This window comes from Sphingomonas canadensis (assembly GCF_026013525.1).
Taxonomy (GTDB): Bacteria; Pseudomonadota; Alphaproteobacteria; order Sphingomonadales; family Sphingomonadaceae; genus Sphingomonas; species Sphingomonas canadensis.
This window is the reverse complement of sequence record NZ_JAPDRA010000001.1, coordinates 556,558-720,948: the sequence shown is the minus strand read 5'-3', so window position 1 is coordinate 720,948 and position 164,391 is coordinate 556,558. Positions and strand designations below refer to the sequence as shown.

General features: G+C 67.7%; 150 protein-coding genes, 2 tRNA genes and 2 pseudogenes (1 of these 154 only partly in view). 65 read left to right on the top strand and 89 right to left on the bottom strand.

Going from position 1 to position 164,391, the window contains the following annotated elements:
• From OM513_RS03480 to OM513_RS03465, 4 genes are all read left to right on the top strand, one after another.
• Window positions 1–451, top strand: a 451-nt coding sequence (locus OM513_RS03480; RefSeq protein ID WP_454615889.1) for a tRNA ligase subunit PheS family protein, incomplete at its 5' end; no start/stop codon positions are given.
• Window positions 448–2,874 (top strand): phenylalanine--tRNA ligase subunit beta, encoded by a 2,427-nt coding sequence (gene pheT, locus OM513_RS03475; RefSeq protein ID WP_264942733.1) that lies wholly within the window; start codon window positions 448–450, stop codon window positions 2,872–2,874. The genes OM513_RS03480 and pheT, both read left to right, overlap by 4 nt.
• On the top strand, window positions 2,867–3,094 hold the full coding sequence (locus OM513_RS03470) for a hypothetical protein (protein WP_264942732.1): 228 nt from the start codon (window positions 2,867–2,869) through the stop codon (window positions 3,092–3,094). The genes pheT and OM513_RS03470 overlap by 8 nt, the downstream gene beginning before the upstream one ends.
• A gap of 64 nt (window positions 3,095–3,158) precedes the next feature.
• Entirely contained in the window at window positions 3,159–3,902 is a 744-nt protein-coding gene (locus OM513_RS03465) for an SDR family NAD(P)-dependent oxidoreductase (protein WP_264942731.1), read from the top strand.
• Window positions 3,903–3,905: 3 nt separating this feature from the next.
• Here the strand turns inward: OM513_RS03465 and OM513_RS03460 are convergent, their stop codons facing one another.
• Window positions 3,906–4,208 (bottom strand): PspC domain-containing protein, encoded by a 303-nt coding sequence (locus tag OM513_RS03460; RefSeq protein ID WP_264942730.1) that lies wholly within the window; start codon window positions 4,206–4,208, stop codon window positions 3,906–3,908.
• A 239-nt stretch (window positions 4,209–4,447) separates the two neighbouring features.
• Between OM513_RS03460 and OM513_RS03455 the strand changes: the two genes are divergently transcribed.
• Window positions 4,448–6,046, top strand: a complete 1,599-nt coding sequence (locus OM513_RS03455; protein WP_264942729.1) for a peptide chain release factor 3 — start codon at window positions 4,448–4,450, stop codon at window positions 6,044–6,046.
• 297 nt (window positions 6,047–6,343) lie between these two features.
• Here the strand turns inward: OM513_RS03455 and OM513_RS03450 are convergent, their stop codons facing one another.
• Together OM513_RS03450 and OM513_RS03445 are read right to left on the bottom strand one after the other, a co-directional pair.
• Window positions 6,344–7,543: a spinster family MFS transporter gene (locus OM513_RS03450; protein ID WP_264943034.1), complete on the bottom strand. Its 1,200-nt coding sequence runs from the start codon at window positions 7,541–7,543 to the stop codon at window positions 6,344–6,346.
• A gap of 133 nt (window positions 7,544–7,676) precedes the next feature.
• A complete protein-coding gene (locus tag OM513_RS03445; protein WP_264942728.1) occupies window positions 7,677–10,007 on the bottom strand; it encodes a TonB-dependent receptor in 2,331 nt (776 codons plus the stop codon).
• A gap of 119 nt (window positions 10,008–10,126) precedes the next feature.
• Here OM513_RS03445 and OM513_RS03440 point away from each other — a divergent pair, with 119 nt between their 5' ends.
• Complete coding sequence (locus OM513_RS03440; protein WP_264942727.1) at window positions 10,127–10,768, top strand: TetR/AcrR family transcriptional regulator; 642 nt, start codon at window positions 10,127–10,129, stop codon at window positions 10,766–10,768.
• Window positions 10,769–10,844: 76 nt separating this feature from the next.
• Here the strand turns inward: OM513_RS03440 and gltB are convergent, their stop codons facing one another.
• The 5 genes from gltB to OM513_RS03415 form a co-directional block, all read right to left on the bottom strand.
• Window positions 10,845–15,356, bottom strand: a complete 4,512-nt coding sequence (gene gltB, locus OM513_RS03435) for a glutamate synthase large subunit (RefSeq protein WP_264942726.1) — start codon at window positions 15,354–15,356, stop codon at window positions 10,845–10,847.
• A 53-nt stretch (window positions 15,357–15,409) separates the two neighbouring features.
• Window positions 15,410–16,174 carry a DUF2059 domain-containing protein gene (locus OM513_RS03430; RefSeq protein ID WP_264942725.1) on the bottom strand — a complete coding sequence of 255 codons (765 nt, stop codon included), beginning with the start codon at window positions 16,172–16,174 and terminating at the stop codon, window positions 15,410–15,412.
• On the bottom strand, window positions 16,171–17,631 hold the full coding sequence (locus OM513_RS03425) for an NAD(P)-dependent oxidoreductase (RefSeq protein ID WP_264942724.1): 1,461 nt from the start codon (window positions 17,629–17,631) through the stop codon (window positions 16,171–16,173). The genes OM513_RS03430 and OM513_RS03425 overlap by 4 nt, the downstream gene beginning before the upstream one ends.
• Before the next feature lie 125 nt (window positions 17,632–17,756).
• Window positions 17,757–18,566 (bottom strand): undecaprenyl-diphosphate phosphatase, encoded by an 810-nt coding sequence (locus OM513_RS03420; RefSeq protein WP_264942723.1) that lies wholly within the window; start codon window positions 18,564–18,566, stop codon window positions 17,757–17,759.
• Window positions 18,567–18,654: 88 nt separating this feature from the next.
• The gene (locus tag OM513_RS03415) at window positions 18,655–19,587 is read right to left on the bottom strand and encodes a complex I NDUFA9 subunit family protein (RefSeq protein ID WP_264942722.1); all 933 of its coding nucleotides are present in this window, start codon (window positions 19,585–19,587) and stop codon (window positions 18,655–18,657) included.
• A gap of 108 nt (window positions 19,588–19,695) precedes the next feature.
• On the opposite strand from OM513_RS03415, the gene OM513_RS03410 reads away from it, so the two are divergent.
• The 4 genes from OM513_RS03410 (at window position 19,696) to OM513_RS03395 (ending at window position 22,245) form a co-directional block, all read left to right on the top strand.
• Window positions 19,696–19,782, top strand: a tRNA-Leu gene (locus OM513_RS03410).
• A gap of 176 nt (window positions 19,783–19,958) precedes the next feature.
• On the top strand, window positions 19,959–20,180 hold the full coding sequence (locus OM513_RS03405) for an Arm DNA-binding domain-containing protein (RefSeq protein ID WP_264942721.1): 222 nt from the start codon (window positions 19,959–19,961) through the stop codon (window positions 20,178–20,180).
• Window positions 20,181–20,305: 125 nt separating this feature from the next.
• A complete protein-coding gene (locus tag OM513_RS03400; protein WP_319951594.1) occupies window positions 20,306–21,190 on the top strand; it encodes an oxidoreductase in 885 nt (294 codons plus the stop codon).
• Between the two features lie 38 nt (window positions 21,191–21,228).
• Window positions 21,229–22,245: an AraC family transcriptional regulator gene (locus OM513_RS03395; RefSeq protein WP_264942719.1), complete on the top strand. Its 1,017-nt coding sequence runs from the start codon at window positions 21,229–21,231 to the stop codon at window positions 22,243–22,245.
• Window positions 22,246–22,459: 214 nt separating this feature from the next.
• On the opposite strand, the pseudogene OM513_RS20790 reads toward OM513_RS03395, so the two are convergent.
• The 6 genes and pseudogenes from OM513_RS20790 to OM513_RS03365 form a co-directional block, all read right to left on the bottom strand.
• Window positions 22,460–22,726 (bottom strand): annotated as a pseudogene (locus OM513_RS20790) (integrase core domain-containing protein); the annotation flags it as partial.
• A gap of 44 nt (window positions 22,727–22,770) precedes the next feature.
• Window positions 22,771–24,225: a hypothetical protein gene (locus OM513_RS03385; protein ID WP_264942718.1), complete on the bottom strand. Its 1,455-nt coding sequence runs from the start codon at window positions 24,223–24,225 to the stop codon at window positions 22,771–22,773.
• Window positions 24,226–24,264: 39 nt separating this feature from the next.
• Entirely contained in the window at window positions 24,265–24,762 is a 498-nt protein-coding gene (locus OM513_RS03380; RefSeq protein WP_264942717.1) for a hypothetical protein, read from the bottom strand.
• Window positions 24,763–24,785: 23 nt separating this feature from the next.
• Window positions 24,786–26,411, bottom strand: coding sequence for a tetratricopeptide repeat protein (locus OM513_RS03375; protein ID WP_264942716.1), 1,626 nt, complete (start codon window positions 26,409–26,411; stop codon window positions 24,786–24,788).
• A 44-nt stretch (window positions 26,412–26,455) separates the two neighbouring features.
• On the bottom strand, window positions 26,456–26,695 hold the full coding sequence (locus tag OM513_RS03370; protein WP_264942715.1) for a hypothetical protein: 240 nt from the start codon (window positions 26,693–26,695) through the stop codon (window positions 26,456–26,458).
• Window positions 26,696–26,720: 25 nt separating this feature from the next.
• Entirely contained in the window at window positions 26,721–27,674 is a 954-nt protein-coding gene (locus tag OM513_RS03365; protein WP_264942714.1) for an Ig-like domain-containing protein, read from the bottom strand.
• Between the two features lie 141 nt (window positions 27,675–27,815).
• Here OM513_RS03365 and OM513_RS03360 point away from each other — a divergent pair, with 141 nt between their 5' ends.
• Both OM513_RS03360 and OM513_RS03355 read left to right on the top strand, forming a co-directional pair.
• Complete coding sequence (locus OM513_RS03360) at window positions 27,816–29,132, top strand: sensor histidine kinase (protein ID WP_264942713.1); 1,317 nt, start codon at window positions 27,816–27,818, stop codon at window positions 29,130–29,132.
• A gap of 306 nt (window positions 29,133–29,438) precedes the next feature.
• Window positions 29,439–30,212, top strand: coding sequence for a response regulator (locus tag OM513_RS03355; protein WP_264942712.1), 774 nt, complete (start codon window positions 29,439–29,441; stop codon window positions 30,210–30,212).
• Window positions 30,213–30,366: 154 nt separating this feature from the next.
• Here the strand turns inward: OM513_RS03355 and OM513_RS03350 are convergent, their stop codons facing one another.
• The 4 genes from OM513_RS03350 to OM513_RS03335 all read right to left on the bottom strand — a co-directional run bounded on the left by OM513_RS03350 (window position 30,367) and on the right by OM513_RS03335 (window position 33,053).
• On the bottom strand, window positions 30,367–30,630 hold the full coding sequence (locus OM513_RS03350) for a hypothetical protein (protein WP_264942711.1): 264 nt from the start codon (window positions 30,628–30,630) through the stop codon (window positions 30,367–30,369).
• Window positions 30,631–31,136: 506 nt separating this feature from the next.
• A complete protein-coding gene (locus tag OM513_RS03345) occupies window positions 31,137–32,000 on the bottom strand; it encodes a nucleotidyl transferase AbiEii/AbiGii toxin family protein (protein WP_264942710.1) in 864 nt (287 codons plus the stop codon).
• Entirely contained in the window at window positions 31,993–32,613 is a 621-nt protein-coding gene (locus OM513_RS03340; protein WP_264942709.1) for a type IV toxin-antitoxin system AbiEi family antitoxin domain-containing protein, read from the bottom strand. Before OM513_RS03340 ends, OM513_RS03345 begins: the two co-directional genes overlap by 8 nt.
• A 101-nt stretch (window positions 32,614–32,714) precedes the next feature.
• Complete coding sequence (locus tag OM513_RS03335; protein ID WP_264942708.1) at window positions 32,715–33,053, bottom strand: hypothetical protein; 339 nt, start codon at window positions 33,051–33,053, stop codon at window positions 32,715–32,717.
• A 188-nt stretch (window positions 33,054–33,241) separates the two neighbouring features.
• Between OM513_RS03335 and OM513_RS03330 the strand changes: the two genes are divergently transcribed.
• Genes OM513_RS03330 through OM513_RS03320 form a run of 3 tightly spaced genes read left to right on the top strand, consistent with a single transcriptional unit; the run spans window position 33,242 to window position 36,533 of the window.
• Window positions 33,242–34,735: a recombinase family protein gene (locus OM513_RS03330; RefSeq protein ID WP_380916232.1), complete on the top strand. Its 1,494-nt coding sequence runs from the start codon at window positions 33,242–33,244 to the stop codon at window positions 34,733–34,735.
• The gene (locus OM513_RS03325) at window positions 34,732–35,631 is read left to right on the top strand and encodes a plasmid partitioning protein RepB C-terminal domain-containing protein (protein WP_264942707.1); all 900 of its coding nucleotides are present in this window, start codon (window positions 34,732–34,734) and stop codon (window positions 35,629–35,631) included. Before OM513_RS03330 ends, OM513_RS03325 begins: the two co-directional genes overlap by 4 nt.
• Window positions 35,628–36,533: a plasmid partitioning protein RepB C-terminal domain-containing protein gene (locus OM513_RS03320; RefSeq protein ID WP_264942706.1), complete on the top strand. Its 906-nt coding sequence runs from the start codon at window positions 35,628–35,630 to the stop codon at window positions 36,531–36,533. Before OM513_RS03325 ends, OM513_RS03320 begins: the two co-directional genes overlap by 4 nt.
• 226 nt (window positions 36,534–36,759) lie before the next feature.
• Here OM513_RS03320 and OM513_RS03315 read toward each other — a convergent pair whose 3' ends face one another.
• The 13 genes from OM513_RS03315 to OM513_RS03255 all read right to left on the bottom strand — a co-directional run bounded on the left by OM513_RS03315 (window position 36,760) and on the right by OM513_RS03255 (window position 52,492).
• Window positions 36,760–36,981, bottom strand: coding sequence for a helix-turn-helix transcriptional regulator (locus OM513_RS03315; protein WP_264942705.1), 222 nt, complete (start codon window positions 36,979–36,981; stop codon window positions 36,760–36,762).
• On the bottom strand, window positions 36,978–37,196 hold the full coding sequence (locus OM513_RS03310) for a DUF2274 domain-containing protein (protein ID WP_264942704.1): 219 nt from the start codon (window positions 37,194–37,196) through the stop codon (window positions 36,978–36,980). Before OM513_RS03310 ends, OM513_RS03315 begins: the two co-directional genes overlap by 4 nt.
• A 10-nt stretch (window positions 37,197–37,206) precedes the next feature.
• On the bottom strand, window positions 37,207–38,409 hold the full coding sequence (locus OM513_RS03305; RefSeq protein ID WP_264942703.1) for a TrbI/VirB10 family protein: 1,203 nt from the start codon (window positions 38,407–38,409) through the stop codon (window positions 37,207–37,209).
• A complete protein-coding gene (gene trbG / locus OM513_RS03300; protein ID WP_264942702.1) occupies window positions 38,406–39,311 on the bottom strand; it encodes a P-type conjugative transfer protein TrbG in 906 nt (301 codons plus the stop codon). Before trbG ends, OM513_RS03305 begins: the two co-directional genes overlap by 4 nt.
• Window positions 39,312–39,349: 38 nt before the next feature.
• A complete protein-coding gene (trbF, locus tag OM513_RS03295) occupies window positions 39,350–40,153 on the bottom strand; it encodes a conjugal transfer protein TrbF (protein ID WP_264942701.1) in 804 nt (267 codons plus the stop codon).
• A 3-nt stretch (window positions 40,154–40,156) separates the two neighbouring features.
• Window positions 40,157–41,455: a P-type conjugative transfer protein TrbL gene (gene trbL / locus OM513_RS03290; RefSeq protein ID WP_264942700.1), complete on the bottom strand. Its 1,299-nt coding sequence runs from the start codon at window positions 41,453–41,455 to the stop codon at window positions 40,157–40,159.
• 119 nt (window positions 41,456–41,574) lie between these two features.
• Window positions 41,575–42,312: a P-type conjugative transfer protein TrbJ gene (trbJ, locus tag OM513_RS03285; protein WP_264943032.1), complete on the bottom strand. Its 738-nt coding sequence runs from the start codon at window positions 42,310–42,312 to the stop codon at window positions 41,575–41,577.
• A gap of 6 nt (window positions 42,313–42,318) precedes the next feature.
• Entirely contained in the window at window positions 42,319–43,188 is an 870-nt protein-coding gene (locus OM513_RS03280; RefSeq protein ID WP_264942699.1) for a P-loop NTPase family protein, read from the bottom strand.
• Complete coding sequence (locus tag OM513_RS03275; protein WP_264942698.1) at window positions 43,185–43,589, bottom strand: CopG family transcriptional regulator; 405 nt, start codon at window positions 43,587–43,589, stop codon at window positions 43,185–43,187. The genes OM513_RS03280 and OM513_RS03275 overlap by 4 nt, the downstream gene beginning before the upstream one ends.
• Before the next feature lie 3 nt (window positions 43,590–43,592).
• Window positions 43,593–45,620, bottom strand: coding sequence for a conjugal transfer protein TraG (locus tag OM513_RS03270; protein ID WP_264942697.1), 2,028 nt, complete (start codon window positions 45,618–45,620; stop codon window positions 43,593–43,595).
• A 250-nt stretch (window positions 45,621–45,870) separates the two neighbouring features.
• Complete coding sequence (locus OM513_RS03265) at window positions 45,871–49,518, bottom strand: ORC-CDC6 family AAA ATPase (protein WP_264942696.1); 3,648 nt, start codon at window positions 49,516–49,518, stop codon at window positions 45,871–45,873.
• Complete coding sequence (locus tag OM513_RS03260) at window positions 49,511–50,653, bottom strand: hypothetical protein (protein WP_264942695.1); 1,143 nt, start codon at window positions 50,651–50,653, stop codon at window positions 49,511–49,513. Before OM513_RS03260 ends, OM513_RS03265 begins: the two co-directional genes overlap by 8 nt.
• 153 nt (window positions 50,654–50,806) lie before the next feature.
• Window positions 50,807–52,492 carry a GIY-YIG nuclease family protein gene (locus OM513_RS03255; protein WP_264942694.1) on the bottom strand — a complete coding sequence of 562 codons (1,686 nt, stop codon included), beginning with the start codon at window positions 52,490–52,492 and terminating at the stop codon, window positions 50,807–50,809.
• A 357-nt stretch (window positions 52,493–52,849) separates the two neighbouring features.
• On the opposite strand from OM513_RS03255, the gene OM513_RS03250 reads away from it, so the two are divergent.
• From OM513_RS03250 to drmB, 4 genes are read left to right on the top strand one after another with little or no spacing between them, the layout of a single operon-like run.
• Window positions 52,850–56,167: a hypothetical protein gene (locus tag OM513_RS03250; protein ID WP_264942693.1), complete on the top strand. Its 3,318-nt coding sequence runs from the start codon at window positions 52,850–52,852 to the stop codon at window positions 56,165–56,167.
• A 53-nt stretch (window positions 56,168–56,220) separates the two neighbouring features.
• Window positions 56,221–57,897, top strand: coding sequence for a nuclease-related domain-containing DEAD/DEAH box helicase (locus OM513_RS03245; RefSeq protein WP_264942692.1), 1,677 nt, complete (start codon window positions 56,221–56,223; stop codon window positions 57,895–57,897).
• Complete coding sequence (locus OM513_RS03240; RefSeq protein WP_264942691.1) at window positions 57,894–61,277, top strand: helicase-related protein; 3,384 nt, start codon at window positions 57,894–57,896, stop codon at window positions 61,275–61,277. Before OM513_RS03245 ends, OM513_RS03240 begins: the two co-directional genes overlap by 4 nt.
• Window positions 61,274–63,181: a DUF1998 domain-containing protein gene (drmB, locus tag OM513_RS03235; RefSeq protein ID WP_264942690.1), complete on the top strand. Its 1,908-nt coding sequence runs from the start codon at window positions 61,274–61,276 to the stop codon at window positions 63,179–63,181. Before OM513_RS03240 ends, drmB begins: the two co-directional genes overlap by 4 nt.
• Before the next feature lie 7 nt (window positions 63,182–63,188).
• Here the strand turns inward: drmB and OM513_RS03230 are convergent, their stop codons facing one another.
• Both OM513_RS03230 and OM513_RS03225 read right to left on the bottom strand, forming a co-directional pair.
• Window positions 63,189–64,343 carry a DNA cytosine methyltransferase gene (locus OM513_RS03230; RefSeq protein WP_264942689.1) on the bottom strand — a complete coding sequence of 385 codons (1,155 nt, stop codon included), beginning with the start codon at window positions 64,341–64,343 and terminating at the stop codon, window positions 63,189–63,191.
• A 24-nt stretch (window positions 64,344–64,367) separates the two neighbouring features.
• A complete protein-coding gene (locus OM513_RS03225) occupies window positions 64,368–64,847 on the bottom strand; it encodes a very short patch repair endonuclease (protein WP_264942688.1) in 480 nt (159 codons plus the stop codon).
• Between the two features lie 173 nt (window positions 64,848–65,020).
• Here OM513_RS03225 and OM513_RS03220 point away from each other — a divergent pair, with 173 nt between their 5' ends.
• Complete coding sequence (locus tag OM513_RS03220) at window positions 65,021–65,938, top strand: HEPN domain-containing protein (RefSeq protein ID WP_264942687.1); 918 nt, start codon at window positions 65,021–65,023, stop codon at window positions 65,936–65,938.
• Between the two features lie 12 nt (window positions 65,939–65,950).
• Here the strand turns inward: OM513_RS03220 and rlxS are convergent, their stop codons facing one another.
• The 6 genes from rlxS to OM513_RS03190 all read right to left on the bottom strand — a co-directional run bounded on the left by rlxS (window position 65,951) and on the right by OM513_RS03190 (window position 70,727).
• The gene (rlxS, locus tag OM513_RS03215) at window positions 65,951–67,921 is read right to left on the bottom strand and encodes a relaxase/mobilization nuclease RlxS (protein WP_264943031.1); all 1,971 of its coding nucleotides are present in this window, start codon (window positions 67,919–67,921) and stop codon (window positions 65,951–65,953) included.
• A gap of 273 nt (window positions 67,922–68,194) precedes the next feature.
• The gene (locus OM513_RS03210) at window positions 68,195–68,515 is read right to left on the bottom strand and encodes a hypothetical protein (protein WP_264942686.1); all 321 of its coding nucleotides are present in this window, start codon (window positions 68,513–68,515) and stop codon (window positions 68,195–68,197) included.
• Window positions 68,516–68,822: 307 nt separating this feature from the next.
• Window positions 68,823–69,449 carry a lytic transglycosylase domain-containing protein gene (locus tag OM513_RS03205; protein ID WP_264942685.1) on the bottom strand — a complete coding sequence of 209 codons (627 nt, stop codon included), beginning with the start codon at window positions 69,447–69,449 and terminating at the stop codon, window positions 68,823–68,825.
• The gene (locus OM513_RS03200; RefSeq protein WP_264942684.1) at window positions 69,437–70,021 is read right to left on the bottom strand and encodes a S26 family signal peptidase; all 585 of its coding nucleotides are present in this window, start codon (window positions 70,019–70,021) and stop codon (window positions 69,437–69,439) included. Before OM513_RS03200 ends, OM513_RS03205 begins: the two co-directional genes overlap by 13 nt.
• Window positions 70,008–70,247, bottom strand: coding sequence for a helix-turn-helix domain-containing protein (locus OM513_RS03195; RefSeq protein ID WP_264942683.1), 240 nt, complete (start codon window positions 70,245–70,247; stop codon window positions 70,008–70,010). Before OM513_RS03195 ends, OM513_RS03200 begins: the two co-directional genes overlap by 14 nt.
• Before the next feature lie 156 nt (window positions 70,248–70,403).
• A complete protein-coding gene (locus OM513_RS03190; RefSeq protein WP_264942682.1) occupies window positions 70,404–70,727 on the bottom strand; it encodes a DUF736 domain-containing protein in 324 nt (107 codons plus the stop codon).
• 521 nt (window positions 70,728–71,248) lie between these two features.
• On the opposite strand from OM513_RS03190, the gene OM513_RS03185 reads away from it, so the two are divergent.
• On the top strand, window positions 71,249–71,569 hold the full coding sequence (locus tag OM513_RS03185) for a hypothetical protein (protein WP_264942681.1): 321 nt from the start codon (window positions 71,249–71,251) through the stop codon (window positions 71,567–71,569).
• Window positions 71,570–71,871: 302 nt separating this feature from the next.
• On the opposite strand, the gene OM513_RS03180 is transcribed toward OM513_RS03185, so the two are convergent.
• Complete coding sequence (locus OM513_RS03180) at window positions 71,872–72,015, bottom strand: hypothetical protein (protein ID WP_264942680.1); 144 nt, start codon at window positions 72,013–72,015, stop codon at window positions 71,872–71,874.
• Between the two features lie 219 nt (window positions 72,016–72,234).
• Between OM513_RS03180 and OM513_RS03175 the strand changes: the two genes are divergently transcribed.
• On the top strand, window positions 72,235–73,194 hold the full coding sequence (locus OM513_RS03175) for a helix-turn-helix domain-containing protein (RefSeq protein WP_264942679.1): 960 nt from the start codon (window positions 72,235–72,237) through the stop codon (window positions 73,192–73,194).
• A gap of 122 nt (window positions 73,195–73,316) precedes the next feature.
• On the opposite strand, the gene OM513_RS03170 is transcribed toward OM513_RS03175, so the two are convergent.
• The 7 genes and pseudogenes from OM513_RS03170 to OM513_RS03140 all read right to left on the bottom strand — a co-directional run bounded on the left by OM513_RS03170 (window position 73,317) and on the right by OM513_RS03140 (window position 81,350).
• Window positions 73,317–75,182, bottom strand: coding sequence for a ParB N-terminal domain-containing protein (locus OM513_RS03170; RefSeq protein ID WP_264942678.1), 1,866 nt, complete (start codon window positions 75,180–75,182; stop codon window positions 73,317–73,319).
• Window positions 75,183–75,305: 123 nt separating this feature from the next.
• A pseudogene (locus OM513_RS03165) lies at window positions 75,306–75,714 on the bottom strand (DUF2958 domain-containing protein).
• Window positions 75,711–76,007, bottom strand: a complete 297-nt coding sequence (locus OM513_RS03160; protein WP_264942677.1) for a hypothetical protein — start codon at window positions 76,005–76,007, stop codon at window positions 75,711–75,713. The pseudogene OM513_RS03165 and the gene OM513_RS03160 overlap by 4 nt, the downstream one beginning before the upstream one ends.
• On the bottom strand, window positions 76,004–77,023 hold the full coding sequence (locus tag OM513_RS03155) for an ArdC family protein (RefSeq protein WP_264942676.1): 1,020 nt from the start codon (window positions 77,021–77,023) through the stop codon (window positions 76,004–76,006). The genes OM513_RS03160 and OM513_RS03155 overlap by 4 nt, the downstream gene beginning before the upstream one ends.
• Before the next feature lie 656 nt (window positions 77,024–77,679).
• Window positions 77,680–79,467, bottom strand: a complete 1,788-nt coding sequence (locus OM513_RS03150) for an ABC transporter ATP-binding protein (protein ID WP_264942675.1) — start codon at window positions 79,465–79,467, stop codon at window positions 77,680–77,682.
• Window positions 79,457–80,953 (bottom strand): hypothetical protein, encoded by a 1,497-nt coding sequence (locus OM513_RS03145; RefSeq protein ID WP_264942674.1) that lies wholly within the window; start codon window positions 80,951–80,953, stop codon window positions 79,457–79,459. The genes OM513_RS03150 and OM513_RS03145 overlap by 11 nt, the downstream gene beginning before the upstream one ends.
• A gap of 97 nt (window positions 80,954–81,050) precedes the next feature.
• A complete protein-coding gene (locus tag OM513_RS03140) occupies window positions 81,051–81,350 on the bottom strand; it encodes an amphi-Trp domain-containing protein (protein ID WP_264942673.1) in 300 nt (99 codons plus the stop codon).
• Between the two features lie 799 nt (window positions 81,351–82,149).
• Here OM513_RS03140 and OM513_RS03135 point away from each other — a divergent pair.
• From OM513_RS03135 to OM513_RS03120, 4 genes are all read left to right on the top strand, one after another.
• The gene (locus OM513_RS03135; RefSeq protein WP_264942672.1) at window positions 82,150–82,716 is read left to right on the top strand and encodes an RNA polymerase sigma factor; all 567 of its coding nucleotides are present in this window, start codon (window positions 82,150–82,152) and stop codon (window positions 82,714–82,716) included.
• Window positions 82,713–83,630, top strand: coding sequence for a FecR family protein (locus tag OM513_RS03130; protein WP_264942671.1), 918 nt, complete (start codon window positions 82,713–82,715; stop codon window positions 83,628–83,630). Before OM513_RS03135 ends, OM513_RS03130 begins: the two co-directional genes overlap by 4 nt.
• A 98-nt stretch (window positions 83,631–83,728) precedes the next feature.
• Window positions 83,729–86,275: a TonB-dependent receptor gene (locus OM513_RS03125; protein ID WP_264942670.1), complete on the top strand. Its 2,547-nt coding sequence runs from the start codon at window positions 83,729–83,731 to the stop codon at window positions 86,273–86,275.
• 17 nt (window positions 86,276–86,292) lie between these two features.
• Window positions 86,293–88,389 carry an Atxe2 family lasso peptide isopeptidase gene (locus OM513_RS03120; RefSeq protein ID WP_264942669.1) on the top strand — a complete coding sequence of 699 codons (2,097 nt, stop codon included), beginning with the start codon at window positions 86,293–86,295 and terminating at the stop codon, window positions 88,387–88,389.
• A 3-nt stretch (window positions 88,390–88,392) separates the two neighbouring features.
• On the opposite strand, the gene OM513_RS03115 is transcribed toward OM513_RS03120, so the two are convergent.
• From OM513_RS03115 to OM513_RS03085, 7 genes are all read right to left on the bottom strand, one after another.
• Window positions 88,393–90,141, bottom strand: a complete 1,749-nt coding sequence (locus tag OM513_RS03115; RefSeq protein WP_264942668.1) for an asparagine synthase-related protein — start codon at window positions 90,139–90,141, stop codon at window positions 88,393–88,395.
• Window positions 90,138–90,830 (bottom strand): lasso peptide biosynthesis B2 protein, encoded by a 693-nt coding sequence (locus tag OM513_RS03110; protein WP_264942667.1) that lies wholly within the window; start codon window positions 90,828–90,830, stop codon window positions 90,138–90,140. The genes OM513_RS03115 and OM513_RS03110 overlap by 4 nt, the downstream gene beginning before the upstream one ends.
• Window positions 90,827–90,949, bottom strand: coding sequence for a benenodin family lasso peptide (locus OM513_RS03105; protein WP_264942666.1), 123 nt, complete (start codon window positions 90,947–90,949; stop codon window positions 90,827–90,829). The genes OM513_RS03110 and OM513_RS03105 overlap by 4 nt, the downstream gene beginning before the upstream one ends.
• 109 nt (window positions 90,950–91,058) lie before the next feature.
• Window positions 91,059–91,667, bottom strand: a complete 609-nt coding sequence (locus OM513_RS03100) for a GntR family transcriptional regulator (RefSeq protein ID WP_264942665.1) — start codon at window positions 91,665–91,667, stop codon at window positions 91,059–91,061.
• Entirely contained in the window at window positions 91,664–92,569 is a 906-nt protein-coding gene (locus OM513_RS03095) for a phytanoyl-CoA dioxygenase family protein (protein WP_380916260.1), read from the bottom strand. Before OM513_RS03095 ends, OM513_RS03100 begins: the two co-directional genes overlap by 4 nt.
• A 14-nt stretch (window positions 92,570–92,583) precedes the next feature.
• The gene (locus tag OM513_RS03090) at window positions 92,584–93,195 is read right to left on the bottom strand and encodes an acyl-homoserine-lactone synthase (RefSeq protein ID WP_264942663.1); all 612 of its coding nucleotides are present in this window, start codon (window positions 93,193–93,195) and stop codon (window positions 92,584–92,586) included.
• A gap of 81 nt (window positions 93,196–93,276) precedes the next feature.
• Window positions 93,277–94,017: a LuxR family transcriptional regulator gene (locus OM513_RS03085; protein WP_264942662.1), complete on the bottom strand. Its 741-nt coding sequence runs from the start codon at window positions 94,015–94,017 to the stop codon at window positions 93,277–93,279.
• Between the two features lie 261 nt (window positions 94,018–94,278).
• Here OM513_RS03085 and OM513_RS03080 point away from each other — a divergent pair, with 261 nt between their 5' ends.
• A complete protein-coding gene (locus OM513_RS03080) occupies window positions 94,279–95,052 on the top strand; it encodes a helix-turn-helix transcriptional regulator (protein WP_264942661.1) in 774 nt (257 codons plus the stop codon).
• 60 nt (window positions 95,053–95,112) lie between these two features.
• The gene (locus OM513_RS03075; RefSeq protein ID WP_264942660.1) at window positions 95,113–95,892 is read left to right on the top strand and encodes a DUF2285 domain-containing protein; all 780 of its coding nucleotides are present in this window, start codon (window positions 95,113–95,115) and stop codon (window positions 95,890–95,892) included.
• Between the two features lie 9 nt (window positions 95,893–95,901).
• Here the strand turns inward: OM513_RS03075 and OM513_RS03070 are convergent, their stop codons facing one another.
• The 3 genes from OM513_RS03070 to OM513_RS03060 form a co-directional block, all read right to left on the bottom strand.
• Entirely contained in the window at window positions 95,902–96,225 is a 324-nt protein-coding gene (locus OM513_RS03070; protein ID WP_264942659.1) for a helix-turn-helix domain-containing transcriptional regulator, read from the bottom strand.
• A 396-nt stretch (window positions 96,226–96,621) separates the two neighbouring features.
• Complete coding sequence (locus OM513_RS03065) at window positions 96,622–97,962, bottom strand: tyrosine-type recombinase/integrase (protein ID WP_264942658.1); 1,341 nt, start codon at window positions 97,960–97,962, stop codon at window positions 96,622–96,624.
• Between the two features lie 182 nt (window positions 97,963–98,144).
• Window positions 98,145–98,235, bottom strand: a tRNA-Ser gene (locus tag OM513_RS03060).
• Window positions 98,236–98,327: 92 nt separating this feature from the next.
• On the opposite strand from OM513_RS03060, the gene OM513_RS03055 reads away from it, so the two are divergent.
• Window positions 98,328–99,206 carry a peptidylprolyl isomerase gene (locus OM513_RS03055; RefSeq protein WP_264942657.1) on the top strand — a complete coding sequence of 293 codons (879 nt, stop codon included), beginning with the start codon at window positions 98,328–98,330 and terminating at the stop codon, window positions 99,204–99,206.
• 113 nt (window positions 99,207–99,319) lie between these two features.
• Here the strand turns inward: OM513_RS03055 and OM513_RS03050 are convergent, their stop codons facing one another.
• The 4 genes from OM513_RS03050 to OM513_RS03035 are packed head-to-tail and all read right to left on the bottom strand — an operon-like array spanning window position 99,320 to window position 102,801.
• On the bottom strand, window positions 99,320–99,907 hold the full coding sequence (locus tag OM513_RS03050; RefSeq protein ID WP_264942656.1) for an ABC-type transport auxiliary lipoprotein family protein: 588 nt from the start codon (window positions 99,905–99,907) through the stop codon (window positions 99,320–99,322).
• An 8-nt stretch (window positions 99,908–99,915) separates the two neighbouring features.
• A complete protein-coding gene (locus OM513_RS03045) occupies window positions 99,916–100,884 on the bottom strand; it encodes an MlaD family protein (protein WP_264942655.1) in 969 nt (322 codons plus the stop codon).
• Window positions 100,885–100,891: 7 nt separating this feature from the next.
• Entirely contained in the window at window positions 100,892–101,692 is an 801-nt protein-coding gene (locus OM513_RS03040) for an ABC transporter ATP-binding protein (RefSeq protein ID WP_264942654.1), read from the bottom strand.
• Complete coding sequence (locus OM513_RS03035; protein ID WP_264942653.1) at window positions 101,692–102,801, bottom strand: ABC transporter permease; 1,110 nt, start codon at window positions 102,799–102,801, stop codon at window positions 101,692–101,694. Before OM513_RS03035 ends, OM513_RS03040 begins: the two co-directional genes overlap by 1 nt.
• 55 nt (window positions 102,802–102,856) lie before the next feature.
• Between OM513_RS03035 and OM513_RS03030 the strand changes: the two genes are divergently transcribed.
• Complete coding sequence (locus OM513_RS03030; protein WP_264942652.1) at window positions 102,857–103,528, top strand: HAD family hydrolase; 672 nt, start codon at window positions 102,857–102,859, stop codon at window positions 103,526–103,528.
• Between the two features lie 25 nt (window positions 103,529–103,553).
• Here the strand turns inward: OM513_RS03030 and OM513_RS03025 are convergent, their stop codons facing one another.
• From OM513_RS03025 to OM513_RS03015, 3 genes are all read right to left on the bottom strand, one after another.
• Window positions 103,554–104,780 (bottom strand): DUF445 domain-containing protein, encoded by a 1,227-nt coding sequence (locus OM513_RS03025; protein ID WP_264943030.1) that lies wholly within the window; start codon window positions 104,778–104,780, stop codon window positions 103,554–103,556.
• Window positions 104,781–104,984: 204 nt separating this feature from the next.
• Window positions 104,985–108,140: an efflux RND transporter permease subunit gene (locus OM513_RS03020; RefSeq protein WP_264942651.1), complete on the bottom strand. Its 3,156-nt coding sequence runs from the start codon at window positions 108,138–108,140 to the stop codon at window positions 104,985–104,987.
• 1 nt (window position 108,141) lies between these two features.
• On the bottom strand, window positions 108,142–109,338 hold the full coding sequence (locus tag OM513_RS03015) for an efflux RND transporter periplasmic adaptor subunit (RefSeq protein ID WP_264942650.1): 1,197 nt from the start codon (window positions 109,336–109,338) through the stop codon (window positions 108,142–108,144).
• 236 nt (window positions 109,339–109,574) lie between these two features.
• Here OM513_RS03015 and OM513_RS03010 point away from each other — a divergent pair, with 236 nt between their 5' ends.
• Window positions 109,575–109,847, top strand: coding sequence for a GlsB/YeaQ/YmgE family stress response membrane protein (locus OM513_RS03010; protein WP_264942649.1), 273 nt, complete (start codon window positions 109,575–109,577; stop codon window positions 109,845–109,847).
• Window positions 109,848–109,924: 77 nt separating this feature from the next.
• Here the strand turns inward: OM513_RS03010 and OM513_RS03005 are convergent, their stop codons facing one another.
• The 3 genes from OM513_RS03005 to OM513_RS02995 form a co-directional block, all read right to left on the bottom strand.
• The gene (locus OM513_RS03005; protein WP_264943029.1) at window positions 109,925–110,182 is read right to left on the bottom strand and encodes a GlsB/YeaQ/YmgE family stress response membrane protein; all 258 of its coding nucleotides are present in this window, start codon (window positions 110,180–110,182) and stop codon (window positions 109,925–109,927) included.
• Between the two features lie 149 nt (window positions 110,183–110,331).
• A complete protein-coding gene (gene sciP, locus OM513_RS03000) occupies window positions 110,332–110,631 on the bottom strand; it encodes a CtrA inhibitor SciP (protein ID WP_264942648.1) in 300 nt (99 codons plus the stop codon).
• A gap of 103 nt (window positions 110,632–110,734) precedes the next feature.
• Window positions 110,735–110,962: a hypothetical protein gene (locus OM513_RS02995; RefSeq protein WP_264942647.1), complete on the bottom strand. Its 228-nt coding sequence runs from the start codon at window positions 110,960–110,962 to the stop codon at window positions 110,735–110,737.
• A gap of 176 nt (window positions 110,963–111,138) precedes the next feature.
• Here OM513_RS02995 and mnmA point away from each other — a divergent pair, with 176 nt between their 5' ends.
• A complete protein-coding gene (gene mnmA / locus OM513_RS02990) occupies window positions 111,139–112,257 on the top strand; it encodes a tRNA 2-thiouridine(34) synthase MnmA (protein WP_264942646.1) in 1,119 nt (372 codons plus the stop codon).
• A gap of 50 nt (window positions 112,258–112,307) precedes the next feature.
• Here mnmA and OM513_RS02985 read toward each other — a convergent pair whose 3' ends face one another.
• The 3 genes from OM513_RS02985 to pdxH are packed head-to-tail and all read right to left on the bottom strand — an operon-like array spanning window position 112,308 to window position 114,642.
• On the bottom strand, window positions 112,308–113,123 hold the full coding sequence (locus tag OM513_RS02985) for a PhzF family phenazine biosynthesis protein (protein WP_264942645.1): 816 nt from the start codon (window positions 113,121–113,123) through the stop codon (window positions 112,308–112,310).
• Window positions 113,120–114,034, bottom strand: coding sequence for a cation diffusion facilitator family transporter (locus OM513_RS02980; protein WP_264943028.1), 915 nt, complete (start codon window positions 114,032–114,034; stop codon window positions 113,120–113,122). Before OM513_RS02980 ends, OM513_RS02985 begins: the two co-directional genes overlap by 4 nt.
• Before the next feature lie 26 nt (window positions 114,035–114,060).
• A complete protein-coding gene (gene pdxH, locus OM513_RS02975) occupies window positions 114,061–114,642 on the bottom strand; it encodes a pyridoxamine 5'-phosphate oxidase (RefSeq protein WP_264942644.1) in 582 nt (193 codons plus the stop codon).
• A 138-nt stretch (window positions 114,643–114,780) separates the two neighbouring features.
• Here pdxH and ligD point away from each other — a divergent pair, with 138 nt between their 5' ends.
• From ligD to OM513_RS02930, 9 genes are all read left to right on the top strand, one after another.
• Complete coding sequence (ligD, locus tag OM513_RS02970; protein ID WP_380916234.1) at window positions 114,781–115,665, top strand: non-homologous end-joining DNA ligase; 885 nt, start codon at window positions 114,781–114,783, stop codon at window positions 115,663–115,665.
• Between the two features lie 97 nt (window positions 115,666–115,762).
• Window positions 115,763–118,246: a circularly permuted type 2 ATP-grasp protein gene (locus OM513_RS02965; RefSeq protein WP_264942643.1), complete on the top strand. Its 2,484-nt coding sequence runs from the start codon at window positions 115,763–115,765 to the stop codon at window positions 118,244–118,246.
• Window positions 118,247–118,253: 7 nt separating this feature from the next.
• Window positions 118,254–119,144 (top strand): transglutaminase family protein, encoded by an 891-nt coding sequence (locus tag OM513_RS02960; RefSeq protein ID WP_264943027.1) that lies wholly within the window; start codon window positions 118,254–118,256, stop codon window positions 119,142–119,144.
• Between the two features lie 64 nt (window positions 119,145–119,208).
• Window positions 119,209–120,162 (top strand): J domain-containing protein, encoded by a 954-nt coding sequence (locus OM513_RS02955; RefSeq protein WP_264942642.1) that lies wholly within the window; start codon window positions 119,209–119,211, stop codon window positions 120,160–120,162.
• A 7-nt stretch (window positions 120,163–120,169) separates the two neighbouring features.
• Window positions 120,170–121,123 carry a YihY/virulence factor BrkB family protein gene (locus tag OM513_RS02950; RefSeq protein WP_264942641.1) on the top strand — a complete coding sequence of 318 codons (954 nt, stop codon included), beginning with the start codon at window positions 120,170–120,172 and terminating at the stop codon, window positions 121,121–121,123.
• On the top strand, window positions 121,120–121,923 hold the full coding sequence (gene fabI, locus OM513_RS02945; RefSeq protein WP_319951593.1) for an enoyl-ACP reductase FabI: 804 nt from the start codon (window positions 121,120–121,122) through the stop codon (window positions 121,921–121,923). The genes OM513_RS02950 and fabI overlap by 4 nt, the downstream gene beginning before the upstream one ends.
• A 10-nt stretch (window positions 121,924–121,933) precedes the next feature.
• Window positions 121,934–122,461 (top strand): GNAT family N-acetyltransferase, encoded by a 528-nt coding sequence (locus tag OM513_RS02940; protein WP_264942640.1) that lies wholly within the window; start codon window positions 121,934–121,936, stop codon window positions 122,459–122,461.
• Window positions 122,458–123,528 carry a chorismate synthase gene (gene aroC, locus OM513_RS02935; protein WP_264942639.1) on the top strand — a complete coding sequence of 357 codons (1,071 nt, stop codon included), beginning with the start codon at window positions 122,458–122,460 and terminating at the stop codon, window positions 123,526–123,528. The genes OM513_RS02940 and aroC overlap by 4 nt, the downstream gene beginning before the upstream one ends.
• A gap of 91 nt (window positions 123,529–123,619) precedes the next feature.
• Window positions 123,620–123,748: a hypothetical protein gene (locus OM513_RS02930; RefSeq protein WP_264942638.1), complete on the top strand. Its 129-nt coding sequence runs from the start codon at window positions 123,620–123,622 to the stop codon at window positions 123,746–123,748.
• Between the two features lie 35 nt (window positions 123,749–123,783).
• Here OM513_RS02930 and OM513_RS02925 read toward each other — a convergent pair whose 3' ends face one another.
• Together OM513_RS02925 and OM513_RS02920 are read right to left on the bottom strand one after the other, a co-directional pair.
• Window positions 123,784–124,770 carry an amidohydrolase family protein gene (locus OM513_RS02925; protein ID WP_264942637.1) on the bottom strand — a complete coding sequence of 329 codons (987 nt, stop codon included), beginning with the start codon at window positions 124,768–124,770 and terminating at the stop codon, window positions 123,784–123,786.
• Window positions 124,771–124,843: 73 nt separating this feature from the next.
• A complete protein-coding gene (locus tag OM513_RS02920) occupies window positions 124,844–126,133 on the bottom strand; it encodes an adenylosuccinate synthase (RefSeq protein WP_264942636.1) in 1,290 nt (429 codons plus the stop codon).
• A 189-nt stretch (window positions 126,134–126,322) separates the two neighbouring features.
• On the opposite strand from OM513_RS02920, the gene OM513_RS02915 reads away from it, so the two are divergent.
• Window positions 126,323–127,330, top strand: a complete 1,008-nt coding sequence (locus tag OM513_RS02915) for a fumarylacetoacetate hydrolase family protein (RefSeq protein WP_264942635.1) — start codon at window positions 126,323–126,325, stop codon at window positions 127,328–127,330.
• A gap of 21 nt (window positions 127,331–127,351) precedes the next feature.
• Here the strand turns inward: OM513_RS02915 and OM513_RS02910 are convergent, their stop codons facing one another.
• From OM513_RS02910 to OM513_RS02895, 4 genes are all read right to left on the bottom strand, one after another.
• Window positions 127,352–130,657 carry an error-prone DNA polymerase gene (locus OM513_RS02910; protein WP_264943025.1) on the bottom strand — a complete coding sequence of 1,102 codons (3,306 nt, stop codon included), beginning with the start codon at window positions 130,655–130,657 and terminating at the stop codon, window positions 127,352–127,354.
• Between the two features lie 2 nt (window positions 130,658–130,659).
• Complete coding sequence (locus OM513_RS02905; RefSeq protein WP_264942634.1) at window positions 130,660–132,423, bottom strand: Y-family DNA polymerase; 1,764 nt, start codon at window positions 132,421–132,423, stop codon at window positions 130,660–130,662.
• A complete protein-coding gene (locus OM513_RS02900) occupies window positions 132,341–133,087 on the bottom strand; it encodes an ImuA family protein (RefSeq protein ID WP_380916235.1) in 747 nt (248 codons plus the stop codon). The genes OM513_RS02905 and OM513_RS02900 overlap by 83 nt, the downstream gene beginning before the upstream one ends.
• 161 nt (window positions 133,088–133,248) lie before the next feature.
• Window positions 133,249–135,462, bottom strand: a complete 2,214-nt coding sequence (locus OM513_RS02895) for a TonB-dependent receptor (RefSeq protein ID WP_264942633.1) — start codon at window positions 135,460–135,462, stop codon at window positions 133,249–133,251.
• A gap of 314 nt (window positions 135,463–135,776) precedes the next feature.
• Here OM513_RS02895 and OM513_RS02890 point away from each other — a divergent pair, with 314 nt between their 5' ends.
• From OM513_RS02890 to OM513_RS02880, 3 genes are read left to right on the top strand one after another with little or no spacing between them, the layout of a single operon-like run.
• Window positions 135,777–137,045: a 3-methyl-2-oxobutanoate dehydrogenase (2-methylpropanoyl-transferring) subunit alpha gene (locus tag OM513_RS02890; protein WP_264942632.1), complete on the top strand. Its 1,269-nt coding sequence runs from the start codon at window positions 135,777–135,779 to the stop codon at window positions 137,043–137,045.
• Window positions 137,046–137,053: 8 nt separating this feature from the next.
• Window positions 137,054–138,058: an alpha-ketoacid dehydrogenase subunit beta gene (locus OM513_RS02885; protein WP_319951598.1), complete on the top strand. Its 1,005-nt coding sequence runs from the start codon at window positions 137,054–137,056 to the stop codon at window positions 138,056–138,058.
• Between the two features lie 7 nt (window positions 138,059–138,065).
• Window positions 138,066–139,355: a dihydrolipoamide acetyltransferase family protein gene (locus OM513_RS02880; RefSeq protein WP_264942630.1), complete on the top strand. Its 1,290-nt coding sequence runs from the start codon at window positions 138,066–138,068 to the stop codon at window positions 139,353–139,355.
• A 46-nt stretch (window positions 139,356–139,401) separates the two neighbouring features.
• On the opposite strand, the gene OM513_RS02875 is transcribed toward OM513_RS02880, so the two are convergent.
• Window positions 139,402–140,328, bottom strand: coding sequence for a hypothetical protein (locus tag OM513_RS02875; RefSeq protein ID WP_264942629.1), 927 nt, complete (start codon window positions 140,326–140,328; stop codon window positions 139,402–139,404).
• 135 nt (window positions 140,329–140,463) lie between these two features.
• On the opposite strand from OM513_RS02875, the gene OM513_RS02870 reads away from it, so the two are divergent.
• The 4 genes from OM513_RS02870 (at window position 140,464) to darG (ending at window position 143,499) form a co-directional block, all read left to right on the top strand.
• Complete coding sequence (locus OM513_RS02870; RefSeq protein WP_264942628.1) at window positions 140,464–140,793, top strand: ArsR/SmtB family transcription factor; 330 nt, start codon at window positions 140,464–140,466, stop codon at window positions 140,791–140,793.
• A gap of 61 nt (window positions 140,794–140,854) precedes the next feature.
• Window positions 140,855–141,382 (top strand): SRPBCC family protein, encoded by a 528-nt coding sequence (locus OM513_RS02865; protein WP_264942627.1) that lies wholly within the window; start codon window positions 140,855–140,857, stop codon window positions 141,380–141,382.
• Window positions 141,383–141,772: 390 nt separating this feature from the next.
• Window positions 141,773–142,420, top strand: a complete 648-nt coding sequence (gene darT / locus OM513_RS02860; protein WP_264942626.1) for a type II toxin-antitoxin system toxin DNA ADP-ribosyl transferase DarT — start codon at window positions 141,773–141,775, stop codon at window positions 142,418–142,420.
• The gene (gene darG / locus OM513_RS02855; protein ID WP_264942625.1) at window positions 142,405–143,499 is read left to right on the top strand and encodes a type II toxin-antitoxin system antitoxin DNA ADP-ribosyl glycohydrolase DarG; all 1,095 of its coding nucleotides are present in this window, start codon (window positions 142,405–142,407) and stop codon (window positions 143,497–143,499) included. The genes darT and darG overlap by 16 nt, the downstream gene beginning before the upstream one ends.
• Window positions 143,500–143,856: 357 nt before the next feature.
• Here darG and OM513_RS02850 read toward each other — a convergent pair whose 3' ends face one another.
• Both OM513_RS02850 and OM513_RS02845 read right to left on the bottom strand, forming a co-directional pair.
• Window positions 143,857–144,636, bottom strand: a complete 780-nt coding sequence (locus OM513_RS02850) for an SDR family NAD(P)-dependent oxidoreductase (protein ID WP_264942624.1) — start codon at window positions 144,634–144,636, stop codon at window positions 143,857–143,859.
• 25 nt (window positions 144,637–144,661) lie between these two features.
• Window positions 144,662–145,447, bottom strand: a complete 786-nt coding sequence (locus OM513_RS02845) for a crotonase/enoyl-CoA hydratase family protein (RefSeq protein WP_264942623.1) — start codon at window positions 145,445–145,447, stop codon at window positions 144,662–144,664.
• Between the two features lie 81 nt (window positions 145,448–145,528).
• On the opposite strand from OM513_RS02845, the gene OM513_RS02840 reads away from it, so the two are divergent.
• Entirely contained in the window at window positions 145,529–146,113 is a 585-nt protein-coding gene (locus OM513_RS02840) for a hypothetical protein (protein WP_264942622.1), read from the top strand.
• Here the strand turns inward: OM513_RS02840 and OM513_RS02835 are convergent.
• From OM513_RS02835 to OM513_RS02820, 4 genes are read right to left on the bottom strand one after another with little or no spacing between them, the layout of a single operon-like run.
• Window positions 146,083–146,739, bottom strand: a complete 657-nt coding sequence (locus tag OM513_RS02835; RefSeq protein ID WP_264942621.1) for a winged helix-turn-helix domain-containing protein — start codon at window positions 146,737–146,739, stop codon at window positions 146,083–146,085. The genes OM513_RS02840 and OM513_RS02835 overlap by 31 nt on opposite strands.
• Before the next feature lie 49 nt (window positions 146,740–146,788).
• Window positions 146,789–147,703, bottom strand: a complete 915-nt coding sequence (locus tag OM513_RS02830) for a transposase (protein ID WP_264942620.1) — start codon at window positions 147,701–147,703, stop codon at window positions 146,789–146,791.
• Complete coding sequence (locus OM513_RS02825) at window positions 147,691–148,614, bottom strand: hypothetical protein (protein WP_264942619.1); 924 nt, start codon at window positions 148,612–148,614, stop codon at window positions 147,691–147,693. The genes OM513_RS02830 and OM513_RS02825 overlap by 13 nt, the downstream gene beginning before the upstream one ends.
• Before the next feature lie 46 nt (window positions 148,615–148,660).
• Window positions 148,661–148,813: a hypothetical protein gene (locus tag OM513_RS02820; RefSeq protein ID WP_264942618.1), complete on the bottom strand. Its 153-nt coding sequence runs from the start codon at window positions 148,811–148,813 to the stop codon at window positions 148,661–148,663.
• A gap of 162 nt (window positions 148,814–148,975) precedes the next feature.
• Between OM513_RS02820 and OM513_RS02815 the strand changes: the two genes are divergently transcribed.
• Genes OM513_RS02815 through OM513_RS02805 form a run of 3 tightly spaced genes read left to right on the top strand, consistent with a single transcriptional unit; the run spans window position 148,976 to window position 150,265 of the window.
• On the top strand, window positions 148,976–149,428 hold the full coding sequence (locus tag OM513_RS02815) for a PaaI family thioesterase (RefSeq protein WP_264942617.1): 453 nt from the start codon (window positions 148,976–148,978) through the stop codon (window positions 149,426–149,428).
• Window positions 149,425–149,805: a PaaI family thioesterase gene (locus OM513_RS02810; protein ID WP_264942616.1), complete on the top strand. Its 381-nt coding sequence runs from the start codon at window positions 149,425–149,427 to the stop codon at window positions 149,803–149,805. The genes OM513_RS02815 and OM513_RS02810 overlap by 4 nt, the downstream gene beginning before the upstream one ends.
• 49 nt (window positions 149,806–149,854) lie before the next feature.
• Entirely contained in the window at window positions 149,855–150,265 is a 411-nt protein-coding gene (locus tag OM513_RS02805) for a hypothetical protein (RefSeq protein WP_264942615.1), read from the top strand.
• Here the strand turns inward: OM513_RS02805 and OM513_RS02800 are convergent.
• Window positions 150,252–151,382 (bottom strand): PQQ-dependent sugar dehydrogenase, encoded by a 1,131-nt coding sequence (locus OM513_RS02800; RefSeq protein WP_380916237.1) that lies wholly within the window; start codon window positions 151,380–151,382, stop codon window positions 150,252–150,254. The genes OM513_RS02805 and OM513_RS02800 overlap by 14 nt on opposite strands.
• A gap of 71 nt (window positions 151,383–151,453) precedes the next feature.
• On the bottom strand, window positions 151,454–152,767 hold the full coding sequence (locus OM513_RS02795) for a NupC/NupG family nucleoside CNT transporter (protein ID WP_264942613.1): 1,314 nt from the start codon (window positions 152,765–152,767) through the stop codon (window positions 151,454–151,456).
• 116 nt (window positions 152,768–152,883) lie between these two features.
• Here OM513_RS02795 and OM513_RS02790 point away from each other — a divergent pair, with 116 nt between their 5' ends.
• From OM513_RS02790 to OM513_RS02760, 7 genes are all read left to right on the top strand, one after another.
• Complete coding sequence (locus tag OM513_RS02790) at window positions 152,884–153,570, top strand: queuosine precursor transporter (RefSeq protein WP_264942612.1); 687 nt, start codon at window positions 152,884–152,886, stop codon at window positions 153,568–153,570.
• A gap of 66 nt (window positions 153,571–153,636) precedes the next feature.
• On the top strand, window positions 153,637–154,536 hold the full coding sequence (gene argB / locus OM513_RS02785; RefSeq protein WP_264942611.1) for an acetylglutamate kinase: 900 nt from the start codon (window positions 153,637–153,639) through the stop codon (window positions 154,534–154,536).
• A 106-nt stretch (window positions 154,537–154,642) separates the two neighbouring features.
• The gene (locus tag OM513_RS02780; protein ID WP_264942610.1) at window positions 154,643–154,936 is read left to right on the top strand and encodes a YggT family protein; all 294 of its coding nucleotides are present in this window, start codon (window positions 154,643–154,645) and stop codon (window positions 154,934–154,936) included.
• Complete coding sequence (locus OM513_RS02775; protein ID WP_380916238.1) at window positions 154,933–155,235, top strand: DUF167 domain-containing protein; 303 nt, start codon at window positions 154,933–154,935, stop codon at window positions 155,233–155,235. Before OM513_RS02780 ends, OM513_RS02775 begins: the two co-directional genes overlap by 4 nt.
• Window positions 155,232–156,107 (top strand): bifunctional methylenetetrahydrofolate dehydrogenase/methenyltetrahydrofolate cyclohydrolase FolD, encoded by an 876-nt coding sequence (gene folD, locus OM513_RS02770; RefSeq protein ID WP_264942609.1) that lies wholly within the window; start codon window positions 155,232–155,234, stop codon window positions 156,105–156,107. Before OM513_RS02775 ends, folD begins: the two co-directional genes overlap by 4 nt.
• Window positions 156,108–156,236: 129 nt before the next feature.
• A complete protein-coding gene (locus OM513_RS02765) occupies window positions 156,237–156,860 on the top strand; it encodes a Cif family virulence factor (protein WP_264942608.1) in 624 nt (207 codons plus the stop codon).
• 199 nt (window positions 156,861–157,059) lie between these two features.
• Window positions 157,060–157,704 (top strand): MarC family protein, encoded by a 645-nt coding sequence (locus OM513_RS02760; RefSeq protein ID WP_264942607.1) that lies wholly within the window; start codon window positions 157,060–157,062, stop codon window positions 157,702–157,704.
• Here the strand turns inward: OM513_RS02760 and OM513_RS02755 are convergent.
• On the bottom strand, window positions 157,667–159,520 hold the full coding sequence (locus OM513_RS02755) for an AcrB/AcrD/AcrF family protein (RefSeq protein ID WP_264942606.1): 1,854 nt from the start codon (window positions 159,518–159,520) through the stop codon (window positions 157,667–157,669). The genes OM513_RS02760 and OM513_RS02755 overlap by 38 nt on opposite strands.
• A 61-nt stretch (window positions 159,521–159,581) precedes the next feature.
• On the opposite strand from OM513_RS02755, the gene OM513_RS02750 reads away from it, so the two are divergent.
• Together OM513_RS02750 and OM513_RS02745 are read left to right on the top strand one after the other, a co-directional pair.
• Window positions 159,582–160,010 carry a GtrA family protein gene (locus tag OM513_RS02750; RefSeq protein WP_380916239.1) on the top strand — a complete coding sequence of 143 codons (429 nt, stop codon included), beginning with the start codon at window positions 159,582–159,584 and terminating at the stop codon, window positions 160,008–160,010.
• 19 nt (window positions 160,011–160,029) lie between these two features.
• The gene (locus tag OM513_RS02745) at window positions 160,030–160,761 is read left to right on the top strand and encodes a class I SAM-dependent methyltransferase (protein ID WP_264942605.1); all 732 of its coding nucleotides are present in this window, start codon (window positions 160,030–160,032) and stop codon (window positions 160,759–160,761) included.
• A gap of 20 nt (window positions 160,762–160,781) precedes the next feature.
• On the opposite strand, the gene OM513_RS02740 is transcribed toward OM513_RS02745, so the two are convergent.
• On the bottom strand, window positions 160,782–160,985 hold the full coding sequence (locus tag OM513_RS02740) for a putative signal transducing protein (protein WP_264942604.1): 204 nt from the start codon (window positions 160,983–160,985) through the stop codon (window positions 160,782–160,784).
• Entirely contained in the window at window positions 160,985–161,536 is a 552-nt protein-coding gene (locus tag OM513_RS02735; RefSeq protein ID WP_264942603.1) for a pyridoxamine 5'-phosphate oxidase family protein, read from the bottom strand. Before OM513_RS02735 ends, OM513_RS02740 begins: the two co-directional genes overlap by 1 nt.
• A gap of 47 nt (window positions 161,537–161,583) precedes the next feature.
• Here OM513_RS02735 and OM513_RS02730 point away from each other — a divergent pair, with 47 nt between their 5' ends.
• From OM513_RS02730 to OM513_RS02720, 3 genes are all read left to right on the top strand, one after another.
• Entirely contained in the window at window positions 161,584–161,829 is a 246-nt protein-coding gene (locus tag OM513_RS02730; protein WP_264942602.1) for a type II toxin-antitoxin system CcdA family antitoxin, read from the top strand.
• Window positions 161,829–162,125 carry a CcdB family protein gene (locus OM513_RS02725; protein WP_264942601.1) on the top strand — a complete coding sequence of 99 codons (297 nt, stop codon included), beginning with the start codon at window positions 161,829–161,831 and terminating at the stop codon, window positions 162,123–162,125. The genes OM513_RS02730 and OM513_RS02725 overlap by 1 nt, the downstream gene beginning before the upstream one ends.
• 86 nt (window positions 162,126–162,211) lie before the next feature.
• Window positions 162,212–163,216: a hypothetical protein gene (locus OM513_RS02720; RefSeq protein WP_264942600.1), complete on the top strand. Its 1,005-nt coding sequence runs from the start codon at window positions 162,212–162,214 to the stop codon at window positions 163,214–163,216.
• A 14-nt stretch (window positions 163,217–163,230) separates the two neighbouring features.
• Here OM513_RS02720 and tldD read toward each other — a convergent pair whose 3' ends face one another.
• Window positions 163,231–164,391: the 3' portion of a metalloprotease TldD gene (tldD, locus tag OM513_RS02715; protein WP_264942599.1), read on the bottom strand. The gene runs 267 nt beyond the window's last position; only the last 1,161 of its 1,428 coding nucleotides appear in the window; its start codon lies off the right edge, out of view; its stop codon occupies window positions 163,231–163,233.

Genomic DNA, 164,391 nt, shown 5'->3' with positions numbered 1-164,391 from the left:
CGAGGGGCTGGTGATCGACAAGGGGATCACGCTGGGCCATCTGAAGTGGACGCTGGAGACCTTCCTGAAGGCATTCTTCGAGCGCGATGACATCGTGCTGCGCCTGCGCCCCAGCTATTTCCCGTTCACCGAGCCTTCGGCCGAGGTGGACGTGGGCTTCACCTGGACCAACGGCAAGCGCGTGATCGGCGGCAGCGGCGATGCGCCGGGCGGCGGATGGATGGAGGTGCTGGGCAGCGGCATGGTCCACGCCCGCGTGATCGCCGCATGCGGGCTCGATCCCGCGGAATGGCAGGGCTTTGCCTTCGGCACCGGCGTGGACCGGCTGGCGATGCTCAAATACGGGATGGATGACTTGCGCGCCTTCTTCGACGGCGATCTGCGCTGGCTGCGCCACTATGGCTTCTCGGCGCTCGACGTGCCCACGCTGAGCGGGGGAGTGGGCGCATGAAGTTCACCCTATCCTGGCTGAAGGAGCATCTGGAAACCGATGCCCCGCTGGAGGCCGTGCTGGACGCGCTGACCCGCGTTGGGCTGGAGGTCGAGGGTGTCGAGAATCCGGGCGAGAAGCTGGGCGCGTTCCGCGTCGCCCGGGTGCTGACCGCCGCGCCGCATCCCCAGGCCGACAAGCTGCAGGTGCTGACCGTCGATCAGGGCGACGGCAATCCGCTCCAGGTCGTCTGCGGCGCTCCCAATGCGCGCGCGGGGCTGGTCGGCGTGTTCGGCCCGGCCGGGGCGACCGTGCCCGCCAACGGCATGGTGCTGCGCGTGGCGGCGATCCGCGGCATCGAATCGAACGGCATGATGTGTTCCAGCCGCGAGCTGGAGCTGGGCGACGAGCATGACGGCATCATCGAGCTGCCCGCCGACGCGCCGGTGGGCACGGCCTTCCCCGACTATGCCGGGCTGAACGATCCCGTCATCGACGTGGCGATCACGCCCAACCGGCAGGATTGCATGGGCGTGCGCGGCATCGCCCGCGATCTGGCGGCGGCGGGCCTGGGCACGCTGCGCCCGCTCGACGCGATCATCGGCCAGCTTCCCGCGATCGTGCCCGCGGGCGACGGGCCGGACGTGCGCACCGACGCGCCCGATGCCTGCCCGGCCTTCTATGCCCGCGCGGTGCATGGCGTGGCGAACGGCCCCTCACCCGAATGGCTGCAGCGCCGGCTGAAGGCGGTGGGGCAGAAGCCGATCTCCGCACTGGTGGACATCACCAACTTCGTGATGCTGGGCCTGGGCCGTCCGCTCCACGTCTATGACATGGCGAAGCTGCAGGGCGGGCTCGTCGCCCGCGCGGCGGCGCAGGGCGAGGAGGTGCTGGCGCTCAACGGCAAGACCTATGCGCTCGACGCCGGCATGACCGTGATCGCCGATGCCGCCGGGGTCCACGACATCGGCGGCATCATGGGCGGCGAGCATTCGGGCTGTTCGGACGGCACCACCGACGTGCTGATCGAATGCGCCTATTTCGATCCGGCGCACATCGCGCGCACCGGGCAGAAGCTGGGGCTGACCAGCGACGCGCGCCAGCGGTTCGAACGCGGGGTGGACCCCGCCTTTCTGGAAGAGGGGCTGGATATCGCCACCCGGCTGGTGGTCGCGCTGTGCGGCGGCACGCCGACCGGGGCGACGCGCGCGGGTGCCCCGCCGCATGTGGGGATCACCACCGGCTATGATCCCGCGCTGGCGGAGACGCTGGGCGGACTGGCGGTGGCGCCCGAACGGCAGAAGGAAATCCTGGAGAGCCTGGGCTTCCTGGTGGAGCCGCTGGATGCGAACGGCGATCCGGTGGACGTTTCGGAGGCGTTTGAGGCATTCCGCGTCACCGCGCCGAGCTGGCGCCGCGACGTGGACGGCCCCGCCGACCTGGTGGAAGAGGTGATCCGCATCGAGGGGCTGGACAAGGTCCCCTCCGTCGCGCTGCCCCGCGCCCCCGGCGTCGCCCGGCCCACCGCCACGCCCGAGCAGAAGCTGGAGCGCCGCATGCGCCGCACCGCGGCCGCGCGCGGGCTGAACGAGGCGGTGACCTGGAGCTTCCTGTCGGAGGCCGAGGCGGGCGTGTTCGGCGGCGGCGCCTGGACGCTCGCCAATCCGATCAGCGAGGATCTGAAGGTGATGCGCCCGTCGCTGCTGCCCGGCCTGCTGGCGGGCGCGGCGCGCAACCTGAAGCGCGGCGCGGCGTCCGTCCGGCTGTTCGAGATCGGGCGGCGCTACCTGGCCGATCGCGAACGGCTGACGCTGGGCGTGGTGCTGGCCGGGGCAAAGCGCCAGCGCGGCTGGCAGGACGGCAAGGCCCAGCCCTTCGGCCCGTTCGACGCCAAGGCGGAAGCGATCGCGCTGCTGGAGGCGGCCGGGGCGCCGGTCGGCAACCTGCAGGTGATGGACGAGGCGGGCGAGGCCTTCCACCCCGGCCAGTCGGCCACGCTGCGGCTGGGGCCGAAGACGGTGCTTGCCGCGTTCGGCATGGTGCATCCCGCCGTGCTGAAGGCGTTCGACCTGGACGGCGACGCCGCCGCGGTGGAGCTCTATCTCGACGCGCTGCCGGCCAAGCGTGGAACCGGTTTCACGCGCCCGGCCTATACGCCCCCGGCGCTGCAGCCGGTGACGCGCGACTTCGCCTTCCTGGTGCCCGAAGCGCTGGCGGCGGGCGATCTGGTCCGCGCGATCCGCGGGGCGGACAAGGCCGCGATCGTCGATGCCCGGCTGTTCGATCTGTTCACCGGCGCTGGCGTTCCCGAAGGCCAGAAGAGCCTGGCGATCGAAGTGACGCTCCAGCCCGGCGACAAGAGCTTCACCGACGAGGCGCTGAAGGCCATCGCCGACAAGGTGGTGGCCGCCGCGGCGAAGCAGGGAGCGGTGCTGCGTGGCTGAACCCCGGCCCTGGCGCGTCGCGGGCTTCGACACCTTCGCGCGCGAGGAATATGGGCTGGGCCGCTACGCCACGCGCGAAGAGGCGATCGCCGCAGCGCGCGAGGCGATGGCGCGTATCGAACGCAACCAGCCGCGCGAGACCGCGGGCGAGCTGCAGGACCAGGTGAGCGTCTATGGCCCGGACGGCGCCTTCGTGCCGTTCGATCGCGGCGGGGCGTAACGCACGGCCGGCACGGGCTCCTTCGGGTCCGCAAGCGCCGAACAGTATCGAGGAGGATTGATCCATGGCCACCGCACTCATCACCGGCGCGACCTCCGGCATCGGGGAGGCCGCCGCGCGCGCCTTCGTCCGCGCCGGGTGGCGGGTGATCGGCACGGGCCGCCGGGCGGACCGGCTGGCCGCGCTGGCGGCGGAACTGGGCGATTCCTTCCACCCCGCGGTGTTCGACGTGCGGGACGAGGCGGCGCGCGATGCCGCGCTGGACGCGCTGCCCGCCGCCTTCCGCGACATCGATCTGCTGGTGAACAACGCCGGGCTGGCGCTGGGCACCGCGCCCGCGCAGGGCGCCTCGCTCGATCAGTGGAAGACGATGATCGATACCAACGTCACCGCGCTGGTTTCGATCACGCACAAGCTGCTGCCCGCGCTGATCGCGCGGCGCGGGGCGATCATCAACGTGTCGTCGGTGGCGGCGACCTATCCCTATCCGGGCGGCAACGTCTATGCCGGCACCAAGGCGTTCGTCCGCCAGCTCAGCCTGGGGCTGCGATCGGACGTGGCGGGCACGGGCGTTCGCGTGACCTCGATCGAGCCGGGCATGGCGGAGACCGAGTTCACGCTGGTCCGCACCGGCAGCCAGGAGGCTTCGGACAAACTCTACGGCGGCGTGACGCCGATGACGGGCGGCGACATCGCGGAGACCATCCTGTGGGTCGCCACGCTGCCGCCGCACCTCAACATCAACGCGATCGAGATGATGCCGGTGAACCAGAGCTTCGCCGGGTTCGCGGTACACCGCGAAGGCTGAGGCTCAGGCAGCGGCCTCGGCCGGCACCGGCGCCGCGTCGTTGACCGCGGCAGCCGGGGCGTGCGCGGCATCGACGGCCCGGGCCGGGCTCGCCGCCGCGCGATCGGGCATCAGCCAGCGCAGCGCATAGACCAGCACGCCGAGCGAGACATAGGCGGTCAGCGCCAGCGGCGTGTTCCAGAACAAAAGCGCGGTGAAGCCCAGGCGGAACAGGATCGGCGGCAGGCCGATGTCCTGGCCCAGCCCCTCGCAGACGCCGAGCAGCGTATCCTCGCGGCGGAGAAGCGGGGTGTTGGCGGTCGGCATTTCGATACTCCCTCGATCCTGGGCCGGCGCGCGAAGGCGGCGCAAGCCATTGCTGCGCCGCTATTCGCAAGCCCTGTGCCAGACAGGATTTTCGTGAATTTATAATGACATAGAGAATTGTGCGCCTGGCGCGAATCCCTGATGCGGTGCAGCATATGCGAACTGTTGGCGGATTTTACCAGAGGCGAAACGAAAATTCCGGCGTTGCGGCGGGTGGGTGCGGACCCTAGAGCGCCGCGATGTCCTCCGCTGCCCCATCGCTTGGCGAACGCCGCACCTTCGCGATCATCTCGCACCCCGACGCGGGCAAGACCACGCTGACCGAGAAGCTGTTGCTGTTCGGCGGCGCGATCCATCTGGCCGGCGAGGTGAAGGCACGCGGCGCGGCGCGGCGCGCGCGATCGGACTGGATGAAGATCGAGCAGCAGCGCGGCATCTCCGTCACCTCCAGCGTGATGACGTTCGAGCGCGCCCAGGAAAACGGGGACGTGATAACGTTCAACCTGCTCGACACCCCGGGCCACGAGGATTTCAGCGAGGACACCTATCGCACGCTCACCGCGGTCGATTCGGCGGTGATGGTGATCGACGTGGCCAAGGGCATCGAGAGCCAGACGCGCAAGCTGTTCGAGGTGTGCCGCCTGCGCAGCGTGCCGATCATCACCTTCGTCAACAAGGTGGACCGCGAGGGCCGCGAGGTGTTCGAGACGCTGGACGAGATCGCCGACCTGCTGGCGCTCGACGTGTGCCCGATGACCTGGCCTGTAGGCATGGGCGGCACGTTCGAGGGCGTCTATGACTTGGTGAACAACCGGCTGCTGCTGCCCGAGGGCGACAGCCGCGAGTTCCAGGGCAAGGTGATCCAGACCAGCGGGCTGGACGATCCGCAGCTCGACGCGATCGTGTCGCCGCAGAACCTGGCCAAGCTGCGCGAGGATGCCGAGCTGGCGATGGCGGGCTATGCCGCGTTCGATGCGGAGGCCTATCGCAACGGCGATCTGACGCCGGTCTATTTCGGTTCGGCGCTGAAGGAGTTCGGCGTCGATTCGCTGATCGATGCGATCGCCCGCTTCGCGCCGCCGCCGCACGCGCTGCCCGCCGAGCCCGCGCCGGTATCGCCCGACCGCGACGAGGTGACCGGCTTCGTGTTCAAGGTCCAGGCGAACATGGACCCCAACCACCGCGATCGCATCGCCTTCATGCGGCTCTGCTCGGGCACGTTCCGCCGGGGCATGAAGCTGACGCCGACCGGCCATGGCAAGCCGATCGCGATCCATTCGCCGATCCTGTTCTTCGCCCGCGAACGCGAGCTGGCCGAGGAGGCCTTTCCCGGCGACATCATCGGCATCCCGAACCATGGCGTGCTGCGCGTGGGCGACACGCTGAGCGAGAAGGGCGGCGTGCGCTTCACCGGCCTGCCCAACTTCGCCCCCGAAATCCTGCGCCGCGTGGCGCTGAAGGACCCGACCAAGACCAAGCAGCTCCGCAAGGCGCTGGACGACATGGCCGAGGAAGGCGTTACCCAGGTCTTCTATCCGGACATCGGATCGAACTGGATCGTGGGCGTGGTGGGCCAGCTCCAGCTCGACGTGCTGCTCTCTCGGCTCGACGCCGAATATAAGGTGGCGGCGGTGCTGGAGCCCGCCCCGTTCGACACCGCGCGCTGGATTTCGAGCGAGGACCCGGCGGCGCTGAAGGAGTTCGCCGGCCTGCATGCGGGCGCGATGGCGAAGGACCGCGACGGCAATCCGGTGTTCCTGGCCAAATCGGCCTGGGAGGTCGGCTATGTCGCCGATCGCTATTCGAAGGTCAGGTTCGCGGCGACCCGCGAGCGCTGAAGCAGGGCGCGCTTGCGCCGGCCCGTTCGCATTGCGCTTGCCGGAAGGCGCGCCGCCAAGGGCGCGAGGAGGGCCGGGCGGCGGCGGAACGCTGCCCGGCCCTGGCGCCCGGAAGACGTGGCCCTCGGATGCCGTGCGCCCGGATTACCACCGCGGGGTCGTGGCACGATACGGTGGTTTCACTTAGTTACCGCCATATTGGCGATAGATATTAGGAATTCTGTCCCGTATTTGGACTCTTCCATTATCGAAACAACCAAATTGACCACCAAAATGGTGGTGATCGGGCGTGCGCCGTCAATCCACCCATTCGTCGCGCAGCGGGCGTGACGCCAGCCACATCAGCAGCGCCGCCAGCAGGTAGAAGCCCAGGCTGAACAGCATCGCATAGCGCAGCGCCTGATCGCCGAACCCAGGCTCCAGCCAACTCGCGAGCTGGGCCAGGAAATAGATGCCCCCGCCGATGCCGATCAGGTTGTTGATCAGCAGGAAGCTGGCCGATGCGGTGGCGCGCATGTTGGCGGGAACCAGGTGCTGCACCGCCGACAGCACCGGCCCCAGCCAGACATAGGCCAGCGCCTGGGGCACCACGAAGAACAGGAAGGCGGCGGTCCCGGTGGAGGAAAGCACCCCGCCCGCGAACAGCGGCACCGCGGCGACGAAAGCCAGCGCGGGAAGGCGCGCATAGGCGGCCCGGTCACGCGATCCCAGCCGGTCCCCGATCACGCCGCCCGCGATCACCCCGGCCACACCGCCGACCAGCAGCACGGCGCCATAGAAATTGGCGGTCTGCGCCAGGTTGAAGCCGAAGCTTTCCTGCAGGAAGCTGGGCAGCCAGAAGGCGAGGCCATAGCCCAGCATCGAGCTGGCCGATGCGCCGAACGCGAGCAGCCAGAACGCCCGCTTGCGCGCGAGGATGGCGAAGACCTGGCCGACCGGCGGGGCATCCGCGCCCTGGCGCGCGCGCGGCGCCTCGCGCACCACCAGCCGGAATATCGGCGCGATCAGCACACCGGCAACACCCACCGCGATGAAGGCCGCGCGCCAGTCCACCGCCTGGGCGATATAGCCGCCGGCCATGATCCCCGCGGCCGAGCCGAGCGGGATGCCGAGCGAATAGACGGCCAGCGCCCGCGCGCGCGAACGCGGCGGGAAATAATCCGCGATCACCGCATAGGATGGCGCGACGCCCCCGGCCTCCCCCACGCCCACGCCCAGGCGGAACAGGAAAAGCTGCGCGAAGCTGCCCGCCATGCCGCACAGCGCGGTGAAGCCGCTCCACACCGCCAGGCTGCCGGTGATCACCCAGGTGCGGCTGGTGCGGTCCGCCAGCCAGGCCAGCGGGATCGCCAGCGTGGAATAGAGCAGCGCGAAGGCGATGCCGCCCAGCAGGCCCATCTCGGGCTTGGTCAGCCCCAGGTCCTTCTGGATCGCGGGCGCGAGGATCGACAGGATCTGCCGGTCCACGAAATTGAAGGTGTAGACGATCAGCAGCATCACCAGAACGACGCCGCGATAGGCGGGCGTGGCGGGGGCGGCTTCGCTGGATGGCGTGGTCACTGCTGCTCCCCGGCACGTCCCGTTGCCCCCTCTCCCCCGATACGCCGGGGAGAGGGAGCGGGGGACTAACTCAGAACTTGATCGTGCCGGTGACGAACACCTGGCGCGGGTTGCCGTAATAGGCGGTCAGCGTGCCTTCGGATCCCAGCGTCGAGTTGAGGCCGGGGGTGCCGTTGGCGAGGATGAACTGGCCGGTATCCGGGTTCTGGCGCAGGAAGTTGTAGCCCGCGACGATATACTGCTTGTCGAGCAGGTTGCGACCATGGACGCCGAGCGAGAAGTGCTCGTTGATGTCCCACACCAGGCTGGCATCCCACAGCGCGAAGCCGGGCTGATCGAGCAGCGGGGTCTTCAGCTCGAACTGCTGCGAAGCGCTGCGATAGGAAACCGTGGTGCTGGCGGTGATCGACCCGTCACCCATCGGCGCATTGTAGCTCAGCGTGCCGCTGCCGGTGAAATCCGGGGTGTTCTGCACCTTGCGGTTGCTGGCGACATCGATGCCGCGCGCGTCGATGAACTCCAGATACTTGGCGTCGAGGTAGCCGACCGCCCAGTTGAAGCCCAGCTTGCCGCCCGACACGCCGAAATCGCGCGCCAGAACCGCATTGCCCTCGAACTCGATGCCGCGCATCCGCGCCTTGCCGGCGTTGGTGGTGATGCCGATGAAGGTCTGCACGCCGCCAACGGTGGTGCCGATCGATCCCGGGACCTGGACGTCGGTATAGTCCGCCCAGAAGGCCGCCAGCGCGATGTTCAGATCGCGGCCGAACGAAGACTTCCAGCCGATCTCGTAGCTGTTCACCTTCTCCGGATCGAACGACATGAAGTCATAGACCTCGGCCGCGGTGCAGGCGCCGCCGCTGCTGTTGCGGCAGGCGCTGGTCTGGCCGCGCGGATCGAAGCCGCCGCCCTTGAAGCCCTTCGAATAGCTTGCGTAGATCATGTTGTCGCCGTCGGGCTTGTACGACAGCGAGGCGCGCGGGGTGAACTCCTTGAAGTCCGCGTTGCCATTGAAGTTGGAGGTCGTCGCGAACAGCGTGCCGGTGCCGCCGAAATAGGGCGAGCCGCCGCCCAGATAGGTGCGGCGAAGCACGGTCGAATCGCGCTCGTCCCAGGTGTAGCGGCCGCCGACCGACAGGCTGAACTGCTCGTTGAAGTCATAGGTCAGGTCGGTGAAGATCGCGCTCGTCTTGGTCTTCACGTCGCCGAAGGTCAGCGCGGTCACGCCGCCGGGCAGCCGCACGTCGAACACGGTGCGCGCCTTGGCGTCGAGATAGTAGAAGCCGACCAGGCCCGAGAAGCCGCCCGAGCTGATCAGCGCCTGGAGTTCCTGGCTGAACTGCTTGTTGTTGTAATAGGCCGGCACGTCGAGATCGACCGCGGCCAGCGCGTCGAAATCGATCGGGGTGGCACTGTCGTCCTTGCGATAGGCGGTGATGCTGCGCAGCGTCACACCTTCGAAGGGCTTCAGTTCGATATAGCCGGAGAAGCCCTTCGACTTCACATCCTGCTTCGGATCGAGCAGGCCGCCGCGCGTATCATAGACATCGGCGAGCACCGGGGCGCCGCTGGAGAGGCCCGCGATCAGGCGGTGGCCGCCGCGCGCATTGCTCTTGTCGTGCGTATAGTCCGCGGTAAGGCGCGCGAAGAAGGTGTCGTCCGGCGAAAGCTCCAGGCTGCCGCGGAAGGCCCAGACGTCCTTGTTATAGTTGTCCTGGCCAGTGGTCAGGTTGGTGCCGAAGCCGCCGCGCGACAGGCGGGCGCCGGCCGCGCCCACGCGCACGATGCCGTCCGCGTCGACCGGGGTGCTGCCGCTGACGACCACATCGGCCTGGTCATAGGTGCCATAGGTGCCGCGCACCGAGATGGTGGGATCGGCCGCCAGGCGGCGGCTGACATATTTCACCGCGCCGCCGATGGTGTTGCGGCCATAGAGCGTGCCCTGCGGGCCGCGCAGCACCTCGATCCGCTCGACGTCATAGATATCGAGCACCGCGGCCTGCGGACGATTGAGGTATACGTCGTCGAGATAGATGCCCACGCCCGCCTCGAATCCGGCGACCGGATCCTGCTGGCCCACGCCGCGGATGAAGGCGGACAGCGTCGAGTTGGTGCCGCGCGAAACCTCCAGCGTCACGTTCGGCGCGCTGGCGGCGATATCGGTGATGTCGATCGCGCCGGCCTTTTCCAGCGCCTCGCCGCTGATCGCGCTGACCGCGATCGGAACGTCGAGCAGCGTCTCTTCGCGGCGGCGCGCGGTGACGACGATCTCGCCCTCCTCGGCGGCGGCGGACTGGCCGGCGGCGGCATCGTCCTGCGCATAGGCCGGCACGGTGGCGAGCGCGGCGAGCGCGACACCGGCTTGGATGAGCGTACGGGTAGAGCGAATCAGGCGTGACATTGCGGTATTCCTCCCCAAGGATTTCAACCCGTTCTTGGCTGCGGGTTGCAGGCAGTCGCCGGAGGCTATACTGAAACCTGAACCGGGTTTCAACTTGGGATCGGCAGGGAGGAGCTGAAATGGCCAGCGGGCGTGGCATTGCAGCCACAATCGGCGGGGAAGGCGCCAGCGCGGGGAAGGAGCCGCGCACCGCGCGCGGCCGCCGCACGCTTCGCGCGATCCTGGACGCCGCCGCCGAGGAATTCGGCCAGAAGGGGTTCCACGAAGGATCGATCAGCGGGATCACGCGCCGGGCCGGCGTAGCGCTGGGCAGCTTCTATACCTATTTCGATTCGAAGGACGACGTGTTCCGCGCGCTGGTGCGCGACATGAGCGATCAGGTGCGCGAGTTCGTCGCCCCGGCGATGCGCGACGCCGCCAGCCAGATCTCGGCCGAAAAGGCCGCGCTGTCCGCGTTCATCCGCTTCGCCCGCGAGCACAAGGAGATCTACCGGATCATCGACGAGGCGGAGTTCGTCGATCCGGAAAGCTTCCGCGCCCATTATGCCACCACCGCGGATCGCATCGGCAAGCGCCTGTCGGCCGCCGCCGGGCGCGGCGAGATCCGCGACGACATCTCCGAGATTCACGCCTGGGCGATCATGGGGATGAACGTCTTCCTGGGCCTGCGCTACAGCGTCTGGGACGAGGGCGTGGACCCGGACGAGATCGCCGAGGCGGTGGGATCGCTGCTGGCGCACGGGATCGCCGCCAAGCGCTGACACCGTTTCCGCCCGCGGGCGGAACGGGGCGCATCAGCCGCCCCGTTCGGCCTGCTCCAGCGAAGCCGGTGCCCCCCTATTCGGCCGCCACAGCCTCCGCATCGTCGTCGAGCGGATGGGCGAGGCGGCTCAGCATCTCGCGCGGCACGACCTGCCAGAAATTGCCGGCCACCCGGTCCCATTCCTCCAGCAGGCCTTGCGCGTACTTGCTGTCGGTCGCCTCGGCATGCGCCTCCACCAGATCGCGCAGCACGCCGCTCCAGTGCGCCGACGCCAGCCGCTGCCACACGATGCTTTCCGGATTGGCGCGCGCGGCGAAGCTTCCGTCGGGATCATAGACGAACGCCATGCCGCCGGTCATGCCCGCGCCGAAGTTCATCCCCACCCGGCCCAGCACCACGGCGATGCCCCCGGTCATATATTCGCAGCCGTTGGCGCCGCAGCCTTCCACCACCACCTGCGCGCCCGAGTTGCGCACCGCGAAGCGCTCGCCCGCCTGGCCCGCCGCGAACAGCCGGCCGGAGGTCGCGCCATAGAGCACGGTGTTGCCGATGATCGTGTTGTTCCAGCTTTCGAGCGGCGAGCTGACCATCGGGCGGACGATGATGATGCCGCCCGACAGGCCCTTGCCCACATAATCGTTCGAATCGCCGAACACCTCTAGCGTCACGCCCTTGCACAGGAAGGCGCCGAGCGACTGGCCCGCGGTGCCGCGCAGCCGGACGTGGACGTGCCCGTCGGCCAGCGCCGACATGCCGAAGGCGCGGGTGATCTCACTGGAAAGCCGCGTGCCCACCGCGCGATGCGTGTTGCGCACCGTATAGGTGAGCTGCATCTTCTCGCGGCGCGAAAAGACGGCGGCGGCGTCCTTGATCATCTGCGCGTCCAGGCTGTCCGGCACCTCGTTGCGGAAGGTGGACAGGCTGTAGCGGCGGTTGGAATCGTCGGCGTCGACCTTCGCCAGAACCGGGTTGAGATCGAGATCGTCGAGATGCTCGGCACCGCGGCTGACCTGGCGGAGCAGCTCGGTGCGGCCGATCACCTCGTCCAGGCTGCGGAAGCCCAGCTTGGCCAGGATCTCGCGAACCTCCTCGGCGATGAAGGTCATCAGGTTGATGACCTTCTCCGGCGTGCCGGTGAATTTGGCGCGCAGCTTCTCGTCCTGGGTGCAGACGCCCACCGGGCAGGTGTTCGAATGGCACTGGCGCACCATGATGCAGCCCATCGCGACCAGGCTGAGCGTGCCGATGCCGAATTCCTCGGCGCCCAGGATCGCGGCGATCACGATGTCGCGCCCGGTCTTCAGCCCGCCGTCGGTGCGCAGCCGCACGCGGCCGCGCAGCCCGTTGAGCGTCAGCGTCTGGTTGACCTCCGAAAGCCCCATCTCCCACGGCGTTCCGGCATATTTGATCGAGGTGACGGGCGAGGCGCCCGTGCCGCCGACATGGCCGGAAACCAGGATCACATCGGCATGCGCCTTCGCGACTCCGGCCGCCACCGTGCCGATGCCCGCCGAGCTGACCAGCTTGACGCACACCCGCGCGCGCGGATTGACCATCTTCAGGTCGTAGATGAGCTGCGCCAGGTCCTCGATCGAATAGATGTCGTGGTGGGGCGGCGGGCTGATCAGCATCACGCCGGGCGTGGCGTGGCGCAGCTTAGCGATGAACTCGGTCACCTTGAAACCGGGGAGCTGGCCGCCCTCGCCGGGCTTGGCGCCCTGGGCCACCTTGATCTCGATCTCGTCGCAGGCGTTCAGATATTCCGCGGTGACGCCGAAGCGGCCCGACGCGATCTGCTTGATCACCGAATTGGCGTTGTCGCCGTTCTCGCGCGGGGAATAGCGCGACGAATCCTCGCCGCCTTCGCCCGAAACGGCCTTGGCGCCGATGCGGTTCATCGCGATCGACAGCGTCTCGTGCGCCTCCTGGCTCAGCGCGCCCAGGCTCATGCCCGGGGTCACGAAGCGCTTGCGGATCTCGGTGATCGCCTCGACCTGGTCGATCGGCACGCCCAGGTCCGGATAGTTGAACTCCAGCAGATCGCGCAGATAGACCGGCGGCATGTCGCGCACGCCGCGCGAGAATTGCAGATAGGTGGAATAGCTGTCGTTCGCGACCGAGCTCTGCAGCAGGTGCATGAGCTGCGCCGAATAGGCGTGCGTCTCGCCGCCGTGGCGCTGGCGGTAGAAGCCGCCGACCGGCAGCGTGGCGACCGCGGTGTCGTGCGCGGCATCGTGCCGCAGCATCGCCGACAGGTGGAGCGAGGCATAGCCCTCGCCCGAGATCTTGGCCGGCATGCCGGGGAACAGGTCCGCCACCAGCGCGCGGCTGAGCCCCACCGCCTCGAAATTATAGCCGCCGCGATAGCTGGAGATCACCGCGATCCCCATCTTCGACATGATCTTCAGCAGCCCGTCGTCGATCGCCTTGCGATGGTTCTTCAGGCATTCGTCGAGCGTCAGGTTGCCGAACAGGCCCCGCGCCTGGCGATCGGCGATCGCGGCTTCGGCCAGATAGGCGTTCACCGTGGTCGCGCCCACGCCGATCAGCACCGCATAATAATGGGTGTCCAGGCATTCGGCGGTGCGGATGTTGACGCTGGCGTAGGAGCGCAGCCCCTTGCGCACCAGATGCGTATGCACCGCCGCCGCCGCCAGCACGCCGGCGATGGCGACACGATCCGCGCACTGGTGCTCGTCGGTCAGGAACAGCTCGGTGCATCCCGCGCGCACCGCCCGCTCGGCCTCCTCGCGGATGCGGCGGATCGCCTCGCGCAGCGCATCCGGCCCGCCGTCCGCCTCGAAGGTGCAGTCGATCTCCTGCGACTGGCGCTCGTAATGCGCGCGCAGCCGTTCCCAATCCAGGCTGGTGAGCACCGGGCTTTCGAGCACCAGCACCTTGCCCGGCTGGGCATCGGTATCCAGGATGTTCGCCAGATTGCCGAAACGGGTGCGCAGCGACATCACGTGGCGCTCGCGCAGGCTGTCGATCGGCGGATTGGTGACCTGGCTGAAATTCTGGCGGAAGAACTGGCTGATCAGCCGCGGCTTGTCCGAGATGACGGCGAGCGGCGTATCGTCGCCCATCGAACCCACGGCTTCCTTGCCGCCCTCCGCCATGGGGGCCAGCACCAGCTCCATGTCCTCCAGCGTCTGGCCGGCCGCCACCTGGCGCCGGGCCAGCTCGGCGCGGTCATAGCGCGGCAGCGCAGGCTTCTTCTGCCCCGGCAGGTCGTCGATGGTGATGAACGGACGGATCTTGCCGGCGTAGTCGGCCTCGGCGGCGATCCGGTCCTTCACGGCATGATCGTGAAGCAACACACCGTCTTCCAGGTCGACGGCGATCATCTCGCCCGGCCCCAGCCGGCCCTTGGCGACCACGCTGGTCTCCGGCACCGGCACCATGCCGGTTTCCGATCCGACGATCAGCAGCCCGTCGGCGGTCTGGGTATAGCGCAGCGGGCGCAGCGCGTTGCGGTCCATGCCCGCAACTGCCCAGCGGCCGTCGGTCATCGCCAGCGCGGCGGGGCCGTCCCACGGCTCCATCACGCTCGCCAGATACTGGAACATCGCGGTGTGCGCGGGCGGCACGTCCACCCCGCCCAGCGCGGGCGGCACCAGCATCAGCTTGGCGGTGGGCGCGTCGCGGCCGGAACGGCAGATCGCCTCGAACACCGCGTCCAGCGCGGCGGTGTCGCTCGCGCCTGCGGGGATCACCGGCTTGATGTCCTCCGAATGCTCGCCAAAGGCCAGGCTGGCCATGCGGATCTCGTGGCTGAGCATCCAGTTCTTGTTGCCGCGGATCGTGTTGATCTCGCCATTGTGCGCCAGGCAGCGGAACGGCTGCGCCAGCCACCATTGCGGGAAGGTGTTGGTCGAATAGCGCTGGTGGAAAATCGCCACGCGGCTTTCGAAGCGGCTGTCGCGCAGGTCCGGATAGAAATCCGACAGGCTCTCCGCCAGGAACAGCCCCTTGTACACGATCGACCGGCACGACAGCGAACAGATGTAGAATCCGCTGATCTGCGCCGCGATCACCGCCTTCTCGATCCGGCGGCGGACGAGGTAGAGGTTCTTCTCGAACTCGGCGGCGCTCAGCGCGTCGGGCATCGGCCCGGCGATCATGATCTGCTCGATCTCGGGCCGTGTCGCCTGGGCCTTCTGGCCGATCACCGATACGTCCACCGGCACCTGGCGCCAGCCATAGATGGTGTAGCCGGCGGCGATGATCTCGCTCTCCACGATCGTGCGGCACGTTTCCTGCGCGCCCAGATCGGTGCGCGGCAGGAAGATCATGCCCACCGCCAGCCGGTTCGGCCGCACGCGATGGCCGCCCGCCACGATCGCATCGTCGAAGAAGCGCACCGGCAGATCGACATGGATGCCCGCGCCGTCGCCGGTCTTGCCGTCGGCGTCCACCGCGCCGCGATGCCAAACCGCGCGCAGCGCATCGATCGCCGACTGGACGACGCGGCGGCTGGCCTTGCCGTCGGTCGCGGCGACCAGGCCCACGCCACAGGCATCGCCCTCGAACTCGGGGCGGTACATGCCTTCGCGGGCAAGGCGGGTACGTTCGGCTTCGTTCATCGCTGGATTCCGGATTGCATCGTGCGCGGGAGGGGCGGGGGTGCGGGGAGCGTTCACTGCGGCTTCTCGCCGCTCATCCGGCGCGCCATCATGGCCAAGACCGCTTCCTCGATCTTCTGCTCGGTTTCCGGGTCCATCTCGCTGGACCACCCGGCTGCCATTTGCATGATCTCGGCGTTCGATCGCGCCAGCTTCTGCGGCCCCACCTTCCTCACGAAGCGCATGACTTCGAGACGCTCGGCAGGCGTCAGCGAGGAGGCCGCCTTGTCGATTGCGGGATCGAGGCTCTTTTCAAGGTCCTTCGCCGTGATCTCGGCCTCGCCCAGGCTGGCGATCTGTTCCGAGAAGAGCTCGGTGAAATCCGCCCCTTCGGCCACCGCGGCGCGCAGTTTCAGGCCGGTGGGCGAGGAATAGAAGGCGATCGCCACGCGCAGATCGGCGGGCGTCAGCCACTTGGCATAGATTTCGGCGCTCCGGCGCTGATACTCCGGCCATTCCTGTATCAGATACTCCCGGATGATCGGCTTCATCACACCGATGAATTCGGCGCCGATGCCCGGATAGAGCTTTTCGAGCTCCTGAAAGGTCGAATCGGCCGCCAGCGCCTTGGGCAGGGAGCCGTCGAGCGCGACGTCGAGCATCGCCAGAACCTCGGCCTGATCGTTGGTAATGCGCGAGAGTTCCGCCGCCAGGGTCAGCGCCTCCGGGGTTGCCTTGAGCGGCACCGCGCGTGGCGAACCCTGGGCCTGTGCTGCGGCGGGCGCCGCCACGAACGCCAGCGCCGCCAGGAGCGGGCAAAGGAGCGCGCGCATCGTCATACCGCCGCCGCGGCCATGGCGGCGGCGCCAGCCGCCGCGCGCGCCTTCAGGTAACGGTGCATGTGATCGGCCACGTCGCGCCCGTCGCGCACCGCCCATACGACCAGGCTGGCGCCGCGCACGATGTCTCCGGCGGCGAACACGCCGTCCAGGCTGGTCATCATCGAACGGCCGTCGACGCGCACCGTGCCCCAGCGGGTGACGCCCAGCTCGGCCGCGCCGAACAGCCTGGGCAGGTCCTCCGGATCGAAGCCCAGCGCCTTGATCACCAGATCGGCCGGCAGATCGACCTCGTTGCCCGGATCGGGCTCCGGCGCGCGGCGGCCGCTGGCGTCGGGCGCCCCCAGCCGCATGCGCGCGGCGCGCACGCCGGTCACCCCGGCGGCCTCGCCCTTGAACGCCTCGGGCGCGGAGAGCCAGACGAACTCGACGCCCTCCTCCTCGGCATTGGCGACCTCGCGCTGCGATCCCGGCATGTTGGCACGATCGCGGCGATAGAGGCACTTCACGCTGGCCGCGCCCTGGCGCACCGCGGTGCGCACGCAATCCATCGCGGTGTCGCCGCCGCCCACGACCACCACATGCTTGCCCTCGGCGTTCAGGCTGCCGTCGTCGAACGCGGGCACGGCATCGCCGAAGCTCTTGCGGTTCGACGCGATCAGATAGTCGAGCGCATCGACCACGCCCTTCGAATCGACGCCCGGCGCCTTGATCGCGCGCGGCTTGTACACGCCCGTGGCGATCAGCAGCGCGTCATGGTTGGCGCGCAGCTCGTCCAGCGTCGCGTCGCGGCCCACGTCGAAGCCCAGCTCGAACTTCACCCCGCCGTCGGCCAGCCGCTTCACGCGCCGCTCGACGACATATTTCTCCAGCTTGAAGCCCGGGATGCCATAGATCAGCAGCCCGCCCGCGCGATCGTGGCGATCGTACACCGTCACCGAATAGCCCAGCACGCGCAGATATTCGGCCGCGGTAAGCCCCGCCGGCCCCGATCCGATGATGCCCACCGATTGGCCGCGATCCGGCCCCGGCGCCAGCGGCTCGACCCAGCCGTTCTCCCAGGCGGTATCGGTGATGTATTTCTCCACCGATCCGATCGTCACCGCGCCATGCCCGGTGAACTCGATCACGCAATTGCCCTCGCACAGCCGGTCCTGCGGACAGATGCGGCCGCAGATCTCGGGCATGGTGGAGGTGGCGTTGGACAGCTCATAGGCCTCGCGCAGCCGCCCCTCCGCGGTCAGGCGCAGCCAGTCCGGGATATGGTTGTGCAGCGGGCAATGCACCGAGCAATAGGGCACGCCGCATTGCGAGCAGCGCGAAGCCTGCTCCTCCGCCTCGGGCATTGCGAAGCGGTCCGCGATCTCGCGGAAATCCTCGTTGCGCAGGTCGGCGGGGCGCTTGGCCGGATAGGCCTGCCCCGTGCCCACGAACTTCAGCATAGTCTCACCAGCCATGCCATCGCCCATATCGCGAGTGCGAAGGCGAAAAAAGTCAGCAATACTGACCTATATGCGAATCAATGCCGGTGTTCGGGCGATTCTATCGCGCAATTTGCGAAAATAAAGGTCCTAAATCGGACCTATCGCATGCCGAGCCACACCAGTGCGATGATTCCGGCCCCGATTCGATACCAGGCGAAGGGCGAAAATCCGCTGCGCCCGACCAGCCCGATGAACCATTTCACCACCACCAGCGCGACGACGAACGACACGGCAAAGCCCAGCGCGATGTACATCAGTTCCTGTCCGCCCTGCGCCATCAGCGCCTCGCGGTGCTTCAGAATGCCCAGCGTGCTGGCGCCCAGCATCGTCGGGATCGCCAGGAAGAAGCTGAACTCCGCCGCGGTGCGCCGCTCGACGCCCAGCGACAGTGCGCCCAGGATGGTCGCGCCCGATCGGCTGACCCCGGGGATCATCGACAGGCACTGGATCAGGCCCACGCCCACCACCTTGGCCAGCGGGATCTCCGCCACGCCCACCACCTGGCCCGGCTTCGCCCAGCGCTCGATTGCCAGGATCGCGATACCGCCCAGGATCAGCGCCCAGGCGACGATGCCGGGGCTGCCCAGCATCTCCTCGATCCGGTCGATCAGCAGCAGCCCGAGTATGGCCGAGGGCAGGAACGCGATCAGGATGTTGCGCACGAAGCGCACCGACACCGGGTCCCAGCGCAGCAGGCCCATGCCCACCGCCCAGAAGGTGCGCCAATACAGCACCACGATCGCCAGGATCGCGCCAAGCTGGATCACCACGTTGAACGTCGCCCAGCGCGCCGAATCATAGCCGAGCAGCTCGCCCGCCAGGATCAGGTGCCCGGTGGAGGAGACCGGCAGGAACTCGGTGATGCCCTCGACGATGCCGAGGATGATGACGACGAGCAGCTCGGTCATGGAAATACGCCCCTTTCACACATGCCGGCCCCGCGCGGATGCCCCCTGCGCCGGCCGCCTGGATCGCTGATATGGAGCGCCGCGATCCTCAGGCGGCGCTGCCGAGCTGGCCGAAACGGCCATGCCGCCGGTATTGCACCAGCCACGAAGGCGCGACGCTGGCCAGCGGCACCGGGGACAGGCCCAGCGCCGCCATGCCCGGGGCACCGGCCGGAACGATATTGTCGCGCTTCAGCATCTTCCACTGATCGCCCGAGAGCGGCGATCCCGGCATCGCCGCCACCAGCGCGCCGATCGCATCGGGCAGATCGAGGAACAGCGGATCGCGCCCGATCTCCCGCGCGATCCAGCGATTGAGGCCCGCCATGGTCAGCACGTCCGGGCCGCCCAGCGAATAGGTCTTGCCGCCGTGCGCACCCGGATCGCCCAGCGCCGCCGTCACCGCGTCGGCCGCGTCGGCCACCCACAGCGGCTGCGCCTTCGCCTCCGGCGCCAGCACGGGGACCACGCCCCAGCTCGCGATCATCGCGGCGAAGCGGTTCACCAGCCGGTCCTCGCGCCCGAACAGGTACGAGGGACGCAGGATCACCGCCTTCTTGAACGCTTCCAGCACGGCGCGCTCGCCCGCCGCCTTCGACTTGCCATAGCCGGAGGGCGAGGCCGCGTCGGCGCCCAGCGCGGAAACATGGACAAAGGCCGACGCCCCGGCGCGGCTGGCGGCCTGCGCCACCGTCTGCGCGCCCTTCACATGGATAGCATGATAATCCGCCGCGTGCAGCGTGCCGGCCAGATTGACCACCGCGTCCGATCCCTCCACCGCGCGCGCCACCGTTTCGGGCAGCGTCACGTCGACGAGAACGAACTGGGTCTGGCCGAGCCCGCCCTGGGGCTTCAGGAACCACGCCTCGCGCGGGCGGCGCTGGGCGATGCGGACGCGGACGCCCTGGCGCAGCAGCGCCTGCGCGACATAGCGGCCCAGGAAGCCGCCGCCTCCGATCAGCGTTACGAGCTTGTCCTTCATGCGCCGCCTCATGCCGCGCCGCGGCAGAAACGGCAAGCCGCTCCTGCGCATCGCACTTGCTGTTGACAACGCCCACGCCCCTACCCTAGAGGCGCCCGCCTACCCCGTGCCCAGATGGCGGAATTGGTAGACGCACCAGCTTCAGGTGCTGGCGGTCGCAAGGCCGTGGAGGTTCGAGTCCTCTTCTGGGCACCATTTCTCGCTCTGGCATCGTCCAGTGGTGTCCAGTGAGCATCTGGTTTTACAGCATTTTTCTACCGAAAATCGCCAGACACCGTCCGGCGAAATCCGGCTAGAACCGCCAGTAGCAGCCACAAAATGTTGCTCTTATGGTGGTCCCGGATCGACCCGGCTTTGCTGGGACGACGACCATGTTGGCCTACATCCAGATCAACACCGCCAAGCCCAAAGCGAAGCCCTACAGCCTCACCGACGCCCTGGATCTCCACATCGTCATCCAGCCCAACGGCCAGAAGCTGTGGCGCCTGCGATATCGATTCCTCGACAAGCAGAAGACGCTCCACCTCGGCGGCTGGCCGCAAGTGAGCCTCTCTTTCCCGGACTGCAACGACAGTCATCCCTACCAAGATTGACGCGGTCGCGACGACTGGCGCGTTGGGGGCGATGATACGGCTGAAGGGCAATCTCCAAGACGCCTAACGTTGCCGCGACGAGTGGAACTTGGCGGGTTACGCTACTAGCTTGGCGTATTATGTGAATGAATTGCCGCCTCTCCCATACTAAATCAGGGCAAGTGCATGAGAGGCTTATGATGTTCATCAGAGGAAAGAAGACCGCCCTTGTCACTGGAGCCTCGTCCGGCATGGGCAAGGATATTGCCAAGAAACTCATCAAGGACGGCTTTCAGGTTTATGTGGCCGCCCGCGGCGTCGAGAAGATGACGGATCTCTCCGCCCTCGGCGCCCGGCCGTTAAGGCTCGACGTATCGAAGGAAGGCGAGATCAAGACCGCCGTAGATACGATCCTCGCTGAAACCGGCGGCGTCGATGTGCTGGTCAACAATGCCGGCTTCGGCCTTTATGGACCCGTCGAGGATATCGCGCTCGACGAGGCCCGCTATCAGTTCGAGGTGAACCTGTTCGGCGCAGCCCGGCTGACGCAGCTCCTGCTACCGTCGATGCGGGCGAAGCGAGCCGGCACGATCGTCAATGTGACTTCGATGGGTGGCAAAATCTATTCCGTGCTGGGTGCATGGTATCACGCGACGAAGCATGCCCTTGAAGGCTGGTCTGACTGCTTGCGCCTCGAAGTTGCGCAATTCGGCATCCGTGTCGTCATCATCGAGCCCGGCGTGATCGAAACGGGATTTGGCGACATAGCGTCCAACAATCTCCTGAAGCGTTCAGCGGGCAGCCCCTATGCCGGTCTGGCACAGAAGGTCGCTAATTCCATCGCCAACACTTATGGCCATGGTACGGGAAGCCCCGGCACGGTCGTTGCCAATGCCGTATCGCGGGCGTTGAAGGCCAAAAAGCCGAAGACCCGCTACGCCGTCGGCAAATACGCGAAGATGCTGCTAGGCATGCGAAAGTGGCTGAGTGATCGCGCGTTCGATGGCATCATCATGAGCCAGACGAAATAGGCTCGGTCCATGTCCGTCAGATATCGTGATAATGGACGATGAGCGGAATGCCGGCTGACCGCTGCAAGGTGCCGCAAGCTTTCTGGGGCGCGATCGATCGGGCTGGCCTGCGGCCATCCGCGGTCCTGCGCCAAGCCGGGCTTCCCGCGACTCTGCATCTGAACGGCCAGGGCGTCGTCACCACCGCGCAGTTCTTTGCGCTCTGGAAGGCGATCGAAGCCTTGGCCGATGATCCCGGCCTTGCCTTCCGGCTGGTGACGGACACCGAAACCGCTGTCCATCCCCCGTCGAGTCTCGCGGCTTTCCATGCCCGCGATTATCGCGACGGGCTCTTCCGGCTTGCGCGGTTCAAGCGGCTCTGCACACCTGAGAAGCTGCATATCGTTGAGACGGACGGTGAATGCGTGGTCAGCGCCGAATGGCTGCATGCCACAGAAGCCGTTCCGAATATCGCCGTGGATGTGGACTTCGCCTCCCTGGTCGAGCTTGGCCGACGCGGTACGGGACAGCTCGTGACACCGCTGCGCGTCGAACTCGCGCGTCCCGCTGCCAAGGCGGAGGCGCACAGGGCGTTTTTCGGATGCCCTATCCGTTTCAATACAGCTCGCAATCTGCTGGTCCTGCGCGCGACTGACCTCGATCGACCCTTTCCCGGCCACAATCCGGAATTGCTCGACATGCTGACGCCGGCGCTCGCTTCGGCGCTGGGCGAGCTTCAGGCACGAAGCTCGCTGCGCGACCAGGTCAAGGTCATCGTGAAGCGGGACCTGGCCAGCGGGCGGCCCGAGCTGGCCGATGTGGCCTATGACCTCGCTATGAGCGAGCGCAGCCTGCAGCGGCGCATCACTGAGGAAGGGACGACCTTCCGCGAATTGGTGATGGAGGCCCGGCAGGAACTCGGCCGAACGCTGCTGTCGGACCCCGCCGCTGATATCGACGAAATTGCCTGCCTGCTCGGTTATCAGGACACAAGCTCGTTCTATCGCGCCTTCCGGGATTGGGAAGGCGTCACGCCGAACCAATGGCGCGAGCAACAAGCCCAACGGCTACACTGAGGTTCGACGATGACCCATCGGATTTTTCTCGCCGGCGGCACCGGGCCGATCGGCAAAATGGTCGTCGGTCGGCTATCGGCATGCGGCGGCCTGGCTCTGGCCGCCCGTCGCGTACCTCCAGCGGCAACCGGGCGATCGTCGATTCGATGATCACCATCCTCAATCAGCGCAACGAAGCGGTGCTGGCCCTCCTCCATAACTGGAATTTTCCAGCTCAAAACGGTCCAAGATTCGAGCAGCAGGTCATGTCATTGCGCGCTGGCGCAGGTGAAGCAACGGGTGGGGTTGGCCCCGCCCGTTGCTTTTCCAGTTCGGCGGCGAACGCCGCCGGGGTGGCGTAGCCGAGCGATGAGTGCGGCCGCTCGGTGTTGTAATCATCGATCTGGCACGCGGGGATCGAGCGGGCTTGGCCGATCGTGAAGAAGAGCAGCTCGTCACGCATCCGGCCACCCATAGAATAGACTGCCGTTGGGTGGCCGGGCGGGGGAGCGGGCTGGGGCGGATTCCGCCAACGGCGGACAGACCCTAGAACCCGATGGGCGTGCCCGGCTGGCGGATGGTCCGCGCCGTCACGGTTCCGCCGGCAAACTCGATCGACTGGCCATAAGGGGCATCGAACAATCCGCCGGCGCCCGCCTGACGCTCGACTGCGATTCTCAGCTCGAAGCGTCGGGCCGCGCATCCCTCGGCGTCGGTCGCCGGCAGGGTGAAGCGATTGGTCAGACCCGTCGCATTCAGCCGTCCGGTGCCGGCGCGGAAACAGGCGGTGACCGACCCCCCATCCAGCGCTCGCAGGGTCCATATCACCGGTACCGCTGCCGGGGCGATCTCGCCCAGATCGAACGCGACAGGTATTTCCGTCGAGGTCCGGGTCGCCGGGATAGGCGCGATCATGGCAATGCCGTTGCGGGGATCGGTGCGCAGCACCAGCGTGATGCCATTGAGCGTCCCCGCGGAATCGCGGATCGTGATCCGCCGTTCGCCGACAAAGCTGTCCAGATAGGTCTGCGGGATCGATACCGAGAAAAAGTTGCGATCCTCGGCGTCCATCGCCGGGCCACTCAACCGCGAAATGCCGGGATAGCGCGGCGGGACATAGGCGTTGGCCATGCTGCGGAACTGGACGGACGACATCTGGCGCACGAACAGGTCGACGGCCGGCTGGAACAGACCGATATTGATATGGACCGGGCGGAGCAGGCAGGTTCGAGCGGCAGCATTGCCGCGTTGGCGCGGCAGGGTGATGGTCAGCGTCGTTCCGTTGAGATCGATGGCGCCGCCGATATCCTCGATGCATGATCCGATACCAGCGGGCAGGGTTGCGGCGCCATTGATCGAGGAAGTGCTGCCCGAAGGCCCCGTGACGATGAATCCGCCGGTGCCGCCGCCGGGGCAAGGACCGTTCAGGACGCAGCCGCCCGATCTGTCGTTGGTGATGGTCGCGGGCGGCGGCGGCGGCGGCGGCGGAGCCGGCACTGGCCGCGGCGGCGGCGCGTTGGGCACGGTCGATCGCCCGGCGAAGGTCTGGCTCGCCCATTGCTGCGTCACGGCGAAAGCCGGGCGATAGACCACCGGGATGCGTTCGCTGCCAACGATCAGCGTGTCCGTCCCGGTGGCAGAGAACGGAACGTCGATCCTGACGACGATCGATCCGATCGACCCGCACCAGCGGGCGGCATTGACCGCCCCGAGTGTGGTGCGGATCTTCCGTGCCGAACCCTGTCGCTGCATCGATGCCGACGGACTGAGGTCAATGCCCTGTCCATAGATCTCGATCTCGCCGACAAAGCCGGGCTGAATCGCCAGCGGCCGATTGGCGCTGGCGAGCAGGACAGCGCCGCGCTCATGCGGCTCATCGCAATTGCGATTGGGATCGCGCGGAAACGCCGAGATGCTCTCCCACCTGGCCTGGGCGGCCGTGGGCATGGCGAGCATAGCAAGGCAAAGGCCGGATGCGGCGAGCTTGAGCGCGGCTTTCATGGCATTTCTCCTGGGATTCCGGGGGGGGGGGAGGGGGGGTCAGAGAATCGGCGAGGCAGTGATGCGGCGCAGCACCATCAACGTCTGCAGCACAGGCTGGGTCGGCGGATGCTGCGCCTGGATACCGCAGCGATCGATCTTTCCCTGAGCATCGATCAGCAGCGTCTTTCCAGGCGGACAGGGCGGAGTCGCTTCGCCCGTCACGATCGTGTTGCTGGTCCCGTCGGTGACCTGGCGAACCGAGCCGTCCCTCATGGCCGTGCTGCCGCCGCTGGCCGCCACGCACTGGTCGCGCCCCGCCTGCACCAGCACGCCCTGGCCGGGCGGGCATTGCACCGGGCCGTCGATCCGCCGCCTGATGCACCGCACGACATAGCGCGGCTCGCCGGCGACGACATTGCCAGGGATCGTCGTGCGCGGCCGGGGATCGATGGCGAGTTGCAACTCCGCATCGGTGGCGCACCCCTGGAAACCGCTTCCTGTCTCCGGTTCCGCGGCCTGTGCGGCCAGGACGGTGGCAAGGAACAGAATCATCATAGGGCCCTCCTCTCGCTACGGCGTCACGGGGCAAGCAGCTCGCCCAGCATCTCGCCGCTCATCTTCCGGGGACTTGGCCAGGCCAGCGGCGAATCGCCCGGCGCCATCCGGGTGAACATTCGCATCCCCTTCAGCCGGCGGGCGGCATCGACCCCATTCGAAGACGGATCCACGATTTCCGTCCACAGGGTCGCGAGCCGCTCAACCGCCTCGGCCCGCGCCCAGGCGCGCCCGGGCAGGGCCGCGGGGCGCGATGGCGTCACCAGGATCAGCACAGCATCGCGCCGCGACTGCTTCGCGCGCTCGTTGAACAGCGAACCGATCAGCGGCACCTCGCCCAGCACCGGGGTTTTGGAGTAGGTCGCATCGTCGACGCTCTCGGACAGCCCCGAAAGAACCAGCGTTTCGCCAAAGCGCAGTTCGGCGGTCGCGGAAACGCGCTGGCGGAAAGTCGTCAGCGCCTCGTTGAAATTGCCCGCGGCATCGGCGGTCAGGAAGGATCGTCCCGTCTCGATCCTGACCCTGGTGCCGTCAGGGGTGATCTCAACCGGCGTCACCTTCAGCTCGATGCCGATATCGATGGATTCCAACTGGCCGGCGTTGATTCCGCTGACCGCGACCTTCAGCGTGCGCCCGACGAAGAACTCGCTGGTTTCGCCCGAATAGGCGGTCAGCGTCGGGCGGGCGACGACCTGATAATTCTGCCCCCCGCGGTTGAAGAGGTTGAGGTTATAGGTCAGTTGCGGAATGCCGATCGCCTCGGTGATGACGCGATCGAGCGTGTTTGTGTTGCCATTGTCGCCGCGGCTGATCCGCCGGCTGTCGGCGCGGCTATAACCATATTGCAGGCTGAGCCCGTCGAGCAGGTTGATACCGATCCGCTCGCGCGACGTATTCTGGGCCAGCACGATAGCGACATCGACCGAAATCTGGTTTGGCGCGACCGGCGCCTCACTGGCGCCATCGCCGACGCCCGCCCCGTCCACTGGCGCGGTCTGTGCCAGTTGGGCGACGCGCGGGGCCAGTGCCCGCGCGCCGGCCGGATCGAGTATTGCGACAGCATCGACCAGCGCATTGCCGCGGGCACCATCGCCCGACGCGGCCTCGGCCAGCGCGGCCAGCCTGAGCGCCCCGGCCCGCTCTGGAGCATCGGCGAAACGATCGGCGGCGCGCTCGGCGGAAACGGCGGCGAGCACGGCGTCGCCATTCATATAGGCCGCCTGCGCGAGCGCCATCAGCGCACGCGGATCGCCGGGGCGCGCCAGCACCGCCTGACCGAAGCGGCGTGTCGCCTCGTCATAGCGGCCCCGGTCGTAGGCGGCGCGTCCGGCCAGTGCGGCGGCCCAGAAATTGCCCGGCTGGGACTTCAGCGCCAGGTCATAGCCCGCAATCGCAAGCTCGATCGCTTCGGGATCGCGCTCGCCCGCGTTGTGGTAGGCAAGGCCAAGCAGCGTCTGCAGTTCGGCATCACGCGGCGCGCGTGCGGTCGCCTCCGACAGGGCAAGGATCGCGCCGCGATGATCGCCGGCATTGAGAGCCGCCAGTCCTTGCGCCCTCAGCGCAGCGCTATCGGTGGGCAAGGCCGGCATCGCGCGGTTCGCCGCGCTCTCGACCCCACCCGGCATTCCGCCGCACGCGCCCAGCAGCATTGCCGGCGCAACTCCCGTCATCAACATGGCCAATCGGCGCATTATCACTCCCCCACACACAGGTCGTCTTGGCCGCGCGCGTCGATGCGGTATTCGGCGCCCGCCCGTTCGCATTGCGTGGGCAGGAAGCCGGCGGCACGCGGCCTTCCCTGTGCGTCGCGCGGCGCGGTGCATACATCGCGGCCCGGCTGCACACGCAGCACGTCGTGGCTGGGAACCGGGCAGGTTGGCGGCGCGACCGCAGGGCCCCAGGCAGCGCCTGCGGCGAGGAAGTACATCAGCATCAGCATTCCTTTCCACTCGTCCGGCTCATGTGCATACCCGTGGCGGCGGCAGGGCGCCGACATGACCGGCAGAACCCAGCGCGAAGCGCGCCATGTCGCCCGCATTGGGTGCGCGGGTCGTGCGCGAGCAGCAGAATCGGTCCTCGCCCACGGGCACCAATGCGTCGCGGGGTGCGCAATAATCGGCATGAACGACGCGCCCGGTGTTGTTTCGCGCCGAGAAGTCGACCCGGCGCTTCCAGGTGTAAGGCCCGTTCAGCCGCCCTAACGCCAGGTTGAACGCGGCCGTGCAGATCTGCGCCGGCTGCCCGATCCCCTGGGCGGTGATGACTTCCCAGGGCTTGTCGTCGCAGACCCCGCCGGTCGGGTTGGCAAAGCAGCACTCGTCATGCTCCCAACTGCCCCGGTTGATCTTGCACTCTCCATTGGCGCAGGTGCCCATCTCGCCGTCATTGTCGCCGCAATTGGCGCCGGCGGCACCGAAGCATCGCTTGCCCAGGTTGAGCACGATCGGCGTCGGCAGGCCGGGTCGCACCGGCAAAGAGCCAGGCGCGATCGGAGGTGCGATTTGTCCCGGCGCGGCAATCACCGCGCTGGCTTCCGGACAGCGCGGCCCGCCGGAGGCGAGCCGCAGCGTCACCGCCAGCGTCGGCGTCGACTGGGCCGCGCCTGCACCTGCGCTGTTGGCCGTGAACAGGATCGGCGTGCCGATCGGACTGCCCATGCCCGATGCCGGCGGTGCCGGCGACGCAACGGCAAAGGTCGCTCGTCCGCTGGCATCGGTACGGCCGCTACCCAGGTCGCCGCGTGCGCTGGTGCTCGATCCGGCGCATACGGCTGCGTTCGGAACCGGCCGTCCGGCGGAGTCGATCACGGTGATGGTCACGGTCCTGCTGGTCTGCGCCACGCCGATGCCGAATGGCAGCAGCGCCAGGGTCGCGCTGCCGCCCAGCGCAAGGATTGCGATTGTCCGCAGCATCGCGCGTTTCCCCATCCGGGGGGCCGGTTTGCCCCTCCGCCCGGTTTCTGGGCGAAGTCGGCGATGCTCGCATCGCCCGGATGGGCTAACCGGATGGCTAGCCCTATTGCACGGGCCGTCGATTGCGCGTTCAACCGGCGGATGGAGCCGGACCCCGCCACTGATCGCGTCGCCATTCGCGCGTCGGAATCGCGGATCGAGTTTTTCCTGGCCGGGGCGTTCTCACTGCTGGTGGGAGGCACGCTCGCCTATGTACACCACCTGTTCGCGCCCATTGTCCCGCCGAGCCCCCTCTGGGGCTGGACGATCTTCACGACGCTGGTGGTCGCCTCGATGATCGGCCTGCCGCTGTCGGTCTATCTGCTCAAGCCCGACGATGCGACGGTGGTGCGGGTGTTCGCGCCGTTGGGAAAGGTCGTCGCGGTGCTGTTCGATCTGGCAGTTGCGTCGAGCGTCTGGGCGCTGCTGCCCTATGCCTCAGAGGCGCTGCAACTGTTGATGGTCGTGTTCTACGCCGCGACCATTTCCGGCCAGGTGATCTCGACCGCCGAAGCGATCGAGAACATCGTCTTCGGAGTTGTGTCGATCTTCGGGTCGGCCGCCATATTTTTCCTGTTGAATCCCAGCCCCTATTCGACCCCGCTTGCGCTGTTTCTGGTGGCCTTCGGGACGCTGATGGTCGGCGTGGCGATCGTGCTGAAGGTGGCGATCCGATCTGCGATCGCCGCGCGTCTGCGGGCCGAGGCCGCTTCCAAGGACCTCACGGCAGCGCTCGCCGAGGTCAACAAGGCCCGTAACAGCAAAACCCGCATCATCGCCGCGGCCACGCATGATTTGCGTCAGCCACTCCAGGCGGCCGCACTGTTTTTCAACCGTGTCGCCGCCGACGCGGGAATCGAGCAGACCGATGCGGTCGCCAGAGCAAGATTGGCCTTTGACGAGGCGGCAGACCTGCTCGACCGCCTGCTCGATCAACTCCGCCTCGACAGCGGCGTGATCGTGCCTGCCGCCGAACAATTGGACCTGAGCGACTTGCTGGGCCGGATCTGCGACGAAACCACGCCGATCTGCGCCGCCAGCGGCTTCGTGCTACGCTGCGTTCCCGGGCAATATCATGCCACGGGCGATCCGCACCTGGTTCTGCGGGTGCTGCGGAACCTGATCCACAACGCGGTTCGCCATTCTCGCGGTACGCGGCTGTTGATCGGCGCCCGGCGCGCAGGGCCGATGGTTCGTGTCTATGTGATTGATGACGGGCGCGGAATTCCGGCCGGCCATTCGGAGTCGATGTTCGTCGAATTCGCGGGCGAAGGTCCTGACTGGTCCACCGGAAACGGCTCTGGCCTGGGGCTCCCATCCTCCCGGCGAATGGCGCAACTGATGGGTGGCCAATTGGAGCACGATGCGCGCTGGCGACGTGGCGCCGCGTTCTACCTGCAACTGCCCGGCGCATCGTAATGGTGGTGTCAGACCGCTCCGCTGCCAAATGCGCCGTTGCAACTTCGCCCACCGGACCGGTCCTGTCGAGTCCAGCGCGCCTGGTCCATCGGCACCGTCCGGTCCGATCAAGACGAGACGCATGGAGGCCCCCGCAACACGCATCATCGATTATGGCGGCTTCGTCAGCGCGGCGTCTGCTGGAAGCCGCCGTCCTTGTTGAGGACCACTCCCGGCGCGACCGGCGACGGCCAGGGAAGGTGATCGGCGAGCCGGGCATTCAGCCAGATTCAGCATGCGAGATGCCCCTTGCGGCAAGGGTGCCGCATGAACACGCCCGCCCGCCAGGCAGGTCGGACAACACCGGAAACGCAACCGGCCACGCGATATGACAGGGCCGTCTTTCCGATTCTCGCCCCCTTCGCTACGGTGCGGGCTTTGGGGCGCGTAATGACGGCATTGGTATGTGACGATCATCCCTTGGTGCGTTCGGCGCTGGCGATGACATTGGACGACATGATCGATGCACCGGTCCTGACAGCGTCGGATTTCGCCGATGCTTGGGCGCTGGCCGAAGCGCATCCTGATCTTTCGCTGTGCGTCGTCGATCTGCACATGCCTGGGATGGGACCGGTCGAGGGATTACGCGGATTGAAGGCGCGGGCGCCTGGCGCGCGCTTCGTCGTCGTCACCGGTTCGCAGGAGGACGAGGATTTGCTGAACGCCTTGACGATCGGAGTGGAAGGATTCGTCCCCAAGACAGTTGAGCCGGGCGTTGTGGAGGCGGCGCTGCGTCTCGTCCTTGCGGGCGGGCGCTATTTGCCGGATCGCGTAATTGCACTGGCGACCCGCGATCTGCCGCAGCCCCGTGCGACCCCTATGGCTTCCCAAAGCGCAGCACTCAGTTTCGAACGATTGAGCCAGCGTCATGTCGATGTGCTCGATCAACTCGCGCGGGGCAGATCGAACAAGGAGATCGCACGGCTGCTCGGCCTGTCCCCCGCTACGATCAAGTCGCACCTCGCGCATATATACGCCGTGCTGGGCGCGGCGAACCGCACCGAAGCCGTCGCGCAGGCGCGCGATCGCGGGCTGGTCTAGGGCTGGCGCGCGCCCTGCGGGCTGGTGCCGGTTACGCAACACCAGCGCCAACGCATTGCCGGGGCCGCTGTGGCCGATTGCGAAGGACGCCTTACGAAGCCATCACATGATGGGACCAAACACATTGTCGCCGAACAGTCCGGTGCGCGCGACCTCACACCGCGTTGCCCAGCGCGCCGAGCCATAGGTGGTGACATGGCGCGACTGACGCGCACACCACAGCGACCCGAATATGGCGGTCGCGCAGCCGAGAAAGCCGCTCGCGGCCGCCCATTGCGTCCCCGCACCTTTCGGCTTCAGCCTTCGCGCGATACGCCGCGGCCAGCTTCATGTGCGCCAGGCGCGCCGCCGGATGGGAAGTCCGGCTGACCATCGCTTCGTGCCGTGCGGCTCGCGCGGCAAAGTAGATCGCGTCCATCGATCCTCTCGGCATCGAACGATACCGTGATCGCCGCCTACGAGCGCGTATCGATGACCTCGAACGCGAGAAGCTCGTGATCGCCGAACGCCATGCATGTTTGGGTAAGCCGCAGCGCAGCTTTGGCGAGATGTTCGAACTCGCTCGGGGTTTTCTCTCAAGTCCTTTGAATCTTTGGAAAGTGAGCGTTTGGAGGACAAGGAAGCCGTGCTTCGCCTCTTGTTCGCAGCACCACTAAGCAATGCGCGAAATAGCGGGTTTCGAACCCCGCAAACCTCAAGCGTTTTCAAACCACTGGACGCAATGCGAACTGCGAATTGCAGTATGGCGGAGCGGGAGGGATTCGAACTCAGGCGCTAAGAGCTTGATTTGCAACGGCCCAAATTCGTCCTCGCCCGCCGGATACCACGAAAAGTACCATGGGCTTTTTCGCCTGAAACCAACGCCTTGAAGGCTCAGTTCGACTCCCGGCATGGTAATCGAACCCACGATACGATTGCAAGGGCTCAGCTTCCCGCCAGCCGTAGGCACGAGGGGCCAACCAAAGTCCAGATGGCTTCCACGACCTCGGCCAGCGACACGCCTTCGAGCTCGATCGAGGCGGCATAGGCGCGCCACTGGCGCTGTTTGGTCTCGTCATCGACCAGCTCGGGCGACAGGCCTGGCGGCCGCTCACGCGGTATGTCGGTCCGGCGCCGCTCGAACGTCGCCCGGATCGCCGCATCCAGTTCGTCCGCCGCGATGGGCATGGCCTGCGGCAGAGCCCAAAGATCGTAATAGTCCTTCATCCGGCCATTGCCTATGCCGAGCGCGACCATTGCCTGGAATTTCTCGGCAATGACGGTGGCCAGCGGATAGGAACGGATCCGCGGCACCTCCATGTCGAGCAGGGTCGGATAGTCCAGCTCGCCGGGCGGGGCCGGGAGCGCGTCGCCAAAGCCGATGTCGATTACCATCGGAATCCGAGTGCGCTCCAGATAGGCCGGTACGCGCAGGCGGATACCGCCATATTCCATGTCGTCGCGAATGGTTGCGACGGTCATGTTGTCGATGTCGAAGCGCAGGCCGTCATCGCTAGCGATCGCCATGATCTCGGCGAAGGTCGCACGGATCGTCGCTTCACCGGCGTCGCCGTAGCCTAGGAAATCGGCGTCGCGGGTTTCGCGATTGTCCCCGGGCAGCCAGATCGTGACCAGCATGCCGCCCTTCAGCACGAAGCGGTCGCGGTGCCTGGAAAGCGACAGCCTGTAGAGCAGGCGCTCCAATGCGTAGCGGACGAGCACGACGTCGAAGACGCGGCCGTCGCGCCTGGCAAGGTTGAGCAGTCGATCCTTGACCGACGCCGCCCGATTGACCGGTTCCCTAGCCATTGAAGGTGAGCGCCTCGAGATAGGGCCGCATGATGCGCCAGGCGCCGCCGGCCTTTGCCGCCTGTCCGATCTCGGCCGGCGTGGCCTTGCGCAGGTCGAGCGCCGCACGCAGCCCCTCGACCGCCACCGAGCGATCGACCAGCTTGGAATTGCGGAACAGGTCGGCGAGCGTCTTGGGGATCGAATAAATCGGAACGCTGACGCCCGAGATCATGTGGTGCTCGACTCCTTGGCGAAGGTATTTTTCGCTGAAACGGACAATCCGGGTCGGCGGATAGGAAGAGACAGGCGACCAATCGCCCGGCCCGATCGCTACCCAAACCTTGCGCGGCATCTGGTCAGTAAGCCCGTGGAAGGCGAGCGCCGAGACCATTGCAATCACCCCCTTGGGGATTCGCTTCGCGGTTTCGGCGAGCGCGTGCGCCACGTCGATCGTGGCATCGGGGCGCTGGTAGAGGCCACGGCCCACGCGCTCGACCTCGCCGTCCTTCACGGCGCGCGCGATCGTCGCGGCGGCAATGCCGGCATTGCGCAGCTCCTGCGCGCGCGCGACGGGGTGCCGGACGAGCAGGTCACGCAGCCGGTCGCGCTGGGTCGCTGGCAGGGGCGCCATGTGACAAATCCTCAGATTGAATCAAAATCTCTCAGAGGTTTTGTAACACAAGCCAGTGCCAGGCTGAAAGCGACAAAAGACCGCCGGTACGCACAATCGGCTCACCCCCCTCCCAGCAACGCAGCCAGTTCCAGCAGCTTGACCCGCACCGCGTCGAGATCCAGCGCGATGCGCAAATCCCCACGGCCGGCCGCCAAGAGAATGGCGCCGAGCACCTGGTCGGAGTGCCGGGCCAGCGACACAAGATGATTGCCCTTTGGCACATGGGTTGCCGCCAGCCAGTGCTTGACCGTGCGCTCGCTGGCTCCCGTCCACCCCATTGCGGTCTTCGTAGCCCTGTGACTTGCCCCCAGCTCGGCAAATAGCGCCTGCGAGATCATAATCGCCAGATCGGTCTCGCCGCTGCCGGAATGTAATTTCCTGCCCGTTTTCGGAAACATCTTTCCATTCCTTTCCCGCTATGTCGTCAAGCGTGCGGGACAAGTCCTGCGCTCACACCATCTCTAGGAATCGTCAGGCGCGCGGCCGCACGATGAGCAGTGAGGTCCGGTGCTTGGTGAGTTGGCTAGACCCGCAGACCCAGCGTTCAGACGAGCCGACGGCGATACGGGCCGCCGAGTATGTCCGGATGTCCACCGACCATCAGAGATATTCGACGGAGAACCAGGCGGAGGCCATTCGCCACTATGCCGCGGCGCGCGGCTTCGAGATCGTTCGGACCTATGCCGACGAAGGCAAGAGCGGTCTGCGGATCGACGGCCGCGACGCGCTCAAGCGCCTGATTGAAGACGTCGCTGCAGGAACGGCCGATTTCAAGGCGATCCTCGTCTACGACGTCAGCCGCTGGGGTCGCTTCCAAGATGCCGATGAGAGCGCCTATTACGAATATATATGCCGCCGCGCAGGGATTGCCGTCCACTATTGCGCCGAGCAATTCGAGAATGACGGCAGCCCGATCTCGACGATCGTCAAGGGCGTCAAGCGGGCCATGGCCGGCGAATATAGCCGGGAATTGTCCGCCAAGGTCTTCGCGGGCCAATGCCGGCTGATCGAGCTCGGCTTCAGACAGGGTGGCCCGGCCGGGTTCGGGCTACGGCGCGTCCTCGTGGACCAAGCTGGAGCGATCAAGGGCGAACTTGAGCGCGGTGAACACAAGAGCATCCAGACGGATCGTGTCGTGCTGGCGCCGGGCCCCGACGACGAGACCGCCATCGTGCGCGAAATCTATCGCGCTTTCGTCCATGACCTGCATTGCGAGCGCGACATCGCCAGCGCCCTCAACGCGCGCGGCCTCGTCACCGACCTTGGGCGCCCATGGACGCGCGGCGCGGTCCATCAGGTGCTCATCAACGAGAAGTACATCGGCAACAATGTCTGGAACCGCGTTTCATTCAAGCTGAAGAAGAAGCGTGTCCGCAACGAGCCTGGCATGTGGATCCGGGCGGAGGATGCCTTTCCGGCCATCATCGACAAAGGGCTGTTCGAAGCCGCGCAGGCGATCATCCGGGAGCGCGCTTTCCGCTTGAGCGATGACCAAATGCTCGACGCCCTTCGGAGCCTGTTCCACGTCGAAGGCCTGCTCTCCGGGCTGATCATAGACGAGACCGAGGGATTGCCATCAAGCAGCAGCTATCGCGCCCGGTTCGGGAGCCTGCTGAGGGCGTACAGTCTCGTCGGTTACCGTCCCAGGCGGGATTATCGCTACATCGCGATCAATCGGGCGCTCAGGCGGATGCACCCGAACGTCATCGACGAGGTCGCCAAGGGGTTCGCCGCGGTCGGCGCGCACGTGGCGCGCGACGCCGACGACGATCTCCTCATAGTCAACGGCGAGCTGAGCGTCTCCATTGTTATTGCACGGTGCCGGCAAACGCAGGCGGGATCGTTGCGATGGAATATCCGCTTCGATACCGGCGTCGCGCCCGACATCACCGTCGCCGTCCGCATGGATGGCGCAAACGAGCGTCCGTTCGACTTCTACCTCTTTCCGCGGATCGATCGCGCCAGCGCCGATGTGCGGCTTGCCGAGGAAAACGGCCTGTCGCTCGACGCCTACCGATTCGACACGCTCGATGCGCTTTATCATCTGGCCGAGCGCATTCGCATCCCGGAGGCGGCATGACGATCCCTGGCGATCCTCAGCACATTGCCTCGATTCCGATTGAGCTTATCCAGGTGCTCAATCCTCGGACACGCAATCGCCGTCAGCATCGGGAGATCGTCGAGAACATCGACGCCGTCGGCCTGAAACGTCCCGTGACCGTACGAAGGCGCCTTAGCGAAAACGGCGATACTTTCGACCTGATCTGCGGTGAAGGGCGACTGGAGGCGCTCCGGATGCTCGGCGCCGAGGAAATCCCGGCGATTGTCATCGATGCAGACGACGATGACTGCCTCGTGATGAGTCTCGTCGAGAACATTGCCCGTCGCCAGCACCGTCCGATCGACATCATGCACGATATCGGATCCTTGCGCCGGCGCGGATACAATGACGCTCAGATTGCCGAGAAGATCGGTTGCACCGCAAGCTGGGCAAACATGGTCGGGGTCTTGCTGGACCGTGGGGAAGAACGCCTGCTCGCCGCAGTCGAAACGGGGCTCATTCCCGTAAGCCTCGCCGTCGATATAGCCCGGGCCGAGTCCGAAGATGCTCAGAGCCTGCTTCTAGAAGCCTATGAGGGCGGGAAGCTCAAGGGCAAGAAGCTCGGCGCCGTGCGGAGAATGCTCGATCGGCGGATGCGCCAGCGCAAAGGCGTTCCCGACAACGGCTTGGGACGCCGCTCGGCGCGGCGACATATCACCGCGACGGAGATGATGCGGTTCTATCAGCAGGAAGCTGAAAAGCAGCGCATGCTGGTGAAGAAGTCCGATTTCGCCCAGGCACGCCTTCTGTTCGTGATCGAAGCGCTGAAGGATCTCGTCAGCGAAGATGGATTCAGCACGTTGCTTCGGGCGGAGGGGCTCGACTCGATGCCGCGAGCGCTGGCCTCTCGCGTCTATGGCAAGGCCGCGTCATGACAGGGCGCGGTCCGGTCAGGCGTTCCTTCGAGGATGAAACCAGGCGGATTCCGCTTTCCGATCTGGTCGCGCTCAAGACGCTCCGCGCGGGCGTGAAGGAGAGCAAGAAATACGCTCAGATCCTGAGTTCAGTGCGCGCGATCGGTCTCGTCGAGGCGCCAGTGGTCGCTCCCAACCCAAGCGAGAGCGGGCGGTATTTCCTCCTTGACGGACATTTGCGGGTGGAAGCGCTCAAGGATCTGGGAGCGACCGAAGCGGAGTGCATCATCTCGACGGATGACGAGAGCTATACCTACAACAAGCGAATCAATCGCCTCGCGGCGATACAGGAACACAGGATGATCCGCCGCGCGATCGAGCGCGGCGCGCCGGAGGAGAAGATCGCCGAGGCACTGGGGCTCGAGGTCGCCTCGATCCATCGCCGCTCTCGCATGTTGAACGGGATATGCCGCGAGGCGATCGAGATCCTGAAAGACGCGCCTTGCCCCATCGCAGTCTTCGATGCGCTCCGGCGGATGTCGTCGATCCGACAGATCGAGGCGGCCGAACTCATGATCGGACAGAACAACTTCACCGCCGTGTTTGCCAAAGCAATGCTTGCGGCCACGCCGGACGGTCAGCTGGTGACGGTGCCGGCAAAACGTCCTGCGTCAGTTTCCAGCGAACAGATGGCGCGAATGGAGCGGGAACTTGCGGGCCTGCAAATGCAGGTCAAATCCGTGGAGGACCGCTATGGCGTCGACAATCTGCACCTGACGGTGGCCCGTGCCTACATTCGCACGCTCCTTGGAAACGACCGCGTCGCCCGATGGATATCGCAGCACCGGCCCGAGTATCTCAACGAGCTCCAGGCGATCGGAGAGATCGAGACGATCGCCCCTTTGTCGGAAGCGGCTGAATGAGGTGACGATGGGGACCCGGACCCGATAAGCGCGGGGACCGCGGGAGACGCCGCACGATGGGGCGGATCAAGCGCGGTGGCGGGAATGGCGGCGAACCCGCACGGAGCCCGCTAGGCCGGCAGTCATAGGCCGGCCGAATTGGAGGGGCGCGTCTGCGGGTGGCGCGCCCCTCCCCGCCCGAGTCCATCAGAATGTCCGAAAACGAAATGCGCTTTTCGGGCATTAGTCAGACTTTCCTGCGCTTTCCCTCGAACCCGTCCTTCACGTCATCGATCCAGGCGGCGATCTCACGATCGCTCCAGCGCGAGGCAAAGGGCGACAGCTTGTACGGCGCCGGGAACTTCCCTTCCGCAATCAGACGATAGATCATCGACTTGCCCAGGCCGACACGGTGCTTGACTTCGTCGAGCTTGACGAAGCGCTCCGGCGCATCGCTCTCGGTGCTCATTTCCCAGGCGATCGAGCGCGAACAAAGCTGCGGTCGCTCTCGAGAAACGCCGCGAGCATTGCGGGGACGAGCTCTGCAACCGGTTCTTCGCGGCCATACGTCTCGGCATAGAGTGCGGCATAGTCCTGCAGCATCTGATGCAGATCAGGCGTAACGATGATCGCCAGCTTGACCGGCGTCCGATCGGGAAGCTTCGCCAGTTTCAATTCAGGCATTGAATGGCTCCTAACCGCGCCATGGCGCGAGGATGAGATCCTTGTGGACGACGAGCCGCACCGGCGCGCCGGGCCGGATCGTGATGGTCGGCTGGACCTGGAGGTTGCGCTGGGTGATCTGGTCGCCGGCACGCGCGACATTGTCCTGGCTCGAGCGACGGATCGCATCGACGAGGTCGCCCCCGCCCGACAGCGCGAGCTCGGGCGTGACGCCGAGCACCGTCGAAAGCGCGATGCCCTTGAGCAGCGACCAAGTGTGGAAATCCACCTTGTCGGCAAGTCCGGTGTAGCCGGACGGGTCGGTCGCCGGCACGTTGTCGATCCGGATCGAGGCACCGTCGGGCAGGACGATTCGCTGCCACACGACGAGCGCGCGCGATTGGCCATAGGCGATGACGCTGTCGTAAGTGCCGATCAGCCGCGCGCCCTGTGGAATGAGCAGGATGCGGCCGGTGGCGCTGTCGAAGGCGTTTTCCGTCACCTGCGCGGTCACCAGCCCGGGCAGGTCGGAGCGGATGCCGGTGATGAGGCTCGCCGCGATCACGCTGCCGGCGGACAGCATGTAGGGCGATGCGGGCACCTCGAGGCGATGCGGATTGACCGCGGCGCCGGTGTCGCGGCCCGACGCGAAGTCGATCTTGCGCTGCTGCGCATTGGGATCGCGGGCGGGATCGAGCGCAACGCGGTCGCCGTCCGTAGGCGGAGCGGGCGCGGTGTTCGCCGGAATCGGGGCCGTGCCTTGGGCTGCACCGGAGGCCGCCGATCGCGCGCCCGTCGCCGCGAGTAGTGGGGATTCGCGCGCAGCCTTGGCCTCGGCGAGGCGGCGGTCATGCTCGGTGGTGTCCTGCGCTTGGGGCGCCGGCGAGCCCTCCGCGGCCATCGCGCGCTGGTGGTCGAGGATGGGCTTGCCGAGGTCGCCGGGAAGCGGCGGACCGAGCCGGGGTGCGTCCCCATAGGAGGAAGGCAGCCCGCTCAATGTGTCCGCCGGCGCGCGATTGTCGGTGCGGACCCGCTCCTCCGGGGCGCCGGCGCCGCTGAAGCTCACCGGCTTAAGCGCCATCCAGGCGATCACCATCAGCGCCAGCGACGCGATCGCCGCGGCGGCGATGATGACGCCGCGCCGGAAGCGGATCGCGCGCGCCGGCTGCGCCCGGATCACTAGCGTCTCGGGGTCGGCCTTGGGCGCCGCCGCGGCTTCGGGAAGCTCGCTCACGACCGCCTCCCCCGCTTCGTGCCGCGCACGATCCGTACAACCTTCTGCTTCTTCGTGCCGAGGCGGAGCTCGGCGCGGTCGAACAGTCGATCGACGATGTAGAAGCGGCCGCGGACGCGGTAGTTGACGAGCTGGGCATCGCCTTCGGCGCCGATCGCGAACAGCGGCGGGGCCTCGCCGACAGCGATGCTCTCGGGGAATTCGATGAAGGTCTGCCGCCCGTCGTCGAAGGCGCGCAGCGGACGCCAGTCGGGCTTGTCGCCGCTGATCGTATAGTCGAACCGGAGCTGGTCGACCGCCAAGCCCTGCGCGACCGGTGCGGCGGCGTCCGCTTCGGCAGTCGAGCGCTGGAGTGCGATCAGCGCGTCGGCGGGATAGGTCCATGACAGGCTCGCCATCGCCGCGCCGCGCGTGCTCGTCAGCGAGAGATGGTAGCTGCGACGGTCGGTGGTAATGACGAGGTTTGTGGCGAGCCCGCTCGAGAAGGGCTTGACCAGCACGTGCGTGCGCCGCTCGGCGCCGCTGCCGCTGCTGGTGTCGCCGATCACCCAGCGCGCGGTATCGCCCGCCGCGACCGCGACCAGCGTCTCGCCCGGCTGAAGCGCGATGTCGGTGACGCGCTCGGGCGCGGCATAGACTTGGTAGATCGCCCCGTCGCTGAACGGATAGACCTGCATCGCATTGACGTAATTCTCGCGGACCGGCTCGCGAACCGCCGCGGCATTGGCGGCGGCGACGCGCGCGGCGCCCGGACGCGCCGCGCGGCGCTTGGGCGCAGGGCGCGCCGCAGCACGCGGCGGTGCCGCTTTCGGAACGGCGGCGCCGGCCTCCTGGCGGGATTGCGCCGGGGCTGGTGCGAGTGATGCCGCCGACTGCTGGAGCGGCGCTGCGCCGAGCAGCATAGGCAGCACAAACGGCGCGCAGAAATGGGGCACATATCTCATGACGGATTCTCCATCGGGGCGGGAGCGGGAGTGGCGCCGAGGTTCGGGTCGAGCGGCGATCCGAGCGGCAGGTTTGCGGGCGGTTGCGAAGGCGGCGCGGAGGGCTGGGGCGCCGGCGCGTCGAGCTCGCGGCTCCAGTCGACTGCGTCGACATAGACGCCGAGCGGATTCTTGCGCAGCACGTCGGCGCTGGCCGGGGGCCGGACCACGACCGTCAGGATCGCGGTCCAGCGCGCGCTTCCGGCGGGCGATCCTCGCTCGAACGCGCTCTCGGTCCATTTGACCTGGAACGAGCGGTCGGACGCGCGCACGACGCTCGTCACCTGGACCGAGACGGTGCGCTCGCCGATGCGCGCGAAGGGCTGCGCCGCGCGGGCATATTGGTCGAGAAAACGCGCGCCGCGCTCGGTCGCGAAGTCATAGGCCGCAAGCCAGTCGCGGCGCATCAGCACCGGGTCGAGCGATACCGAGCGGACGCTGGTGACGAAGCGCGCGAGGTGCCACGCGACCTGCGGATCGGTGGGCCGGTAGGCCCTGTCGGCCTCGTTCACCGCGCGCGGTTCGCCGAGCTTGTCGACTTCAACGACATAGGGGACGACGCGGCTCTGGAGCGACTGCCAGCAGAGCGCGCCGGCGAAGCTCCCGGCGAGCGCGAGGCTGCCGAACGCCATCAGCCGCCAGTTGCGCGCCTGGACGCGTGCGGAGCCGATGCGTTCGTCCCACAATTGCCCCGCGCGCTGGAAGGGTGTCTCGGGTTCGGGGGTGCGTCCGTAGCGCTGGACGCTGCGTTTGAAGATCATGGCTCAATCGTCCCTTTCCTTAATGTCGGGAATGGCGGCGGCGCCGCCGCGGTCGGCGCCCCTGAGGGTGTGCAGCGCGATCTGCCGGTGATGGCGCGCGCTCTGCTGCTCGCGCATCTGACGCGCCCAGCCGGGCATGCCGCCCGCAGCAGCGGGCGCAGCCGAAGCGGGAGCGGTGTCGTTGAGCGCATTCCATGCTGCGGTCCGCCCGCTCTCCACGGCTTCGCTTAAGCCCAGCGCGCTGGATGCGCGGCTTCGCGCCGCATTGCCGGCCGCCCGCGCGACGCCGCTCAGGCCTGCTGCGACGCTGGGCTCAGCCGCGGTCTCGCGGCCGAGCCGGTAGGCAGTCGACGCGGCCGATCCCATGGCGGTCCCGGCGCGCACCGAGCCGAGCGCTGCGCCACCGAGCGCCCGCGCCCCCGCGACCGCCGCGCCACCGGCCAGCATCGTCATGCCGGCGGTGCCTGCGACGGTGCCGACCGCCGCGCCGGCGCCGAGCTGCGGCGCGCCCGACACCAGGCCCGACGCGATGCCGGGGCCGAAGATGCCGAGGCCGAACAGCGAGAGCGCGGCGAGCACCAGGCTCATCGCCTGGCCGATGTCGGGCTCCTGGCCTTGGAGCGCGGACGTGAATTCGGCGAAGAAATTGGCGCCGATGCCGACGATCACGGCCAGCACCATCACCTTGATGCCCGAGCTCACGACGTTGCCGAGCACGCGCTCGGCGAGGAAGCTGGTGCGGTTCCACAGCGCGAACGGCACGAGGATGAAGCCCGCGAGCGTGGTTAGCTTGAATTCGAGGATCGTCACGAACATCTGCACCGCGAGGATGAAGAAGGCGACGATCACGATCGCCCAGGCGAACAGCAGCACCGCGATCGTCAGGAAATTGTCGAAGAAGCTGACGAACCCCATCATGTCCGACGCCTGTTCGAGCAGCGGCCAGGCGGCGGAGAAGCCGGTGCCGGCGAGCCGACCGGGCTTGAGCAGCTCGTCGGGCGAAAGCGTGCCGCCGCCGGCGGTCAGGCCGGCCTGCGCGAAGGAGCGGAAGATGATGTCGGCGAGCGTCGGGAAGCTGCTCAGGATGAAGGCGAAGGCGCCGACATAGAGGATCTTCTTGAGGAGGCGGCCGAGCACGTCCTGGTCGCCGCCCATCGCCCAGAACAGCCCGGCGAGCGTGATGTCGATGCCAATCAGGGTCGTCGTCAGGAAGGCGACGTCGGGCCCCAGCAGGCCGAACCCGCTGTCGATGTAGCGGATGAAGTCGGCCATGAACCGGTCGATGACGTTGAGGTCGTTCACGTGTCGCGTGTCCTTGATCGAGCTGGGATGCCGCGGGGCGCCCCGAGGGGAGCGGCGGGACGCCCCGCGGCGGGCGGCGGCGCGCGAGGCGAAAGCACGCCGCCGCCGGTCGGCCGCGCCTAGTTGCCCGGGGGCTGGGACGTGTAGGCGCTGCCGGAGCCGAGGAACTTCTTGGTGGCGGCGCGCGCGTCTGCCTCGGCCTTGGCGCGCCGCGCGGCTTCGATCGCTTCGGCGCGGTATTGCGCCGCCATCAGGTTCTGGATCTGGAGCTGCTGCTTGGCGAGGAGCGCGAGCAGCTGGTTAGTCGCCTGACCGACCTGAAGCGCGCCTTCGGCGCCCTGGCTGCGCGCGGTGATCGCGTTCAGCGTTTCGACATCGGCGCGGACGTTCTCGACCACCTGCGCCTGCACGCGCATCGTCTGCTGATAGGCGGCCATCTGTGCGTCGAGGCGGGCCTTGGCGGCCTGGACTTGCGCGTTCGACGTCAGCGCTTGGTCGAAGCCCTGCGGGAACAGCTTGCGGAGCTGGTCGTCGATGCTGTCGACGCGGAAGTCGACCGCCTGCGCACGCGCCATCAGCTGGTCGATCTGCTTCAGCCGCTCGGTCAATGCCTGGAGCTGCGGGAAGTCGGTCGGCTTCAAGTTCTTGGCCATGTTCTGGAGCATGGCGGCTTCGTTCTGGAGCGACTGGATCTGGTTGTTGATCTGCTCGAGTGCGCGCGCGGCGGAGAGCAGGTTCTGCGAATAGTTGGTGGGATCGAACACGCTGATCTGCGCCGAGGCAGGCGTGGCGACCGCAGTGCAGGCGATGCCGAGCGCCGAGGCGAGCAGGAACTTCTTGAACGAGCAGGTACGCATCACGGGTTACTCCGGGGACGAGGGGGGTTGCGGGAAGCCGGCCAGGAGCGGCGCTGCCCAGTCGAGGCCGGCGGATTCGAGGAAGCGGGCAGCGAAGTCGTGGGCGCCGTGTTGGCCAAGGATCGCGTCGATCCGCGCCTGCGAGGCGGGATCAGAAGCGCCGCACAGCGCCAGCGCAATCGGACCGAGCCCCAGCTCGAACAGGCGGTTGCCGCGCGCCGACTGGAGGTAATAGTGGCGCTTGGGAGTCGCGCGGCTGACGAGCTCGATCTGGCGCTCGTTGAGGCCGAACCGCTCATAGGCTTGCCGGCTCTGCGGTTCGATCGCGCGGTCGTTGGGGAGCAGTATGCGCTGGGGGCAGCTCTCGATGATCGCGGGCGCGATGGTGCTCGCGGCGATGTCGGCGAGGCTCTGGGTCGCGAACAGCACGGCGACGTTCTTTTTGCGCAGCGTCTTGAGCCACTCGCGGATGCGCTGCGCGAACAGCGGATGGTCGAGGAAGAGCCCGTAGATGCGCGCGGCCGGCTTGCGGATCGAGAAACAGGGAGCGAGCGCGACCGGCGGGAGCACGCCCTCGAAGCGTTCGCCTGCGCCTTGCCCATGCGGTGGTAGCTCGGCCGAGAGGATCGGCGCGCCGCCATGCACCTCGGTGCGCGCGTGGCTCGCGACGAGCCGGATGATACGCTCGACCTGGGCGGGGTCGAGCCGGACGCCGGTGTCGGTCCGCCCTTCGCCGAGCCGGTCGAGCCGGAGCGCGCCGTCGGGGTTGACCATCACTTCGACCACCAGCGGATCACTGAGCGCGGCGGCGATCGCCGGGCCCATCGCGGTCCGCAGCATCGCGCGCTGCCGGTCGGCGGAGAGCGCGCCGCTCATCGCTCGCTCTCCGTGGCCGGCGCGAGGGTGCGCTTGCCGGCGGCGAGCTGGCGGCCGACCTGGCTGACGAAGGCCTCGAACCGCTCGCGCGCGAGTGCGCGGCCGGCATGGTCGTTCTCGGCGAGCGGCGCGTGGATCGCGAGTTCGTAGCGGATGAACAGCGCGAGCGATTCGAGTAGGATCTCCTGCCCGCGCTCGATCCGCGCGAGGCTTGAGGAGATGCGGTCGAGCCGGACCCCGAACCGCTCGTCGAGTTCGGAAGTGCCGCGGCGGTCGAGCCAGGACTCGAGCGCCTGCGCGAGGAGCGCCGAGCGCGTCGCGCCGGGCTTGGCGGCGAGCGCCTCGAGCCGCTCGCTCAGCGAGAGCGGGACGAAGAGCTGGTAGCGGACCTTCTGCGGCATCGCTCAGTCCCCCAGCACCAGGTCGTGGCCGTGCCGCGGGTCGGCGTCGATCGCATAGACCGCGCGCGCGACACCCGTGGCGCGCGCCTGATCCATCGCGCGCTGGTCCGAGGCGGTGTCCCCGTCCTCGTCGCCGAGCCCCAGCGGATCAGGCACCGCGGCGGGTTCGGGAGCGGGCAACGGCTGCTCGATGCCCGGATGGCGTTCCTGGTCGCGCCCTCCGGAGGCGGACGCGTCGGGCTCGGCATCGTTGGCGACGGCGAGGCGTGCATCGACCTCGGCCTTGCGCTCGGACCAGTCGTCGCCGCGCGGTGCCGGACGGTCGGCAAAGCCGCCGCTCGCCAGCACCGGCGGCGAGACCACCCGCTCGGTGAAAGTGCGATCCTCGTAGTAGCGGAGCTTGTTCGCGCGGATCGGCGGCGTGCCCGACATGAGCACCAGCTCCTCATGCGCCGGCAGCTGCATCACTTCGCCCGGCGTCAGCAGCGCACGCGCGGTCTCCTGCCGGCTGACCATGACGTGCGCGAGCCAGGGCGCGAGCCGGTGACCGGCATAGTTGCGCATCGCGCGCTGCTCGGTCGCGGTGCCGAGCGCGTCGGAGATGCGCTTGGCGGTGCGCTCGTCGTTGGTCGCGAACGCGATACGGACGTGACAATTGTCGAGGATCGCATTGTGCTCGCCGTACGCCTTCTCGATCTGGTTGAGGCTCTGGGCGATCAGGAAGGCGCGCACGCCATAGCCGGCGAGGAAGGCGAGGCTTGTCTCGAAGAAGTCGAGGCGCCCGAGCGCCGGGAACTCGTCGAGCATCAGCAGCAGCTGCCGCTTGGGCGCGCCCGCGCTGGGCAGATCCTCGGTCAGCCGGCGCCCGATCTGGTTGAGCACGAGCCGGATCAGCGGTTTCGTACGGCTGATGTCCGAGGGCGGTACGACCAGATAGAGCGAGACCGGGGCTTTGGCGGAGACGAGGTCGGCGACGCGCCAGTCGGAGCGCGACGTGACGGCCGCGACGGTCGGGTCACGGTAGAGCCCGAGGAAGCTCATCGCGGTCGAGAGCACGCCCGAGCGCTCGTTGTCGGACTTGTTGAGGAGCTCGCGCGCGGCGCTCGCGACCACGGGATGGACTTGGGGGCCGTCGCCGGTCCCGAGATGATTGGTGGTCATCATCACCCGCAGCGTCGCCGCGAACGAGCGCTGCGGATCGGAGAGGAAGGTCGCGACGCGCGCGAGCGTCTTCTCCTCCTCGGAATAGAGGATGTGGAGGATCGCGCCGACGAGCAGCGAGTGGCTGGTCTTCTCCCAATGGTTGCGCCGCTCGAGCGCGCCCTCGGGATCGACGAGGATGTCTGCGATGTTCTGGACGTCGCGGACCTCGCATGCGCCGCGGCGAACTTCGAGCAGCGGATTGTAGCAGGCCGAGCGCGCGTCGGTCGGATTGAAGAGCAGGCAGTGCGAGAAGCGCGCGCGCCAGCCCGCGGTCAGCTGCCAGTTCTCGCCCTTGATGTCGTGGATGACGGCCGAGCCCGTCCAGCCGAGCAAGGTCGGCACGACCAGCCCGACGCCCTTGCCCGAGCGGGTCGGCGCGAACGCCATGACGTGCTCGGGACCGCTGTGGCGCAGATAGCGCGCGCTCGAGCGCCCGAGGAATACGCCCGTGTCGCGGAAGAGGCCGGCCCGCTCGATTTCACGGGGTGTCGCCCAGCGTGCCGAGCCGTAGGTCGTGACATTCCGGCGCTGCCGCGCGCGCCACAGCGACCCGGCGATCGCGGTTCCGCAGCCGACGAAGCCGCTCGCACCCGCGATGGCGCCGGCACGATCGAACACGTGCGGCGCATAGGCGTCGAAGTGGTACCACCAGGGGAAGATCGCCCAGGGCCGATAGATCGGCCGGTCGAGCAACGTGAACCATGCCGGCCCGAGCTCGGGCTGATACGCGAGCTGCGCCGCCGCCCACTGCGTCGCGAACCAGATCCCCGCGATCACGATCGCGAAGACGAGAAGAATCTGACCGAGGAGCAGTTTGGTCGGAGTCATGCGGGCCTCCGCCCGCGCGACTCATCCGCTCGGGCTCAGCCGCGAATCTCAGTGAATTGGGCGTCCGGGATCAGATACTCGCTAGGGTACCGGGAGACCTCTCCGGTGAATCTCAGCTGACTTCGCCTGGAGGTATGAAATCTGAATGGCGATGACATTTGCCTGACAATCTAGGTATTCGCTTCCCTGAGCGGGGGTCTGGGCTGGCCTTCACTCAACTCCTATCGGTCGCAGTTCGGAGAGCTGTCGGTCATGCTTCGGCTAGCGGATCGCGACGCTCGATTTGGTAGAGCGTGGTCGCACCCACTCCCTGGGTGAATCGGCCCGCATCGAACGTCGCGGGCGCTACGTACCAGGCTTCGTTGACGGGAAGGATCGATCCCAAGATCGCGGCCGCAGTCGCCTGAACCTTGTTACCCGTCAGCCCCAGCTCGAAATTGAAGCCCCCGTCGACATACCAACTCTGGTGCGTGCGTGCGATGATCGACAGGACGGCTTCGAGATCGGAGGCGTCCGCCGACACCAATTCGCCGGCCCGGCTCTCTTCAAGGGCTACGCGCCCCGCCATCTCTGCGACCTTGGCGCGGGCGGTGTCCGCTGCGTCGACCAGCAGCTCGACCGTATCGTATTCCCGCGCCTCCATCAGATGCAGGATTCGCTCGTGCTTCGCGGACGCGAACGCACACAGCCCGCGCTTGCGGGTACCGTCACTTTCGGTCGTGAGCAGGGAAATGGGGCGATAGGGGCCCTGTTCCCCGGTGAGCACGGACTTGAGGGCGGCAAGCGTTTCGTGCCGATTGTATGATGCATGAGCGTCCAGCACTGCCTGAAGCTCGGCTTCGTTCGGCGAATATAGCTCGGCTGCCGTGTAGGCGATTGTGAGTGAACGGCGCTCCAGCAGGCCCGCGCGCACAATCTTGAAAAGCGCGGGCTTGGCGAGACCGGTAATGTCGACCACCACCTCGCCTTCGAGTTTGGGCAGCTGTCCGCTACGAATCGCGTCGTAGGACAGTTCTTCGACCTCTATGCCTCGGCTTGCGGCCCTTGCAAGCATGGCGTCCGCGTGTCCCGCCACTGCGTACCGGGCGGCCAAAATTCGCCGGGGGCGGGTGGCGTCAAGCAAGCGGTCGAAGGATATCGGCGTTCGATCTTCAAAGCCCAAGCCGACCAGCAGCATGTCGACAGTGTCGCGCATTTCATCGAGTCCAAATCGCCGGACCGACGGCATTTCAAGCGCGGAGGAAACGATCGGCTCGGCGCCCACCTCCTGAGTGGGCGACGTGTCGGGGAAGATCAGCTGCACAGGTGGAGTTCGGAAGAATTCACGCGGCCGCTCGACCGATGGAACCGCCGCCTCGTCGGCCTCGTCCCACGAATCCGCGGTGACCAAGTTGCGAAGGAGGATTTCCTTGCCGGCCTTGGGATTGCGAAGCCATTCTTCCAGGCCCTCACCCGAGAGCTCAAACCGATCGCGCTCTGCAAGACCGATTGAGTTCACCAGACCGTAAAGCTTGCGGTACGACAGCTGAAACTGTTGCGTAGGATTCGAGTCGCGCGTCTTCGTTCGGGGCGCCGCGCCGGTGAACACGAATACGCCCGCATCGACGAGTTCGCGAAGCCGCGCCATCTGCTCCTCGACGTCGCCCGACGTGATCCTCACATAGATCGACGTGTACTGCCGCAGTCGCTTCGACGCGGGGTCTTTTCCCGATTGCATCAGAAGATGATAGGATGCCTCGGCGAAGCTCATCGCCACCGCCTTCAAATCGCTGTCACGGCGATCGAGATGGTACAGATAGCGCGCGCAGAAATCCTGAAACGCGGCGCTCTGATGCTGCGGCGGCACGGGAAGCTCCTTGCTCCCGCGCGCGATGATCGCTTGATAGATTTGAATGACGCTCCCAATGTCGCCGACGCACACGCCGGTGAGGGCGCTCAACCCGCGATACAACTTCTTGCGGTCGCCGGATGTCGGCTGGGTGCTGACGATACCACGCGCTATCGATTCGAGATCGATGTCGCCCAGCACGTCCTTCGGCTCGGCGTTCGGGTGACCGGGATTGAAGCGGGAACGTGCCTTAAGGATCGCGTTGACGAAATCCCTGCCTCCGCCCGGCCGCTTCAACCGTTCATAAACCTCGGCACCGAGATCGAAAGTTTGAAAGTCGCGTCCCGCAGCGGCCGGATGCAGCTCACCGGGCGATTTGAGCGTGAGAAAGATTGTCTGCGCTTCAGAGGTCAGCTTAAACGCACAGTCGGCGTTCTGGAAGATTAGTGCCGACAACAGCTCTTCGATCCGGCTTGTGTCGAGATAACGTGTCGACACGTCGTCCAGCAGGAACAGCACCTGCGCGTTGCGCCAGACCGCAGCGGAAGCGCGAACCGCCGAAGCGAGATGCGGAAATGCGATGGCAGGCGTGGTTGCGATGCGATATTCGCTGTCGACCCGGCTGAGCCGAACCAAAAGGTCCACGAGCGAGCGCTCCAACTGCTCGATCGTAGCTGGCTCCGGGATACTTGGAGCCGGCTCGAGAACCTCGGAGACCGCCCGCGCGATCGCCGCAGCCGCGTCCGGCTCGACCGCAGTGGGGTCGAGGTCGTCGAGGTGCGCCAAAGCACGCGCTGCGGCCGCCGCATATGCGACCACCAGCCGTGCGAACAACTGCTCGGCGGACGGTCGAGCTTCGTCCTTCCGTATCGGTATCAGCCGCTGCGCGGATACGAACAGACCAACATATTTGTCCTGCTTGATACGATTGATCGCGTCCGCCTCGCCCTCTCCCGATCGGACCGCGGCGCGGGCATGAAACTGGACCGAGTGCAACAGCATCGTCTTGCCGCACCCTCGCATGCCGGTCATGACCAGGGGGCCAGGGGCGCTCACTCTGTCGACCCAAGTATTCTCGGGATCGACGAGCAGCTGTGGGACGTACCAGGCGTCCATCGTCTGCGCGTTGTACGACTCCTCGAAGCGGCGCAGCACGAGGTTCTCGCGCCAGGGTCGCCACGGCTCCGCCACCTTATGATATTCGGTACGAATGAGGCGGACCATGTCCTCGGCCGAGGGAGGGCGCTGATTTTCGGTGGTTGCAGCCAACGATTGCGCGATCCCCAGCAGCTTGAGCGCGACCCGTTTGTCGAGATCGGCGGCCTCCTCGCCCTCCATGAGCAGGCGCTCGGCCATCCGTTGCAGATGCTCGCCGATCCAATGGATGTCGCCGACATGGATGCCTCCCGAGCGACGGTCCGGCGCCACGGATCCCAAATCGATCGCCTTCGCCCGCAAACCCGGCTCGATCGCATCGCCTCGGCGCCAGGATGCCTTCGGCAGTCGTTCTACGACGATATTTGCCGCGTGCAGGTCGTTATGGTGCTTGAGACGAAGCTCGAATTCGTCGCGCAACCGGAACAGGTCGCATGCGATCTGAGCAGCCTGCGCAGCGCCGAGAGGCAAGCGGCCGGATAAATACTCTTCCAACGGCTCCCCGTCGACATAGGCCAGCTCGACCACGTGGCACGGGAGCACCGTGCCGCCGAAGTCGACGTCCGCATCGAACATGTCCTCCACGCCGACAATGAACTCCGCACCCGCAGCGACCTCGGCATGACGGCGAACTTCTTCCTCGAAGTCTTTGCCCAACTTTTCGTACATCGCCTTTGGGGTGACCTTGAGGACGCGTTGCGGCCGGATCGGGCCGGCGCGCCTTCCGACGAACGCAGCTCCGTAAAAACCTCGCCCCAATGGCCGTTCGATCTCGAACTTGTCGATCTTGGTCGGCGCCGAGGTCAGCGGAAAGCCGTATTCCTGGTCGCAGGTCGGACATTTGTCCGACAGCCGCTTGCGCGAATAATCGTTGGAGGGGCAGTTGAAGCAGCAGTATTTTCCACTTTCAGACATGCACAAACTCCATTGCCGCCGGCGAGCCTGTCGGCGTCGCGTCGATTTCAATCGCGCTCCGCAGCGCGGCTTCGAAAGTCAGCCGTGCAGCCTCCGGGCAACGTACGGACAACAACTCTTCCTTGGGCTCGACACGATCGCCGGCGCGGACCTTGAGAATCACGCCGGCGTCATCCGCATAGCCGGCCGACGCACCTTGCGCCTGGATGACAGCATTGCGAAGCTTGCCGAGGTCGTAGCGGACATATCCTGCCGCCTCGGCAATGAGCGGTCGACCGTGACGGCGTGCAATCTCGTTCGCATATTCTCGAAACCTGCGTTCGGACCCGCCCTGCGCTTCTATGTTCCGAATGGCGGCGCTGGACATCGCTCGGCGATCGACCTCCACTGCTCCCCCAATCGTGGACACCATCGTGGTGCAGACATCGAGGTGCTCGGCGAGCCAGTCGTTTTCCTCGCCGTCCAAGACGAGCTTGAAAGCCAACAACGCCTCGCCACGGCCGACGAACGGCTGAAACGGCCGGCTCGCATCGGTTAACACGCAAACCGCGTCCATGCCGAGAATGCGCGCCACATCGCAGAATTTACGGGAGGCCTGCCTCGCTTCTGCGAAATCGGAGCCGAAATTGCCGTGGTCGGCCACTCTCACCTCAAGACCGACCCGCTTGACCCCCACCGCGATCTTTTTCGACAACAGGCTGGCGATTGCGAGATCGGGGACCGCCTGCGCTCCTACTTGTTGGCGATATCGAAAGAGCGCCGCATCCGCCGGGGCGAAGCTCGCGCCGGCATCGATATGGACGTAGTTGCACATCGCAAGCACCTGTTCGGCGGCGACCACGTCGAGAGCCGTCCGGTACCCGGGAATCGTGCCGAGCACGTCGACTCCGCCGGCCGGACGTCCCGGAACCCCCAGCTTCGGCACGCGCCGGCCGATCGCGACGAGCATCGGAGGGCACAACAGAGTCGATAGGCTGGTAGGACCGCCCGTCGACGCGATGTCGGCCGTGTCGGCCTGTGCGAGATCGAGGCGGTTGCCGGATGCCGCCAGCCGGATGGCGAGGTCCGCGATTTGGCCAAGCGGAAGCCCTCCGTGAACCGCCCTGTCTACAACCTCAACGTAATCGGCGTGCATCGTTCTTCCTCGTCCGCGCGATCCTGCACTGTGCGTTTGGGCTCTGTTTGTTCATGAGCGCCCGCAAACGTCTGTGCACCGTCGAGCACGGTTTCGCCACACCGTCGGAGCTGCGCCCGCCGCCAGGGGCACTTCCTGTCGATCGCGCGAATCTCACGCCAACGTAGTGAGGCGGGCGAGGTCCGCGTCGGAGACCGCAGCAAATTCACCGCCAAGAGACCAGCCGTTTAAACGCAACCGCTCAAGCAGCATCGATTCGACGTCGAACGCTTCTCGTCCCGTTGGGAACAGGCGTGTCGCCACGATCCGCCAGCCGAGTGCGCAGCCCGGAGGCAGGCCGCACGACAAGTCGCCGACGCGGCGCAGCGGATCGTTCGATATGCCGATTTTGATCACGCGGCTCTTTTCGGGAAGCGTCGGAAACAGCTGAGCGATCGGCCCGTCGAGCTCGAGCAGATAAACACTGGTTGGACCGTCTCCGTAGATGGTAGTGCGCGCCCCCGCGATCGGTGGGGGGCCGCGTCGATTGTGCGCCGAAGAGGTATCGGCACCGATTCTGCGGCCTGGACCCGGATCCAAATCCCAACGCACCCGCACCGGCGTCGTGTCCTCGACCTCGAGCGGCGCCGCAAGTCCCGCATAGGTGAAGCGCTCGCGTTCACCAGCACGCCAAAAGATATGCACCGGGTGCTCCCCTGAGAGCAGTGCGACAATCTGGCTTTGACCAAGCCGAGTCCCGGTCTTAGCCGACCAGATCAGCTGCTTGCCGTGCCAACGGTTCGGATAGTCGTGCCCCGTACGGCCCTTGCTGCCGACATTCGCGAACACGAAGAATTCGCCGTCCACTTGCGCATAGCCGGTATCCCAATTACCGCCGCGCCGCGTCTGGAGCCCGATCATCTCCGCGACCTCGCCCCGCGTGTAGAGCGCACCGACCGAAAAACGTGCCCTCGGGGGAAGCGCGCGTGGGCTGAGGCTCAGCTCGAGCACCGGCCAATATTTGCGCTTTCGGTCATGCACGCTCAGGCCGTTCGCACCGCAAAAGGCGCGATAGGCGCGCTCGAGCTCCGCACTTTCTGCGTAAGTCGAACCGACGATGCCCGCGATCGCAGGATCGCTGTCTCTTCCGTCCTTCCCGCCGTTTGCGGCATGTCGCTCAAGCGTGTTTTCTTTGTACCCGAGCAGCCGCGACGGCGCGAAGGCAATGCCGTCGGGGGTGGTGTAGGGCAGGAAGCAGTGCCCGCGCTGAACAAACCCGAGATAGGAACCGCGTTCCGGATCGCCCGGGTCGCTGCGTAGCCGCTCGAACGCCATCAGATTACGGGTGAGATCCTCGAGCGTCTCGATCAGCGGAAGAGCCGCATCGATCTGCGATTCGACCACGAATGGGGCATTTGCCGCGTAACGCTTCCAGCTGCGGATCGACGCGGGATCCCAACCGACCGCCAGCGTTCCGATATGCTCCGCGAGCTCCGGACGAAGCTTGGTCGCGTACAAATCGACCGGATCGCCCCGGCCCGGACGGTCGCCGCGATAAGGACAGTCCCATTCGGCAACCGCGGTCTTCTCGAAGCGCGCATCGTACAATCCGACGAACAAGCTGACTCCAGGTGTGGGCGAGGTGAACGCCGCCCATATCTTGCCGGTTCGCAAGAGCCGCTCGTTTGCCTTTTGTGTCCTCTGGTACAGCTCGAACCCTTCGCGGTCGCGCATCCAAAGGTCATGAAGCGACTGGCCGTCGAGCCCAGGATCGGTGTGGTGGCGCAACAAACGCACGTCCGCAGGCTGGATGCCCCTTTCCCGCAGAAGATCGTTGAAAAGTATCGGCGTCGTCGCCAAGCATCCGCTCCTTCGTTTTCCCAAGCCTTGATGGTCCGCTCGGAGTTTCGGCTCAAGACTCGATTTGTCCGCCTGCGCACAGGCGTGCCGGCATAATCGCCTGTTCGATGCGTCCAGACGTCGTCCATAAGCGTCGGTGCGCCCCGCAAAAGCACAACGGCGCATTCCAGCCGGACAATTCATCCGCTTCGGCGATATTTACCGATCGACGAAAGGCTCGACTTTAACTTCCTATTTCAGCGAAGTTGTCGATAGTATCGACGCGGGGGAGCTGCCGAGCAATGCCGAGAGAATCCTGGTGCTGAGGCGGGCATCGAAGTCGGGCGAAAGCGGCGGCGACATCGGATCCGTCCGAACATGAGCTATTGGTATCCCAAAAAATCACGCGCCGACGAACTGACCGCGCGGATGCTGAGGCTCGAGCAGTCCTTCGAGCACGGCCTGGACGCAGGCACCGATCGACTCGTGCATCTTTCCGAACGCTTGACCGAGGCATTGGCTCGACCCGACTTCCCCAGGCAGCAGATCGTCCGCTGGCTGTGGGTCGCTTCGCAATACCGGCTCTATGCAGATGCCGAAAAGGGAATCGCGGCGCGAGCCGCCGCCGCCTTGGTGTTTCTGGAAGACGCGCTCGCGCGTGAGGTGCTCGTCGACACCGACCGGCAAGAACTCAACTGGATCCTGGACACCGTCGTTGCCCGGCTCGCGACACTCGTCGGTCCTGCCCGCCTCAAGGGCTGTTTAAGCACGGCCGAGCTCACACATATCGACGAGCGCCTCTCCCGGTACGATGAGGCCGAGCCGTTCGACGTCGATGCCGTCGTGTCTACGGTCCGCCGCCAGCTCGATCTTCTCGCCCAATTCGGCGACTTGGGGGAATTCACCGGATTGTCGGCGAAAACCGAAGCACTGATCGCGGCCGCCGCTCGACCCGGCTCCGAGAACGCACCCGCTCGCGCGGCTCTGCGATACCTCGCCGAACTTCACGACGTCGTCGACGACCAGGTTGGGATGCTCGGGTTGATCGACGACATCTACGTGCTGGAATGGGCCTATGCGGCGGTCGAAAACCAGACCTTGTGTCTCCCCATCCTCGAGGCAATGTCACGGCGGCGACCCTTCGTTGCCACGGTCGGCCTGGGTACCGCCGGCACGCCGCTTGATCGGTTCGGCTGCTACGTCACCTGCGCAGCACTGACGACGCTCGCCGCGCCGAGCGCAGGAGCGCTCGTTCTGCGCGAAGTCGGCCCCTATGCGGTAATCGCCGCCGTAGCCGCCGCAATCGAAGGCGCCGTGAGCCAGTCGGACGCGTTCGATCAGGAAATGGAACTCTGGGCCCAAGGCTGCCCCGTCACAATCAGCGACGGAACCGTGACCTTCCATGCCCGCTATGGCGGTCGGGTCGACGGGACCGCGCGCGCACGCTGGCGCCTCCACGTCGCTGAAGCAGGCACGATCACCGTCGGCGAGGAAGTGCTGCCCTATCTTGCGCGCTCGGCACGCGAGTGGAAACGTCTGTCGAACGGCAGTCACATTCTTGCCTGGCTCAAGGACCGCAACGTCGACAGCCTCGTCGGACTGACGGGTCATGGCCGTCGGCGACCGCAGCGTCACGAAGCCGTTCTGTTGGTTGGGTCGCGCGCCAAGCTCGACCGCTTCCTCCCCGCGATGTGGCCGCAGGGGATGACGCCCGCGGCGCTCGTGGGTGCCCGCTGGATCGACGCGCATGGGCAGCCGCACGATTTGCCCGGCAGCGCCACGGATCGGCCACTTCTCTATGCTTGCGCCGACGCCGCCACCGCGTGCGATCTCGTCGCGGATCCGCCGGAGCACATCGACGCCTGGCACATTTTGGTCGATGGCGGCGGCAGCGGCCGCGCGCTGCATGCCGCGCTCGCCGCTTCCGACCGGCTCGACGGCACCCATCTGTGCATTTTTGCAAACCTCCACGAGCGCGAAAGCGTGAGCGGTCTCGTCGACCATGGGATCAAGGACGTCTGGTATCTGGAGGATCAAGACGTCGAGGTGCCTCCAATCGTGCATCCCGGCAGATCCGACGAGATTGATCCGCTCGCACGCTTCTTTGCGCGACGATCAGCGCATTGGAATGCCGCCTATGCGGTTGTGCTCGGCAACGATCCGTTCTTGGAGGCGGTCGCGGAATGCCTCCGGAGGGGTAACGGCCGCCGTCATGACGATCCCGCGCTCGACGCGCTCGATTTGACCGTCGCGGCCTTCCTCCGCCGTGCCACCGGCCATCCGCTGCCGGACGACGAAGACCGTCGCGCTCTCAAGACCCTCGCCTCGGCAATCGTCGGTCAGGCTTCGACGCTTGCGCTCTTCGAAACCCACGCCGCCGAAGTCCGCACCTTGTTCGCCGACTACACGCCGGACGCAAGCGGCGGAGATCGCCGCGACGCTCTGCTCGAGCTCGGATCTTCTCTCGGGGGCGAGGAAGCGGTGGCGGTGGTCTGCCGCTCGACCGCCACGGCCGACCGTTGCCGACATGAAGCGGCGGCGACCGAGGCACTGCGCGGATTCGAATGGATCACGATTGAGGCGCTGCGCGCCTCGGCTCCCTACGACCGCGTCGTCGTGCCAGGCTGGCTCGGTCGTCACACCATGCGCGAGCTTTCCAACGTCGGTTTCGGTGCGCGGACAGACATGCTGCTCCTGCCGTTCGAGCGCCGTTGGTACGAAAAGACAATGTCGGCCGCTCGACGCTTCGAGCGTGGGCTCGAGCATGGCACCGCCAAACTGCTCAAGAGCCTGATCGACGACAGCGCCGAGGCGGCGGAGCCGCGTTGGCATGAGCAGGCGGCGCGCCGCGTCGAACTCCAAGCCGCCAACGACGTCGAGCCGATCGACGATACACCCGAGACCGCTCAAGCCGAGGCACGTGCCGTCGATGGCATCCGCAAGGCCTTGCCGTCGGTCTCGCACCGGAGCGAAACCGCCAAGGCGCAGCTCGTCTTGTTTGCCGAACCCGGCGCCTTTGCATTGCTGCCGCCCGCAGGGCACATCATCGTCCTTCCCGAAGAGGCGGACGCGGCGCTCCCGGTCGCCGATCGACGCCTGCTTCTGCCCGTATCCTCGCTCAAGCCCGGCATGTTGATGGCTCTTCCGCTCGAGACCGATCGCGACCTGGTCGATGCGTGGGCCGATCGAATTCTCAACGACGGCGGTGAGGTCCGCGCCCGTGCCGATCGTTGGAAATTTGCGCTCAAACGACATTTCGCATCCACCGGCGAGAGCTACGCCGAGTTCGCTCGGCGTCTCGACGCTGCCGGTGAACGACGCGACGCGTTGACCGTACGGTCCTGGGCGAGCGACACCCGCAGTGTCGCACCCAGAAACTATCGCCGCGTCCTTCCGGTCGTCGCCGAACTGATCGACGATGCCGAACTTCGCGCTGGCCTGGCCGAGACTCAGGCCGCGATCGATGCCGTTTACGGTGCCCGCGCCGATGCCACCGATGCGATCCTGCGCGAGATCTTCTCGGGGGCGATCGACCTGTCGTCGCCGACGATTTCGTTCGAGATCGAAGGTCGGCGTCTCGTCTACACGCTTCTGCGCGTGGAACGAATCGCCGGTATCCAGGACGTGCCGGCCGAGTTGATAGGGCGGCGGCTGCGTCTAGCCGACCTACCTCCTCGCGAAGACGCTCCCGAATGACCCGCATGCTTCCGCCGACGCTCCCCTCGGACGTGTCGCGAGGCGAGGCATGCATGTTCGAGCTCATCCGCGACGCCGCCGGAACCGACGATCTGGTCTGCCTGCATTCGCTCGGGATCGCTCGTCATTTGCGCAAAGACTATGCCGAGGCCGACTTCGTGTTGATCGGCAGTCACGGCATCTTCTGTCTCGAGGTCAAAGGTGGCGACATCGAGCGAAAGGACGGTTTGTGGCGCGTCGGCCGCGGCGCCAAGTCCTACACGTCGAGCGAAGGGCCGTTCAAGCAAGCCCAATCGGCACGCTGGGGCCTGATCGGCTATCTGGATCGGCGGCTCGGCCGCGCGGTACGGAAAGAATGCCTCGTCGGTTGGGGCGTCGTCTTCCCCGACATCCGCTTCGACCGCGCGGACCCTGAATGGGATCAGGAGGTCGTGTACGACGTGCGCGATACGGTGCGCTCCTTCGCCGATTATGCGGAACGCCTGGCCGATTACTTTCGGGGTCGTGCGGACGAGACCGGTCGTACGGCTCCCGCGCGTCTGAGCGCCGCGCGGCGCGACGAATTCGTCAATCTGCTGCGCGGAGACTTCGAGGCCATACGAAGCCTGCCCGGGCTGCTCACCGAGAGTGAGCGCGAGCTCGTGGCGTTGAGCGCCGATCAGCACCGCGTCCTCGATTACGCGCTCAACGAGAACAATCCCCGCCTTCTCTGCGACGGTCCCGCGGGCAGCGGCAAAACGCTCATCGCGCTCGAAGCGGCGCGGCGCCTCGCCGCTAAGGGTCGCTCGGTCCTGTTGCTTTGCTACAACGACAATCTCGCTCAATATCTAAAGGTCGATGTCGCGCAAACCGCACCGGGCGTGCGTATGGCAACGCTCCACGGCTTCTTCGCCGAGACCATTAAGGCGGCCGGGCTCGGCGACCGGCTACGCGGCCGCGACGTCGCGGCGTCCGCGGACACCTTCGACAAACTTTATCCCGAACTGTTCGAAAGCGCCTGCTCGAACCTATGCGACGAAGGTGCGCTCCCCCAGTTCGACGTCGTCATCATCGACGAAGCGCAGGACATTCTGACCTTCCCCTTCCTCAACTGTCTCGACCTTGTGCTCGCCGGCGGCTTTCGCGGAGGGCGCTGGCTCATCTTCCACGATTCTGGACCGCAATCGGCGCTCTACGGCCGCGTCGAACCGAGGCTGCTTGAGGCGTTGTATGGCTTCGGCGCCGTCGGCGTCGAGTTGCGCGAGAATTTCCGCAACCCTAAAGAAGTCGCGCTTGAAGCGAGCAAGATCGGAGGCGTTCCCGAACCGATTTGTCGCCGCACGCTGCGCTCGCCGGTCGAATATCGCCGTGCCGCCGATGCCAAGGACCAGGCCAAACGACTGCGCGCGCTGCTGCTCGAGTTGATCAAGGACGGTGTCCTGCCCGCAAGCGTCTCAATCCTCTCGTGGGTGAAGACGAGCGCGTCGAGCGTCGTCCAATTCCCGCCGGATGTCGGCAAGCCGCTCAAGCCGATCGACGACCGCGGGCCTGGTGACGACCAGAGCTTCACCTACGGCACCATCGCTGGCTTCAAGGGATTGGAGAACGACATCGTGATTCTCACCGATTTGCCGGACCGACTCGACGACCCCATCATCCAGGCCGCGATCTACGTCGGCATGACGCGCGCCCGCACGAAGCTATACGCCTTCGTCGGCGATGCATTTCTTGAAGCACGGGCCGAGCGGTGAGTGCCCTCGCCGATCCGTTCGAAAGCCCACGGGCGTTTCGCGACAATTTGGTCGCCTCGACCGTGCGGCAGCTGTTTGGTCCGCGACCATATGACACGCCGGAGGATCAGACCGAAACGCTGACCATCTCGCCGCTGCAGCTCTACGCAACCGGCGTGCTGTTCCCGCAAAAGATGCCCCAGCAGCGTCTGGAGGACAGCATCGATCCGCCGACCGAGGACGAACGCGAAACTCTCGAGTCGATGGCCGAGGATCTGCCGGTGATCGAAACCCGAGCCGCGCGCCAGGACGGCGATGGGTCCGACGAGCGTGAGCCGCTCAATCTCGCCAACGAGTTCAGCCCGTCGGCGGCCGGCATTTCCTTCGCCGTCGGCGATGCCGTGCCGCTGATCGTACGTGCCGATTGGGCCACCTACATTCCTGAATCCATCGACGAGGTCCATCCGCGCGCGGGCGAGACCGGCCTAGACGGTCGCATCTTCCCCGCGACCCGCCGTGTACAGGCCTGGCGCCGCGTACCGTGCTCGCGCGAGATTGCGTTGCCGAGCTTCTCGGCGCTCGGCGCGCAGCCGCCGATCACGCTCGACGCGGACAACATGCTGAGTCTGCGCACCACGATCCGTCGGCGGTCGGAAGACGGCCGACTGATTTATTCGTGCATGTTGGTCAACGAACGCAGAACACAAGGCGCCGCCGCTCCGTCGTGCGCCGACGTCTTTTTCCAAGTCGCCCTCAAGGTCTCGCACGCGGACGGTGAACCCGTGTTCCGACCGATCGACCGCAGCGTCGGCGAGGCGCTCGACGATCCCGAGCTGGCGTCGATGGACTTGCTGTTTCGCCATCGCCGCGCCTTCGCGCTGGGCCACGGCACCGCCGGAGATTGGAACCGTGACGAAGCGCTGTCCGAGGCCGGCGCGGTCGATTGGGTGGCCGCCGTCGCCGTGCCCGATTATGAGCTCAAGCCCATTCGTCCCCGCACCAAAGCCTTCGATCCCGAGCGCTCGCTCAAACTGTCGATGGGCTTTCTCTATGATGCGGCTGGCGGCGATCCCCGGATCGCGATCCCCGCTGCAATGCGCGACCTGGCACGCGACTATGCGGCGTGGATTCAGGAGCAAGAAGGCAAAATCACGAAGCTCACCGGCCCGTTGCGCAAAGCCGCCGACGACAATCTCGACAATTGCCGTGCGTGTCATACCCGCATGCTTCGCGGTGTCGACTTGCTGGAGCGCGAGGATGAGGCGCTGACCGCCTTCCGCTTGATGAACAAGGCGATGTTCGTCCAACAGCACCACTCGCGACTGCCGCGACGCGACCGCGATGCCCCACTGCCCGACGGTCCCGGCAATGGGCACGACAAAAGCTGGTACCCCTTCCAGCTCGGCTTCATCCTGATGAACCTCGCCTCCGCGTTCAGCGCGGACGACGAAGAACGCCGCGTCGTCGATTTGATCTGGTTCCCGACCGGCGGTGGCAAGACCGAAGCCTATTTGGGCCTGAGCGCCTTCACGATTCTGCTGAACCGCCTTCGCGGCGAGGCGGCGGGTTGCACCGTGCTCATGCGTTACACGCTGCGCCTCTTGACCGCACAGCAGTTCCAGCGCGCCTCGGCGTTGACGCTCGCCATCGAAGCGCTCCGTCGCGAGCGCAACCTCGGCGCCGATCTCGGCGACGCGCCGGTCTCGATCGGCCTCTGGGTGGGACGTAGCCTCTCGCCCAATACGCGCGACGACGCGCGGCACCGCTTGCGCCAGCTCCAGCAGGAGCGCTTCGCCGCCAATCCGTTCCAAGTGCTGCAATGCCCATGGTGCGGGGTCGACTTCACCGACCGAACCAAGCTCGGCTATCAAGAAGCACGCCCGCGCGACGGCGGTGCCCGCACCGTCGCTTTCGCTTGCCCCGACGAGCATTGCGCCTTTTCAAAGCCCCGAGGCGGGCTGCCCATCCTCGTCATCGACGAAGACATTTACGCGGCTCCGCCGACCATCCTGATCGGAACCGTCGACAAGTTCGCGCAGATCGCGTGGGACGACCGGACCGGTCGATTGTTCGGCCTGGGCACGGATGCGCCGCCGCCCGCATTGGTGATCCAAGACGAGCTCCACCTCATCTCGGGCCCACTTGGCACGGTGGTCGGTCTCTACGAAACCGCCATCGACCGCCTATGTTCGCGCGACGGCCACGTTCACAAGGTCGTGGCGTCGACCGCGACCATCCGCCGCGCGGCCGAGCAATGTCGAGACCTTTATGCTCGCGATTGTTTCGAATTTCCGCCACAGGCGATCCGCTCGGGCGAATCCTATTTCGCTTTCGAAGACGGCGATGCTCCGGGCCGGCGTTACGTCGGCTTCATGGGCAATGCGGTCAAGTCGCATCAGACCGCCTTGGTGCGCGCCTGTTCCCCGTTGCTGCAAAATGTCTGTTTTGCGCTAACCGAGGAGCAGGAGCGCGAGCGCGCGTTGGTCGATCCCTACGGGACCTTGGTTTGGTACTTCAATTCGCTACGCGAGCTCGGCCATGCCGCAACGTTGTGCGTCGGCGACATTCCGGAATTTCTCAAAGGGTATTGCCACCGACGCGGTATTCGCCCCGAGGCGCGTCGCTACATCCGTGAGATCGTGGAATTAACCAGCCGCCGCGGCGCCGAAGAAATTCCCGCCATTCTTCAGCAGCTTGAAATCAAATGGCGCCTGAAACCCTCCGGGCCGCCCCCCGTCGACGTGCTGCTCGCCACCAACATGATCGCGGTAGGTGTCGACGTCGCAAGGCTGGGCGTCATCGTGATGAGTGGTCAACCCAAGGGCACTTCGGAATACATCCAAGCGAGCAGCCGTGTCGGCCGCCAAGTCCCCGGTCTAGTGCTCACCGTCTATACGCAGACCAAAAGCCGCGACCGCTCGCACTACGAGCGGTTCGTCGCCTATCACCAAAGCCTCTACCGCCACGTCGAGCCGACGAGCGTGACGCCATTCTCGCCGCAAGCGCGCGAGCGCGGGCTGATGGGCATCTTCGTCGCGCTGGCGCGCCTTCTCGCCGAGGTCGAAAGTCCCGATCGCATCGCGTCTTTCGTGGACGACGTCGAAGATCAAATCGAGACGATTCTGGCGCGCGTCCACCATATCGACCGCGACGAGGCCGACGACACCCGCACCGAACTGGAAGAGGCGCTCGCGCTTTGGCGCAGCTATGCGCCGCCGCGCTACGGCGCGATGGGCGGCGCGCCGAGCGAGCTGACCCTAATGTACCCGTTCGGCTCGGTTCGCGACGACACCTATCAGCGCCATGCCTGGCCGGTGCCGACATCGATGCGCAACGTCGACGGCACGTCGATAGCGCGCGTGGTCACTATCTATCCGACGCCCGCGGAGGAAGAAGCATGACCGACCGGCCCGAATTTCGAAGTTCCCAGGGCGTGGTGCCGTTCGGCGTCGGCGCCGTGATTGATTTTCTCGACGAATCCTTGATGTGCGCCGGGCTCGACGCCTGGCCGTTAGAACAAGTCGACGCCTCCATCCGTCCCGAGATCCTAAAATCCAACCAAGTTGTCGACGGACGCCTGGCCCGCCGGCTGACCGCTGAGCTTGGGCGACCCATCGACTTTTTCATGAGTCCGACCGAAGCGCCGGAACTCTCTGTCAGAGGTGCGCCGCGTCAGGACCGCGCGCCGATGCCGTTCGTGCGCTTCCCCAATTGGCATTTCTGTCCGCGCTGCCGGATCCTGAAGCATGTGCCTTGGAACGCGCCATGGCGCTCCGATGCGCTACGCTGCAGCAACAGCGGCCGACGCGCCGACGGCGACGCCAAGCCTTGTTCCGAGCTGCCCGCGCGGCGGCGCCCGCGCTTGTCGCCGGTGCGCTTCGTCGTCGCCTGCGAAGTCGGGCACATCATGGATTTTCCATGGCTGGATTGGGCGCATTCCGCCGTGCAGGCCGCCTGCTCGCCCGACACCGCGAAGCTCTATCTCTATTCGACCACCGCCGCCGGCCTGGCGGGCGTCGTCGTCAAATGCACGAATTGCGGCGCCTCACGGTCGATGGCGGGCGCATTTCAGCGCGACGCGCTGCGCGGCGTCTATGTCGGATCATGCCCCGGCGAGCGGCCTTGGCTCGGCCCCGAAGGCGCGCAACCCTGCCCCTCGCAAGTTCCCCAGACGATCCAGCGCGGGGCGTCGAACTCCTATTTCGCCAAGCTTACCAGCTCTATTCTGATTCCACCTTATTCGGCGAAGATTCAGCAGGTCCTCGATCGTCCCGACATCTGGGAGGAAATTACGTCGACCACGGTGGACGGTGCGCCCAACATGCCGCTCATCAAGGTGAAGGCACGCAACCTCGGCCTGGATGAAGACAGCTTCGTGCGCGCCGTGCTCGAACGCCTGACCGGTGAAGCCGTCGCGGCCGAGGCGGCCGCCGACGCTCTGGTCGATGAGACGCGTTATCGCTTTGACGAGTACAAAGCCTATACCGGCCCTAGGCCGCCCGCGCTTGAGCGTCACGATTTCGACACCAAGGCCAGCGACGTGCACGCCTACGAGTCCTGGTTTGCCGAAGCGTTTGACGCGGTCGTATTGGTACGACGCCTTCGCGAAACCCGCGTGCTCACGGGCTTCACACGGCTCGTCCCCCCCGACGCTGCGAACGGCGCGCTGGCTTCTCTGTCGCTGTCCCCGAAGCGCTGGCTGCCGGGCTTTTCGGTCCGGGGAGAAGGCATATTTCTGCAATTCTCGAAGACTGGCCTCGCCGCTTGGAGCACCAAGCCCGAAGTCGTGGCTCGTGTGACGGGGTTGCAGGCGCAACTGGGTCGGATTGCGCGTGACCGCGGCCGTCCGGAGCGCATCATCTCGCCTACCCATCTCCTCATCCACAGCTTCGCGCATCTGTTCATTCGCCAATTGGCGTTCGAATGCGGTTATGATTCCTCGAGTTTGCGTGAGCGTCTCTACGTGTCCGATGATCCCGCACACCTGATGGCGGGTCTGCTCGTCTATACCGCCAGCGGTGATTCCGAGGGGACGCTGGGCGGTCTCGTCCGCCAAGGCGAGCCCAAACGCTTGGACGCGACCATCCGCGCAGCTCTTGCCAATGCCGCGATCTGCTCGTCCGATCCGTTGTGCATCGAAAGCGAGGGGCAGGGCACCAACGCCCTCAACCGCGCCGCCTGCCACGCCTGCGCGCTGTTGCCGGAGACGAGCTGCGAAGAAGGAAACCTGCTGCTCGACCGCCTCGTCGCGATCGGTACCCCCGAACGCCCGGACCTGGGTTATTTCGGAGCTATGGCGATCTAGTCGACTCTCAGGCGGACACCGCTTCAGGTTCGCGCTCTTCGATTGCGGATTCCGCGAAACGCGCACTGCGAAGGAGCGGCATCAAATGTCGTATGAGACGCTCGCCGAGCTCGATCGGAACGGCATTGCCGATTTGAACGCCGGCGGCCATCAGACCGCCTGAGAACGTAAAATCTTCGGGGAACGTCTGAATACGGGCAGCTTGGCGCGCCGTGATCCCGTGCGGCAGCGTGGGGTGCACGAATCGCCCCTTCGACGGGTTGATGCACGCCGTGGTCATTGTCGGCGCCGGCTGCGACGGATCGATGCGCCCGTACACATCCTTATGGCCGTCATGTTTGGCATGACAGGCGAGCAGTCGTCCCGAATCGCGCCGACTGCCACCGTTGAGGGGTGTCCGCATAAAGGCGTCGATCAGATCCTTGCCGTGCTTCATATGCAGGTCGTTGGTATCGCCAGCGGCTGGCGGTGCGAACACATGCGCGCAATTCCGCCATGGCGCCAGCGTGGCATCCTTCGCGCAAGCCGTAGGGCTGCCGTGAGTGGGTTTGGGCGGCCAAGCGAGGCCGTCCAAGCTCAGGCCCCGCTTCAACCCAAGAATGAACACCCGCTTGCGGCGTTGAGGCACCCCGAAGTCGCGCGCATCGATAACCACCGGCTCCTGGACGTCGTATCCAGCGCATGCTCCTTCCATGTAGAAACGGTCAAGCGTCTCCGCATGACGGTCCCACAACATGCCCGGAACGTTTTCCATCAGGAACACCGACGGCGCGAAGGCACGTACGAACGCGAAATAGACGTGAATCAGATCGTTTCGCTCGTCGGCGATCCCTGCGCCATTCAGACGATGCGTCGAAAAGCCTTGGCACGGCGGCCCGCCGAGCAGAAGGTCGCACATCTCGTCCGGCGCATAAGCCTTGCGACGAGCCGTCGCCGGATCCATCGGCCGAATGTCGCCAGCCAAGACTACAGGCCGCCGCCTAACGCCCTTGCAGAGATTGGCTTTGTAGGTATCGACCGCATGTCGATCGCTCTCGACCGCCAAGCGCACTTCGAGCTCCGCACGTCGTGCAGCCAAAGAGAATCCGCCAGCGCCAGCAAATAGATCGACGCAATTCAATGCCTGGTTGACGGCCTGGTCTGATCTGCCACTATTCCCCACGGAACAGACTATTAGCTGTCCGGCTCACGGAATGTCGAGTGTCGACGCGCCCGATTCGAGCCTTTTCGCATTATCGGGCAAGGTGAACCGATCGCGCAAGCTCCGTTCGAGTGCGGCTTCGTTCTTGAGTTCGCATTCCCAGACGACAATTACCTGCCACCCCAGCTCGCCGAGCGCCGCGTAGGCGGCTGCGTCCCGAGCAACGTTGCGTTCAAATTTGTCGCGCCATTTTTCAGGATTGGTCGAGGGGAGTGACGCTCTGCGGCATCCTTTATGTTGGTGCCAAAAACAGCCGTGCACAAATATTGCCGTGAGCCTGGAAGGCAGAACGATGTCCGGCGTTCCCGGCAAATCCCGGCGGTGAAGCCGGAACCGCAAGCCGTTTCGATGGAGAATACGTCGGACCCGCCTCTCCGGCGAGGTGTTGGCCTGCCCGATCCTTGACATAAGAGCGCTTCGCGCGGCGGCGGACAATCGATCCATTTTTTGTATCTTCAAGGCCAACAGTGGCTTAGCCTATAACGGACGTTCTGTGCAGTTGCGAGCGATCGGCCGCTTTCTAATTTGGCAATTGACCCTCAAAGAGGCTGTAAGCGGCGCAAGCGGTCGTGGTTGAGCAAGAGTCCCGCGCGGGGTAGCATCGGGGATGCTCGCGTTTTTCGCCCACGGCCCGCACCATGCGTAACGACGTCGATCACCTGCCCACGGCGCAGCAGGCGGAGCTGGAGCGCGTCAAGCAGACGCTGATGGGCGAGTTCGTGCAGGCGATCTCTGGCGCGACGCAGCCGTGGAAGCGGAACGGGAAGATCCTCAAGATAATCCTGTTCGGGAGCTATGCGCGGAACGATTGGGTCGACGAGCCAGAGAATGGCTACCAGTCGGACTACGACCTGCTGATCATCGTCAGCCACAGCGACCTCACCGATATCGCCGACTACTGGTACGTTGCCGAGGACAAGATCCTCCACGACGAGGCGGTCGGGCGACCGGTCAACATCATCGTCCATACGCTCGACGAGGTGAACAAGGCGCTTGAACGCGGCGAGTATTTTTGGGTGGACATCGCTCGCGACGGTATCGCGCTCTACGAGCTGCCCAACCATGCACTCTCGGCGCCCCGGCCCCTGGTACCGAGAGACGCTTATGAGATGGCGCAAGGCTACTTCAACGAGCAACGAGCGTCGGTTGACGAATGGCTTGAGCTGGCAGAGGTCGCAGCCACCAAAGGGGCGGTTGGAAGCTGGCAGAACAAAGCCGCGTTCAATCTGCACCAGGCGGCCGAGACGGCGTACGCTTGCTTCCTGCTGGTGCGGACCCTCTACTTCCCCCGCTCGCACAACATCAAATTCCTGCGCTCGCTGGCCGAGGACAAGGAACCGCGGCTGATCGAAGCCTGGCCGCGCACGACACGTGTTGATCGGCGCCGGTTCGAGCTGCTGAAGCGCGCCTATGTCGAGGCGCGCTATTCGGCGAGCTACACGGTGTCGGCAGAGGACCTCGACGCGATCGCCGCGTCGGTGAAGCGGCTGCGCGACATCGTCGAGCAGGTCTGCCGCGAGCGCCTCGACGAGCTGCGCGCCGACGCGGGCGTCTGACGCCCGCCGACCTTACGAAACCTCCGGCCCCGCGCGCCCGCGCCCGACCCGCCAATTGACGCCGTCATGGCGCATGATTCCGCCGACCTCCTTGCCAATCTGCTTTTCGAGCGCCGGCCGCCAGGGCACGAGCGTGAACTCCTTCGACTTTTCGATCAGCGCGAACCGTCCGCTGGTGAGATCGAGCCGGCGCGCGAGGCGCCCCTCGATGCGGTCGCCGGAACGCACCTCGGCGAACGGCAGACCAAGCTCGTCCGACAGCTCGCCGGCGACGCGCAGCAGCTCGCGGCGCTGAAGCGCGGCGAGCAAGTTGGCGCGCACGCGCAGCTGCCCGTCCCGGTCCTCGGCAAGCCCTTGTTCGACGAGCCATTGGCGGCGGACGTCGAGCGCGGCGCGGACCTCGCGTCCGAACCCGGCATCGCGCAGCGGCGCCGGCCGATCGGCGGCGAGCTCGCGATCGAGCCATGTCGCTGCATCCGCGCGGGCGAGCTGCTCGATCGGCACCGGCGATAGCAGCTCGATCTCGACCGGACGCTCGCGGAGCTGCCGCGCTTCATAGGCGGCGGCACGGTCGATATGGTCGGCGGCGATTCGCCAGCGGCCGTCGGGCTCGCGCTCGACGCCAGCGCCCGCGCGGCGCATCGCCTCGAGCCGGCGGACATGGGTTTCGGCGAAGGCTTCGCTGGCCCGGGCGTCGTAGCGCAGATGGAACTCGACCGAGTAGTGGCCGCCGTTGGCCGCGGCGACTTCGGCGACAGTGCAATCGGCGTCGCGGACCGACGCCTCGCGCGCCGACACGCGGACGATCGCGCCCTCGGGCAGCGGCGCGGTCGCCGAGCCAAGCCCGATGTCGACATAATGGGCGCGGCCGTCGACGCCGTCGACGAGCAGATAGTGCTTGTCGCGGAGCTCGTCGGCGAGGCCGCGCGCGACCACTCGCCCGACGACCGGCGCCTGGTCCGGGTCGCCGCCGAAGATCGCACGGTCGGCGCCTTCGCGCGCGAGCCGTCGCGCGGTCAGCTCGCGCTGCATCGTGCGGATGATGTCGCCGCGCTCGGCCATGGCGCGCAGCGTCGCTTCGAGATCCCCGGCGAGGCGCCAGCGGCCCCCGCCCAGCTCCTCGGCCAAGCCCATGTTCCCAAGCGTCTTGAGCCGGCCGGCGCGGAGCGACTGCTGGAAGGGATCGCGGTCGGCGCTCGTCACGACCCGCTCGGCGTCCATCGCGCGGAGAAGCTTGCGGTCGATTCCGGTCAGCCGCTCGGCGCCGATTTCCCGGCGTAGCCGCGCCTCGATTTCGCGCGTGGTGCGCGGGCCCAGGTCTAGGGTCACGAGTTCGGCGGCGCGGGCGCGAAGCCCATGCGCGATATATTCGCGGGCGATCACCAGATTGGCGCCGTGCTCGTCGACGCCGCGCAGCAGGATGTGCGTGTGCGGATGGCCGGTGTCGAAATGGTCGACCGCGACCCAGTCGAGCCTGGTGCCCAAGTCGGTTTCCATCTGCGCCATCAGCCGGCGCGTCAGCGGCTTGAGGTCCTCATATTCGGCGCCGTCCTCGGCCGAGACGATGAAGCGGAACTGATGGCGGTCGCCGGCCGAGCGGTCGAGGAACGCTTTGCCGTCGGCATGGTCCTCGCCGGCCGAGTAGAGCCGGCCGGGCTTGCCCTCGCGGGTGACGCTGTCGCGCTGGAGGTAGCGCAGGTGCGCGCGGGCGCCGGCGATCCCCTTGCCGCCGAGCCGCACCAGCCTGGTCTTCACCACCGCGCGGCGGCTGCGGAAGGCGGCATAGCGGTCGCGGCTCGAAAGCAGCCGCCCGACCGCGGCGCCCCGACCGATCCGGCTGCCGTCGAACCGGCGGCCGGGCTTGCCCAATACCTTGCCGGCGCGTGCCGCGGCGGCGACCACCAGCCCGAGGTAGCGCCGCGACTTCCCGGCCTTGGCCTTGCCGATCCGCCCGAGCTTGGGTTCGAAGTCGTCGTCGCTCATCGGCGGCACTCCGCGCCGAGGGGAGTCTCGCGATTGCACGCGGAAACCCGCGGAAATCCGCCATTCCTGCCCGCGCCGTCTCGCGCGCCCTGTGCGCTGTCTCGTGAAAAAAGGATGTGCAGACAATCACTTGGCATGTGTCGCGAGACACTGCCTTTATCTTGCATTCGCTCTTCTTCCTTCGCTCCCTCCCCCTCGCTCCCTTGCCGGATCAAAAAGAGAGCCGAGGCACGGCGCCCATTGGACGCCGCACCCCGGCTTGAAACCCGTTGCTCAACGCGCATCGGCATAGGCGCGCCGTGCCGCGCGCTCGCTGCGGAATGTGCGCAGGCCCATCAACCCATGCGGGCATCCGTCGCCATCGACGATGCACACCGCGACGAACCATTCGCCGTCGAACCGCCCGAAAATCGCCACCCGATCGAGCTCGATTTCCTCTTCGCAATCGCCGCGATCATAGGACCCGAGCCAGCGCTCTGAGACCCGCGCATCCCAGTGGAAATCGGCCTCTTCGGCATCGAGAAAGCGCCGCGCCAGCGCTTCGCCGACCTCGCGTCCGAACTCGATCTCGAGCCCTGAAACCAGCGCCGCCATCACGCGCTCCGATGCCGCTCCGATATTTTGAATGGACATGACCATGCTCCTCAACACCGTCCTCCTGATCGAGAACGACGTTGGAGAGACGGGCGGCGGAGCGGCTGTCAGGGCCGCCGGAGCGATAGCGGAGGCGCCGCGAAGCGGACGCGGGGGGAGCCGATTTTGTTGCGCGGAAACGAACGACGCGCGCGCGAAGCGCGCTCCATTTCGCAGCAAAATTGGGGGGCACCCGCGGGCCTTGAGAGCCGTTCCGCCGCCCGTCATGCTTGGACGAACGAGACGAGCCCCCTCCCACCCCTGCGGCTCAGGGGACATCGCGGCGGATCGCAAACATGGGCGGGTGGGGAGGCGCTTCGGCAGCCGGTTCGGCGGCGATCGTGACGCTTGCGCGTACCGCGAACAGCGGATCGATCGCGCGCGATTCAGCTTCCTTGGGCGCTGGCCTCGCGGGCGCCAGCGCTTCCGGGGCGCGCCCGGTGACCTGCGCCAGATAGGCGATCGTTTCCGGCGGAAGTCGCGCCTGCCCACGCAGATAGGCGGCGTAGCGGCCGGGTCCCGCGTTGTAGGCGGCGAACAGCCCGGGATAGCCGAACCGGTCGTACATCAGCCTCAGATAGGCGGTGCCGGCGAGGATATTGTCGCGCGGATCGTCGGGATCGGCGCCGAGCCCGAGCCGCGCGCGCATCTCGGCCCAGGTGCCCGGCATCAGCTGCATCAGCCCGATCGCACCCTTGGCCGAGCGGATCGGGCGGCCGCCGCGCATCGTCCGGCCGCCGCTTTCGGCGCGCATCACGCGCACGATCCACTCGGACGGAACGCCGAAGTGGAGCGACGCCTCGGCGATGAAGCCGCGCCACTGGTCGACGGGATCGGCTGCGACGGACACCGCCGCGACCGGCGCGAGCGCGACGCACAGGCTCAGCGCGCCCATAGCAGCCGCGCCTTGCCGAGGATGTCGGCACGCTCGCTGACGCCGAAATAGCGCCCGTCGAACGAGTCCGGGCTCGCCACGACGAGCAGCAACCGCTGGCCCTCGCGCAGCCGCACGCACCCTTCCCACCAAGGGAGCGGGCGGCCCGCGCGATCGGCGGCGCGGCGCGCGACCGAAGGCTCGCCGTTGATGAAAATGCGGGCACCCAGCGCGCAGACTTCGTCACCGGGCATGGCGGCGACGCGCTTCACCAGCGGCACGTTCGACGGCAGGTAGCGGCGCTCCGCGGCGACCCAGCGGACAGCCTTCGGCGGCCAGGCGATCACCAGCTCGCCGGTCGCGGCCGGCACGCCGGGCGACACCGAATAGAGCCCGACCGGCATGCTCGGACTGGCGTTCCAGACCAGCCGCGGCGTCGGCGGCGCGACTGCGGTCGCGAGGGCGCACAGCGCGGGGATCGCGACGAGCACCGCGCGGCGGCGCAGCCGCCGGCGCGAGGCGCGGGCGCTGCGCAGCGCCTCGCCCCAGGCGAACAGCGGCCCGTCCGTCCCGCCTGCGTTACCGCTCGGCATGGCGCACCTCGCGGGCCGAATGCTCGCGCGACCAGCTGTCGAGGTCGTCGATATGATATTGGACGTAGCGGCTGTGGCGCCGGAACACCGGGCCCTTGCCGCTGGTGCGCAGCTTCCTGAGCAGCCGCGCCGACAGCGCCAGATAGGCCGCCGCCTGGTCGGTGGTGAGGAAGGGCGTGCCGCGCCGCGCCCGTGCGGCGCGCGCGATCGTATCGTCGTCGTCCATGGCTCGGAATCGTCCGCTTCACCGAGGGGCGGGATTGCCGCCCGGTTCCGCAGCCGTGCCGCGTCGGCCCTCGATCCGGGAGGATCGCAAACGAGGGCCTGCGAATTCGATCCGGCTTGGCCCCGCGCCGAGTGCGGCGCGGGGCCCGGGTCCGGCTCAGTCGGCCGGATTCCAGATCAGCGCGAACACGTCGTCGTCGTCCTGGCCCGCCGCGCGGCCGAGGTTAGCGTAGAGCCGGCGCGGTCCGAACTCGGGCGCGGCGAGGCTCAGCGACACATAGTCCTTGCCCGAGGTCTCGCCGTGGCGGACCCAGCCCGCGCCGATCTCGACGCCGCCGGCGACGACGCGATAGTCCGGCTGCACCTCGCTCGACTTGTTGCGGTTGGGGCTGATCTCGATCTCGGCGCGGATCGACAGCGTCTTGAGCTGGCCCTTGAAGCCGCCGTTGGCGGTGCGGCTGACGGTTCCGATCGAAGGCATTTTAGGTCTCCTTGGACTTCGCCCGCGACCCTTTCGCGTGCGATGGGCGGCCCTGAGGAGCGGCGCCAGCGGGACGCGCGAACCGCCAGGCCGAAGCGGCAGCGGAGGACCGGAGCGGCGGGCTCATTTGCAGCGAAGCGGCCGCGAGGAGCCGGCGAAATCGGGGTCCCCGCGTGGCCTGCCACGTGGGGTGATCGACGGCGGGGAAATGAGTTCGTCCGCGATGGTTTTGCGGGGACTGCGGCCGATCCAGGCCGACGCACGACGCAGCGGAAGGACGCGGGATAGGGCTGGCGACCGGAACCTCGTTCGGACCTCAGCCGGCAATTCGCCGTTGCGCAAGGGCCACATCGGAGCTGGATTTCGGCCGTGAATCGAGTCGCCCGGACGCCAACCACAGGCGCTGCCGAGACGGGTTTCGCGCTCATGTCGTAGTTCAGGCGGCCGATGACATCTTCCATCTGACCTGGCCATTGGCGAAGCGCCTAGCTTCGCGCCGCCAGATACCCTCGGAGCGGTTCATGGACATCATGTATGCGCGGTGGGGGATCCCCGACGCGGATGCAACGCAGCACAGCGTCAGGCGGGCGGCGGTCGCGGATATTGCGTCCTTGGTTGAGTGCCTCAAACTGCCGTTTTGCGGCGAGAAAGTTGGTCGCGAGATCGCGCGGCTTGCAGCAGCGGCCGTATCTTCCACCGCTGTCGCAACTGCACAGCTCATCGTCTGTGAACTCGACGAGTCTGTAATAGGGCAAGGGCCGACCAGCGGGGTCGAGCAGCGCATATTGCCTTCCGGGCCATCGCCCGAACACTGCCAGATGAACATGCCGCAATGCCCATAGGCTGTAGAGATCGAGCAAAGTTCGAAGATCATCTCCGGGCGACCATGCCCGGTCGTTCACGCTGGAATAAGCGCAGACCGATCCATCGAAGAAGTTGGTATGGCGGTCCCCTATCCATTCAATGTGGCCGCCCTGATTCCAAAAGGCCCAGCCCCTGGGCTCAACATCCGGGGTATCGGGCAGCGCGATTACGAATATGGCTTCCCGCCCTAGGCCAGCTAGAAGCCGACTGCGGGCGGAAAGCCATACGCCATGCTCATCGGCGGTGAGCGCAGCTCCGGGGTAAGCCCCCTGCACATTATCTAGCTGCCGCTGATAGTCGGCAGAGAGGCAGCGGAGCCGTGGTTCGGCACCGGGCGGCCGTGGTCGACCGGTCGGCCTTTGCCGTCGGGCGGACCCTTGCCATGGCCGGGTTGCGGGTCCTCCCGCTCCTTGTCGTTGCTCATTGTTTTTCTCCTGGACGAGTGTTGAACCAGGCTCCGGATCGAGGATCACAATGCCCTCATTCCTCACCCGAACGGGCTGACGCGCGTCCAAACCTTCGCCAATCCGCTGCAACTCAGCGCGCGCATCGTCACTCAACAACACTTCCATTCTGGCTGGCGATGTGCGAGTCTGTGTCACCAGCACAGTGGATGCATCCCAGGGAGGGGGTGTGTCAACCCGTGCTGATCGCACAGTGGGTGGTAATGGATAATTTCGAGGAAAAACTCGTTCGGGCGGTTCGCGAGAAGCGCGATCGCGAAGGCCTCAGCATCAGGGCGCTATCGGGAATTGTAGGAATCAGTTTTTCGACTCTGGCTCGTATCGAGCGGGGGGAAGGCTCACCCGATAACAATTCCAAAATTCGACTGCTCGAGTGGCTCGGCGCTGATGCCGACAAGCATCAGCTCGGCTTCGACCAAGTGGCATTTGTGCATTTCCGCGCGGGAAAAGGCGCGTCGTCCGGGACAGTACAAACCCTGCTTCGCGCCGCCGTCTGCCTTCGGCAGCACTATGCAGAAGGCGACGCATCAGAACCAGGCAACGCGTCGGCCGATGGCGAAATTATTCCCATGTCCAAGGAGGAGCTCGAGCAGACGGCAGAGGCTTTTCGCAAGGATCTCGGCCTCAAGAAGAACGATCCCTTGGATCCCTTCCACCTTTCCGTCGATTCGGTTGTGGTCGAACGGTTACGGACATCGTCGTGCATTGACGCCAAGACGAAGCGCATACTCGCTGGACCCGCCTGCGGAGAGTGGTCGGCGATGAGCGTGCCTCTAAACGCCGATCAGGATAGCTGGGTGGTCTTCCTGAACGATTGCCACACGATAGAGCGGCAGCGTGTTACCCTGCTTGAGGAATATTGGCATATCCTTTCGGGGCACAAGCTTACCAAGATAGCAAAAATCGCGGGAGCGTTTGGGCGCACATATGACAGTGCCGAGGAGCACGACGCGTATTTTCTTGCCTCAGCTACACTCCTTCCGCGAGACGCGGTCAAACGCATGGTGAGTGAAGGTAAGGGTGCCGCCCACATCGCTGCGACCTATGGGACTTCGCCCGAGCTGGTCGAATATCGCATCAAACGCCTCGGACTCTGGCGCGAGCATGTCGGTAAGAAGGTAAGCCTTTCGACGCCGTAGAGCGATACGTGATCAGAATCATTGCCGCGCGCCGCGGCCCGAAGGGCGGCGGCGCGCGGCCGAATTTTGACCCCTTTCCGAGCAGGAAACAGGCGGCGGCACGCGCCGCCGCCCGCCCCTTCTCACGCCGCGAGCGGCACCGCCTCGGGCTCCGGCTGCGCGACCGGCTCCGCTTCCGGATCGGGCTCGGGAAGCGCGACCGCGCCCGGCGACGCCGGGTCCGGCTCGTCGTCGGCAGTGAGTGCGGCGACCACCAGCGCACGCGCCTTGACCGTGCCGACGCCGCCGCGAGTGGTATAAGCGTCGGGCGGGAACGCCATCCACTTCGGCACCCAGCCCTCGACCTTGGCGCGCCCGCCCGCGCCGTCGAGGCAGTCGCGGATGATACGCTTCATCGTCGCGCCCTTCTCCTTGGCGTTGGCGTCGGCGACGCTCTTGCCCGCGACCTCGGCGACGAGCATGGCGAGCACTTCCTTGTCGCGGACCTGCTCGAAAAAGGCGTTGTCGGCCTGCCACCAGTCGGCCATGCGCACGCCGATCTCGGCGCCGACTGCCTCGACCGCAGCGCTTCCGGCGGCGAGGCTCTCGCCGATCACGATGGCGTTCACGTCGAGCACCTCGGCGTCGCCGAGCGCGAGCAGCCGCAAGAACACGCCGACGATGCCACAGGAGTCGCCGTTGCCGCCGACCACGGTCGGCTCCTCGGGATCGAAGCCGAGCAGGCCCAGCACCGCGCGGCGGCGCTCGTCGAACGCCGTCTCGCCGAGGCAGGTTTCGACGCTCTCGCGGACCACGTCGTTCGGCGCGGACTGCGGCTCGGGACGAACGCTCCACAGGTGCGAGCCGGTGATCGCGTGCGCAACCATCAGCCGCAGCGCGATCTGCGGGTGGCCGGTCAGCGCGGCGCGGACGGCGGCGTGGCGGTGCAGGTCGATATAGCCCTGCATCGCGCTCGTCACCTCGGGCCGCTGCGGCTTGGTGGCGGGCGCGGCGGTATCGCCGCCGTCCTCGCCGTCGCCGCGCCGCGCGCGCTGGGCTTCCTTGCGCGTCAGATAGCCCTCGTGGAAGGTCACTTCGCCGCGCGGGGAGACGACGATATAGACGCGCCCGCCCTTGCGCTTGGGCGCCTTCTCATACTCCCACGAATGGAAATGCGCGTCGGGTCCGACCACCACCGCATCGCTCCATCCCGCGTCGAGATAGGCGGCGCGCCGCGTCTCGACCGCTTCGTTCTGCGCGGTCCAGAACGCCGCCACGTCCGCGAAATAGCGGTCCTCGCCGAACAGGTCGGCGACGGTGGCGATCCCGCTCGCGTCCACGTCGAACAGCGCGTTGGCGACCGGCACCGACGCGCCGCCGAACAGCCAAGCCTTGAGCTGGTGGCCGGTCGGGCAATAGGCCGACTCGTCGTCATAGAGCGCGAGCCAGTCCTTCTGCCGGCCCTTGCTCGCCAGCGTCAGGTGGCGGACCGTCGCAGCGTCGATCTGCTCCTTCCGATAGAGGTCGCGGATGCGCGGCAGCAGGTTGCCGAGCGCGAGCACGCGCTTGATCGTGAGTTCGGGAAGCCCGAACGTCGCGACCAGCTCGGCGAGGCTGCGGCCCTCCTTCACCAGCCGGGTGAACGTCTCCCACTGCGTCACTTCGTCGGGGTCGAGCCGGGCGAGGTTCTCGATCAGCGAGGCCTCGACCGCATCGGCATCGTCGCCGCCTTCGAGGATCGCGCATGGCAGCGGCTCGGCGTCGGGCGGATTGGCGGGCTCGGCGGCGCGGCGTTCCTCGGCGACGATCCGCGCGGCGTGGAAGCGCCGCGCGCCGCCGACGATCTCGAACACGCCGGGATCGCAATTGGCGCGCACGATCAGCGGCTGGATGACGCCGCGCGTACGCACGGTCGGCAGGATGTCGGACACATCCGGGGCCTTCTTCGCATAGCGCATATTGGCCTTGCTGACGGTCAGCTTGTCCAAGGGAATGAATTCGAGTTTCATGGCACTGCTCCTGTCTGGAGTGCCGGTCCCGTCGCGCTTGGCTGTGAGGCGGGACCGGCTTCGATGCGGCGAGGACGCGCCGCGCGTCAGGGAACCCATCAAAGTAATACTTTGATGGGGCCCTCAGCCGTCCTCGTCAGAGGACGGAAGCGGGTCGGAGAGGATCGCGCCGCGCGTGTGCGCGAGCCGCTCGGCGAGCAGGATCGAGCCGGAGAGCCGCGCGGTCCTGGCCCAGACCGACAGCGGCACGTCGCTCGCGAACAAGAGGTCGCGCTCGATGCCGAGCCCGAACGGCAAGCGGATCGCCGCCAGCTCGGACAGGCTGAACGTGCCCAGCTCGGGGCAGCCGAAGCCCAAGTCGGCGAGCCCGAACAGCGTATCGCCGTCGGCATGAAGCTCGGTCGCCAAGCCATGTCGCGGGGCCGAGGGGATTGAAGAATTTGACCAGCGGCGCGGGGTCGTGGCCGGGCTGGTCGGGGGCGTCGCCGTTGCGGCGCAGCGCCGCGCGCAGCTCGGGGGTGAGCAGGTTCATCGGTCGGACTCCTTGGGGAAGGCAGGGGAGGAAGGCCGGTCGGGCGGCGCGGCGGGCGTCGGAGCGGACAGGGGCGCGAACAGCTCGAGCTGGTCGCGCGCGGCCAAGTCGAACAGGCCGAGGTCGCAGGGGCGCTGGGGCTTCCTCGCCGCAAGCGGCTGCGCCGCGCGCAATGCCAGCCGGTCGGCTTGGGTAATCGGCACGACGCCGGGAACGAGGCTCTGCACGCCGATCGGCGTCGCCTCGGCCTCGAAGCGGGGCGGCGCGAGAGCGGCAGGCGCGGGCGCGGTCACGCCGCCCGCTCCCGCGCCGCGTCCTGCGCTGCATGGTGCCGCGCGAGCAGCCAGTCGGCGGCCTTGGTCGCGGCGCTGGCGGCGCGGAAGATCGCGCGATTGTCCTTGCGCAGCACGTCGAGCCAGCTCGCGATATAGTCGGCGTGGCGAACGGTCGGCGCGATGCCGAGCGCCGCGCACAGAAACGCGGAACCCATTTCGGCGACCAGTTCCTCGCGGGCGTAGGGCTTGCTGCCGAAGCTGCCCGACTGGTCGCGGTCCAGCCGCGCGCGATGCCCGGTCGCGTGGGTCAGCTCGTGCAGGCAGGTGCGGTAATAGTTGACCTGCTCGAAAAAGGCGGGCTGCGGCGGGACCTGCACATAATCGTGCGCGGGCGCATAGAAGGCGCGGTTGCCGCCGATCCGGAAGTCGACGCCGCTCGCCGCGATGCAGGCTTCGGCGACGGGGACGATCTCGCGTTCGGGAAGCGGCACTGGATCGGGGGCGAGTCCCTCGCGCAGGCCCTCGCACTGCGCGACGTTGAACACGGTGAAGCGCTTTAGGAACGGGATGGCGCGGCTGCGCGCGTCGTCGGGCGAGACGGGCTCGCCGCCTTCTGAGCGCCCCGCGCCGCTCTCGCCTTCCGCCCCGCCCGCCCTGCCGGTCTTGTCGGCATCGCGCGGGACGAAGCGGTTGGCATAGACGACGCTGGTGCCGTGCTCGCCCTTGCGCACGCAGCCGCCTGCCTCCTGCGCCTGCCGGAAGGTGAGCCAGCTCTGCGAGGGGTAGCCATGATGGATGACCGCGCCCCACAGGATCAGGACGTTGACGCCGCTATAGGGGCGGCGGCTGAGCGCGTTTCGCGGCAGCCCGGGTCCGGGGCCTTGCGCGCCCCAAGGCTGCACCCACGGCAGCCGCCCGGCTTCGAGTTCGGCGATGATGCGGTCGGTGACTTCGTCGTACAGGCTGACGCGGTCGCCGCTGCGCGCCGGGGTCCGGCGGCCGGTCTTGGCGGAACGCTTGGAGCTGGAATGCACGAATCGCCTCCTCGCACCGCCCGAAAAAGCCCATGGCCCTCCCGGAAAGCGGGGGCGGGCGGCGAGAAGCGACCGGAGAGGCCCGCGCGAGCGGGCGGCGGCACCGAAGGGCGCAACGCAAGTGGAGCACCCCGGAGCGAAGCGAAGGGGTTGCCGCCGGCCGCGGCGGGCCTAGCAGGGAGCGCCGCCCGTCCCCGCTTGCCGGGAGCGGCCACCAGCAACGCCGCCGCGCGGACGCGCGGCGTCCGTCAGGCCGGTGCCGTGAGGCGCCGGCCCAGGCGCCAGCGATCGTCACCGTTAGGCCGAGACCGGCACGGGCTCGGCAGAGCCGGACGCGCAGCGCCCGGCGGCGTAGAGCGCAGTCGCCCGGACGGCAAACGGCGATCAAAACAAAGGGCGCACTCTTGCGAGCGGCCGGCGCAGCGGCGTGCGCGCGGGCCTGGGGGCCAGCCGCCGCTGCGACGCAGCCAGGCGAGCAAGCGTGCTACGCGGACCTACAACAAACCCGCGAACCCTGGCGGCATGCGCAGCATGTCCGCCAGTGTGCGCACCGCTTGTCCGCGTGCATTTATCGCCGGCGTCCGGGCGAGGCGCCATGTCCACCATCTTTGAGCTGCTAAAGCGATTCCGGATCGGCGCGACGGTCCGACTAGGCCCTACCTCTCAAAATCGGCCTTCCGGAGGTTCGTTATTTTGGCGAACTCGCCGCCGCGCTCCACCAACTCCGCAAAACGGCCTTCCTCCACCACGCCGCCGCCGCGCATCACGACAATTCTGTCGGTGTCGCGCAAGGCTTCAACCCGATGGGCTATGACCAAAGCGGTAGCGTTGGGAAACGCTTCGCGCAGCGCCCGCACCAGCTCGCGTTCGTTTTCATAGTCGAGCGCGCTCGTAGCTTCATCCAGGATCAGGATCGAGGGCGCGCGCAGAAATAGTCTGGCGACCGCGAGACGCTGCCGTTCTCCACCGGAAAGTCCCCGACCCTGTTCATTTATCTTGTCCTCGAGGCATTTCACACCCCGGGCCGCGAAGCGCGCGCCCAAACCTGCCCGGTTCAACGCCTCCAGCAATTGGTCGTCTGATGGCATGGAGCCGCGGAGACCATAAACGAGATTTTCGCGTAAGCTGCCCTTGATGACATAGGGGCTCTGGCCGACATAGCCCATCGCCGCCCAAAGTCGTTCCTTCTCGACTGTGCGCACCTCCTCGCCGAAAACCTTGATGCTCCCCCTATATTGCGGCGTCATCCCGATGATGGTCTTGATGAGTGTCGTCTTTCCAGACCCGCTTCCACCCGCGAAGCCGACCCATTCGCCTGAGCTGACCGAGATGCACACCCCGTCCAATAGAACCACATCATCGGCGACGGTCAGCGCCAAGTCTTCGACCTCAATGACGGGCTTTAGCGTGACGTCGGCGGCTAAAGGCTGAGTGCCTGGAATGCCCACATCGGGGAGCAACCGATACAGAGCCGCCAGCTCCCTGATCTTGAGCACACCTTCGAAACCTTCGTCGATGATTCGATGAAGATCGCGCAACGGAGCCGCGACCGATCCGTACAGAAGCGCCAAGGTCAACACGCTCCCGCTGGAAATTTGGCCGTTGGCCGCCTGCCAGGCGCCAATGCCCACCACAAGAACCAAGCCTATACCCTCGAGCAACTGCTTGATGCCGTCGAAGCTCATCATCCATTTGTGGTGTCGAAATTCCTGTTCGCGCAAACGTTTAGCGAGAACATCCGCGCGTTCTGTCTCTTGGACCGTCGCGCCCGCGGCGCGCACATAATCCAAACCTTGCAGGACTTCGGTCAGGTTAGCCGAAACCTCTTCCTTCACGGCAAAGAGGGCTAGGCGAATGCCCTTCTGAGTCCAGACCTGAACGACGGTGACGGCGAACGCGACGACAAAGATCGCCAGCATCACACCGAGCACGATGACGCTCTGCTGGCCGGTCAGGACGAGTGCGACAACAGACAATGCCAAGGTTGGAAGCAGATCGAGAAAAAGCAGCTTCACGAACTTGATGAGGCCCTCCAGGCTCCGATGAATCCGGACATTGAGCCCACCGATCCGCTGGCCCAGGAAGGCGGAGAGATCGAGATGCAGCAGGAAGCGGGAGATTCTTTGAAGTTCGTCGCGTTCGAGGTCGCAGGCGGTGCGCTCCACAAGAAATTTCCGAAACACGGCGGCGAGCTCGCGCACTACATAGGCCGCAAGAAGTCCGAGCAGAAAGGGTATGGTTGCGGCGAACGAGGTTACGTCGCGTTCGACGATCTGATCGACGATTTTCCCGCTCAGTATAGCAGGATAGTTCGCTGCGATCGCCCCACCCAGCATCGCCAGCGAAGCAAGAAGGAGCCAGATCAGATGCCGGCCACGTAGCCGCGCCCAAAGCAGTGGCCCGATTGGCGGCGGCGGCGGATCTACCGACTGGCTAGCCGTCATGGAAGGACCAGAGGAACTTGAGGCGAGTTCCGACTGGCGGATAGGCCAACGCGTATTCGAAGGCCTTGTCCCCGTTCACGCCGGTCTGAATGGGCAATTCGATGATGTCCCGCGCCTCGCGCACGCCATCGTCGATAAGCTTTGTCACCATCAACCGCGGCGCGTTGATTCCAAGCGCATCGGAGAACGTACAGCGGAAGACGAAGTGCTGTACTGGAAAGGAAATCTGGAAGGTGTCCTCCATATTTCCTTCAAAGGCAGCGTTACCACTGGTCGAGCGCGACAAGACGTCACCGACTTCGAAATTCCCCCATTTCGGCGATGCTGTGGTGACGAATTGGACGTATTCGCCTTCCTCGTTGCGTTGCAGCGCCTGGTCTAGCACCGGCACCTGCTCCTCGGTCCTGCCGGGCGCGACGCGATGGAGCGTGGTGACCGTGTTTGGCGTCGGGTTGAGCTTCTTGAGGAGGAGCAACGCGATGTCCGTGAACGCGCGTAGACCCGGAACCTGGAAGGTGACGACATGCTCGTAGGTAAAGCTCGCCGACGTCTTGGTGATCGACCATTCCTTCTTTTGAAGCAGGTAGTTCCAGCCGTTGTCGGTCGATATCTGATGGTAACGATCTCGTGGATCCGGAGGAATATCCGGCTCTCCTGAAAAGGCGCGAGCAACCAGCTCGGCCGGCGCTGCCACACCCGCGACACCGACTGCTTTCGCAGTTCGCGCAACGATTTCACCAAGCAGGCTTCGCAGCACCCAGGTCGGCGCTTTCGATGCGACAAGCTGGGGGAGCATCTGGCCGATCCAATAGACGAAAATCGCGCCTGCGATGCCATAGTTGACGAACACGATCGTGAAGATCGAAAGCCATCCCCCCGGGAGCGGCACCGATGTGAAGGGAAAGTTGGTCAAGGTGGGGAATGAAGTCAGCCTGCTTACGAAGAAAATGATGAAGATCACCAGGATCTGGCGTCCGGCGTAGAAGTGATCGGCGTCTTGGTTGGATCTGACCGTACGGTGTAGCCGAACGACGCGACGATTGGGAAAATCTGCTGGAATTTTTGCACCCTGCAGACGGGCGATGCTGATGTGGGAGCCCTCCACGAACGCCAGTATCGTGAGCAGGATGACGAGCAACGCGACGCCCAATATGGGGCTACTCTGCGCGGGCCCGAAATCGCTCTTCCCCGCGATCAACGCACCGACCACCAGATAGCAGATAAGCAACGTTACCACGGTGGAGACGACGAAACCCAGCCCCTTCCAAAGGAGGGACGCCCATCCCAGTCGGAACGGTAGAGCGGGAAAGCCGGCGAAACAGAACTGCAGTGCTTCGCAAGCCATTCGCACGGCTGGAGCATTGGAACCCGCGAGCGTTCCGTTTTCAAGGAACGCCGCATCAATGACCTTCAGCAGTCTCGTCTGGTCGTTGTCGCTTGAGAGAATATGCCGTAGTTCTTCGGCCTGTAGCCCGACGAGGTTCAATACGTCCGCTCGCGCATATCCTCGATTCGCAAAATACTCGCGCGCGCTGACGAGCCAAGCCTCCGCGTCCGTCGCGGGCGCGTCGCGCCAGGGCCGGTTAATCCAGGCCTTGAATCTTGAAGGGAGCATTGGCGGCTATCGGAGAATCGTTGGTTCCAGGCAGCCACTTCAGCTCCACCTTGATCGCAAACTCGCCTTTCGGAAGTCGCTCGTAGCGAAACGTATAAGTTAGTTGCTCGCCAGGCTCGACTACGTGCTCCTCGGCTCCCTGGGTGATCTTGATTTTGCCATGCTGCTTAAGGAGCGCCACGACGTTCGAGAGCTCTTCAAGAGCTGCCGATTTGGTCGTGTCGACTTCCTGGTTGGCGAGCCAACCATGCGGAGGGGGTTTGGCCATTGGACCTTAGGCCTCCGGGGCGGCCCAGGTTACCGAAGCATATCCTGGATGAACTGACGGGCCTCGATCTCGTCCTCCGGTGTCGACCCAATGCTGTTCTCGAACTGCACCCACGGTCAACGCGGCAACCACTGTAGCTACATTGGGGCGCGGTTCTTCACGACGCGCCTCGTTGTGCCGTTCATCCTTCATTCGCTCTTCCCCCAAAGCGTTGCAGGACGATATCTAGCTTTGGAGTTATGTTCAATCATTGAATCCGGCATCCTTGGAATACTGGTCCATTCTGATGCGGAACCATATAACACTTTGAGGCAACTTTGGTTTCGTGGCGCCTGCGTGGCCTCCTGTGCAGCGCGAGATGCACTCTTCTCGGTCCTCCGATTGATTTTTGGCCGCAACGGTGAGCCCGGACCCACCCAAGTTCGATGCGCAGGGCATATTGAAATCGCGTCCGTTATTGCCGCAACTATGTCCGAACCGGAGTAAGTCGCGGTCCCAGCAATCACGCCACCGCAGCTAAGGTTGAAGTCGCGCAAGCCCTTGCTACACTGGGTGTGCATCCGGCCCTGCCGCGGTGCCGCGGCGTGAGAACCGCGCTCTGAGACCCAGTCCTGCCCAGGCATTCGCCGGGTGGCCGACGTGTATGTCCAAGTCCTTCGGGGCCAAAGACGTCGGCGCATGACTCAAGCATGTTCTCAACACCCGGCTTCCCGCGCTGGCCTCATGCGCGGGAGGCGGCGATGGCGGAACGGGACTCTCAGGCGAACGCGGCGCGGCTGCCGGGAAGTGGCGCGCGCGGATGACGTTCGACCGATTTCTGCCGCCGGCGCGCCTCGACGACGACGATCCGCTACCGCCGGAAGACCGTGCTGGTTCGTCCGCCACCGCGATCCCGATGGACGCGCTCTATCGGAGCCAGTCGCCGCGGCTCGCGCGCTTCTTCGCGCGCCGGACGCCACGCAACGAAGTGGCGGACCTCGTCCAGGAGAGCTTCCGCCGTCTGCTCGGTACGGGCACGCGTGTCGAGCGTCCCGAAGCCTATCTCAGCCGGATCGCTACCAACTTGGTCCGCGACCGCGCGAGCGCGTCAGCGCGGCACCACGACGCCGCGCACGAGAGCTATGACGACGACGCGGTCGCCGGTCCCGATCCGCACCAGCAGCTCGAGGCGCGCGATACGGTCGCGCGCCTCGAGGCCGCGCTCACTACGCTCAAGCCCAAGACGCGCGAAATATTCCTGATGCATCGACTCGACGGCCTCAGCTATGCGGAGATCGCCGATGCAAAGGGAATGAGTATCAAGGGCGTGGAAAAGCAGATCTCCCAAGCCTTGTACCTGCTCAGGCGCCGGGTCGGCGCGCTTTGACTTCGGACCGGATTGAACGCGAGGCGTCCGATTGGTTCGCGCGTCTGCGCGGTCCCGACGGCGAGGCCGAGCGCGAGGCGTTCGAGCGCTGGCGCGACGCCGATCCGCGCCACGCCGAGGCCTACGCCCACTATGAGAAGCTGTGGTCGGCGATGGGCGCGGTCCGGCGCCCGCGCGAGACGCCCCGGGCTCCGCGTGCGCAATTGCACTGGCCGGCGCTCGCCGCCGCGTCGATCGCTGTCGTGCTGGCGGTCACGATCGGCGTGTGGCGGTTCGGCGGCGCCCCGCCGGTCCCGGCCGGTCCGCCGCTGGTCGCGTTCGAGGCGAGCGCCGCCAAGGCGCTGCGGCTCGAGGACGGCAGCGTGGTGCTGCTCGCTCCCGGCGCTACCGTCTCGGTCGCCTATTCGGCGAGCTCGCGCGAGGTCCGCCTGACCGGCGGCGAAGCGCGGTTCGTCGTCGCGCACGACGCGGCGCGGCCGTTCCGCGTGCTCGCCGGCAACTGCTCGGTGCTCGCGACAGGCACCGTCTTCGACGTGCGTCTGACCGGCGGCGATGCCGATGTCGCGCTGATCGAGGGCCGCGTCGAGGTCCGGACCGCTGAGGGGCGTGCCGTCCAGCTCGCGCCGGGCGAAGGCGTCGGATCCGACGGCGCGCGCCGCGCGGCGGCAATCCCCCAGCGCACGATGCCGGCGCGCATCTCGGTCGAGGCGATGCCGCTCCGCGAAGTGCTCGCGCTCGCCAACCGCGGCAAGCCGGTGCCGATCGAGCTTGCCGACCCCGCGCTCGGCGAGCGGCTGGTGACCGGCACGTTCGACCTTGCCGATGCGCGCGCACTGGCGCGCAAGCTCGCAGCCGCGCTCGATCTGCCGCTCGACGAAGGCGGCGGGCGGCTGGTGCTCGCCGGGCCGCGCTAAACCCCCCCCGTCAAATTTTTTCGGGGGGTTTTCGCCGACCCACCGTCAACGCCCTCCGAGATGGCCCCGATCAACGGGCCACGAGGGGGGAGACGGATATGCGGGTCGAACTTTTTGCATGCGCGGCAGTGGTGGCGATCGCGGCGGCGAGCCCGGCGCAAGCGCAATCGGATGCGCGCCGCTACGACATCGAGGAGCAGGATCTCGCCTCGGCGCTGCGCCGCTTCTCGGCGGTCTCGGGCCGCGAAGTGCTGGCGCCGGCAGAGCTGGTCGCGGGCAAGCGCAGCGGCGCGGTTCGTGGGCGCTATGCCGCCGACGACGCACTCGGGCAGCTGCTCGAAGGCACGGGGCTGCGCGTCGAGACGGTCGAGGGCGCATTCGTGCTGCGCCCTTTCGACGGCGCGCTTGCCCAGGAACCGCAGGAGGCGGAAACCGAGAGCGAGATTCTCGTCACCGGCTCGCGCATCCGGGGCGCGCCGGTCGCCTCGCCAGTGATCGCCCTCGACCAGGAGTCGATCCGTGACGCGGGGCAAGCGACGGTTGCCGACGCGGTGCGGACGATCCCGCAGAATTTCGGGGGCGGGCAGAATCCCGGCGTCGGCTTCAACGTCCCCGCGGCGAGCGGCGTCAATGTCGGCGGCGGCGCGTCGATCAACCTGCGGGGCTTGGGCAGCGACGCGACGCTGACGCTGTTGAACGGACACCGGCTGTCGTACAGCGCGTCGCGCCAAAGCATCGACATCTCGACGATCCCGCTCGCCGCGGTCGACCGGATCGAGATCGTCGCCGACGGCGCCTCGGCTCTCTACGGCTCGGACGCGGTCGCCGGCGTCGCCAACATCATCCTCAAGCGCGATTTCTCGGGCGTCGAGGCGCGCGGGCGGCTGGGGGGATCGACCGACGGCGGCAATTTCCGCCAGCTCTACGGGCTCACCGGTGGCGGCACCTGGGATCGGGGCGGGCTGCTCGCGAGCTACGAGTACGGCCGCGACACGCCGGTGCTCGCGCGCCAGCGCGCCTATGGCGGCGGGATCGATCCCGAGCTCACCTTCCTGCCCGCGCTCGAACGCCACAGCTTCATCGGCAGCGGCCATCAGGCGCTAGGTCGGGACGTCGAGTTCGCGTTCGACGGCTTCTACAATTGGCGGTCGAGCCGCTCGCGCTTCCTCGCCAGCGCCACCTCGCGCGCCGAGAACCCGTCGACCGCCGAGAGCTTCGCGCTCGCGCCGAGCCTCAGGCTCTCGCTCGGCGGCTGGCGGGTCAATCTCGTCGGCAGCTATGGCGAGGACCACGTCACCTATGTGACCAACACCTACAGCCTCGCCGGCGTCGAGACCTCGACCAGCACCAATATCTACCGCAACAGCGCGCGTGCGATCGAAGCCAATGCCGACGGCGCGCTGTTCGCGCTCCCCGGCGGCAGCGCCAAGCTCGCGATCGGCGCCGGCTATCGCGACAACCGGTTCGAGAATTTCCGTGGAGTCGGCAGCAGCTCGAACATCGACCGCGGCCAGGACAGCACTTTCGCCTATGGCGAGCTGAGCCTACCGCTGATTTCGTCCGCGAACGGCGTGCCGCTGGTCGACCGGCTCAACCTCAGCGCGGCGGTGCGCTATGAGCGCTATCCCGGCGTCGACACGGTGGCGACGCCCAAGCTCGGGCTGGTCTATGGTCCCAGCCCCGATTTCGAGTTCAAGGCGAGCTGGGGCCAGTCGTTCCGCGCGCCGACCTTCTTCCAGCGCTACCAGCTCCAGTCGGTCTATCTGGCGCCGCCGTCGATCTTCGGCGGCAGCGGCTATCCGGCCAATGCGACCGTGCTCTACGCCGCCGGCGGCAATGCCGCGCTCCGGCCCGAGCGCGCCACCAGCTGGAGCGCGACCTTCGTCGCGCACCCGCGCGCCATCCCGGGGCTCCGCTTCGAGGCCTCCTATTTCAGCATCCGCTACCGCGACCGGATCGTCGCGCCGATCACCTTCCTGTCGCAGGCGCTCAGCAACCCGATCTACCGCGATCGCATCGTGCTGACGCCGTCGGCCTCGACCCAGGCGGCGGTGATCGCGGGCGGCGGCGAGTTTCTCAACCTGACCGCTGGCGCCTACGACCCCGCGAACGTCGTCGCGATCGTCAACAACGCCAACTTCAATGCCGGCCGCCAGACCGCGCGCGGCGTCGATATCTTCGCTTCATACCGCGCGGAGCTGGGTGACGGCCAGGCGCTGCTGTTCACCGCCAATGCGAGCTATCTCGAAAGCGACCAGCAGCTAAGCTCGGCGCAGCCGGTGCTGCCGCTCGCCGGCCTGGTGTTCAACCCGCCGCACTGGCGGGGGCGCTCGACGCTCGCCTGGGTGTCGGGCGGGTTCCGGCTCGAGGCGGCGGTCGACTATGTGGGCGGCGTCGACGACGCGCGGCGCGCGCCCACCCAAGCGATCGGCGCGATGACCACCGCCGACCTGACCGCGCGCTATCGGATCGAGCCGGGCCCAGACCTGTTCGACGGGATCGACCTGACGCTCTCGGTGTCGAACGTGTTCGATACGGAGCCGCACCGCATCGCAACCACGCTGCCCTATGACGCGCCCTACGATTCGACCAATTATTCGCCGGTCGGGCGCTTCATCAGCATCGGGATCGCCAAGCGGTGGTGAGCGCCCGGGTTCAGCAAATGCGGAGCTGGAGCTTCGCGCTGGCGCTCGCGGCGGCGGTTCCGATCCCGCATGCGCATGCAGCGTGCGACGACGTACTGCCGCTGGCGCGACCGGCGGGGCCGGCGCGCGCCGTCACCGCTGAGGATTTGATCGAGCTGCGCGACATCGGCCAGCCCGATGCGTCGATCGTGCTGCCCGAGAGCCCGCTCGCGGTGTCGCCCGACGGCCGGAGCGTGGCGTTCGTGATCAACCGCGCCGATGTCGCAAGCAACGGCTACTGCCGCGCGCTTGTGGTGCTCGACCTGGTGCCCGGCGCCGCCCCGCGCGCGATCGACGTGGGCGGCGAGCTGATCACCGCCACCGGCGTGCGCCGTGGCGTGCTCGAGCGCGGCGGCTTTCCCGAACTGATCGTGCCGGCCTGGTCCCCCGACGGCGAATGGGTCGCGTATTTGCGCCGTGACAATGGGGTGACGCGGGTCTGGCGCGCGCGGCGTTCGGGCGGAGAGGCGGTCCCCGTCTCCCGTCCGGACGCCGATGCCGAAAGCTTCGCCTGGTCGGAGGACGGCACGCGGCTGCTCTACGCGACGCGGCCCGGCTATGCTGAACAGCGCCAGGCAATCGCGCGCGAGGGGCAAAGCGGCTGGAGCTACGATGCGCGGTTCGTGCCCAACTGGGGCATGCGACCGCAGGAGACCGGCCCGGTTCCGCCCGCGTTCTTCGCCGCGGAGCTTGCGACCGGCACGATCACGCCAGCGAGCGAAGCCGAGCAGGCGCGACTGCGCACCACCGACGCGCGCTACACGGACCGCTCGACCGGCGCCGTCTCGAACTCGGGCTGGCGCGCGGGGACGGCGCTCAGCGGACCCTCGCCGCTCAGTCCGCTGCAACTGTGGACCGCCTCGCCCGATGGGGCGCGGCGAAACTGTGAGGCGGCCACCTGCCGCGGGTCGATCACCGGACTGTGGTGGTCGCCAGACGGTCGCGCGGTCTGGTTCCTGAGACGCGAAGGCTGGGCGAACGGCGAGATGGGACTGTATCGCCTGGCCCGGGATGGCGCGGCGCCGCGGCGTGTGCTTGCGACGCAGGACATGCTCCAGGGCTGTGCGCCCGCGGGCGCCAAGCTCCTGTGCCTCCGCGAAAACGCGACCACGCCGCGCCGTCTCGCATCGATCGATCCCGACACCGGCCGCTCGACGCTACTGTTCGACCCCAACCCCGAATTCGCGAACATCCGCCTCGGTTCGGTGACTCGGCTCAAATGGAAGAACGCGCTCGGGCTCGAAGCCTGGGGCGATCTCGTGCTGCCGCCCGGCCATGTGCCGGGGACAAAGCTGCCGATGGTCGTCGTCCAGTATCACAGCGACGGCTTCCTGCGCGGCGGCACCGGCGACGACTATCCGATTCATTTGTTCGCGGCGCGCGGCTATGCGGTGCTGAGCTTCGAGCGGCCGGCGATGGCTGCGTCGCTCGACGCGTCGATCCGCACCTATGACGAGGCCAATGCCGCCAACAGCCGCAACTGGGCCGACCGGCGCAACCTGCTCTCCGCGCTCGAAACGGGCGTGCGCGAGGCGATCGCGATCGGCGCCGCCGACCCTGCGCGAATCGGCATCACGGGCTTGAGCGACGGCGCCACCACCACACGTTTCGCGCTGATCAACTCGGATCTGTTCGCCGCCGCCGCAATCAGCACCTGCTGCATGGATCCCCATACGGTGATGACCTATGGCGGCACCGCCTGGGCCGACTCGCTCCGCTCCGAAGGCTATCCGCCGGCGACGCGCAGCGATCCCGACTTCTGGAGGCCGTTCTCGACCGCGGTCAATGCCGAGCGGATGCACGTGCCGCTGCTGATGCAGCTTGCCGATTCCGAGGCGCTGCTTGCGCTCGAGAGTTTCACCGCGCTCCGCGAGCACGGCCAGCCGGTCGACGTCTACGTCTTCCCCGACGAATATCACTATAAGTGGCAGCCGGTGCACCGGCGTGCGGTCTATCTGCGCAGCGTGGACTGGTTCGACTATTGGCTGCGTGGGCTTCGGTCGCGCGATCCGGCGCGCGCCCCCGATCTCGAACGCTGGGACCGGCTGCGCGCACAGGCGGGTGTCCGCCGATAGCGCTCAGCGTGCGGTCCAGCTCCGCGCCCAGGCCTCGACGTCGGCGAGCTGGAGGATCCGCGAATAGCCGTGGCCGGCGATCGGCCGCTGATCGGCGAGCGCCGCCTCGACCGCCACCGCGTCGATCAGCCCGTGCCGCGCGAGCAGGCCGTCGAGGAGCAGCTCGCGCAGCTGCGCGCGGTTCGCCTCGAACAGCGCGATCGCGAACGCGTCGGGCGTGCCCTTGCCGCGCCGCGCGATCACCGAAACGGGCAGGTCGCCGGCGAACGCGCGACGGGCCACCATGCGGTTGTTGCCGCCGCGGCACCACCACCAGCTCGGAATCCCCAGGCACAGTTCGACCAGCGGCTGCGACATGAGCGGGGAGAGCAGCGGCATTCCCAGCTCCGGGGCGAGCGGTTCCATATGGTTGGCCATGGCGAGCAGCAGCGCGACATGCGCGGCTTTGCCCGGCAGCGTGCCGGGCGGCGGCTCTAGCCAGCGGTGGGGAGGCACTTCCTCGACTGCCGCCGCCCGCTCGCGAGCGAGCAGGCTGGTTTCGGCGGGAAACGGATAGCGCGCGGGACGGCGCAGCTGGCGCAGCGTGCACGCAGCCACGGTCCCGAAGCTGCTGCCGGTGAGGCGGCAGACGTCGAGCGCGGACTCGAGCACGCCCGAGCCCCAGCCTTCGCTCCGGATGCGGTCGACGATCGGGCGGACCGACTGGAGGTAGCAGAATACATTGTCGCCGCCGCCGCCCCGGAAGATCGCGTCGGCGCCGCACGCACGCGCCGCCGCGAGTCCGATCCGCTCCGACTCCTGCGCGAAGGCGCGCCCGGTCGGACGCGGCAGATGCGCGGCATTCGAGCGGCTGAGATCGATTCCGCGCAGCTCGCGAAAGACCTCGACCAGCGTCACGCCGAGATGTGCGGCAACGGCGCGCGCGAACGGCCGCTCGTCGCCCATCGCATCGTCGGTGACGAAGGTGACGCAGTCGAACGGCACGTGCGCCTGGGCGAGCGAGGCGGCGACGATCGACGAGTCGAGTCCGCCCGACAGGCCGACCAGCACGCGGCCGAACCGTCCACCCCAGCGCCCGACGCAGTCGGTCGCGGTCGCATGGAGCGCAGCTGCCGCGTCCTCGTAGCTCCGCAGCGCGTGGGGCGGCGCGATGAAGCACCAGGGCGACCAGAGCGTCTCGGTGCGGAGCTCTCCGGCCCCGATCGTCAGCCGCTCGCCGCCGGGAAGCTCGCGGATACCCGAAAGGCAGGTCGCGGCGGTGCGCAGCTCGCTTGCCAGCAAGTGCCGACCTACCGCCTCCCAGTCGACCGCCGGCACTTGTCCTGCCCAGCCGGCGAGCAGCGCCATGTCCGACGCCGCGATCACGAGCGCCCCATCGCTCCAATAATAGCAGCCGAGCTCGCCGAGCGGCGCGCGCAGCAGGCTTGCCGTGCCTGACCCGGCCTGGATCGCGACATAAGCGCCCCAATGGCCGGTGATCAGCGCACCCGAATCCCGCGCGAGGCGCCCGGCCGTTGCCGGGTCGAGCGCGGAGATCGGCGCCGTGCCAGGCTCGCGCGGAAAGAGCGTCCCCAGGATGACGCCGCCCGGGCCAGTCCCGATAGCACGGCCGCCGGACGCAAACACGCGCGCGCCTGAGGCGTCGAGCACGCATTCGAGGCCGTGGCCCTGCGCGAAGCGCGCGGCATGGCGATCGAGCGCGGCGAGCTGCTCCGGCGGCCCGACGAACGCGAGGTAGCGCGTAATCGTCACACGACGAGGATCGGCGCGAAGGCGCGCACGGTCTCGATCCGGTCGTTGACCAGCGTGTCGCCGAGCTGGACCCAGCAATGCGCCTTGAACGGCCGCAGATGCACGCCGAGCACGAGGTCCGGCGACAAGCGGCGGTCGAGCAGGTGATGCGCGATCGCCAGCGATCGCCAGAGGCATTTGTCGAGCGAGGCGGTGATCAGTGCGAGGCTCTCGTGCGCTCGGGCGATCTCGGCCGCCGATGCAGTGCCCGCGCGCGCTGCAATCCGCGCCTTGCGGCGGCGGATTCTGCCGACCGCGCGGGGCAGGCCGCGCAATCGAAGCCCGGCGGCGGTGCGCGTGGTGCGATAGGCGGCGCGGGGAAGGTGGCGCAGGCGAAGCGGCCCCGCGTCCTCGACCAGGCTCCGGATAGGAGATTGCACGTTTGCCGGTGCGATCGGATATCCCGCGCGCCGGACCAGCAGTCCCAGCTCGACCAGCGTGTCCACTGCACGCGGATCGGTCTGGCCGTCGATAAGCCCGAGGAACGCATCGCGAGTGTCGGCGCCGAGGCAGAAATAGCGGTCGGCCGGCAGGTCGAGGAACACCGGCTCGCCCGAGGTGATGCAGAAGGACAGCCCGTCCCGAAGCGCCAGGTCCATGGCCGGGTCGCGAAGGCGCGCGGCGGCGACGCCGCGCGCCCGCCCGATCAATCGTCGGCGAGGCCGGGGGCGAGGATGCCCGCCTGCTCGTCGCGGAAGGGGCCGACCGGTCCCTTGGTCTCGACGCTCGCGGCGCCGAGGTCGACGATCGGTTCGATGGTCCGTTTCATGGTCGCTTCTCCTTGCACGCTGCTTCTCGCGCAGCGTCGCAAAGGCTGGGACCGAGCACGGATTATACCAACTTTATACGGACCGAATTCGACGATTGTTGCGGCGGCGTCACCCGCCCTCGCGCGGCCGCAGCTGCGCGGCGATCTCCTGTACGTGGCGAAGGCGGCGGCGATGATAGGCGTCGGCGGCGCGTCGCGCGCCGCCCCAGCGCCCGGCCTCGACGTGTACGGCGAGCTCGTCGAGCTCGGCGCCGGGATCCGCGAAAATCCGTTCCTCGACGAGGCGCGCGAGATGGCAGCGGTCGTTGAGCGATGCGATCGCCGCGCGATGCTCGTGGTTCGGCGAACGCTCGGCGACCGCGGCGAACAGGCGCGCGGCGTCTTCGGCAAAGCTGCCGGTGCGGGCGAGTGGAGCGGCCGCGTCCGGGCCGCGCGCCGCGGCGCGCAGCACGACCGCGACGAGTTCGCTGCTCCAGCCATAGAGATCGCGCAGACCCGCCTCGCTCACGAACGGCTGGCGGAACCCTTCGTGCTGCCAGCTGTCGATCAGCCGTTCACCTGTCAGCCGGTGCAGCGCGTCGCGGATCGGCGTGACGCTCGCCGCGAGTTCGCTTGACAGGCGCGCAGGATCGAGCCGTTCGCCCGGACTGAAGGCGCCGGTCATGACGCGTGTCTTGAGCGCCGCATAGACGCGCATCATGGTGCCGCCCGAACTCATGATCCGGCTCGCGCTGTCTCGCCTCCGGCCAATTGCGCGTCGACATAGTCGGCGAGCATCGCCTCCTGGTCCGGGCGGAGTGCGTCGATCGCGGCGATATGGTCGGGCACCGCGTCGCCGAGCAGGATCGACGGGCATTGTCCCTCGAAGTTGCCGAGGTTGGGACGGTGCTGGCGGTAGCCGACGAGCGCGGCCAGTTCGGGAGGAAAGCGGCGAGCGACCTCGGGCGGATAGGCGAGCCACTGGTTCTCATAGGGCTTGAGCCAGCCGAGACAGTAGCTGACGATGATCGCACGCCGGGCAGCGGTAGTGACGTTGCCGCCGGCGCCGTGAAGCGTCGAGCCGAGGAAGACGATCGCGTCGCCGGGTTCGCATTCGGCCACGACCGGCTCGCCCACCATCTCGCTCTCGAGCGCGGCCGCGCCATGGGTTCCGGGCCAGATCAGCGTCGCGCCGTTGGCGCGCGTGAACGGGGTCAGCGGCCAGATGACGTTGACGAGATATTCGACCTCGCCGGTGACGCCGCGCCACATGTCCTGGTCGCGGTGCGGAAACTGGGGAAGCGCGCCGGGATGAATCTCGATCGCCTGGCCGAGGTTGAGCTGGATCGTGTCGCACCACGGCGACAGCACCCTCTCGGCGAGCGCGAGCACTTCGCGCTGAAGTACCAGTTCGGCAACCGCATCGGATCGGCTGAGCAGCCGTCCGAACCGCTTGGTTCGCGTGCCGTAGAAACCTCCCTGGCAGAACGGCGTCGCTTCGAAATGCGGCGACAGGTCCGACGCGACGCGCGCGATCGTCGCGCCGGATGCAGCGCCGCGCAGGATGGCGAAGCCTTTGGCGCCGAGCGCGTCGGGCCGGGCGGTAAGCGCGTCGGCGTCGCGGCTTTGGAGATCGGCGATCATCGTCAGCCTCCTCAAGCCGCGTGCGAAGCCGCGACGGCGCGCGGCTCGCAGAACACGCCCGCTGCGGCGAGCTTGTCGAGCGTATCGGGTTCGATCTCGATCCTGAGCGCGCCGAGCATCTTGCCGTCGTGCTCGCGCGGAAGTCCGAGCGGGAAGCAGGTCCAGCCGAACCCGAGGATCTGCTGCAGCCACGGCAGCTCCGCGACGCCGGTGTAACAGCGCACGCCGTTCGCGAGCCCGAACTGCGCGATTGCTGTCACCAGCATGTTGCGCACGATGCGGCGTTCGCCTGCCTGCATGTCCCGCGACAGGCAGAAGCGGGTGATCTCGAGCACGTCAGGCCCGTTCGGCGGCGGCTCGTCGCAGAGATCGCCGAACAGCGAGGTGAGGATCCCCGGCTCGTCGGTCGGCAGCAAGCGCGCCGAGGCGAGATGGCGGCGCTCGGGATCGGTCAGGATCAGATAGGTCGCACGCGCATTGTCGAACTGGTCGACTTCATAGCGGCCGGCGAGGACGGGCAGGTCCCAGCCGAGCAGGTCGATGAAGACCTGCTTGCGCGCTTCGAACATGCCGCGCAGCGCAACGCGTTCGTGCATGCGGTTGGTGTCGTCGACGATAAGCATCATGGCACTCGCTCCAGGTTGAAGGCGAGCGCCCTAAGAGCAGCCGGAAAGCCGGCGGCCCATTCCAAGAAATGGGGGTTGTCAGGCGATCAGATCGCTGAAGCAGACCGCGCCGTCGTAGAGCGCGCGGACCGTCAGCATCGAGCGCGTCGATGCATCATAGCGTTCGCGCGCGTTGCGCAGATGCTCGATTACCGTGCCGTGGCTGACGCCGAGGATCTGGGCGATTTCCCAGTCGGTCTTGCCGCGTCCGACCCACATGATGCACTCGACCTGGCGGTCAGTGAGCGCCGGCGGATCGGCGTGCGGCCGCTTCATCGCCATTCGGCGGCCGGTCTCGAACAGAAGCTGGCCGGCAAGCTGGGCGAACGGAATACGCTCGTCGCGCAGGTCGTCGCCGGCGCGGCACGCAAACGAGCACGAGCCCAGCGTCTCGCCCGGCACATTGCCAGGCACCGTGAACCCGTCGCCGATTCCGTGCGCATAGGCTTCGGAAAGCACCAGTCGGTCGGTCTTGGAGAGCTTGATCATCCCGGAAACCGCAGCCCAGCGGAATCCGAACGCCGTGACGTGGCTCGCGCGATGGATCGGATCGGAAACGCCCAGGCCACGACTGTCGAACCACGCCTCCCACGATTCGGGATAATTGTGAAGCCGGAGCGCCGAGTCGGGCGCCCGCAGGAAGTCGACATGCTGGCTCAGCGCGAAATAATGGCAGCCCAGCCGGTCAGAGGTTTCTTCGAGCGCGTCGCGCAAGTCCGCGAGCGTGGTGATCGAGTGAAGCGACGCGAGATATTCTTGCGCAGCGGCAAGCGACGGCATGTCCAGACCGGCCCGCAAGCGACGAGGTACTCAAGCCATCGCCGACTCACCGCCCTCACTTTGCCGCCCGGCACATGGCTCTCAATACCGGCCCGGACAGCGTGGAGAAACCGCGACGGAGCGTGAGGAAATCAGCCCGGCGCGTGACGCGATCTAGGTAACCCTCTTGAAACTTGGCAAATATATTCGCTCTATATTCGTGGGGGCGCGCGGCGAGCGAAGCTTCCCGCGCGCCGAATAGTGTGCGTACGAGGATTCGGCGTGTCGATAGACGCCTGTGCATCGTTGAGTGATCGCCGCGCGATGCAGGTCGCCGCCGAGTTTGTCGCCGCAGGACACAGTGTCGAGTCGGCGGGGGATCTCGACGCGCTGCTCGGTGCAGCCGCGGGGGCGCTCGGCTTTGGCTTCCACGCTTTGGTCCAGCACGGCAGGCCCGCGCGGGCACCGGAGCCGCAGCTCGCGTTGCTCGACTATCCGGCGAGCTGGCAGGAGCGGTTCGATGCCGAGGGCCTCTATCGCTTCGACCCCGTCCAATGCGCTTGCCGAAGCCAACTGGTCGGCTTCGCATGGGCCGAGATCCCGGCGATCGTCCGGCTGACGCCGCGCCAGCAGCGCGTGCTCGAGGAAAGCCGGCGTCACGGCATCGGCGACGGCTTCACGGTTCCGATCCACCTGCCGGGCGAACGGGCCGCGTCCTGCTCGTTCGCGACTCGCGGCGGTGCTTCGCTCCCGCAACGCAATTTGATGGCGGCGCAGCTGCTCGGGCAGTTCGGATACGAGGTCGGGCGGCGGATCGGCCGCGCGAGCGCCGCGGCGCACGAGCCGCTCTCGCCCCGCCAGCGCGAATGCGTGTTGCTTGTGGCGCAAGGCAAGTCCGACTGGGAAATCGCGCAGATCCTTGGACTGAGCGAAGAGACCGTAACCAAATATCTGAACGCGGCACGCGCGCGTTTCGATGTCAGCCGTCGGACTCAGCTTGCGGTCGTAGCGCTTCATGAAGGCGAGATTGGCTTCGAGGAAGTGCTGCGTCACTAGCCCCTAAAGGGTGTATCGCGCTGCAGGCGAGCGCTTGCCACCCTACCGGGCGAGGTAAGGATGGCCGCTTCGCCCGCACATGCGACCGACTGGCGCGATGCCGCAGGCTACGGGTTTCTGCTCGAAGCCGATCGCCGCATCTTCGCCTGGGAGTGGTTGCGCAGAAGCGCGGCCTATCGGCGTGCGTGGCGCCGCTACGGGGCGGAGCCCGAGGGCCGTGTCGCACTGCGCGTCGCGCGCCGTTTCGGCCTGGCGGCGCTCGAAGACCCGAGTCTTGACGCCCGTTCGGCGCGTCCCGTCTGGCGCGCCAAGTGCGATCCGCATGTCGTGCCGGCCACGGCTTCGGGCGGCAGCTTCCCCCGCTGCGAAGGCTTCGACATCCTACGCTTCGCTACCTTTGCAAGCGTCGCGATCGACGCGGAAGGCAACGAACATTGGCTGCTCAGTGACGGCTGCCGGCTGCTTCGGATCGACATCGTCGAGGGCACGTTGCTCGGCGGCCCGGCGCTGCTCCGTTACCGCCTTGAAGGTCTCTCCAGTCTGCCTCCCCGGCTGGAAAGCCTCGGACATCTGGTCGAGCTGGGATCGGATGGCGCGGCCGCACGTCTGCCTCGCCGGCCCGAGCGCAGGGCGTCGCGCTGGATTGCCGAGCTTCGTGCCGCCGATGCGCTCGGCCAAGGCGCCAGCCAGCGGCAGATCGCCGAGCAGCTGTTCGGCGAAGCGGCCAGCAGCGGCTGGCGCCTGGACAGCGACGCATATCGTCTGCGCGTTCAGCGTCTCGTCCGTTCAGCCCGCGCACATCTGCAACAACCCTTGGCGAGAGAGTGGTTTACCCCTTAGCTGCAGCTGCTAGGCTGCTTCCACCGCCCGAGCTTCGAAGGCAACGCCCAATCGCTTGCGTACCGCGCCGAAGATCGCGGCGAGATTATCCATGCTCGGGTTGCCTTTCTCGGAGAGCATCCGGTGCAGACTCTTGCTTGGGCGGTTGGTCTCGCTGGCCAGTTCCTCGAAGCCGACCGAGGCATTGACCAGATCACGCAGGATCAGCCGCGCGACGTGAGGCTCGCCATTGAGGAACGCGGTTGCCGCCTCGTCGAGCATGGCTTTGGCAAAGGCGGGATCGCGCGCGGCGCGCTCCTTCACCGTTTCCTTGAAATCGCGGGCCAGCGCCATCTTCTCACTTCCTGTCTTTCCTGGCCGCTGCCTTGCGGGCCTTGTATTCGCTCAGCAACATGCCCGCCCGGTCGATATCGGACTGCTGCCGCTTCTTCGTCCCGCCCACGAACAAGATGATGAACTCATCCCCATCCAGGTGAGATAGACCCGGTAGCTCGGCCCCCAATCGACACGGTATTCCCCGAGCCCCCGCCGATCCATTTGACGTTCGACAGGTTGCCCAGCTCCAGCCGTAAGATGGACGTCACCACCTTGGCTGAAGCCCGGCAATCGAGATCATCGAACCAGGATCGAAACGGGCTCGAGCCATCGTCGCGAACATACTCCTGAACGATCATCTTGCACGCTCGTTGGTAACATATACGTTACCATTTGTCGAGAGACGATCGCCCATCAGGCTGCGCGGCGCGGAGCTGGAAACCGGAAGTCTGCGTCGACCGGTTCCGGCACTCGCCTTCGCGTATAGCGTGCCGTCTCCTTCGCCGGCCGATCGACCAGGACGAGCGGATCGGGCAGGCCTTCGGACAGCATATCCGCCCACACGCAGGCCAACTCGCGCCGCCGCGGCATGTAGGCGGCGCGGTTGTACGCGCCCTCGACCTTTTCCTTTGGGATATGGGCGAGCATCAGATCGATGACCTTGCGGTCGTGCTCCTTGCCTTCGCGCTCGGCCCATTCGTTCATGATCGTCGAGAAGGCGGCTCTGAAGCCGTGCGGCACATGATGACCATGGTAGCCGGCCCGGTTCAGGAGATAGCCGATGGCATTCTCGCTCATCGGTTTGTGGCCATGGCGATTGCCCGGAAAGAGCATCGGTCCGTCGCCGGTGAGCGGCCAGAGCGCGCGCAGGACAGCGAGCGCCTGTGGCGGAAGCGGAACGAGATGATCGCCGCCGAACTCTTCCTTTCGGTCGAGATCGCCCTTCATGCGCGCGGCGGGAATGCGCCAGAGCGGAAGCTTGCCGTTCAAATCCTCGAACTCGTCCCATCGTGCGCCGCGCAATTCGCTCGGCCGCACGGCGGTGAGAGCAAGCAAGCGCAGCGCGAGTCGTGTGACCGGCCTTGCCGGGTCATCTTCGGCCGCCTTGATCATTTTGCGCAGCGGTATGAGGTCGGTGATCGCCGGCTGTCGTCCCTTGCGGAGCGGTTTCAGCACTGCGCCGAGCTTCTCGGCGGGATCGGTCTCCGTGATGCCCTGGGCAATGGCGTAGACGAAGACGGCTGAGATGCGCTGACGCACCCGCCGCGCGGTCTCGATCGCACCGCGCGCTTCGATCTCGCGCAGGACGGCCAGGACCAGCGGGGGCGTTAGATCGGCGATCGGTACGGCGCCGATCGTATCGAAGACGTCGCGCTCCAGGCTGCGGATCACGTCGTTCTGGTGCACGAGCGCCCACTTGCACTTGTTGGTGGCGAACCACTCGCGCGCGACACGCTCGAACGTCTGGCGGCTTGCCTCGAGCGCTTCTTCCTTCTTGAGCTTCTTGGCGACGGCGGGGTCGCGAAGGTCGTCAAGGACCGCATTGGCCTCGTCGCGCATGAGGCGCGCGTCGGCGAGCGACACCTTGGGCCACGGGCCGAAGGCCATGCCTTTCTGTTTGCCGTCGAAGGTATAGCTCCACCGCCAGAGCTTGCCTCCGGCCGGAGTGACGAGAAGAAAAAGACGGTTGGCGTCGGTAAGCTTGTAGGATTTGGGGCGGGGTTTGGCCGCCCTGATCTTGGCATCGGTGAGCATCGTCCGGTCTCCAAAAGTACCACGTTTTTCGACCGCGCGTACCACGCAAAGTACCAACCGATTCGCCGGATAGGCACGGACGGGTGCGGACGGCCGAGGCCGAACCGGTCTGCTAAGCTTCGGTAATCAGGACGAAAAAGTCGATCCCAGTGGACCTCTACGAACCTCTATGGAGAGGCCGTTGGCGGAGCGGGAGGGATTCGAACCCTCGATACGGTTTTGCCGTATACTCACTTTCCAGGCGAGCGCCTTCGACCACTCGGCCACCGCTCCGCGAGAATGCCTGGAAGCCGCGCTCCGTAGAACGTGCGGGCGGGCTAGGCAAGCCGTGCCGGGCATGTCACCTAACGGCGATGTTCAGGCCCATGTTCGCGCTATCCGCGCTGGGTGCGTTCGCGGCCCTGCCGCCCGCGCCCCCCGCCGCCGCCCAGACCGCACCGGCACCCGCCGCACCCGCGCCGATAGAGGCGGACTGGCACGACATCCCCGATAGCGAGATATTGGTCATCACGCTTTCCGGCGGCCGGCAGGTGTTCGTCCGCCTGGCCCCGCGCTATGCGCCCGGCCATGTCGCCAACATCCGCCGCCTGGCCGCAGAGGGCTGGTGGGACGGCACCGCCATCTATCGCGCGCAGGACAATTATGTCGCGCAATGGGGCGACCCCACCGACGCCAAGCCGCTGCCCCCGCTGGTGATCGAGAACCCGCCCGCCGAATATGAATGGCCGCAATATGACGGCGTGGCCGGGATGAGCCGCCCCGATCCCTATGCGCCGCGCACCGGATTCAGCGCCGACGGCTGGCCGCTGGGCACCGACGGCAAGGCGAGCTGGCTGACCCATTGCTATGGCATGGTGGGCGTTGCGCGCGACAATCCGCCGAGCACGGGCAGCGGCGCCGCGCTCTATGCCGTGATCGGCCATGCCCCGCGCCATCTGGACCGCAACATCGCGCTGGTGGGCCGCGTGATCCAGGGGATCGACCTGCTATCCACGCTGCCGCGCGGGCGCGAGGCGCTGGGCCTTTATTCCACGGCGGCGGAGCAGACGCCGATCCTGTCGGTACGGCTCGCCAGCCAGTTGCCGGAGGACGAACGGCCGCGATTCCAGTATCGCGCGACCGACAATCCGCGCTTCGCCGCCTTCATCGCCGCGCGCGAGAACCGCGCCGAAGCGTTCTTCGTGCGGCCCGCGGGCGGCGCCGATATCTGCAACGTCGATCCGGGCGTCCGCCGGCTGCGGTAGCGGTTCGCCTTTAGCGTAATCGGCCTCGGCCCGCTCCCCCACCCGGCCGCCCATAGAATAGACTGCCGTTGGGCGGCCGGGTGGAGGAGCGGGCCGAGGCCGCGACTCTCACTCTAGGAGCCGATCCAGGCCGCGACCTCTCCGGCGACGCGGTTCGCTGCCTGGTTGAGCGCATCGCCCACCGCGGCGGGCGCGATTTCGGCCACCGGCACGCGCGCCTCGAACCGGCGCTTCTCGAACACCGGATCCTTGCCGCGCATCAGCGAGGCGTCATAAGTGACCACCGCCTCGCGCGTGTCCGCCTCCACCCCGAAGCGGCGCAGCTCCCCCGTCAGCCGCGCGCCGGGCGACATCAGCGACTGGCGCGTGGAAAGCACCACCCGCCCAGTGCGCGCCGACACCGTATCGGACAGCAGCCGGGCAAACAGGCGCGCGGGCGGCTCCACCCATTGGGTGTCCTTGAGATAGGCGACCGTGCCGCCGGCGCGCACCGGAACGCGCGGCGTGGCGAGCTCCTGCGAAAAGGCGGGCACGGCGATGGTGATCGATGCCGCGTCGCCCGTGCTGCGCGTCTCGCCAACGGCAAGCTGCGCCTCTGGCACGAGCGTGAGCAGCGGCACTGTGGGCGCCTTGCCCCCGAAGGAGACGCATGCGGCCAGCGGCAGGAACGCCAGCGGAGCGAGGATCGCGCGATGCTTCATGGGCCTCTTCACTTCTTGCCGGGTTTATAGTCGGGCAGCTTCTGGCCGCCGATCAGGCTGCCGGCGCCGCCCTGATCGAGCTTTTCCGCGACGGAGGCGAGCGCGCCCGCCATCTCGCGCAGGTCCTGGATCAGCTCGCCGATCTCGGGCACGGTCTTTTGCGAGAAGGCGTCGACCCCCGGCTTGGCCGCGGCGATCGTCTTGTCGAGCGTCTCCACGCTCTGCTTCGCAGCGGCGATCGTCTCGTTCAGCTTCTTGATCGTCGGCTTCACATCGTCGGCGAGCACGCCGTTGGTGGTGGCGGCGAGCTGGCCGATCTGTTCGGCCGCGACGCCCGCCTTCTGGATGGCAACGCGCGTCTCCGCCAGCGTGGCGGCGATTTCCGGCGCGCGATCGGCCAGCGCGCGGGTCAGCCGGTCGGTATTGGCCAGGATGCCGGCGATCGAATTCTGGTTCTTGTCGCCCAGCATCTCGGTCAGCCGTTCTGTGAGCGTCGAGAGCCGTTCGAGCAGCTTCGGCGCGGAGCTGAACAGCGCGCCCAGGCCGCCCGCCTTGGTGGGGATCACTGGCACGCCCAGCGGGCAGGCCGCGCGCGGGTTTTCGCGCGGGCACACGATCGGCGGGGCGTCCTTCACGGCGCCGTCGAGCTGGATGTTCGACGGGCCGGTGAAGCTGCTCTGGATCGTCGCGGTGGTGCCTTCCAGGATCGGCACATCGGCCTTCACGCTGATGCGCACGCGCACGAACTGCGGATCGGGGCGCCAGAAGGATATCTCCTTCACCTGGCCCGAAGGCACGCCGGAAAAGGTGACCGCCGATCCGGGGCTGAGCCCGTCCACCGATTGCTTGAAGAAGATGTCGTACTGGCGCTCATTGCCGGTGCCGATCTTCGCCAGCCACACCGTGAAGACGGCGAGCAGCAGCAGCAGGATCAGCACCACCGCACCCACCAGGACATGGTTCGATCGCGTTTCCATCAGCCCCTCATGTCCTGCCCCGGCCCCCTTCGCCGTGCGCGCCCACCGCCGCCACGCGGCCGCGCGGCCCGTTGAAATACTCCTGTATCCACGGATGGTCCAACGCCAGGAGCTCGGGAATCGTCCCAACCGCGATCACGCGCCGGTCCGCCAGCACCGCGACCCGATCGCAGATCGCGTGCAGCGAATCGAGATCGTGCGTGATCAGGAACACCGTGAGCCCCAGCGTGCGCTGGAGCGACAGCGTCAGTTCGTCGAATGCGGCGGCGCCGATCGGATCGAGCCCGGCGGTCGGCTCGTCGAGGAACAGCAGCTCGGGATCGAGCGCCAGCGCACGGGCCAGGCCGGCACGCTTCTTCATTCCCCCGGAAAGCTCGGCTGGATATTTGAACGCGGCCTCGGGCGGCAGGCCGGTCATCGTCACCTTATAGGCCGCGATCCCGTCCAGCATCGCCTGGCCGATCGCGGGATAGAATTCCTTGATCGGCACCTGGACGTTCTCGGCCACCGTCAGCGTGGAGAACAGCGCGCCGCCCTGGAACAGGATGCCCCAGCGCTTGCGGATCTCGATCAGGTCCTTCTCGTCGCGATCGACGGTGCTCTCGCCGAACACCTCGATCGTGCCCGACTGGGGCTGCTGAAGCCCGATGATCGATCGCATCAGCACCGATTTGCCCGTGCCCGATCCGCCCACCACGCCCAGGATCTCGCCGCGCCGCACGTCCAGATCGAGCAGATCGTGGATGACCTGGTCGCCGAAGCAGTTGCGCAGGCCGCGGACCTGGATGATCGTCTCGCCCGGCGCCATCAGATCCAGCCGATCTCGCTGAAGAACACCGCGAAGAAGGCGTCGAGCACGATCACCAGGAAGATCGCCTGAACCACCGCGGTGGTGGTGCGATGGCCGACCTGTTCGGCGTCGCCTTCCACCTGCATCCCCTGGAAACATCCGGCGATGGCGATGATCGCGCCGAACACCGGTGCCTTGAGCACGCCGACCCAGATGTCGACCATCGGCAGCTCCGTGCGCAGCCGCTCCACAAAGGCGACCGGTGGGATATCTAGCTGGACCCAGCACAGCACGCCACCGCCGATGATCGCGATCAGCGCCGAATAGAAGCCGAGCAGCGGCAGCATCACCACCACCGCGATGGTGCGCGGCACCACCAGCGCCTCCATGGTCGAAACGCCCATGGTGCGCATCGCATCGACCTCTTCGGTCAGCTTCATCGTGCCGATCTGCGCGGCGAAGGCCGATCCGGAGCGGCCCGCCACCATGATCGCGGTCATCAGGATGCCCAGCTCGCGCAGCGACAGGCGGCCGACCAGCTCGACCGTATAGATCTCCACGCCGAACTGGCGGAGCTGCACCGCGCCCTGCTGGGCGATGACGATGCCGATCAGGAAGCTCATCAGCCCGATGATGCCCAGCGCGGATACGCCCACCACCTCGAACCGGTGCGCCGTGGCGTGGAAGCGGAAGCGCGAGGGATGCCGCGCCACGTTCCAGAAGGCGACCATCGTCGCCCCCATGAAGCCGAGCAGGCCGTACATCGTCCTGCCCGCGGTGATCGTCGCGTCGCCCACCTCGCCCAGCAGCCGCACGAACGCGCCCTGCGGGGCCGGGCGGGGCGCGGCCGGGCGATCGGCCGCGCTGGCGACCTGATCGAACAGGTGGCGCGAATCGGCGCCCAGCCCCTCCACCTCCGCGCCGTGGCGCAGCGCGAGCCGGTGTACCAGCCAGGCGCCGACCGTATCCATCCGGTCCACCGCGCTCAGATCGATCCGCGCGACATCGCCGGAAAGCGCCTCCAGCCGGTCCGGCAGGTCGCCGAGCCGGGCCAGCGACAGATCGCCGGTAAAGCGGAGGGTGCCGCCGCCGCTGTCATCCCTCGCGAAGTCGGCAAAGGCGCTCATCGCCAGCGCTTTTCCGCGATTTGCACCGGAACGGCAAGCAGCCCTAGATGTCCCAATGCAGCACCTCGCCTTTTACGATATGGACAAGACCGTCACGCGCCTGCCGACCTGGACCCGCTTCCTGGTCCATGCCGCGCGCCGCCGGGCACCCTGGCGGCTGGCGCTGCTCCCCGCGGCGGGCGCGGCCACGATCGGCTATGCGCTGGGCCTCACCGGCCGGGCGGGGCTGAAACAGGTGACCCAGCGGATCATGCTGGGCGGCGCGGTGGCCCCGGCGGAGATGGACGGCATCGCGGAAAGCTTCGCCGACGCGGTGATCGCCGATCATGTGCTGGACGGCGCCCGCGCGCGGATGGCGGAGGACCGGGCGGCCGGATACCGGCTGGTGCTGGCGACCGCGTCGCACGCCTTCTACGCCGCCGAGATCGGACGGCGGCTGGGCTTCGACGACGTCATCGCCACCCGGGCGCAGCGCGCGGGCAACGGCCATGTGCTGCCGGCGATCGAGGGCGAGAACTGCTATGGCCCGGCCAAGCTGCGCATGGTGCAGGGCTGGATGACGCAACAAGGCATCGCGCGCGGCGATGCGCATATCCGCGCCTATTCGGACCATGTGTCCGATGCGCCGCTGCTTTCCTGGGCGGACGAGGGCTTCGCGGTCAACGCGCATGGCCCGCTGAAGGCGCTGGCCAAGGCGCAGGGCTGGCCGGAGCTGGACTGGCGCTGAAGGTCCGCCGGTTCCGGGCTCGCCCTCAGAACAGCGTCACCACGGCGTGGATCGTCACGCCGACGAGCCCGCCGACCAGCGTGCCGTTGATGCGGATATATTGCAGATCGCGGCCCACCGCATTCTCCAGCCGCGTCGTGACGGTGCGTGCATCCCAGCCGCGCACCGTATCCGACACCAGCCGGACGATGCCGTCGCCATAATCCGCCGCCGCGCCCACCGCGGTGCGGCGCGCGAAGCGGTTGATCGTGTCGGCCAGCCGCCGGTCGTGCTGCAGCGTCTCGCCGAACTGCGCCAGCGCGTCGCCCAGCCGGCCGGCCATCACCCGTTCGGGATCGCGCGCGGCGCGCAGCAGCGCGGCCCGGCTGGTTTCCCACAGCCCCTCGACCCAGTCCTGGAAGGCCTGGTTCTCCAGCATCTCGGCCTTGAACGCCTCCACCCGCTCGCGCAGCTCGGGCTTTTCCTGGAGGTCACGGGCGAAGCGCTCCAGCCCCTCCTCGGCCTTGCGGCGGATCGGGTGATCCGGGTCATAGGCCATCTCGTCGACCAGCTTGTGCAGCCCGCCGATGATCTTGTTCGCCAGCGTCTCGTCCAGCCCGGTCCAGCGCATCAGCCCGCCGGCGCGGGCATGCACCATGTCGCGGATCAGATGTTCGTTGTGGAGCAGCATGCGCGACGTCCAGCGGATCATGCCGTCGAGCATCGGCACATGCCGGTCGCTGGCGATGGCGGCGTCGAGCGCGCGGCCGAGCAGCGGCGCGATCTCCACCCCGTGCAGCCGCGTGGCGACCGCGCCCTTCACCATCCCTCCCAGCCGCTCCTGGTCGAGCGCCTCCAGCAGATCGGCGGCCAGCCGCGATGCGCCCGCGCCCAGCCGTCCGCCGCGCGCGCCGGCATCCTCCCCGCCCGCGCCGGAGCGCATCAGCCAGCGCCCGGCCGCACCGGCCAGATCCAGCCCGCGCATCCGCCGCGCGACGACGCGCGCCGTAAGGAAATTCTCGCGCAGGAAGCTGGCGAGCGTATCGCCGATGCGATCCTTGTTGCGGGGAATGATCGCGGTGTGCGGGATCGGCAGCCCCAGCGGGTGGCGGAACAGCGCGGTGACGGCGAACCAGTCCGCCAGCCCGCCGACCATCGCCGCCTCGGCAAAGGCGCGGACGAAGCCGATCGCGGGGTGGCGATGCTCCAGCGCGCGTGCCGCCGCGAAGATGCCCGCCATCGCCACCAGCAACCCAGTGGCGATCCAGCGCATCCGCCGGAGCCCGGGCGGCACCGCCAGGCCGGAGCCGCTGCGCAGCGAAAGGGGCGGGATCGTCATCGCCTGATCAACGCCGCTCGCCGCGCTCTGCTCCCGCCGTCGCGGGGTTCGGGCGTGGGAAGGAGGGGCGGACGCTGCACCCGGCAGGGATGCCCGCCCCCGGCCCCGCCCGCAAGCGGGAGGGGAAGCGAAAACGCATCACTCTGCCGGGTGCGGCCCGTCCTCGCCCTTGCGATAACCGATCGATCCGCCGCCGTGATGCTCGATCGTCAGCCCTTCGTCGGCATGTTCGGGCCGATAGGTGAGCAGGCGGTGCCGCAGCCACGGCCCCAGCCGGTTCTCGACCCCGATGGCCAGGCTGAAGATCGCGGGCACCAGCACCAGCGTGAGCATCGTCGACAGGATCAGGCCGCCGATCACGGTGAGCCCCATCGGCGCCCGCCACGAGGCATCGCCCGACATCGAGAAGGCGGTCGGCACCATGCCCGCCACCATCGCCACCGTGGTCATCACGATCGGCTGGGCGCGCTTGTGCCCCGCATCGACCAGCGCGGTGAACTTCTCGACGCCCTTGTTCATCTCCTCCAGCGCGAAGTCGATCAGCAGGATCGAGTTCTTCGCGACGATGCCGAACAGCATCAGGATGCCGATGAACACCGGCAGCGACAGCGGGAAGCCCGCGATCAGCAGCGCGATCAGGCCGCCCAGCGGCGCCAGCAGCAGCGATCCCATGTTGACCAGCGGCGCCATGAAGCGACGGTAGAGCAGCACCAGCACCGCGAAGACCAGGAAGATGCCCGTGCCCAGCGCGATGAAGAAGTTGTTCAACATCTCCGCCTGCCACTTGGCCTGCCCGACGGTCAGCTCGCCGACGCCCACCGGCAGGTTCTTCATCACCGGCAGATCGTGGATCTGCTTCATCGCCTCGCCGGAGACGACCGCCTTGCCCGTCTTGGGATCGGCGGCCAGATCGGCGCCCACCACGATGCGGCGCTGAAGGTTCAGCCGCTCGATCTTGGTCGGGCCGGTGCCGAAACCGATGTCCGCCACCACGCTGAGCGGGACGGAGCCGCCCGCCTGGGTCTGCACCGGCAGGTTCTGGATCGTCGAGAGGCGCGCGCGCGCATCCTCCTGCAACGCCACCCGGATCGGGATCTGGCGATCGGAGAGCGAGAATTTCGCGCTGTTCTGGTCGATGTCGCCCAGCGTCGCGATGCGGATCGCACTGCTGAGCGCGGCCGTGGTGACGCCCAGATTGGCCGCCAGGTCGAGCCGCGGCCGGATCACGATCTCCGGCCGGTTGAGATCGCCGGAGATGCGCGGCGCGACCAGCGATTTCAGCCCCGACATCTGGTCCACCAGCGTCAGCGCGGTCTGCGTCAGCAGCGCGGGATCCTCGCCGCCCAGCGTGATCGTCAACGCGCGGCCGCTGGAGCCCCAGCCGCCCTGGGCGCGGAAGCCGACGCGGGCATCGGGAATCTTCAGCAGATCGGGCGTGATGCGCCGGGTGAACTGATCGCTGGTCTCCTTGCGATCGTCCTTGAGCATCACGGTGACGCGCCCGTTGCCGACGAACGCGCGCTCATAGATATTCTCGACGTCGGGCTCCTTGCGCAGCCGCTCCGCCACCTGCGCCACGACGCGGTTGGTCTGCTCCAGCGTGGTGCCGGGCACCATCTCGATCGTGGCGGTGACCTGGTCCTCGTCCTGCGTCGGCTGGAAGGTCATCGGGATCGACATGAACAGCAGCACGGTGAGCGCGAAGGCCAATATGCTGGTCACCACCGCGACCCAGCGATGCTTCAGCGTCCAGCGCAGCACCGCCATATAGCCGTCCATCAGCCGGCCCTCGCCATGGCTGGCGTGCCCCTTAGCCTTCAGGAAATAGGCCGCGATCATCGGCGTGATCAGACGCGCGACGGCAAGGCTCATCAGCACCGACGCCACGACCGTGAGGCCGAAGTTCTTGAAGAACTGGCCCGAAACGCCCGGCATCAGGCCCACCGGCAGGAACACCGCGACGATCGACATGGTGGTGGCGAGCACGGCCACGCCGATCTCGTCCGCCGCGTCGATCGCGGCCTGATAGGCCGATTTGCCCATTCGCATATGCCGGACGATGTTCTCGATCTCCACGATCGCATCGTCCACCAGCACGCCCGCCACCAGGCTGAGCGCCAGCAGCGTCATCTGGTTCAGCGTGAAGCCCAGCAGGTCCATGAACCAGAACGCCGGGATCGCGGAGAGCGGGATCGCCAGCGCGGAAATGAAGGTCGCGCGCCAGTCGCGCAGGAACAGCAGCACCACGACGACCGCGAGCAGCGCGCCCTCGATCATCGCCTCCATCGCGCTGTGATACTGCTCCTCGGCGTATTTGCTCCAGTTGGACAGCAGTTCGAAGCGGACCTTGGGGTTGTTCTCCTGCAGCTTCTGCAGCTTGGCCTCTGCCTCGTGGAAGATCGCGACGTCCGACGCGCCCTTGGCGCGCTGGATGTCGAACGAGATCACGGCATGGCCGTTGAAGCGCGCGGCGCTGCGCAGCTCCGCATAGGAATCGCGCACCGTGGCGATATCCGCGAGCCGCACCGTGCGCCCGCCGCCCAGCGCGATCTGGGTCTGGCCCAGCTCATAGGCGTTCTTGGCGTTGCCCAGCACGCGCACCGACTGTTCGAAGCCCGAAATCTCGGCACGGCCGCCCGCCGCGTTCAGGTTCACCTGGCGGAGCTGCTGGTTCACCTGGCTGGCGGTGAGGCCATAGGACTGGATCTTGGCGGGATCGAGCTGGACGCGAATCTCGCGGTTGACGCCGCCGTTGCGGCTCACCGCTGCCATGCCGGAGATCGACAGCAGATCCTTGGCGACGGTGTTGTCGATGTACCAGCTCAGCTCCTCCACCGTCATGTCGGTGGCGATCGCGGTGAAGCTGGCGATGTCGTCCTGGCTGGCCGAATCGACGCGGCCGATCTGCGGCTCCAGGATGCCGTCGGGCAGGTTGGAGCGGATCTGCTGGATCGCGCTGCGCACGTCCTCCACCGCGCGATCGATCGGCGTGCCGATCGCAAGCTGGACGACCGTCTGGCTCGATCCCTCGGTCACCGTCGAGTTGATCTCGTCGATGCCCTGGAGGCTGCGGACGGCCGATTCGACCTTCTGCGTGATCTGGGTTTCGAGCTCGCTGGGCGCAGCACCCGGCTGGGAGATCGCGACCCAGACGACCGGGAAGTCGATATCCGGGTTGTTGTTCACGTCCATCCGCGAGAAGCTGAGCAGCCCCGCGATCGTCAGGAACAGGAACAGCACGATCGGCGGAACCGGGTTGCGGATCGCCCATGCCGAGATGTTGCGGAAGCTCATCTCATTGCGCCTTCTTCTGTAGCTGCGGGATCACCTTCTGCCCCGGATTCAGGAAGGCACCCGCAGTGACCACGACTCGCTCGTTGCCCGAAAGACCGCTGACGATCGCCACGCCGGCGTCCGAAACCTCGCCGGTGGTGATCGGGCGGCGCTCGGCCTCGTCCTTCGCGTTGATGATATAGACGAAGTTGCCGCGCTCGTCGCTCTGCACCGCCGATTGCGGGAGCAGCGGCGCCTCGGTCACCCCGGCCACGATCCGCGCCGAGGCGAAGCCGCCCGGGCGCAGCGCCGGATCATAGGCGAGCGCCACGCGGGCGACGCCCTGGCGCGTCTGCTGGTCGATCACCGGCGACACCTGCCACACCTGGCCGGTGAACACCGCGTCGGAGCCGACCGGCTGGACCTGGACGCTGGCGCCGACGCGCACGCGCTGCAGATCCGCCTCGCTCAACTGGACGCGCATCTCCATCTCGCCGCCCTTCGCCATGCGGAACAGCACGCCGCTGCCCGAGCTGACGATCTGGCCCGGCTCCACGCCGCGGGTGAGCACCAGCCCGGCCTCGGGCGCGCGGATATCGAGCCGGCGGTTGCGCGCGCGCGTCTCGGCGAGCTGCGCCTCGGCCACGCGAACGCGCGCCAGCGCCTGATCGCGGGTCGCCGTCTTGCGCTCCAGATCGGCCTTGGAGATGAAGCCGCGGTCGACCAGCGCCTTGGCGCGATCCAGCTCGGACTGGGCGAGCGAGGCGTCCGCCCGCGCGACGCGCACCTGCGCCTCCAGCGAGGCCGCGGTCTGCGTCTGCACCGAACGGTCGATCAGGGCGAGCACCTGGCCGGCGCCGACCCACTGGCCCGGCTCCACCAGCACGCGCACCACCATGCCGCCCTCGCCGGGCACGCCGACCGGCATCTCGCGCCGCGCCGCCAGGCTGCCGGTGCCCGAAATCTCGTTGCCGATCTGCGAACGGCCGGGCACGGCAACGGTGACAGTCGGAATCTGGCCGTTGTTGCCGCCCTTGGCCGCGGCCTTGCCCTTCTGTTCGGCCGGGGCCGATCCGCCGCCCATCATCACGAAGGCGATCGCCAGCGCCGCCACCACGACGAGGGCGCCGATGATCAGGGGCCAACGCCGGCGGCGCGGAACATCCCCTTCGATAGCCAGCCGATCCCTTCCTCCGAACATTCCCGCCTCTTCGTTCATCGTGCGACTGCGCGGCCCGGCATAAAGCCGTTGCCTCACATCACTGTGTTATATGAATAGATCACCGCCGGCAAGCGGTGCGTTTTGCGCGCCACCGGCCCAAGGAGATGCCCTTTTTCGGGCCGCTTCGCAAGCGCGGCATGGGCGGACCGCCGAAGATTCGGGTTGCATTGCCCGGCGCATGGCGCGACCCTTGGCCCGGGCCTGCGGGGACGGGCCGATAGAGGAGGAAGTCGATGCTACCGGACAATATCTTGGGGTGGCTGGTCGTCGGTGTGGTCGCCGGCGCGCTTGGCAAGCTGATCATGCCCGGCAAGGATCCCGGCGGCCTGATCGTCACCATCCTCCTGGGCATCGCCGGCGCCTATCTGGCCTATGTGGTGATCCCGCTGATCGGCCTGGCGGAATGGATCGCGGAGCCGAGCTGGTTCAAGACCATCGTCGCCTCGACCATCGGCGCGGTGGTGCTGCTGGGGCTTTACCGCGTGGTGATGGCCAAGCGACGCTGACGCGCCGCACGCCGCCGGAATCAGAAAGGGGCGGTCCCGCGGGGCCGCCCCTTTTGCTTGCGCGACGCCGCCGCGCTTTATCGCAGCGCGCCGCGGCGGACCAGGTTCACCACCGCCAGCAGGATGATCGCGCCCAGCAGCGAGATCAGGAACGAGGGCACCGAGATCACGCCGTCGCTGATGTCCGCACGGCCGAACAGCCAGCCGCCGATGAACGCGCCGATGATGCCGACGACGATGTTGAGAAGAATGCCCTGCTGCGCATCGGTGCGCATCACCAGGCTGGCCAGCCAGCCGACCACGCCGCCGACCACCAGCCACACGATAAGAGCCACCAGATCCATGCGATCCTCCATCCGTTTCGCCCGCGCTTTGGCGGGCGGCATGATGGTTCAGACGCGCGGCGGCGGCGCTTTGTTCCGAAGATGCGGGGAGGTGGCGCCGCCGCCCGCGGCCACGGCGGGCACGCGCGGCGCCGGGATCGTCAGTATTTCTGCTGGCGCTCGTACAGCGAGCGATAGTGCTGGATGCGGGTCACGCGCAGCCCGGCCATGCCGGAACGGTCGATCGCGCGCTGCCACCCGGCGAACTCCTCGACGGTGAGGCCATAGCGGTCGCACACCTCGTCGATCGTCAGCAGCCCGCCGTTGACGGCGGCCACCACCTCGGCCTTGCGGCGCACCACCCAGCGGGTGGTGTCGGGCGGCGGCAGCGAGTCGAGCGTCAGCGGCTCGCCGAGCGGGCCGATAACCTTTGCGGGACGGATCTTCTGGTTCTCGATCATCTACTCAACCTCGGATCGGGGCGGGGGGCCCCCTCTCTCAATACAAACGGACAATATTCGCGCGGCTTGAACATCGGCTAAAACGGCAGGGTAAACGCCGGCTTCACTCCCGCCTCCATCGCGCCAGGGCCAGCGCCGTCGCGCGGTGGAAGGCGCCATGGAGCGGCGCCAGCAGCGCTTCGGCCGGCGTGGAGATCATCAGCCGGGCCTGCACCCGCGCCGTGGGGCTCGCCGCCTGGCGCGCCGCGACGCCGACCAGCAGCACCGCCAGCTCCGTGGGCATGGCGGTGATGGCGACGTCGCGCTCCAGTCTTGCAAAGCTCAGGTCCACTCAACGGCATCCGTGACAAAAACTCCGACGATGCCGTTTTTAGCGAAGAGTGCTGAAGGGCCAGTAAAGGCCGTGGGAACCGCAGCTTAACCAGAGTTATCGTTTCGCAACCAGAGTGTTCCGGAACAGGACGCAGGCCATGGAACTGCGGCGCGGCTGCGCCTATGTGGGCGGCGATGACCCCCGGTGATTTCCAGCTTTCCGGCCCGCCCGAGGCCCGGCGGATCGTGGTCGCCATGTCCGGCGGCGTCGACAGTTCGGTGGTGGCCGCGCTGGCCGCGCGCACCGGGGCGGAGACGATCGGGGTCACGCTCCAGCTCTATGATCATGGCGAGGCGGTGGGCCGCGCGGGAAGCTGCTGCGCCGGCCGCGACATCCGCGACGCGCGCGCGGTGTGCGACCGGCTGGGCATCGCGCATTATGTATTCGATCACGAATCGAGCTTTCGCGAGAAGGTGATCGACGATTTCGCCGACGAATATCTGGCGGGGCGCACGCCGATACCCTGTGTGAAGTGCAACATGGGGCCGAAATTCACCGATCTGCTTGGGCTGGCGCGCGATCTGGGCGCCGATTGCCTGGCGACCGGCCATTATGTGCGCCGGGTGGCGGGGCCGCACGGCGCCGAGCTGCACCGCGCCGCCGATCCCGCGCGCGACCAGAGCTATTTCCTGTTCGCCACCACGCGCGCGCAGCTCGATTTCCTCCGCTTCCCGCTGGGCGGCATGCCCAAGCCCCAGGTGCGGGCGCTGGCCGCCGAGCTGGGGCTGGGCGTGGCCGGCAAGCCCGACAGCCAGGACATCTGCTTCGTGCCGGACGGCGACTATGCGCGCCTCGTCAAGAAGCTGCGGCCCGAGGCCGAGGCCGGCGGCGACATCGTCGACGAGGCCGGGCGCAAGCTGGGCGAGCATCGCGGGCTGATCCACTTCACCGTGGGCCAGCGCCGCGGGATCGAGATCGGCGGCAGCCCCGAACCGCTCTATGTGCTGCGGCTGGAGCCGGAGACCCGCCGGCTGGTGGTGGGGCCGAAGCGCGCGCTGGCGGTGCGCGCCGCGCGGATCGAGGGGCTGAACTGGATCGGCGAGGGGCACGAAGGCCCGGTGACCGCCAAGGTGCGCAGCCTGGCCAAGCCGGTCGCCGCGCGGCTGGAGCACGGCCGGGTGGTGTTCGACAGCCCCGAATATGGCGTGGCCCCGGGGCAGGCGGCGGTGCTCTACGCCGGCGATCGCGTGCTGGGCGGCGGCTGGATCGCCGAGACCGAGCGCGCGGAGCCGGTGACGGCCCAGGGAGCCTGAAGCGGCGCCAGCCGCTACAGCTTTGCCGAAACAAGCAACACAGGCCCGGCTCAGATCCGGAATTCGCCCTCGATCACGGTCACGCACCGGCCGCCCAGGATCACGCGATCGTCCTCCGCCCCGCCTTCGGCCGGGACCAGCTCGCAGGCCAGATGCCCGCCCCGCGCGCTTGCCTGATAGGCCGAAAAATGGTTCCGCCCCAGCCGCCTGGCCCAATAGGGCGTCAGCACCGAATGCGCCGATCCGGTGACCGGATCCTCGTCGATCCCCGCCGCCGGGGCGAAGACGCGGCTGATCACATCGGTGTCGGTGCCGGGCGCGGTGACGATGTTGAGCGTATCCCCCATCGCGGCCAGCGCGCGGAAATCGGGACGCAGCGCCAGCACCCGCGCGGCGCTTTCGAGCACGATGAGCTGATAGCCGCCGGGATGGCGCAGCGTCTCCACCGCGCCGTCCAGCCCCAGCGCGGCGAGCGCATCGGGCAGCGGCAGCGGCGCGGGGGCATAGGCGGGCAGCGCGAGCAGATAGCCCTCGCCATGGCGCGCCACCTCCAGGATTCCCGCGCGGCGGGTGCGGAAGCGGACAAGGTCGCTGCTCGGGTCCGCCTCCAGCAGATAATGGCCGCTCGCCAGCGTGGCGTGGCCGCACAGCGCCACCTCCACCATGGGCGTGAACCAGCGCAGCTCCCAATCGGCCTCGCCGCTTTCGTCGCGCACCAGGAACGCCGTCTCCGCGACGTTATTCTCCCCCGCGATCGCCTGAAGCACCGCGTCGTCGAGCCATGCCTCCAGCGGCATTACCGCCGCCTGATTGCCGGTGAAGGGGCGGCTGGCGAAGGCGTCGATCTGGGCAAAGGGAAGCTTCATGCCTGGCTGTCCTTGTCGGCACTGGCGGGGAGGTCGCGGATGAGGTCGGATTCGACGAGCGGATTGCCGGGATCGTCGACATGCCCCTCCGGATCGATGTGGATCAGGAATTCGGCGCCGGGGAACGCCGCACGCAGGTCCGCCTCGATCGCCTCAACCTCCTCGTGCGCGGCGGCGACCGTCATCGCGGGGTCCATCCAGATGTGGAACTGCGCGAAATCGTGGCTGCCGCTGGTGCGCGTGCGCAGATCGTGCAGCCCGCGCGCGGCCGGATGGCGCGCGGCGACCTCCACCAGACGGCGGCGGCGCTCCTCGGGCCATTCGCGGTCCATGAGCTGGTCGATCGCCGTTTCCGACGCGCGCCAGGCGCCGCGCATCAGCCACAGCGCGATGACGATGCCGAACAGCGGATCGGCGCCGCGCAGGCCAAGGTAGTTGTCGAGGACCAGCGCCAGGATCACCGACGCATTGAGCGCCAGATCGGAGCTGTAGTGGATGCGATCGGTGGCGATCGCGATCGATCCGGTCGCCCGGATCGCGCGCCGCTGATAGGCGGTCAGCGCCAGCGTGACGAGGATCGCCGCCAGCGAGACGCCGATGCCATATTCGGGATCGTGGCTGGGCGACGCCTCCATCAGCCGCTGGACCGCGCGGACCAGGATCGCCGTGGCCGAGATCGCGATCACCGCGACCTGGAACAGCGCGGCCAGCGCCTCCGCCTTGCCATGGCCGAATCGGTGCTCGTCATCGGCCGGCTGCATCGCCCAATGGACCCCGCCCAGCGTCACCAGCGAGGCGACGAGATCGAGCAGGCTGTCGGCCAGGCTGGCCAGCACGGCCACCGATCCGGTCTCGACCGCCGCCCAGGCCTTGAGCGCGCCCAGCAGCGACGCCGCGGCGACGCTGGCCATCGCCGCGCGGCGGGCGATCGGTGCGCTCACGGGTAGAGCATGCCTTCCGTCCAGCCGCCGCCGGGCGCGCGGAGGAACTGGCGGCGTTCATGCAGGCGGAATTCGCGATCCAGCCAGAATTCGATCCGTTCGGGCGTGACGCGATATCCGCCCCAATGCGGCGGGCGCGGCACCGGCCCGCCCTCGAAGCGCGCGCGGACCTCCTGATAGCGCGCCTCGAACGTCTCGCGGCTGTCGAGCGGGCGCGACTGGTCCGAAGCCCAGGCGCCAAGCTGCGAATCGCGCGCGCGCGACGCGAAATAGGCGTCCGATTCGGCATCGCTGGCCAGGCTCACCGGCCCCTCGATGCGGATCTGCCGCCGCAGCGATTTCCAGTGGAACAGCAGCGCCACGCGCGGGCATTCGGCAAGCTGCCCCGCCTTGCGGCTCTCACGGTTGGTGTAGAAGACGAAGCCGTCCGGCCCATGTCCCTTCAGCAGCACCATCCGCACCGAAGGCTGGCCATCGGCGCCCACGGTCGCCAGCGCCATCGCGTTGGAATCATTCGGCTCGGAAGCGCGCGCCTCGGCATACCAGGCGTCGAACAGGGCAAAGGGATCGTCGGACATGCGCGGCCCATTAGCCGATACGCGCGGGAACGTCTCCCCCGCTCATGCTTTGAATCGGCCCGCCCCCGGCCGCATCGAAGCGCCCTTCCCTGCCGGCGCGCGCGAGAGCAGGATCGGGATATCCTTGCGGAGGAAGCGATGCCCGTTCCCCAGGCGCCCGCCGGCGGCGTGGCGATCAGCCACCGCGATCGCGTGATCTATCCCGAGGCGGGGATCACCAAGGGCGAGCTGGCGGACTATTATCATGCGCTCGCCCCCGCGCTGCTGCGCTGGCTCGCGAACCGTCCGGTCAGCCTGGTGCGCTGCCCGCAGGGGCGGGCGCGGAAATGCTTCTTCCAGAAGCACGACACCGGGGGATTCGGCCCGCACGTCCACCATGTCGCGGTGCGCGAGAAGGACGGGACGGTGGCGCCCTATCTCTATGTCGACACCGCCGAGGGCGTCCTGGCGTGCGTGCAGATGGGGACGATCGAGTTCCACGGCTGGGGCAGCCTCGCGCGCGATATCGAGAAGCCGGACCGGATGGTGTTCGACCTGGACCCCGATGAGGGGCTGGGCTTCGGTGCGGCAAGGCAGGCGGCCGAGGAGGTTCGCGGCGAACTGGCAACGACCGGCCTTGCGAGCTGGCCGATGCTGACGGGCGGCAAGGGCGTGCATGTGGTGGTGCCGCTGCGGCCGGATGCGGCGTGGCCGGAGGTCAGGGCCTTTGCCGAACGCTTCTCCCGCGCGCTTGCCGGGGCGCGGCCCGAACGCTTCACCGCCAGCCCGAGGAAGGCCAGCCGCAAGGGACGCATCTTCATCGACTATCTGCGCAACCAGCGCGGCAGCACCGCGATACTCCCCTATTCCGCGCGTGCCCGCGAAGGCGCGCCGGTGGCCGCACCCGTGACGTGGGACGAACTGCGCGGCCTGGATTCGGCCCACGCATTCACCGTGCGCGACACGGCCCTGCTGCTGGAACGCGCGGGCAGCCGGGCGCTGGCGGACTGGGCCGAAGGCGGCCAGCCGCTCCCCGGCGCCTGAGCCGGCCGGTACCGCTTGCGATCAAGCGCCGATCCTTGTTGCCTTGCAGCATGGATTGCCCCATCACGCCCGGAAACGGGGGTACAGGAAAACGCCAGTGGCAAGCCGCGCCGCGACCGGATTGTTCGATGCGGGCACGATCGCCAGCCGGTGGATCGCGGATTATTGCGCGCCCGGACGAACCAGCGACGTGCTGGCCGATCGCACGCCCGGCGACACCGCCTGGACCGCCGTGTTCGAGGAGCTGGCGGGGCTTTCGGGCGACGGCCTCGATCTCGCCCGCGAGCGCGCCCAGCGCCACGCGGAGGACATCGGCACCGGCTTCCGCATCGCCGGCGAGGGCGAGGAGCGCCGCTGGCCGCTGTCCCCCATTCCGCTGATGATCGCCCAGGCCGAATGGGACGGCATCGCCGCCGGGATGGCCCAGCGGGCACGGCTGATGGAGACGCTGCTCACCGACCTCTATGGCGAGGCGCGGCTGGTCCATGAGGGCCATGTCCCCGCCGCGCTGGTGACCGGCAGCCCCTTCTTCCTGCGCCCCCTGTCGGGCCTGACGCCGCCGGGCGGGCGCCATCTGGAGTTCGTCGCCGCCGATCTTTGCCGCGGGCCGAACGGCGAATGGCGCGTGCTGGCCGATCATCTCCATGCCCCGGCGGGCGCGGGCTATGCGCTGGAAAACCGGCTGGCGATGGCGCGGATGCTGGGCGGGCTGCAGGGGCGGTTGAATATCGAGCGCCATGCGCCCTTTTTCGCCGCCTTCCGCGACGGGCTCGCCTCGCTGTGCCGCCGCGCCGAGCCGCGTATCGCGCTGCTCACCCCCGGACGGCTCAACCCCAGCTATGCCGAGCAGGCGCATCTGGCGCGCTATCTGGGCTTCCTGCTGGTGGAGGGCGCGGACCTGGCCGTGCTCGACGACCGGCTCTACGTCCGCACCATCGCGGGGCTGAAGCGCGTCGACGCGATCTGGCGGCGGATCGACCCGCGGCTGCTCGATCCGCTGGCGCTCGATTCGCATTCGGCGATCGGCGTGGCGGGGATCGTCGACGCGATGGCGGAGGGCAATGTCGTCGTCGCCAACGCGCCGGGTTCCGCGCTGCCGGAGGCGCCCGCCTTCGCCGCCTTCTTCCCGCGGCTGGCGGAGGTGCTGCTGGGCGAGCCGCTGAAGCTGCCCAACATCGCCACCTGGTGGTGCGGCCAGGATGCCGAGCGCGCGCATGTCGCCGCCAACCTCGATTCGATGGTGATCGCCCCCGCCTTCGGCGCCGCGCCGTTGGGGCTGCCGCAGGGCGCAGCGCTGGGCGCCACCGTTACCGGCGATGCGCGCGCGGCGCTGCTGGCGGACATGGAACGGCGGCCGCAGGACTATGTGGGGCAGGAGGTGGTGCGGCTTTCCACCATGCCCGTCGCCGCGGACGAGGGGCTGACGGCGCGTCCGTTCATCCTGCGCGTGTTCGCCGCGCGCGCCGCCGACGGCGAATGGACGGTGCTGCCCGGCGGCTTCGCCCGGATCGGCGAGCATCCCGACGCGCGCGCCGCCGTGATGGGCGGGGGCACCTGGTCCGCCGACGTGTGCATCCACGGGCCGGAGCCGGTGGCGCCGGTGACGCTGCTGGCGTCGGATGACACCACCCAGCTCCGCCGCAACCCGGGAACGCTGCCCAGCCGCGTCGCCGACAATCTGTTCTGGCTGGGCCGCTATCTGGAGCGGGGCGAGGCGCTGCTGGGCGTGGTGCGCGTGCTGCTGGGCAATTCGATCAGCGCCGATACCGGCGCCGCGCTGGCCGAGGATACGGTGGGGCGGCTCGCCAATCTGGTGGTCGCAGCCGGCGCCGCGCCCGCCCCGCGCGCCCATAAGCGCGCCGAACTGACCCAGCTCGCCCGCACCGCGCTGGAGGACGAGGACGGCTGGTATTCGATCCGCGCGATCAACGATCAGGCCCGGCTGATCGGCGAAATCTCGCGCGAGCGCCTGTCGGCCGACATGATCCGCCTGCTCGACGCGCCCTTTCCCAGCAAGGGCAGCCTGCTCGATCGCGCGGGATCGGCGCAGCGGCGCTATTCGGCGCTGGCGGGCCTTTCCGCCGAGCATATGGCGCGCACCGACGCCTGGCGCTTCCACGACATGGGGCGCCGGGTGGAGCGGGCGATGGCATCGATCCGCTTCATCCGCGCGTTCGGCGGGGCGGAGGCGACCGCGGACGATCTTTCGACGCTGCTCGATCTGGCGGACAGCCAGATCAGCTATCGCCAGCGCTATCTGACCGGGATCGCGCGCGTGCCGGTGCTCGATCTGGTGACGCTCGATCCGGGCAATCCGCGTTCGATCGCCTATCAGGTCGCGGCGATCGCCGATCATCTTGCGCGGCTGCCGGTGCTTTCGGACGACGGGCTGGCCGAGCCGCAGCAGGAGGAGGCGCGGCTGCTGGCCGCGATCGTCTCCACCGCGCGCGCGGCCGAGCTGGGCGATGCGACGCTGCTCGACATCGAGGCGCGGCTGGGGCGGCTTTCGGACGCCGTGGCGCGGCGATATTTCCTGCAGGGTGCCGAACCGCTGCGCGCCGCCGGGCTGGTTCTGGCCTGAGCCGCGCATGCTCTACGCGATCCGCCACGTCACCCGTTTCGACTATGCCCAGCCGGTGGCGTTCGCGCGCTGCAACCTGCGGCTGAAGCCGATCGCCTGGGAGGGCCAGGCGGTCGAGGAATATTCGCTGAGCATCGAGCCCGGCGGCCATACCTCGCCCGCGCGCGCCGAGGCGGGGCTGGCCAATGTCGTGCGGCTGGTGGTGGACAAGCCCGCGCGCACGCTGACGATCGAGAGCCGCGCGCGTGTGCGCGTGGACCGGCTGGTGCCCGTGCCCGCCCCCGGCGATCCGACGCTGGGCGAAATCGCGGCGCTGGCGCGCGCCAGCCGCGATATCTCCGCCGTCAGCCCGGCCAGCTATCTCTTCCCCTCCGCGCTGATCCCGCTCGACGCCGAGATCGCCCAATGGTGTGCCGCCGATCTGGATCCGGGCCGCGGCGCGCTGGAGGCCGGAATCGCGCTGGCCCGGCGCATCCAGGGCGAGTTCTCGTTCGATCCCGCCGCCACGCTGGTCGACACGCCCCCGCGCGAGGCGTTTCTGAAGCGGCGCGGCGTCTGCCAGGATTTCGCGCAGATCATGATCACCGGGCTGCGCGCCGCGGGGCTGCCCGCCGCCTATGCCTCCGGCTATCTGCGCACACTGCCGCCGCCGGGGCAGCCGCGGCTGGTGGGCGCCGACGCCACCCATGCCTGGGTGCTGCTGTGGTGTGGGCCGGAACGCGGCTGGGTGGGGCTGGATCCCACCAACGGCATCTGGATGGCGAGCGATCATGTGGTGATCGCGATCGGCCGCGACTATGCCGATATCGCTCCCGTGGACGGCGTGGTGCTGGGATCGGGCGCGCAGAACATGGACGTTTCGGTCGACGTCGAACCGCTGGAGGAAGCGGCCGCCTGAACGCCCGGGGCCTTGCGATTTGCCGCCCCCGCGCCGAAATACCGCGCGGAGAATAGGGGAAGAAATGGCCGATCCTTACGCAACACTCGGAGTGCCTCGCGGCGCGGGCGAGGCCGATATCAAGAAGGCCTATCGCAAGCTCGCCAAGGAGCTGCACCCGGATCGCAACAAGGACAATCCGGCGAAGGCGGAGCAGTTCGCCAAGGTGACGCAGGCCTATGACCTGCTTACCGACGCCGACAAGCGCGCGCGATTCGACCGCGGCGAGATCGACGGCGACGGCAACCCGACCCAGCCCTTCGGCTTCGGCGGGGCCGGCGCGGGCGGGCCGGGCGGATTCCACCCCGGCGGCCGCCAGTTCGATTTCGGCGGCGAGGCCGGCGGATTCAGCGACATCTTCGAAGGATTGTTCGGCGGCGCACGGCGCGGCGGCGGCGGCGGCGGCGAGGGCTTTTCCAGCGGCTTCGGCGGGTTCGGGCGCAGGCCTCCGGCCAAGGGGGCCAACGTGCCCTATCGCCTGGCCGTGTCCTTCACCGATGCCGCCACGCTGGCGCCCCAGCGCGTGACGCTGCGCGACGGCAAGACCATCGACCTGAAGCTGCCCCCCGGCGTGGAAACGGGCACGCAGATGCGGCTGGCGGGCAAGGGCGAGGAGGGGCCGGGCGGCGCGGGCGACGCGATCGTCACCGTGGAGATCCAGCCCCACCGCTTCTTCACCCGCGATGGCGACGACGTGCGGCTGGACCTGCCGGTTACGCTGGCGGAAGCGGTGCTGGGCGGCCAGGTGCGCGTGCCCACGCCCGACGGGCCGGTGATGATGACCATCCCGCGCGGCGCGACATCGGGCAAGGTGATGCGGCTGAAAGGGCGCGGCTTCCACCACAAGGGCGGCGGCCGGGGCGACCTGCTCGTCACGCTGATGGTGGACCTGCCCGCCGAGGACGCCGATCTGGCCGCCTTTGTGGAGGCATGGCCGGGCCGCACGCAGGGGAACCCGCGCGAGCGCATGGGCGTGTAGCGGGGGCATGTCGGCCGGCGACATCTCCCCCGAATCGCCCGAGGCGCGCCGCCGCGGCGCGGGCCGGCGGGCGCGGCGCCGGCTGGGCGCGCTGCCGCCGCGCGAACGGGTGTTCACCGTCGTCCGCCGCGTGGCCGTGGGCGTCTATACCGACGGGTTCACCTATGCCGGCAACCTCGCCTATCTCAGCCTGGTCACTTTGTTCCCCTTCTTCATTGTCGCCGCGGCGCTGACCCGGCTGGTGGGGCGCACGGGCGAGGGGCTGCGCACGCTGGAAGCCTTTCTGCGCACCGTGCCGCCGGAGGTGGCCGCCGTGCTGCGCCAGCCGGTCTATGACGTGCTCCAGGCGCGCACCGGCAACCTTCTGTGGTTCGGCGCGATCGTGGGGCTGTGGACCGCCGCGGGCTTCATCGAGACGATCCGCGGCATCCTGCGCCAGGCCTATGGCGTGCGGTCGAACACCCCCTTCTGGCGATACCGGCTGGGCGCGATCGGGATGATCGTGGGCGCGGTGATGCTGGCGATGATGGCGTTCAGCTTCCAGGTGGTGCTCACCACGGTCGAGCAGTTCCTGCTCGGCATGCTGCCCGAAGCGGCGAAGGCGCACGGATGGCTGGCGCTGGGCAGGATCGCGCCGCCGCTCGCGCTGTTCGGCGCGCTGTACATCCTGTTCTATTCGCTGACCCCCGCCAAATACCGCAAGGCCCGGTGCCTCAAATGGCCCGGAGCGGCGTTCGTGACGCTGTGGTGGATGCTGGTAACGGCGCTGCTGCCCAGCGCGCTGCGGCTGGTGGGCAGCTATGACCTTACCTATGGCAGCCTGGCGGGGGTGATGATCGCGCTGATCTTCTTCTTCTTCGTCGGGCTGGGCGTGGTGATCGGCGCGGAACTCAATGCCGCACTGGCGGAATCCCCCGAGAACGGGCTAGAGGGCGACAAAAAGGAGGCAGACGCGGCGTGACCGGACTGATGCAGGGCAAGCGCGGGCTGATCATGGGGCTCGCAAACGATCGATCGCTGGCGTGGGGCATAGCGAAGCAGCTCCGCGAGCAGGGCGCCGAGCTGGCGTTCAGCTATCAGGGCGAGGCGCTGGAGCGGCGCGTGCGCCCGCTGGCGGCCGAGCTGGGCAGCGATTTCCTGATCGATTGCGACGTCGGCGACATGGCGGCGCTCGACACCGCCTTCGCCAAGCTGGCGGAGCGCTGGCCAACAATCGACTTCGTCGTCCACGCGATCGGCTTTTCCGACAAGAACGAGCTGCGCGGCCGCTATTACGACACCAGCCTCGAAAACTTCCTGATGACGATGAACATCTCGGTGTTCAGCTTCACCGCGGTGGCGAAGCGCGCGCAGGCGATGATGCCGAACGGCGGCAGCCTGCTCACGCTCAGCTATTACGGCGCGGCGAAGGTGGTGCCCCATTATAACGTCATGGGTGTCGCCAAATCCGCGCTGGAGACGAGCGTGAAGTATCTCGCCGTCGATCTGGGCCGCGACAACATCCGCGTGAACTGCATCTCGGCCGGGCCGATCAAGACGCTGGCGGCCAGCGGCATCGGCGATTTCCGCTACATCCTGAAGTGGAACGAGCTCAATTCGCCGCTGAAGCGCAACGTGACGATCGAGGATGTGGGCGGCGCCGGGCTGTACCTGCTGTCGGACCTGGCGAGCGGCGTCACCGGCGAGATCCACTATGTCGACGCCGGCTACAACGCGATCGGCATGAAGGCCGAGGACGCGCCCGACATCGCGCTTTCGTGACGCCCCGGCGATGACCATCGCGATCCGCGCCGCGACCGGCGGCGACGTGGCGGCGATCGACGCGCTGCTGCGCCGCGCCTTCCCCGCGCACGACGAGGCACGGCTGGTGCAGCAGCTCTGCATCGACGGCGACATGGTGCTCACGCTGGTTGCCGACGACGAGGAGACCGGCGCGCTGGCCGGAATGGTGGCGTTCAGCCGCATGGCTGCGGAGATCGGCGGCAAGGCGATGGCGGCAGTATCGCTCGCCCCCGTCGCGGTGGACGCGGCGCACCGGCGCCAGGGCGTGGCGGAGGCACTGATCCAGGCCGGGCTGGCCCATCTGCGCGATGCGGGCGCCACGCTCTGCTTCGTGCTGGGCGATCCGGCCTATTACGGCCGCTTCGGCTTTTCGGCCGAGCTGGCGCGCGGATTTGCCTCGCCCTATGCCGGCGACTATCTGATGGCGCTGCCGCTGCAGGACGGGGCGATGCCGTGCGGCGTGCGCGGCGAGGCGCGTCATGCCGCGGCGTTTGCAGCGCTGGGCGGGGTATCGTGAGCTTCAACACCTTCGGGCGGGTCTTCCGCTTCACCACCTGGGGCGAGAGCCATGGGCCTGCGCTGGGCGCGGTCGTGGACGGCTGCCCGCCGGGACTGGCGCTGACCGAGGAGGATATCCAGCCCTTCCTCGACAAGCGCCGCCCCGGCACATCGCGCTTCACCACCCAGCGGCAGGAGCCCGATCGCGTCCGCATCCTTTCGGGCACGTTCGAGGGCCGCACCACCGGCACGCCGATCAGCCTGATGATCGAGAATGTCGACCAGCGTTCGAAGGATTATTCGGAGGTCGCCAAGGCCTATCGCCCCGGCCACGCCGATTATGCCTATGACGCCAAATACGGCTTTCGCGACTATCGCGGCGGTGGGCGCAGTTCGGCGCGCGAAACGGCGGCGCGGGTGGCGGCGGGCGCGGTGGCACGGCTGGCCATCCCCGAGGTCCGCATCCGCGCCTGGGTGGAGGCGATCGGCGGCGATTCGATCGATCCGGCGAACTTCGACGCGGCGCAGATCGACGCCAACCCCTTCTTCTGCCCCGATCCCGCCGCCGCCGCGCGCTGGGAGGGCATCGTGGACGCGGCGCGCAAGGCGGGCTCGTCGCTGGGCGCCGTGATCGCGTGCGAGGCGGAAGGCGTGCCGCCCGGCTGGGGCGCCCCGCTCTACGCCAAGCTCGACAGCGAACTGGCCGCCGCGTGCATGAGCATCAACGCGGTGAAGGGCGTCGAGATCGGCGACGGCTTCGCGGCGGCAGAGCTGCCCGGCGAGCAGAATGCCGACGCGATGCGCCCCGGCAACGACGGGCGCCCGCGGTTCCTGGCCAACCATGCCGGGGGCATCGCGGGCGGCATTTCCACCGGCCAGCCGATCCGGCTGCGCGTTGCGTTCAAGCCGACCAGCTCGATCCTGACGCCCGTGGAAACGATCACCCGCGAGGGCGACGCCGCCGAGATCATGACCAGGGGCCGCCACGATCCCTGCGTCGGCATCCGCGGCGCCCCGGTGGTGGAGGCGATGGTGGCGCTGGTGCTCGCCGACCAGAAGCTGCTCCACCGCGCCCAGTGCGGCTGAGACGCGCGCGGCCACCTGGGCCTCAGGCTACCAGGTGTCGAATGATGCGATGGGTGGCCTGGTTACGCGCGGCGCACGGTGTTTACCCAATATGCGAATCAAGACTCTTGCCGGTCTGGTCGTCCTCCGCGGCTCGACGGCTGCCGACGCAAACAGGGCCACGGCCGCGCCGATGCTGCGGATCGCGAACGGCACCGAGGACGAGTCCCCGGCCGCCTGACCCGGCTCCGTGCCCTCCCCGTCGCGGCGAAAGCCCTACTTCAAGCGCAGAAAGCGCTTTGCGTTGTCATAGAGGATGGCCTTCTTCTGCTCGAGCGAGAGGAACGGGGCGTTGTTGATCGCGTCGATCCCTTCGTCGATGAGGCCGGGCCAGTTCATCTGATCGGACCCAAACATGATCCGATCTTCGAAGCCCGCGTCGATCAGATCCTCCAGGAAACGGTAATAGCCCTTTCGCGTCATCGCCATCTGAAGGACGGCGGTATCCACGTAGAGCTGCGGATACGCATAGAGCATCGCCTTCAATTCATCGATGAAGGGCGCGCCCGCATGCATCAGATAGACGCGAAGCTTCGGGTGGCGGGCCAGCACGGGCTCGATCTGTCGCGGGCTCTGGATGCGATAGGCCGGGATCAGCGCAGGCGCGCCCGGGGGGCCAAAACCCAGGTGCAACCCAACGGGAATGTCGTTCGCCTCCGCCATCGCCCAATAGGGTTCGAACGCCGCATCGTCGGCCAGTACGCCCTGATACTGGTTCATCACTTCGCCGAACACGGCAAGCCTGCCCGCGGCGTGCATCGCGGCGATGTCGTCCGGCGTTTCCGTGTTGCTGCGCAGGCCGAAGTCGATGCCAGGAAGGAACAGGCCCGGCGCCATCTTCATCCACGCCGCGACATCCTGCGGCGATCCGCTGAGGACGGCGATGGCGTTGCGACGCCGCAGTGTCGCGATCGTCTGGTCGCGGACTTCGGCGTCGGTCGCCGGCCCTTTGATCGGGGTCTTGCAGCGCGGGTGCTGCAACATTCCCATGAACACTGCGCCCCAGGGCTGGGTGCCGTCATAGCGCAGGTTGGCCGCGGCGCCCGGGCAGATCATGTTGGGCGCCGGACCATTGCCGTCCGCGGGTGCCACATGGGCATGCACGTCGATGATTGGCCCGGTGTAAGGCGGCGATCCCTTTGCGAGGGCGGGCGCCGCCATCATCGTCGCCACCACGCAAATCCACTTCACCCAAAGCCGCATCGCGAATCCCCCCTCGTCGCCACCCAAAAACGACGCTTAGCGACCGGGTGGCCGGGGTGAAACGGTTTAGCGATCAATCCGCGAAGGGATCGCGGACCAGGATCGTGTCCTCGCGCTCCGGGCTGGTCGAAACCAGCGCCACGGGGCAGCGGATCAGCTCCTCCACCCGGCGGATGTATTTGATCGCCTGCGCCGGCAGGTCGGCCCAGCTCCGCGCGCCCGCGGTCGATTCCTGCCAGCCGGGCATCGTCTCATAGACCGGCTCGACCGCCGCCTGATCGAACATATTGGCGGGGAAATGGTCCAGCTCGCGGCCGTTCAGCCGGTATCCGGTGCAGATCCGCACCTCGTCGAACCCGTCGAGCACGTCGAGCTTGGTCAGCGCGATGCCGGTGATGCCCGATACCGCCACCGTCTGGCGCACCAGCACCGCATCGAACCAGCCGCAGCGCCGTTTGCGCCCGGTAACCGTGCCGAACTCGCGCCCGCGCGTGCCCAGCCGTTCGCCGACGTCATTCTCCTGCTCGGTCGGGAAGGGGCCGGATCCGACGCGCGTCGTATAGGCCTTGGCGATCCCCAGCACGAAGCCGACCGCGCCCGGCCCCAGCCCCGATCCCGAAGCCGCCGTGCCCGCCACCGTGTTCGACGAGGTGACGAAGGGATAGGTGCCGTGATCGATATCGAGCAGCACGCCCTGCGCGCCTTCGAACAGGATGCGGCGGCCGCGCTCGCGCGCCTCGTTCAGCGCGCGCCACACGGGCCGGGCGAAGGGCAGCACGAAGTCCGCGATCTCCTTCAGCCTTTCCACCAGAGCCGCGCGATCGATCGGCGGCACGCCGAAGCCGGCGCGCAGCGCATCGTGATGCGCCAGCAGCCGATCGAGCTGCGGCCCCATCTGGTCGAGGTGCGAAAGATCGCACACGCGGATCGCGCGGCGGCCCACCTTGTCTTCATAGGCGGGGCCGATGCCGCGCAGCGTGGTGCCGATCTTGCCCGCGCCGCTCGCCGCCTCGCGGAAACCGTCCAGCTCGCCGTGCAGCGGCAGGATCAACGGGCAGGTGTCGGCGATCTGCAGCGTATCGGGGGTCACGTCCACGCCCTGGCCGCGCAGCTTCTCCACCTCGGCCTTCAGCGCCCAGGGATCGAGCACCACGCCGTTGCCGATCACGCTGGGCGTGCCGCGCACGATGCCCGAGGGCAGTAGCGAGAGCTTGTAGACATTCTCGCCCACCACCAGCGTGTGCCCCGCGTTGTGGCCACCCTGGAAGCGCACCACCACATCGGCCCGGCTCGCCAGCCAATCGACGATCTTGCCCTTGCCCTCATCGCCCCACTGGGCGCCGATCACCGCGACATTTGCCATGGATACATGTCTCCGCCTGCCGGGGCGGACCCAGGCCGCCCTTCGACAGGACTCGGCGGCCGGGCTTTCCAGTGCGCGGGGCCATGCCCGGGCGCGGCGGCGCATTGGCCCGTGCGGCGCCGCACGTCAAGGGGGCGCTCGACAAGGCCGCGCGACGCGCTAAGGGTAAAGGCGAGGAGAAAGTATCAAATGAAACTTGCCAGCCTGAAGCACGGCCGAGACGGGAAGCTCGCCGTCGTGTCGAACGACCTCGCCTGGTACGCGAGCGCCGCGATGATCGCGCCGACGCTGCAGGCCGCGCTCGACGACTGGGACCGGGTGGAAGGCGACCTGCGCAACCTGGCGACCGACCTGGAGCATGAGACAATCCCGCGCGAGCGCTTCCACGAGCGGCTGGCCGCCGCGCCGCTGCCCCGCGCGTTCCAATGGGCGGACGGCTCCGCCTATGTGAACCATGTCGCGCTCGTCCGGCAGGCGCGCAGCGCCGAGCTGCCCGACAGCTTCTGGCACGATCCGCTGATGTACCAGGGCGGCAGCGACGGCTTCCTTGGCCCGCGCGACCCCATCCCGCTGGCCGACGAATCCTGGGGATGCGACCTGGAGGCGGAGGTAGTCGTCGTCACCGGCGACGTGCCGCTGGGCGCGAGCCGCGAGGAGGCGCTGGCGGCGGTGCGGCTGGTGGGGCTGACCAACGACGTCAGCCTGCGCAACCTGATCCCGGCCGAGCTGGCCAAGGGCTTCGGCTTCTTCCAGTCGAAACCGGCCAGCGCCTTCTCCCCCGTGTTCGTCACGCCCGAAGCGCTGGGCGATTGGTGGAAGGACGGCAAGCTGCACCGCAAGCTGATGGTGGACCTGAACGGCGCGCCGTTCGGCCGCGCCGAGGCGGGCGAGGACATGACATTCGATTTCGGCACGCTGATCGCGCATGCGGCCAGGACGCGGAAGCTGGGCGCCGGCACGATCATCGGATCGGGCACCGTATCCAATCGCGATGCCGGCGGCGGCCCGGGCAAGCCGATCGCGGAGGGCGGCGTGGGCTATTCCTGCCTGGCCGAGGTGCGCACCGTCGAGACGATCCTGCGCGGCAAGCCCGAGACTCCGTTCCTGAAGGCGGGCGACACCGTGCGCATCTGGATGGAGGACGATCGCCACCACACAATCTTCGGCACGATCGAACAGACGGTGGCGGCGGGATAGCGGGGCGGCGCGCCCGCCCGCTCAATGGAAATCACGTGATCGCACCGGAATCAGCCCGGGCGCCTTCAGGCTGCGGCGCGGGGGCATGTGATCGCGCGGATCGATCTCGCCGCCATGGGTGGCGCCGTCGCCGGGCATCGCCGCGCCGGGCAGATCCAGCCCGCCTACCTCGCGCAGCATCGCGGTGAGATCGGTCACCGCATCGGCGACGACATGGATCACCAGCCCTTCGCGCTGCACCCGCCCGCGCACCGCCAGCATCGTCGCCGACATCACGGTGCGGCGGTGCGTTTCGAACCGGTCGCGCCACAGCACGGCGTTGGCGATGCCGCTCTCATCCTCCAGCGTGACGAAGACCACGCCCTTGGCGCTGCCGGGGCGCTGGCGGACCAGGATCAGCCCGGCCACCTCCACCCGCTGGCCGTCGCGCATCGTTTTCAGCTCGCCGCAGCGGCGGACGCCGCGCGCCGCGAGCCGTTCGCGCAGGAAGCGCAGCGGATGATCGCGCAGCGATAGCTGGATCGCGCGATAATCCTCCACCACCTCGCGCCCGGCGGTGAGCGGCGCCAGCGCGACCGCGGGCTCAGCGCTTTCGGGCACCACCCGCCCGGCGCGCGCATCGGCGGCGGCGAGCAGCGGCAGCGGCTTTTCGCCCAGCGCCTTCACCGCCCACAGCGCCTGCCTCCGGTCCAGCCCCAGCGCGTGGAAGGCATCGGCCCGCGCCAGCCGCTCCAGCGCCGCGGGCTTCACCCCCGAACGGCGCCACAGCGCCTCGACCGAGGCGAACGGCCCGCCCCGGTCACGCGCGAGCAGGATCGCCGCGGCATCGCCCTCCGCCAGCCCCTGCACCGCGCGCATGCCCAGCCGCAGCGGCAGCAGCGCGCGCCAGTCCGCATCCTCCCCGCAAAAGCCCGCGTGCCGCGCCCGCGCCGGCCCGGGGGGCAGCATGCGCGTGTCCCACTCGCTGCCGTTGACGCACACCGGCATCACCTCCACCCCATGTTCGCGCGCATCCCGAACAATCTGCGCGGGCGCATAGAATCCCATCGGCTGGGCGTTGAGCAGCGCGGCGCAGAAGACGTCCGGATGGCGGCACTTCATCCAGGACGAGGCATAGGCGATCTTGGCGAAGCTGGCGGCGTGGCTTTCGGGAAAGCCATAATTGCTGAAGCCCTTGATCTGCTCGACCAGCCGCTCGGCGAATTGCTGGGAAATGCCGCGTTCGCGCATGCCCTTGATCAGCCGGGGGCCGAATTCGCCGATATCGCCGGTCGCCTTGAAGGCGGCCATGGCGCGGCGCAGCCGGTCCGCCTCGCTGGGGGTGAAGCCGGCGCCGATGATCGCCACCTGCATGGCCTGCTCCTGGAACAGCGGCACGCCCAGCGTCTTTTCCAGCACCTGGCGCAGCGCGGGCGAGGGATATTCGACCAGCGCCGGATTCTGCCGCCGCTTCAGATAGGGGTGAACCATGTTGCCCTGGATCGGCCCGGGGCGGACGATCGCGACCTGGATGGTGATATCGTAGAAGCTTACCGGCTTCAGCCGCGGCAGCATCGACATCTGCGCGCGGCTTTCGATCTGGAAGGTGCCCAGCGTGTCCGCCCGCCGGATCATCGCGAAGGTGCGCGGATCCTCATGCTGCAACGAATCCGACGCGAGCGTTAGGCGCAGCCCCTTGTGCGTTTCCAGCAGCGCGAAGGCGCGGCGCATGCAGCCGAGCATGCCCAGGCCGAGGATGTCGACCTTCATCATCCCCAGTTCCTCGATATCCAGCTTTTCCCATTCGATCACGCGCCGGTCGATCATCGCGGCGGGCTCGATCGGCACCAGCGAATCGAGCCGGTCGCGCGTCAGCACGAAGCCGCCGGGATGCTGCGACAAATGGCGCGGCGTGCCCACCAGCTCGCGCGCCAGCCGCAACGTGAGCGACAGCCGCGGATCGGCGCGATCCAGGTTGAGCGCATCGGCATGGCCATCGTCGACGCTGTTCGACGATCCCCAGACCTGGCCCGACAATGCTGCCGTCAGGTCCTCCGGCAGCCCCATCACCTTGCCCACCTCGCGCAGCGCCCCGCGCGCGCGATAGCGGCTGACCACCGCGGTGAGCGCAGCGTGATCATGGCCCCAGGTCTCATAGATCCACTGGATCACCTCCTCGCGCCGTTCATGCTCGAAATCGATGTCGATATCGGGCGGTTCGCCGCGTTCCTCCGACACGAAGCGTTCGAACAGCAACTGATGCCGCACCGGATCGATCGAGGTGACGCCGAGCAGGAAGCAGATCAGCGAATTGGCCGCCGATCCGCGCCCCTGGCAGAGGATTTCCTGGCTGCGCGCGAAATCGACGATCGCCAGCACCGTGAGGAAATAGGACGCGTAGCCGAGCCGGGCGACCAGCGCGAGTTCCCGCGAGAGCAGGCGGCGATAGGCGCCGGGCGGGGCGCTGCCGAAGCGGCGGTTGAGCGCCTGCCACGCCATCCGCTCCAGCGCCTTCTGCGGGCTGCGGCCGCTCATGAAGATCTCGTCGGGATATTGGTAGCTCAGCTCGCGCGGGCTGAAGCTGCAGCGCTCGGCGATCGCCAGGCTGGCCGCCAGCGCATCGGGATGGTCGCGGAAGCGGCGCGCCATCTCCTGCGGGGGCTTCAGGTGGCGATCGGCATGGCGTTCGCGGCGAAAGCCGAGCGCGTCGATCGTGCAGCGTTCGCGGATCGCCGTCATCACGTCCTGCAGCATGCGCCGGTCCGGATGGTGATACAGGATATCCCCGGTGGCGAGCGGGGCCAGCCCGTGCGCACGCGCCGCCTGCGCCAACCGGTGGAGCCGCAGCGCGTCCCCCGGGCGGCGATGGTGCGTCAGACAAAGGTGACCACGGTCACCAAAGCTTTCCGCCATCCAGCGCAGCGCGAGCGGATCGCCCTCGTCCGCCAGCCCCGGCACCAGCGCGCCGACCAGCCCGGCGGCATGCGCAACGACATCCTCCCAATGGAGGAAGCAGCGGCCCTTCTCCCCCTTCTGCGCGTCGGCGCGTCCCTTGCCCAGCGTAAGCAGCCGGGTAAGCCGTCCCCAGGCCGCGCGATCTTCCGGCCAGACGAGCAGCGAGGCGCCGTCGGCGAGATCGAGCCGGCATCCGGCCACCAGCCGCACCCCGGTCGCCTCCGCGGCCACCAGCGCGCGGACGATGCCGCCCACGCTGTTGCGATCGGCGATGCCCAGCGCGGGCAGGCCGAGCAGCGCCGCCGCCTCGAACAGCTCCTGCGGCGAGGATGCGCCGCGCAGGAAGCTGTAATGCGTCGTGACCTGAAGCTCGGCATAGGGCGCCGGCGCCATGTTCATCCGAACACGCCGTGGAGATACCAGCTCAGGTCGCCCGTCTCCGCGCGCTCGCCGTCACCGCGGCGGAACAGCCAGTATCGCCGCCCGGCCTCGTCCTCGACCCGGAAATAATCGCGCGATCCGTGGACCTCGCTCAGCCGCTTCCACCATTCGCCATGCACCCGCTCCGGCCCGTCGGCGCGGACAACGCGATGCGCCACGCCGCGCCAGGTGAAGCGGCGCGGCGGCTGATCGGGCAGTTCGGCCAGCACGTGATCGAGCCGCTCCGGCCGGGTGAGCAGCCGGGCAGGGCGCGGCCAGCGGGCATGCCAGGGCGGCAGCGGCCCGGCGCGATCGAGACGGCGGACGTCGTCGGGCTTCATCGGCGGCTGCGGCTGGCCCGGCGGATCGAGCGGGGAGGCGCGCGTCACCGATCGTTCGGGCACGTCGCTTTCCACCGGCGCCGCCCGCCACAGCCCGGCCATGCCCACCCGCGTCGCCAGCGTATCGACCAGCGGGGCAAGATCGGGCGGCTGCGCACCATCGATCGCCTCGCCCACCGGCTGGGGGTCGAGCGGCTCCGAACGGCGGACATGGAGCGTCAGCGCGTCGATGCCATAGCCGGGATCGATCGCCTCGATCCGCCGGGCGAGCAGCCGGGCGATATGCAGCGGATCGCGGCTGGCGCGGGCCAGGCCGATCGCGATCCGCTGGGGCACGCCGTCGACCCGGTCGGCCACCAACGCCACCATGCGCGCGCCGCGCCCGGCTCCGGCCAGCGCCTCGCCCAGCTCCGCTGCCAGCCGGCCCAGCCAATGTCCGATCGCATCGGCGGTGGCCAGGGGTTCGGCGAAACGGCGGCCCACGGCGATGAAGCGCGGCGGCACCACCGGATCGAGCGGCTCCGGCGCATGGCCCAGCGCCTGATCGAGCCGCAGCGCCAGCCGGGCACCGAAGCGGCGGACCAACGGCGCGCGCGGCATCGCCATCAGCGTGCCGGTGCGCACGATGCCGAACCTGCGCAGCAGCTCCGCCGCATCCTCGCCGATCCGCAATGCCTCGGGCGGCAGCGCGGCCAGGGTATCGGCATGCGCACCGGGCGGGCAGAGGGCCACGGCATCCGCGCCATGATGCGCCAGCGCCCAGGCCGCGCCCGCCGTATCGGCCACCGCGATCCGCGCCGAAAAGCCCAGCCGCGCGAGCAGCCGGACGAGCCGCCGCGCCATTGCCGCCTCTCCGCCGAAGAGGTGCGCGACCCCGGTCAGATCGAGCAGCAGCGTGGCTTCGCCCGCCAGCGCAACCACCGGCGACCAGCGCCGCGCCAGCGCCGCCGCCAGCCGGGCCAGCGCCGCCCGGTCCCCCGCCGGATCAGCGGGACGGATATCGAGCCCGGGCACCTGCGCACGCGCCTGGGTGATCGCCATGCCCGGCACCAGCCCCAGCGCCAGCGCGCGCGGGCAGGCGGCATGGATCAGCACGCGATTGCCGCTGCGTTCGGAGAGGAGCAGCGGCGCCCGCGCGGAGGATTCGCCCGAAGGCGCCCCGCCCGCCCCATGCCCGGCGGCGGATGGCGAATCGTCGCCCGCCCAGCGCGCGCCGGGGCGCCAATGCCCCTCGTGCCGCGCGGCCCGGCGTCCGCCGGCGGCGGGCGGGAACGGCACGGGTGGCCCGGGCAGCCCGGCCGGGGGTTCGCGCGGCTCAGGCGGCGCGGCGGTCCGCTCTGCGCGCCGCAGCCGTTCGACCGGCCACATCGGCAGGCAGAGCGCAGCGACCCGTTTCATCGCATGCCTCCACGATCCAGTTTCCGCCCTCTCCGCCGCGCTGGCGCACGAGATCGAGCCGCCAGCGCGGCCGCCCCACGCCCTCCACCGGCAGCGCCGCCGAGGGCGTTGGCGCCACCTTCCAGCGCGTCACCGCGGCAGACGGCGGGCGCAGCGGATCGCTGCCCGCGCGCCCGTGACGGCGCAGCAGCAGCGCGATCGTGCGCCCGCCCTCCGCCGCGAGCTGAAGCCGCCGCGTCGCCGCCATGTCGGCGCGACGCACCTCGCCGATCACCGCGCCCAGCCCGCGGTGGCGCAGCCCTTCCTCCATCATCGCCATCAGTTCGTCGTCGTCGCGCGCCTCGGCATAGAGCAGGCGCCGCGCCGACAGCCCGGCCTGCGCCAGCCCCGGCGCGAACAGATCGCGCCGCCGCACCACCCAGAGGACAGGCCCCCAGGCACGCGCGGCGATGCCGGCAAGGAACAGCGTGGCGGCGCAATCGTCCGCCAGATCGGCACTCGCTCCCGCCGCCTCATGCAGCGCATCCAGCCGGAGCCCGCCATCGGCGAGCCGCGCATCGATCGGTGCGATGCCGACCGGCAGCACGGGGCGCCGACGCAGCGCGGGCGCCTCTATCGCGCGCAGCGTTTCGCGGAGCTTGGCAAGAACGGCGGGATCGGCCACGGCGACTCGGGACTCGGCTGGAGAACAGAATGTTCCCATTCTGTTCTCATTTGCCCGCGAGTCAACAGGCAGCTTGCGGACGCTGGCCCGTATCAGCTTTGCCGTAGGAGCGGCCGGCGCCGCAATCCGGGTTCAGCGCTGCTGAACCCGGATCCGGCAGGTCAGTTCAGCGCGGCGCGCACCGAGATGCCGAAGGTGCGCGGCTCGTTCACGAAGCCGGTGTTGTTGTTGAAATCGATGCCGCCCTTCACATTGTCCGCATCAGTGATGTTGCGGGCGAACAGCGCGATCTCATAGCTGCCGTCGCTGCGCGCATAGCCGATGCGCAGGCCGCCCTCGACCTGATCGTCGGTGTTGAACTCCAGCGATTCATAGAGGAACAGGTTGGTCTTCCCCTGGTACGCCCAGTCGGTGAAGGCGAACAGCTCGCCACCGCTGCCCAGCGGCACCGAATAGCGCGCGGTGAAGTCCGCGATCAGCTCCGGCGCGTTGGGGAAGGGATTGCCGTCCACCAGCGCGCGCGGCGTGCCGGCGATGGTGATCATCGGATCGGTGACCGTGCACTGGGCGCAGACGCCCACCGCCAGCGAGGAATCGCTGATCTTGGTCTTGTTGTAGCTGAGCCCGATGGTGAAGATCAGCGAATCGACCGGGCGGAACTCGCTGTCGAGCTCGAAGCCCCAGGCGGTGCCGCGATCGGCGTTGAGCAACTGGACCAGGTTGCCCGCGCCGCCCACCGCGGTGAACTGCGGATCGTTCACCGTATAGTGGAAGAAGGCGCCGTTCAGGCGGACGCGGCGATCGGCGATCAGCGCCTTGAACCCGGCTTCCATCGAAAGGATCTTCTCCGACGCCGCGACCGAGGGCGGGTTGAAGAAGGCCACGTCGCGCCCCTGGATCGTCGGCGCGCGGAAGCCCGAGGCGAGCCGGGTATAGAGGCTCACGTCGGCGCTGAGATCGTACATCAGGCTCACGTCCCAGCTCAGCCGCTCGTCGGAGACCGAGCGATCGTTGAGCGGCGATCCGCCGATCACGGTGAAGGTCTTGTCGTCCTCCGTATAGCGCAGGCCCGCGGTGACCTTGAACGATTCGGTCGCCTGGTAGCTGCCCTGGCCGAACGCGGCCCAGCTCTGGTTCTTGTGGCGCACCAGCGTGGGCGGCGGGAAGGCGAAGCCCTCGGTCAGCACGGTGAAGTCGCTGTCGAAGAAGAAGGTGCCGACCTGCCAGCTCAGCGGCGCCGATCCGGTGCTCGCGACGCGGAATTCGGCGGTATATTGATCGAGGTCGATCGAATCCTGCGTGTCCGACGGGAAGGGGATGAAGCCCGGGCCGGTCACCATGTTGCCGCCGTCGATGTCGCCGCGGCTGCTGCCCTTACTCGATTCATAGGCGCCGATCGCGGTGAACACGGCGCCGCCGAAATCATAATCGGCCTTCAGCGATCCGCCCCAGCCCTCATAGCTCTGCGGGTTGTTGCCGCCCGCGTCGTAATAGACGGTGTCGCGATCATAATTGGCGTTGAGCTTGTTGTTGCCCGGGCCGAGGATGTTGGCGCGGAAGATCGCGGCCGTGCCGTCTAGGTTGCGGTAATGGAGGTTGCCGAGCAGGCTGAGCGCCTCCGTGGGCGTCAGCAGGAGCTGGCCGCGCACCGCGAACTCCTCGAACCCGCCCATGGCGTTGTCTTCACCGGTGAAGGCGTTGTCGATCCAGTCGCTGCGCCGCTGGTACAGCACCGAAAGGCGCGCCGCGAGCAGATCGGGCACCAGCCCGCCGCCCACGCCGACATCGGCCGTCACCGTGCCGAACGAGCCGGCGGTCAGCGATCCGCGGAAATCGAACTCCTGGCTGGGCTTCACGGTGGTAAACTTCACGATGCCGGCCGGCGTGTTGCGGCCGAACAGCGTGCCCTGCGGCCCGCGCAGCACCTCGACCTGCTCGATGTCGAAGATCGGCGAACTCTTCAGCGTGACGTTCTCCAGCACGACATCGTCCATCAGCACCGAAACGGGCTGCGACGCGGCGAGATCGAAATCGGTGTTGCCCAGGCCGCGGATATAGAAGCGCGGCGCCGCTCGGCCGTTCGAGCTTTCGACATAGAGGCCGGGCACGCGCGCGGCGAGCGCGGTGACGTCGTCGCCCGAATCGAAGATGCTGGTGAGCTGGGCGGGCGGCAGCGTGGCGACCGAAAGCGGCACGTCCTGCAGGTTTTCCTCGCGGCGCTGGGCGGTGACGATGATCGTGTCCTCATCGTCATAAGCGCCTTCCGCGTCGCTCTGCGCCTGGGCCGGCGCGGCGCCGAGCAGCAGCGCAGACGCAATCGCCGCCCCGCTCAGCCAGCGGACGCGCGAACCGGTAATCGATCGAATCTGCTTCATCTATGCCCTCCCGATGAACGCTGAGTGTTGCATCGCAACGATGCCGTCTTCACGGTGACAAAAAGCCGCAACAAAGGCGAGGGGGACGCGGCGTTTCCGCGCCTCTTTTTCGCACTTGCACGCATTGCGTCGCAGCATTGTTGCAAGAATGCCGCAATCGCCCGCGCGCACGGCTGGAAGCGACGCCGCCGGAAGGCGGAATAGGTCAGAACATCTGCCCTTCTTGCAAAGCCCGTTGAAATTTTATAACAAGGAAATCGAACCCGAGTCCGCGCGTTTCCTGCAACGATGCGGACCGATTGCCGGAGAGTGACGTGACGGACGCACGGCGTTCCAACCTGCCGCCACTATCGCTGCACGTGCCCGAGCCACGCTTCCGGCCAGGCGACGAGGTCGATTTCGGCGACATCGCGGTTCCCCCGGCCGGCGCGGCCCGCCGCCCGGACACCGCGGACCCCGCATCGAGCTTCCACGAGCTGGCCTATTCGCTGGTCCGCGTGCTGGACGATGAAGGGCGCGCGGTGGGTCCGTGGGACCCGCGCCTCTCGCCCGATACGCTTCGCGCGATGCTGCGCGACATGGCGCTGACCCGCGCCTTCGACGAGCGTATGTTCCGCGCCCAGCGCCAGGGCAAGACCAGCTTCTACATGAAGTCGACCGGCGAGGAGGCGGTGGCGGTGGCCGCGGCGCACGCGCTGGCAAGCGACGACATGTGCTTCCCCAGCTATCGCCAGCAGGGCATCCTGATCGCGCGCGGCCATCCGCTGGCCGGGCTGATGAACCAGATCTATTCGAACAAGGGCGACACGCTGAAGGGCCGCCAGCTCCCGATCATGTATTCGGCGCGAGACTATGGCTTCTTCTCGATCTCCGGCAACCTGACGACGCAATATCCCCAGGCCGTCGGCTGGGCGATGGCCAGCGCCGCCAAGGGCGACAGCCGCATCGCCGCCACCTGGTGCGGCGAGGGATCGACGGCGGAGGGCGACTTCCACTCCGCGCTCACCTTCGCCACCGTCTATCGCGCGCCGGTGATCTTCAACGTCGTCAACAACCAGTGGGCGATCAGCAGCTTCTCCGGCTTTGCCGGCGCGGAGGCGACCACCTTCGCCGCGCGGGCGATCGGCTATGGCATCGCCGGGCTGCGCGTGGACGGCAACGATCCGCTGGCCGTGCATGCCGCCACCCAATGGGCGGCCGAACGCGCGCGCACCAACCAGGGACCGACGCTGATCGAGCATTTCACCTATCGCGCGGAGGGCCATTCCACCTCCGACGATCCTTCCGCCTATCGCAGCGCGCAGGAATACAGCCATTGGCCGCTGGGCGATCCCGTCGTGCGGCTGAAGCAGCACCTGATCGCGATCGGCGAATGGGACGCGGAGCGCCACGCCGCGATGGACCTGGAATGCGCCGAACGGGTGAAGGCCGCACAGAAGGAGGCGGAGAAGAACGGCATCCTGGGCCATGGCATGCACCAGCCGTTCGAAACGATGTTCGAGGGCGTGTTCGAGGAGATGCCCTGGCATCTGAAGGAACAATGCCAGCAGATGATCGACGAGCGGAAGGCGGCGGGAATCTGATGGCGCACATGAACATGATCCAGGCCATCAACTCCGCGATGGACGTGATGATGGCGCGCGATCCCGACGTGATCGTGATGGGCGAGGACGTGGGCTATTTCGGCGGCGTGTTCCGCGCGACCGCGGGGCTCCAGGCCAAATATGGCAAGACGCGCGTGTTCGACACGCCGATCACCGAATGCGGCATCATCGGCGTGGCGGTGGGCATGGGCGCCTATGGCCTGCGCCCGGTGCCGGAGATCCAGTTCGCCGACTATATCTATCCCGCGCTCGACCAGCTCGTGAGCGAGGCGGCGCGGCTGCGCTATCGCTCCAACGCCGATTTCATCGCGCCGATCACGGTGCGATCCCCCTTCGGCGGCGGCATCTTCGGCGGGCAGACGCACAGCCAGAGCCCCGAAGGCATTTTCACCCATGTCTCGGGCCTGAAGACGGTGATCCCGTCCACCCCCTATGACGCCAAGGGGCTGCTGATCGCCGCGATCGAGGACAATGATCCCGTCATCTTCTTCGAGCCCAAGCGCATCTACAACGGCCCCTTCCACGGCCATTACGACCGCCCCGCCAGGACCTGGGCCGATCACCCCGGCGCCGAGGTGCCCGAGGGATATTACAAGGTGCCGCTGGGCAAGGCCGCGGTGGTGCGCCCGGGCGAGGCGGTGACGATCCTGTGCTACGGCACGATGGTCCATGTCGTCGCCACCACGATCGAGGAGCTGGGCGTCGATGCGGAGATCATCGATCTGCGCACGCTGGTTCCGCTCGACATCGAGGCGATCGAGGAAAGCGTGCGAAAGACCGGCCGCTGCATGATCGTGCATGAGGCGACGCGCACCGGCGGCTTCGGCGCCGAGCTGTCCGCGCTCGTCACTGAACGCTGTTTCTACCACCTCGAAGCCCCGGTGGAGCGCGTCACGGGCTTCGACACGCCCTATCCCCACAGCCTCGAATGGGCCTATTTCCCCGGCCCTGTCCGCATCGGCGAGGCGCTCAAGAAGATCCTGAAGGACTGACCCGGCCATGGCACGCTTCACCTTCCGTCTCCCCGATATCGGCGAAGGCATCGCCGAGGCCGAGATCGTCGCCTGGCACGTGAAGGTCGGCGATCGCGTGGAGGAGGACCAGCAGGTCGCCGACATGATGACCGACAAGGCGACGGTGGAGATGGAATCGCCCGTCTCCGGCCGGGTCGTCGCGCTGGCCGGCGAGGTGGGCGAGATGGTGCCGATCGGATCGGCGCTGATGGTGATCGAGGTCGAAGGCGAGGGCGAGGCGGAAGCACCGGCCGAAGCGCCTATCGCGGCGGAGACGCCGGCCGTCGAAGAACCCGCCCCGGTTCGCGCCGAGCCCGCCGAGGCGCCCCGGGCCGGAGGCGAAGCGCCCGTGGAGAGCCGGCCTTCGGCAAACGCAGGCCGGATGGAGGAAGTGGCCGAGCCCGGCGCCCGCGCGCATGTCCTCGCCAGCCCCGCGGTCCGCGCGCGTGCGCAGGACCTGGGGATCGACCTGGCGTCCGTGAAGCCTGCCGAGGGCGATCGCATCCGCCACGCCGATCTCGACGCCTATCTGCGCTATGGCGGCGCCCAGGGCTATCACGCCCCCCATGCCAGCCGTGCGCGCGAGGATGAGGCGATCAAGGTCATCGGCATGCGCCGCCGCATCGCCGAGAACATGGCCGCATCCAAGCGCACGATACCCCATTTCGCATATGTCGAGGAAATCGACGTCACCGCGCTGGAGGACATGCGCGCGGACCTGAACGCCAATCGCGGCGGCCGCCCCAAGCTCACGATGCTGCCGCTGCTGATCGTCGCGATCTGCCGCACGATCCCGGCCTTTCCGATGATCAACGCGCGCTATGACGACGAGGCGGGCGTGGTTACCCGTCACGGCCGTGTCCACCTGGGCATGGCGACGCAGACCGATGCCGGGCTGATGGTGCCGGTGATCCGCGACGCGCAGGACCGCAACGTCTGGCAGCTCGCGACCGAGATCGCCCGGCTGGCCGAGGCCGCGCGCACCGGCAAGGCGAAGAGCGAGGAGCTGAGCGGCTCCACGCTCACCGTCACCTCGCTCGGCCCGCTGGGCGGAATCGCCACCACGCCGGTGATCAACCGGCCGGAAGTGGCGATCATCGGCCCGAACAAGATCGTCGAGCGCCCCGTGTTCCAGGGGGACGAGATCGTGCGCGCCAAGCTGATGAACCTGTCGATCTCGTGCGATCATCGCGTGGTGGACGGGTGGGACGCGGCAAGCTTCGTCCAGGCGCTCAAGAAGCTGCTCGAAACGCCGGTACTGCTCTTCGCGGATTGAGAAGCGCCGGGGCGGAGCGCCACACGCGCCCCGCCCGGCAACGCTCCTAGCGCGCCAGCGCGTCGCGGACCTGTTCCTGGCCCTCCACGATCCGGTCATAGGAGGCCATCTGGGCCTTGCGCGCCGCGCCCGCCACGCCGACCAGGCGATCCATCAGCTTGCGGTATTCAGCGCCGTCACCGCCGGAAAATGCGAAATAGCCGCCGATGTTGCGCCAGCTCCGCTTCGCGAGCAGGCGGCACAGTGCCTCTCCCGTGGCGAGCAGCTCCGCATCGCGCGCCGCGGCGCCGTCGTCAAAGCCCGGGACCACCGCCATCTTGGTCGCGCCCTGCTTCAGCGCTTCGGTGAAGTTGGACGCGGCGATCGCCTGGGTCATCGCGGCGATCCGCTCCCGGGTCTTGGCGGCATATTCGTCGGCCTTCGGCTTGAACGCGGCGATGGCGCCGCAATTCTCCAGCACCGCGGGGTCCTCCTCCAGCGCATAGGGGTTGGTCAGGCTGGCGAACTGAAGCTTGCCGAGCGCCTTGCCATAATCGCGCTGCGCGGCGGCAGCCTCTTCCTGAAACGCCACGAAGCGCTTCGACACCGGTCCGCGCCCCGTGGCGCCGCGCGGCATGTTGATCGTGCCGCCCGGGCTCACCTCTGCCTCGGCGAAGCTGCTCGCATCGGTCGAGGCGCCGGCGTGATAGAGCCGGTCGGCAGCCAGACCGGCCAGCGCGCCCGCCCCTACGAGCGCCGCAAGGCTGCCCAGCTTCCATTTGAGCGGCGCATGGCGGATCGCGAACAGATAGCCCGCGCCCCAGAAGACCAGACCCAGCCCGGCGGACGCCGCGACCAGCAGCGGCAGCGTGAGCCGCGGGAACGCGATCGGCGCCAGAATCGCCAGCCCGACCAGCAGCGCGATGCCCAGCAGCGTCACCAGCAACGGGCGAAGATCCATCGGCGCGTGTTCGGAATCGAGTTCGTCGGTCATGCGGCAAATCCCCCTGCGCCCGATGATGCCCGCCCGCCGTCGCGGGCGCCAGCACCCCCCCAAACGAAACCTCGCACCCGCATCAAATTAAACCACTTGGTTGACTATGAGCGGCAAGGCGCATAATTCAACCATATGGTTGAACGACTCGACGCCACCTTCCATGCCCTGGCCGACCCGACGCGCCGTGGCATGCTCGCCAGCCTGGCGCTGGGCGAGAAGTCGATCGGCGAGCTCGCCGCGCCCTATGCGATGAGCTTCGCCGGGGCCGCCAAGCATGTGAAGGTGCTGGAGGGCGCGGGGCTGATCGCCCGCCGCCGCTCCGGCCGGACCCAGCTCTGCGCGCTGCGCCCCGGGCCGCTGGCCGAGGCGGAGCAATGGCTGCGCCAGTGGGAGCGTTTCTGGAATCTCCGTCTCGACCGGCTTGAGGCGCTGATCGCGGCGGAAAAGGAGCAGCCCGAATGAGCGATGCCGGCGGCTGCGCACCCGCACGGCCTGGCTGGCGCCCGGATCACGGAGAATGGACATGCATAGCGACAGTTTCACCGCGCAGGAGCTGCGCTTCGAACGCATCCTGGACGCGCCGGTGGAGAAGGTGTGGGACTATCTCACCGATCCGGAACTGCGCGCGCTGTGGTTCATGGGCGGCCCCATCGATCGGCATCCGGGCGGCAGGATCTACATGACCTTCGACCACGACCGGCTTTCGGACGGCGATGCGCTGATGCCGGATCGCTATGCCGCCAACCGGGGCAAGCAATGGTTCGAGACGATCATCGCCTATGTTCCGCCGCGCCTTCTGGCCTATAGCTGGGACAATGGCGACGCGGGCACCGTGACCTTCACGCTGGAGCCCGCGGGCGATGGGCGCACGCGGCTGGTGCTGGTCCACAGCGGGCTGCGCGGCCCGACGGATGCGAAGAACTTTGGCGGCGGCTGGCACAGCCATCTCGCCGTGCTCGATGCGCGGCTGCGCGGCGGCCGGGTCGAGAATTTCTGGGCGATCCACGCCGCGTCGGAAGCAAAGGCCGCGGCGGCACTGGAGGCATCGTGAACCAGGCCAGAACGGGCCCAGGGTCTGTCCGCCCCTCGCGGATGGACACCGGCCCGCTCCCCATCCGGCCACCCGGCGGCAGGATTGCCATGGGTGGCCGGGCCGGTGGGACCGGGCTGGCCAGCCTGGATAAGACGACTCCAGGTTGAGAGGCCATGGACGACCGCTACCGGCGGAAGCTGTCATTTGACCTGCCTGCCGAACGTCATCTATCGGGCCGGGAGCGGACTGTCCGCTTTCAGCGGCCGGCTCGCGAAAGCGGACATGATGAGCTCGACTGGCCGCGAGACCTTTGCCTTAAGGATTTTGGGAGTGCCGGCCGCCAGTTCCGCGGATCTCATAGGCTTACGGGGAGGTTCACGATCGCGTCCGATCTGATACACGGACGCAATGTCCGCTGAATTGATCAACCGGAAAAAGGCTCTCATCTTCCGGATTACCCACCGGGCCAATATTCCTTGGCTAGTAGCGAACGGCGTCCATTGCGCTACATCTCCCATGCAGGATCCGGCGTTCCAGCCTATCGGCAATGCTGAATTGATCGGGAAACGCCGGCACCGTGCGCTTCCACCCGCTTATGGAGGCGTCCTCAGCGACTATGTGCCTTTCTACTTCACGCCGTACTCGCCGATGATGTATAACATTCATACGGGCTATGGGGGGATAGAGAAGCAGCGCAATGAGGATATCGTGATCCTCGTCTCGTCGATCTCTCGCCTAGGCGAGCTCGGCCTTCCGTTTGTATTCTCCGATCGTCATGCCTATCTCCAGGCGGCTCAGTTCAGCGCCAATCCGGACGATTTGGGTTGGATCGACTGGGGAATGCTCGCGGCACGCAACTTCAAGCGCGACCCCAATGACCCGTCGAAGTTCGAGCGCTACGAGGCCGAGGCACTCGTCCGCACGCATGTACCGGTCAAAGCGTTGATCGGAATCGGCTGCTACAGCGATAAGGTCACCGCATCCGTCGCAGCCGAGTTGACGGCCGGCGGAACTGAAGTGAAAGCACGCACCCGCCCCGGATGGTATTTCTCATGATTCGTTACACCACAGGCAATCTGCTTGACGCGCCCGCTGATGCGCTGGTCAATACCGTGAACACGGTGGGTGTGATGGGCAAGGGCATCGCACTGATGTTCAAGGAGAAATATCCGGAGAATGCGAAGCTCTACGAGCGCGCTTGCGCGGACGACGCGCTGGAGCCCGGCTCGATCTTCGTCACCCAGAACAGCGACATGTTTGGTCCGCGCTGGATCGTGAACTTTTCGACCAAGAAGCATTGGCGCCACCCATCACGGATCGAATGGATCCGCTCCGGGCTCTCGGAGCTGCACCGGTTCATCACCACCAACCATATACGCTCGATCGCGATTCCGCCGCTCGGCGCGGGCAATGGCGGGCTCGAATGGGATCAGGTTAGGCCCGAGATCGAGCGCGCTTTTATCGATCTGTCGGATGTCGAGATCATCGTCTTCGAGCCAACGTCCAAATATCAGAATGTCGCCAAGCGCGCCGGGGTGGAGAAGCTCACCCCCGCGCGCGCATTGGTCGCGGAGATTGTGCGCCGCTATTGGGTGCTCGGCATCGAATGCACGCTTCTCGAGGTTCAGAAGCTCGCATGGTTCCTCGAATCCGCGACCAAGCGGCTTGCCGAGAAAGACCCGCTCGACCTGCACTTCGCCGCCAATCGCTACGGCCCCTACGCCGATGACCTGCGCCATCTTCTGAACTCACTTGATGGCAGCTATCTGGCCTGCGACAAGCGCATCAACGATGCAGGCCCATTCGACGTCATCCGTTTCAATGATGAGAAGAAAGACAAGCTGCAGGCCTACTTCACCACGGACGAAGCGAAGCCCTATCGGGCAGCGCTCGAGGCCACTGCGCAACTGATCGACGGGTTCGAGTCACCGCTCGGCATGGAATTGTTGGCGACGATCGACTGGTTGATCTCGGTCGAAGGAGTCGAGGCGACGCTGCCGGCAATCCGCCAAGGCATCAAGGCCTGGCCGGGCGGCCCGGATGCCGCGCGCCGTAAGGAAGCGATCTTCGACGACCGGCTGATCGAGCTGGCGCTCAAGCGTCTGGCGGACGGCGGCAGCCCGACCGCGCATTGAGCCGCTTACGGCCGACCGAGATTTTCACCGATCCGTCGCGTCCCCGAACGCCTCGGCTGGTGCGGAACAATCTCCCCCGCTCGCCTCAGCCCAGGCGGCGGTTCGGCATCGAATAGGAGACTACCGCCAGGAAGCCGTGAGTTTGGGCTTCTGGGAGATCTGACGCGCGATTCGGTCACCGAACCGCCCGTCCAGCGTCAGCGCGTAGTCGACCGACCGGAACCGCAATTGCCCCGTCATGTCCGCGAGCTTCTTGAAGATCGGACGAAACCCGTTTCCATGACCGGTATCGCATGCCGCGTTGATGGGCGCGCTACTACGGCGAGAACCGACCGGCAGCTCTTACAATTCCACGGCCTAGCGCGAACGCTGGATCGTGGCGACCACGCGGCGGATCAGCCAGCGCGGGGTGAAGCGTACCGATGCCGCCATCACCGCGTTGCGCAGGCCCGATACCTTCACCGCGCGATTGGCCCGGAGCGCCGCCAGCCCGTCGCGCACCACCTTGTCCGGGTCGCCCGCCAGCTTCTTCAGCGCGAAATCGGGGCTGGTGCCGGCGGCGTCGAAGAACTCCGTGGCGGTCGGCCCCGGGCACAGCGCCGAGACGCGCACGCCCTGGCGGCGCACCTCCTCGTGCAGCGCCTCCGACAGGCTGAGCACATAGGCCTTGGTGGCATAATAGACCGCCATGCCCGGCCCCGGCTGAAAGGCGGCGGTGGAGGCGACGTTGAGGATGGCGCCGCTGCGCATCTGGAGCATGCCGGGCAGCACCGCATGCGCCAGTTCGGTCAGCGCGCGGCAATTGACCTCGATCATCGCGGCGATCCGCGCGCGATCCTGGGTGGCGAAGGCGCCGCCCTGGCCAAATCCGGCGTTGTTGATCAACAGGTTCACCGCCAGCCCGCGCCGGCCGATCTCCGCCATCAGCGCGCCGGGGGCGCCGGGCTCGGCCAGATCGGCGGCGATCACGTCCACCTTCACGCCCGCGCCCTCGCGCAGCTCGGCCGCCAGCGCCTCAAGCCGCTCCGTCCGCCGCGCCGTCAGGATCAGGCCATATCCTTCCGCCGCCAGCCGCCGTGCGAACAGCGTTCCCAGCCCCGCCGAAGCGCCGGTTACCAGTGCGGTGCCCTTGTCCATCGCGATCTCCTCCCCCTGTCCGGCGTCAATCGGCGAAGCTGGGCGCGCGTTTCTGCATATTGGCCATCACCGCCTCGATCTGGTTGGGCGAGCGCAGCAGCGCGGCCTGCTCGCGGCTTTCCTCCAGCAGGATCGCGGCGGCGTCCGCCTCCGCGGCGGCGGCCGCCAGCCGCTTCACCGCGCGCACGGCATGCGGATTGCGCCCCGCGATCGCGCGGGCCAGCGCCATCGCCTCGGCATGCGGGTCCTCCGCCAGCCGCGTGACGAAGCCCAGTGCCACGCCCTCCTCCGCGGCAAACTCGCGCGCGGTATAGGCCAGCTCGCGCAACGCATCGTCGCGCACCGTGCCGCGCCACAGCGCGAAGCCGGCCATATCGGGCACGATGCCCCATTTGATCTCCATCACCGACATGCGCGTGCCGGGCGCCGCGATGCGGATATCGGCGCCGCTGGCGATCTGCAGCCCGCCGCCGAAGGCGATGCCATGCACCGCCGCGATCACCGGCACCGGCAGCATGCGCCAGCCCCAGGCGACCTGCTGGAAATCATTGGCCAGGCCATGGGTGCGCGTCATCAGGTCCCGGCCCGATCCGCCCGCCGCCATGCTCGCCATGTCGAGCCCCGCGCAAAAGGCGCGCCCCTCGCCCGACAGCACCACCGCGCGCAGCCCCGGCGTCGCCTCCAGCCGCGCGATCGCATCGATCAGCGCGGCGAACATCGCGGGATCGAGCGCATTGAGCTTGTCCGCCCTGACGAGCCGCACGTCGGCGACCCCATCCTCGATCGCGATCGTAACCCGTGTCTCGTCCACTGCTCTCTCCCTCTTGCCCCGGTGCGCGGGTGCGGGGCATTACTAGGACAAATCCGGGCACCGGAACACAGGAGAGGATCGATGAAGCTGCTTTTCGCCGGCGCGCTGCTCGCCGCCGCCATCGCGAGCCCAGCGCTGGCCCAGACCGATCCGGGCGACGTGCCGAACAAGCCCAAGCCCGCCAAGGCGGAGGCCCCCGCGGCAGGCCCCGAAGCCACCGTGTATGACAACGCTCTCGGACCCGGCTGGGAGAATTGGAGCTGGGCCGCGACCGAGCTGAGCGTGGACACCGGCACCGCGCGCAAGCCGATCCGCGTCGAGGCCAAGGGCTATCAGGGCCTGTATCTGCGCCACGCGCCGTTCAGCACCGCGCCCTATCGCGGCATATCGATGCTCATCCAGGTGGTGGGGGGCGAGGCCGAGGTGCGCGTTATCGCCATCGCCGACGGCAAGCCGATCCCCGATCCCGCCAAGCCCGCGCAGAACAACGAGCCCACGCCGCGGATGAAGCTGGTGGCGCTGAAGCCGGGCGGCTGGACCAAGGTGGTCGTGCCGCTCGATACGCTGGGCGCCAAGGACCGGACGATCGACGGCTTCTGGGTGCAGAACAACAGCGGTGCCGACGCACCCAAATTCTACGTCGCCGACGTCCAGCTTATGCCCTGATCGGGCGACAGCCGATAGCCGCGCCCCTTCTCGGTCTCGATCAGCGGGACCGGGAAGCCGCGATCGATCCGCGCGCGCAGCCGCGATACATGGACGGTGACGACGTTCGTGCCGGGATCGAAGCGCAGGCCCCACACCGCCTCCAGCAGTTCGTCCCGCCCCACGCAGCGGCCGGCGTTGCGGGCGAGGTAGAGCAGGAGCTGATATTCGCGCGGGAGCAGCGGCACCGCCCGGCCGCCGCGCGTCACGCGCCGCTCCACGGTATCGATCGCCAGGTCGCCGATCTGCAGCGGTGCGCCGGGCTCAGCCCCTGCGCGCAGCCGCGCGGCGATGCGGGCGGCGATCTCCTCCGCGCTCACCGGCCGGGCGACCGCATCGTCCGCCCCGGCATCGAGCGCGCGCGTGACGCATCCGCCGCGCGGCAGCACCAGCAGCAGCGGCCGGCGCCACCCGGTCGCGCGCACCTGAGTAAGGCGGGCACGAGGGTCATCGTCGCAGCCCATCACGGCGACACGGGCGCGGGGATGCGGGCGATCCGCCGTCATCGGCACCAGGCGCAGGCCACGCGCGCGCGCCGCTTCGGCAAGGCGGGGCATGACAAGCGCACAGGCGACGATTCCGGTCACGCGACCACGCTAACGTCTGCTTCCGGGGCAGCGGCGCAAGACCGCTCCGTTATGGATTCGATTGCGCCAAATCGGCGAGCATCGCCAACCGCCGTCGCGCATGCCCGGCCACATGTGCGCTGGGCGATCCCGCCGCGCGGGCGAGCAGATCGTGCGCCGCATCGCGCGAAGGCGCTGCCGACGCCAGCCCGGCCATCGCCGTCACCCGCATCCGATCGCACGGATGGCTGCGCATCAGGTGATCGGCCAGATCGATGCCGTTGCCGCCGAAATGCACCGCGATCGCCACCAGCGCCTCCGCCCCGGTACAGGTCAGCCCCTCGGCGATCGCGCCGCGCTCCACATCGAAGCGATATTGTTCGAGCCAGGGCTGGAGCGGATCGGCGCCCAGGATGTTGAGCGATACCGAAAAGCTGTCAGGCGGGTGCTGGACATGCACGTCACGGCGCATCCGGTAGAGCATCAGCCGCCCGGGCTCGAGCCGTGAACGCTCGACGAAGCGCAGCCCGGCCGGCTCGCCCGGCACCCCGGCCAGCGGCGCCGCGTCATATTCGTAATAGTCGCTCCAATAGCCGGGGCCGGCATAGCCATAGGTCAGGAACGGGAAATTATGGTCGTGCGGCATATCGTAGAAGAACGCCGCCGTGCCGCTGGCGCGCACCACCGGATCGGCGCGGGCGGGCCAGAAATTGGCGCGCAGCACATAGCGGCCGTTGGGCGGGCGCAGCAGGAACACCTGGGGGCCATAGGCATTGGCGCGCGACTGGCCCGAACAGCGCGTCTTCAGCTCCGCGATCGCGAGGTCCGCCAGGAAGGTGCGGTTGCGCCCAAGCCGGGCGAGCAGAGGCCCCTGCGCGGCGAAGTCATCCTCGTCGCGCACGTCCACCGGATCGGCGTCGAGCGCCTCGGCAAGCTCGTCGAGGCCGATGGCATCGCCCTCCCCCGGATCGATCAGCCGCGGCATTCCGCCTCCGCGATCCGGCGGCGCACGCGGGGCAGCGTGGTGGCGGCGGCGGCGCGGATCTCACCATTGGGGTCCTCCGCGGCCATCTCCTCCAGCCGGGGCAGCGCCGCGCGCGCATCGAGCGAGAGCCACTCGCGGATCGCCGCCCAGCGGAGCTGGAAAGCAGGATCGTGCGAGGCTTCAGCGAACTGCGCGCCCGCGTCGGCGCGCCCTTCGAGCCGCAGATAGGCGAGCAGCATCTCCGCGCGGGAGGGGCGATCGTCGGCGCTGGCGACGCGCGCGAGCATGCCGTCCGCCACGCGATGCTCGCGCATCAGCGGCGCCGCGCCGGATCGGATCGTGAACACCAGCGTGACGACATCGGCCGTGGCACCCGAGAGGAGCTGCGCATGCGTGCGGCCATCGACCCGCTGGACATCGCCATCGGCCAACGCGAGCGGGGCCAGCGAAACCGCGGGCCGCGCGGCTGCAGCGTGAAAGCCCGGCGTGATGGGATCGGTCCGCCAGCGGCGCAACACCGCTCCGCCCGCGCGCACATAGCGGGTGACGCTGACCATGCCGGGGAAAACGAAGGTAGCCGACGGCACCATGGCCGCCAGTTCGGCGGCATCGAGAACGCTGGCGGTCAGCACCGCCGCCGGGCTCTCGAACAGCACGGCGGCGGTGCGCATCCGGTCCCGGCTGATCCGGAAGGGCGGCTCGAAAAAGGGATCCGCCGTCAATGCCGCGACGAGCGGGGCGAGCAGCGCAGCGGCCCAGCCGCCATCCTCCAGCAGCCGCGCCGCCCGGTCTGCCGCGGGCTCGGCCGCGTCAGTGCGGCAGTCGGCGAACGCAGCTTCCAGCGCGCGATATTCGGCGGCCATCCGCCAGCGCTGTGCCGCGGCCTGGGCGGGCGCCCGCGCGCCGTGCATCGCCGCGCGCACGGCATCAGGCGGGGCCGCCGGCATGCCGGCCGGGTTAGCCCGTGATCTCGATGACGAGCGCGACGATGCCGACAACCAGATCGAACACCTCGTCCACCATCATCTCGCCCGCGCGCACCGCGCCGTGCATCGCCACCTGAGTCCCCAGCTCGGCGATCTCGCCCACGTCGATTTGAACCAGCCCCATGTCCATCCCCCTTTGCCCCGCGGGCGGCAAGGCGGCCCGCGACCGTGCAAAGGCTAGGGAGCGGGCGCGGCGGACCAAGTTAATTCCCTGTAACCGCACGCATCGATCCGCGGCGGCGAACAGCCGTTGCGGGAAGCCGCGGCAACCCCTAGTGCGCCGGACATGTCCGCAGTCACCGATCCGCCGCGTTCCTGGCCGTTCGATCCCACGCGCTTCTTCGCGGCAAGAGCAGCGGGCCATGGCGGCCTGCTCGGCATCGGCTATCGCGATCATGGGCCGGACTGGGCCGAGCTGGAACTTCCCTATGACCCGCGCCTGATCGGCGATGTGGAGCGCGGCGTACTCGCATCCGGCCCGATCCTGGCGCTGATGGACATGGCGACCAGCGTGGGCGTGTGGCTGCGCCTGAGCAGCTTCCATCCCCATGCCACGCTGGACCTGCGGATCGACTATCTGCGCCCGGCGACGGCGGGGCGCAGCGTGATCGGCCGCGGCGAATGCTATCGCATCACCCGTTCGATCGCGTTCGTGCGCGGCCAGGCGCACGATGGCGATCCCGCGGATCCGATCGCGCATGTCGCGGGCACCTTCATGGCGCCGGAGGGCTATCGATGAAGCTGCCCCCCTATGCCGAGGCGCTGGGCCTTTCGGTCGAGCCCGGGCCGGAAGCGCCGGTACTCGTCATGCCCTTCGGCAACGAGGTGCTGGGACGGCCGGGCTTCCTGCACGGCGGCGCGCTGGGCGGGCTGCTGGAGATGGCGGCGATCGGCGCGCTCAACCAGATGCTGGAGGGCGAGGGCGGCGAATGCCGCGTCAAGCCGGTGAACGTTACCGTCGACTATATGCGCGGCGGCCGCGACAAGACGACGCGCGCGCGCGGATCGGTGACGCGGCTGGGCAACCGCATCGCCAATGTGGAGGCGATCGCCTGGCAGGACGACGAGGCGCGGCCGATCGCGGCGGCGCGGATGAACTATCTGATCCTGCGCTGATCGCCGTGCGCGGGTTGCGGGCCGCGCAGGGCGGCGCCAGACTGGCATGATGGACGACGGCCGCACCCTCCATGCGCGCGCGCAACAGGCCCGCCGCGAGGGCCGAGCCGCCGATGCCCTGGCGCTGCAACAGGAAGCCGCGGACGCATTCGCATCCGCCGGGGATGCCGGGCGGCAGGCGCATGCCCGCAGACACCTGGCCGACCTGCTGGCCGATGGCGGCGATCCTGCGGCGGCGGCCCCGCTCTATGCCGAGGTGCTGGCGTTTTACGCCCTATCCGGCCCGGCGCTCGATGCGGCCAACGCCTACCGGGCAGGCGCCTGCAACGCCGAACGGATGGGCGACGCCGACGCCGCCCGCCGGCTGTGGGCGGAGGTTCGCGATCGCTATGCCGCGCTGGGCGTGAACCCGGGCGTGGCCGAGGCGGAGACGCGGCTGGCCGCGCTTACGCAGGGGTGAGCCGCAGCAGCCCGCCTTCGTCCTGGAGCAGCCAGATCGCGCCGTCCGGCCCCTCCTCCACCTCGCGGATGCGCGCCTTCATGTCCCATTGGTCGCCCTTGGCGGCATCGGCGCCGTTCACGTCGACGCGCAGCAGCGCCATGCTGGACAGGCCCCCGATGAACAGGTCGCCCTTCCACTGTGGCCACAGCTTGCCCGAATAGACCATCAGCCCGCCCGGCGAGATCGACGGGTTCCACCAGACCTTGGGCGCCTCGAACCCGTCGCCCGGGGCGTGATCGGGGATCGGCTTGCCGTCATAGTGATCGCCGTTCGAAACCTTGGGATAGCCATAGTTGCGGCCCGGCAGGATCAGGTTCACCTCGTCCCCGCCCTTCGGCCCCATCTCCTGCTCCCACAGGTTGCCGGCCGCATCGAAGGCGAGGCCGAGCAGGTTGCGGTGCCCATAGGACCAGACCGCCGGATGGAAGCCCTGCGCGGCCAGCGGATTGCCCGCCGCCGGGGTTCCATCGTCGTTCAGGCGCAGCACCTTGCCCAGCGTCGCCTTGGGATCCTGCGCCGGATCGAACTTCTGCCGCTCGCCGTTGGTGAAGAACAGGTGCCCGTCCGGCGAAAAGGCGATCCGGCCGGAGAAATGGCCGTCGCCCGCGACATAGGGCGTGGCGCGGAAGATCACCTCGAACCCGTCGAGCCGCGGCGCTGCGCCATCGACCAGCGTGGCGCGGGCGAGCGCGACGCCCTTCAGCCCGTCCGCCCCCTTCTCCGAGAAGCTGAGGTAGACACGCCGGTTCTGCGCGAAGCCGGGGTGGAGCACGACATCCATCAGCCCGCCCTGCCCGTCCGGCGAGACGGCGGGCGTGCCCGCCACCGCCGTCTGCGCCTTTCCGTCGGCCGAAACGAGCAACAGCCGGCCCTTCTTCTCGGTCACCAGCAACCGCCCGTCGGGCAGGAAGGTCATCGCCCAGGGCGAATCGAACCGCGCTACCTCCGCCACCGCGAACGGCTGGCCGGGGGCGGATTGCGGGGTGGACTTGCCCGCCGAGGCGCCCGTTCCGGGGCTGCATGCCGCCAGCAGGGCGGCGGCGCTCAACAGGCTGCGGATCGCAAGCGTCATCATCTTCGTCCCATGGTTTCGATGCGGCATCAAACGCACGGCACTGCCGCGCGTTCAACGCCCGGAAGCAGGCCTCAAGGCAGCAGCATCCCCGCCAGCGCGGCGCTGAGCAGATTGGCCAGGCTGCCCGCGATCAGCGCGCGGATGCCCAGCTTCGCGATCGTCGGCCGCTGGTTGGGCGCCAGGCTGCCCGTCGAGGCCATCTGGATCGCGATCGAGCTGAAATTGGCGAAGCCGCACAGCGCGAAGGTGACGATCGCCTTGGTGCGCGGCGCCAGCTCGGTCATGCCGCCCAGATCGATGAAGGCCACGAATTCGTTGAGCACCACCTTTGTGCCGAACAGCCCGCCCGCCGCGGTGGCATCGGCCCAGGGCACGCCCACCAGCCACATCACCGGGGCGAACAGCGCGCCGACGATCTTCTGGAAGCTGAGATCGCCCAGCCACGCCTGCGCCCAGGCCCCCGCATCCGGGCTGACCGCCGCTGCCAGCGAAGCGATGCCGCGCCCGGCCCCGCCGAGCAGTCCGTTGGCCAGCGCCACGAGCGAGACGAAGGCAAGCACCATCGCGCCCACCGCCACCGCGATCTTCACGCCCGTCAGCGCGCCGTTGGAGGCGGCCATGATCAGGTTGGCGGCGCGCTCTTCCTCCACGTCATGCTCGGCGGCGCGGATCGCCTCTTCCTCGGTATCGTCGCCCAGCGGCAGCTCGCCGTCGCCCGCGGGCTCGTCGGGCATCATCAGCTTGGCCATCAGCAGGCCGCCCGGCGCCGCCATGAACGACGCCGCCAGCAGGTGGGGCAGATAATCCGGCCCCAGCAGATTGGCATAGGCGGCCAGGATCGTGCCGGCCACGCCGGCCATGCCCACGCTCATCACCGCGAAGATCTGCGGCGCGGGCAGGCGGGCGAGATAGGGCCGGATCACCAGCGGCGATTCACTCTGGCCGACGAAGATGTTGGCGGCCGCGCACAGGCTCTCCACCTTGGTGACGCCGGTAAGCTTCTCGATCGCGCCGCCCACCCAGCGGATGATGAGCTGCATCAGCCCGATGTGATAGAGTACCGCCACCAGCGCGGCGAAGAATATGATCACCGGCAGCGCCGAGATGGCGAAGGCGGTGCCGAACTTCGGATCGGTGGCGAGCGGGCCGAAGATCAGCCCGGTGCCCGCGGCGGCATAGCCGAGCAGCGCGGATACGCCGTCCGACAGCGCCCGGATCGCCTGCTGGCCCCAGGGCGTGCGCAGCACCAGCACCGCCATCGCCACCTGCAACGCCAGCGCCGCGGAAACCACGCGGATGCGGATCGCCCGCCGGTTGCTGGAAAGCAGGAACGCGATCGCCAGGATCGCTGCGATGCCGATGATGCCGATCGGAAATTGCGCCAAAGACTTGCCCCCGGTCCCAGTCTGGATCGTCAAGCTTGGCGTGCCGCGCGGGGCAACGCAAGCCCGGCCCGCCGCAAGGGCTTTACGAGGGCGAGAATCGCGCTAGCCTCCCCGCGATGACCGACACGCCCCCGCCCGCGATCACACGATCGCTGTTCGCCCTTTCGATCTTCTATGGCGGCATGGTCTGCATCGCCGGGGTGCTCGGCAACAAACAGGTCGCACTGGGGCCGGTATCGGAGATCGGCAACTGGGCGGGCGTCGGGCCGCTGGCGGTGGAGGCGGGGATCTTCGCCTTCCTGCTGCTCGTCGCGGTGTCCAGCGCGGTGGCGGAGCTGCACGGGCGCGTGGCCGCCAGCCGGCTGGTGCAGATCGGCTTCGTACCGCTGATCGTTTCGATGCTGCTGTCGTGGCTGGTGTGGGCGCTGCCGCCCTCGCCCAAGATGATGCCGGAGTATCGCGACGCCATCCAGCTCATCCTGGGGACCACCTGGCGCATCTGGGGCGCGGGCATCGTCGCCTATGGCCTGTCGCAGACGCTGAACGTCACCATCTTCAGCGCGCTGAAAGGGCGCGAGGGGGCGAAGCTGCTGTGGCTGCGCGCGGGCGTGGCCGGCGTGCTGAGCCAGGTGGTGGACACGCTGATCTTCGTCACGCTCGCCTTCTATGGCGAATTCCCCATCGCCCCGCTGCTGGTGGGGCAGATGCTGTCGAAGGTGGTGCTTTCGCTGGTGCTGGTGCCGGTGCTGATCTACCTCTTCGTCGCGCTGGGCCGCCGCCTGGACGGCGCCCCTGCGGACTGAGGCGCCGCGAGGAAACCGCCCAAAGAATCGTTGGGTTCGCGGCAAGCTTGCCCTAAGGGCGCGCGCATGACCAACCATGCACCCGATCCGGCGACGCTCGCCAAGGCCGAGACGCTTACCGAGGCGCTGCCCTATATGCAGCGCTACGCCGGGGCGACCTTCGTCGTGAAATACGGCGGCCATGCGATGGGCGATCCGGAGCTGGCGCGCGATTTCGCCGAGGATGTGGTGCTGCTGAAAGCGGTGGGCATCAACCCGATCGTCGTTCACGGCGGCGGGCCGCAGATCGGCGCGATGCTGAAGCGGCTGGGCGTCGAATCCAAGTTCGTCGGCGGGCTGCGCGTCACCGACGCCGAAACCGCGCAGATCGCCGAGATGGTGCTGGCCGGATCGATCAACAAAGAGATCGTGGGCTGGATCGCCCAGGCCGGCGGCAAGGCGGTGGGCATCTCCGGCAAGGACGCCAACCTGGTCACCGCGCGCAAGGTGACGGGACGCGAGCCCGATCCCAATTCGGGGATCGAACGCCATGTCGACCTGGGCTTCGTAGGCGAGCCGGTGGGCGTGGACCCGACGCTGCTGTTCGATCTTTCGCGCCAGGGCTTCATCCCGGTGGTGGCGCCGGTGGCCAACGGCAGCGACGGCCACACCTATAACATCAACGCCGACACCATGGCCGGCGCGATAGCCGCGGCATGCGGCGCGGCGCGCTTCTTCCTACTCACCGACGTGGCGGGCGTGCTCGACAAGCAGGGCGGGCTTCTGACCGACCTGGACCCCAAGCGGATCGCCGAGCTGAAGGCGGACGGCACCATTTCCGGCGGCATGATCCCCAAGGTGGACACCTGCGTCAGCGCGGTGGCGCAGGGCGTGGACGCCGCCGTGATCCTGGACGGCCGCGTGCCGCACGTCACGCTGCTGGAGATCTTCACCCGCGGCGGCGCGGGCACGCTGGTCCACCGCTGACGCCGTCCGCCGACTCCCCGGCCACGCACGGCGGGCTTGTCCCCGCTGGCACTTGCCGGGGCGCGCTGCTATCGCAGCGCCACGGGTCCTGCGCGGAGAACAGGTTTTGGGCGTGCTACTTGAGATCATCCAGATACTTCTCAACGTGCTGTGGTGGATCATCGTCGGGCAGGCGATCCTTTCGTGGCTGCTCGCGTTCAACGTGATCAGCCTCTACAATGATACGGTGCGCGGCCTGTGGTTCGGCCTCGCGCGGCTGACCGAGCCGCTCTATGCTCCGATCCGCCGGATCATGCCCGATTTCGGGCCGCTCGATCTTTCGCCGCTGGTCGTGCTGATCCTGATCGCAATCCTGGGCAATGTGATCATCCCCGCGATCGGCCAGCAGCTCGCGATTTGAGCGCCTGGCGCGCCGTTCCGGGCGGGCTGATGCTGGCGGTGCGCGTGACGCCGCGCGCATCGCGCGACGCGCTGGGGCCGGGCACGGAGGAACATCTCGCCGCCCGCCTGGCCGCGCCGCCGGTGGAGGGCGCCGCCAACGCCGCTCTGGTCGCGCTGGTGGCCAAGACGTTCGGCGTGCCCAAGCGCGACATATCGATCGAGGGCGGCGAAACCTCGCGCCTTAAGCGCCTGTTGATCGCGGGCGATCCGGATTTGCTGGCACAGCGCGCCGCCAGCCTCTATGGCGCCGCCCCATGAGCGCAGCACTGATCGACGGAAAAAGCTTTGCGGCCGGCCTGCGTGCGCGGGTCGCCGCCCTGGTTCAACCCTTCCACGCGCAGACCGGCCGCACGCCGGGGCTGGCGGTGGTTCTGGTGGGCGAGGATCCGGCGTCGGCCGTCTATGTCCGCGCCAAGGGCAAGGCGACGCGCGAAGCCGGCATGGAGAGCATCGAGCACAAGCTGCCCGATACCACCAGTCAGGAGGAGCTGCTGGCGCTGGTGGACAAGCTCAACGCCGATCCCACCGTGGACGGCATCCTGGTCCAGCTTCCGCTGCCGGGGCACCTGGACGCCGAAGAGGTGCTGCTGCGCATCGATCCGGGCAAGGACGTGGACGGTTTCCACCCGGTCAACGCCGGACGGCTGGCCACCGGGCTGCCGGGCTTCGTGCCCTGTACGCCGCTCGGCTGCCTGATGCTGCTCGAGGATCTGCACGGCGATCTTTCGGGGATGGACGCGGTGGTGGTTGGCCGCTCGAACATCGTCGGCAAGCCGATGGCCGCGCTGCTGACCGCCAAGAGCTGCACCGTCACCGTCGCCCATTCGCGCACCCGCAACCTGCCGCACTATCTGAAGCACGCCGATATCGTCGTCGCCGCGGTGGGCCGCGCCAACTTCGTCAAGGGCGACTGGATCAAGCCGGGCGCGACCGTGATCGACGTGGGGATCAACCGCGTCGACGGGCGGCTCGTGGGCGACGTCGATTTCGACAGCGCGGCTTCGGTTGCCGGCGCGATCACGCCTGTGCCCGGCGGCGTGGGGCCGATGACCATCGCCTGCCTGCTGCGCAACACGCTGGTCGCCGCCTATCGCCACGAGGAAGTGCCGCTGGACGAAGGCATCATCTGAGGCGCCTTTCCGGCGCGCCGCGGCGGTGCCGGACGCACGGAATATGCAATTCCGGCGATATCCCGGCACCCTCTCGCCCGGCGCCCCGTTTCGCGCCATAACGGCGCCGACACGGCCAGGAGAGAGAGGATGTCCGCCGCCCTGATGATGCTGCTCGCCGCCCACGCGGCCGGCCCCGAAACCGCGGTGGACGCGGAGCGCGCCTTCTATCGCGCCGCCCAGACCGACGGGCAATGGACCGCCTTCCGCCGCTTCGCCACCGACGACGCGGTGATGTTCACCCCGCAGCCGGTGCGCGCGCAGGAGGTGCTGCCCAAGAAGGATCCTCCGATCGCGGTGCAATGGTGGCCGGCGCACAGCTATGTCTCGTGCGACGGAACGGTGGCAGTGAACACCGGCCCCTGGGTCCGCCCCAACGGATCGGGCTATTTCAGCACCGTCTGGGAACGCCAGGCCGACGGGCATTGGAAATGGGTGATGGACCATGGCGACGGCCTGTCCGCCCCGCGTCCGCTGCCCGAGGAGCCCAAGGTGCGGCGCGCGGCGTGCAAGTTTCCGCGCGGCAAGGTAGTCGGCGTGACCTTCGGCGAGGAGCCCGGCGAACATGGCCAGGGCATTTCGGACGACGGCACGCTGGCCTGGATCTGGCGCGTCCGGCCCGACGGATCGCGCACCTTCACCGCCCGGCTGTGGAACGGCCGCAAGTTCGAGACGGTGGTTCGCGACGAGGTGGCGGCGCCCGCGGCCTCCTGATCGCGCGCCTTGCGCACGCACAGGAAGCGGTGTGGCGTTCCGGACCGGAAACCGCTAGCGCAGTCGGCGGCGCGGACAGCCGCCCGCCGGTGCTTCGCTGGCGGCTCCGCGCCGGCGGCAGCCGGACCTTCGCCGCCCCGCTTTGCAACGGCCGGCGTCGCGACCAGGTGAGCCTGGGCGCCCATGGCCCGGAGTGTACATGATCGAGCTGTTCGTTTCCGCCTTCGTCACCTTCTTCGTGGTGATCGACCCCCCCGGCTGCGCGCCGATCTTCGCCGGACTGACCAGCGGCGCGGGGGCGGCGCAGCGGCGGATGATGGCGGTGCGCGCGATCTTCGTCGCCGCGCTGATCCTGTTCGTCTTCGCGCTGTTCGGCGAGGCGCTGTTGAAGGCGCTGGGCATCAGCCTGGAGAGCTTCCGCATCGCGGGCGGCGTGATGCTGTTCCTGATCGCGCTGGAGATGGTGTTCGAGAAGCGCACCGAGCGCCGCGAGGACCGCGCCGAGAAGATCCGCCAGACGCCGGAGGTAGAGGATATCTCGGTCTTCCCCATGGCGCTGCCGATGATCGCCGGGCCAGGCTCGATCGCCAGTGTGATGCTGCTGATGTCGCAGAACGAAGGGCCGGGGCGATCGGTGATCGTGCTGGCGGCGATGGCGTCTGTACTTCTGCTGACGCTCGTGTCGCTGCTGGCGGCGGGGCCGATCATGCGCGTGCTGGGCGCCAAGATCGAGGCGGTGATATCCCGCCTGCTGGGCGTGCTACTGGCGGCACTGGCCACCCAGTTCGTGATCGACGGTATCCGGATCAGCCTGGTCGCCGGGGCGAAGGCGGCCGGACACTGACCCGCTTTTCGGGCAGGTCGTAGCGGATCTTCCACAGGCGGAAGGGCGAACCCTCCGGCAGCGTCACCGGCTCCAGCCAATAGGGCGCCCGGCCCTGGTGGAGCATCGCGTAGAAGCCGTTCGGATTGCGCGAGCGATAGACGGTGGTCTCCGCCAGATCGGGGCAGATCAGCACATATTCCGCCTTGTGCCGCGCCGCGATCGCGCGGAAGCCCGCGGCCGGCCCGGTGAAGGCGCGATGCACGTCCAGGATCGCGCGCTCGTTGCGGTGATAGGGTCCGGCGATGCCGTAATGATGCGTCAGCACGATCAGCCGCGGCCCCATGTCGACATGGGTGAACATGATCGCCGGCGGTATCCCGCGCAGCGTGCGCATGCTGGTGACGCGCGCGCAGGCGGCGTTGGCCTGGCCCACCCGCGCGCTAGATCCGCTCTGCGGCTTGTCCGCGGGGAACAGCTTGATCGCATAGCCCGCGAACAGCCCGGAGATGAGCAGGAACGCCACCACCGGACCCAGCACGCGCAGCAGCATCGACTTCTGCCGCAGGAACCAGGGCACCACGACACAGGCCAGCGCCGTCGCGCCCGGCACCGCCAGCAACTGCGCGGCCGGGGCAGCGCGCACCTGCCACAACAGCATCAGCCCGGCGAAGGCGGTGAACAGCGCCACCGCCACCCAGCCGGTGAACGCCGCCCCGCGCCGCGCGCGCCAGGTGGCCACCAGCGCGCCGATCAGCCCGATCACCGGCAGCACCACGATCGGCAGCGCCGTATCGAACGGATGGCGATACACCGGCCGCGCCTCGCGCACATTGTTGAGCCAGGTCTGCGCCAGTTCCTCCGAAACGCCCTCCGGCCGGCCCAGGCATTGCGGAAACATCCCCGCGAACCCGCCCGCCAGCGCCGTGCCCGCCCCCGCCGCCAGCGCCAGCCGCAGCCAGCGGCGCTCCGGATTGACCAGCGCCAGCACGAACAGGATTCCGCCCGCCGCCGTCATGGTGGAGAGCCACACCGGGGTCAGCGCGTCGCAGCGCATCGCCTGGTTCGCGTTGGAGGCGAACAGCGCGAAGCCGAGCGCGGTGCCGCCCGAAAGCGTGAGGCCATAGACCATCAGCCGCCGCGCCTCCGCCGCTTCCCAGACCCAGCGCAGGCCCACGATGGCGCCGGCCATCGCGCAATAGGGCAGCATCTCCATCCCGATCGTCAGCGAAACGGCGCTCGAAACGCCCACCGTCGCCCCGCCGCGCGCGCGCCGCGGATCGGCCAGCCCGGCCACGGTGAAGGTAAGGCAGGCGAGCTGCCACCCGTGGTGATCGATGCGCATCGGCATGTACATCATCACCGTGGAGGTGCAGGCGGTGAGCAGGATCGCGAGCCCCACCGGCCATACCGCGGGCGCCACCAGCCGCCGCACCGTGGCCGACATCGCGATCATCGTCAGCGACAGCGGCAGCAGCGGCGCGATGCCGCACGCCCAGCGCTCCGCCATCGCCGTCCCGATGAACGGCTTGAGCAGCAGGATCAGCCCCGCGATCGGCAGATCCACCAGCCGCGACCAGTGGATATCGAGCCCGCCCAGCGCCGGATCGAGCCGGTATTGCCGCAGATCGTACCAGCCCTGACCCGCCAGCAGCGCGCGGACCTGCATCAGCCGCATATTGTCGTCGGTGTCGCCCAGCGACAGCCAATAGATGTTGGGCCAGCGATCCCATATCAGCCAGGCGGCCACCAGCACCCAGACGAACAGCGTCCAGACGAGCCAGTGGTGCTCGAGTTCATGCTTCGGGCGGAAACCGCCGGATGGCCAGAGCTTCAAATTCGCTTCCCTCGCGTGCACTGCCGCATTAGTGCGACCGCTCGCGCAAGGGCAAGGCAGGGTGGCGTTTTTGATCGAGCGGATCCAGGCGATGCGGGCGAGCGGCATGCTCGACCAGCTTGTCCGCTTCGGGATCGCGGGCGGCATCTCCACCGTCATCTATTCGGCGGTGTACCTGCCGCTCGCCTATTATGTGTTCCAGGGGCCTCAGGCTGTATGGGCGGTGCCGCCGGCCTTCCTGGTCGCGGTCGCCTGCGGATTTCCGCTGCACAGCAAGTGGAGCTTCAAGGGCCATGGCACGCGCGACAACAGCGGGCGGCAGCATCTGAAGTTCGTCGTCGTCCAGGCGTTCGGCATGCTGCTGACCGCCACCTTCACCTGGATCCTCACCAAGTGGCTCCACATGCCCGAATGGGTGCCGCTGATCCCGGCGATCTTCGTGACGCCGCTTGCCACGTTCGGGCTGAACCGCATGTGGGTATTCGGCTAGAAAAGGCCAAGGAAAACAGATGGATCGCATCGTTTACGACCGCATGGCCGAGCATGATTCGAGCCACTGGTGGTATGTCGCCCGCCGCGACATCCTGGCCGACTACATCGCCCGCTATGCCGCGCTGCCCAAGGACGCGCGCATCCTGGAGATCGGCTGTGGCACCGGCCACAACCTGCCGATGCTGGGCCATTTCGGCACCGTGGACGCGATCGAGATCGATCCCGCCGCGCGCGAGATCGCGTCGAAGCGGCTGGGCAAGCCGGTCGGCTCCGCCCCGCTGCCGGGGCTAGAGGGGGTGGCGCCGGGCAGTTACGACCTGGTCGCGGTGCTCGACGTGGTGGAACATGTCGACGCCGATGTTGACGCCCTGCGCGCGATGGCGCGCGTGCTGAAACCGGGCGGCAAGATCCTGATCACCGTGCCCGCGCACCAATGGATGTGGAGCGCGCACGACGTGGTGAACCACCACAAGCGCCGCTATTCGAAGCGCACGCTGACGGCGGCGATGGCGGCGGCGGGCCTGGAATGGCGCAAGCTGGGCTATTTCAACTCGCTGCTGTTCCCCGCCGCCGTCGCCGCGCGGCTGGCCGGCAAGCTGACCGGCAAGGACGACAGCGACGATTCGCCCCCGCCCAAGCCGCTCAACACCGCGTTCGAGGCGATCTTCGGGCTGGAGCGCCACCTGATCGGCCGCCTGCCGCTGCCGCCGGGGCTTTCGATCATCACGCTGGCCTCCCCCAAGCGCTGAGAGGCCCAAGGGGCGGGCCGTCAAATACTGTCGCGGACCGCGCAGGCCGCCTCGTAATCCTCGTCGTCGACCATCACGCGGGTGGGGATGAAGAAGCCCAGGCTGCCTTCCAGCACGCTGGTGCCCGCGTCGAAGGCGAAGGCCATGATCCCTTCCGCCTCCAGCCGCCCGACCAGCATATGCGCCTCCGGCGGGGGGAAGCGGCCCAGCTCGACCAGCGCCATCAGGCCGGCGCCACGCTGGGGTTGCGCACGGGCAGGCCGTCGATGCTCTTCGTCCGGACGGCATATTTGCCGAAACGTTCGGCGTCGCTCGACTTCGCGTGATATTTGACCAGCGTCTCACGCTCGCGGTCGAAGGCCATGTGCGGCACGCCCCATCCGCACGAGGTCTGCAGGCTTTCCACGCGCATCCGGAAGATCTGGCGCGTGCCCGGCAGCAGATCGAAATGCCGGGCCATGCCGCCCCAGTCCGCGTCCTGCGGCAGCACCGGCTCCGCCCGGCCATAGAGCCGCAGGATCAGCGCGGGATTTTCGAAGGCGCAGAACATCACCGTGATCCGCCCGTCGGCGATCAGATGCGCGTTGGTCTCGTTCCCCGATCCGGCGAGATCGAGCCAGGCGACGGTGTTCGCATCGATCACGCGAAAGGCGTCGAGCCCCTTGGGGCTGAGGTTGATGCGCGAATCGGCGGTGGCGGTGGCGACGAAGAACATCGGCTGGCGGGCGATGAAGGCGGCATGTTCCGCACCGATCGAATCGAAGAATTCGGCCATGATCCGCTCCCGTTGACGCGCATAGACCATGCGCATAACCTGTGCGCATGAAGCATGATTCCGTCTCGTCGGGCAAGCGCAAGGCGGTGAACCTGTCGCTCGACACCGGCGTGGTCGCCGCGGCGCGTGCGGCCGGGCTGAACCTGTCGCAGATATGCGAGGCCGCGCTGCGCGACGCCAGCAGGAAAGAGCGCGAGCGGGCGTGGCGCGAAGAGAATCGGGAGTGGGCGGAATCCGTCAACAAATGGGTTGCGGAAAACGGACTCCCACTGGCGGAATATCGCCGGTTCTGATGGCGCAATTCGATGTCGTCAGGCTCGCCAGCGGCGCAATGGTGGTGGATTGTCAGGCGGACTGTTTTGCCGATCTCGGCACACGGCTGGTCGCGCCCTTGCTGCCTGTCGACAGAGCGCCACCAAGGCGGCCAAGACTCAACCCGGTTTTCGCTCTGGACACCGGGGATTTCGTGATGGTCACGCAGTTCGCGACGACCGTGCCCCTATCGGAGTTCGCGGATCCTATAGCATCGCTGGAGGCTGAGTATCTGACCGTAATCAGCGCCCTGGACATGCTGATAACCGGCGTCTGACACTCCGGATCTGCACGGCTGCGTCCAACCGGTTGACGGCGCCCGCGCACCGCGCCAGCTTCCCGTACGCGGGGGGAACAAATATCATGACAGAATTGGGCGAATCGGTACCCGAATACGCGGAGGAATGGGAAGACGAGGAGGATGAGGAAACACGCTGGCCCTGGTGGCGGGCGCTGATCGGGATCCTAATCACCACGTTCCTGATGATCGTGATAGTAGCCAATACCGACATCAGCGGCCGAAATTTGCCCACAAACCGCACCGATATGCTTGGGTTCGTTGCTGGCTATGCTGGCGGGCTGGCACTATTCTGGTACCTAATCCTGTATTTCACTGCACTTCGCCGGGTGGTGATCCCGTGGAAGGTCGCGAGCGCACTGATAGTCCTCGCGCTGACGGTACTGCTCACCTTCGGCAGGATCGGCGTCGCGCTGAAGAAGGCGCAGGGGGATATGTTCGCGGCATCGCAAGCGATGCGCGACGCGCTGGACGGGAATGAGGTCGCCGCGGCACCGGCAGGTGATCGCTCGCTGAACGGCCTTATCCGGGACTTCGTGCATGGGCAGCAGCGGGATGTCCTGGCCTATGCGGCGGAGGTCGATGCTGCCGGCTTCGAAGCGCTGGCGAACGCGGCGACGCTCAAAGCCAATCCGTCGGTGCTGAAGGACTGCGGCAAACTGAACGCCCTTTCGACGTCGGTCGACACATATCGCGATCGCTGGAGGGCCCGTGTCGCAACGCTACGCTCGGGAATGGAGGCGATCGATGTGCCCCAGTCCTATCGCGACGGTCTGCTGGAGGGATTCGATGGCCCGGCTGCCCGGAATAGGGCGGGCATAGAGCGGGCATATGAGATCGAGAAGCTGATGGTCGCGGAGATGATCAAGCGCTGCCGCGTGCTGGCGCGCGGGCGATGGCGGCCGCAGGGCGCGAATTTCCAGTTCACCAACGCGCGGGACATGACCGAGTTCAACGCCGCGCACAGCGAGCTCATGCGGCTGGTTGCGGAGCAGGAGAGCCTTCAGCGCAACAGCGCAGCGGCGACGCGCAAGGCGCTGGACGATGTGGAGCGACACCGCAAGCCATAACGCCGCACGGGCGATCAGGCCGCGGTGCCGCCCACCGTCAGCCCTTCGAGCAGCAGCGTGGGCTGGCCCACGCCCGCGGGCACGCTCTGCCCGCCCTTGCCGCACATGCCGATGCCCTCGTCCAGCGCGAAATCACTGCCGATGCCCTTCACCTGGGTCAGCGCGCTCGGCCCGTCGCCGATGATCGTCGCCCCCTTCACGGGAGCGCCGATCCGACCGTTTTCGACGCGATAGGCCTCGGTACAGGTGAAGACGAACTTGCCCGACACGATATCCACCTGCCCGCCACCGAAGGATTTGGCGAAGATGCCCTTCTTCACGCGGCTCAGCAACTCGGCGGGATCATCGTTGCCGCCGCGCATGAAGGTGTTGGTCATGCGCGGCATCGGCGCGTGCTGGAAGCTTTCGCGCCGCCCGTTGCCGGTGGGCGCGACGCCCATCAGCCGGGCGTTCATCCGGTCCTGGATATAGCCCTTCAGGATGCCGTCCTCGATCAGGATATTCTCCTGCGTCGGCGTGCCTTCGTCGTCGATGCTGAGCGATCCACGGCGCGCGGCGATCGATCCGTCGTCGATCACGGTGACGCCGGGCGCGGCCACGCGCTCGCCGATGCGGCCGGCGAAGGCGCTGGTGCCCTTGCGGTTGAAATCGCCCTCCAGCCCATGGCCCACCGCCTCGTGCAGCAGCACGCCGGGCCAGCCGGGGCCGAGCAGCACGGTCATCTCGCCTGCCGGCGCGTCTTCGGAATCGAGGTTCACCAGCGCCTGGGCCAGCGCCTCGTCGATCGCGCGGTTCCACGTCGCCGGTTCGAACAGCCGGCCGTAGAGCTCTCGCCCGCCCAGGCCGAAGCTGCCGGTTTCGCGGCGGCCGTCCACCTCGGCCACGATGGTGACGTTGAGGCGGACGAGCGGGCGGACGTCGGTGGCGGTGAAGCCGTCGGGCCGCACGATCTCCACCACGCTCCACTGGCCGGTGAGGCTGACCGAGACCTGGACGACGCGCGGATCGCGCGCGCGGGCGGCGGCGTCGATCGTCTGGCACAGGTTCACCTTGTCGGCGAAGGGCACCAGATCGAGCGGATCGGCATCGGTGTAGAGATGCCGGTTGCTGCGGCGCGGGGCGGCGGCCTTCGGCCCCTGGGCGGGATCGATCAGCGCCATCGTCTCCGCCGCGCG

Bases quoted from the DNA above. Each gene is read 5' to 3' on its own strand.
- pheT (WP_264942733.1), top strand. From the start codon at position 448: ATGAAGTTCACCCTATCCTGGCTGAAGGAGCATCTGGAAACCGATGCC.
- OM513_RS03465 (WP_264942731.1), top strand. From the start codon at position 3,159: ATGGCCACCGCACTCATCACCGGCGCGACCTCCGGCATCGGGGAGGCC.
- OM513_RS03460 (WP_264942730.1), bottom strand. From the start codon at position 4,208: ATGCCGACCGCCAACACCCCGCTTCTCCGCCGCGAGGATACGCTGCTC.
- OM513_RS03455 (WP_264942729.1), top strand. From the start codon at position 4,448: ATGTCCTCCGCTGCCCCATCGCTTGGCGAACGCCGCACCTTCGCGATC.
- OM513_RS03450 (WP_264943034.1), bottom strand. From the start codon at position 7,543: ATGCTGCTGATCGTCTACACCTTCAATTTCGTGGACCGGCAGATCCTG.
- OM513_RS03445 (WP_264942728.1), bottom strand. From the start codon at position 10,007: ATGTCACGCCTGATTCGCTCTACCCGTACGCTCATCCAAGCCGGTGTC.
- OM513_RS03440 (WP_264942727.1), top strand. From the start codon at position 10,127: ATGGCCAGCGGGCGTGGCATTGCAGCCACAATCGGCGGGGAAGGCGCC.
- gltB (WP_264942726.1), bottom strand. From the start codon at position 15,356: ATGAACGAAGCCGAACGTACCCGCCTTGCCCGCGAAGGCATGTACCGC.
- OM513_RS03430 (WP_264942725.1), bottom strand. From the start codon at position 16,174: ATGACGATGCGCGCGCTCCTTTGCCCGCTCCTGGCGGCGCTGGCGTTC.
- OM513_RS03425 (WP_264942724.1), bottom strand. From the start codon at position 17,631: ATGGCTGGTGAGACTATGCTGAAGTTCGTGGGCACGGGGCAGGCCTAT.
- OM513_RS03420 (WP_264942723.1), bottom strand. From the start codon at position 18,566: ATGACCGAGCTGCTCGTCGTCATCATCCTCGGCATCGTCGAGGGCATC.
- OM513_RS03415 (WP_264942722.1), bottom strand. From the start codon at position 19,587: ATGAAGGACAAGCTCGTAACGCTGATCGGAGGCGGCGGCTTCCTGGGC.
- OM513_RS03405 (WP_264942721.1), top strand. From the start codon at position 19,959: ATGTTGGCCTACATCCAGATCAACACCGCCAAGCCCAAAGCGAAGCCC.
- OM513_RS03400 (WP_319951594.1), top strand. From the start codon at position 20,306: ATGAATTGCCGCCTCTCCCATACTAAATCAGGGCAAGTGCATGAGAGG.
- OM513_RS03395 (WP_264942719.1), top strand. From the start codon at position 21,229: ATGAGCGGAATGCCGGCTGACCGCTGCAAGGTGCCGCAAGCTTTCTGG.
- OM513_RS03385 (WP_264942718.1), bottom strand. From the start codon at position 24,225: ATGAAAGCCGCGCTCAAGCTCGCCGCATCCGGCCTTTGCCTTGCTATG.
- OM513_RS03380 (WP_264942717.1), bottom strand. From the start codon at position 24,762: ATGATGATTCTGTTCCTTGCCACCGTCCTGGCCGCACAGGCCGCGGAA.
- OM513_RS03375 (WP_264942716.1), bottom strand. From the start codon at position 26,411: ATGCTGCTGGGCGCGTGCGGCGGAATGCCGGGTGGGGTCGAGAGCGCG.
- OM513_RS03370 (WP_264942715.1), bottom strand. From the start codon at position 26,695: ATGCTGATGTACTTCCTCGCCGCAGGCGCTGCCTGGGGCCCTGCGGTC.
- OM513_RS03365 (WP_264942714.1), bottom strand. From the start codon at position 27,674: ATGCTGCGGACAATCGCAATCCTTGCGCTGGGCGGCAGCGCGACCCTG.
- OM513_RS03360 (WP_264942713.1), top strand. From the start codon at position 27,816: ATGGAGCCGGACCCCGCCACTGATCGCGTCGCCATTCGCGCGTCGGAA.
- OM513_RS03355 (WP_264942712.1), top strand. From the start codon at position 29,439: ATGAACACGCCCGCCCGCCAGGCAGGTCGGACAACACCGGAAACGCAA.
- OM513_RS03350 (WP_264942711.1), bottom strand. From the start codon at position 30,630: ATGGACGCGATCTACTTTGCCGCGCGAGCCGCACGGCACGAAGCGATG.
- OM513_RS03345 (WP_264942710.1), bottom strand. From the start codon at position 32,000: ATGGCTAGGGAACCGGTCAATCGGGCGGCGTCGGTCAAGGATCGACTG.
- OM513_RS03340 (WP_264942709.1), bottom strand. From the start codon at position 32,613: ATGGCGCCCCTGCCAGCGACCCAGCGCGACCGGCTGCGTGACCTGCTC.
- OM513_RS03335 (WP_264942708.1), bottom strand. From the start codon at position 33,053: ATGTTTCCGAAAACGGGCAGGAAATTACATTCCGGCAGCGGCGAGACC.
- OM513_RS03330 (WP_380916232.1), top strand. From the start codon at position 33,242: ATGTCCACCGACCATCAGAGATATTCGACGGAGAACCAGGCGGAGGCC.
- OM513_RS03325 (WP_264942707.1), top strand. From the start codon at position 34,732: ATGACGATCCCTGGCGATCCTCAGCACATTGCCTCGATTCCGATTGAG.
- OM513_RS03320 (WP_264942706.1), top strand. From the start codon at position 35,628: ATGACAGGGCGCGGTCCGGTCAGGCGTTCCTTCGAGGATGAAACCAGG.
- OM513_RS03315 (WP_264942705.1), bottom strand. From the start codon at position 36,981: ATGAGCACCGAGAGCGATGCGCCGGAGCGCTTCGTCAAGCTCGACGAA.
- OM513_RS03310 (WP_264942704.1), bottom strand. From the start codon at position 37,196: ATGCCTGAATTGAAACTGGCGAAGCTTCCCGATCGGACGCCGGTCAAG.
- trbG (WP_264942702.1), bottom strand. From the start codon at position 39,311: ATGCTGCTCGGCGCAGCGCCGCTCCAGCAGTCGGCGGCATCACTCGCA.
- trbF (WP_264942701.1), bottom strand. From the start codon at position 40,153: ATGATCTTCAAACGCAGCGTCCAGCGCTACGGACGCACCCCCGAACCC.
- trbJ (WP_264943032.1), bottom strand. From the start codon at position 42,312: ATGCGTACCTGCTCGTTCAAGAAGTTCCTGCTCGCCTCGGCGCTCGGC.
- OM513_RS03280 (WP_264942699.1), bottom strand. From the start codon at position 43,188: ATGAGCGGCGCGCTCTCCGCCGACCGGCAGCGCGCGATGCTGCGGACC.
- OM513_RS03275 (WP_264942698.1), bottom strand. From the start codon at position 43,589: ATGCCGCAGAAGGTCCGCTACCAGCTCTTCGTCCCGCTCTCGCTGAGC.
- OM513_RS03270 (WP_264942697.1), bottom strand. From the start codon at position 45,620: ATGACTCCGACCAAACTGCTCCTCGGTCAGATTCTTCTCGTCTTCGCG.
- OM513_RS03265 (WP_264942696.1), bottom strand. From the start codon at position 49,518: ATGTCTGAAAGTGGAAAATACTGCTGCTTCAACTGCCCCTCCAACGAT.
- OM513_RS03260 (WP_264942695.1), bottom strand. From the start codon at position 50,653: ATGCACGCCGATTACGTTGAGGTTGTAGACAGGGCGGTTCACGGAGGG.
- OM513_RS03250 (WP_264942693.1), top strand. From the start codon at position 52,850: ATGAGCTATTGGTATCCCAAAAAATCACGCGCCGACGAACTGACCGCG.
- OM513_RS03245 (WP_264942692.1), top strand. From the start codon at position 56,221: ATGTTCGAGCTCATCCGCGACGCCGCCGGAACCGACGATCTGGTCTGC.
- drmB (WP_264942690.1), top strand. From the start codon at position 61,274: ATGACCGACCGGCCCGAATTTCGAAGTTCCCAGGGCGTGGTGCCGTTC.
- OM513_RS03220 (WP_264942687.1), top strand. From the start codon at position 65,021: ATGCGTAACGACGTCGATCACCTGCCCACGGCGCAGCAGGCGGAGCTG.
- rlxS (WP_264943031.1), bottom strand. From the start codon at position 67,921: ATGAGCGACGACGACTTCGAACCCAAGCTCGGGCGGATCGGCAAGGCC.
- OM513_RS03210 (WP_264942686.1), bottom strand. From the start codon at position 68,515: ATGGCGGCGCTGGTTTCAGGGCTCGAGATCGAGTTCGGACGCGAGGTC.
- OM513_RS03205 (WP_264942685.1), bottom strand. From the start codon at position 69,449: ATGGGCGCGCTGAGCCTGTGCGTCGCGCTCGCGCCGGTCGCGGCGGTG.
- OM513_RS03200 (WP_264942684.1), bottom strand. From the start codon at position 70,021: ATGCCGAGCGGTAACGCAGGCGGGACGGACGGGCCGCTGTTCGCCTGG.
- OM513_RS03195 (WP_264942683.1), bottom strand. From the start codon at position 70,247: ATGGACGACGACGATACGATCGCGCGCGCCGCACGGGCGCGGCGCGGC.
- OM513_RS03190 (WP_264942682.1), bottom strand. From the start codon at position 70,727: ATGCCTTCGATCGGAACCGTCAGCCGCACCGCCAACGGCGGCTTCAAG.
- OM513_RS03185 (WP_264942681.1), top strand. From the start codon at position 71,249: ATGGACATCATGTATGCGCGGTGGGGGATCCCCGACGCGGATGCAACG.
- OM513_RS03180 (WP_264942680.1), bottom strand. From the start codon at position 72,015: ATGAGCAACGACAAGGAGCGGGAGGACCCGCAACCCGGCCATGGCAAG.
- OM513_RS03170 (WP_264942678.1), bottom strand. From the start codon at position 75,182: ATGAAACTCGAATTCATTCCCTTGGACAAGCTGACCGTCAGCAAGGCC.
- OM513_RS03150 (WP_264942675.1), bottom strand. From the start codon at position 79,467: ATGACGGCTAGCCAGTCGGTAGATCCGCCGCCGCCGCCAATCGGGCCA.
- OM513_RS03140 (WP_264942673.1), bottom strand. From the start codon at position 81,350: ATGGCCAAACCCCCTCCGCATGGTTGGCTCGCCAACCAGGAAGTCGAC.
- OM513_RS03135 (WP_264942672.1), top strand. From the start codon at position 82,150: ATGACGTTCGACCGATTTCTGCCGCCGGCGCGCCTCGACGACGACGAT.
- OM513_RS03125 (WP_264942670.1), top strand. From the start codon at position 83,729: ATGCGGGTCGAACTTTTTGCATGCGCGGCAGTGGTGGCGATCGCGGCG.
- OM513_RS03120 (WP_264942669.1), top strand. From the start codon at position 86,293: ATGCGGAGCTGGAGCTTCGCGCTGGCGCTCGCGGCGGCGGTTCCGATC.
- OM513_RS03105 (WP_264942666.1), bottom strand. From the start codon at position 90,949: ATGAAACGGACCATCGAACCGATCGTCGACCTCGGCGCCGCGAGCGTC.
- OM513_RS03100 (WP_264942665.1), bottom strand. From the start codon at position 91,667: ATGAGTTCGGGCGGCACCATGATGCGCGTCTATGCGGCGCTCAAGACA.
- OM513_RS03090 (WP_264942663.1), bottom strand. From the start codon at position 93,195: ATGCTTATCGTCGACGACACCAACCGCATGCACGAACGCGTTGCGCTG.
- OM513_RS03085 (WP_264942662.1), bottom strand. From the start codon at position 94,017: ATGCCGTCGCTTGCCGCTGCGCAAGAATATCTCGCGTCGCTTCACTCG.
- OM513_RS03075 (WP_264942660.1), top strand. From the start codon at position 95,113: ATGGCCGCTTCGCCCGCACATGCGACCGACTGGCGCGATGCCGCAGGC.
- OM513_RS03070 (WP_264942659.1), bottom strand. From the start codon at position 96,225: ATGGCGCTGGCCCGCGATTTCAAGGAAACGGTGAAGGAGCGCGCCGCG.
- OM513_RS03065 (WP_264942658.1), bottom strand. From the start codon at position 97,962: ATGCTCACCGATGCCAAGATCAGGGCGGCCAAACCCCGCCCCAAATCC.
- OM513_RS03055 (WP_264942657.1), top strand. From the start codon at position 98,328: ATGTTCGCGCTATCCGCGCTGGGTGCGTTCGCGGCCCTGCCGCCCGCG.
- OM513_RS03050 (WP_264942656.1), bottom strand. From the start codon at position 99,907: ATGAAGCATCGCGCGATCCTCGCTCCGCTGGCGTTCCTGCCGCTGGCC.
- OM513_RS03045 (WP_264942655.1), bottom strand. From the start codon at position 100,884: ATGGAAACGCGATCGAACCATGTCCTGGTGGGTGCGGTGGTGCTGATC.
- OM513_RS03040 (WP_264942654.1), bottom strand. From the start codon at position 101,692: ATGGCGCCGGGCGAGACGATCATCCAGGTCCGCGGCCTGCGCAACTGC.
- OM513_RS03035 (WP_264942653.1), bottom strand. From the start codon at position 102,801: ATGAGCGCCTTTGCCGACTTCGCGAGGGATGACAGCGGCGGCGGCACC.
- OM513_RS03030 (WP_264942652.1), top strand. From the start codon at position 102,857: ATGCAGCACCTCGCCTTTTACGATATGGACAAGACCGTCACGCGCCTG.
- OM513_RS03025 (WP_264943030.1), bottom strand. From the start codon at position 104,780: ATGCGCTGGATCGCCACTGGGTTGCTGGTGGCGATGGCGGGCATCTTC.
- OM513_RS03020 (WP_264942651.1), bottom strand. From the start codon at position 108,140: ATGAGCTTCCGCAACATCTCGGCATGGGCGATCCGCAACCCGGTTCCG.
- OM513_RS03015 (WP_264942650.1), bottom strand. From the start codon at position 109,338: ATGAACGAAGAGGCGGGAATGTTCGGAGGAAGGGATCGGCTGGCTATC.
- OM513_RS03010 (WP_264942649.1), top strand. From the start codon at position 109,575: ATGCTACCGGACAATATCTTGGGGTGGCTGGTCGTCGGTGTGGTCGCC.
- sciP (WP_264942648.1), bottom strand. From the start codon at position 110,631: ATGATCGAGAACCAGAAGATCCGTCCCGCAAAGGTTATCGGCCCGCTC.
- mnmA (WP_264942646.1), top strand. From the start codon at position 111,139: ATGACCCCCGGTGATTTCCAGCTTTCCGGCCCGCCCGAGGCCCGGCGG.
- OM513_RS02985 (WP_264942645.1), bottom strand. From the start codon at position 113,123: ATGAAGCTTCCCTTTGCCCAGATCGACGCCTTCGCCAGCCGCCCCTTC.
- OM513_RS02980 (WP_264943028.1), bottom strand. From the start codon at position 114,034: ATGGCCAGCGTCGCCGCGGCGTCGCTGCTGGGCGCGCTCAAGGCCTGG.
- pdxH (WP_264942644.1), bottom strand. From the start codon at position 114,642: ATGTCCGACGATCCCTTTGCCCTGTTCGACGCCTGGTATGCCGAGGCG.
- ligD (WP_380916234.1), top strand. From the start codon at position 114,781: ATGCCCGTTCCCCAGGCGCCCGCCGGCGGCGTGGCGATCAGCCACCGC.
- OM513_RS02960 (WP_264943027.1), top strand. From the start codon at position 118,254: ATGCTCTACGCGATCCGCCACGTCACCCGTTTCGACTATGCCCAGCCG.
- OM513_RS02955 (WP_264942642.1), top strand. From the start codon at position 119,209: ATGGCCGATCCTTACGCAACACTCGGAGTGCCTCGCGGCGCGGGCGAG.
- OM513_RS02950 (WP_264942641.1), top strand. From the start codon at position 120,170: ATGTCGGCCGGCGACATCTCCCCCGAATCGCCCGAGGCGCGCCGCCGC.
- OM513_RS02940 (WP_264942640.1), top strand. From the start codon at position 121,934: ATGACCATCGCGATCCGCGCCGCGACCGGCGGCGACGTGGCGGCGATC.
- OM513_RS02930 (WP_264942638.1), top strand. From the start codon at position 123,620: ATGCGAATCAAGACTCTTGCCGGTCTGGTCGTCCTCCGCGGCTCGACG.
- OM513_RS02925 (WP_264942637.1), bottom strand. From the start codon at position 124,770: ATGCGGCTTTGGGTGAAGTGGATTTGCGTGGTGGCGACGATGATGGCG.
- OM513_RS02920 (WP_264942636.1), bottom strand. From the start codon at position 126,133: ATGGCAAATGTCGCGGTGATCGGCGCCCAGTGGGGCGATGAGGGCAAG.
- OM513_RS02915 (WP_264942635.1), top strand. From the start codon at position 126,323: ATGAAACTTGCCAGCCTGAAGCACGGCCGAGACGGGAAGCTCGCCGTC.
- OM513_RS02910 (WP_264943025.1), bottom strand. From the start codon at position 130,657: ATGGCGCCGGCGCCCTATGCCGAGCTTCAGGTCACGACGCATTACAGC.
- OM513_RS02905 (WP_264942634.1), bottom strand. From the start codon at position 132,423: ATGAAACGGGTCGCTGCGCTCTGCCTGCCGATGTGGCCGGTCGAACGG.
- OM513_RS02895 (WP_264942633.1), bottom strand. From the start codon at position 135,462: ATGAAGCAGATTCGATCGATTACCGGTTCGCGCGTCCGCTGGCTGAGC.
- OM513_RS02885 (WP_319951598.1), top strand. From the start codon at position 137,054: ATGAACATGATCCAGGCCATCAACTCCGCGATGGACGTGATGATGGCG.
- OM513_RS02880 (WP_264942630.1), top strand. From the start codon at position 138,066: ATGGCACGCTTCACCTTCCGTCTCCCCGATATCGGCGAAGGCATCGCC.
- OM513_RS02875 (WP_264942629.1), bottom strand. From the start codon at position 140,328: ATGACCGACGAACTCGATTCCGAACACGCGCCGATGGATCTTCGCCCG.
- OM513_RS02870 (WP_264942628.1), top strand. From the start codon at position 140,464: ATGGTTGAACGACTCGACGCCACCTTCCATGCCCTGGCCGACCCGACG.
- OM513_RS02865 (WP_264942627.1), top strand. From the start codon at position 140,855: ATGCATAGCGACAGTTTCACCGCGCAGGAGCTGCGCTTCGAACGCATC.
- darT (WP_264942626.1), top strand. From the start codon at position 141,773: ATGTCCGCTGAATTGATCAACCGGAAAAAGGCTCTCATCTTCCGGATT.
- darG (WP_264942625.1), top strand. From the start codon at position 142,405: ATGGTATTTCTCATGATTCGTTACACCACAGGCAATCTGCTTGACGCG.
- OM513_RS02850 (WP_264942624.1), bottom strand. From the start codon at position 144,636: ATGGACAAGGGCACCGCACTGGTAACCGGCGCTTCGGCGGGGCTGGGA.
- OM513_RS02840 (WP_264942622.1), top strand. From the start codon at position 145,529: ATGAAGCTGCTTTTCGCCGGCGCGCTGCTCGCCGCCGCCATCGCGAGC.
- OM513_RS02830 (WP_264942620.1), bottom strand. From the start codon at position 147,703: ATGCCGCGGCTGATCGATCCGGGGGAGGGCGATGCCATCGGCCTCGAC.
- OM513_RS02825 (WP_264942619.1), bottom strand. From the start codon at position 148,614: ATGCACGGCGCGCGGGCGCCCGCCCAGGCCGCGGCACAGCGCTGGCGG.
- OM513_RS02820 (WP_264942618.1), bottom strand. From the start codon at position 148,813: ATGGGGCTGGTTCAAATCGACGTGGGCGAGATCGCCGAGCTGGGGACT.
- OM513_RS02815 (WP_264942617.1), top strand. From the start codon at position 148,976: ATGTCCGCAGTCACCGATCCGCCGCGTTCCTGGCCGTTCGATCCCACG.
- OM513_RS02810 (WP_264942616.1), top strand. From the start codon at position 149,425: ATGAAGCTGCCCCCCTATGCCGAGGCGCTGGGCCTTTCGGTCGAGCCC.
- OM513_RS02805 (WP_264942615.1), top strand. From the start codon at position 149,855: ATGGACGACGGCCGCACCCTCCATGCGCGCGCGCAACAGGCCCGCCGC.
- OM513_RS02800 (WP_380916237.1), bottom strand. From the start codon at position 151,382: ATGATGACGCTTGCGATCCGCAGCCTGTTGAGCGCCGCCGCCCTGCTG.
- OM513_RS02790 (WP_264942612.1), top strand. From the start codon at position 152,884: ATGACCGACACGCCCCCGCCCGCGATCACACGATCGCTGTTCGCCCTT.
- argB (WP_264942611.1), top strand. From the start codon at position 153,637: ATGACCAACCATGCACCCGATCCGGCGACGCTCGCCAAGGCCGAGACG.
- folD (WP_264942609.1), top strand. From the start codon at position 155,232: ATGAGCGCAGCACTGATCGACGGAAAAAGCTTTGCGGCCGGCCTGCGT.
- OM513_RS02765 (WP_264942608.1), top strand. From the start codon at position 156,237: ATGTCCGCCGCCCTGATGATGCTGCTCGCCGCCCACGCGGCCGGCCCC.
- OM513_RS02760 (WP_264942607.1), top strand. From the start codon at position 157,060: ATGATCGAGCTGTTCGTTTCCGCCTTCGTCACCTTCTTCGTGGTGATC.
- OM513_RS02745 (WP_264942605.1), top strand. From the start codon at position 160,030: ATGGATCGCATCGTTTACGACCGCATGGCCGAGCATGATTCGAGCCAC.
- OM513_RS02740 (WP_264942604.1), bottom strand. From the start codon at position 160,985: ATGGCGCTGGTCGAGCTGGGCCGCTTCCCCCCGCCGGAGGCGCATATG.
- OM513_RS02735 (WP_264942603.1), bottom strand. From the start codon at position 161,536: ATGGCCGAATTCTTCGATTCGATCGGTGCGGAACATGCCGCCTTCATC.
- OM513_RS02730 (WP_264942602.1), top strand. From the start codon at position 161,584: ATGAAGCATGATTCCGTCTCGTCGGGCAAGCGCAAGGCGGTGAACCTG.
- OM513_RS02725 (WP_264942601.1), top strand. From the start codon at position 161,829: ATGGCGCAATTCGATGTCGTCAGGCTCGCCAGCGGCGCAATGGTGGTG.
- OM513_RS02720 (WP_264942600.1), top strand. From the start codon at position 162,212: ATGACAGAATTGGGCGAATCGGTACCCGAATACGCGGAGGAATGGGAA.